Consider the following 230686-nt stretch of genomic DNA (forward strand, 5'->3'; position numbering starts at 1 on the left):
GGCATTGGCCTCATCCTGACTTGCGCGTACTTCTTGCAATCTGGCGCTGGCGAGCTTCACGTCGCCATTGGCTAGCAGTGCTTTATCAATCAGCGAATTCAGTTTTTCGTCGCCAAAGCCTTGCCAGAAAGTTCGGATATCCACCACAGCTTCGGTATTGCGCGCCCCGACGAACGCTGGATCCATTGGTACGACAGGTTTCTGATAATCGGGCCCCACCGCGCAACCAGCCAAGCTCAGCGCGACAACCACCAGGCTCAAACGATGAAGGGTTGCATCCAACACTATTGATCTCATCGCGAGTCTCCTTCACTAGTTGGCTGAGCATGACCTGACGGTCCATCTGCATTTCTTAGTGAACGATCTCTGCGCATGAGCACGTAAAACACAGGGGTAAGAAAAATACCGAACAAGGTGACACCAACCATGCCGGAGAAAACAGCTATACCCATTGCCCGTCGCATTTCGCTACCGGCACCGCCACCCAGGATCAAGGGGACAACGCCTGCGCAGAACGCAATCGACGTCATGAGAATCGGACGCAAGCGCATTTTGCAGGCATGGGTGATGGCATCGAATAACCGCTCGCCTTGCTCTTCGAGATCTTTGGCAAATTCAACGATCAAGATAGCGTTTTTACAAGCAAGACCCACCAGCACGACGAGCGCGACTTGCGTAAAAATATTCAGATCAGCTGGTTGCGAAAAAGGAGGCAGACTCGACAGCCACACACCGAAAAGGGCCGATAGAATGCCCATGGGGACGATGAGCACGATGACCAGCGGAAGGGTAAAGCTCTCGTATTGTGCAGCTAACACGAGAACGACAAGCAGCACTGAAATCGCCAGCACCGCCGCTAAGGTCGGCAAGCTGAGATTCACACCCGGGATTTTGAAATCGCGGGTGAGACGATCTTGGTAACTAAGCTCTGTCCATTCGTAGGTCAAACCTCTGGGCAATGTTCGCTGCAACAAAGTCTCTATCTCAAGTTCTGCCTCGCTGCTCGAAAACCCGATATTAGGCGCACCGTTCACATCAGCCGATGGGTAGCCGTTGTAACGCGTGACACGAGTTGGACCGAAAGTCGGTTCGACCTTCATGAGTGCGCCGAGCGGGACCATTTCGCCAGCAGCATTGCGTGTTTTCAAAGCCATAATCGAACTGGCATCGGCTCTGAAAGACGCATCGGCTTGAACCACCACTTGGTAAGTCTTACCAAATTTGGTGAAATCGTTGACGTAAAGTGAGCCAAGATTAACCTGCATCGTGTCGTAAACGTCAGAGAGGCGCACACCCATTTGCTTGACGCGTGTTCGATCGATGTCAGCGAAAAGCTGAGGCACATTGATGTCGTAGGTGGAATAAGGCGTACCGATGCTGGACTTTGGATTGCCGTAAATTTGACCAAGCGCGCCCCAAACCCCACCGAACAACGCCTGCTCGCCGAGACTAGACCGATCCTGCACTTGAATCTTGAAGCCGCCAGCATTGCCCAAGCCATCGACAGCGGGCGGGGGCACCACGAACATTCGGGCGCCCTGAATTTGTTGGATTGCTCCATTCACGCGTCCCAGGATTGCGCCTTTGCTCAGTGCAGGCGAGGTACGGTTTTCGAATTCGTCCAGTCCGAAAAAAACGATCCCCTCATTAGGTGCCGCTGAAAAGCCGGCAATTGACAATCCCGGAAACGCCACAGAGTTGACAATGCCCGGGACCTTGAGCGCGATATCACTCATCTCGCGGATGACTGCTTCCGTGCGGTCGATCGTGGCACCTGCGGGCAGTTGGGCAATACCGATCAGATATTGTTTATCAGGTGCGGGGACGAAACCGCCGGGTATTCGAGCGAATAACAGTCCGGCAAATCCCAATAGCACCACGTAAACAGCGATAGACAGCGTTTTGCGCCCGATCACACTTGAGACGCGATGACTATAGGCGGTGCTGGCTCGGCCAAAGTAACGATTGAACAACTTAAAAAATCCGCCGAATACCTTATCAATGACCCGTGTGAGCCTATCTTTAGGTGCACCATGCGGTTGCAATAGCAACGCACTCATCGCAGGGCTGAGGGTCAGTGAATTGAAAGCTGAGATGACAGTGCTGATAGCGATCGTGACCGCAAACTGTTTATAAAACTGACCTGTCAGGCCAGGTACAAAGGCCAGCGGAACAAACACGGCGCATAAGACGAGCGCAATGGCAACGATCGGCCCAGAGACCTCTCGCATCGCCTTCACCGTGGCATCATGCGAGTTCAGACCGGCTTCAATATTGCGTTCAACGTTCTCTACCACCACAATGGCATCATCGACAACAATACCAATGGCAAGCACGAGGCCAAAAAGAGTGAGCGTATTGATTGAGTAGCCAAGCAATAACAAAAAGGCAAACGTCCCGACGATCGAGATCGGCACTGCGAGTAACGGAATGATAGATGCCCGCCACGTTTGCAGAAAGATGATGACGACGAGGACCACGAGCAAAACCGCTTCCAACAGTGTTCCGACCACTTTCTCAATCGACGTCTGCACAAAGCGTGTGGGATCGTAAACGATGCTGTAGTCCATGCCCGGCGGGAAATTACGCTTCAGCGTTTCCATTTTTTCCCGCACCTTGTCAGATAAAGCCAAGGCGTTCGCGTCTGGCGACTGAAAGATGGCGATTGCAGCCGCTTCTTTGTTATTGAGCAAGCTTCGCAGAGAGTACGACCCTGATGACAGTTCGACACGGCCGACGTCACGAAGTCTGATCACTGCCCCGGTGGACGGTTCAGCACGCACAATGATGTTGGCAAACTCTTCCTCCGTACTCAGTCGTCCCTTTGCATTGACGGCAAGTTGAAACTCAGTTCCCTTGGGTGCAGGCGGTGCGCCAACGGTACCCGCCGCCACCTGAGCATTTTGCTCACGGATAGCGGCAACCACATCAGCGCTGGTCAGGTCGCGTGCGGCGAGCTTTTCAGTGTCGAGCCAGATCCGCATGGCATAGTCGCCAGCGCCGAACAAGATAACTGAACCAGCTCCAGGAATGCGAAGCACCTCGTCCCGCACGTTCAGTTGCGCGTAGTTGCGCAGGTAAAGCGCGTCGCGACTGTTATCAGGGCTGACCAAATGCACAACCATCGTGAGGTTAGGACTGGATTTTTCAGTCGTCACGCCAATCTGTCGAACAATTTCCGGTAGCCTGGGCAAGGCTCGGTTGATCCGATTTTGAACGGCTGTTTCCGCCGCTTCGGGACTGGTACCTATCCTGAAGGTGACGGTCAGGGTCAGACTGCCGTCCGCAGTCGCTTGCGAGCTGTAGTACAACATGTTCTCGACACCATTGATCTGTTCCTCAAGAGGTGTCGCAACGGTCTCGCTTATTACACGCGGATTAGCACCCGGGAACTGGGCGCGGACAACCACTTGCGGCGGAGCAACCTCAGGGTATTCAGAAATCGGCAGCCGAAATATTGCCAACGCCCCGATGAGAAAAATAAAAATCGACAGGACGGCGGCAAAGCGAGGGCGATCAATAAAAAATCGGGAGATATCCATTTAAGCAGCCTTAGTTTTTCTTCGGTTCGGTGGTCGGTTGTGCCTTGGGTAATGGCATACCTTTATCATCGACCTTCAAGACCTCAGCCGTCACAGGAACGCCGGGAATAATACGTTGCAGACCTTCAACGACAATGTGTTCACCTGACTTGAGGGGACCGCTCGCGATAACTCTCATTTCGCCGTCCAGCGGCCCAAGCTGCACCGGTCTGAACTCAGGCTGACCGTTATCACCGACAACGACGACAAATTTACGCGTTTGATCCGTGCCTATCGCACGCTCAGGCACCAACAGCGCCTCACGAGAGTCTGTTGTGTTCATGACGATATGCACAGCAAGTCCAGGTAAGAACTGTCCTTTAGTGTTGTCAAACGTAGCGCGCATACGGACGGCGCCAGTCTGGGGACTCATCCGGTTATCAATAAAATCCAGCTTACCGACGTGCGGGTAACCCTCTTCATTCGCCAATCCCATGCGCACCGAAGGGGTCTTGTCACCGGCTGCGCGCATCCTGAGGAAGACTTGTTCATTGCAGTCGAAGTAAGCGTAGACGCGAGCGACCCCCGCAATCGTTGTGAGGACAACTTGCTCATTAACCAGATTGCCTGCGGTCACCGTTGCTCTCGAGACCCGACCGGCAACAGGCGCCCGCACGCTTGAAAACTCGAGGTTTAACTTTGCCGTGCGCAGCGCTGCTTCAGTTGACTGCACATCGCTGGCGCTCGTGTTTGAAGTGGACTTGATCTGATCAAACTCTTGCTTCGAGATACCACCTGCTTCTCTCAGTTTTAGTGCCCGGGCAAGTTCTGTGTTTGCCAGTTCTGCACGAGACTTCGCTGCTGACCATTGCCCTTCAAGTCGGGCAACCTCTGCAGCGAAAGGTCGCTGGTCGATCGTAAACAGGGGCTGGTCTTTTGCGACCATGCTGCCATCAGTAAAGTGAACTTTATCGATGGTGCCGCTCACACGCGGGCGTAATTCGACATATTCGGTTGCTTCAAGTCGTCCGCTAAATTTTTCACTATCCGTGAAGCTTCGCGACACGACAGGCACAACGCTCACCGGCGCAGGCCCACGAGCCCCGCCAGCGCCCGCCCCATCCTTACAACCAGATAACGCCGACAAAATGATTAAAAGCAAGCTTGCTGCACTAAGTGTTTTCGCATTCATGGGATACAGTCTTAACCAGATGTGGCGATCATGACGATCGGGATTTGCTATGGTGGTCTATCGCACTGCGCATATTTATTGATCGATCACTCAATAAATATATGATAACCTTGAACGATAAGGTGTCAAGTGACTTAATCGTCGATCGCAATGAAAATAGAACTCCTGTCGATTGCAAGATGTCGAGGCCGGCCACGGCAATTTGATCGCAATGAAGCATTGAACATTGCAGTACGCCTGTTTTGGGAGCATGGTTACGAAGCGACCTCCATCCATAAACTTGCGTGCGCGATGGGTATTCGGCCAGCCAGCCTGTACGCAGCTTTCAACGACAAAGCCGACCTCTTTCGCGAAGCGCTCGGTCGCTATCAAGCCAGCGTGTCGTTTGTTGAGAATTGCCTCAAACTCACTCCTACCAAAAAAGCGATCTCCTCACTTCTTCTTGAAGCTGCGAATCATTTCACAGATAAAGAGACACCGAGCGGATGCCTGATCGTCCTCTCTGGCATTTCCTTTGATCGACAAAGTTCCCCCGAAATTGAGAAAATTCTGACAGAGAAGCGCGCGGGTTTTGAAAAGCTTTTGTTTAACCGCCTCGAGCGTGGTCTTTCAGAGGGGGATCTTGATGTCAACACCGATCTGCATGCACTCGCGCGTTATCTGGTGATGATTTTTCAAGGTCTTGCCGTTGCAGCGCGAGAAGGAAAAACCAAGTTAGAACTCGAGCAGAGTGCCGTTTTGGCGCTCAGGGGTTGGTCTGGAGTCAACTGAAGTGACTGTTTTAGCTTTGAATAAAAGGACCCAATAGTCTGCCGTCACGCTAGCAGCATGTTGAGTATCCCCAGGCCTGTCACGACTGCTAGCGCTACCCCAAGCAGTACGCGTTGAATCCAGCGCCGGTGCTGGGCTGCATCAGCGTGGGTCAACTGAATCGCCATTTCGATTTTACCGGGTGAAGCCATCATCAAAAAGGCCGCTGCAACGTTATGAGTCGCCATGAACCACAGCACACTGATCCCCAGGGAACGAGCAATCGCAGCTTGAGTGGTGGCAAACATTGAGTTTGCCCCGACATTGGAACCTGTAATCAAACCACCCGTCGCGCCGACGAATGGAGCGATTGGCAAGTAGGCATAGCCGATAGCCGAAATCGCTTGTGCCAGATATGCAGCCATGCCTGATATGGCCATCACCATGCCTAAGATAATAAACAAACCAGTTACCGGTGCGACCTGCAACCACGAAACCCAGCTGCGGTTGGTGGGCAGTTTGGCTGGCAACCCGCGAGTAAAAAGGAAAGTAGCAACAAACAACCATAGCGCGGGCGAGCCGAGAAAACGCCACGCTTCAGACAAGCCATTCGCCCTGACGTACCACCCGCCTGCCAAAACACCAACAAGCAAGACGAAGTAGCTGAGCAAGCCCTTGCGGGCAATTGCTGGCAAGGGTTGTCGACCCGTTTTGGGTCCTCTCAAAAAATGCAGCAGAATGATCACCAGACTGCCGAGCGCGCCTGCCGGGCTGGTACCAAATAACATGTTGAAGCAGGTAATTGCGACCGTCAGCATCACCCCAGACAAAGCCCCAAGCAGCACAGCCTTGACTCTTTCTCCTGACTCAGAGACCAACCAGGCTGCAGTGACACCCGTAGCAATTAGCGGGATGAAACTCACGAAGCCAGATGCAACGCCAAGATCATGAAAGGATAGTTCGGCAAGCGATGCAGCGACCATGGTACCGGGTCCCATGGAACCCCAAGGGATGGTGCATAAGCCCAGTAAGCCCAGCACTGCAACTTTTCTGGGAGGCAAGCCAAAATTGGCTAGCAGCGGAATCCCAATCGTGATGCCGATTGCAAAGCCCGTCAGTGACTCTGCAAACGGCGTGATGCCATGCACGACCAACAGCACGGCTGCGACCCCACCGCCTGCCCGTGTCTTTATCCAGGACGCAAGTGCTGTTTGAACACCGGCGTGCCGCAAGACTTCAGACAGTAATAAGCCACCCGCTACGATGGCCAATACCTCAAGCAAAATCGGCAGCCAGTGCAGTAACTGAGGGATCAAGCCGGTCAAGGGCACGGGAAAAGCGATTACTGCTCCCACCGCAGCCACCGTCACGCCAAGGAGCGCCGCTTGCAGCGATTTAATACCCAAGCCAAGGGCAAAGAGCGTGATTACAACGGGCGCTGCACTGATAATGAGTTGCATAAGATCATCCGAGCCATCAGTCAAAAACCTGACAACAGATTACTCGTAAATCACTCGTTTTGCCTTATGAACGGTTCGTGGCAAGGTACCAGGGGTCAGCACCTCGACATGAAAGCGAACCTGCAACCTGTCGCGCAACACAGCTGCCAGTTGCTGAGCTTGGGTCTCACTGTCTGACCCATCGGCCAATTCGACCCTGAGCTTGACCCCGGTCAAGAACCCAGTATTTGAATCTTTCAACGAATCGTCGATCACCAACACGTACTCGTTGGTGAACTGCGGCATGGCCCTAACGATATTTTCAACTGCTGAGGGAAATAGATTAACGCCCCGAATAATCAGCATATCGTCGGCACGCCCCAGTACCCCACCGGGCAAACGCGCATGGGTTCTGCCATCGGCAGCGGGCCGGCTGTCTTTTACCACTACATCGCCTGTCCACCAGCGCACAAGCGGGCAAGCCTGTTTGTCGAGATGAGTAAGAATCAACACACCACGTTCACCATCTGACACAGGTTCGTGCGTATCAGGATGTAGCACTTCGGCATAAACAAAATCTTCTGCCAACGTGGGGCCGTTTTGTGCTGTCGTCTCAAAGGCAATCGGTTGAAACTCAAGCGCGCCATAGCAGTCAACCATTTTCGCACCCCAGAGGCGCTCGATCCGCTCTCGGGTACCCGGTACACCGGCACCAGGTTCGCCTCCCACGGCAACCGTCTTCACCTTCGATTTTGCTAAATCACGGCCCATCTTTTGTGCAGTCTCGGCAATATGAGCCATAAAGGATGGGGTACCCACTACATAGGTCGTGCCGTATTCAAAAATTGTTTCTACTTGTCTCTCGGTATCACCCGAAGATGAAGGGATGACAATCGCACCGACTTTCTGTGCCGCCAGCGTAAATCCAAGGCCGCCGACAAACCAGGCATAGTTAAACATGCACTGAAAAACATCGTTCTTTCTGACGCCTTGGGCATAAAGATAACGCGCATACAGGTGCGCCCAACGCTCAATATCCGCATTAGTCCATAAAACCGGGGTTGGCTTACCTGTTGTGCCCGATGAGAAATGAACCCGAACCGCATCCACTGGATCCACGGCAGCAAAACTGCCAAAAGGCGGTTTCGCCTCAAGCCCTTTGACGTAATCGGTTTTATAAGTGAATGGCAAACGACGAATATCGTCTAAGGTTTTAAGTTCAGCAGGGTCAAAACCAGCTTGTTTAAAAACCTCGCGGTAGTAATCGCTGTTTTGCCCCACGCGCGCCAGTTGCGTTCGCAAAGCCGTTAACTGAAAGGCTTCTAACCGCTCTCGTGGCCAGGTTTCACACTCATCCCAAATCGTGTCTGAAAACGGCATCATGCACCTTGATCTTGTACGTCTTTGCGAATGGCCCGCGAGAGCACTAACCGCTGAATCTCTGACGAGCCCTCGTAGATTTCAAGAATGCGTTGATCCCGATAAAGACGCTCGACGGTTGTTGGTTTGCAATAACCCATCCCGCCCCAGATCTGCACTGCTTCATTTGCGGCAAAATGCGACACCTCTGAGGTGAACAACTTGGACATCGCACCCAGTGTCGACACATCCTCGCCGGCGTCGTATGCCCGCGCTGCTTCATAAAGCATCAGGCGTGCGGCTGAGATCTGGGTTGCCATGTCGGCAAGTTTGAAGCCAATGCCTTGATTCTCCCCAATCGATTGACCAAACGCTTTACGCTCGACCGACCTTTTCGCTGCCTCGTTGTAGGCTGCAATCGCCAAGCCCATTGATTGAGCCGACACCATGATTCGACCCACATTCAGTGTTTGAAGCGCCAGACGCAGAGCACGATGCAACTCACCAATCCGATTACTATCGGGCACCACTAGGTCCACTTTGAGATTAGAAGTCTGTGTACCTCGAATACCCATACGATCAGACAACTCGTCAATCACGACGCCTTCTTGTTCTTTATCCACCATGAAGGCGGAGATACCGCGCCCCCCGGCCTCAGGATCCGTCTTGGCAAAGACCACGTAATAGCGTGATGCCCCGCCATTACCGATCCAGTACTTTTCACCCTTGAGATGCCAGCCATCCCCCTTGCGAGTCGCGGTTGTCTCGATCGCCGCCGCATCCGAGCCTGCCACACGTTCTGATAAAGCGAAGCTTGTCGCACGGCCGTGCGTCATCTCTCGCAGATACAAGTTCTTCTGCTCCGTTGTGCCGGCTAACAAAATGGGAAAAGCACCCAACTGATAAGCACACATGATGGCCGCGGTTGACGAGCAATGACTGCCGAGGGTCTCAACAGCAGCCACCGTCGTCGTCAAGCTTTGGCCCTCTCCACCCCATTCGCGAGGCAGAAACAAGCCTGTAAATTTATGAGCGACCAAGGTATCGATGGTTTCCCAAGGGTACCGTTGATCTCGATCGAGTTCTGGCGCCAGCGGCCCGAATTGGTCGCGACCAAGCTGGTCGGCTAGATCTCGCCACTTACTCGCTTGGGCGTCAAGCTTAGGTTGCCAAAGGACGGTCACGATAGGTGCTCCTGTTTAAACAATATTTTTTAATGATGTCTGCGATGACGCCACGCAAGGATGGCGTCTGGAATGGTCATTAGCCCACGGGGAAACAGTGCCAGCGTCATGATGAGCACACCACCCAGTACGATTTTGTCGTTATAACCACCGAACGAAAGAAACTTTTCTTGAACCAGTATTAAAGCCGTCGCGGCAAGTGGACCAAGCAGCTGACGTTTACCCACTAAGACAACAGCAGTCAGCATGAGTAAAAGAAAATAGTTATCCAATAAATCCGCGCTGACATAAGCGCGTTGGTAGGCGTATAACCAACCCGCCACTGAGCTGATGGCTGCTGAAAAAACAAATACCTGTAGCCTGACCCGAGCAGGGTCGATGCCGCTCATAATTGCAAGCCTGGGGTTCAGATGAACCATGATGGCTGCAGCGCCCAAACGCGAAGCGCGAAAGCGTTGTATTAAATAAATGGCTACCACAAGCACAATGAAGGCGTAGGGCCAAAGCTCATGATCGTTGCCTGCTTTCAGGCTGAGCCCTGGCAGTGACAAATCCAAAGTCGGGATACCGCGAACTCCGTCCGATCCTCCCAGAAAGCTCCAGTTAGCCGCAACAGTCATGGCCACAACGGTCACCGCGTAAGTCACCAGTGAGAACACAAATTCACGAAGTCGCAAAGTAATCAGGCCAATCAGCAATGCCAGCGTCATCGCTACGATGACTGAACAGATCAGAGTCAACCAGGCGTTGAAAGCTAACTGCGTTGATAAGAGAGAAGTGGCGTATCCACCCGTCGCAAAGAACACCGTGTGCGCCAAGCTGACTTCACCGAGATCTGACACAATCATGTCCAAGCCATACGCCATCACTGCAAAAATCGCGATCAGCACAAAAGCCGCATAGACTGAACCGTTTCCTCCCAGGGTTTCCGGTCCCAGATAGACCAGTAATGCAATGACGGGGAGCAGAATCCTGTTTTGCGTCAACATCAGTGTGCCCCTCCGCCTGCGCCTAAACCTTTGGGGCGCAGAACTAACACAGCGATCAGCAGCACAAACGCGGCTGCAGTTGTATAAGCGGGTGCAACCAAGGCTGCAAACAATGAGGTAAAAATGCCTAAACCGACGCCCGCTACATAACTACCTCGCACACTACCAATGCCCCCAAGCACCACCACGACAAACGTCATAATTACCTCGTCAAAACCCATCGACGTCAGGATTGGGGTTCGGGGTGCCACCATCCCGGCCGCAAACGCTACAGCCGCGCCTTCGAAGGCGAATACACCATAATAAATACGTCGAACATTAATCCCTGCTAATTCAGCAAGCTTTGGGTCTTCTGCCACCATCCTGACGAGGCGACCATAGCGCGTGGCATTTAGTAATCTATTTAGTCCAATAAAAACCAGGATGGCTGCAACGACAATAGCAAGGTCCTGCGCGGTGAGCCATAGTTCACCGAGCTCGAACTCAATGGCAGACCAGGGCGAATCGAGTATTTGTCCTGTTGACCCAAAGGTCAGTGCCGCAAGCCCATGCAAGACGTAGCCGAAACCGAGCGTCATAATCATGATCGAGACCAGGTTTTGTTCGAAAGTTGCTTTGAGCATGACACGTTGCATAAACAATCCCACCAGCGCACCAACCACCATCGCTACCGGAATCGCCATCTCGTAGGGAACGCCTGCTTTTGCAAAGGCCCACCAGGTCACAAAGGCACCCAACATATACATCTGTCCGTGCCCGAAGTTCACCAGACGAGCAACGCCCAGCAGTAATGTCCACCCAATCGCCACCAGTGCATATGCATGCCCGATCACGATGCCATTGATGATTTGCTGAAGCAAATTCATCATGCGTGCGCCCCCAGATAGGCTTGGGCAATACGCGGATTATTCGCCATTTCACTGGCACTACCCTGCAGGATGATCGTCCCGCGTTCGAGCAACACCAAACGATCAACCACCTCTAGCGCAGCCTTAACGTTCTGCTCAATTAACAAGACGGATAATCCAGCCTGAGCAAGCGTGCGCATGGTGTGCAGGACTTGCGATACCAGCATGGGGGCAAGTCCTATTGATGGTTCATCCAGCATCAAAAGCTGTGGGCCCAACATCAGTGCTCGACCAATCCCTAACATCTGACGCTCCCCTCCGGACAGCTGTGAACCCAAATGATCGCGACGCTCTTTCAACCGCGGAAACAATTCATACACTTCATCGCGTGAATAAATCCGTCTACCCTCCTTGCTCGGCGGATCAAACGCTGTCGTGAGATTGTCGTGAACCGTTAAATGACTAAAAACCAATTTGCCTTCAGGCACCAACAACAAGCCTGACCGAACCCGCTCATAGGTCGGTAGGATATCAACCGATAGGTCCCCAAGTCTCACCTGTCCGGTCACACGGGCATGACCACGAGACCAACCCGCCAAGCCGTTGACTAAAGAGGATTTGCCCGCACCGTTTGCGCCAACCACCCCGACTATCTCGCCTTTTTTTACGGTTAGCGAATCGACATTAACAGCCAAATTTCCACCATAGGCGACTTTTAAGTGGCTGACGGACAACACGTCGACCCTCTGCTCGTCATTCGTCATGAGGAAGTTCCCAAATAGGCTTCGCGTACACGCGAATCCGCTTGTATCGCCTGAGGTGCGCCATAAGCTAGTTGCTTGCCGAAGTTGAGGACACAAATCCTATCTGCAACAGACATGATCAGATCCATATGGTGTTCAATCACCACAAGCGCAACGCCTTCGTGCTTCAGGCGTTGGAGAATCTGTTTGAGTATTTCCATGTCTTCACCACCCAGACCCGCGGCTGGCTCATCTAGTAGCAACACTTTTGCACCAGAACCGAACGCCAGAGCAATCGATAACATTCGCTGCACGCCGTATGGGATATCTTTGGGGCTAAGCGGATGGTATTGCTCATGTACCCCAAACTGCTTGAGAATTGTTGCTGCCCGAATGCTGGCTAGCTGACGTCGCTTGAACGCGGCGATAGGATTGAAGATGCTGCTAAATAAACCGGGACGAGCGATATCGCCAAGCACCACCAAAAGGTTATCAAGAACCGTTAATTCGTCGAAGAAGGCGTTCTGTTGAAACGCTCGTTTCATGCCAAGCGCACAGAGATCATAGGCTGGCACATCGCTGACGTCCCGACCATTAAGCGAGATTGTTCCAGTGCGAGCGACCAGAGCAGTTACCGCCTCAAAGCAAGAACTTTTGCCGGCGCCATTGGGGCCAATAATGCCCAGAATCTCACCTGGTGAAACCGACCAACTCACATCGCTAAGCGCAACGAGTGCGCCATAGTGAACCGTGAGACCCTGCACGCAAAGTGCAGGATTTGAAGACAAGGCACCACTGGAAAAAACCGATTCAACAACCATTTTCAACAACCATCTTGAACCAACTAGCCACTGCTTTGCTCAGGCAAAGCCATTATTGTTGAACGAGAATCTTTCCACCCTCGACGGTAAAGAGGTAGTGCTTCGAGCCCAGCTGTCCGTTCGCCTCAAAACTGACATCACCCATAATGGTGCCTTTGAAGCTGCCACCTCTGATGCGCTTGGCAACGGTCTCTCGATCAAAGGTTTTGACGTCGTTGACGGCCATCGCCCAGATCTGCAAAGCAGCTGCGCCAATTGCCATAAATTTGTCGGGCTCCAGCTTAAACAGTTCTTGATTCTTGGCGATAAATTTCTTATTCATCGGATTGGAAGCAAAAGGTTCGACATTGGGGAAATAAATGTCCGCGCTAATCAAACCGTTCGCTGCATCGCCAGCGACTTGAATCACACTCGGTGCGACGGTGCCGACCGCTGCGACAAGTTTGCCAGGTAAACGAGTCTGTTTAGCTTGCCGGATGGTAGCTGGCATACCGAGGCCTTCATTTGCATTGATGACAATGGTGACCTCTGGATTCGCCGCTTTCACATTGGTTAGCGCAACCCTGAAATCGGCTTGCGCAAAAGGAAACTTCTCCTCAGCAACCTTCTCATAGACATAGTTCAACTTCTTCAGCTCTGCTTCGATCGATGCTTGAGCGCCGTTACCATAAGCATCGTTCTGCGTCATAAACGCGACACGTTTCGCCTTTGCAATGGTGGCAATGTATCGCGCCACGATGGCGCCATCTTGCGAATTAGAGCTATTAAGCCTGACCGCCAGGGGATTGCCCTCGCCCGATAAAATCGGATCTGCTTTAGAGATCGCTGTGATATCCAAAATACCGCCCCGGCTGATGACAGGCTGCATCGCGAGGGTCACTGGGCTGTTCCAGCCTTCAATAATGACGTCTACTTTATCTGAGATCAGTTCAGTCGCACGCGAGACACCGACGGCGGGAGTTGACTCATCATCTCGAATAATCAGCTCAATCTTTTTACCCAGCACCCCACCGTTATCGTTGATGACTGCAGCCATCGCTTGCATAGCTTGGGTCACATGCTGCCCTTGTGGACCTGCGCCACCAGACAGAGGAAAGATTGCACCTACTTTGGCAGTGGTCTGGGCTGAAGCACCAGACGACAAAGCAACACCTAAAACCAATGAGGATAGGAACCTACCTAGATAAGCGGTCATTTTTTTGTCTCCAACCTATACGATTGTGATAATTATTTTGAAAACGACTATGTTGCCGTTTTTTACATAGCTAACTGTACCCTAAGGGAAGAAAGTTAGCTAGATGACGGTGTTTTTTTGTTCAATAACGGCTTTTAGGGCCTGTCGTTGCCTCTGATTTTTGGCGATTCAGCCAACGGGCCACCGCGATCAGAGGCAAGGAAACAAACACCACCAGCACGCCGCAAACAGCAACGCGTCCTGTGTTACCAGCCGCCCATTCACGAAATACAAGATTGCTCATCACGGGCGAGTCAGAGGTTGCCAACAACAACGGCAAACTAAACTGACGAATAAAAACCGTGAAGAGCAATAACCATGACGCCAAAAGCCCCGGTGAAGCTAAGGGTAAGAATATCCGCCTGATCGTCCTCAGCAAGCCCCCCCCTGCAGTCATCGACGCTAGCTCTAGATCGTGATCGATCTGTAGCAAAACGCCCTGCACGTTTCGGATGCTAAAAGGCACTACCTTGATGCAGAAGCCTAGCAACAACAACCAAACCGTGCCGTAAATCGCTGTGCGTTCAAACGCGACCAGTAACGCCAAGCCCGAGAGCGATGCGGGCAGTACGAAGGGCAGAAATGTTAAGTAGTCAATCGCTTGACGAAAGCCCTGCTTCGCTTTCAAAAACAAGAAAGCCATGGGGAATCCAAGACCAATGGCTATCGTCGCCCCGCCAAGGCCGATCAATACGGTGTTGACTAGTGCTTGCACTGACTCATCGTTATCAAACACCCACTGATAATAATAAAAACGGGGAGACTCGTAGCGACTCAAGGAGTCGAGCGGGATATCCAATGAATTGGCCAACAGCACAAGCAGCGGCAAGGCACCGCCAAGCACGATCAACAAATAAAACGCGGCGCTAGCTACCCAACGCAAACGACCAATATCAAAGGGGCTGTGACGATATAACTTTCCCTTCTTGACGATTAGCCGACGATCTTGCATGAGAACGCGTCGATAAAGTCGAACAAATATCAACACCACAATCAACATCAGCAGACCGTAGATCGCTGCCGCGCCTACATCAGGCTGGTCGCTAATTCGAGCGAGTAATAAAATTTCGACGCTGGCCATCTTAATGTCAGCGGGGTACCCAAGAAACCAGGCGACATCAAAACTCTCAAGACCCAAGATAAAAAGAAGCACAACAATCGATAGGGCGTTGGGCAACATTCGCGGTATCGTTACTCGCCTGAAAGTCTCCCAAACGCTTGCCCCTGACGCGTGAGAGGCTTCTTCAAGGACCGGGTCGGTCGCAGCCAGGCTCGCATAAAAGAAAGTAAACGCAAGCGGAAAACTACATAATGACTCAACGAACACCATCCCTGAAAATGAATAGATATTGAGCGCGCCAGCAGGCAATACATGACTGAGCCATTGATTAATCAAGCCACTGAATGGATCAATTAGCAATGCCCAACTGAGGGCCCCGAACGATGCTGGAATCAAATAGGGCAAAGTGATGGCAATGACCATAAATTTGCCACCCGGAACATTGGTTCTAAGTGACAACCAAGCAAACAGAAAACCTGCTGTGCCAGCCAGTGCGGTCGTAATGGCACTAAACAGAATGGTCCGACCAACAATCAGGTAACTATCAATTTGGGTAAAAAAATCAATATAGTGCCCAAACGTAAGCTGAATCGCACCCTCTTGTACCGAAAATACTGTCTGTATTAAAACAAGTAAGGATGGCACTAACACCACTAGGCAGAGCAGACCAAACCCAAAAATCAACGCGATGCGAGTCATCAGACCAGTCGAATCATGTGGCCTCATTGCTGCCCCATCAAGACGTGTGCTCAGGAATCGCCCAACACCGGTCATTACGTAGAGCTAGCGCAACATCCCTACCTTCTCTTGCGTTAAATGGGGGGTGACGAAACCGAAGCAGTTGAAGCCCAGCAAGGATTTCCGTCTCTTGCCGCTCGCCAAAATACATGCTTGAAAGAATGCGCCCCCTAATTCTCAAGGCGTCGCTGATCATCGGGATATTGGGATTGGTTCCATCGATCCGTATCAAGTTCTCGGGACGAACCATTAAGGTCACTTTCTTGTTTAGTGACGGAAGAGATTCCATCTCGACTGTTACCGAGCCCCACTGCGTTTGAACGATCCCATGTTGAGTGTCGATTTTTTGCTTCACCGTACCACTAATAAAGTTACACAGGCCGAGGGACTGAGCCACCAGTGCGCTATTAGGTCGCCCGTAGACGTCCTGAGGACTACCCGTCATTTCGATTCGACCGCCATTCATGACAGCGACATAGTCCGACATTGACAGCGCTTCGGCTTTATCATCAGCAACGTACAAAGTCGTAGTCTGAGTTTTTCGCTGGGTATTTTTTAGCTCATTCCTGACTTGTTCGCGCAAAAACGGGTCAAGCTGACCGAGAGGATCGTCAAGTAGCAAGATGTCAGGCTTAGCAATCAACGCACGCGCTAGCGCCACTTTGTATCGCTGCTCACCGCTTAGCATGCCAACAGATGCCTTTAAATGTGCCATCAAATTCACCAACTCTGTGACACGAAGCACTTCTTGCTGAATATTGTTGCTTCGACCTTTACGCCGGTTAGTCGTCAATGGATAGGCAATGTTGTCGTAAATGCTCATGGTCGGCCAAAGTGCGCAGGACTGAAATACCATACCGATATTGCGTTGATGGGTCGGGATATGCACGCCACGTTTTGGCGCTGACACCAATTGTTCACCAATCGTAATTTCGCCTGCTTCATGAGACTCTAGCCCAGCGAGCACCCGCAAAAGTGTGGTTTTGCCAGAGCCACTTGATCCAAGCAATGTGAAGAAGGCGCCAGTTGGAATAGTTTGATCAATATCGCTCAAGATGGGCCAGTCGCGATCCGGCATCTTCAATATTTTTCGTAAGGCGTCAATGCGAATCATCTGAGTCTCGCGCACTATTTTGCATAGAATCGGGCCCGGTGAATCCGCCCTAAGTTAGGATTACCGCTAGATTAATGCAGCGCAGAAAGGTGCAATTCAGAGATTAAGAGGGTTGAGAGCAAGCTTCTTTTTAGTCGCCCTTAATCCCAAGCTGCTCGATCAATGCCTTCCACATCGCACTTTCCTTTTTTGTGACGTCCAAGAGTTCTTCCGGGGTGGTGGTTTTTGCCTCATCACCCAGTTTAAGCATGGCATCCTTATATTCGGCAGAGTTGGTGATCTGGTTAATAGCCTTGGACAATTTATCCACAATCGGTTTCGGTGTCCCGGCCGGCGCAAAGACCGACATCCAGGTCTCGCCCACGATAGCTGGATAGCCTAATTCTTTAAAAGTCGGTACGTCCGGCAACAAGGGCGCACGCTCCTCGGCAATCATGGCGAGCGCACGATAGCCGCCCGCATTGACGTTCGGTACCGTAGCCGTTAATGCTTCAACATTTGAATCGATCACCCCTGCCAGCATATCTGCCGTTGCCGGCGCCGCCCCTTTGTAATGCACCATGGTGAACTGAACCCCCAAACCCTTGCCAACTAATTCACCGAGCAGATGAACCATACTGCCCTGCCCGTTTGTTGCGTTGTTAATTTTGCCAGGATGTGCACGAGCATACTGAACAAATTCAGCCAGCGTCTTAGCTGGAAAATCCTTTTTGACGACAAAAGCGAAAGGGATGGTTGCCACCGCTGCGACCGGCACGAAGTCGTCGAGGCTGTAAGGTAATTGACCTTTTAAATGAGGCGTCGTTGTGAAGGTGGAGCCAGCTGAAAGCAACAAGGTGTAGCCGTCTTTAGTCGCGCGGGCGACGTATGTTGCCCCGATTGCAGTCGCGGCACCCGCTTTATTTTCGACGACCACTGACACGTTGAGGACGTCGTGCATTTGACGTGCGACTTGCCTACCTAGAATATCGGCAGGACCACCAGCGGGAAACGGCACAACGAGAGTGATTGCTTTGTCAGGCCAGTGATCAGCGACATCTTGGATCTGAGCTTGAGCAGTGCCAAGGCAACTTACCCAAAATATCGCGAACAACGAGGAACAACATCTTGTCTGCCAGCTTTTCATGCAAGTCTCCTGAGCAATCGCGGTGTTTTCACCGTCTATCGCTAAAGTACAGGAGACTGCTCAATCAGGCAAGGTCAGTGGTTATCTCTCGGCACTTTGCTGCCACTGCAGCCAACGAGAAAGTCAAAATCAACCCCATCATTGGCCTGATTGACGTGATCAACATATAACTTGTAATACCCCCGATCAAGCGGCGGTTTTGGTGCCTTCCATTTCTCACGTCGCTTGGCCAGTACCTCTTCGCTGACGTCCAGATGCAATCGGCGTTTAGCGACGTCCAGCTCAATCATGTCGCCATTTTCAACCAGGGCCAGCGGTCCACCGGCAGCTGCTTCGGGCGCTACGTGCAGGACAACCGTCCCGTATGCCGTGCCACTCATTCGCGCATCCGAAATGCGTATCATGTCTGTGATGCCTTTTTTCAGGATCTTCGGCGGGAGAGGCATATTACCGACTTCTGCCATCCCCGGATAACCCTTGGGACCACAATTCTTCAACACCATGATGCAGGTCTCATCGATATCGAGTTTAGGACTATCGATCCGTTTATGAAAATCCTCAATGTTTTCAAACACCACGGCACGACCCTTGTGTTTAAGCAGCTTCGGTGTCGCAGCTGACGGCTTAATGATGGCGCCATCAGGACAGAGATTGCCGCGCAAGACAGCAATACCTGTATTTTTCTTGAACGGTTTTTTCCATTCGGTGATTACGTCGCGGTTAAAGCATTCGGCCTTTTTGTTGTTATCCCAAATAGAATTGCCAGTTACCGTCAGCGCTTTCTTGTTAAGCAAGCCTTCTTCACCCAGAGTGCGTAAGACCACAGGCAGACCACCTGCGTAGCAGAAGTCTTCCATCAGATATTTGCCGCTAGGCATCAAATTAAGCAAGGTATGGACATCGCGACCAAACTGATCCCAATCGTCGATCGAGAGCTCGACCCCAATTCGACGCGCAATCGCAATCAAATGGATCACTGCGTTGGTCGAACCACCAATGGCCGCGTTGGTTCGTATCGCATTCTCGAATGCCTCACGCGTTAACACTTTAGATAAAGTCAGATCCTCCTTGACCATCTGAACGATTCGACGACCGGACTCGCGCGCAAGCACATTACGGCGCCCGTCCACAGCGGGATACGCCGCATTGCCGGGTAAGGCCACACCCAAGGCCTCGACCATGCTTGCCATCGTCGACGCTGTACCCATCACCATGCAATGCCCATGCGAGCGATGCATACAAGACTCGGCCTCGTGGAACTCATCGAGCGTCATTTTTCCAGCACGAACATCCTCAGACATCGACCAAGTATTCGTGCCTGAACCAATATCTGTGCCACGATATTTACCGTTCAACATCGGACCGCCCGAAACACCAATCGTGGGGATATTGACGCTGGAGGCGCCCATTAACAGAGACGGTGTCGTCTTGTCGCAACCGAACAGCAAAACGACACCATCCAGAGGATTGGCTCTAATCGTCTCTTCAACGTCCATACTCGCCAAGTTACGCAAGAGCATGGCCGTGGGGCGAACCAATGTCTCGCCGAGTGAGGTGACGGGGAACTCAAGTGGGAAACCACCCGCTTCAAGCACCCCTTGTCTAACCTGCTCGGCCAGCACACGGAAATGACTATTACAGGGGGTTAACTCAGACCAAGTATTGCAGATACCAATAACAGGACGACCGTCGAACTGGTCGTGGGGAATCCCACGATTTTTCATCCAACTACGATAAATAAAACCGTAGATGTCGTTTCGACTGAACCATTGACTGGACCGTAAGTTCAGTTTGGTTGCTGTTTTGCCTGTTTTTTTATCTGCTTTCTTTTTTGACTCGGTCACGAGTAATCCCCTTTATTTACCGCATACTTTTGAAAAAAGCCCAGCTTATTTGCCTGGTTTTTTGTAAGCCACCACGTGTTGTTTTTGCTCGCCCAAGCCCGCGATACCAAGTGTCATCACATCACCTGCTTTCAAGAAACGTGGCTTAGGCTTAACACCCATGCCTACCCCTGGAGGGGTACCGGTTGTGATGATGTCGCCAGGCATCAAGGTCATGAATTGGCTGGCGTAACTGATGATGGTCGCGCAGTCAAACACCATCGTCTTGGTGTTGCCCGTCTGGAACCGTTTACCATTCAAATCTAGCCACATATCCAAATCTTGTGGATTCTTGATTTCGTCAGTGGTAACCAACCAAGGGCCTACTGGGCCAAACGTGTCGCAACCCTTGCCCTTGTCCCAGCTGCCGCCTCGTTCAAGTTGGTACTCGCGCTCTGACACATCGTTAACAACACAATAGCCCGCGACGTATTTCAGCGCTTCTTCTTTTGAAACATATTGGGCTTTCTTGCCAATCACGATCCCGAGCTCAACTTCCCAGTCCGATTTTTTTGAATCTTTAGGCAACATCACTTCATCGTCTGGACCGCACAGACTGGTGTCGGCCTTAAAGAACATGATTGGCTCTTTAGGCACAGGCAAACCAGATTCAGCTGCGTGATCAGAGTAGTTCAGACCAATGGCAAGAAACTTGCGAACGCCCTGAAAGGGCACGCCAAACCGAGGTTTACCTTTAACTTTGGGCAAGGTGTCGGGATCAATTTTTGACAGCGCTTTGAGAGACTTTGGCGACAACTGATCTGGGCCGATCTGCTCAACCACGCCTGAGAGATCGCGCAATTTGCCGTCGCGATCAATCAGACCTGGTTTCTCTTTACCTTTGGGACCGTAACTGACGAGCTTCATGAGCCTGCTCCTGTATGGAATAAATGTGAATTGAATTAATTAATGTGCACTGACGCAATCATAAAGCGTCTGCCTTAAAACGTAATTGAAACTTACTAGAGAGTCCAACCGCCATCGATCACATTGATTGTGCCGGTTGTGAAACTTGATTCATCCGAAGCCAAATAAACAGCCAGATAGGCGATTTCCTGGTCAGTGCCTATGCGACCCATCGGTTGTCGGGCAACAAACATCCCCCGAGCCTCATCAATACTTTTACCCGTATCAGTTGAAACAGCCTTAATGCGCTCACCAAGTGATGGAGACTCAATCGTGCCCGGGCAAATCGCGTTAAAGCGCACCCCTTTGGCGACATAATCGGCAGCCAAGGCCTTAGTCAAGCCGATCACGGCTGCTTTCGATGCGCCGTAAATCACCCGATTAGGCGCACCCTTAATACTGGACGCCCCAGACGCCATATTGATGACACTGCCCTTACCCTGAGCCAGCATGCCTGGCAAAAACGCCCGAACCGTGCGGTACATGGACTTGACATTCAAGTCCATACTGAAATCCCAATCTTCATTGCTAACTTGAAAGATGTCGCCCTGATGCACAAAGCCTGCACAATTAAACAAAACATCGACACTGCCTATCTTTTTAGCTAAGGCATCCACGTCGTCGGTCTTCAAGACGTCAAGTACGTGAGTCTTGATATTTGGTGTTCCGCTTAGCTTATCCAGCAAGCTCTGATTGATATCAGTCGCCCAGACCGTTGCGCCCTGTTTGGCCATCTCTAGCGCACAAGCGCGACCAATGCCTTGCCCTGCAGCAGTGATTAGTATTGTTTTACCTTGCAGTCTCATCCCGCTCGCTCCTTAAAATTGGCATTACCAATTTACCAGTTATCCTGACAAACTCCAATTAAAAGTCGTACCATAAGCGTTTCGCAAAGACCCGCTAAGCTTGCAATCAATATGCCGATCCAATCCATCGAAACGCGCCGCGTCTATCAACAGATTGCCGATCAACTGAGCAATTTGATTAAGGCTGGCGAATTCAAGGTCGATAGTCGCTTGCCCTCAGAGCGTGATCTGGCCGAGAAATTTGGCGTCTCCCGACCGTCGGTACGGGAAGCATTGATCGCCCTCGAAGTCGTCGGTTTGGTACAGATTCGCATGGGTTCGGGGGTTTATGTTTGCAAGCCTGTGCAGACGAAATCCAGAAGCAAAATGCCTCGACAAGATTACGCGCCCTTTGAAGTCATTCAGGCTCGCCTGCTGATCGAGTCAGAAATTGCAGCGCAAGCAGCGCTCTCTCGAAGCATGGCACATGTTGAGCAACTAGATGCCCATTTGAATGACATGATTGAGCGGGCGGCCGACAATCGCCAGCCGCTGGATGCCGACCAGGCGTTTCATCGCACCCTTGTAGAAGCAACAGGCAATCATGTTTTGAAAGACATGGTAGAGCAGCTATTCAATGCCCGTTCTGGCGTACTCTTTTCACGTCTCGCCAACTACTTCGATACAAAAAAAAGCTGGGACCAAGCCATCCGAGAGCACCGCGCCATCCTTCGTGCGGTCAAAGCACAAGATGCCAACGCGGCGCGACGAGCGATGAAACATCACATGGAAAAAGCCTTCATGCGCTTTTCGGCCAGCTGGAGCAAACAAAGCGACCACTCAAACTACACGCTTGGCGAGCCCCGCGCCAAGGTTTAATAAGTACCTCGGCCACCAGAGATATCGAACACGGCGCCAGTCGAAAAACTACACTCGTCTGATGATAGCCATGCAATCAGGTTGGCAATCTCTTGAATCTCGCCAAAGCGATTCATCGGGATTTTTGACAACATGAAGTCAATATGGGTTTGAGTCATTTGATCAAACATGCCGGTCTTAACCGCTGCGGGCGTCACGCAATTGACCCTTACGCCGGTTAACGCTAGTTCTTTACCAAGAGATTTGGTCAACCCGATCACGGCAGCTTTGGATGCACTATAGGCTGATGCGTTAGGATTGCCCTCTTTGCCCGCGATCGACGCGATGTTGACGATGCGGCCATAGCCCTTGCCATCAAGGGCATTTTTCATGATTGGCGCGATCGCATGACAAGTAAGAAAGGTGCCACGCAAGTTAATTGCAAACACGCGATCCCATTCTTCGATCGGATAATCTATCAGCGAAACATTGGGTCCGGTGATGCCTGCGCTATTCACCAATATGTCGATGTTCTGACTGAAACCAAGCGTTGACTTCATCGCAGCGGCTACCGACTGCTCATCAGACACGTCAACATGAACTGCCTGAACCCGATCACCAAACTTAGACAGCGCTGCAGTTAAGGCCTTTTCATCCCTATCCCACATACTGACGGTCGCGCCTCCTGCAACCAGTCTTGCCGTGCAAGCCTCTCCGATGCCTGCAGCGCCACCTGTCACGACCGCGTGTTTGTGTGTGAAATCGTATTGCGCTGGGTTTGCCATCTCGTTTGCCTCGTTTGATTTAGGGGTTTTCCCGCTGTTTTGATAATAATTGGTCAGACCAATTGCTCTGCGGTCACAACCATAATATTCTTACCCCCTCAAGTCAATCCGAAGGCATCAGAACATGGCAAGCGTAACGCTACGGGGTGTAAAAAAATCGTTTCAAGATACTCCCATCCTGCACGGCGTGGATATCGACATCCCCGAAGGTTCATTCACCGTATTGGTAGGCCCTTCGGGTTGCGGCAAATCGACTTTATTGCGGATGCTGGCCGGCCTTGAAGAAGTAACAGGCGGCGATATCTACATTGGCGACAAAGTCGTCAACACCATGCAGCCCAAAGAACGCGATATTGCGATGGTGTTTCAAAACTATGCGCTCTATCCACACATGACCGTTCGCGACAATATGTCGTTTTCGCTCAAACTGGCCAAAGCCGATAAAGCCACCAGCGACGCTAAAGTCCAACGAGCTGCCGAGATTCTGGGGTTGACAGACTTGCTCGAACGTTATCCCCGTCAATTGTCAGGGGGACAACGCCAGCGAGTTGCGATGGGACGGGCGATTGTCCGCGACCCACAAGTTTTTCTGTTCGATGAACCTTTATCCAATCTTGATGCGAAACTGCGCGTGCAAATGCGTACCGAAATCAAAGCTCTTCATCAACGCTTGAAGACCACCTCGATCTACGTCACTCACGATCAAATTGAGGCGATGACTATGGGCGACCAGATTGTTGTCATGCGCGATGGTCGAATTGAACAAGTGGGGGGACCGATCGAGCTCTACGAAAATCCAGTCAACACTTTTGTAGCCGGATTTATTGGTTCGCCGGCCATGAATATGCTGCCTGGCAAAATTCGCCACGTAGACGGCCAAACCAAAGTCGTGTTGCATGATGGCTCCGATGTCACTGCAAAAACGTCAATCGTGGGCCATGAAGGTCAGGACGTCCTCTTCGGCACTCGCCCTGAGCACTTATCAATCGATCCAAGTGGTGATCTTGCCGCTGTGGCTGATGTGATTGAACCAACTGGCGCGGACACCTTCGTCACCTTCTCTTTTGGTGCCACTCAACTGTCTGCGGTTTTTCATCATCGCCTCGATCTAGTACCTAGTCAAGCCGTCAAGCTTAAGCCGAATCATGAGCATTCGCATTTGTTTGACGCTGTCACCGGTTTTGTCATGAAGTAAGTAAGTTGTAGCGCCAGTCCATTTTGCAGCAAAACGATAAGCAGCCATCTGCACAATCAGGAGATAAGCATGAAACAGTTTTCACGTCGTGAATTTATTGGCACTGGTGCCGCAGTCGCATCGACTGCCGCCGTGGGGGCATTCAGTCCCGCAGCAAGTGCGCAAACACCAACACTTGCCTACAAGCCAGAAGCTGGTGCCAAACTGCGTGTCTTGCGCTGGAAGCGTTTTGTGCAAGGCGACGAAGACCAGTTCATGATCAATATCGAAAAATTCAGCAAGACCTACGGTATTGAGGTCAAGGTTGATAACGAAGGCTGGGAAGATATCCGCCCCAAAGCCGCCGTCTCAGCAAACGTCGGTAGCGGCCCCGACATGATCATGGGATGGTTCGATGATCCATTTCAGTATCCAACCAAGATGTTGGATATGACCGAACTATGCACCTACTTAGGTCAAAAATACGGTGGTTGGTACGACGCGGCGAAACAGTACGGCACACTGAATGACAAGTGGCTTGCTGTGCCCTGGGCTTTCATCGCCAACGCAATGGTTTATCGTAAAAGCCACTTAAAAGCTGCTGGGTTCGACACGATGCCTAAGGACACAACTGGCTTTCTAAAACTGTGTCAGGCGCTTAAAGAAAAAGGAACACCCGCTGGTTTTGCGTTAGGCAAGGCAGTCGGTGATGGCAATAACTGGACTCACTGGTTGTTGTGGTCGCACGGTGGCAAGATGGTCAACGAAAAGGGTCAAGTGGTGATCGACTCTCCAGAGACCATCGCAGCGCTTGAATATGCCCGTGAGCTCTATAAGACATTTGTACCCGGCACCTTGTCTTGGCAAGATCCCAACAACAACAAGGCATTCCTTGACGGGCAAATCAGTCTGACTGCCAATGGCATCTCTGTTTATTACGCAGCCAAGATGTCGGAAGATCCAAAAATGAAAGCGATGGCGGATGACATCGAACATTCACATTTTCCGGTTGGACCCGTTGGTCGCCCCATGGAGCTGTTTCAAGTCACACAAATGATGTGTTTTGCTTACACGAAGTTCCCCAATGCGACGCGTGAGCTGGCGCGTTTCTTGATGGAAGGCGAGCAGTACAACCCATGGATGGAAAAATCAATTGGCTATGGTGCTCAGACCTTAAAGGCGTATGCAGCCAATCCCCTTTGGCACGGCGATCCAAAAGTAGCAGTCTACGGTGAATGCCCGGCCATGGCGACCGTTCATGGCTATTCAGGTCCGATGGGTGCCGCCTCAGCGGCTGTACTGGGCGACTACATCATTCTCGATATGGTGGCAGAGGCATCTAGCGGAACCCGTACACCCAAAGAAGCGGCTCAACGTGCAGCTGAACGCGCTAAACGTTATTACAAGGCCTAAGTAAAGTATGAAAGCCCTTTCCTTAATGGAGCGTTTCCAATCCAATCGACATGCGCTTGGTTACACCTTTATGTTGCCGGCAGTCCTGTTACTAGCTGGATTGTTAGCGTATCCGTTAGGGTTAGGGACCTGGCTCGGTTTTACCGACGCCAAGATCGGTCGAGTCGGCGAATGGATAGGCTTAGAGAACTTCGCCTATCTCATTACCGATAGTGTTTTTCAACTGGTTGTCTTCAACACGCTGTTCTATACCATCGTAGCAAGTATCGCCAAGTTCATACTAGGGCTCTGGCTGGCCTTGTTGCTCAATAAGAATCTGCCTTTTCAGTCATTTTTCAGAGCGATCGTATTGTTACCCTGGATTGCCCCGACGGCACTCAGCGCGCTGGCCTTCTGGTGGATGTATGACGCTCAGTTCTCCGTTATCAGTTGGCTCTTCACCAAGATGGGCTTGATCGACCACTACATTGATTTTCTCGGTGACCCCTGGATGGCTCGCATGTCTGTGATCATTGCCAACGTCTGGCGAGGTATCCCTTTTGTAGCGATATCCCTGCTCGCCGGTCTGCAAACCATCTCGCCTTCCTTTTATGAAGCCTCTTCTATTGATGGGGCAACACCGTGGCAGCAGTTTCGCTTTATCACCATGCCCTTACTCACGCCGATCATTGCGGTGGTGATGACGTTTTCGGTACTGTTCACTTTTACTGATTTTCAATTGATCTATGTCCTGACTCGCGGTGGCCCCCTTAACGCCACCCACCTGATGGCAACCCTTGCATTTCAACGGGCTATCCCGGGCGGTGCGCTAGGCGAGGGTGCCGCAATCGCCACCATGATGGTGCCACTCTTGCTCGCAGCCATTATGTTCAGCTACTTCGGCTTACAACGACGCGCCTGGCAACAGGGCGCGGACAAATAAATAATCAGGGAATCATCATGTCCAAACAAAATAGTCAGGGAATGGATTTCCTGACATCCCTGCCCCGACGCTGGGTAACGATTTACATTCCGTTAGGCATCCTCCTCTTTATCTTGCTCTTCCCTTTTTACTGGATGGCAATTACCGCCTTCAAACCAGATAATGAACTGTTGTCGCAAACGGGCAACCCCTTCTGGCTGGTGCATCCAACACTGGCGCATTTCAACAAACTCCTGTTTCACACAGCCTATCCTCAGTGGCTCTGGAACACTCTCGTTGTCTCCATCAGTGCCACCTTCATTTCCTTGTTAACGTCAGTACTGGCCGCGTACTCAATCGAACGACTGCGCTTCAAAGGTTCGAAGATCATGGGCATGATGATCTTTTTTGCTTATCTGGTGCCTCCTTCAATCATTTTTATCCCCTTAGCCAGTATTGTTTTTCAGTATGGCTTGTTTGATACAAAGATGGCACTGATTCTCACCTACCCTACTTTTCTCGTGCCATTCTGCACATGGTTGTTAATGGGCTACTTCAGATCGATTCCTTACGAGCTTGAAGAGTGCGCTCTAATTGACGGTGCGACACGTCTGCAAATTCTGACTCGCATCATCTTGCCGCTGGCAGTGCCTGGACTGATCTCGGCAGGCATCTTTGCCTTCACCCTTTCCTGGAACGAGTTCATCTATGCACTGACCTTCGTCTCTTCGTCCGAGACCAAGACTGTTCCAGTGGGCGTCATTACCGAGCTCGTTGAGGGTGATGTCTATCATTGGGGTGCCTTGATGGCCGGTGCCTTGCTAGGCTCATTGCCTGTAGCGTTCATTTATTCGTTTTTTGTCGAATATTACGTATCTGGTATGACTGGCTCGGTCAAAGAATAAGTTTGCAAAGATAAGGATTAAAGATGGAACCCATCATTCGCCTGCATGCGCAGGATGATGTCGTCATTGCACGTCAACAACTAGTGTCTGGCGCCAAACTCTCTTCTGAAAATCTAACGGTACGTGGTCTCGTACCACCTGGCCATAAAGTGGCAACCAGAAAGATCAATAAAGGCGATCCAGTACGTCGCTATAACCAGACCATCGGTTTTGCAACGACCGACATTGAAGCTGGCTCTCACGTGCATGTCCACAACCTTGGCATGGGAGCCGAGGGCGGGGCCTTCGCACGAGACTATGCGATCGGTGTAGATGCCGTCGCGACACAATACGAAACAACCCCGAGAACCTTCAGAGGCATTGTGCGCGCAGATGGACGCGTGGCCACGCGTAACTATCTTGGCATCTTGACCAGCGTCAATTGCTCGGCAACGGCTGCCAGAGCCATCGCTGCGCACTTCGATCGACAGACAAATCCTGCTGCATTGGCAGACTTTCCCAATGTGGATGGTGTGATTGCACTGGCGATGGGCACAGGTTGTGGCATGGGCAGCACAGGCGAAGGGATTGATGTCCTGCGTCGCACCTTGGCTGGCTATGCGAGACATGCGAACTTCTGTGGTGTCCTGATGGTGGGCTTAGGCTGTGAAAGCAATCAGATTGTCGACCTGCTTGCCGTTGAGAATTTGTCAGAGAATCCCCTCTTTCAAACCTTCAATATTCAAGAGACGGGTGGCACAAGCAAAACCGTTGCAAAAGGTATTGCTTTGATTAAAGGCATGTTGCCTCATGCCAACAAAATCGAACGTATTGATGTCCCAGTTAGTCACCTCACAATCGGGCTTCAGTGCGGTGGCTCAGATGGTTATTCCGGCATTTCGGCCAACCCAGCTCTCGGCGCTGCGGTCGACATGTTAGTCAAGCACGGAGGTAGCGCCATTCTCTCTGAAACCCCCGAAATATATGGGGCTGAGCACTTGCTCACGCGGCGCGCTGCCAACACGGAGATTGCCGACAAACTCATCGCTAGAATTCATTGGTGGGAGGATTATTGTGCCCGCAACCAAGGCGAGATGAACAACAACCCCTCTGCTGGCAATAAGGCTGGTGGACTGACGACTATTCTCGAAAAATCTCTCGGTGCTGTCGCGAAGGGAGGCACCATGCGCCTCGAGGCGGTGTATGAATACGCTCAACCGGTTACGACAAGAGGGTTCGTTTACATGGATACGCCTGGCTACGATCCGGTTTCAGCGACCGGTCAAGTCGCAGGTGGCGCCAACATGATTTGCTTTACGACAGGGCGTGGCTCAGCCTATGGTTGCGCCCCATCCCCCTCAATCAAACTGGCGACCAACAACGCACTTTGGACCCGCCAAAGCGAGGATATCGACATCAATTGCGGCGAAATTATTGATGAAGGGGTCTCTATCCAGGAAAAAGGTAAAGAAATTTTCGAGATGATTATCCGTGTCGCTTCCGGAGAAAAAACCAAAAGCGAAAATCACGGCTATGGTCAAAACGAATTTGTACCTTGGCAGATCGGCGCAGTGATGTAGCTTTTTTTTTGGTCTAATGTAAGTATTAATCTGATTCTGCCTGGAGCAGTCCGTGACCGAAACGCCTGTGCCCATCAAACCTGCCGCCACAATTATTCTCGCCCGCGACGTGGCCGATGGTTTTGAAGTGCTGATGCTCAAGCGAACCACACAGGTCACGTTTGCCAAAGGTATGCATGTCTTTCCCGGTGGCGGGCTGGATGCTCAAGATCAACAGGCAGAAATGGTTGCACTCTGTGCTGGTTTGGATGACCTACAGGCCAGTCACTTGCTGGGTATAGAGCGTGGCGGGCTTGCTTACTGGATTGCGGCGGTGCGGGAATGCTTTGAAGAGGCTGGCCTCGTGCTTGGCTATCACGCGAATAAGCAGCTCTTCAGCTTTGATCAAACCGAAGCCGATCGGCTGGCTGAATTAAGAGCGGATTTCACCCACAACAAGTTGTCTTTCGTCGAGATCCTGAAACAGCTTGAACTGCGAGTGGCCACTGATCAGATTCATTATTTCAGTCATTGGGTCACGAAGGCAGGTCAACCTCGTCGCTATGACACGCGATTTTTCGTCGCTCGCGCACCGAGCCAACAAATTCCGATGCAGGATAACTCTGAAACGGTTGCCCACTTGTGGGTGCGACCGCAAGACGCGTTGGCCATGGGTAAAGTGGGTGAATTGAGTTTGATGTTTCCCACAATCAAAACGCTTGAAACGCTCGCCAATTTTGATTGTGTTGACGATTTGCTCATGCATGCGAAAACGCCCCGCAAAATCCTCAAGATGAATCCCAAGGGGGCGCTCGACCGCGACGGTCAAAGTCATCTGCTGATCCCAGGTGACCCGGCTTATGCTGAAGTGACCAAAATTGACGTAAACAACGAGGGGCATTGCCGCAACTACATTGCACCTGGCTTGCCAACACCAATTGGTGAAAACATCGTTAGACTGACCGCGGCTAACGCGGGCATGATGACCGGTCCAGGAACCAACACCTATTTGCTTGGTAGCGCGCTAACGGGTATCGCGGTGATTGACCCAGGCCCGGCAGATCAAGCTCATATCGACAATATTCTCAAACATGCCGCGGGAGAGATCAAATGGGTGCTGTGTACCCATACACACAAAGATCACTCACCCGCAGCAAAGTTGCTCAAAAGCCAGACCGGTGCGATCCTGTTGGGTATGGCACCGCCACCTCATGACAATCAAGATCAGAGCTTCAGCCCCGATGTGGTGCTGAATGACGGGGATGATTGCGAGGTTGCAGGCATGAGATTACGGGCCATCCACACCCCTGGTCACGCCTCAAATCATCTCTGTTATTTGCTTGAATCAGACCGACTCCTGTTCACTGGCGATCACATCATGCAGGGATCAACTGTTGTCATCAATCCACCAGACGGACATTTGGCTACTTACCTCGCGTCACTTCGCAAGATCACCTCATTGCCTGTTGATTATCTGGCACCAGGTCATGGATTCTTAATGCATCAACCCACCGAAGCCGTTGAGCGTCTGCTTATACACAGACAAGATCGCGAAAACAAAGTCATTAAAGCACTTCGAGAAACGCAAGAACCCATCACAATTGATGCGCTGGTCACTCGCGTCTATGACGACGTACCAGCGGGTCGGCATGCGATTGCCACACGATCCTTGCTAGCTCATTTAGATAAGTTGTACGAAGACAAACGTGTGACCGCGCATCCAGATTCTCGTTGGCAATTGACTCATTAACGATGCGTTTGATTGTAGAAGTCGAGCATCGCAACCACATCTTGCCCTCGGTAGCCAGCAGCTAGGCCCAGAGCCATCAGTTCACGGATTGCTGAGGCTGCTGGGGTCGGATGTTGCAGAGTCCGGCCAAACTCAATCGCCAAGGCTAGATCTTTCTCGCCCAACTCCAGTTTGAAACCGGGAGCAAAATCATTTTTGATCGCTTGTGGAAATCGCTTGGTAAAGTGATGCGACGTGCCGCCAGACTGAGACAAGACCGAATAAAGCAAGTCCGGTTCAACCCCAGCGGCCAACCCCAGGGCAAAGGCCTCGGCAGCCACAACAATATTGCCCATCGACATCATGTTATTGACTAGTTTGACCGCTTTGGCTGTGCCGACATCCCCAGTGTAATGATAGGAACTGCTCAGCGCTTTCAAAACCTCGTCAACCTGAGCAATACTAGACTGCAGTCCACCAACCATCACGACCAGTTTGCCCGTCACTGTTTCGCCTGGACCGCCACTTACCGGCGCATCGATCAAATCAATATCTTTACTTTTACCTGCCTCTGCTAGCTTGCGCATGGTGTCGGGATCAATGGTGCTCAATTCGATCCCAATCGTACCCTGTTCGGCGAAGGTCAGAATACCTTCGCTCCCCATCCAAGCGTCAATCGCTGTGGTCGAATTGGGTAAACTGGTCAGAATAATTTTTCGACCCGCTAGTGCCGCGCTGAGATCGTCTGTGGTTGGGATACCTAGCGCTTGGGCAGCCAGTCGGCTTTGCTCACTGACATCGTAGCCCAAAACATCAAAGCCTCTTTCTACGAGTCGCTGCGACATGCCACGTCCCATTTGGCCAGTACCGATAAATGCTATTTTTTTCATCATGCTTGTCTCTATTTTTATTATTTTTGCTTTGTTAGTAACCGTATTTTGCCGCCAAGTGTTCAGGCTCTATAGCCACCATCTTGCATCAGTTTTTTGACTTGGGGGATGATGTCGTTGAGTGCCGCCTCTGCAGTTTTCCTACCATTCAACGCCTCTGCAATTCCAACCCCCAAAAACTGCACGTTGATCTTATCCCAATCAGGGATAATCGGCCGCCAATCAGGATTCGCATATTTCAGGGCCTCCTGAAAAATCACGTACTCCGGATAACGGCGAATCATTTCTGAATCAGTTAAGGTCGATGTGCGCATGGGCGAACCTCCCAGTTGTGCGACGGCTTTGTCCTGAGCCTTCGAAGTCAACCATTGCAATAACAAGAACGCAGCATCTGCATTCTTTGCATTCTTGGCAATGGCGAGACCCAGACCACCCGATTGAGACGCGCGACGCACCCCCATAGGATGTAGCGCATAGCGCACTTTGCCTGAAATTTTTGATTTGCGAGTGTTGTTAGCGAGGCCTGAAATGAGCGTTGAATCAAGATACATCGCTGTTTGCCCTTCCAAAAAAGCAGCATTGCTCGCGGTCTGGTCAAATCTTGCCATGCCAGGGACACCAGTAGCCATGACATCTTGTAAAAACTTCAGCGCGTCGACCCCTGCTTGATCATTGAAACGAGGTTGCCATTCTTCATCAAATATACTGCCGCCGAGCGGGTTCAGGTGCAGCAACCAAGCGTGCACGGCTTGGTGTCCCATTTGACCACGGGACGCCAAAGCCCCAATCGCTGCTTTGTCTTTAATGGTGTGCAAAAGCGCAGAAAACTCTGTGTAGTTAGTCGGCACCTGTAATTGGTGCCTTTCAAAAATATCGTGACGATAGGCTAGTATCGACGTTTCGCCTCCGTAAGGTAATCCATACAACCTGGCGCCAGGCCCTTGAAGGTAGCCTTTACCGCCACCAACTAGTCCGATATTCTCAAGGTAGATCGGGATGATGTCGTTCAGGTCATAGGCTGGGTCGGCTAACGCAGCATTCGCAAAGAAAGGTTCAAGTGGATGAATAAGACTTTTGGCGACATATTCAGTTTTCCACATCACAACATAGCAGCTTAGGTCGTACTCACCTTGTGCTTTTGCCATTTCAAGCAATTGCTTATCTTTTAATCGACTCATAGCCGATTTATCAATTTCGACTTTAATACCAGTGTCTTTTGTGAAATGAGGCAAGAGGTTGACCATTGCATCGAACTGCGGATGTGCTGGCACACTGAGTGTTACTGTCTGGCCTGCATATTTAGCAAACCGGTTCTGAGCTAGCGCCCCACTCACTGGCAATCCAGCACCAAAGGCTGTGATAGCCGCGTTTTTCAAAAAAATCCGACGTCGCATTGTTGTCAACTTTTATTTGCCCGGTCGCGAACAAGTATAGAGTACATCTACATTTCAAATAAATTTTTTGGTCAATGGCAGCGCCTACATCTAGTCGCTCTTTTTGCGACCACGTAAAACAATTGCTGCTGCAATCAGATTCATCAGCGCGGCGATCGCTAAAGGTAAACGGTAGCTACCGCTCCAGTCGAACAACAAACCGAAAACCCCCGGCCCCATCGCAGACATCAGTTGCATGATCATCGCGCAAATACCAAACACGATGCCAAACGATGAGGCACCAAACTCTCTTCTGACAATGATTGGGGGCAATGTGGTGACATTTCCAGCCGTCATTCCATACAGCACAACCCCTAGCACCAGAGCCCATGGGGTCGTCGGCAATATAGAAATCAACAATACTGCAATCGTAGCTTGCAACAGCACACCAGCTGCAATCAGTCGAACATCCATTCGATCAGAAAAACGTGCTAACAACATCCTCGCAAGAAACGCAGAGAAAGCGGCAGCAGTCACGCATAGTCCCGTAACCCGCGACCCCACAACAGGTAATAACATCGATACCTGATGCGTCAGAAAACCGATTTGCACCATCAAAGCCAAGCCAAATGCCAGCATGACAGTCCTCAACTCTGTGGTCTGTAGGGCTGTTTTCCGTGTCCATTGTTTTGCATCAGTCGCTGAAGTTTGTCCGATCTCGCTCAAACCATCGGGATGAAGCCCAATATCTTGTGGTCGTCGTTTCAAAACAAAAAAACTAATTGGCCAGACGACAATCAGCACCAGCAACCCGGCGCACAGCATGGCGCTTTCAAAACCAATCCCATCAATCAATGCCAATAAAAACGGCACGCCAACCATGCCGCCTACGCTCGCTCCCAGCATGGCGGTCGACACGGCTCGACCTTGAAACTTACTAAACCAAGGCGCCAGCGTCGTCGTGAGCGCAGTTGTTGACAAACAGGACCAACCTAAACCCATCAGCGCAAAGGCGGGATATATCTGCCAAATCTGGGTCACTTGACCCATACTGGTCAAACCGATCGCCATCGAAGCAGAACCAGCCATCATCATCGGCTTAGCTCCATACCGTGCAATCGCAGGCCCCACGAAAATCAAAACAGACGCGTTGACCAAAAAAGACAGGGTGAGTGCCGACGACACCAAACCAATCGACCAACCGCGTTGCTGACTGATGGTGTGCAAGTAGACGCTTGGTCCGTATAAAGCAAACGACCACGCAATCACGGCGATTGCCATGCAACCAACCACCATCCACCAGCCCCAGAATGTTTTGGCTGATGTGGCGGATTTGCTCATGTGCAAGACTGGCTCAGTCAGTGTTTAGTGGTCGTTTTGAATCCATCACTGCGCTTGACGCTGAGTCTGAGCGACGCATAGTTGGGTGTACGCTGCCTTAATCAACGTGCAGTCGATATTTTTAGCCAACCCGCGATGCACCATGCCACCCAGAATATGCTCGTGCTCAGTCATGTTGCCATTGCGCAGATCTCGTAGCATCGATGCGGTGAAATTCGAACCCTCTTTAGTCAAATTACCCAGTGCTTTGGCATGGGCGTTCGGGCTCATTGCAAACCCGTAGGCCGTCGCAACGGCACACGTTTCACTGAAACATTTGGTCATCATATCCGCACCCCAGGGCGTGGCAACAATCTCACCCACTGATCCTCTAAAGAGCGTGGTCATACCTGCCAGGCAAGCCAGATAAACCCATTTATCCCATAACGATTGCTCGATATTTTCACTGTAAATACTATCGAACTGAGCACGCTGACAAAGTTCGAAAAATTCTTTTGCTAGCTGGACATGCGAATCTGCACGCGGGCCGATGGTCAGCGTCGCCAGTTCGTTCAAGCGTTTCACTGCGCCCGTTGGAGTGATCGTTCCAGCTATCTGTGCCACACCGCCCATCACTCTATCGCGGCCAAAACGCTCATCCAGCGCTTGCAAGTGGTTCAGCCCGTTTAGAAAAGGGATGAGTACCCCTTTGCTACTCGCACCAGCGATCGAGTCCAGCGCATCAGCCAGGTCATACGCTTTTGGGGCAAGCATAATGAGGTCGTACTCGGGCGTCAGCTGATCTTTAGTCACTGATTTTGCCTGCACCGTAAACGTCTCTTTGGGGGTCTCGACAACCAGGCCTTCCGCTTTTATTTTTTGATGTCTGGTCTCACGCAATAAAAATGTGACATCAGCACCCGCGTTGATTAAACGAGCACCGAAATAGCCACCAACACCACCAGCCCCAACGATTAGGATTTTCATATGCCTTCTTTTGTTTAAGTTGTTCTTTGGTTGAATACAATCAAGCAACGATTGCAACCATGCTTGCGCGTTAACATACCACTCATTCTGATTGATCTGCTGCGAGTTCTATATGTCACATCTTCCCGCCCATCAGCTCACCATGACTGTACTGATGACCCCCGACACTGCAAATTTTGCCGGTAACGTTCACGGCGGATCAGTTCTCAAACTATTGGATCAGGTCGCTTACGCTTGCGCAAGTCGTTATGCGAGCCGCTACGTCGTCACGCTTAGCGTCGATCAAGTCACCTTCAGGCAACCTATACACGTAGGTGAGTTAGTCACATTTTTGGCATCAGTCAATCACACGGGCACCTCTTCAATGGAAGTCGGTGTCAAAGTAATCGCCGAGAATATTCAAACTCAGGAGGTCAGGCACGTTAATAGCTGCTTTTTTACCATGGTAGCCGTTGATGACCAACGCAAACCGGTGCCCGTCCCCCCCTTGCGTCCGTTCAGTGAGCAAGAGAAGCGTCGCTACGCCGCCGCAGAGCTTCGTAAGCAGATGCGACTTGAAATGAACGCACGAGTGGTGCATCAAAAAAATCAGGACAAGCCGTCCTGATTTCTTAGCTCATCACACTGGTTTGGACAATTGGTCAAGAATAGCCGGGTTCTCCAGGGTAGAAACATCCTGAGTCACCGCCTCACCTTTTGCCACCACGCGTAATAATCGACGCATAATCTTGCCCGAGCGAGTCTTGGGCAAATTGTCACCAAAACGGATCTCTTTCGGTTTAGCAATTGGCCCAATTTCTTTGGCTACCCAATCGCGCAGTTGCTTGCCAATTGCAATGGCTTCGTCGCCCTCGGGCCTTGAACGTTTGAGAACGACAAAGGCAACTACTGCCTCACCAGTCGTGGCGTCAGGACGACCAACTACTGCAGCCTCGGCCACCATTTCATGGGAGACGAGGGCGGACTCGACTTCCATGGTACCAAGACGATGACCAGAGACGTTCAGCACGTCATCAATTCGTCCCATGATCCAGAAGCAACCGTCTGCATCGCACTGCGCACCGTCACCCGCCAAGTAATACCCTTTGAGCTCTGACGGAAAGTAGCTCTTCTCGAACCGGTCCGGGTCGCCCCAAATTGTTCTAATCATTGAAGGCCAAGGACGTTTAATGACCAAGAAACCGCCGTGGCCGGCTTCCACATCGTGCCCCGTTTCATCAACAATCGCAGCTGTTATGCCCGGCAGACGTGTCGTGCAAGAACCAGGTTTTAAGGGCGTTGCGCCGGGCAAGGGTGTGATCATATGCCCACCGGTTTCGGTTTGCCACCAGGTATCAACGATAGGGCAACGACCACCACCAACATTATTGTGGTACCACATCCAGGCCTCAGGATTGATCGGTTCACCGACCGAACCCAACAACCGCAGGCTGCTCAGATTGTAAGACTTGGGATGATGCGCCTCATTGGCGTCAGACGCTTTGATCAGCGATCGGATTGCAGTTGGCGCCGTGTAAAAAATCGTCACGTGATGGTCCTGGATCATTTTCCAGAACCGACCGGCGTCGGGATAAGTAGGCACACCTTCGAACACAATCTGTGTCATCCCCGCTGCGAGTGGACCGTAAGCGATATAGGTATGACCAGTCACCCAACCCACATCAGCTGTGCACCAAAAGACATCGCTGGCTTTGGCATCAAATACCCATTGCATTGTCAGTTTGGCCCACAACAAATACCCGGCTGAACTATGTTGCACGCCTTTAGGCTTGCCGGTTGAACCCGAGGTGTACAGAATGAATAAAGGATGCTCGGCATTGACAGCAACCGGCTCACACACAGTCGACTGCTGTTTGACCAGATCGTGCATCCAGATATCCCGTTTGTCATCCCAAACGACTTTGCCACCTGTACGCTGATACACCACACAATGGCGAACCGCTTCGCAGCCGCCCATACCAAACGCCTCGTCAACTGCTGGTTTGAGCGGGATCGACTTACCGCCACGCATTTGCTCATCCGCGGTAATGACTAGCGTTGCACCGACGTCAGTAATGCGTTCATGCAAACTCTTTGCAGAGAATCCACCAAACACGACTGAGTGTGTGATCCCCAGGCGCGCGCAGGCTTGCATCGCAACGACCGCTTCAATCGACATGGGCAAATAAATAATTGAGCGCTCACCGGTGGTGTAGCCAAGGGATTTCAATCCATTGGCAAATTGACAGACACGTTCGTAAAGCTGCCGGTAGGTCACCCGTGTTACAGCGCCCCCATCGGCTTCAAAGATGATGGCGACTTTGTCGGCATTGCCGTTGGTCAGATTGACATCCAAGCAATTGGCGGAGATATTCAATTCACCGTCACCAAACCACCGATAGAAGGGTGCACGAGACTCGTCCAACACTTGTGTGAAAGGTTTTGCCCAACTTAGATTCTCACGGGCGAGTCGTCCCCAGAACGCGTCAGGATCACGATCTGCTTCTGCAAGCAAGGCCTGATATCCAGCCGCACCAGAAACATTAGCCTGTTTAGCGAAGTCGGCTGGTGGCGGAAAGACACGGGTTTCAACAAGCGTTGATTCGATTGACATGGACATGGGAACGATCTCCTTTGAGCCTGTTTACTGCGCTCTATTTTTAATAAAAAGTCTTCAATAACGAAATTTACAGCGCGGCAATGCCTGCCGCCGCAATCTGCGCGTCTTCCGATGACTTAACGCCTGAAACACCAACGGCACCGATCACCTCGCCATCAACAATAACTGGCAAACCGCCCTCCAGCATCCCCTTAACCAAGGGGGCTGTCAGAAAGGAAGTGCGGCCATTATTGATGACATCCTCGTAAAGTTTGGTCTCACGACGTCCTACCGCAGCAGTATGAGCTTTCGCAGGCGCAATATGAGCTGAAATGGGCGCAGCACCGTCGAGACGTTGCAGACTCAACAGATGCCCACCATCATCGACAATCGCGATGGTGACCGCCCAGTTGTTCTGATTCGCGCACGCTTTAGCCGCAGCCATCATTCGTGCAACATCTGCATCACCGAGAATTGATTTAGTTTTCAAAGCGAATCCTTTATTTGTTCAAGTGCACTTGGGTCTTCGATTGTCGTGAGATCACCCGGATCTCTGCCTTCGCAAACTGCAACAATCGCCCGTCTCAACACTTTACCAGAGCGCGTCTTGGGAAGCGTCGTGACAAATCTAACCCGAGCCGGCCGAGCAACGGCTCCGAGCTGCTCGTCCACAATCTTCATAATCGCCCCTTCAAGTTTCAGATCAGCGCCTGGTTCATCTAAAACCCTGGGGTCTTTAAGCACAGCAAAAGCCACGGCGACCTGGCCTTTGAGCTGATCAGCAATCCCCACTACTGCGCACTCAGCCACTGAGGGGTGATTGTTAATCGACTCTTCTATCTCACGGGTGCCAAGTCGGTGACCAGCAACATTAATCACATCGTCGGTGCGACCCAGAATAAAGAAATAACCATCCTCATCGAACAGCCCCCAGTCAAAAGTCGAGTAAACCTGCCGATTGGGGATGGAGTTGAAGTATGTCTCAACGAAGCGCTCGTCATCACCCCAGATGGTGCTCATTGCACCCGGTGGTAGCGGTGGGGCGATAGCGACCACACCTTTTTGGTTGGGACCAAGATCCTCGCCTGTCTGCTCATCAATCACACGAACATCAAACCCGTAGACAGGGAAAGAAGGACTGCCAAACTTGGTTGCAACGTCGGCGACACCGGGTTGCGCAGCCAAAATCGTCCAGCCCGTTTCAGTTTGCCAATAGTTGTCGATAATAGGCTTGCCCAGACCAGCGGCTATCCATTCAGCAGTTGGTTCATCGAGCGGTTCGCCAGCCAAATAAAGCGAGCGTAGCGAGGACAGGTCATATTTTTTAAGCAGTGCCGGATCTTGTTTTTTAAGCACTCGGATTGCAGTTGGCGCCGAAAACATCGTGTTGACCGAGAAGCGCTCGACCAGACTCCACAGTATCCCGCCGTCAGGGCGGATAGGCGTACCTTCATAGAGAATCGTAGCCTGACCGCCAATCAAAGGGCCGTAAACAATGTAAGAGTGGCCAACGACCCAGCCGATGTCGCTGGTGCATAAAAAAGTTTCACCAGCCTTTCCGTTGAAGACGCCTTTCATGGATGAGGCTAGCGCAACGGCGTACCCGCCGGTGTCCCGCTGAACCCCTTTGGGTTTACCGGTCGTGCCTGAGGTGTAGAGGATATAACTTGGCGCGGAGGATTCAAGCCAGACAGGTGCTATTTCTGCTTTGTCGTGGGTGTGATGAAGCTCGCGATAATCCAAGTCTCGCCCAACAACTGGCTCAAACGCATACAAACCGCGATCGACAATGATGACTTGAGCTGGTGGCTGCGTGGATAGTGCAATTGCTTTGTCCAGCAAGGGTTTATAAGGAGTCACCTTGCCTGCTCTTGAGCCGGCATCGGCTGTCACAATGACTTTTGGCTGAGCGTCGTCTATCCGTTGAGCCAGATTAACGGAAGCGAATCCCCCAAACACAACTGAGTGAACAGCACCCAATCGCGCGCAGGCCAGCATGGTAAAGACTGCCTCAGGGATCATGGGCATATAGATGAGCACGCGATCACCTCGCCCTACCCCTTGACTCGCCAGCATCGCCGCAACGGTGTTAACTTCGCGGTACAAGTCCCGGTAGGTATAAATAATCTCCTGATCAACCTCAGTTGACACCCAGATTAGCGCGCGTTCGCCGCCGCGGCTATCCACCCAGCGATCGACCGCGTTAAAACACAAATTCGTCTCACCACCAACAAACCACTTTGCAAACGGTGGTTTTGAGAAGTCCAGCACTTGCTCGAATGGCTTGTGCCAATGAATCGCTGCAGATTCAGCTGTCCAAAAAGCATCTCTGTCATCGATTGATCGTCGATGAAAGTGTTGAATGGGGTTCATCGGGGCACTCCTTTCCCTTTAAAGCGGTTTAATTTTTCGATTCGTTCAGGTCTGTTACTATTTTGCTCGATGATGACAACGTCAGCTTCAAGGGTATTTCTTGCGTTTTAATATAAAAATCCTTAGCCCGCAACCATCTAATTGTTGCAATACCGCTATCTTGGCTTTAGTCTTACAACTTGGCTATCCGGTTTTTCCCGCCTATTGAGAATGTTTATTTCATGCCGATCATTCAGTCCTGCTCGTTTAATGCCTGATTCGGGCAGGATGAGTCACCGATGGACTGCAAAGATTTGTGTGCTGCTTGGCGTTCTACTCACGACCTTACTCACTGGTTGCGCCATCGATTCAAACGGTTCACGCACGGCCTACGACGATCAGAATTATCGCGATAGTGGTAGCGCTAGTTGGCAGTACGGTCGTGATCCGATTAGCGAGTTTATGGCGAGGCAGCGTGGTGCCCAGTTCAAAATCAACCCAGAAGACATTAATAACCCGCTCGCGCGACATGCGTTGACGCAGCTCGGCATTAGGTATCGTTTTGGCGGCAAATCACCCGACACAGGATTCGATTGCAGCGGCTTGGTGTTTTACTCAGCACAAGAGTCACTTGGGTTAAAGCTTCCCCCTCGCTCTGACGACATGGCCAAGCTCGGTTCAAATATCGAGAGAAATCAGTTACAAGTCGGCGATCTGGTTTTCTTCAACACCATGGGACGGCGATTTTCCCATGTCGGTGTTTATCTGGGGGATAGCAAGTTTGTCCACTCACCTGCATCAGGTGGTGTCGTTCGTATAGAAGACATTAACGAACGTTATTGGGACAAACGCTTTACCGGGGCACGTCGACTGGATGGTGCTGAATTCGCATCGGCTAATACCGGTGCGAGTCTCACTGACTCAGCACCGATTTTGATCCCAGCTAGCAAGGTGACGAGCACCGCGACAAATCATTCGTCGGCCAAAAATAGTCAAGTATCGATTAAGTCGCAACAAACGACGACGGCTAAAGAGACAAAGTCGTCGCCACCTGCCAAGACTGCCAAAGTAGATTTGACTCCAGCAACGCCCAAAGCCGGTAAAACGACAAAGACCCCCAACTCAACCCCTGTGACTGCTTCAACATCCCGGGCTAGTCCAACGCCCAAGACGAGCTCAACGACCCAGAGCACTTCAACGACTAAAACAACAGAAAATAAACCTAAGTCGACTCAAGCCTCAGCCAACCCCACGAGCAACGCTCGGCAACCCTAATTGGGTCAGCGCCTGCTGGACTGCACAAACGGATCGCCGACAAGCAACAATTCTGACACCTTGGCGTTGAGCTGCCTGCCGAAAGGTCTTCATCACGTTATGACCGAGAAAATCGGTTAGCAGGATCACCAGACCTGTACCCGATGGCAGCTGCAAAGTTTTTTTCTGATGAGACGGGTCGCGCCCGCTGATATGGTGCGTGATATGAATATTGTGCCCCCGCAAGAGCTCGGGAATGTTACCCAGTCGATCCGCCCCTACTACGACTGCCCTCAATAGATCGACCATCATCTGCTCCTGTTTAGACTGTTCAAACAGGTTAAATGATAATGATTCTCATTTGAATAGTCAATTCAAACAATAACGATTCGTATTCATTGATTTCTGTTTTTCCTAAGACGCCTTGCTGTCTAGCAGCGTCTTGACCTGCGCCGCATCCAAATCGGGAGCCAGCATGCCGATCAGGGTGTAGACATAATCACGTAAAAAAACGCCAGATTTAATTGCAATTCGAGTCGTTTGTTCGCCAAACAGATGCTCGGCCGGTATTCTCACAAGATGACTGTCGCGCAGGGGTTCGAAAGCAACCCCAGCAATGATGCCAATGCCCATACCAACATCCACATAGGTTTTGATGACATCAGCGTCAATTGCCTCAAGCACGATATCCGGTTTAATACCTTGGCGCTGAAACGCGTCGTCCATTGAGCGCCGGCCAGAAAAGGCTCGGTCATAGGTCACCACTGGATAGTCACTAAGATGGTCAAGCGAGAGCACAAAACTACTGTCCCTGGCTAACTCAGCGAGCGGATGATCTGGCCGGACCACGACTGCATGGCCCCAGCTATAACAAGGGATGGTTGCCAAGCCAGGGGTGAGTGCGAGAGACTCGGTGGCAATCGCCAGGTCAGCATGCCCGCTTAGCACCATTTCAGCGAGTTGCGGGGGGCTCCCCTCTGCCAGGGATAAATGAACCTTAGGGAACAGAGCTCGAAAGGCAGGAATCACTTTGGGTAATACATAGCGCGCCTGTGTATGAGTACAAGCGATGACCATGGACCCTTCGTCCCGGCGGGCGAAGTCATCGCTGACTTTTTTCAGATTATCAATCTCGCGCATGATTCGATCAATGACTTGAGCGACTGCGACACCGGGTTTGGTCAAGCCTTTGATTCGCTTGCCATAGCGCTCAAAGATTTGTACACCCAGCTCATCCTCAAACTCGAGAATGGCTTTTGAAACACCAGGCTGAGACGTAAACAGGTTGTTAGCTGCCTCAGTCAAATTAAAGTTACGCCTGATTGTTTCACGCACGAAGCGAAACTGTTGCAAATTCATATAAACCCCTGAAGATGCAATATTTTAAGTTATATAAAACCAACTTATACTAACTTTTATTTATTAGCTTATTCGCACTAACGAACTAGGCTTGGATAGCTACCGGATCTTTTGGTGCCTTGATGCGCAGGCGTTGGTAAAGCAGAAACGCTGTTAAACCAGCGAACATCAAATGAATGACCCACACACCTACTTTAAAAGGAATAGTGGAGGTATTAATCCAACCCTGAGTAATATTGATCAGATTCAAGTACAACATGGCAATCAAACCAGCGATCAATAATTCTGACCGAGCAATCCTTGGGTTTACCGCCCCTAGAGGGATAGCAAGTAAAGCCAGGTTGAGGGCCGCAATTGGGATAGAGATCCGCCAGAACAACTGACCTTTGGCTTCCGGCTCTGGATCAGCAAGCAGCAACTCAGTGGGTCTTGCCTTACGGCTTTTCAGCAGTTCAAGACGACGCTGCTCGGCAGACTGAGCGCTGTCTTTGCTCTCGAGGCGCATACCAAAGCGTTCGAAATCAGAAAGCCTGAATTCGGACGTCCCAGGCTTCAGATCGTAGCGTTGCCCTTTTTCAAGCACCAGAAATCGATCGCCATTTGCTTCAATCTCAGTTACCGCGGTTTTTGCTGTGACGATGGAGTGCCAATTCGGATCGAGCGCCCGTAAAAATAGATTGCCAAGCGTACTTTGATCTTCACTTGCCTCTTCAGCAAAAAACACTCGCTGCCCTTCTTCGACTTCCATGAACTGACCAGCCGTTATTTTGGATAAGTCAGACCGCATCTCGTATTTTGCGCGATAGTCTTCCATCTGCCGGTTAGCCCATGGTGTTGCAAACATAGTCAGCAAAGTACTTGCAATCGCTACGGGCACCGCTAATCTCAAGATGGGATTGATCCAGTCCAGCAGCGACAGACCGCTTGAGAACCAGACAACCATTTCTGACTCGCGATAATTACGAGTAACAGTGGTCAGAACACCGATAAAGATAGCAAAGGCGAGGATAGTCGGCAGCGCGGCTATCGTTGTAAAGGTGGCCAGACCGATCACAATATCAGGGCCAATTTTGCCAGCTGCGGCCTCGCCAAGCAGACGCACCAACACAATACTGAGCCAGATCACGATCAGCGTTGAAAACACAACGCCCGAATGATTAGCGACTTCTGAAGTGACGGAGCGTTTAAATAGGGACATGAATCAAAAATGCGGGATAATCAAGAAAGTTCTTTAGGCGCTTCAGGAGTCAATCAATGGAATTTAGCACACACGTCACTGCATCACCCCATCAAATTAAAACCCCAGCACTGGCTGTCGGCGTTTTTACAGACGGGATTTTAAGCCCTGCGGCTGATATTATCGACCGAGCCAGCCACGGTGCGGTTCGCGCGATGATAAAGACTGAATTCACTGGTCGAGTTGCCTCCACCTTGGTGTTGCGTCAACTGACGGGCGTATCAGCACAACGAGTGGTGTTAGTCGGCCTGGGTAAACAAACGGAATACAACGCCAAAACTCAGGCTCGCGCTGAGCATGCCTTTGCCGCCTACTGCGCCCAAGCGCAAATCACTGATGCGTGTTCTACCTTAACAGCGATCTCGTGCACAACGCCCATTCGTTTGCGCGCACGCAGCGCAGCACAGGCCGTCGGCGACGCAACGTATTACTACAACGCAACAATCGGCAAGCCCGATGCGAGTCGTCAACCTAAGCTCAAAAAATACGTACTCTGGGTCGACAAAGCCGACTTGTCCAGCGCTCAACTAGGACTGGCCGAGGGCTCGGCTCTCGTCGCCGGGATGTCTTTGGCCAAAACCCTTGGCAATCTGCCCGGCAATATCTGTACGCCCAGCTATCTGGGCGATACCGCTAAGCAACTGGGTCGCGACTTTAAATCCATCAAAGTGAATGTGTTGGAGAGCAAGCAGATTGAAGCGCTGCATATGGGCTCTTTTCTGTCGGTTTCACGAGGATCTGACCAGCCGCCACGCTTCATCGTCATGCACTATAAAAAGGCGGCAACCCCTACGGCAGCAGGCAAAAAAGCCAGCGGCAAATCGACGGCTTCAGGTCCAATCGTCTTAGTAGGTAAAGGTGTCACCTTTGATGCGGGTGGCATATCCATCAAACCCGCGGCAACCATGGATGAAATGAAATTCGATATGTGCGGCGCCGCGAGTGTGATTGGCACGCTAAAGGCAGTGGCCGAACTGGAGCTACCAATCGAAGTGATTGGCTTGATCCCTGCCTGCGAGAATCTGCTTAACGGCAGCGCGAATAAACCCGGCGACGTTGTCACCAGCATGTCGGGCCAAACGATTGAAATCCTTAATACCGATGCCGAAGGCCGGCTGATTTTGTGTGACGCCCTAACTTACGCCGAGCGCTTCAAGCCTCAAGCTGTCATCGATATCGCCACGTTAACTGGTGCTTGCGTCACCGCCTTAGGCAAAGTTAATTCAGGCCTCTTTGCAACCGATGACGCGCTGGCTGATGCCTTATTGACCGCGGGTAAAGAAGCACAAGACCCCGCTTGGCGTATGCCCCTGGACGAAGCTTATCAAGAGCAACTCAAGTCTAACTTTGCTGACATGGCTAACATTGGCGGCCCACCAGCCGGTGCCGTGACTGCGGCCTGCTTCCTGTCGCGCTTTACCAAAGCCTACTCTTGGGCACATCTGGATATCGCTGGCACAGCCTGGAAATCCGGTGCCGATAAAGGATCGACAGCACGTCCAGTTCCGATGCTGCTTAATTACCTGATTACGGCGGCTTACCAATAACTTGCGTAAAAACAAAGAAAAGCCAGTGCGATGGCCAGAATAGACTTCGCTTTCGGTGCTGATCAGCGATTGACGCAGGCCTGCCAGACCGTGCTGCGGCAATATCTCGCCGGGCAGAGAATCATCGTCTATTGCCCGGATGAGCAACGACTCGCTCAGTTCGATCAACTGTTGTGGGCGGTTGAAGATACGGCTTTTGTACCGCATGTAAAAAGCGAACACACTCACGCTGCGGCAGTCGCAATCGTGATGGTACAAAACAATCTTGAAGAGGCCTTGAGCAAGTGCAGCCAACATACCTGGCTGCTGAATTTGTCTGATGATTGCCCGCCGAGCCTTGGATCAGTCGATCGTGTGCTCGAAATTGTCTCTGAGGACGAACACGACAAGCTCTCTGCTCGAGCGCGTTGGACGGTATACAAGAATCAAGGGCACGAGCTAAAAGCGCACCGTTTAGGTGCACTAGCTTGACAACACCAAACACAGACAATTAAATATACCCATTCAGGGAACTGTAAGGTATGATTTCAATCATAGTATTAGTTAGCTGATAAGCTTGATTTAAGTCAGTCACATCAACAGGAGTTCACGATGAGCGATTTCCACACAATTTCACAAGATAGCTATGGCGCTTCGTCCGCCGTCGCGCGCAACCGGGTTCTGCGCAACACTTACTGGTTGCTTGCGATTTCCATGATCCCAACCGTTATGGGTGCCGCAATTGGGGTCTATACCGGCGTAGCGCAGGCAATGATGGCCAGCCCCGGCATGACCTTAATCGTCTTTATGGTTGGCGCTTTCGGTCTGATGTTTGCGATCGAAAAAAATAAAGAAAACTCCATGGGGGTCGCCCTGTTGTTGCTGTTTACCTTCTTTATGGGGCTTATGCTCTCGCGCTTGATTGGTTTTGTACTTGGCTTTGGCAACGGCGCACAATTAATCATGGCGGCGTTTGGTGGCACAGCCGTCGTCTTTGGTGCCATGGCAACACTGGCAACAACAATCAAACGTGACTTATCAGGCATGGGCAAATTTTTGTTCATGGGCGCAGTGATCTTGATGATTGCAGCGATTGGCAATATGTTCTTGCACCTGCCCGCTTTAACACTCACCATTATGGTTCTTGCCATTGTGATCTTTTCAGCTTTCATGCTGTTTGATCTGCAACGCGTCGTCAATGGTGGCGAAACCAACTACATCTCTGCCACGCTGGCCATCTATCTAGATGTCTATAACGTCTTCTCTAACTTGTTGGCGTTACTCGGTATTTTCGGTGGTAGCAATCGCGATTAATTTCACCAGCGAACAAAAAAAAGCCGCTTTCCTTACTAAGGGAAGCGGCTTTTTTAGTACAGGTTTCTTCAACAAGTCGTTTAATGACCAGCTGTGAACGGGTATTTTGCGTAAATATTGCCCACAACAGTCTTGACGCCTTGCTCTGATTCGTCCGGATTGGCGCTCCTGAAATTAGTCGTACTGACCCCCTGCCAGACAGCCTGCTTACGCTTGGCATCTACCAAGTCAATGGTTACCACGCTAACTGTGTAGGTGATCGGCGATACATTCCAGCCATATTGCGGCCCTCCCCATCTCCGGCCAGGGCCAATTGGGGCAGCCATATCAACAAAATCGGTTTTTTGTGTATCGACGGTCTGAAAATTGACCAGTAGGTCTGGCTGTTGCTCATCGAGGGCATAACCTTTGGCCGCCATCTGCTCGGCAATTGCCTGTCTAAAACGCTCACCGACTAACGAGCGATAGCCGCCCTGTGTCAAGCCATCCGATTGCATGAAGCTGTAAGACCGAAACGTCGCAAAATTTGCTGACGCATTCACATCCGTTTTAACGTTGGGCGACACCGCACAAGCCGAGAGCATTAAACAAGCACTTAGCGTCAGAACTTTACTGAATATCTTCATGCGGCATCCTCGATTAGACAGGCTGACAAACACTTTTACGGCTATTAAGCTGGCAAGTCACGATGCTTTTTCCGTCACTGTCATACTCGGTTAGCAGCCAGCGAGAGCCAGCCTTATTCTGCCGGTCAAGCGTCAGAAAGCCATATGACTGACGACTAACAAAACCCTTCACATTGAACTGTTGTTGCAATGACTCAGTCACATCACTCGTTTTTGGGGAAGGCGCTATCGCTGTACCACCATTACCTGTCACGATGACAGGCGCCCGTCCGTCGTTAAACGAAATCGATTCGAAGGTATGAAAATGACCGTGCAAAGAGAAGCTCATACCCTGCCGCACAGCATGTTGCTTATCCAGTTCGCTCATCACATGAGTAAGACCCGTCTGAAACAAAAACGGCGCACCAGTGTCTCGGGATTTCTCTACTGCCTCAAGGGGATGGTGACTGACGAAAATATTAAAGGGCTTCGCGCTCAGCAACTGGTCTACCGTCGCCAATTGTTGGCTGTATTTTTTGAAATTGACGCTTGAAGGACTATTTTTTTTCTTATCAGCGGACGAGTCAAACACAATGATTTGCGCCTCAGATCCAATCGACACAGCAAACGGCACCGAATAGTCGCCCGCCTCGTAATCAGCTACTGTATTGCAAGTACGCTGGGCATCCCACGCTTGATAATCGATAAAACGAAACCAACCTTGACCAGAACGGGCGCAGGATTCATGATTGCCTCGGGCAAATACCCAAGGAGCTTGCGTGAGCAAAGGCAAGGCTGGCTGAAAAAAATCAGCGTCCCAAACGTCGTAACCCTGCCCCCAGACGGATCCCGCACACCCTTTTATCTCGGCAGGGCATGGGCTTTCACGGTAAGCAATATCGCCAACATGAATCACTAAATCTGGATTTTTTGAGGCGGCTTGCTTGGCAATATTGGCAAAGGGCCATTGAACCGGATCCAGACAAGCCTGAAAAGCCTTGTCAGCCGCTTTCAAACGACAACCAGTATCGCCCAGGACGACAATTCTTTGTGGCGAAGCAGTCGGTGACTTCAGAATTTGATCCCCGATCCTGGCTTGTTTGGCACCTTTTAACCAAGTTGCCTCGCAACTCAAGACAGGAAAATTTGCAGGCTTATCCTCTTCAGGGGTTCGAGCACCGATTTCAGCAGGACCAACTCTAACCGCCATTTGAATCGGCGCTTGCGTATCCCAGGCAATCAGTGGGCAGGTGGATGCCTGAGTCACTGCGTGCACCACGTACTGACCATCACCCGCAACGATAAAGGCGTAGGGTGCGGGCAGCTCAAGCGCTGCACAGACCTGGGGGATCTGAAATAAAACACTGAGAAACATCAGGCAACGCAATACGATGCGGCTCGTAGAGACACTCATAACAGACCCTCGATAGTCCAGCGATTTGAAATCAATTGGCGCAGTTCAGCACAACCAAAACGCTCATTGTTTTTAACTGACCGGCAAACTCTTTTGGCGGAGCAGGATATAGTGCGTTTTGCACAGCCGCCAGAGCTGCAGTATCCAGCATAGGCCGTTTGCTCGTGGTTGCCACTGTGGCATTACTTTGAACACCATCCGTCAGATCAAAGTGTACTTTAGTCTGTCCCGACATCCCCATATTTTGGGCTGCCAGCGGGCAATTAACCGCAGCTTGAATAGCAGCATTGACCCTGCTTCGATAGGCATCTAACAAATCAGCGCTTTGCTTGCTTTGCGCTTGAGCGGCCGCTGCAGCCGCCGCTGCTTGCTCGGCTTCAGCGAAAGCGGAATCAGCCGTGCTTGCAGAAGGACTGACCTGCTGTGTTGCAGGCGTCGTTTTAACTTTCTCAGGAACCGGCTTTGGCTTAGGCTTGGGCACAGGAGGGGGTGGCACAGCAACCGGTTCGGGCGGCTTCTCGGGCTCTGGAGGCTTTTTGACTGGCTCTGGCTCGGGTGGCTTTGGTGTTGGGGCAGGCTCGGGCTGAGGCTCTAACACAGGCGAAGGGATGTCGAGATCTTTAAGCGACAGCTGCAGCACCGCGGGTGGTTTTTCTTGATGCACCGGCGCGGCTGAGAGCAGCAGTGCCGCCATACCCGCCAAAAGCAGGGCCTCGACGACGAGCGCCAAGCAAAGAGTCTTGACCCCTTGATACGAGAGGAAGGGACGACTGAACGCCATGAGTGTGTCGCTTTACTTTGAATCGGACTGGTTTTTCGCGGCAAGCGAAAGCTGACTGGCGCCAGACAGCTTAATGGCATCGATCACATGCATGACATTTTGCAAAGAGACAGATTCAGCACCCACAATCGTGACCGCTGTTTTCTCCGCATCGCCCGCCTTCAGCAACGCTGTCAACTGGCTCGGTGAAATACTCGCGCCGTTAACAATCATGTTTCCATCCGCTTCAAGCTCTACCGTCACTTTTGGATTGGGCAGAGTTTCGGCGGTAGAGCTGGTGGGCAACTTGGTGACATGACCACTTGTCGGGATCATCTTCAAGGTAATCATGACGAAGAACACCAACAGGAACAACATGATGTCGATCATTGGAATGATCTCTATCCTCGCCTTTTTTGTCTCTAGATAACGCATTTTCACTGCGTGATCGCTTTAAAAAGGTGGTGGCGATTCAAGATCATCATCTTCATGGTTTCCATCTGGTGAACCAGACTGCGCACCTTGTTGTTGATGTTATTGAAAAAGTACAGCCCAATCATCGCAACAATCAGACCCATCGCGGTTGACACCAAGGCCTCAGCAATGCCACCTGAAATCTGCATCGCCGCATTTTGCATGTCACCAAGCACGCTCATCGCATTGAACATACCGATGATGGTGCCAAATAAACCCAGTAAAGGTGCCAGCGTAATGATGGTATCAAGCAACCAGACACTTTTATCCAGCTTGGGTACTTGATGCATGATGGCTTCTTCCAGGTTGCCATCCAAATCCTCGCGAGAGAGGTGAGCACGTTCACCATCAATCGCGACTTCGAGCAACTTGACAACCGGTGAGTCGGCATTGGCAACCTGAAATGCCTTGAGCTCTGCTGGGTTCAGCACTTTAGAGTGCTGACACATCGAGATCACGGCATCCCCGACCTTGCGCATATTGGCCAAGTACTGGAGGCGCTCAAAAATCACAAACAGCGCCACCAGTAGCAACAAACCCAGCAAATAGACGATACCACCAGAACTATTTGCAACTTCTAATAACGCTATCAAATTCATGAGCCACTCAAATTAAACAATCGATCACAGCAATATTACCTATCGATCATCTACTTAGAAGGTGCCTGACAGCGACAAGTAGTACGCCCGACCCGCTGTATAAGCAACGGTATCGGCAGTGTTCTGACCAGGCGCAGCTGAGGTAGCTGAACCGGGTACGAAAGCAGTCAGGTAGTTGACGTTGAACAGGTTATCAATACCGAACCGAACCTTGGCACTGCTCAAACCAGGCAGACCTTTGATGGTGTAGTTGACGTAGAAGTTAGTCAGGTACACGGGATCAAGCTGATACCACTGGTTGACTTGCGTAGACTTGGTGTTGTCTTGCCACTGCGGGCCCACGCGCTTGAGTGTTGTACCCACTGCCCAGCCGTCATTCACATAATACAGGCCGACTGCCTCGATATCGCTTGGCACGTTGGCTGGTGACAGGCCTGTGTCATCATAAGTGGCGCGATAGACTTGGGCATTAGCATACAGATTAAATCCGCCACCCAGCACAATGTTACCCGCAGCTTCGGCACCACGATAAGTGATCGCTGAGCCCTGATAGTAATAAGCTGCACCCGACGAATCAATACCAGACGAGTAGCTAGTGGTCGCGTTCGTCTGGAAAACATCCGCATCAACCGAGAAATCCTTACCCTGATAAACCGTACCGATCTGATAAGTCTTGGTCTTGATAGGCTGAGGCAAGGTTGAAACGTTAGCACCCGTCACGTCAAACACAGACGATGGGGGGATCACGTCGCCGGTCGCAAACTGACCATAGACTGACCAGTTTCTCTGTAGCATGTAACGGGCGTCCAAGAAAGGCAGGACGTCGTTGTAGGTACCCGTATGTTGCACAGATGCTGCACCACCCAAGTTACCAACTGTGCCGCTATCGGCGTACTGAGTCAGATTCTGGCTGTACACGTTGTACTTAATACCGGGGGTGATCGTCAGGTCTTTTGTTGCTTTAAAGGCAAACTCAGCATAGGGCTGAAAAATCGTTGTGGTGAATTCTTCGTTGAATTTAATACCACCCGAGGCTGCTGCACCCGTGTAAGGATTGATATAGTTTTGATGTCTCGGTGTATCTGAATACTCCAACTGCATACCTGTTCTCAAAACACCGTATTCAGTGTCTTTCGTCAGGCGCAGGATGTTACCCAAGGTCCAGTACGAATTCAGCTTATCAACACCGCCCTTACCCGTTGCAACCAAAGCCGCAAACGTTTGATCTGGCGCTGAGTAGTTGGCGTAGCTTTGCTTGTTTACGTAGTTGTTGTAATAGGTTTTGTTGTCGAGCTTCCAGCCATCGCCCAGGTTTGAATTGAACCCAACATAGGAGAAGAAAGCTGTTACGTCGTAATGTGAATAGTCGTAATAATCAGCGCGCTTTGGGTCGTCGCTGCTCAGGTACATCGGGCTACCTTTGTTGTAGCTGGTCGAGATTCCGGTTGCTGTGTTGTTGTACACAGCGTACGTTGAGGGGCTTGGGCCACCACCACCGTTAGACGTGTAGTGTGTGTAGCCGGCAAACGCTGTCAACTTAGTATCAGCGGTCAAGGCAGACTCAAGCTTGAAATCAACGCCTGTTCTTTGTTGCGGGTTAAAAGTTTGAGCGCCTTGTGAATTAAAGTCATGTGCGCCAATCATAAACTTGGTGTTCGGTGCTTCTTTGGTATAGCCAGACTGAAACTCTGCTTCGTACAAAGTGGTTGCGAAGCTGCCGTAAGTCATACCTGCTGTGCTGTGAAATTCATCAGACAGAGGGCGTGACAGGAGGCCGATCGTGCCACCGTAGTTAGCTGGGCCGATTGAAGATGCAGTACCAGGGCTTCGATCTGCCGTCACACCACCGATAAAGGATGATGGAAAAAAGATTTGCGAGTGATGCGTCGGGTCATTGCTATCCTGGAAAGGGATACCGTCAAACGTCATCGAAAAGTTACCGTCCTTGAAACCGCGGAAAGAAATCTTCTCGTCACCGCCACCAGAGCCGTTAGTGCCGTAGCCATACGCACCAGGCATGATGCCGTTGGTGATGCTGGCAAACGTTGATGTTGGCGCGACAAAGTTGTCGACATAGTCTTGACTGATCTCAGCAATCGGGCGTGCTACTTCAACAGACGCACGAACGGGCGAGGTTTTGACGGATTCGTAATTTTTGGGATTATCCGCACCGCCTGCACCACCTGTACCGCTGACGATACCAACGTCGGTAATCTGCTGGGCCATGGATGAATTGAGGCCTGCAGCCGCTAGAGCGATTGTCAAAACCGAAAGTCTGAAATACATCGTGCTTGTCATATAACCACCAATATGAGGTTGAACAGATAGTGGTGGCATTCTGACGAGCAAATGTTTCAGATCTGGTTGATTTTGATGACGTTTACGTTACGTAAATATGTCTGTACTTGACATCCTTGAAGGCATACCTAGTGTAAACCCTTGAATACTATAAAAAAAGGAGCTCGCGCTCCTCCTTTTCTTTTATTCCTCTGCTGAGCAGTCGCGGGCATGGCGACTAAAAAACAACAACGACCAGCCGGCTGCCAACGAGACAAGAAGCGGACACTAACCCGAATTGCCCACAGTCAGGCCACCGCACACATGAATCACTTGCCCCGTCACAAAGCCAGCTCGCGAATCGATCAAGCTGGCAGCGATGTGAGCAATATCCTCTGGCAGTCCGATGCGTTTGACCGGGATCCCATCGATTATTTTTTGTGTCCTCGGAGCACCGGGAGGATTACTGCTGTTAAACATCTCAGTGGCAATCGGTCCGGGGGCAATCGTATTGACGGTAATGCCAAAGGGTCCCAGCTCGAGCGCCCAGGTCCGGGTCATCCCTGCAATGCCAGCTTTCAGGCCACCGTAAATAGACCGCCCCTCTTTACCGAGCGATGCGCGACTACCCATGTTAATGATGCGACCATATTTTTTTGCCTTCATGGCGGGTAAAAAACCTTGCGCCACGATGATAGGTGCTAAAAAATTCAGATCGAGCGTCTCTTGTGCCTGTTCGATCGTTATGTCTTCAAGGTTAGCAAGATTGACCAAGCCAGCATTGTTGACCACGTTCAGAATTTCGCGACGCGCAGCCAGATCGGCGACAGCCTCGCGCGCACGGCTGGGATTAGAGAGGTCGACTGACTCAAACGTCTCACCGGGTAAAATCGTCTCGGGCGCGCTGCGACTAAAGTTGACCACCTCGAATCCGTCAGCCAGTAAGCGTTGCACGATCGCTCTGCCAATGCCGCGGCTACCCCCAGTTACCAATGCAGTTTGCTTGTTCATTCGGATTTAATCCCTTTGTCTTTAATCAGCTTGCCCCATTTAGCTCGCTCACTCTGTTCAAAAGCGGCCAGTTCGGGACCAAAGAGTTGACCTGGGTTGGCCGCTGCAGCGGCATAAGTTTTAATGATTTTTTCTGACTTCAGCCCCTTGCGAGCAGCCTCGATCAGCACGTCCATGACGTCTTTGGGTGTGCCCTTGGGTGCATAGATCGCAAACCAGGCCGTGACATCGAAACCTTTGACACCCGACTCAGCAAAGGTTGGCAAATTAGGAGCTAGCGGGCTGCGCTCAGCTGAAGTCAGGGCAATCCCCCTGATGCGATTGCCTTCATTAATCTGATTGACTGTGCCAGGCAAGTTATCGAACAACAAATCAATCTGCCCCCCCACTAAAGCAGGGAAAGAGCCTGAAACACCCTTGAAAGGGATATGCAGCAGTTCGACCCCCGTCACTGCAGCAAAGTATTCAGCCGTTAAATGCGGTGATGAACCAATACCCGGTGTGCCATACGTCAGCTTCTTATCTTTAGCAGCACGCGCCGCGTCAATGACGTCCTGTAGGTTTTTCCAGGGCGAAGTGACCGATACCGAGACGACATTAGGGGTCGTTGAGACCAGAGCGATAGGCTCAAAATCCCTAACAGGATCGATATTGAGTGCTGGATAAATAAACTGATTGATCGATTGCGTACCGATGGTCCCCAAGGCAATGGTGTAACCGTCCGGTTTGGCTCGGGCAACATAAGTCATCCCGACACTGCCGCCAGCACCTGGCCGATTTTCAACAATGACTGTCTGTTTGAGCGCTTCTTCTAGTGCCTGCGCAATCGTGCGCCCGAACATATCCGCGGCGCCGCCCGCTGGGTAGGGCACCACGACCGTCACGGTGTGATTGGGGAATGGCTGGGCAAAGACACAACCGGCAAACAGGCAAGCGCTCAGCGCAACAAAGCGACAGCGTGTCATGTATCGCAGGCGTCGGCCTGCGAGTTGAATCAATCGAATCATCTTGTTTCGTCTCTTAATAATTATCGAACAAGCTTACACGAAGCGACTTGGTCAAGACAACTCAATAGTTCGATTATTAGGACTATAGTATTGTCCTTTGACCTTGCTCCTTAGCTTATTGGATATGTCAGTCTCATCATCAACACCCGTCTCTTTCGCGCAATGCCTCACCGATTGCGCTCAACGAACACCTGAACAAATCGCACTGATCGACAGAAATCAGCCGACCACTTATCGAGAACTCAACGCCCAAGTCGAAAAGCTGGCTGCCGGTTTTGCCAAACTCGGAATTGGTGCAGGTGACCGCATCGCGTTATGGTTGCCCAATTGCCTGGCTTGGGTTCAAACCTTCCTCGCGTGCGCGAGATTGGGCGCAACGGTGTTAGCCGTCAATACGCGATTTCGCAGCAAAGAAGTTGCAGATATCGTCGGCAGAGGTCAAGCAAAATGGCTTGTGATGTGGCCTGAATTCAAAGGGATCCCCTTCGCAGACATCTTGTCCGATGTCCCGAGCGAAATTACCCAAGGCCTCGAAGGCATCATCACGCTCGGTCAGTCACCAGAACGATTAGCAGGTCATCAGCCAATCCGGTTTGAGGACCTATTGCATTCAACAGACGCTATTCCTGCAGACTATGGCAACAACGGCGTACTTTGTTACACCACCTCCGGCACAACATCCTTGCCCAAATTTGTCTTGCACGATCAGAAAACCCTGATTATGCATGCTCGCGCAATGATCCAAGCCTACGGCTACGATCACACGAGTCGCATCCTTGCCAGCACGCCTTTTTGCGGTGCCTTTGGCTTTTCTACCTTGTCAGGCGGTTTGGCTAACGGCTTCACCATTGTGAGCGAGCCGGTGTCAGATACGGCCAGCACACTTGAACAGATCCGTTTACATGGCATCACCCATACCTATGCGAATAACGAATCGATTCTCAAACTGCTTGAATCTGCCCCGACGCCTGAACTGTTCAAGACCTGCAAATTATTCGGGTTTGCGAGTTTCTCGCCCGCCCTCGGTGAATTACTCACTAAAGCGGAACAAGCCCGCTTGCCACTCACCGGTCTGTATGGTTCGAGTGAGTTGCAAGCTTTGATCGCAGCCCAGCCCACTGACTCAAACCAGGGCGACACGAGCGTGCGGTATGTTGCCGGAGGTCGCCTGATTCACCCCGAGGCCAGACTGCGCGCGCGTGATCCAGCGTCTGGTCATGTTCTGCCGTATGGGGAGTCAGGTGAAATTGAAATCAAAACACCCAGCATCATGTTGGGTTATCTGGACAACCCCGACGCCACTCGCCAAGCGTTCACCGACGATGGCTATTTCAAAACAGGTGACTTAGGCTATGCCGTGAGCGACACGCAGTTTGTGTTTCAGACTCGGTTGGGTGACTCGATGCGCTTGTCAGGGTTTATGGTTAATCCCGTCGAGATTGAGCAGTGTATTGAGGAACAGCCCGGTGTACTTGCATGCCAGGTCGTTGCTGGCACAAAAGGATCCAAGGTCGCGCCGGTCGCTTTTGTGATTTTGCGTGATGGTGCGAGGGTCGATACCGCAACGTGGACTCAGGCCTGTAAACGCGTGCTGGCTGGCTTTAAAGTGCCAGTCCATTTTGAAATCGTCACTGAGTTCCCCTCTGTACAAAGTGCTAATGCCGTCAAAATCCAAAAGAACAAATTGCGCGAGATGGCAGACCAGATTCTGGGGTCGATGTCATGACGACTGCCGGACAAGTCTACTCACGCAGTCCCCTGCCTCTTTATCTGCAAGTGGCTGCAATCTTTAGACGCAATATCCAGCGTGATCTCTGGCAACGTGGCTCACAAGTCCCTGCGCTGGACAGCTTGGTCGAAACATTAGGCGTGTCACGTGCAACCGTTCGCCAGGCCTTCGGCCTCCTTGAGCGAGAAGGCCTCATCCACCGCTCGAGAGGATCCGGCACCTACGTCAACCATGAGCTACCAAAAACAATCAGTATGACGCTGCCAAAGACCTGGGCAGAAACTGTAGCCTTGAGTAATGCGCTGGGCACTCAAACTCTGACAGAGTCCAACAACGATGTGGCCCTGCCGAGTTGGCTGGGTATGAAATGTCCTTATGAAAAAAGCGGCCACTTCCACTATTGGCGACGCGTTCACACAACCTCGGCAGGGCCTTTCTGCTACACAGAAGTCTATTTAGCCAACGACATTTACGACAAACATCCAGAACGCTATCGTCATCGTACGGTTGCTCCTATTCTGGATTCACTGCATGGCACGGAAATCAGCCATGCTGAGCAACTCCTGACCATTATCGAGGCAGGATCAGACTCGGCTGAAGCCTTGCACCTGCCTTTGGCGACACCGGTGGCAGAGCTCAGACGCTATGCCTGCATTGGCGAACGCGTGATTTATTTCACACGACTTGAGGTCCCGACTCGTTATGTACAAATCACTTTTGACTTGATGGAGCAGCGCTGACATGTTTCACGCTAATTCCCTTTTACTGCCTTTTTTTAACGATGAACACCGAGCACTGCACGACTCATTACATCGTTGGTGTCGCCAACATTTCACCTCGCGCATCCACAATGGATCGGTAGATTTGTATTGCCAGAAACTGGTTCGACAGTTGGGCGACGCGGGCTGGCTGCGCTACACAGTCCCTGCAGCGTATGGAGGCCAGTTACCTGAAATCGATTCACGCAGCTTGTGCTTGTTACGACAAACCCTCGGTTATTACGATGGCTTAGCCGATTTTGCGTTTGTCATGCAGGGCTTGGGGTCTGGTCCGATCACTCTCTTTGGGTCAGATGAACTCAAAGCCAAATATCTGCCGAAAGTCGCGACAGGTGACTATATCGCGGCGTTCGCCTTATCTGAACCTGACGCCGGCTCGGATGCCGCTGCAATGAAAACCAAAGCGACTCGCACCGCTGATGGCTACTTGCTGAATGGTGTGAAGACTTGGATTTCAAATGCCGGGATCGCTGATTTTTATACCGTCTTTGCGCGAACTGAAAACGATGAAGCCGAAGGGGTAACCGCTTTTGTCGTCGATGCCAATACGCCCGGATTGGAAATCACGGAGCGTTTTGATTTGGCTGCGCCTCATCCGATTGGCACACTTACTTTTACAAATTGCTACATCCCTGCATCACAGCGGTTGGCTCAGCCTGGTCAAGGCTTCAAAGTTGCCATGCAGAATCTCGATGTCTTCAGAGCCTCGGTCGGTGCTGCAGCATTAGGCTTTGCCGAAACCGCGCTGGATATGGCGATTAACCATGCAAGTACACGCCAAATGTTTGGCGGCGTCTTGAGTGATTTACAGATCACTCAAGCAGCCATCGGCGACATGAGTACCGAGATCGACGCAGCAACCCTACTTGTCTATCGAGCCGCGTGGGAGCGCGATGTATTGAAGCAACGCACGACCCGCTCTGCTGCCATGGCAAAATTGTATGCGACTGAATCTGCCCAGCGAATCATTGATCGAAGTTTGCAGATGTTTGGTGGCCTTGGGGTGCGGGTAGGGCAGCCCATTGAAATGCTTTACCGAGAAGTCCGTGCCTTGAGAATTTATGAAGGCGCGACTGAAGTACAACAAGTCATCATCGCTCGCGAGACAATGAAAAATAAAACTGGAGAAGCAAAATGAACGGTTCAGAAGCAATGGTTCAAACCCTCTTGGCTGCAGGCATCGACACCTGTTTTGCCAATCCAGGGACGTCCGAGATGCATTTTGTATCTGCATTAGATCGCGCAACACAGATGCGCTGCGTCCTTGGTTTATTCGAAGGTGTCGTGACGGGGGGTGCTGACGGCTACTACCGCATGGCTGAAAAACCCGCCGCAACATTGCTGCATCTCGGGCCTGGCTTAGGCAACGGCTTGGCCAATCTGCATAATGCCAAACGCGCTCACTCAGGCATTGTCAATATCGTCGGTCAACACGCGCTCGATCACATTCATAACGATGCGCCGCTGAACTCGGATGTTGAAGCCGTTGCACGTCCCATGTCGCACTGGGTTAAGACAACCAGATCCGCGACTGAAGCGCCTATGGATACGGCAGAGGCGATTTCGCAAGCGACGAGCACACCAGGTCGGATCGCAACACTTGTGTTGCCAGCCAATTGCGCGTGGGAGTCAGCCGATCCTGGTCGTTACGCTAGCGCCCCCGCCCAGACCGCCGCGGCACCACTGACTGATTCGATTCTTGCCATTGCGAAGATCTTGAGCGATAAAAATCTCGCCACGCAAACCACCCTCCTGCTGGGCGGCGCAGCACTGCGGGCCAAAGCTGCCATGCTAGCGGGTCGAATCGCAGGCAAGACAGGTTGCAAACTTGCCTCTGAACCTCGTAATCCCAGGATGGAAAGAGGTCGTGGTCGCGTCAATATCCGGCCACTGCCCTTCCCTGTTGCAGGCGCAGTCGAGATGTTGAAAGAGACCAGACATCTGGTCCTGATCGGTGCTGCCCCGCCGGTTGCTTTTTTTGCCTACCCCGATAAACCACGGATGATCAAACAACCAGATTGCGAAGTCCACACGCTAGCCACCCTGACGCATGACTTGGAAGCAACGCTGCAGGGTTTGTGTGATGCGCTGGATGCTGGCTCTGCAACACCCGCTGACTTTGCTGATGAAGACAAAATCATCACCGAATTACCAACGGGCGCTGCCAACGCCGACAACGTCGGTTACGTGATCGCCGCCACGTTACCGCCCAATGCCATCTTGATTGATGAGGCCGTCACGTCTGGTCGACAGTTATTCAAAACCATGCCAATGGCTCAGGCTCATGATTGCCTGGATATCACCGGCGGCTCAATCGGCTTTGGGCTGCCGTGTGCGGTCGGTGCAGCGGTCGCTTGCCCGGATCGCAAGGTGGTTGCCTTGGTTGGTGACGGCAGCGCCATGTACACCATACAGTCACTGTGGACTATGGCTCGCGAACAACTGGACGTCACGGTTGTTATCTTCGCCAATCGATCCTACCGAATCTTACGCGGTGAGCTCACCAACATGGGCGGCCCAGCCGCAGGTGCGAATGCCGCACGCATGCTGGATCTGGATAAGCCAAACCTGGACTTTGTCGCGATCGCTAAAGGCCATGGCGTGCCGGGCATTCAGGTCAACAAGCTTGAAGACCTGGCCGCTGCACTGCGCGTTGCAGCAGCAGAGAAAGGACCTAAATTAATTGAACTAGTTATGTAACAATACCTTTTGCCATCTCAATAAAAACAGGAGACAACCTCATGAAATGTTATTGCGTCATTAACTTCCAGCAAGCCCTGCAACTGGTGGATCGCCCCACCCCCACCCCAACCGGCACTCAGGTTTTATTGCAAGTGCGTGCGGCTGGCGTTTGCCACAGCGATCTTCACATTTGGGAAGGCGGTTACGATCTGGGTCACGGCAAACGCTTGTCGCTAAAAGATCGCGGGATCAATTTGCCACTGGCGATGGGACATGAAACGGTCGGTACGGTTGTGTCAATGGGACCCGATGCCACTGGAGTCGAAAAGGGTAAAAACTATGTGGTGTTCCCCTGGATCGGTTGCCGCCAGTGTGTTGCCTGCTTAGAAGGCATGGAGAACCACTGCTCAGCACCGCAATACCTGGGTGTTTATCGTGACGGCGGTTACGCGGACCACATCGTGGTGCCCGATGCTCGTTATCTGGTTGACATTGGTGATCTGGATCCTGCAACGACTGCACCTTATGCATGCTCTGGTCTCACTACCTATAGCGCTCTGAACAAAGTAGGCGCTAAAACATTTCAAAACCACCCCATTGTCATTATGGGCGCTGGTGGGTTAGGTCTGATGTGCCTTGAATTGGTCAAGGCACAGGGTGGTGCTGGCGCAATCGTGGTTGATATCGACCCGGTCAAGCGTCAAGCAGCACTAGACGCCGGCGCCATGGCAGCGATTGATGGCAACGCGCCCGATGCGGCTCAACAGATCATCAAAGCAAACGGTGGCAAGATGGTTCAAGCAGTTATCGATCTGGTGGGTGCACCGTCCACCACCCAAATCGGTTTTGATAGCATCATCAAAGGCGGGAAGCTGATTATCGTCGGTCTGTTCGGCGGCGCATCACCTTGGCCAATCGCCTTTATTCCCATGCGCGCGATGCAAATCATTGGCAGCTACGTGGGTTCACTGCAAGAGTTTCATGAATTGATGGTTCTGGTTCGGGCAGGTAAGGTCAAACCGATTCAAGTCACGCGTCATGAACTCAGCGAGGCCGACGCGGTGCTTGCATCACTCCATCACGGCAAAGTAACCGGTCGGGCTGTTTTGACTGCTTGATATTTTTGCAAAGCAAGCAAGACTTGGCGAGTAGCCAACGGTTTACCCGCCAGGTGTTCAGTGAGTTGTTCGCGCAAAAGAGCCCTCAATTCGGGCTCTTTTTGCAGGTCACTGAAATCGGGTTCCTCCGAATCCAGACCGTACCCAGTTTCTCTCAGCAATATCCACTCAAACCGTCGCAAGGCGCCCGCTGCCGCGTCGCCCGCAGCTAAGCGTTGCAATGTCGTGACATAGGCATCAAAGAGACCAGGGTGTGCATCTTCTCGGGGCAGTAGCCGAAACAGCAATTCATTCATGTACCAACAGGACATCATTGCTGGCCCGGACAGAGCATGGATGCCGGCACATTCAGCGCGGGTGAGCGTCTTGATTTCAGCTGCGCCTGTCCACGACAACAACAAGGGTTGAAACACAGACAGTACCGATCTTAGTGCCGAATTAGGACGTTTCGCCCCCTTGGCGACCAGGGTGACCCAGCCGTGGTCACGGGTAAAGGTTTGAAGGATAAGGGAGGTTTCTCGCCAGGCAGTTGAATGCAACACATAGCCTGGTACTTCATGCACGCGTAGCGCGCGTCTACTCATAGCCCAGATCGCGCAGGCTGCTTTCTTTATCAGCCCAGCCTTTGCGCACTTTGATATAGACCTCCAAGTGCACCGGTTTATCCAGCAATTTAGTAATGTCCTGACGCGCTTCGGAGGCGATGCGCTTCATATGACTACCAGCTGCTCCCAACAGAATAGGCCGATGACTATCGCGCTCAACAATGACACAAGCAGAAACCTGTGCGCCCTTATCGGTTTCGTCCCAAAGCTCTATTGTCACCGTACAGGCGTAAGGCAACTCATCACCCACCAACCGAAAGATTTTTTCGCGAATCAATTCAGCTGCGATAAAGCGCATCGATCGGTCGGTGAGCGTATCCGCTTCGAAGAACGCTTCGTTTTCGGGCAGACGTTTAGCTATCTCATCGAGCAGCTGATCGAGTTGATGCTTTTTATTGGCGCTGACTGGCACAACGGCATCAAAAGGATATTGCTCAACGATCGATGCGACAAAAGGATACAGCTCGTCGCGGTTTTTGATTTCGTCTATCTTGCTAATGACGAGAATGGTTCGAGCAGGTTCGTGTAACAAAGACAACAATTTTGCGTCACCAGGCGACCACTTGCCCGCTTCCACCACAAACAGGACGACGTCAACGTCAGCCAAGGTTTGAGTGACAACACGATTCATCATCTTGTTCATGGCACCGCCATGACGAGTTTGAAACCCTGGCGTATCAACAAACACAAACTGTTCGTCGTCACGCGTCAAGACACCCTGTATACGATGTCGCGTCGTTTGAGCTTTACGTGAAACGATTGATATTTTGCTGCCGATCAGCGCATTGGTTAGCGTCGACTTGCCGACATTAGGACGCCCAACCACCGCGATGAAACCACAACGGTGGACTGACGTTGCCGCTTCTGTCATTTGAGTTCCTGAGCGACGGCTACGGGTAGCGTTAATTGTGTGGTTTTACGAGCACGACTGGCGCGCTTCTTGGCTGGTGCAGGATTGGCAGCGAGCGCCGCTTCAAGTGTCAGTTTGGCAGCCGATTGCTCTGCAGCACGACGACTCGAACCTGCCGCAACCAACTTCAAATCCAAAATTGGCACGCTGCACTCGACTTCGAACTGCTGGCTATGCGCCGCCCCGTGAGTGGCAATCACAGTGTAAATCGGCAGCGCCAGCTTGCGACTTTGTAAAAATTCTTGCAACAGAGTCTTAGCGTCCTTACCCAAGGTCAACGGATCCACACTTGCCAAGATGGGAACATACAGACTTTCAATAACGTGTTTCGCCGCCTCAAAGCCACCATCCAGAAAGACAGCAGCCAGCACCGCCTCAAACGTATCCGCAAGGATCGAGGGGCGCCTGAAACCGCCACTTTTTAACTCGCCTTCACCGAGGCGCAAGTAACGAGATAAATCAAGCTTCTGCGCAATGTCTGCCAGAGATGCCTGCTTAACCAGGTTAGCCCTCACCCGAGATAGGTCACCCTCATCCAGAGAACCATAATGCGTAAACAGCAATGCAGACACCGCGACGTTAAGAACCGAGTCACCGAGAAACTCGAGGCGCTCATTGTGCTTGGCCCCGTGACTGCGATGCGTCAAAGCCTGCTCAAGTAAGGCAGGCTTTTTAAAGGTGTAGTCGATCGAGGACTCAAGTGCGGCGAGTGACATTAATTAAAGGTACCAATACGGCCGAATTTGCCAAAATTCATCCAGATCAAGAAAGCACGCCCGACGATGTTCTGATCGGGTACAAAACCCCAGTATCTACTATCCAGACTATTGTCTCGATTATCACCCATCATAAAGTAACCGCCCTCAGGGATAGTGCATTTGACACCATTTCTAAGGTATTCGCAGTTTTGTCGATTGGGGAAATTCCAAGTAGGGGATAAATCCTGGTATTTTCGCTCATCTAACAATATTTGATGATTAACATCGCCCAATTGCTCTGAATACTCTGCCGTATAAGCAACGCGATCTGGCTCAAAATACTCGCCAGATTTGGTTCGAACGATCTCTTTGCCATTGATGTAGAGCTTTTTATCGAGATATTCAAGCTTATCGCCGGGCAGACCAACCACGCGTTTAATGTAGTCAAGCGTTGGATCAACTGGGTACCTGAACACCATCACATCGCCGCGCTTGGGTGAACCAATAGAAATAATTTTTTGATTCAGTACGGGCAATCGAATCCCATAGTTGAATTTGTTCACCAAAATCAGGTCCCCTGATTCTAGCGTTGGCAGCATAGAGCCCGACGGGATTCTAAACGGCTCGATCACAAAAGAGCGCAACATAAAAACAAACAAGATGACCGGGAAAAAACTCACTGCGTATTCGACAAGCCAATTGATTTTCCCGTGTGTGGCACGCAAGGCTGCTTCTTGTGCCTTTGCCTCTTCCGCAGATAAACCAGTCCAGCTGGGGCGGGCAAGCGAGAGCGCCGCTTCGACGCGAGTGGCGCGGACGCGACGCAGCCAGAAGTAATCAAGACCATAGATGATCCCAGTCACAACCAGGAGGACGAACAATATCAGTGCAAAGTTCCAGTTCATGTTTGACCTGAGAGGCAATATTTTATTTATCTTCTACCTGCAAGATGGCCAGGAAGGCCTCTTGAGGAATTTCAACGCTACCCACCTGCTTCATGCGTTTCTTGCCCGCTTTTTGTTTTTCAAGCAGTTTCTTCTTACGGCTGATATCGCCGCCGTAACACTTAGCCAAGACGTTTTTACGCAAGGCCTTAACATTTTCACGGGCAATGATCTCTGCACCAATCGCCGCCTGAATCGCGACATCGTACATTTGCCGGGGGATTAGCTCTCGCATTTTAGCCACGACCTCGCGACCCCGGTATCTGGCGTTAGAGCGATGACAGATAGTGGATAGGGCATCGACTTTATCCGTGTTGATTAGTACATCGACACGCACGACATCAGCAGCCCGATACTCTTTGAACTCGTAGTCCATCGACGCATAACCACGCGAAACTGATTTCAACTTGTCAAAGAAATCCAGCACGATTTCAGCAAGGGGGATCTCGTAGTGCAAATGCACCTGACGTCCGTGATAGGTCATATCCAGCTGATTGCCTCGTTTGTTGTTACACAAAGTCATCACCGGGCCAACATACTCTTGAGGCATAAAAAGCGTGACTGTAACAATGGGCTCGCGCACTTCTTCAAGTTTGCCGATTTCAGGTAAGCGCGAGGGGCTTTCGATATGAATGACAGTGCCATCGCGTTGCAAAACCTCATACACGACCGAGGGTGCTGTGGTGATGATGTCCATGTCGAACTCACGTTCAAGGCGCTCTTGCACGATCTCCATGTGCAACAAACCCAAGAAGCCGCAGCGAAAGCCAAAGCCCAGCGCCTGAGAAACTTCAGGCTCGAACATAAGCGCCGCATCATTAAGCTTGAGTTTTTCAAGCGAATCACGCAGTTGATCGTATTCGCTACTTTCAACCGGATACAAACCAGCAAACACTTGGGGTTTTACTTCTTTAAACCCAGGTAATGGCTTATCAGCAGGTTTACCGGCAATGGTGATAGTGTCGCCCACCTTTGCGTCGGCCAGATCTTTGATCCCGGCGATCACAAAACCCACCTCACCTGCGGAAAGCTGCACCCTGGGCTGTGATTTAGGGGTAAAGACGCCGATCTGCTCGCACAAGTGCGCAGCGCCCGTTGCCATGAATGAGATTTTGTCTTTTGGTTTCAACACACCGTTAACAATACGCACCAGCATGACGACGCCAACGTAATTGTCGAACCACGAATCAATGATCAAAGCCTGCAAGGGTGCGGTCGGATCGCCGACAGGCGCGGGGATACGTGCGACGACAGCCTCAAGAATCTCGTCTATCCCCATGCCGGTTTTGGCGCTTGCCAAAATTGCGTCCGCAGCATCGATACCAATCACATCTTCGATTTCTTCGCGTGCGCCTTCGGGATTGGCAGACGGCAAATCCATTTTATTCAGGATGGGCACCACTTCAACACCCAGTTCGATCGCGGTGTAACAGTTAGCCACGGTCTGAGCCTCGACGCCTTGCGAGGCATCCACAACCAGAAGCGCGCCCTCACAGGCAGAGAGTGAACGGCTCACTTCATAGGAGAAGTCGACGTGGCCTGGGGTGTCAATCAGATTAAGTGCGTAAATCTGACCGTCTGCTGCCTTATATTGCAGCGCTGCAGTCTGCGCCTTGATTGTGATGCCACGCTCGCGTTCAATATCCATTGAATCAAGGACTTGGGCTGACATCTCGCGGTCTGCTAGGCCACCACAGCGCTGTATAAGACGATCTGCGAGGGTGGATTTGCCGTGGTCGATATGGGCAATAATCGAGAAATTGCGGATGTGCTGCATAACGCCTAAAAAGAAGTCTGACTGCCTAAGATCGCCTGAACAAGGTCGTTGATCATACAAAAGGGGCGATAAACGCCCCCTCGAATGCGGCAAACCCCTATTCTAGCCGTTCTGGATAGAAATATGATTTGCCGCCCGGCTGACTAAGGATATGGGCGATTATTCGTCGCTTTTACCTTGTCTGATCGCGATCCACTGGGTTTGCTCACCCCGGCGAACCATTAGACCCACCGGCTTGTTTTTATCGGCAGCGGCCACTAATTTAGCAAGTTGCTCGGGACCACTCACGTCACTGTCGTTAACCGCCAGAATAATATCGCCTGCCGCGATATCAGCTGCCGCAGCCAACCCACTCGACTCACTGACCAGCGCGCCACCTTTGATTTTGAGTTTTTTCTGCTGTTCAGCGGGTACCGAGGCCACTTTCATGCCAAGTACTTCGGTTGCCTTTTCGGTTTTCTTTTCTTCCGGCTCTGACTCTTTTTCAGCGGTTTTATCCGTTATCTTCATTTGAGCAACAACCACGCTCAGGGTAAGTGCTTTACCTTTACGCCAGACTTCGAGAGAGGATTTGGTACCGGGCTTGGTTTCGCCGACCAGTCGGGGCAGGTCAGACCACTTAACGATGGGCTTACTGTTGAATTTAAGAATCACATCGCCTGGTTGCACACCCGCTTTGTCAGCTGGCGTGCCTGCCTCGACCCCGCTGACCATCGCGCCTTCAGCTTTGGGCAAGCCCAGTGCTTCCGAGACATCCTTGGTTACTTCACCAATCTGCACACCAATGCGACCGCGAGTCACCTTGCCGTTAGAGCGCAATTGGTCAACCACCAGCATCGCTTCATCAATCGGTATAGACAGTGATACGCCCATATAACCGCCACTTCGAGAAACGATTTGCGAATTAATACCAACCACTTCCCCGTTCAGATTTAAAAGCGGCCCACCTGAATTACCGGGATTAACCGCGACGTCAGTCTGAATAAAAGGCAAGTATTCACCCGTGTCACGACCGATTGCGCTGACGATGCCCGAGGTCACTGTCGACTCAAGGCCGAAAGGCGAACCAATGGCAAGAACCCACTGCCCTTTCTTGAGCTGCTTAGGATTACCAATCGCCAGCGCGGTCATCCCTTTTGCGTCAATCTTTAGCAGCGCCACGTCCGTGCGTTGATCGCTACCGATTACTTTTGCTTTGTATTCCTTGCCACCCGGGACGGTCACAAGGATTTCGGATGCGCCTTCGACTACGTGATGATTAGTCAGGATGTAGCCATCATCAGAAATGAAGAAACCTGATCCCACGCCACGCGGCACACTGCGCTGTTCTGGCTCAGGCTGATTTTTACCTTGTGGTGGCTGTTTACCTTGCGGTGGCATAGGAGGCATGCCGGGCACTTGAAAGTCCGGGCCAAAGAAGTGGCGGAATGCTTCGTAAGGATCTTGACCGCCGCCAGGCCCAAAGCCGGGTGCTCGCATGGGGATTTTTGCCATCGTACGGATATTCACGACAGCTGGCTCGACCTGTTCAACGATTGTTGTGAAATCCGGCAAAGATACTTTAGACACCAAACCGGTATTTTGAGCGTGTACCGTGTGGGGATTCACCACACAGGCCACACCTAACAATGTCATCGTAAAACCAATTGTCAGGAAGGCTCGGCGAGCGAGCGTCGCTGGCAGATACCCAGATAAGCGATACAAATGTTGCATCTTGCACTCCGTTAATAGCGAGAGCCGCAATTAATGCGCGGCATGACTCGGGTTGTATTGAATGGCTTTGGCAATTTGTTCGAGCGTACCGGCTGGGACTTCGCCCAGCACTGTCAACCAGAAATCACCAACCTGACCACCGTAAATATTGACTGAACCGTTTCGAGCTGGACCATGAGGCTTATAGTCAGACAGCCCTGCTTGATAAGGTTCAATAAAAATTGAAATCGTCGCTAAACCGTCAGATAAGATCAGTTGATTCACTCTGCGCTCGTCCGCGAAGGCGCGACTGACTTGAAGCGTTGCCACATAGCCCGGTGGCGCTGGGATACGCCAGCCGAGTGCATACAGGTCAATCGGCTTTTCATCCGGCTCGACGGTGCGCCAGCCCTCAAGCGACCAGGATGACTCGAGTTGATTATCGGCCAGCTTGGGATTGATCGTCAGCTGTGTAAACGAAATCTGCTCAATCATACGTGCCTCATCGGACAGCGTTCGTGCACGCAATAACAAGGCAGTCTCATCGTCGGCGCAAAGCCGATAGCCAAACCGGAACTCATCTTTGGGCACAATATCAACCACTCGACAGGCACGACCGGCGACGCGGCTCAACTCAGACCGCAGCTCAATCCGGTAATGCTGATCAATTGCTGTCGCATCCGACAACAACAAGCCCGGAAACAAATCGCCCTGCCGACGTTCAAGTAAAACCGTTTGAGTCTCTGGAATCAACTCACGCACAACGTTGTTCTGCCGCAGATACTCGCGTGGCTTGCCGTCGAGCGCCTCGAGCCTTTCTCGCTCATTCGTGCCATCAAACACATGAGTAATTCGAGATGACTGCATGGTGTGCCCATGATGATAAGTAAACACGCCCCGATAATTAAGCGTGTGAGCCGCCTTTTGAATCATCAGCAATAGCTGGGCGTTAGCAGGCCAAACTCGCGCCGAGTGGCTATCCCCCGCAGACTGAGCGAGAGCCGAGCCCGTTGCAGCACTGACGGCTAGAATCCCGCAGAGCGTGACGAGCCGGGAAAGTTTTGGCGTCACTTCACGCTACCAAAAGACACTTGCCTGACTGCAGCAGGCCCGGCAAGTTGCCGATGCGCAGCGACGTAGTCAGGCGCAACCTCGGCCGAAGGATTAGCGGGCGCAGACATGGCAACGCTAGACTGAACGTTTGATCCACCCATTTCTGGCGCGAAGAAAGGCCTGACTACCCAAACCACCGCAGCGACTGCCGCCGCCATGGCCAGCGATGACAAACCATACTGCCGCCAAATACCCTGCTTTGAATTCATGACTGCAATTGCCGCCTCAGGGGCGAGTATCACGACCTCCTGCTCCAATGCCTTGGCCAGACGCGCTTCGAAGTCAGGGTTCTGGGCAAGCGCGAGGTCGGGAGTACGCAAGACGTCGCCGATCAGATGATAAGTGTGCCAAGTTTGGCGGGCCGACTCATCGAAGATCTCTGGAGTTAGCGAGGTGTCGGCATCACCGTCCATCCACGCTGAGATCGACTGCGCCAGTCTATCATCGGGGTTGGATTTTTCGGCCTGCTGGGTCGCGGATGTAGTCATAGCTTGATTCTCCTACCAACGTGTGTCACCGTTACCGCCTAATACAGGCCGCAACTTTGCTGCAATCGCTTCACGAGCCCTAAAAATACGCGACCTAACCGTACCGATGGGGCAATTCATGGTTGTAGCAATATCTTCGTAACTCATCCCTTCGATCTCTCTTAAGACAATTGCCGTCCGAAGGTCTTCAGGAAGATCCTCGATACTCTTGTTGACCGTTTCAGCGATTTCCCGGCTTGCCATCGCTGATTCTGGTGTGTTGTTGTCTGTTAGGTTGTCAGTTTCGTTAAAAGTTTCACCATCTTCATTTTCATATGCGTTGGGCGCACTGGGACGGCGGCTGTTTGACGCCAGCCAATTTCGACCGGTGTTGATAGCGATCCGATAAAGCCACGTGTAAAAGGCGCTTTCTCCGCGAAACTGCGGCAAGGCACGATAGGCCTTGATAAAGGCTTCTTGAGCGACATCCTCCACCTCTGAAGGATCTCGAACCATGCGTGACAGCAGACGAATGATCTTGCGCTGATATTTCAGCACCAGCAAGTCAAAGGCCTGACGTTCCCCCCGCTGCACTCTGGCGACGAGTTCAGCGTCAACGTCTCGTTCACTCAAACCTTGTCTCCGAAGGACTGCAATCGATCACCCTGCCGTATTTGCCAGTTGGTCAAAATTGAAAAATACCTATATGCCTGCGCATTTTGTCTATCCAATGTTCGGCGCCAGACCATCACACTAACTTTTTCTTGCGATGCATAGTGGACTAAGTCAGCTCGGCCAGCGGGTTTCAAGATCAAATAGTATCCAAACATACTCTTTATACACTGAGACAAGGCGACAACCTGAACTGCCCCATCGGCTCTGACCAGACGCCATTCACTGTGCGAATCCACAATTAATGCACAGTTATTGACACGATTTCTTACAAATTGTTCCGAAATGATTTGAATTGAAAGTGGACACAGCGCAGAAAAACCGATCCAAACAATAGAAATGTCGTAAGAGATCAAGGTCGTGGCCGTTAAGGCCGAGATTAAAAGCGTCGAGTAGAAATAAATTCGGCTTACCTCGCGCGGGATATCGAGCGCAATGGTAAGCCTCAGTCTGGCGAGCGGATCGGTCAAATTAGATTCGACGAACAGCCATAGATCCGTTCGTGCCACCAAACCCAAAAGAGTTGGACAACGCGACGTCGATTTTTAAGTCTCGTGCGATGTTGGCACAGTAATCCAGGTCGCACTCAGGGTCTTGATTAAAGATATTAATCGTCGGCGGTGAGATTTGATGATGCACTGCAAGCGTGGTAAACACTGCTTCGATACCACCGGCAGCACCCAACAGGTGTCCCGTCATTGATTTAGTTGAGTTGACAACCAGCTTTTTGGCATGATCACCAAAAGCCAGCTTCAACGCGGCGGTTTCGTTTTTATCGCCCAGTGGGGTGGACGTACCGTGAGCATTGACATACTGTACTTGATCGGGGTTAATGCCCCCATTTCGTAAGGCATGTGCGATCCCTCGGCGCGGGCCGTCTCGATCGGGAGCAGTGATGTGATGGGCATCTGAGCTCATCCCATACCCAGCAAATTCACCGTAGATCTTTGCCCCGCGTTTTTTAGCGTGCTCATACTCTTCGAGTATCAACACGCCAGCACCTTCACCCAACACGAAACCATCGCGATCGACGTCCCATGGGCGTGACGCCGTTGTTGGGTCATCGTTGCGGGTCGACAAAGCACGCATGGCAGCAAACCCACCGATCCCAAGGGGAGAAACAGTCGACTCGGCACCGCCTGCCATCATCACATCGGCATCGCCGTACTCGATAAGACGGGCAGCATCGCCAATGGAGTGCAAACCTGTCGTGCAAGCTGAAACGACCGCATACGATGGGCCTTTGAATCCCAGCATGATGCTGAGATGACCTGAAATCAGATTAATCAGTGAAGCCGGCACAAAGAATGGGGAGATACGCCGAGGACCGCGCTCGAGGTACTCTGAGTGCGTTTCTTCAATCCGTTGCAAACCGCCAATACCCGAACCAACAATCACCCCTACACGATCGGCGTTCTCATCGGTAATGCTAAGACCAGAGTCTTTCCAGGCTTGTATTCCCGCAGCGATGCCATAATGGATAAAGGTATCCATTGTTCGGGCTTCTTTCACCGGGATATATGCACTCACGTCAAATTCTTTGACTTCACCCGCGATGTGCGAATTGAAAGCCGTTGGATCAAAGCGAGTAATACGCCCGATACCAGATTGACCGTTGACGATATTGTCCCAGGCTGTGGCGATGTCATTGCCGACTGGGCTGACGATCCCTAAGCCTGTAATGACGACGCGTCGTTTCACAGACTACTCCTTACTTACTTGAAGGCCAATAGCAGAACTACCGACCAGAGGGGGCTGACACTGCCAAGCAGTAGTCAACCCGACCCGAACGAGTGATTACTTCGAATTGGAAGAGATGTAATCAATAGCCTGTTGAACAGTCGTGATTTTCTCAGCTTCTTCGTCCGGGATTTCTGTTTCGAACTCGTCTTCCAGTGCCATAACCAGCTCGACCATATCGAGCGAATCGGCACCGAGATCGTCAAGAAATGAAGATGCGTTCTTAATCTCGGCTTCGTTAACGCCAAGTTGTTCAGCGACAATCTTCTTGACGCGCTGTTCGATGCTTTCCATGCAGATCTCCAAAAGGAAAAGTCCCGCGCATTATAGCGAAGCGGGGAAAAAAAAACTCGTTACAAATACATTCCACCGTTCACATGCAGGGTAATCCCTGTGATATACGCGGCGGAGGGTGAGGCTAAAAAGGATACTGCGTGTGCGATATCAGCTGCCGAGCCGAAGCGACCGAGAGGTATCTGACCGAGCAACGCAGCGGTTTGATTTTCGTCGAGCGCCTTGGTCATATCGGTTTCTATGAATCCAGGAGCCACGCAATTGACCGTTACATTGCGACTGCCTAGCTCGCGAGCCAAGGCCCGACTCATGCCAGCCACACCGGCTTTAGAGGCCGCGTAGTTCGCTTGACCAGGATTACCGCTTGAGCCGACCACCGAAGTAATGTTGATGATGCGACCCCAGCGGGCTTTCATCATCGGTTTCATGACCGCACGACTTAAACGAAAAACAGATTTCAAATTGGTGTCGATTACCGAATCCCATTCGTCATCTTTCATTCTCATGGATAAGTTATCACGGGTAATGCCCGCGTTATTGACCAGTATGGCCACGCCACCTGCTTGCCCGAGACTATCGATCAAGGCGTCGCAAGCAGCGGCGTCGGTGACATTCAGTACGACGCCGTGACCACCGTGGGGCTTGAGCATGGCTGTCACGTCAGCCGCGCCCTCTTGCGTCGTTGAAGTGCCGGTCACGATTGCTCCACGCACCGCGAGCTCGAGAGCAATGGCTTTGCCAATACCTCTTGAAGCGCCAGTCACCAGTGCTATCTTGTCTTTCAGATCCATGTTGTTTTCCATCATCTAAGGCGATCAGGCGGCTTGGGACAAGGCTTCAATTGCCGTTCGCATTGACTCGGGATCGGTCACGGCAAAAGCCTGCATGTCAGGATCGATGCGTTTGATCATCCCAGCAAGCACTTTACCTGGCCCGCATTCGACGATATGCGTCACCCCACGTGCTTTCATGGCCTGAATAACCTCTACCCATCGGACGGGATGCCAAGCTTGACGGATCAAGGCATCAACGATTGCCGCTGGGTCGCTAGGCGCCTGGACGTCAACGTTATTGATGACGGGAATCGACGGGGATTTCAAGCTCAATTTAGCCAAAGCCTGCTGCAACACAGCAGCGGCGGGCTTTAACAAACTGGAATGAAAAGGTGCTGAAACAGGCAATTGCAAGGCTCGCTTTGCACCTGCAGCTTTGGCAGTCACCATCGCCCGCTGCACTGCCGTTAAATGACCAGCAATCACAACCTGCAAAGGCGCGTTGTAATTGACAGCTTCAACTACCTCACCTTCGGCAGCAGCCAAACACGCATCACGAACAGCTTGATCCTCAAGTCCCAGTATCGCAGCCATTGCGCCAGTACCAACCGGCACGGCGGCCTGCATCGCATCCGCGCGCACTCGCACAACCCTGACCGCGTCACTTAGTGACAGCACACCAGCAGCCGTCAAGGCAGCGTATTCGCCCAAACTGTGCCCAGCCATGACATCGGCTTTGGGCCCACCAGCTGCTAACCAGGCTTGGTAGGTCGCCATGCCTGCAGTCAGCATGACTGGTTGGGTGTTCGTCGTTAAATTTAGTTGTTCTGCTGGGCCTGTTGCGATCAATGCGCTCAAATCCATACCTAACGCTGCTGATGCTTCAGCAACAACGCCAGCAACTTCAGGATAGGCTGCCCAAGCATCGAGCATGCCGACCGACTGCGATCCTTGACCGGGAAATACGAAGGCAAATTTCATAACGGTATTTTTAAAATTCAGAAGTTAATCCGAAAGTGTAAGCGAGGTTCGCCAAAGACTACATTTTTACTAAAACAGAGCCCCAGGTAAAACCACCCCCGACGCCTTGCAACAAGAGCACTTGCCCCGGCCGCACCCTGCCGTCCCGCCTGGCCACGTCCAGCGCGAGAGGGACGCTTGCTGCCGATGTGTTAGCGTGTTGATCGACTGTTACCACGACTTTCGCGCTATCAATTTCAAGCTTACGAGCCAAGAAATTTAGAATCCGGATGTTTGCCTGATGAGGAATGAACCAGTCGACATCGGCTAACGTCAAACCCGCTTGCTCAACGACGCTGCGAGCAGAGCGGTCGAGTACAGTCACGGCCTGTTTGAACACGGCCTGACCGTCCATGCGTAAAAATGGGTCACCGACGACCTCGCCGTGAGAGACGTTACCAGCCGCTTTGAGAATATCCATTTGACTGCCGTCGGCATGTAGCTCGGCGCCAATAATGCCGGGGGTATCAGAAGCGCGCAAGACAACAGCCCCCGCCCCGTCGCCAAATAAGACGCAAGTACCGCGATCAGTCCAGTCCAGAATACTTGAGAACACTTCGGCACCAATGACTAAAGCGGATCTGGCTCGACCCGCACGGATAAAGCTGTCAGCAGTGGTCAGCGCGTAAACAAAACCGCTGCAGACTGCCTGCACATCAAACGCGGCGGCACCTCGATTACCCAGACCCGCTTGAACCAAACAAGCAGTGCTTGGAAAGACAAAGTCAGGGGTAGAGGTCGCAACGATGATCAGATCAAGTTCGCTCGCGTCAATCCCAGCATCGAGCAAAGCAGCCTTGGCGGCATGAAGGGCTAAGTCGCTTGTTTTCGCGCCTCGTTCTGCGATGTAACGCTGTCGGATACCCGTTCGGTCAACAATCCACTGATCGGACGTTTCGATACCTTTGACAGCCAGTTCGGCCGCCAAGTCGTCGTTCGTGACGCACCTTGGGGGCAAATAGCTACCTGTCCCCACAATTCTTGAATAAGACATGGCAGCTGTCATGTGTTGTCTCCTGCAGCGCTCTGTGTAGCCAGCGATCTGGATTGGTTCATCTGCCCAATCGAAGCGGTGATGCGATCCAACAAACCTGTGGTCACGGCATTGCGCGCTCTTTCAAGAGCGCAACTAAAACCGTAAGCATCTGCTGATCCATGACTCTTGATGACCACACCACGCAAGCCAAGAAGAGCCGCTCCGTTGTATTGACGGTTATCTACTCGTTTGCGAAAACGGGACAACACAGGCAGTGCAGTCAAACCCATCAGGCGGGTCAACCAGCTTCGATTGAATTCTTCTTTAATCATGCTGCCGAGCATCCGAGCGAGACCTTCAGCAGACTTGAGGACAACATTACCAACAAAACCATCACAGACGACTACGTCGACGGTACCTTTGAAGATATCGTTACCCTCAACATTACCGTGAAAATTTAAACTACTCGCCCGCAACAAATCAGCTGCTTGCTTGACGACATCGTTACCTTTGATAATTTCTTCGCCAATATTGAGCAAACCAACGGAGGGTCGATGATCACTTAGGTTGGCTTGCGCAAGCGCAATGCCCATGATGGCGAACTGAAACAGGTGTTCAGCCGTGCAATCAACATTGGCCCCGAGGTCAAGCACGATCGTCGCACCGCCAATCTGATTGGGCAGCAAAGTGGCGATGGCAGGTCGGTCTATCCCGTCGAGGGTTTTAAGGACATAGCGAGAAATCGCCATCCAGGCACCGGTGTTACCCGCCGACACACAGGCATCGGCCAAACCGTCTTTAACAAGTTGCGCAGCAACCCGCATGGATGAATCTTTTTTACGGCGCAAAGCGACTTCTACCGGATCATCCATCTGGACAACCTCAGATGCGGCGATTACCTGATACCTGGAGGGTTGCACATCCGGAAATGATTTTCTGGCTGCAGACAAAGCTGCCGCTAGCTCATCAGGTAAACCAACGAGAAGTAAAGACGCATCAGGATGCGTCTGGGCGAACGCCAGACAAGCGGGAATTGTGACGGGCAATCCCGAATCGCCCCCCATGCAATCAACAGCGATGCGAATGGCGTTCACCACGAATGATTAACGCTTCACGCAAATGAGCAACATGGGCCGTTGGCCTGTAGACCAGACTTATTCGTCAGCCTTGGTCTTCAGAACCTTGCGACCACGGTAAAAGCCATTTGGGCTGATATGGTGACGCAGGTGCTGCTCGCCAGTGTTTGGCTCAATCGCCGTTGGGGGATTGATGATGAAATCGTGTGAACGATGCATACCGCGCTTAGACGGTGACTTTTTATTTTGCTGAACAGCCATGACACTACTCCTGTGGATCTGCGAATTGTACGACAGACCGCTTAATGACAAACCACGCTTAGATACAACCTACACAACAAACTGAATAACTATGTTTACTTGCTCTTAGCTTTGAGCTGCCCCAACACTGCAAAGGGGGAAGGCCGCTGCGCCGCTTCAGGCGGGTCAGCCGAACCCTCTGCGCTCACCGTTGCATCAACTGTACAAGCTTCATGCTTAGGGACATAGGGCACTTCTAAAATTAACTCGTCTTCTATCAATTCACCCACATCAAACTTGGGTGAACCCAAAATTTTCTCCGGTGCGTCGGGATCATCATCTTCGAGATCATCCTGATCCAGTTCGGACTCTTGCCGCACCAGCTCAAGCGTGACCTGATGATCAATATCCAACCCTAGATCACCCAAACAGCGCTGGCATTCGAGTACCACATTCGCCTGCACGCTTAAACTTAACCGCGGACTGCCATCCAAGCCTCTTGAACCAATAAGCTTGTACTGCACCATGCTAGAGTCGGGCTGCCTTGGCAGGCCTTCAAGTAATCGCTGAAATCGGTGAACGTTAAACTCGCCAACAATCTCTTGCTCACGACGTGCAAATTCAATCGCATCGATATGTGGGGGATAACCGTGCATATAGCCATCCGAGCAAAAAGCGGCAAAGCATCAGATAATAACGTGTTTTTACTCACATCGTCAATAAAGGCGACTCACCATGTCAGACGTTCGCCACACGTTAATCCTCGGCTCCAGTTCCCGCTACCGTCAAGAATTACTAAAAAGACTAAAAATTCCTTTTCTATCAATTAGCCCTGAAATTGACGAGACACCCAAAGCGGGCGAAGCCCCGTTAGCTCTGGCACTCAGATTATCCAAAGAAAAAGCGCTTGCCATCGCACAACTCCACCCGAATGCCATTGTCATCGGTGCAGATCAGGTCGCCAGTTTAGGTGACACCCCAATTGGTAAACCAGGTAGCAGGCAGGCCGCTCGCGACCAACTTCGGCTGCTATCCGGTCAAACTGTGGTTTTTCATAGCGCCATGACGGTGATTCACAAGGGTTCAATTCAAACGATCGATACACCAACCACCTGTGTGTTTCGCCCCTTGTCTGCCCAAGCCATCGCACGCTACGTTGATATCGATGAGCCCTGGGATACTGCAGGTGCGGCGAAAGCAGAATGTCTTGGTATCGCGTTAATGGAAAGCATGACCAGCAACGACCCCACCGCTATTATTGGGCTCCCGCTCATCACCTTGACCAGCATGTTGCGGCACGTAGGGCTGGATCCACTCGAACAGGCACACCTTGACCTATGACCTCAACTTTCGGCACGCTCCATTTGATTCCCGTTGGCTTAGGCGAAGCAGAGATTGCGCAATGGTTGCCCAATGCGGCGCAAGCGCAAGCGGCGTCGCTGACCACCTTCATTGCCGAAAATGCCAAAACAGCTCGAGCGTTTTTAAAGCTAACCCCGCTAACCCGAGCGCTACAAGAGATCACGATTCATGAACTGGGTCACAAAGTTGACGATAAAACGCTGACAAGCTGGTTGCAGCCCTTACGTCAAGGGATTGATATTGGCGTCGTCTCTGAAGCAGGGTGCCCCGCTGTGGCAGACCCGGGCGCCAGGGTTGTTGCCTTGGCTCATCAATGGGGCGTCAGAGTCAAGCCCTGGGTAGGTCCTTCTTCTATCCTGCTTGGCTTGATGGCCAGTGGCCTAGACGGGCAACGTTTCGCTTTTCACGGTTACGCCCCAGTCGATGCAACGGATCGCGCCCGGCAAATCAAAGTCTGGGAACAAACATCAGCCAAGCAAAAACAAACTCAGCTGTTAATTGAAACGCCGTACCGCAATCAGGCTATGTTTGGTTCGTTAATCGAGCAGCTGAAAGGCAATACACGCTTATGCGTTGCCCGCTCATTAACAACCGCAAATGAGTTTGTCAGAACCCTCACGATCAATCAATGGAAGACCACTACTGCGCCTGATCTTGATAAACATCCAACCCTCTTTCTTTTTCTAGCAGGCGAATAATGTCCCGCTCAGTGCTTGGGCGTGAGTCTCTGTCTCGTCGCATCAGATGCAATCGCATGCTGGTATTAGCCTTGGTCTCTGCATTGCTCGCAGGCTGTGCACCCACCTCATCCCAGCTGATGGGTAGTCTGGTCATTGACGAATCATTATCCTCGAAAGCAAAAAAAAGCAGAGTCGAAATTATTGTTCTGCACTACACGGCGTCAAACACACCCATCGCGAAGCTGACACTGACACAAGAAGAAGTCAGCGCCCATTATTTAGTGACTGATGACAGTCCACCCGTCATTTATCGCCTTGTGCCTGAGACGTATAGTGCCTGGCACGCTGGGGAAAGCAGTTGGTATGGCAAGTCTGCACTAAATTCTAATTCGATCGGTATCGAGATCGTTCACCCGGGATGGGCTAAAAACTCGACAGGCGAGCTTGGACCGACCTACCCGAATGACCAAATCGACATGGTCATCAAACTAGTCAAAGACATTGCAAAACGATATCAGATCACCCCAGAGAACATTGTTGGGCACAGTGACGTCGCTCCTTCAAGAAAACTAGATCCAGGGCCTGCTTTTCCCTGGAAGCAATTAGCTGAAGCAGGCCTGGGCCGCTGGTTCAACGAAACTCAAGCTAACCAGAATCTGCAAAAATTTAATACCCGCAGCATCCCTGATGCGCGATGGTTTCAGACAGAACTCAAACGAGTGGGCTATGGGGTAACTGAAACGGGCGTGCTTGACGGCCAGACCAAAGCTGCCATCAATGCGTTTCAACTGCACTACCGCCCGAGTCAGGTGTCTGGGTTGCCGGACGCTGAAACAGCAGCTCGTTTGTTGGCATTGCCAACAGCTGGCACGGGGCTGAATTTTTGACGACCCCACCTAACAAAGCGCCAGGCCAGCAGTAAAAACAACACACCAGCATAGATCGATACCTCTTGAAAGTTGTGTTTACCCGCCTTGTGCCACCAATAATGCAAAATCGCCAGACACCCTATCAGGTAGACCAGCTGATGCAGACGCTGCCAACGTTTGCCCAGTCGTTTCATTGAAAACTGATTCGAGGTTATCGCCAGCGCGGTCATCGTGAGAAATGCGACCATCCCAACCAGAATGAAAGGTCTCTTGGCGATATCAGTCAGCATATCGGTCAGATCAAAGCCTTGATCCCACCCGCTCCAGGCCAGCATATGCAACGTACAGTAAAAAAACGCAAACAAGCCACACATGCGTCTGAGTCGAACGAGAGCAGGTTGCTGGAAGACCTGGCGCACGGGTGTAATAGAAAGCGTGACGAGCAGACAGACGAGTGTCCATGTGCCAGCAGAACGAGTCAAGAACTCAACAGGGTTTGCGGTCAGGTCATCGTTAATGCCCAACCAGACCCAGCGAACAATTGGCAACAAACCAAGTAAAAACAAGATGGGCTTTAGACGGCCGACCTGCTTGGCAGATAGCGACATATCAGTAGTTCTTTGCGAGATCCATGCCTTGATACAGCGAGGCAACTTCGGTCTGGTAACCATTGAACATCAGCGTTTTTCTGCGTTTACTAAATAAGCCATCTTCACCAATCCGTCTCTCGGTCGCTTGGCTCCAGCGCGGATGCGAGACATCTGGATTCACATTCGCATAAAACCCATATTCACCAGCTGCCGCCTTCATCCAGCTAGAGACGGGCATCTTCTCGACTAAACGGATCTTGACGATGGATTTGGCGGATTTGAAACCGTATTTCCAAGGCACCACGGCACGCACCGGGGCACCATTCTGGTTTGGCAAGACTTTGCCATACAGCCCAAGCGTCAACAGCGTCAGAGGATGCATGGCTTCGTCCATCCGAAGACCTTCGTTGTAAGGCCACTGGATCACGCGCGAATTTACCCCTGGCATATTGTCTGGTTGCAGCGCCGTGATGAACTCGACGTATTTTGCGTTACCTGTTGGTTGGACTTGCTTGAGCAACTCAGATAATGAATAACCAATCCACGGTATGACCATGGACCAGCCCTCGACACAACGCATGCGATAGATGCGTTCTTCAAGGGGTGCGAGTTTACGCAAGTCCTCGATATCAAACGTTTTGGGTTGTGCGACCTCACCCTCAATTGTGAGCTTCCAGGGAGTGGTTTGCAAGGTATGAGCGTGTTGAACTGGATCGCCTTTATCCAAACCGAACTCGTAATAATTGTTATACGAAACAACGTCTTTCTCAGGGGTTGGGGTCTCCATGACCAGAAATCTGGTATTTGGTGTCGCGCTCAACTTATCTAACGGTTTGGGCGCAGCGGCAAACAAGTCTGTCGACAAGCCCGTCAATCCCAGGGTGGCAGCGGTCAGCCCAGCTGTTTTCATCCAGTCACGACGCGATTGCCAGACGGATTCTGGGGTGATTTCTTTGCTTGATACTTTTGGGTAACGATATACAGACATTCTGATCCCCTTTTGCGTCGGACTGGTTGGACGCTTAGTTTGACCGCATTAAATAGATTGTGGCCCTGTTCTCGCTAATAGCCAAGCTTGTAACGCTGAAATATCTGACACCATGGCCGCGTGCGGCTGCGTTTGTAACGATTCTGGTGGGTGCGCACCATACGTTACGCCAACCCCGTGGATGCCCGCGTTAGCGGCCATCTGCAGGTCGTGCGAAGTATCCCCCACCATCACTACCTGATCTGGTGTGACCATGAGTTCATCCATCAGTTCAAGCAACATGCCCGGATGAGGCTTGCCGAAGGTTTCATCAGCACACCGGGTCGCTGCGAACTTGTCATGCAAGGCAGTCGTTGCCAGCGCTCGGTTCAAGCCAACCCGACTTTTACCCGTCGCGACAGCCAGCGTGACGTCCTGAGCTCTCAAGGCGTCGAGCATTTCGATTGCCCCGTCAAACAGTTTTAATGCCTGGTCTTTGGCTAAATAATGGTGGCGGTAGCGCTCAAGAAACAAGGGCTCGAGACTTTTGGTCAGCTGTGGGACTGCTTTACGCAGCGCGGGTTCAAGCGACAAGCCAATGACCCAAGCCGCCTCAGCAAGCGTAGGAACAGGCAATTCAAGATCTCGACAGGCACTTTGGATCGCGACTGCGATACCGTGAGTCGAATCCATGAGGGTTCCGTCCCAATCGAACACAACAACTGAATAAGGTTTCATTGGTTAAGCAACTAACTGGTTTATTTGCCGGCTCGCTGTTCAAGTGTTGCGAGGATTAGCTCGCACGCACTGGGTAGGGGTGCCGTCAATATTAGCGGGTCTTTCGTGATTGGGTGCGGCATATCCAACCGGTGGGCATGCAAGAACATTCTATTGAATCCTAGCAGACGAAAGCGATCTTTTGTGTCATCTTGACCATACTTGTCGTCCCCCACAATGGGGAAGCCACTCGCGGCCAGATGTACTCGAATCTGATGCGTTCGTCCGGTGCGCAGCTCCGCATCGACCAGGCTGAATTCGCCAAAGCGTTTAACTTTAGACACGATAGTGTGGGATGCTTGCCCTTGCGGATCAACTTTAACCCTGCGCTCACCCGACTGGGTTGTCCATTTAGCCAGGTTTAACTTAATGTGCTGCCTATCATTAACCCAGTCGCCTTCAACGAGGGCAAAGTAATGCTTGTGCCCTAAACCTTCCCTAAACATTTCGTGCAAGCCAAGTAAGGCGTTGCGTTTCTTTGCGATCAGTAACAATCCAGAGGTATCCCTGTCCAAGCGATGGGCGAGTTCCAGAAACTTCGCGTCCGGGCGAGCCATACGCAGCTGCTCAATGACTCCGAACGAGACGCCGCTGCCACCATGCACGGCCACGCCAGCGGGCTTATCGATCACCAGCAGGCCTTCATCCTCAAAAACCACTGGAAACTCAGCTGCCGGAACATGCTGTGTCTGATTAGGGGTCGGCAGGCGCATCGGTGGCACACGAACCATATCCCCGAGTTTGAGTTTTACGTCTGGTGAAACTCGCCCTTTATTGATGCGAACCTCGCCACCTCTCACCGCCTTATAAATGTGACTTTTGGGCACACCCTTGCACAACCTGAGCAGAAAATTATCCAGCCGCTGGCCTTCATGCTCGACGGTCACCTCGACAAGACGAACAACAGGCGTTTTTTCGTGCTCAGCATGAGGTTTTTTCGGTAAAACCATGTTTTCTTTGCGCATTACGAAAAGCGGCATATAATCGGGAGGCCTTTAAGGGATAAGAAAGCCCTCCGGCGTAGAGATGCAGACTTATATGTCGCGTCTCCGTCTGGATCGCGAACGACATTGTACCGTTTGCTTTTTTGTCCCTCGGGTAACTGGTTGCTGATCCTTTTTCAGCAAGACACCGTCGTATCCCTGCACCAGGTGGTTGTGATTTTTTCGCCTGTTGTTCTCAGCATTTATTTAATACTGTCACCCACTATTGTGATTCTGACCTTTCTGCTGAATGAACCGAGCGCCTCTGTGCGCACTGTGCTGGTCTGACCGACCTAAAACCTTGCGCGCCTGTCTATGGCGCGAGGCCTGTCTTGTTCGTTTGAGTGCTTCGCCCCTGGTTTCCCGTGGTGGCTTGTCGCCTTTGCGATTTGCCAATAGAAACGGAGAAACCACAAATGAAACGCATGTTGTTTAATGCAACGCACCAGGAAGAACTGCGCGTTGCGATCGTTGATGGCCAAAAGCTCATCGACCTCGACATTGAAACCGCCGGCCGCGAACAGCGCAAAGGCAACATCTACAAAGCAGTCATTACCCGCATCGAACCCGGTCTGGAAGCCTGCTTCGTGAACTATGGTGAAGAGCGCCATGGCTTTCTGCCCTTCAAAGAAGTCGCACGATCCTATTTTAAAGAGGGTGTAGATGTTCGCACCGCCCGGATTCAGGATGCGCTGAAAGAGGGTCAAGAGATTATCGTCCAAGTCGAAAAAGAAGAGCGCGGTAACAAAGGCGCGGCTCTGACGACTTTTATTTCTCTGGCGGGACGTTATTTAGTTCTGATGCCGAACAATCCACGTGGTGGCGGTGTCTCACGTCGGGTAGAAGGTGAAGATCGTCAAGAACTCCGTGAAAACATGGATCAGCTCAATATTCCCCAAGGGATGAGCATCATTGCACGGACGGCTGGTATTGGTCGCTCGGTTGAAGAGTTGCAGTGGGATCTGTCCTATCTGATGCAACTGTGGACAGCGATAGATGGGGCGGCTAAAGAAAATGCAGGCCCGATCCTGATTTATCTTGAATCCAGCCTGGTCATCCGCGCGATTCGTGATTATTTCTCGCCTGATATTGGTGAAATCCTCATTGATACAGACGACATTGCGGACCAAGCGAGTGCTTTCATGAGCGTGGTCATGCCTGACAACGTCTCCCGCGTGAAGCGATATCAGGATGATGTCCCCCTCTTCTCTCGTTTTCAGATCGAACATCAGATTGAGACGGCCTACTCGCGCACGGTAGACCTGCCCTCAGGCGGCTCAATTGTGATCGATCATACAGAGGCGCTCGTTGCAGTGGACGTCAATTCTGCTCGCGCTACGCGTGGTGCCGACATTGAAGAAACTGCACTGCGCACCAATCAAGAAGCTGCAGATGAAGTAGCCCGCCAGTTACGTTTACGTGACTTGGGTGGTCTGATCGTGATCGATTTCATCGACATGGAAGACACCAAGAATCAGCGCTCGGTCGAAAACCGTCTGCGTGATGCCCTGCATTTTGATCGGGCACGCGTGCAAATGGGCAAGATCTCGCGCTTTGGTCTCATGGAGCTCTCACGCCAGCGCCTGCGCCCTGCTCTGAACGAAGGCTCTCACATCACCTGCCCTCGTTGTAACGGCACCGGCGTGATCCGCGATGCTGAATCAAGTGCCTTGCAAGTCCTGCGTCTGTTGCAGGAAGAGGCCATGAAAGAAAACACCGCAGCGGTTCATGCTCAGGTGCCTGTCGATGTCGCGACCTTCCTGCTCAACGAGAAACGCAGCGACATCACCAAGATCGAGTCACGCCTTAAAGTGAACCTGATCCTGATCCCCAACCGTCACCTTGAAACCCCGCATCATCACATTGAGCGTCTGCGCCACGATGATCCGCGTCTGGAAGACGTGAAGACCAGTTTCGATCTGGTGGATGCGCCTTCAACAGACATGAGCTGGGCACCAAAAGAGCAAGAAGTTGCCACCAAACCCGAAGCGTTGGTTAAGGGGATTACCCCTGCCAAGCCAGCACCCGTATCAACACCGTCACCGCGTGCGGTAAAAGCTGCGGCTGAACAGGCGAAAACCGAAGCCCCTGGTTTCTTCAAGCGTCTGATGGGATGGTTGACCGGAGCAAGTTCAACTGACGTGAACCCAGTTGTAGCACCTGCGCCTACCGATACACGCGACCGACCCAGACGGGAAGGCGGCGATCAACGCCGTGGCAACGGTCGAAATCAACGTGGTCGTCGCAATAACGAACCGAGAGCTGAGAATCGCAGCAACGTTAATGGTGAGGAGGCTTCAACAGAGAACAACCGCCGGCCCCAGCAAAAGCAAGCTCGTGATGACGATCGTGCCAGCGCAGCTCAACGTGCCCCTGCAGCCAACAACGGCGAGCAAAGCGAAGAGCAAGGTTCCCGCAATAACCGAAACCGTCGCGGTCGTGGCCGTAACCGTCGTGAAGACGGCCAAGATCTGGCACGCAGCGGTGCGGATGAAGAAAAATTGCAAGGACTGAATCCAGCTCAGGCAGCTCAGTCCGATGACTTCACTAACACCCACGCTGACACCAACTCGGACGAACTAGACTCATTGCGTGATGATGCTCAAGCAGGTGAACAGAGCGATCCAGAACGTAAACGCCGTCGTCGTCGCAGCCGTCGTGGTCGTCGTCCCAATGAAGAGGGACAAACGGCTCAGGGTTCAGAGGAGCAACCAGCCGATCACGATCAAGATGTTGATGATTTTGATCATTCAAGCTCGGGATCGTCGGTTGCCTCAGGTAGCGAAAGTCACGTTGTCGCAACACATCATGCTCAGCCATCGCAAGACTCAATGGCGTTCTCGGTACCCTCTTCTGTTTCAATCACACCAGTGACTGCACAAGCCGTGCAGGCTGTGGTCGCTGACGCGACATCACAAGAAACTGAAGCCACCGTGGCAGCACCAGCTGAGACTGCATCCATTGCAGCGGCTGCGCCAGTCGCTGTCGTAGTGGACGAGCCAGTCTTGACCAGTCTGCAGCAAGTGATGACAAAGCCTGTTATCGCTGAACCAGTTGTTACGGTAGCTGTGGTCGAATCGCCTGTTGCGGCTGCGCCAGTTGTTACGACGCCAGTACCGTTGGTTATGCCAGCCCCTGCACCTGTTGTAGACAAAGCAACTCTGCACGCTATTGTGCAAGCCGCTGGGTTAACCTGGGTCGAAAGCAATCAGGATCGTGTTGCGCAAGCGCAGGCTAGTTTGCAAGCGACGGTGGCACCGACACTTGGACGTGCGCCCAAGCCAGCTGTGATCGTATCAAGCGAACCGTTGGTGCAAGTTGAGACCAACCAGAACTAATTAGCGTTTTAATATGGGTAAACAAAAAGGCAATCATGACTGATTGCCTTTTTGTTGTGGGTGATGTGAGCTATGCTTTTTACTCGCACCACACTATTTGCCAATTGACCTCAGACTTTTGATCGCCAAAGCATCAATCCCGCCCTGCGATCACCTCCTTCGCTTTCAAGCCCGCGATTTCGTCATCCGCCAAACCCAACCAGTCCTGCAAGATCTCATCCGTGTGCTGCCCCAGCAGGGGTGGCGCATAGCGATAATTGACTGGACTTGCTGACAAACGAATCGGGTTGGCAATCAAAGGAACCTCTTTGCCCAGACCGTGCGGCAACTCGAACCGAGTTTGTAGGTGCTGCACTTGGGGGTGAGCCATGGCTTGTGCATAGTCATTGATGGGCCCAGCTGGCACCCCGGCTTTGAGGAAGACCTCCTCCCAATGTGCTCGTGGTTGCTTACACATGACTTCTGCAAAACACGCTCGCAAAGCGGCCAAATTGACCATGCGAGCCGGATTATCAACAAATCGAGGATCGGTTGCCCACTCTGGGTGACCCAGCGCTTTAGACAAAGCTGAGAACTGACCCTGATTCGCACTGGCGATAATGATGTCACCATCTGCACAAGGGAACACACCGTAGGGTGTGATGGCAGGCGATGCGTTACCGGTGCGCTGAGGGATCTTGCCCGTATTCATGTAGTTGGACAATTGCCCAGAGCTCAAGGCCATCGACACAGCAAGTAATGACAAATCGATGTACTGACCTTTGCCTGTCTCATCGCGATGATGCAAGGCTGCCAAGATAGACACCGAGGCATACATCCCGGTAAACAAATCGATGAGCGGAACACCCGCACGCTGAGGTCCGCCACCAGGCAAATCATCACGCTCACCCGTGACGCTCATCAAACCGCTGAGACCTTGAAACAAATAATCGTAACCAGGTCGTTTAGCAAAAGGTCCATCCTGACCAAAACCCGTCACCGAGCAATAGATCAGACGCTCGTTCAAAGCCGACAAGGAGGCATAATCCAGACCATAACGAGCTAAATCACCGACCTTGTAGTTCTCGATGCAAATATCAGCTTGCAGCGCGAGTTGACGAATCAGTACTTGTCCCGCGGGCTTAGACAGATCAACCGCCATCGAACGTTTGTTTCGGTTGGCCGATTGAAAATACGAAGATTCGCGCGTCGGTACCCCGTTTGCGTCAGGCACCCAAGGTGGTCCCCATTGTCTGGATTCATCCCCTGGACCAACACGCTCTATCTTAATAACATCAGCGCCAAGATCACCCAGAAGTTGCGTACACCAAGGTGCGGCAAGAACCCTAGATAGATCCAGCACTCGCAAAGCTCGCAAAGGCCCAGTTGCCTGTTTTTTTTGACCTACATTTTGCTGATCACTCATTTTTTTAATGTGTCTCCATGCCCGCAGCTTTAATTACTTTACCCCAACGCTCAGTATCGCGCTGTTGCAGCACATGAAGATCATCGGGTGTGCCAACGAAATCCAGTAAGCCTCGCGTCGCTATGTATTGCTGACCTTCCTCGGACTGCATCGCCTTATTGATCAATGCGTTCATACCAGAGACTGCTTCTGATGGAGAACCTGCTGGCAGCCAGACTGCCAGCCAGGAAAAGAAGTCGTAGCCGTCATAGCCTTGTTCAGCGATGGTGGGAACTTCAGCTGCGGTCGATACTCGATTAATAACGGTGACACCTAAGGGCACGACCTTACCAGCACGCACCTGCGCCATCCCAGTCACAATATCTGCGACGTAGAAGTCAATCTGACCACCTAACAAATCTGTCATCGCCTGAGGGCTCGCTTTGTAATTCACATTGACCGCGTCAAACCCAGCCTGAGATTTAAGTTGTTCAATCGTGACTCGGCTTGCCACGGCAGCACTGCCATAACTGAGTTTGCCGGGGTTAGCTTTTGCAAATGCGACAAACTCCTTTAACGATTTCGCGGGAATCTTCTCAGGATTCGCAAGCAATACATAAGGGACTCGAGCAAACGTCGCTACTGGCGCAAAATCTTTCTCTGGATCGAAGCTCAATTTCCTATACAAATGCACATTCGTTGAATGCGTTGAATTGCCCGATACCAAAGCGGTGTAGCCGTCCGCTGGGGATCTCGCGACAGCTTCAGCGGCTATGTTGCCGTCTACGCCGGGCCGATTTTCAACGATAACTGACTGGCCCGTATAACGCTGCATCATCTCACCAATAAAGCGAACCGTGCTGTCTGTTGCCGATCCTGCCGCATAGCCGACAATGAATTTAACAGGCTTAGTCGGCCACGCAGTGTTCGATTTTTGCGTTTGTGTCTGGGTTGATGCTGGACTTTGTGCTTGCGCCAACACCGCATCACTCAGAAAAATCAAAGCTATTGCTGTCACAAAAACTTTACAGGTATGACGAGCCAAGGATGTCGCATCCATTTTTGTCTACTCCCTTTTATATTTTTAATTTGTTACACAGCTGCTGACGAATATCTCACAAACTCAATGCTTTTTCATACAACCTTGATCTAATAGTAAAAGCGGTACTTTCACAGGCATATCAAGCAACATCTGCGCAAATGATTTCGCCAGTGGATCGGACCGCAAGCTTGATGTCCCTCCGCCGCCCAAGGCTTGATGCATAAGAAAATTCATCCCATTGATACCTGGCAAATCGAAACGCTCAACCTCGCCTTCAACCAGATGTTTGAAATAGTCTTTGACGGTTTCTCTCGTCAATTGCTGTCGCAAGATGGGAAGCAGAGCAACATGTCGTGCAATCACGCCAATGTTTGCATCATTACCCTTATCACCACTGCGGGCCCAGGCGATCCGCACCAAAGGCACTTCGACATCTGAGGTGTCGTATGTTTGGCGAGCTGCCGTGACAACGACTGAAGGCGGTTCAAGCTGAACCACAGTCAACGGCTTTTCTATGTCAAGCGTCTGATCCGCCAAGCGCACCTGCACACGCAATTTAGACTTATCGATCAAAAACGAAAATAACCTGATGACTGGTTGAATATCTGCCCGACCGCCAAAGTGGCTACGCGTGCCAGGTCCCATCGAGGTTCCAGCAGAGATGGACTCTTTCTGTAAAAAAACCAATGCCTTTGCCTGAGGATGGCGAGCGCCAATTCTCAATACCAACTCGCGAGAGTCGTGCACACGTGCGTTTTCACCGTATTGGGATTCACAACCGAGCAGCTCTACTCGATTTTCGCTGTAGTCATCAAAGCCACTGGCCTCAAGTTGTCTGCGAGTGCGAGCAAGCAATGCCTCAGCCGTTTTTTTTGCTTTCGCGACTGAATCAATCCCTCTGATTAATTGATGAGTCGTGATCTGATAACCATCCTGCCACGTGACGCTCACTTTGTAATATTGAGAAGGCGGACGCCCAAGGGCACCATCGATCCGTACCCGACCCGCATCAATCTGACGGATCCGCACTTGTCTGAAGTCACACACCACGTCCGGTAGTTCATAACGAGCAGGATCACCGATCTCATACACCAGTTGTTCTGCTCCGCAACCGACACAAACCAGACCACCCGTATTGTCAGGCTTGACCAAATCAAAGCTTCCATCCTCACTTACTTCAAGTACGGGGTAGCCGATATTGGCCCAGTCCGGCACGTCTTGCCAGTCCGTGAACAAGCCACCCGTGGCTTGGGCACCACACTCAATCATATGGCCGGCCAAACTGCCTTGCGCGAGGCGATCCCAATCGTGCCAATGCCAGCCAAATTCATGTGCCAAAGCGCCCAGAGTCAAAGCACTGTCAACGCAACGTCCTGTCACGACGATCTGCGCACCCTCAGACAGTGCTTTAGCGATTGGTTGTGCGCCCAGATAGGCGTTGGCAGACAGCACCTTTGCAGGAAGCGACTGGCCACTCTGCAGATCAGTGACACCCTGTTCGCGCAGGCCGTCAACAAGAGGTGATACGTCATCACCCATTACGATTGCTACTCTGGGTTCAAGACCTAATTCCAGGGCACAAAGCGTGATGGCTTGGGCACAAGCCTCTGGGTTCAGGCCACCCGCATTTGCAATCAATGTGACGCCTTGATTCATGCACGGTTGCAAGTACGGCTTAATCACAGCGCTCACAAAATCGGTTGCATAACCCAGCTGTGGATCTTTCATTCTGGCACGTTGCAAGATCGACATCGTCGTCTCAGCCAGGTAATCAAAGACGATGTAATCGAGCTGAGGCACAGTCAATAATTGCGGCATCGAGATTGTGGAATCACCCCAGAATCCACTTGCTCCGCCAATGCGTACGACCTTTTTGCTCATGCCGATTCCTTGGCCAACGCCTCAGCCTTGACTTTGATTCGAACGAGTACGCGACCAGCCATTACTTGATCGCCAGCACGACACGACACTTCTTCGATTTCACCATCAATCTCAGCGCTTAGCGTGTGCTCCATTTTCATTGACTCGATCACAATCAGAGGATCGCCAGCTTTAATAGTTTCGCCAACCACCGCAGACGTGCGGGCAATTCGCCCCGCAAGCGGCGCTCTCACCGTCCCGGCGTTAGCCGACAGTGTGCCGTTCTTGGCCTCATGCGTATGCGTCAAGTCGACTGCAAAATAAAAAGCGCCTTTGTATTGCAGCCATAATTGTCCCTGACCGTCCCTTTCGAAACGCACGTGATAACGCTGTTCATTTAAATCAAACGCGAGGATCGACTGCGATTGATCAGTATGGGTCAAACTAATCCAAGCGTCGCGACCTTCAGGCTTTACATTCACGACCCCAGGATGGCTCGAAGCATCCACAGTCCAATGCCGAGGCGTCAAACCATCGATTGCGACTTTGACTATGTGATTCAAGCCAATGGCATTCGTCCAACTGCTACCCGTCACCGCCTTGGTAAAGATCGCCGCTGCGGCAACTTCGACGACCTCTGGTGTCTCGCGTCGAGCTAAGGCAACATCATCAAAACAGTCGTCGATAAAGGTGGTCGTGGCTTGCCCGTCTTTGAACCGTTGATGCGCAAGACACGTCTGCAAAAACGTCAAATTGTGCTTAAACCCCAATAACACAGTCTGCTGACAAGCCTGAATCAGTTTATTGATACACGCTTCACGATTGTCACCGTGCACCATAATCTTGGCCAACATCGAATCGTAAAAAGCTGACACCTGCGAGCCTGCACGCAATGCAGAATCAGTGCGCGCCATGGGTGCGGGCTCCCAAGCCAAGACCCTGCCTGTTTGAGGTAAGAAGCCGGCTGTCGAATCCTCTGCGCACAGACGAACCTCCATCGCATGACCTGACCAAGTCACCTCTTCTTGCGTCAAGTTAAGGGGTCGACCCATTGCAACCTGCAATTGCCATGCAACCAAATCCAGCCCGGTCAATAATTCAGTAACACCGTGTTCAACTTGAAGACGGGTATTCATCTCCATGAACCAGAAATTGCCGTCTTCACCTAGCAGAAACTCAAGCGTGCCAGCACCGACATACTGAATGGCTTTACCTGCAGAGACTGCAGTTTGGCCCATTCTGCTTCGCAACACAGCATCAACGGCTGGTGACGGTGATTCTTCGATCAATTTTTGATGACGTCGTTGAACCGAGCAATCACGTTCACCAAGATGGATAAGGTTCCCGTGTTGATCACCAAAGATTTGTACCTCAACGTGTCGAGCATTCAGGATGGCTCGTTCAAGAATTAGTTGATCCGAACCAAAGGAAGCTAGGGCCTCTGATCGGGCTGAGTGCAACGCTGCCAGCAGATCTTGTTTGGCTCGCACCAATCGCATTCCACGCCCACCACCCCCGGCTGCAGCTTTGACCATCAGAGGGAAACCGATGCGCCCGGCTTCATCGACTAAGGTCTGATCGTCTTGTGCGAGGCCTTGATAACCAGGTATACAGGGCACACCCGCGGCAATCATGACGTCTTTGGCCTCTGCCTTGTTACCCATCATTTTGATGGCTGTCGCTGAGGGTCCGACAAATACGAGACCTGCCGCGGCGACAGCCTCCGCAAAGTCAGCGTTCTCTGCTAAAAAACCATAGCCAGGATGAACCGCTTCGGCACCACTTACTTTGGCTGCATCGATAATTTTAGGGATAGCTCGATACGACTCACTCGCTGCACTCCCCCCCAGGCAGATAGCCTCATCCGCGTAAGCTACATGAGGGCTGTCGCGATCCGCCTCTGAATAGACTGCGACCACGCGCAATCCCATTCGACGGGCGCTGCGCATAATGCGCAACGCAATCTCCCCTCGATTAGCCACTAACAGGGTGTTAAACGTAGGTGTCATGCCAAACAATTCCGGTGTCGTTTTCATCAAGCGGGGCGTTTAGGCAAAATACCCATGTTCTTGCAAATAATCTGCAACATAACTTCATCTGCGCCACCTCCAATCGAAATTAAGCGCAAATCCCGATAAGCACGCGAAACGGGGTTGTCGAGTGTGAAGCCCATCCCACCCCAATACTGCAGACACGCATCGGTGACTTCGCGACAGAGACGGCCGACCTTGAGCTTAGCCATCGACGCTAACTGAGTCATATCCTCGCCAGCCATGTGAGTATCAGCCGCGCGATAGACCAGTGAACGAAGCAATTCGACCTCAGTCTTCAACTCAGCCAATCTGAAGTGCACCACCTGATTGTCAAGGATCGGTCTGCCAAAAGCCACGCGATCACGTGTGTAGGCGATTGTTTCATTGATACACATGTCAAGTGCTGTCACCCGCCGTGCAGCGGCAGACAAGCGCTCTTCCTGAAACTGCATCATTTGATAGATGAAACCCTTGCCTTCTTCACCGATCAAGTTACGCTGTGGTACTCGCACCTCATCAAAAAAGATCTGAGCTGTATCAGACGACCACATCCCGATCTTATCGATTTTCTGGACAGTCACTCCTTTTGCGCGCTTGCCATTCTCTTTAAGTGGTACACAGAGCAATGATTTGCTGCGATGCGGCGTGTCGCTTGAGGTGTTCACTAACAAGCAAACCCAATCGGCTTGCGTGCCATTGGTGATCCACATTTTGGATCCATTGATCACATAATCATCGCCGTCTTTGCGAGCGTGGGTCTTGATCGAGGCCACGTCAGAGCCCGCACCCGCCTCAGATACCCCGACCGAAACCACATTTTCACCGGAAATTGCGGGCGCAAGAAAATTTCGTTTTAAATAGTCAGACCCAAATTGAGTTAAAGCTGGTGTCGCCATGTCGGTTTGTACAGCAAGCGCCATACTGACTCCTTGCGCGGCGATGTGACCAATTGCTTCGCAAAAGGCGATTTCAAACGAATAGTCCAAGCCAAGGCCGCCGTATTCAACTGGTTTGTGAATACCCAGATACCCGAGCTTGCCCATCTTGCCGAACACTTCATGAGCAGGAAAAATCCCTGCCCGCTCCCATTCGTCCACATGAGGGTTAACTTCTTTATCAATAAACTGTCGCACGCTGTCCTGCAGTGCAATGTGCTCGCTGGTGTAATGCATCATGTCTCCTTGATTGTTTTAACTGTTAAAACCGGGCAACGCCATACTGAACGCGATTGGGTGTTCGCGCCTGCGCTTCACGACACGTGGCCAAAGTCAGCTCAAGCACTCGACGGGTTTCTCGCGGATCGATGAGTCCATCATCAAGCATCAAACTACTTGTATAAATAGCCCCAGACTGACGCTCAAAATTATCGATAATGTCCTGCTTTTGTCGAGCTAGGGCGGCACGGTCCGGTTCAACACCTCGACGGGCTGCAACCCCCAACGCGACAATCTCCATCGTGTCCGCTGCCTGCTGTCCGCCCATGACTGCAGTTTTTGCATTTGGCCAACTGAACACAAAACGAGGACCAAACGCACGACCACACATCCCATAATGTCCGGCACCATAAGACGCCGCACACAAAAAGGTAATTTGCGGGACTCGAGCATTGGATAGGGCTTGGATCATTTTCGCGCCGTGCTTGATCATCCCTGCTTCTTCAGAAGCGCGACCAACGATAAAACCGGTCGTGTTCTGTAAATAGACAATTGGCGTACCAGCCTGATCGCACAGCTGAATAAATTGCGCAGCTTTAGTTGCCCCTTGCGGATCAAGCGAACCGTTATTACTGATGAAAGCAACGGCGTGACCTTCAACAAAGGCTTGTATACAAAGCGTAGCTGAGCCATACCCCGCTCGAAACTCAGTCAAGGCAGACCCATCGACGATTCGAGCAACCACTTCGCGCATGTCAATTTGCTTGCGAGGATCAGTTGGCATGATGCCCGCGAGCTCATCACTGTCAAACAATGGCTTGGTAAACATTGGTTGGCTTTGAAGCTGCTTGTTACGGTTCCAGTCCAGATTGCGCACGATATCCCGGGTCAGCGTAATAGCGTGAGCGTCGTCTTCAGCCACAAAATCCGCCAAGCCCGATACAGTCGCGTGCATATCGGCACCCCCCAGGTCTTCTTCGGTTGCGATTTCTCCTGTTGCTGCTTTGAGCAAGGGCGGCCCTGCTAAAAAAGCCCGAGCGCGACCGCGCACCATCACCACGTAATCGGACAAACCAGGCAAATAAGCGCCGCCGGCTGTGGATGAGCCGTGCACCGCAGAAATAACAGGTAGCCCAGCAGCAGACAGCAGGGCCAGGTTGCGAAACATCCCCCCGCTATTAACAAAACGTTCGACACGGTAACTGCGCAGGTTTGCGCCTGCGCTCTCAACCAGTTGAATAAACGGTAGATGGTTTTCAAGAGCAATATCCTGACAGCGCATAATTTTGCGACCCGTCAGATTTTGCATTGCTCCTGCTTCAATACCAGAATCATTCACCACCACCATGACGCGAACGCCGTGAATGAAACCAATCCCGGCAATCACTGCGCTACCAGGGATACTGGTGGCAGGATCAGGATTTTCGATACCACAGTAACCGGCCAGGCTCATCAGCTCAAGAAACGGCTGACCCGGATCAAGCAACCTGGCGAGTCGCTCTCTTGGTAATAACTGTCCTCGCTTAGCGAAACGATCCGCCGATCGCTGCGAAGCAAGCATCGTACGCTTGTGCAAGGCAGTAACCTCATCAATCAGCGCTTGCGTGGTTGTACGCTGCTCAACATAGGAATCTGAAAACGTATCAATGGACGTCGAGAACACTTGCATAAGGTGACGCTTTGCCTCTAAGATTATTTATAGTTTATTTGAATTAAAATATAATACAGTTGTATTATTTCGTCAAATATACCTCCTACGCCTTTGACAATAGAATGAGCAGAAAAAAGCTAGCGCCACCAGACAAACAGTTTTCGAATTCAGACGAGGCATCACCACCTCAGACTCGCTCACTCGACACAAAACTTGAGCTGCTGTTAGCAGCTGAACAACTCTTTGCGTTAAATGGCCTGTTGGGCGTATCGATGCGGCAGATCGTCTCGGCATCGAATCAACGGAATGCTTCGACGATTCATTATCACTTCGGTTCTCGCGATGCATTGATTTATGCAATCTGCGAGTACCGGATACTTAGTATCGAACAAGATCGCGCACGCCGACTGGCAGAGTATTTGCAGTCACCTGACAGGGGCTCTAAGCGAGTGATTGCTCTGCTTGAAGCCTTGCTTTGGCCGAGCGCGCAACCGATTATCGACAGTCATGGGCAAAGCTATTTCAGACGTTTTCTCGCCCATAGCTTTGTTAGCGATACGGTGGATCTACCTGGTTTTATCAAAGGCCGTTTCGACGCAGGGATGCGGCAAATAGCCGGGCTCTTGCAGCAACATCTCACCCATTTATCCGAAGCAAGCTTTCATATTCGGTGGGCGTTGATGATTCGGTCAGTGACCTATCTGTTAGCCAATCTGGAAGCTCGAGCAGAGGCAACCTCCAAGTCAAAAGCAGCCGCACTGATCAAGCGTGGCGTGAATGACATTGCCGTGAGCTTCGCCGGGATGTTGCAAGCGCCTGAACAAGAACCCAACGTGACTGATGTGCCGCTGATAAAAAAATCCACCACAAAGAAGAAGTGAGACGAATCATGACGAAGTCGATCAGTCCGGTAGCGACCGCTAGCCCCGTTCAAGAAGAAAACATCCAAGACTTTTTGCTACTGAGTTTCAATCAACCAGAAGCGCGGAATCCACTCGGACCAGAGGTCATCGCCGCCCTGACCAGTGCAATTGATCGCGCCGAAGCTAACTCAAGCATCCGGGCGGTCATCCTTAGAGGCTACGGCGCGGTTTTTAGCGCTGGTGGCAATCTTGGTAATTTTCAAGATCGATTGGCTGCCCCGATGAATGCTGACGGCAGCGACCCGATTGCAAAGAGCAATCGCGCGTTCGGTTTGTTTTTAGAAAAACTTAGAAAATTCCCTAAACCAGTTGTTGTCGCCGCGCACGGAGCGGCGATGGGTGGTGGTGTGGGCTTGGTCTGTGCCGCTGATATTGCGATTGTTTGTGCCGATACGAAATTTTGTTTCACAGAGACCAAATTAGGTTTAATACCTGCCCAGATTCTTCCTTTTGTCGTCGAGCGTATCGGGGGCAAAGCTGCCCGACGTTTAATGCTGAGCGCAGAGAGATTCTCTGCCGCAGACGCCTTACAAATCGGGCTAGTCGATTTCGTTGCGCCAAACATGGACGCGTTACGTGATCGCCTCGTTAGTGTCCTGGACAATATTAGTGCTTGCGCACCCAATGCCGTGATGGCGACTAAACGACTCTCCTACCGTAACGACTGGGAGACATCTGAACAGGGGCTCAGCCAGCTACTTGACGACTGCGCAGTCGCGTTTGCAGCTGCAATGCGTGATGAGGCGAGCGAAGGTCTGACCGCTATGCGCGAGAAACGAACCACCAGTTGGGCAAAGCGCTTCCCGAGAGAAGCTCTTGATCAATGGTGATCGACCGATAGCGTCTTAAATTAGGTTAATTAACCACCGCATCAATCGGCTGATTTGTTAACAAAGCGAGTAGTCGAGCGATTGCTGGCCTCAGTTGCCGACGATCAACAACCATGTCTACTGCGCCCTTTTGTTGCAAAAACTCTGAGCGTTGAAAACCTTCTGGCAATTTTTCGCGAACCGTGGATTCAATCACTCGAGGCCCAGCAAAACCGATTAACGCACGAGGCTCGGCGATCACAACATCGCCCATAAAGGCAAAGCTCGCAGAGACACCGCCCATCGTCGGATCAGTCAGTACACTGATAAACGGCTGACCAACCTCAGATAAGCGAGTTAGCATCGCATTGGTCTTAGCCATTTGCATGAGCGAAAATAGACTCTCTTGCATTCGAGCGCCACCAGAGGCTGAGACGCAAACGAACGGGATACGGTGCTCGATGGCTGCCTTCACACCCCGAACAAAACGCTCACCGACGACAGATCCCATTGATCCACCCATGAACTGGAACTCGAAACATGACACCACACACGGGATAGCCATGATTGTGCCGCTCACCACAACTAAAGCGTCGGTTTCACCCGTTTGCTCAACGGCCTCTTTCAAGCGATCCGGGTACTTTCTAGAATCTTTAAATTCAAGTGGATCTGCTGATTTAATATCGGAGCCAATTTCAACGCGACCTTCAATGTCGAGCAAGGAATCGATGCGGGTTCGAGCACCGATTCGCATGTGGTGATCGCATTTCGGACAGACATGCAAATTGGCGGACAAATCTTCGTTATATAAAACAGCTTCACAAGCGGGGCACTTTACCCACAGGCCTTCGGGCACTCGTCGCGCAGCGATATCGGACGGCTGCGCCTTGTTAATCCGTGGAGGCAGGATTTTACCTAGCCAACTCATTGGGACCTCTCAACTGCCGAACGACCGTGGTCAAGCGCAAGGCGTATCGTATGAAGCCAATTGGCGCCCGCTGTAATTGCTGCGTCAGACTGTCGATCAAGCGGCAAATCAGCCCACGCCTTGGCCATGGTGTCGATTAACTTACTGCCAATCACCACAGCATCGGCGACATTGCCGATCCGGCGCGCGCTCTCGCTATCACTGATCCCAAAGCCGACCCCGACTGGGAGCGTCACATGCTTGCGGATATTCGCCAAGCGCGCCGCCACATCATCCACATCAAGATTGCCCGCACCAGTGACACCGTTTAACGACACGTAATACACGTAGCCTTTGGCGATCTTAGCAACGGCGCTGATACGATCTTCGGTTGAAGTCGGTGCCAATAAAAAGATGGGGGCAATGTGATGCTCATCTAATAAATCAGCGAAATGGGAGATTTCTTCTGGTGGGTAATCGACCACCAGCAAACCGTCTATTCCAGCAGCTTGCGCTTTTTCAGCGAATATTTTTTGACCCATGCGCTCAATCGGATTGGCGTAACCCATCAGAACGATCGGTGTTTGCTTATCGACTTGGCGAAACTGTGACACCATATCCAACACATGGCGCAAACCGACGCCCTGACGGATGGCGTGCTCAGACGCACGCTGGATCACGGGCCCATCTGCTTGTGGATCAGAGAACGGGATACCCAATTCGATGATATCGGCACCTGCGTCAACGAGTGCATGCATCAGAGGCACAGTCGAGGCTGGCAAAGGATTGCCGGCCGCAATATAAGGGATCAATGCAGCGCGATTTTGACCAGCAGCCACCGCAAAGGCACTGCCGATACGATCAGTATTTAAAGACATCGATCTGTCAACCTTTAAAGCGTCAAGCCTGAATGCTGAGCGACTGTGTTCATGTCTTTGTCGCCGCGGCCAGACAAGTTAACTAAAATAACTTGGTCAGGGCGCATCGTCTTGGCCAATTTCGCCGCATGGGCCAGCGCGTGAGAGGTCTCAAGCGCAGGGATAATGCCTTCGATTCGGCAGCAATGATGAAATGCAGCCAGCGCATCTTCGTCGGTCACGCTGACATACGAAGCGCGGTTACTGTCTTTCAACCAGGCATGTTCAGGGCCAACACCAGGATAATCCAGCCCGGCAGAGATGGAGTGAGTTTCGATTACCTGGCCATCTTCATTCTGCAAAACATAGGTCCGATTGCCATGCAAGACGCCAACAGTGCCTGCAGTCAAGGAGGCGGAATGTTTACCCGTGGAGATGCCCTCTCCGGCCGCCTCGACCCCAATCAACTGCACGTTTTCATGCGAAATATAGGGGTGGAAAATACCCATGGCATTCGACCCGCCCCCTACGCACGCAATGACGGCGTCAGGTTGTTTGCCAGCATAGTGCGGCATCTGTTCGATCGACTCATTACCAATGACTGAATGAAAATTGCGAACCATCATTGGATAAGGGTGTGGGCCTGCCACGGTACCGATAATGTAGAAGGTATCGTCAACATTGGTCACCCAATCACGCATTGCTTCGTTCAGGGCATCCTTGAGGGTTTTGGAACCGGACTCAACAGGCACAACGGTGGCACCAAGTAATTTCATCCGGTACACGTTGGGCGCCTGACGCTTCACGTCTTCGATACCCATGTAAACCACGCATTCCATGCCATAGCGGGCGCAGACTGTCGCGGTGGCCACACCGTGCTGACCAGCACCTGTCTCGGCGATGATGCGTTTTTTACCCATCCGTCTGGCTAACAATGCTTGACCGAGACTGTTATTGATTTTGTGTGCACCGGTATGGCAGAGGTCTTCGCGTTTAAACCAGATCTGTGCGCCACCCATTTCTTCAGACCAACGTTTGGCGTGATAGACCGGCGTTGGGCGCCCGACAAAATGCTTAAGTTCATAGGCAAACTCAGCCAGAAATTCTGGATCGTAACGATACTGCTCATAGGCGAGGCGCAGTTGCTCAATCGCCTGCATCAGCGTTTCAGCTGCAAAGACGCCACCGTAAGGGCCAAAATGCCCTTTGGCATCGGGAAAATCATAGGGTTTCAAAGCGGGCTCCCCGAAAAACAGATGATATGGGCAACAATATGCCAAAAATCCAGACCAGTTAATCTTCAAGTTTAGCAGTATGTGCGCAGAAATAGCGCAGGTACCGGTAGGGAATTACCTTGCCGTTACCGACGAGTTGCGCTCAGGACGCCCGTGACATCCAGCAAGGCTTGCAGGGCGCGCTGAAGCTCTGGTCCATCGTGCACCTCCACCGTAAATCCCATGTGTGCCAACGATCGTTTGCTTTGCGTGTTGACCGCGATCACATTTAATCTGAGGCGCGCAAATACCTCAGAGAGATCTCTCAACAAGCCTGGGCGATCTTGAGCTCGCACACTCAAATCAACTGGGTAGACCAAGCCAACTTTGACCGCTCCCCAAGCCACATCGATCGATCGCTCCGGCTGGCGGGCACACAATTCAGCGAAGCTTGCGCAGTCTGCGCGATGGATCGATACGCCGCGACCACGCGTAACAAAGCCTCGAATTGAATCGGGCGGAGCGGGTCTGCAGCATCGCGCCAATTGTGTCAATAATGAATCGACCCCCACAACCAATACGCCGCTCTTGCCACCGAGCGCTGCATTATCCCCGCTTGAGTGGTGTGTGATGAGATCCTGTGCGCCAATCTCTTGCGGCACCTCAACCGGTTGAAAAACACTATCAATCTGCCGCAAACTGAATTCATCTTTCGCGGCAGCAACATAGAGATCCTCGGCATTGGCAAACCCGAGCTGCTGCGCAAGCTGCGACAGATTAATAGCGGTTTTACCGAGTCGTTGCAATTCTTTCTCGACCAGTAACTGCCCCTGCACAACACGTTGTTGCAGCTCGATTGCGTTAAACCACGCTCTGACTTTTGCTCTGGCGCGGGGACTCGCTAGAAAGCCCAAATGAGGATTAAGCCAGTCTCTTGATGGCCCACCCGACTTGGTTGTCACAATTTCAACGGTCTGGCCTGTCTGCAACTTTGTTTGCAGTGGAACCATCTGACCATCGATTCGAGCACCGCGACAACGATGCCCCAAGTCAGAATGCAGGTGATAAGCAAAGTCAACCGCAGTTGCTCCCACGGGGAGCTCAATCACTCGAGCCTGAGGTGACAAAACGTAGATCCTGTCGTCCTGCGGCACCGCCACAGGCGCAGAGCCAGCAACAGGCGAGCCCGCATCTGCCTTCCAGGCCAATAACTGCCTCATCCAGGCCAGTTGACGGTCATAACGACCCGACGCCGCGATCTGCCCACCTTTCGCGCCAGATTCTTTATAGCGCCAATGCGCAGCCATCCCATATTCTGCAAATTCATGCATGGCCTGTGTGCGGATCTGTACTTCAAAGGGCCTGCCCTGATCGTCCGCGACCACCGTGTGCAAAGAACGATAGCCGTTAGCTTTAGGGCGCGAGATGTAATCATCGAACTCGTTAGAGACGGGCACCCACAGTTCGTGTACTAGCCCTAAAGCTGTGTAACAGGCGCGATCGTCGTCCACAATGACGCGCAGCGCTCGGACGTCAAACAATTCGCTAAATTGCAACTGCTTATTAAGCATCTTGTTGTGGATGCTGTAGATATGTTTAGGCCTACCCGATACGTCTGCCTTGACCCCTAAGCCATCCAGTGCAACCGTAAGTCGGGCAATGGTTTGCTGAATAAACAACTCTCGTTCGACGCGCTTCTCTTCAAGCAAGCGGGCAATTTCTTTGTAACGCTGCGGATCGGTAAAACGAAAAGCCAAATCTTCGAGTTGCCACTTGAGTTGCCAGATTCCCAGGCGATTAGCCAAAGGGGCATAGAGTTCAAGTGTTTCACGTCCCAGGACAGGATCAGAGGGAATTTTCGCTGCAGCATACCAACGCAAGGTTTGTAGACGTGAGGCAAGCCGGATCAGGACGATGCGCAAATCAGCTGCCATGGCAAGCAGCATCTTGCGTAACATTTCATTTTGACCGCTTCGATCAAGTGCGGCGGAATCAGCAGCGCTAACGATTGAGCCTAGGCGTAATAAGGCTCGTGTACCTTGCAGCAACGAGGCAATCTCAGGGCCAAATAGCCGGCTGACCTCTTCATGCTGCTGAGAACCAGCAGATTCAGGCAAACCAATCAGCAGCGCCGAAGCCTGGGTAACCGTATCCGCTTGAATTTCCTGCAGAATGTCGGCAGTACCAATCGCATGCTCAAGATGAGGCTCGCCAGCCGAAGTTTTGAGATCAGCGCACCGGGGCTCGACCCATTGCCGCACCTGCCCCAGTAAATTGGCGTCTTCGCTCATGCCACCTTAGACGGCTGCCGTCACCACGATCTCAACTTTGTAGTCGGCATTGGCCAAGCGTGCTTCTATGGTTGCGCGCGGAGGTGCATATCCCTCAGGCACCCATGCATCCCATGCTTTGTTCATGCCATCGAATTCTTTCATGTTGGCAACGAAGATCTGCGTCATCAGAATGCGGGTTTTATCAGTGCCTGCTTCTGCCAACAACCGATCAATCGTTGCCAGAATTTGGGCGGTCTGACCGGTGATGTCCTGACGGACGTCATCTGCCACTTGACCCGCCAAATAGGCCACGCCGTTATGCACGGCCATATCTGACAGGCGTTTTCCTACATTGACTCGTTTGATGTCGCTCATTGAGATTCCTTCAGTTGCTCAAACAGGGGGTAATTCAAATACCTGACGCAGATAGGCCAGGTAGGCTTGATCGTCGCACATCGTTTTTTCGGGTGCATCCGAAACTTTAGCGACTGGTTGCCCGTTACATCTCACCATTTTCATGACGATTTGCAGCGGCTCGTGCCCTAAATCATTGGTCAAATTCGTACCAATGCCAAAAGAGGTTTGACAACGACCCGCGAAACGCCGGGTGATTTCAATCGCTCGAGGGATAGTGAGCGCGTCAGAAAAAACCAGGGTTTTCGTCCGAGGGTCAACACGATTCGCAGCGTAGTGAGCAAGCATACGCTCACCCCAGTCTAATGGATCACCTGAATCGTGTCGCGCCCCATCAAACAGTTTGCAGAAGTACATGTCAAAGTCACGTAAAAAGGCATCCAGCCCATAAACATCGGACAGGGCAATGCCAAGATCCCCGCGATATTCTTTAGCCCATGTCTCAAGCGCAAAGACTTGAGAATCACGCAAGCGCGGGCCGAGCGCCTGGCAGGCCTGCAGGTATTCATGCGCCATCGTGCCAAGTGGCGTGACCCCATGCTTCATCGCAAACCAGACATTGCTTGTGCCTGCAAAATGCTCGCCCATTTGGGCTTTCATCGTCAGCACGACCTCTTCGTGCCAGGCATGTGAAAAACGCCGACGCGTGCCGTACTCTGCCACCCTAAACTGCGCCAGATCGGGCGCATCGAGCACCAGGTGCATTTTTGTCTGTAAACGTTTACGGCCCTCGTCCCACGGTGGATTTGGGCAAACGTTTCGAAAATAAACCTCGTTAACGATCGCCAATACCGGGATTTCAAACAAAATCGTGTGCAACCAAGACCCCTTGACGGTAATCTCAATTTCGCCGGGTTTATTTCCCTCGGTTACTTCAATGCGCTTTTCAGACAGCTGAAAGAAATCCAGGAAATCAATGAAATCACTCTTGATAAAGCGCAAGCCACCCAGGTAGGTGAGCTCTTGCTGGCTGAACCGCAGTTGGCACAGCGCACGGATTTCAGTGCGGATTTCTTCAATGTACGGACGAAGGTCGACCCCGGGCGTCCTGCACCGGTAACGGTATTCAACCTGAGCCGCAGGAAAATGATGCAAAACCACCTGCATCATCGTGAACTTGTACAGGTCTGTATCGAGTAGTGACTTAATAATCATGATTTTTCAACAATGACCTCAACCATAGCATAGCCGTCACGAATAAAAGGGCTTTTACAAGCTGTCTCAGCCATTTAGGTAAAATCTCTCACAAATCCTTTTGCTAACAACTATTAACGCTGGTGAAATCCATGACGCATGTCGTGACTGAAAACTGTATTAAATGCAAATTTACGGACTGCGTCGACGTTTGTCCTGTCGACTGCTTTAGGGAAGGGCCAAACTTTTTGATCATTGATCCCGATGAATGCATTGATTGCGCCGTTTGTATCCCTGAGTGCCCTGCCAACGCCATTTTCGCTGAAGAAGATTTGCCGGCCGACCAGCTCAAATTCATTGCTCTGAACGCTGAATTAGTATCATCGCCGTCTTTCACCAGCATTAGTCGCTCGAAAAAACCGCTGCCCGACGCTGACAACTGGAACGGCATGACAGACAAACTCAAATACCTCGAAAGGTAATAAATTTGACCGATACAAGCGGCTCTCAGGTGATTGGCAAAGAGCTTCGCTATACCAGACAGAGCGTATTGGCCAAAAAGGTTTGGCTGGACGAAAAGTTGTTTTCGCTACGCGTGACTAAGGATCCAGCCTTTAATTTTTTGCCCGGCCAGTTTGCCCGGCTGGGGCTGTCAATTGCGACAGCCACTAACGGAGATCTAGCTGAAGAGTGGCGAGCTTACTCCATGGTGTCCAGCCCGAAAGAAACAGAATTAGAGTTTTTTTCTGTACTAGTTCCCGGGGGCAAATTCAGCCCAGCGATGGCCAGCCTATCTGTTGGTGATGAAATTCTGATTGATAAAACGGCCTATGGCTTTCTTACCCTCGATCGCTTCCCCGACGGAGAAGACCTGTGGCTGTTCTGCACCGGAACGGGGCTATCGGCCTATATTGCCCTGTTGCGAGACCAGCAGGTCTGGGCACAATTCAAAAAAGTGATCCTGATTCACGGTGTCAGGCACGCAAGTGAGCTTGCTTACCGCGACGAGATGCTTGAGCTGATTCAGGCGGATAAGCCACTGGTTTACCTGCCCGTCACCTCAAAAGAGCTATCGTCGCCTGAGCTATCACCTAACGTCCATCCGGACCTGCTGCAACCGAGCCGGATGACCAGCTTGCTGTCATCCGGAGAACTCGAGCAACGTGTGCGGATCGCACTCAATCCAAGCTCATCCCGGATCATGCTATGCGGTAATCCAGCGATGGTGACAGACATGCGGAAACTATTATCGGCAAGAGGTTTCGTCGCAGGTCGCCGTGGGGTAGCGGGTAATCTTGCCGTTGAAAACTACTGGTAACCTACACGATCGCTTTATCTTGTTGCGTTGCAACATGAGTTTGAGCGATAATCTGGGCACTAGAATAATTAAATAATCAATCAAACTAGGACTTAAGCATGCTTTATAAGTTACATGATGATGTACAGCACGCGATCCTTGGCCCGATGGCCACCTTTGCAAACATTGGTGCTGCACTATTTTCTCACCCCAGTAGTCCACTCGCTTACTCACCAGTAGCGCGCAATATCGCAGCCGGCTATGAGCTCATGCACCGAATTGGCAAACGCTACGAAAAGCCCGAATGGATGTTGACCGACACAGAAGTGAATGGCAAAAAAGTGTCTGTCTCAATAGAAACAGAAATGGCCACACCCTTCTGTAATTTGATCCATTTTGTGCGCGACCTCCCGGCGAAAACGGCTCAGACTCAGCCTAAATTACTTGTCGTTGCCCCGCTGTCGGGTCATCATTCAACGTTGTTGCGCGATACGGTGCGGGCATTAATACAAAACCACGATGTTTACGTCACGGATTGGGTCGACGCAAGAATGGTGCCTGCTTCGCACGGCCCCTTTCATCTCAATGACTACGTTAAGCTGGTACGCAGCTTTGTTGAGCATTTATCACCAGACTTGCATGTCGTCTCGGTCTGTCAACCTACAGTTCCCGTTCTGGCCGCTATCTCGCTGATGGCCTCTGACAAGAGCCCTGCCCTACCCAAGAGTATGGTCATGATGGGTGGGCCAATCGACCCGCGCTGTTCACCGACTCAAGTCAATAGACTGGCAACAACGCGTCCCTTTGAATGGTTCGAGAATGAAGTCATTCATTCTGTACCGCCGCGCCACCCCGGGTATGGTCGCAAGGTTTATCCTGGTTTTCTTCAGCATGCTGGCTTTATGGCAATGAATCCAGATCGTCACTTGAAATCTCATTACGATTTTTATGTTGATCTCCTGCGGGGCGATGAAGGTGATGCTGAAGCGCATCGTAGGTTCTATAACGAGTACAACGCCGTGCTCGATATGCCAGCCGAGTTCTACCTCGACACTATCCGCATGGTGTTTCAAAATTTTGACTTGCCAAACGGCACCTGGGAAGTTGACGGCAAGCTAGTTAAACCTGCAGATATCAAATCCGTTGCACTTTTCACGATTGAAGGCGAGTTAGACGATATTTCGGGGGAGGGGCAAACACGCGCTGCTCAAGACCTCTGCAAAGGCATCCCAGCTGCCAGAAAAAAACACTATACGGCACCTCAATGTGGCCATTACGGTATTTTTTCGGGTAGCCGTTGGCGCAACACCATCTGCCCACAAATAGCAGAGTTCGTTCGTCAAGCTTAAGTACTCGCCTATGCTAGCCGATCAGATCAACGATCTGCTGCCCCAGACGCAGTGTACGAAGTGCGGTTTCCAGGGCTGTCAGCCCTATGCTGAGGCCATCGCCACCGATCAGGCGGACATCAACCGATGCCCGCCCGGTGGCAACGAGGGCATCGTTAAACTTGCTCAATTGCTCAACCGCCGCCCCAGTGCACTAGATGAAAGTTGTGGCATTCATCATTCCTTGCAAGTCGCGCTCATTGATGAGAAACACTGCATTGGTTGCACGCTCTGTATTCAGGCGTGTCCAGTTGACGCCATTGTGGGGGCTGCAAAACGGATGCACACAGTCATCGCAGACCAATGCACGGGTTGCGATTTGTGTTTGATACCCTGTCCGGTTGACTGCATCACGATGGTTGACGTGACCCCAGCACGCACCTGGACGTCTGAAGATGCCAAGCGCGCACGAAGTCGCTACCAAAGCCGAAAAAACCGCGTCACTCAGGGGCCGGAGGCATTGCGTTTTGAACAAGAAAACGCCACACCACCCGATCCACGTCCTGCCAGCCCAGACAAGCAAACGTTGATTGCCCAGATGCTGGCAAAAGCGCGGGCGCGCAGAGCCCACACATGAACAGACAAAAGCGCTACGAAATTTTCTCACGGTTACGCTCAGCCAACCCAAATCCAACGACCGAGCTTGAATACCACAGCACCTTTCAGCTACTCATCGCTGTCATGCTGTCTGCACAAGCAACTGACAAATCGGTCAATCTGGCCACCCGCAAACTCTTCCCTAAATACGGTACACCGAAAGCACTCCTGAAATTGGGCGAAGCAGGCTTGTGTGAGTACGTCAAAAGTATTGGCTTGTATAAAACGAAAGCCAAAAATGTCATCACAACGTGCTCAATGCTCATTGAGCAACACGCGGGCGGAGTCCCAGATAATCGAGAAGCGCTTGAGGCCCTTCCCGGGGTCGGTCGCAAAACAGCTAATGTCGTGTTGAACACCGCTTTTGGCCAGCCTACGATGGCCGTGGATACGCACATATTCAGGGTATCAAACCGCACTGGGATAGCCCCTGGCAAAGATGTGCTTGAAGTCGAAGAAAAACTTCTTAAGTTCATCCCGGATGAATTTTTGCTCAACGCGCACCACTGGCTCATTTTGCTAGGTCGCTATGTATGTGTCGCTCGCACACCCAAATGTCCGCAGTGTGGCATTGCTGACTTATGCGAATACCGGAGCAAGACAAAAGCTCAATGAGTCAGACCATTGTCAAGTCATCCGACCTGCATCTGAACCCTATGACAAACCCGCATTGAAGTTTTTGCTGCACTTGCGCATAATCGGTTCCCTAAACTAGTGATACCGGATCCGATCAGCATGGGCGACATTATTCTTCAAACGCAAGGGCTCACCAAAGAGTTTCGTGGCTTCGTTGCAGTCAACGACGTCGCACTGAGCGTCAAGCGCGGACACATCCATGCGCTGATTGGCCCCAACGGTGCTGGCAAAACGACTTGTTTCAACCTGTTGACTAAATTTCTTGCACCAACTCGAGGCAAAATTCATTTCAATGGTGTTGATATTACCGGTGACCGCCCAGCACAAATCGCTCGTCGGGGCATTATTCGGTCATTTCAAATTTCAGCAGTCTTCCCTCACCTGACGGTACTTGAGAACGTACGGATTGGTTTGCAGCGGCCAACAGGCCTGTCTTTTCACTTCTGGCGCAGCGAGCGTTGTCTCGATCAACTGAATGAACGAGCGAGGCAGTTACTGGATCAAGTTGACTTGGGCGAATTTGCAGACACAATCACCGGTAGCCTTCCTTATGGTCGTAAGCGGGCACTCGAAATCGCAACGACCCTCGCGATGGATCCCGAATTAATGTTGCTTGATGAGCCGACGCAAGGAATGGGTCATGAGGATGTCGATCGTGTCACGCAATTAATTAAACGGGTGAGCGAAGGTCGTACCGTTTTGATGGTCGAACACAACATGAGCGTTATTTCTAAAATCGCAGACGAAATCACGGTACTTGCTCGAGGCAGCGTCCTCGCAGAAGGTGACTATGCCAGCGTCTCCCGTAATCCCCTCGTGATGGAGGCCTACATGGGCACCACACAGGGCGAGCTCGAAGGAGCACATGCATGAACATGCCCGCACTTGAAATCTCAGGTCTGAATGCCTGGTACGGTGAATCTCACATCCTTCACGGTGTGGATTTAACCGTCAATCAGGGTGAGGTCGTCACCTTACTGGGACGAAATGGAGCGGGTCGCACCACGACGCTCCGCTCAATATTGGGCCTGACTGGCACGCGCACAGGTTCAATCCGGATCCATGGCACAGAATCCATCGATATGCCGACCTACAAAGTTGCACACCTCGGGGTGGGTTATTGCCCGGAAGAGCGCGGCATCTTTGCCAGCCTCTCCTGTGAAGAAAATCTGCTGTTGCCGCCCCCGGTCGGTGCTCTTGGGGGTGGGATGTCGTTGTCGGAAATCTACGAGATGTTCCCCAACCTGCTCGAGAGAAAACATTCACCGGGCACCAGACTATCTGGTGGTGAGCAGCAAATGCTGGCAGTAGGCCGAATATTGCGTACTGGTGCAAACCTGTTGCTGCTGGATGAAATTTCAGAAGGACTTGCACCGGTAATCGTGCAAGCGCTCGCCCGGATGATCACGACACTGAAAGCAAAAGGCTACACCATTGTGATGGTGGAGCAGAACTTTCGGTTTGCTGCACCGCTGGCTGATCGCTTCTACGTCATGGAGCACGGGCAGATTGTTGAGCATTTTGACGCCGGCGAACTTGGTGCGAAACAAGGCGTGCTGAACGAGTTACTCGGGGTTTAAGCACCAGTTCCTTGTATTATCGCAATCTGGCCGTTATCGCCGAAGTTATCCCCTAGGTTGAATCGGTGCCTTGACCATGATCGATGGCTGGTGCCCAAAAGGAGAATTACGTGAAGTTAAGCAAATTAAACTCTGCCCTTGTCTTGGCTGGTCTGGCTTTAGGAAGCCAATTTGCCTCTGCTGCCGTTTCGGATGACGTCATTCGCATTGGTTATATCACCGACATGTCGGGTGTCTACGCCGATATCGACGGCCCTGCCGGCGCGGAAGCCATTCGCATGGCCATAGAAGATGCCGGTGGCAATATCAACGGCAAAAAAATTGAGCTCCTGATCGCAGATAACCAGAACAAGTCTGACATTGCAACTGCGCGCGCGCGCGAGTGGTTTGACCAGAAAAATCTCGACGTGCTCATCGGTGGCACAAACTCTGGCGTTAACCTCGCCCTGGCAACCGTTGCCGCTGAGAAGAAAAAGCCATTCATCTCGATTGGTGCGGGTACGTCCGATCTGACTAACAAACAATGTACACCCTACACTGTTCACTACGCCTACGACACCGTTGCGATGGCCAGAGGTACGGGTGCAGCAGTGGTCAATGACGGCGGTAAGACCTGGTTCTTTCTGACTGCTGATTACGCGTTCGGTCACGCTCTTGAGCGTGACACGACCGCGGTGATCAAAGCGAGCGGCGGAGAAATCAAAGGGACAGTAAAAGCCCCACTGAACACGGCTGACTTCTCGTCGTTCTTGCTCCAGGCACAAGGCTCAGGTGCACAAATTCTTGGTCTGGCCAACGCAGGCGGCGACGCGATCAACTCGATCAAAGCCGCTGATGAGTTCGGCATCACCAAAACCATGAAAATGGCTGGTCTGTTGCTGTTCATCAATGACATCCATGCGCTTGGTCTCAAAGCGACACAAGGTATGTACTTGACTGATGGCTGGTATTGGGATCAAAGTGAGGCTTCACGCGACTGGACTAAGAAATTTGTTGCCCGCAGCAAGCATCAACCTTCGATGTTGCACGCTGCCGACTACTCCTCGGTCAGTTTTTACCTGAAAGGCGTCAAAGAGACTGGATCAGACGATGGGGACACCATGATGAAATGGATGAAGTCCAACAAGGTCAACGATTTCTTTGCCAAAGAAGGTTACGTTCGTCAGGATGGCCGCATGATCCATGATATGTACCTCATGCAGGTAAAAACGCCCGCAGAATCGAAAGCCCCTTGGGATTATTACAAAGTGCTGGCAACGCTTCCGGGTGATCAGGTGTTTACCAAACTTTCTGAATCAACTTGCTCACTCATTAACAAGTAACACTAACAGGCCCTTGTTCTGGCAGACAAGGGCCTTTTGGTATTCATTATTTTTGCCATACGAAACACGATGATGACAATTTTTGGTATCCCGATACAGGCTTTTCTGGGGCAGCTATTGCTGGGCCTGGTCAATGGCTCTTTTTATGCAATTTTGTCTCTCGGCTTGGCAGTCATATTTGGCCTACTCAACGTCATTAATTTCGCTCACGGCGCGCTCTACATGCTGGGTGCCTTTCTTGCCTGGATGGGCTTAAGTTACTTTGGACTTAATTATTGGGTCATGCTCGCTGTTGCGCCTATTCTCGTTGGGCTGTTCGGTATCTTGATTGAAAAATTCATGCTCAAGCATCTCTACAAGCTTGATCATCTCTACGGATTGTTGCTGACCTTCGGTATCACCTTGATCCTCGAAGGATTATTGCGAAGCTTTTATGGTGTCTCTGGCTTGCCTTACGCCACGCCCGACGCGCTGCGTGGGGCCACAAACCTGGGCTTTATGATCCTGCCAAATTACCGGGCTTGGGTAGTCGTGGCTTCGGTAGTGGTATGTCTGTTTACATGGTTCATCATTGAGCGTACACGCTTAGGCGCATTGTTGCGTGCCGGGACGGAAAACCCCCGGCTGGTTGAAGCCTTTGGTGTGAATGTCCCCCTCATGATCACCTTGACTTACGGTTTTGGTGTTGCATTAGCTGGATTTGCGGGCGTGCTCGCTGCACCCGTTCTTCAGATTTCACCGCTGATGGGGTCCAACTTGATTATTGTGGTTTTTGCCGTTGTCGTGATTGGCGGAATGGGATCCATACTCGGTGCAATCGTTACAGGTCTGGGGCTCGGCATCATCGAGGGTTTAACCAAAGTTTTTTATCCAGAGGCCTCTAGCACCGTAGTATTTATCATCATGGCAATCGTCCTGCTTGTTCGTCCCGCCGGGCTTTTCGGGAAAGAAAAATGAATCGTAAAACGCTCGCCTACCTTGTTTTTCTGATTCTGCTCGCCTTTGTGCCCGTGCTAGGAATTTATCCTATCTTTGTCATGAAAATCATGTGCTACGCGCTCTTTGCATGCGCCTTTAATCTATTGCTTGGTTACACCGGACTGCTGTCATTCGGACATGCAGCTTTTCTCGGTACGTCAGCTTATACGCTGGGTCACGCCATTAAAGTCTGGGGTTTCTCACCAGAAATCGCAATGGTGATCGCAGTGCTGGCCTCAGGTTTACTTGGGCTGGCTATTGGTGCACTGGCGATCAAGCGCAGCGGAATCTACTTTGCCATGATCACGCTAGCCATGTCTCAAATGGTGTTCTTTTTCTTTCTTCAGGCAAAGTTCACGGGTGGCGAAGACGGTCTTCAAGGGGTGCCACGCGGCTTGCTATTTGGTCTAGTCGATTTAAAGAACGATATCAACCTTTACTACCTCGTGTTGTTTATTTTTGCCGCCGCTTATTTCCTTATCTGGCGAGTCGTTCATTCTCCATTCGGGCAAGTACTCAAAGCTTTGCGAGAGAATGAAGCAAGGACAATATCGCTTGGCTATGACGTTGATCGCTTCAAGCTACTTGCATTTGTGCTGTCAGCTATGCTGGCCGGTCTTGCCGGCGCGACCAAAACCTTGGTCTTTGTTTCGGCCACCCTGTCTGACGCCACGTGGCAAATGTCCGGTCTGGTTGTGCTGATGACACTGGTCGGCGGCATGGGAACACTGGTCGGGCCCGTCATTGGTGCCTTCATCATCGTGTTACTTGAAAATAAAGTTGGTGACTTCGGTGCGGCCCTTTATGATTGGACTGGGGTGGAATGGTTCAGCCACTTAGGTGAATCAGTGACCATCGTGATTGGCCTCATTTTCGTTGTGTGTGTGCTTGCATTCCGCAAAGGTATTGTCGGTGAACTTAACGCATGGTTTGAGCGTAAGCAAATGGAGAGAACATGAACTCTTTTAAAAAAGCCAGCTTGTCTTGCGGTCTTTCATTGATCGCACTCCTCTCCAGTGCGGTCGTTGTGTCGACCTCCTGGGCACAAGCCACAGCAAGTAAAACAGATACAGCGAGCGTGCGAACTGCCACACAGATCGAGTGGTTGGGTCAGGCTGGTTTTCGTATCACAACACCAGGCGGCAAGCTAATCGTGGTTGATCCCTGGATCAAAGGCGGGCCCAAAACGCCAGCAAAATACAAAAACGACTTCGCAGCTTTGGGCAAGATTGACCTCTTGCTCGTGAGCCACGGTCACGGTGATCACTTGGGTGATGCACCCGACTTGGCAAAGCTCAACAAAACCAAACTGTATGGCCCGGCGGACATGGTGACGCCACTGATCATGATCGGTGCCTTGCCTGCAGATTTGGGTCACCGTTTTAATAAATCCGGCACTGTCAAACCGCTGGAAGGTATCAAAGTTACAGCAGTGAGAGCCGATCACTCTTCACTGATCGTATGGCCAGACGCCCAGGGTAAACCTGTATCCCACGCAGGTGGCGAGCCAATCGGCTTTATTATTGAGTTGGAAAATGGCTTCAAAATCTGGCACATGGGCGATACAGGCCTGTTTACCGATATGGCCTTTATTGCCCAATATTACAAACCTGATCTGGTGATGATCCCAATTGGTGGCAACTTCACCATGGGTCCTGAAGAAGCGGCTTACGCTATCAAGACCTGGATTAAACCCAAGATGGTATTGCCCATGCACTACAACTCTAACCCTTTGACACCCGGCACCCTAGCTGAGTTTCAGGCGGCAATGAAAGGCAGCGATATCAAGATTGTTCCGATGACCGAAGGCCAGACACTGAATTTCTAAACGTTGATCGATCGCTTCACCTGGTAAGCCAGCACTGAAGCGATCACTGCCTTGACAATATCGATTGGGATAAAAATGGCAACTGCGACCATCGCTTTGATGGGTGTGAGGCCAGTCACCCAAATCATCCAAGGTACACCCAGGGCATAGACCACGACCACCCCGCCCGCTACACCGGCCAATACCCCTCGCGCGATTTGCCCCCCGGAGGATCTAGCCCGCCACTTGACTGCCTCTGACTGATACCCAAGCCAGCCCACGACGCTTGCACCTGGAATCATCCCAAGCAAAAAACCCCCAGTTGGGCCCGTTAGAACAGCCAAGCCCGCTCGACCACCCGGCAAAACAGGGATACCAACCAACGCCATGGACACGTAGAGCAAGACAACCAATGCCGCACGCAATGGACCCAATATCAAACCAACCAACATGACCCCCAGAAGCTGCAAGGTAACAGGGACGGGTATGACACCAATAGGAATAGGCGCAACCAAGGACAGCACGATCAGTAGCGCAGTCATTAACGCAATAAGAACAAGATCAATCGATTTGAGTTTCATTTTTTTACCTGTTTACTTGCCGGACATCAATTGCGTCTGCGATATCTTGCGCACGCCTTAACGTCCGCACAATCATGGGGACAATACATATCAAAACATGCCGATCCAGGCCTCGGGCCATTTGAGCTTCGCGGATCTCACGCCATTGCAGCGACAACTCGGGGATCATCCTGAGCGTCAAACCAAACGTCAGGGAAATTGTCGCGCTGTTCACCCATCCCAGACGATCCAAAGGTTTTAAACAAGTCTGGACGACACCCATCAACGCTGACACAGGCGTTGTCCACGACAACGCCAGCGCTAGCAAGAGCAGCGACAACATCCTTAACCCAGTCACTGAGGCAAGCTCCCAGCCTTGCAGCCAGGCACTGTAAACAAAAATCATCACGATCAACCCAAGAAAAGAACGTGCGCTTTGCCAAAGTTTCTTGGTGATCAAGCCAGCAGAAAAGAGCAAAATAATCACCCCTGACAACCCAGCGAGTTGGATCCAGACAATTTGGACATTAAGCAGAAAAGAGGAGAAAACCAATAAAAATAATAATTTATAACCAGCCCGCTGACGCTCAAGCCATGACTTCTCTGCCGCTTGGTTCGTCTGAGTCATGTGCAATGCTCTTGATACCAAGCGACGGAATCCATCGCTCTACCGTCTTGAACGACACGACCTTGATCGATAACCAAGACTCGATCCATTGTCTGCATCAACGCCAAATCATGGCTCACGACAACACAAGGCTGAGGGAGTTCAGCAAGCATGCGCGCGAAGCGTCTGGCATTTTTGAGATCCAGTTGTGTTGTCGGTTCGTCAAACAAGATAATCTCGGGCGAAGTTGCCAAAACCGCTGCCAAAGCAACCAGCTGTTTTTCACCACCAGATAGCGTGTGCACGACCCGATCAATCAAGTGCTCACAAGCGACCATGCTGAGGGCATCTCGAACAGCCTGCGCGCGAGCAGAGCGATCGGCAATTAATCGCCTGAGCCCCAGATCAATATCTTCACCAACAACCGGTAAAACAAGCTGATTATCGGGATTCTGAAAAATAAACCCAACCTTTCTGCGGATTTCGGATAGATGCCGGGAAACCTCGAGGCCATCAAGGATCACTTGACCAGTGCCTGCCAGGGTCAAACCATTGATCAAGCGCAACAAGGTGCTTTTGCCAGAGCCATTGGAGCCTAAAATACCTATCCGATGCTCTGATAGATCACACGCGAGTTCCTGCAGAACGCTGCGCTCATCGCGTATGACAGTGACATTTTTAAACTGGATTAACATGTACGAGGATTATGCAACAGAACTTTTTCCAATCTTTCAACTCAAAGAGCAGATATGGCAAAAATAAATAAAACTGACGCTGAGTGGCAAGCCCAACTCTCGCCGCAAGAGTACTACGTCGCCAGACAGAAAGGCACAGAACGCGCCTTCACGGGCCGTTACTGGGATCATAACCAGCACGGCATCTACCGTTGCGTCGGTTGCGGCACCGCGTTATTTGCTTCAGATACAAAATTCGATGCGGGCTGTGGCTGGCCTAGTTACTTTGACCCTATTAATCCAGAAAACGTTCGTGAAGAAAAAGACACCAGTCATGGCATGTTGCGGACAGAGGTAATTTGCAACGTCTGCGATAGCCACCTCGGCCATGTCTTCCCCGATGGTCCGCCACCGACAGGATTGCGATACTGCATCAACTCCCTTTCGCTGACCTTCGAACCAGTTGATCACCAGATATGAAAAAATTCTTGTTCGACTTGTTTCCACTGATTTTGTTCTTTGTCGCGTACAAAATCAGCGGTATTTACGCAGCAACGGCAGTCGCGATGGCCGCAGGGATTGCACAAATTATCTGGCTAAAATTGTCACGTAAGCCGATCGAGGGGATGCATTGGATCAACCTTGGCGTCATCGTCATCTTCGGTGGGGCCACCCTATGGCTAAAAGATGACACCTTCATCAAATGGAAGCCAACCGCCCTGTACTGGCTATTTGGCTCAGCCCTATTAGTGAGCCAATTCGCCTTAAAACGTAACTTGATGCAAAAGCTGCTGGGCGAAAAAGTCATCATGTCGCCCCACGCCTGGTCGAAAATGAATATCAGCTGGGCGGTTTTCTTTATCTGTGCTGGAATAGCCAACCTGTTCGTCGCTTTCTCAGGGCACTTCACGGAAGAGCAATGGGTGAACTTCAAGGTTTTCGGTTTGATGGGGCTCTTGGTCGTCTTCGTAATTGTGCAGTCGATCTGGCTGGGCAAGCACATGCAACCGGTCACCGAAAATAAAGGTGACGAGCCATGAGTTCCAATCCTCATTATGCTCTGCTGCAGGCAAGGCTCGAGACGCTAAATGCGCAAGAGCTACTGATTGAAGATGAGTCTCATCTCCATGCTGGCCATGCGGGCAACTCAGGTGGGGCCAGTCACTTTCGCGCCACGATCGTGGCCAACTGTTTTGAAACACTACCGATGATTGCGCAACATCGACTGGTGTATGATCTCGTGCGCGATTTAATCCCCTTCCCGATCCACGCGTTAGCGTTAAAGACTCGGGCGCCCTCAAAAGGAACTTCATGAAACGTATCGCTATGCTGACGGCAGCAATTTTGATTGCCTCACCTGTTTTGGCTCAAAACATCGCAACAGTAAACGGCAAAGCCATCACCCAGAAAAGCATGGATCAATTTGTTGAACTGCTGAAAGGCCAAGGCGCGACAGACTCACCCGAACTGCGCAAGCAAGTCAAAGAAGAGATGATTAATCGCCAGGTCATGGTGCAGGCGGCAGAGAAAGAAGGCATTGCTAAAGACGCTAACGTCGTGACTGAGCTCGAATTAGCGCGGCAAGGCATTTTGGTACGTGCGCTCATGGCTGATTACCTCAAAAAGAATGCGATTAGCGATGCTGATTTGAAAGCCGAATATGACAAGCTCAAAAAGGCAGAAGAAGGTGTCATGGAATACCGCGTTCGCCATATTCTGGTTGAGGACGAAAAGAATGCGAACGACATTCTTGCCAAACTGAAGAATAAATCAGACAAGTTTGAAGACTTGGCTAAAAAGAATTCGAAAGATCCGGGCAGTGCCGACAAAGGCGGTGAACTTGATTGGGCGCCTGCCACGAACTACGTTGAGCCCTTCGCTGAGGCGGTCAAAGCCACCGCGAAAGGTGCTTTAGCTGATAAACCTGTTAAAACCCAGTTCGGCTGGCACATCATTGAAGTCGAGGATACTCGTCCAGTCGAAATACCAAGTTTTGACAAAGTAAGACCACAAATGGAAGAGCGTATGCGTCAGCAAACACTTGCCAAGTATCAGCAAGCGTTGCGCGATAAAGCGAAAATTCAATAAACCATCTGCAGCAAATATTTGAAATAAATATTTGCCTTAAACAAGCCACAATCTCTAACGGTTTGTGGCTTTTTTAATGGAGCATCGATCGCAACACAGCTTCGTCGATCACCGGCACACCAAGCTCAGTGGCCTTAGCCAACTTGCTGCCAGCATCACTACCGGCAACGACAAAGCTGGTTTTCTTTGATACGGACCCACTCACCTTACCGCCAGCGGCCAAAATCTCGGCGGCAGCTTCATCGCGAGACCAAACCGGTAGCGTCCCAGTCAGCACAAAGGTTTTTCCGTTAAGGGCCGACAGCTGTGCGACGGGCTCTGGCTCGGGAACGATACCTTGCGCATTCAGCGCAATCACGATGTCAAGATTATGCTGCTCTGCAAAGAACCGTTTAATCGAACCCGCAACAACCGGGCCCACATCGGGTGCAGCTTGCAAGGCGTCGATATCCGCATCGACCAGGGATTGTATCGATCCGAAGTGTCTCGCCAAATCACGAGCTGTGGTCTCTCCCACATGCCTGATCCCCAGCGAAAAGATCAAGCGCCCCAGCGTTGGTCGTCGAGCGGCCTGGATCGAATCCACCACATTTTGTGCCGATTTCTCACCCATACGGTCGTATTCGGCGAGCTCTGTAACCGTCAAACTGAACAGATCGACGATTGAATGCAAACGATCACGTTCAACCAGTTGATCGATCAGTTTCTCTCCCAATCCTTCGATATCAAGCGCCTTACGACTGACAGCGTGCAAAAGACTTTGTTTGCGTTGAGCAGCGCAGAACAAACCACCCGTGCATCTCGCAATGGTCTCGTCGTCCACTCTCTCAATGGCAGATCCGCAAACGGGGCAGGCGACGGGCATCACAAAATACCGAGCGTCAACGGGGCGCCGCGCCAGGATAGGCGCAACGACCTCTGGAATGACGTCCCCTGCTCGTCTCACAACGACACGATCACCGATCCATAAATCTTTACGACGAATTTCATCCTCGTTATGCAAAGTAGCATTCGTGACCGTCACACCCCCGACAAACACAGGGTCTAATCGGGCAACCGGTGTGATCGCCCCCGTCCGGCCAACCTGCACGTCAATACCAAGTAAGGTGGTGGTTGCCTCTTGTGCGGGGAATTTATGCGCAATGGCGAAACGCGGTGCGCGAGCAACGTAACCCAGAACTCGTTGTGCCGCCAGATCATTGACTTTGTAGACGACACCGTCAATGTCATAACCCAGTGTGGCTCGTTTTTCGCCCACACGCTGGTAATAGGTCAGCAACTGTGTCGCACCCTGGGCAAGGAAGTGCTCGGTGTGATTGACCGGCAATCCCAAAGTAGCAAACCAGTCCAGCATCTCGCTATGTAACGCGGGCATTTCGCGCGAAACCTCGCCCCAACCATAAGCAAAAAATCTAAGTGGTCGTTGAGCAGTAATTCGGGGATCCAACTGACGCAGGCTCCCTGCAGCCGCGTTGCGTGGATTCACGAATATTTTGTCCCCTCTGCTAGCTTGCGTTTCATTCAGCAAAGCAAAGTCTGCCGCATTCATGAATATTTCACCGCGCACTTCGAGGACAGCGGGTACTGGTTCGTGATCCTCTCGAAGTTTGAGTGGAATGGATTTGATTGTTTTAATATTGGCCGTAACATCTTCGCCAGTCTGACCGTCTCCGCGTGTTGCCGCTTGAACCAGCAGGCCATTTTCATAGCGGATATTGATCGCGAGTCCGTCGAGTTTCAGTTCACAGAAATACTCGACAGCACCATCAGAGGTGAGCTTGCCTGCAGCACGCAGTGCATCGCCCACCCGCTTATCAAAGGCTCTCAGCTCATCCTCTTCAAAGGCATTGCCGAGAGACAACATTGGGACTTGGTGTGTGACACCACCAAGCGCGCTTAGCGGTGCTGATCCCACCCGCTGAGTCGGTGACTCTGGACTAATCAGTTGCGGATGTGCTGCTTCGATAGCGACTAACTCACCCATCAAGGCATCATATTCGACGTCCGAGATAGAGGGTGAATCATTGATGTAATAGCTGTGATTGTGCTGATCGATTTCTTTGCGCAACTGCGCAATTCGCTCGCTCGCCGCAATGAAATCAAGCATCATTCAAAACAACGCGTGTCAAGCAAAAACCCGCAACGCACGTTGGCTGCCAGCAGGGAAACCAGCGCTCGCCAACTGTGCGAATAAGACCTGTAACTGCTCATCGATCGAAACATCCGATCCTTGTGCAACCTCGCGCCCCATGTCATCCACTAACTCAGCACCCAGCCGGCGAGCCAACTCCAGACCAATCTCAACCATACGCCCAAAGGCACGGGTGTCGGCTGGTGTGCAGGGCACATCCAGTAAAAGTGTCAAGGTATCAACGCCGGCCATCCCTGCATCAAAAGACTCAGCGTCGGCACGAAATAACGTAAAGCAAACTAATCCGTGATCGCCATACCAGGCTAACGAGCCTTTTTCGGCAATGAAACCCATACTCTTAGCGGTGCTAACCACATCGGCAACTGCTCGTGTAGACCGTGTGCGCAAAGTCAATCCAACCTGCCGATCCAGTGCTGCACAGGCGCTGTCTAGGTGCAACGCTGCTTCAAGCACGGCTTGCTGCTCAGGACCTTCAATTGTGGCCTCCATTTGATCTGCAAGAGATTGGAGTCGATTCCAGATTTGCGACCATTCAATCGCGGTTAGGGCGCCGCTTCTGTTTGCCAACAACACGGCAACCTGCATAGAGATGTAGGCGCTCGCTGGATTGATTTTTCTGGATAAGTGCCCTTCGGTGTCCTGGGCAAAAACGCGGATGGGTTTACGCCCCGCGCTGCGCAAGGGCTGCGCGATCTCTGCGAGATCTTGCGCGCTGATGGGTGATTGAAAGGTAACTTCGATGACGACTTCAATAGTCGGATCCGGCTCTTCAGACTCTTGCACGATCGTTTCTTCATTAGCCGTACCGAGGTGACCGATTGTCAAACTGTCAGCATCCTCACCACCCCAAATAGGCTCACGGCGCTTCGGCAAACTGTCTTCCACTTCGTTAAAGAGTGGGTCTTTCTCGACCAAAGGCAAGGTAGCCTGCATCCGTCGACGCACACGTCTATCCTGCCACCAGTTAAATCCCAGTAACAAAACAATGACAACGCCACCAATGGCGAGTAAGGCGATCTGCAACTCAGGCATAGGTCAGCTCTGCTCTCAAGCTGCTTCAGCGGCGAACTGAAGAGCCGATTCGATATCTACTGCCACGATGCGGGATACGCCCTGCTCTTGCATCGTGACTCCAACTAACTGTTTTGCCATCTGCATGGCGATTTTATTATGCGAAATGAATAGAAATTGCGTTTGGTCACTCATGCTACCAACCAAATTGGCGTAGCGCTCGGTGTTCGCATCATCAAGCGGCGCATCCACTTCGTCCAGCAAGCAGAACGGGGCAGGATTCAGTTTGAATAACGCAAAGACCAGCGCGGTCGCAGTCAGCGCTTTCTCACCACCAGACAACAAGTGAATGCTGGTATTGCGCTTGCCCGGGGGTTGAGCCATCACTTGCAGCCCGGCATCGAGAATCTCGTCGCCTGTCATGATCAGACGCGCCTCTCCACCACCGAACAATTTGGGGAAAAGCTCACCAAAATGACCGTTCACCTGATCAAACGTCGTCTGCAACAGTTCGCGTGTTTCGCGGTCGATTTTACGGATCGCATCTTCGAGGGTTTCGATGGCCGAATTTAAATCACCTACCTGAGAATCAAGAAAGCCTTTTCTCTCGCGTGAGCTCGTGAGCTCGTCGAGGGCCGCAAGGTTCACGGCACCCAGCGCTTCAATTTGGCGCATAATACTTTGCACTTCTGATTGCAGCCAACTTGTGCGGGACCATTGTTCGGACTGACTGCTGATTTCAGCTTGCACCAGAACACGATCAACCTGACGAGCGTCGAGTTGTTCGGCGAATTGCTCTGCAGCCAGCCTGGAGGCTTGCTCTTGTAGTTGCAAGCTGACAATACGCTCTCGCTTAGGCTCTACCGATCGCTCAAGGGTCAGTCTCTCTTCGTCCGCCTGCCTGAGCTGAGCGCTCAAATTATCCATTTCTATACGAGCTAATCCCAAGGTCTCCTCGCAGATCGAGCGCGATTCGAGTGCATCTTGCAAACCAGCCTGTGCCGCAGCAGCATCCAAAGTTTGCAGTTCAGCATCAATCGATAACAACTCTTGTTGCGCCCTTGCTAACTGATCTCTGGCCAGTTGCAGATTTCTTTGCAACTCAGCAATGCGCGAGCGAACACTTCTTTCGTGAAACTCGGCTTCTTGGGCACCACGCTCTTGATCCCGCACACAAGCACGAGCCGTATCCGCCTCGGCAGCAATCGCCTCACCTGCGACCTCAGCGTCGGCATACGCTTGTTGCTTCACAGCGAGCTCGCCATCAAACGCTTCAAACCTGGCATTAGCCTCTTCTTGGGCAGCTAAAAGTTCTTCTTTTTGTGACTTCACTTCAGCGATATCTTGCTCTAAACGCCCAGACTGTGCACGGGTCTGCTCCAGTTGCTGCTGAACCCGTGTATAGGCAAGCTGCAGGTCGTATAGCCGATTGGTGATCTCTGCTACTCGTTGCCTAGCGGGTCCCAGTGCCTGGGTGATTTGCTGCCATGCAGCTTCTGCCTGCGAAACTGCAGTGCGTGCTTGATCAGCGATTAAATAATTCGCTTTGATTTCGCGCTGCAGATTCTCGATCTCTTGTTGACGAGCCAGTAATCCTGATTGCTCAGAATCAGGTGCGTAAAACCGCACGCTCTGAGCATCGACAAGATGACCGGATTGCAGAACCAAGGATGCGCCGACTGGCAAACTAGTTCTTTTAGCTAAAGCTTCGGCCAGATCGGCAGCAATATAAATCTGCCCTAGCCAGCCATTAAGTAAGGTGCGCAACTCAGGATCGCTGATCCGCATTAGAGAAATCAGTGATGTGAGTCCGCCAGCCGTCGCCGGCGCCGCAGCAGGCACCGGTAATTGATAGAAAGCCACGCGAGCAGGAGGTTTATCCTGAGCAAAAGCACGAGTCCAATCTAGATTACGAACTTCGAGGCTGGTCATGCGCTCGTTTAAAACGGCTTCAAGTGCTGTTTCCCAACCGGCTTCAATATGCAATTTTTGCCATAGTCTGGATAAACTGGTGAGCTCATGTTTGGCCAACCAGGGCTCTAGCGCGCCTTTTTTCTGAACGTCTTCTTGCAGACTGGTCAGTGCCGACAGACGGGCATCAAGCCTTGCAAGCGCTTCTGCATCAGACAATGATTTTTTTTGCGCCTCGGCGCGCCGTGTTTCTGCTTCGGGCAGCTGCCCCTCAAGCTCTGCTAAGCGACCGGTGGCCTCTTCGAGAAGCTCTTGCGCAACCAGCTTATCCCCTTCAAGCTTTTCAAGCTCGGCAACATCAGGAGATTGGACGCCAGAGAGCTCAAGCCTGAGTCGTTCGGTTCGCAACTCAAGCGCCTCTAGTTGTCGATCGGTATCGCGCTGGCTTTGCGCCACCAAGGCCAAGCCCTGCTCAATCCGAGCCAGACCAACCCGCATGTCTTCCCTGACCAAAGCGGCCTGTCGCACGCGCGATTCGATTTCTGGCAAACCCGCCTGAGCCGTTTCGGCTGAGGCGCGGGCTTCTTCTAGTCGGGCCTGACTAGCGGCCAGGTCTTCTTCGCTGTCTGCAATCTGGGTTTGACAATGCGCTTGCTGAGCTTGCCATTCGGCCATCTGCTCTTGCAGCTGGGCTTTACGGGCTTGCATCCGGTTGCGTGAATCAACCACATGCCTGATCTCTGCCTCAAGACTGCTGACACTGGCATTGGCCTCATACAGTCGACCTTGTGCCGCATGGACCGCATCACTTGCTTGATAGTGTGCCTGACGCCGCGACTCGAGCGCAGCCTCTTGGGCACGCACACTCGCCATGAGCGCTTCTAACTCATTTTGTGCCTGCTCAATATCAGCCGCCACTTTTGCCCGTTCTTCGTGGGCGGTCAATTCCTTGAGATACCAAAGCGCGTTTTGCTTGGCTTCGCCGTCTGTCTGCAGGGCGCGATATTCACGCGCTACCTCGGCTTGAGTTTCGAGCTTGTCGAGCTGCGAGTTCAGTTCGCGCAAGATATCATCGAGTCGTGTCAAGTTCTCACGGGTGTCCGACAAACGGTTTTCGGTTTCTCTGCGACGCTCTTTATAACGTGAGACCCCTGCGGCCTCTTCGAGATAAACGCGCAGTTCTTCAGGCTTAGCCTCAATGAGCCGGTTGATCATCCCCTGACCAATGATGGCGTAGCCTTTTGATCCTAAACCCGTACCGAGAAAAATATCGTGAATATCACGGCGACGAACCTGCTGATTATTGACGAAATAGCTACTCGTGCCGTCTCTGGTCAGTACTCGACGCACTGCAATCTCTGCATAGGTCGCCCATTGACCGGCTGCCCGTCCATCCGTGTTGTCGAAAACAAGCTCAACTGATGCTCTGGCAGACGCTTTGCGCTGGCTCGATCCACTAAAAATGACGTCTTGCATGGACTCGCCGCGCAACTCAGACGCACGAGTCTCGCCCATTACCCAGCGGACTGCATCAATAATATTCGACTTGCCGCAGCCGTTCGGACCCACCACGCCCACCAACTGGCCAGGCGTGGGAATAATTGTCGGGTCGACAAAGGACTTAAAACCCGCAAGTTTGATTTGGGACAGACGCACAATAAAAGGATGAATATAGTTAACTTCTCAATGATAACGCAGGGGGAGCTCAATGCACCATCGAGGACCAAGCCTATCGAGAACGGACACCGACAGCTATACTCTGCGGATTGCCCTAAATTGGCAAAAACCTTACTTTTGAGGATATCGACTCAGTGAATCGTGGCTTTTACTTGGTTGTAGCGGCACAAGCCCTTTCCTCGATAGCAGATAACGCACTGTTTATCGCGGCTATCGCGCTGATCCAGCAACTTCAGGGGCCAGACTGGATGGCACCGGTCATCAAGTGGTTTTTTGCCATGTCCTACGTCGCCTTGGCCGCCTTTGTGGGTGCGGTGTCGGATTCTTACCCGAAAGGCCAGGTGATGTTCGCGACCAACGGGCTCAAAGTCATCGGATGCCTGATGATGTTCTGTTATGGGTTGTTCCATTTGTCCGCCTCAGGGCAAGTCACCTTCGTCTGCGTGGCTTATGCACTGGTTGGAATCGGTGCGGCTGGTTATTCACCTGCAAAATATGGCATCGTCACTGAGATGTTGCCGCCCCTGGACCTCGTTAAAGGTAACAGCTGGATTGAAGGCATGACCGTGCTGTCCATCATTTTGGGAACGGTCGTAGGCGGCATCTTGATTTCACCCACTGTCTCAGCATTCTTTTTACGTAACGCGGCACTCGGAAACCTCGTGAATACGCCCGCCGAGGCAGCCATCTTAATCATTGCAGCCATTTATTCTGGTGCCGCGATCATTAATCTGGCGATCCCGAAAACCAACATGACCTATCCAATACAACAAAAAAACCCACTCAAACTCATGAAAACGTTTGGTGGTTACGTCATGATCTTATGGCGTGACAAGCTAGGTCAAATTTCCCTGGCGGTCACCACCCTATTCTGGGGGGCTGGTGCCACCTTGCAACTTATTGTCATCGAATGGGGCAAGCAACACTTGGGCTATCGACTGGACCAGACTTCAATCTTGATGGGGGTCACTGCCCTTGGAACGGTGGTCGGCGCAGCCGCTGCAGGGAAAGTACCACTCAACAAATCTTTACGCGTGTTGCCCATTGGAGTCGTGATGGGGGTTTTAGTGATGCTGATGCCTTGGGTCACTTCAGCTTGGTCTGCTTATTTCCTGTTGTTTGCGATTGGTGCAACCTCAGGATTTTTTGTGGTTCCCATGAATGCGCTCTTGCAGCACCGAGGCCATGTTTTGCTTTCAGCCGGCCACTCTATCGCCGTACAAAACTTTAACGAACAACTCAACATTCTTTTGATGGTCGCGATTTATACGCTTCTGCTTTGGCTTCACCTGCCTATCAACATCATTATTACGATATTCGCCTCTATTGTTGCGGCGCTGATGTTGGTCTTAATTCGCTGGTGCCACCGGAACCTCTGTCGGCATCCTGAATTATGCGACCAAATTGGCCAAGAAGGTCACGGCACGGCGTTATAGCAGACGTTGCAGATCAAACCACACAGACGCTTTTTCTTCAGGTCTGCGCAACAGGTATGACGGGTTGTACGTGACAACAACAGGGATTTCCAGCCCCTCTGAACGATAGATAATCGCTTTGTCTCGCAAGGCTTGCAAAGAATCTTCTCCACCCAGCAAGGAGTGGGCAGCAAATCGCCCCAACAGCAAAAGCGCTTTGGGTCGCAACAAAGCAATCTGCTGGACTAAAAACGGCCTGCAAGCGGCGAGCTCTTCGGGCCGCGGGCTGCGGTTGCCAGACGGGCGACACTTGATTGCATTAGTCAGATACACCCGCGAAGCACGATCACGACCAATCGCTCGCAACATATTGTCGAGCAATTGACCGGGTTTACCAACAAACGGTTTGCCCTGCCTGTCTTCGTGATCAGCAGGTGCTTCACCAATGATCATCAGCTCAGGTTGCAAATCCCCTGCCCCAACAACGACCTGCTCACGCTCTTGGCACAGGCCACAGGCCTGACACTGAGTAACAACCTCGCCGAGCGCAGCCATGGTATCCAAACTGCCACCGCTAGATTGCGCAGTTGTCACCACAGGCGATTTCACCAGTGGCCGGCTCAAGTTCAGTTCAGTGGGGCGCTGCACCGGTGCATCACTAGCAGCCGGATTCTTGGTCTGGGTCGGCTCTGGCAGCCACGGTTTTTCAATACCTAACTCACGTAGCCAAGCCATCTGCAGAGCAGAGACGGTTGACTTCGTGTTCAGGTTAGCAGCCATCATTCAGCACCAAGAAATACTTTTTTTAATACCAGCGCATCCTCACGGCCACCTCGACCGGCAGGATAGTAATGGTTACGGATACCAATTTGCTCAAACCCGTACCGTTCGTAGAAAGCTCGTGCCGCGGCGTTGGACGGCCGCACCTCAAGCAAAAGCCCTTCGGCACTTCTGGCTCGTGCGTGACGACTAACCTGCTCGAGCAACATCGTTGCGATGCCTTGGCGTTGCGCATCTTTGGCTACGGCCACGACCAGGATATGAGTAACATCGGGCGCCCCCATTGCAACACAGAAACCAAGCATGCGGTTCTGATCACGAACAACCCAGGCCTCATCACCAGCGATGAGCGAATCCTTAAAGTTTTTTTCTGTCCAGGGAAATGACTGCACTGCCCGTTCGATTTCCAGCACTTCTATCAAATCTGCGCTCGTCATGGGTAACAGAGAAATATTCTGACGAAGCGATGCTCGCGGGTTTCCTCCATCGCCCTGCGCTCTTTCAATCGTCGTAAAAGCGACTTTATCCCTCAAATATAAGGGTGCAGCGTGTTCAGGTGCAATCACTTGTCCTTTATCTAAACGCTGCCGTGCCAGTCTAGCCACCCAGTCTGCATGCGGCAACTCAGTATGATTGAGCATCACACATCCCTGTAGCCGAAGCAACTTGTGGCTGTACTCTGCGGGCAATTTCCAACCTTCACCGATCAGTTGTATCACTGGGTCAACCGGACCGCCTTGCAAAGCAGCGTTACGAACCCACCACTCGCGTCGCGTGGCGATCAAGAGGTGTGCATCTGAGGCAGGCACTAAAACAGGTGGTTGCAGTTCGACAAGCTGCCCCTGCACGCCTGACAGGTAAGCCGCGACATACATTTCGTCCATCCGGGCATCAAGTGCACTCACGATTAGCGATCCCTGTTTCGCCTGGGCCGCGGCGGCGACCGCCAGTAGCGCACCGATCGGGATCAAGGGCAAATTAAGGGCCAGTCCAAGCCCCTGCGCTACACCACAGGCTAGCCTCAAGCCGGTAAAGGCTCCAGGGCCTTGATCAAAGGCGACAGCCGTTAAATCACGTTTTTTTACCCCGTTTGCCATTAACAAGTCATCCACCAATGGAAGCAGGTGCTGGGCATGACCGGTACTCCCCGTGATGGTGCGTTGATCGAGGATCACGTTAGCCGAACGCGCCAGGAGCAGCGTCACACTACAGGTTTGTGTTGAAGTTTCTAAGGCGAGCAGGACAGTCATCGTGACATTGTAGTGAAAGAATTTTGTAACTTTTAGTTACAGACACGTTAACGTTTTTCATATTGTGTAAAACATTATGAAATTCCATTCTGATGCTTGCCAATGCCTGCTACATTTTTGGCATGAATACAAAGTACCCATCCTTATCAAGAAAAATCCTGATTGTTGACGACGACGAAAGATTGCGGGATTTGCTTAGCAGATACTTCACCGACCAAGGCTTTCAAGTTTTTACTGCCGACGATGCCAAAGAGATGTCACGCCAGTGGCAACGAGAATATTTCGATCTCGTTGTTTTGGATGTCATGATGCCAGGCGAAGACGGGCTATCGATTTGCCGGCGCATGCGCGGGGGGCAAGACGACACGCCGGTCATCATGCTGACCGCCAAGGCCGAAGATATCGACCGCATTATTGGTCTCGAAATGGGAGCTGACGACTATCTGGCAAAACCATTTAACCCTCGCGAATTGCTTGCCCGGGTCAACGCCATCCTGCGCCGCAGAAGTCAGGATGAACACCCTGGTGCGCCCAGTCACGAAAGTGAAGCGATCAGCTTTGGTCCGTTTGTTTTGAATCTGGCTAACCGCAGTCTGACACGCCAGAACAACCCGATCACCATCACGACTGGCGAATTCGCTGTCTTGAAAGCGTTTGCCCGCAATCCCCGCTCGCCCATGTCACGAGACAAACTCATGGAACTCGCCCGCGGTCGCGAATATGCAGCGTATGACAGAAGTCTCGACGTGCAGATTTCAAGGTTGCGCAAACTCATTGAAACCAATCCTTCTAAACCCGCTTATATCCAAACGGTTTGGGGCCTAGGTTATGTTTTTGTGCCAACTGGCCATCGCTAAGCGGCAGAAGTTTTCTCTGTTCTACCGTGCACTGCTGGTGCTAACGCTTATTCTCGCTAGTGGTCTGATGCTTGAAGCCATACTGGATCAATCGATCAGCGATGATATCTGGCTAAACGCACTCTGCGATGTGCTCTGTTTACTTGGGTTGGCGGTCATCGGGACATTGGCCTTCATGAACTACGTCGATCGAGCGCTGATCAACCGACAACGAACTGAAAAAGAGAGTGAGATCATGCTTGCAGGGCTGTCGCATGATTTACGTACTCCGCTGACTCGGATGCGTCTTGAAATCGAGCTTAGTGCCATGAGTGAGCATTCAAAAACCGCCATCGATCATGATCTGGCTCAGATTGAGCATGCCTTGGCCCAGTTAATGAACTACGCGAAACCATCACGAATAAGACCCATTGAAAACATCAATTTGTCTGCGGCGTTACACACCTTTATCCAGACTGAAAAAAGGCGATGGCAGGGATTGAATGTGCGCTTAGCTGTCAAAATTGCACCCGACGTTTATGTCAGAATCAGCCAACAGGACATCACGCGCGTTCTCATGAATTTAGTGGATAACGCGCTGCGCTATGGTCGGGATGACAGGGGTCAACTGGATTTGCTCATCCGCCTAGAAAGAACCGACGCGCTGGCCTTTCTGGAAATCTCGGATCGCGGTCGAGGGGTCAAACCAGAAGATACTGAAAACTTGATACGTCCGTTTGTCAGGGGCCATCGCCAATCCAGCGATGGCGCGGGTACCGGTTTGGGGTTAGCTATTGTCGAACGGCTGATGAGACGAGCTGATGCTGAGCTCACGTTGATCTCCCGCGAGGGAGGCGGGTTGACCGCTCAGATATGCGCGGCTTGCTATGCGTCGACAGCGAACAGCAAAGCGACAACGGTCGCAGCGATGCCTTCTTGACGACCTAAATAGCCAAGACCTTCATTGGTTTTGGCCTTGATATTGATCACCTCAGGCGCTACTTGCAGATCAGCCGCAATATTAGCCACCATGGCGCTCGCGTGCGGGCCTATTTTAGGAGCTTGCGCATGCACGGTCGCATCGAGATTACCCAACCGCCATCCTGCAGCTTGTACTTTGGCGAAGGCCGCCCGTAACAACACCCGGCTATCCGCACCGCGATATGTTGGATCGGTATCAGGAAAGTGACGACCGATATCCCCTAACCCGGCGGCGCCCAAAAGCGCATCGGTCACTGCATGCAGCAGCACATCTGCATCAGAGTGCCCCAACAAGCCACGGGCATGAGGGATGGTCACACCACCGATGATCAACGGGCGCCCCTCAGCGAAGGCATGAACATCAAACCCTTGACCAATTCGCATAGTTGACTGACTCATCTTTGATATTTCATCCCTCTAGCATCATAACCACGACTCTACCCAGGCGAAGTCCTCGGGCCACGTGACCTTTACATTACGACCTGACCCGTGCACCAAAAGGGGACTAAACCCAGCTGCTTCCATGGCCGATGCCTCATCGGTGATGACCAATCCTTGTTCTAACTCTCTTGCTAGCGCTTCTTTTAAGGCAGAAGCCAATTGACCGGCTCTGAACATCTGCGGCGTCTGAGCCAGCCATAAACCATTTCGATCAACTGTTTCATGGATACGCATACGACCGCTTCTGGCTTCGCCTGTTGGCGGGGTCTGGCGCTTCATCGTGTCGGCTACAGGCAAGGCAAGTAAACCGCCCTCATCGGCGGCTAAGCAAGCATCGATCAAACGCCCCAGTGCCTCACGAGGCAAACCCGGCCTAGCCGCATCGTGAACTAAGACCCAGTCACCAGGGGACAAGGCCGCATCAGCAAGCCCATTCAGAACGGTATGGGCCCGTGTGTCGCCCCCATAAGGCCGCCATACCGTGCGGGGCAGACCTGCTAAGGCTTGCGCCACAATTGTGTCGTGCTCGGCAACGACCACCCTGACCTCAGCCACACGGGTGTCTGTAAGCAAGGCGCTGACAGCATGGCGCAACATAGGTTGCCCTGCAAGTACCTGATATTGCTTAGGTAATGACGATTTACCTGGGATAGCCGCTCGCGCCCCGATGCCGGCTGCGGGGACGAGTGCAATTATTTTGGGGTGAGTAGGGGTTTCACGCATCAGTATGATTTTATAATCGTTCTTTGCTTTTTAGATATCCCTGACATGCCGGTCGCTTTGACTGCTGTTCCCGCACTGCTTGCCGCATTAAAACCCGGTTTGCGATTTACACACTCCCGTCCACCAGGGTCGGGGGACGCTCTTCTGTTGTCTCAAATTTCCCGGCAGGCAAAACAAACGCTGGTGGTGCTGACGGCCGATCCGTTAGCGGCACAGCGACTGTCTGACGAAATCAACATCTTTGATCCGAGCCTGCGGGTAAGGCCTTTACCTGACTGGGAGACGCTGCCCTATGACAGCTTCTCACCCCATCAGGATTTAATCTCTGAACGATTGCGTACGCTGCACGCGTTGATGCAGTCACAGGTCGATATCCTGACCGTGCCGATCACGACGGCACTGTACCGGCTGCCGCCCCCAAGTTTTCTCGCTGCCTATACCTTTTCGTTCAGGCAAAAAGACAAACTCGATGAGGCAGCGCTTCGGCAGCAATTGATGCTGGCCAACTACGCCCATGTGTCTCAAGTCACGATGCCGGGCGAGTTCTGTGTCAGGGGTAGTCTGATCGATCTCTTCCCAATGGGGTCGGTATTGCCCTACAGGATCGATTTATTCGACGATGAAATCGAGTCCATCCGCGCCTTTGATATTGACACCCAACGTAGTCTCTATCCGGTTAAGGACGTGCAGCTCTTGCCTGGTCGCGAGTTCCCTATGGATGAACCCGCGCGCAACTTGTTCAGAGCCAAGTTTCGGGAAATTTTCGAAGGCGACCCCTCAAGAGCACTACCGTACAAAGACATCGGCGCGGGGATCCCCTTTGCTGGGGTGGAATACTACCTACCTCTATTTTTTGAGTCGACTGCAACCCTGTTTGACTACTTGGGTCAAGAGACCATCGTGGTGACAAGTGGGGATATTGATGATGTCATCACCCGCTTCGCACGTGACACCAGTAGCCGCTATCACTTTTTAAAAAGCGACAGAGAACGGCCTGTTCTGGCGCCTGAAGAACTGTTTTTGAATCAAGAAGTCTTGTTCGAGCAGCTCAGGCGGTTTCCGCGAGTTGCGCTCACCAGCGATACGCCACACCCCGATTTTTCGATAGCGCCCGAGGTCGGCGTCTCACGTCGCGCTGATGACCCCTTGGCCAAACTACGTGCGCTACTCAACAATAAACAAGTTGATCAGCGAGTAAGAGTGCTGCTCTGCGCCCAGTCACATGGTCGTCGCGAAACCATTCAGCAAATGTTGGGTGAGCATCAGATCACGCTCGATGCACAAACCGAATCGGTATCTGAATTTATCGATAGCGATGCCCACTTCGCGATCGGGGTCGCTGCGCTGGACAAAGGTTTCTGTGTCCCTGGTCAATCACTGATCTTCTTAACCGAAAACGATCTCTATCCAAGCCATGGTCCGTCAGCGCGTCGAGGTCGCAAAGACCAAGAGCGCGCCAGTGACGTCGAGGCAATGATACGTGACTTGTCAGAGCTGAGGCCTGGTGACCCTGTCGTCCATACACAACACGGTATTGGTCGGTATCATGGTTTGGTCAACATGGATCTGGGTGAAGGACAAACCGAGTTTTTGCACCTCGAATACGGCAACGAGACCAAGCTTTACGTACCGGTATCGCAGTTACATGTGATCGCCCGTTACAGCGGCGCCGATCCAGACGCAGCCCCCCTGCATTTATTAGGTTCGGGGCAATGGGACAAGGCCAGACGCAAAGCTGCTCAGCAAGTCCGCGATACCGCTGCAGAGCTGCTGGATCTCTACGCCAAGCGCGCCGCCCGCCAGGGGTTTGCCTTCAAATTGCCGATTGGGGATTACGACCTGTTTGCCGACGGCTTCGGTTTTGACGAGACAGTCGACCAAGCTCAGGCAATCCAGTCAGTTCTCGCTGACATGACCTCAGGCAAACCGATGGATAGACTGGTTTGCGGCGACGTTGGTTTTGGTAAAACCGAAGTTGCGTTGCGCGCCGCCTTTCTGGCGATCGCCAACAGCAAGCAAGTGGCCTTACTTTGCCCGACTACTTTGCTGGCTGAGCAGCACGCGCAAACCTTTGCCGATCGCTTTGCCGACTGGCCGGTCAAAGTGGTCGAGCTGTCGCGTTTCAGATCCGCTAAAGAGGTAAGTGCTGCGATTGCCGGCATCAACGCTGGTACTGTCGATATTGTCATCGGGACACACAAGATCTTGTCCAAGGACGTGAAATTCAAGCAACTTGGCTTGGTCATTATTGACGAAGAACACCGTTTTGGTGTGAGACAAAAAGAAGCGTTGAAATCACTTCGCGCAGAAGTGGATGTGTTGACCTTGACTGCCACCCCTATTCCCCGGACGCTGGGCATGTCGCTCGAGGGAATTCGTGACTTTTCGGTGATTGCGACTGCGCCACAAAAACGTCTGGCAATCAAGACCTTTGTCAGACGTGAAGACAACAGCACGATACGTGAAGCCTTGCTGCGTGAGCTAAAACGCGGCGGGCAAGCTTATTTTTTGCATAACGAAGTCGAAACCATTCACAATCGCCGGGCTCGGCTCGAAGAGCTTGTGCCCGAAGCGCGCATTGCCGTCGCCCATGGACAAATGGGCGAGCGGGATCTTGAACAGGTCATGAAAGGCTTCTATCAGCAACGATTCAATGTCCTGCTGTGTACAACCATCATTGAAACGGGGATTGACGTCCCGACTGCCAACACCATCATCATTCACCGTGCAGACCGCTTTGGTTTGGCGCAATTGCATCAACTTCGAGGCCGGGTTGGCCGGTCGCACCATCAGGCCTATGCCTATTTGATGACGCCGGGCGATGACGCGATCACCAAGAATGCCAAGAAGCGCCTAGAGGCCATTCAGGCCATGGAGGAGCTTGGTGCAGGGTTCTTCCTGGCTATGCATGATCTTGAAATCCGCGGCACGGGTGAAGTGCTCGGTGATTCCCAATCGGGCAATATTCAAGAGATCGGTTTCTCGATGTACAACGATATGCTCAACGAAGCAGTTCGCGCGATGAAAGCAGGCGAAGAACCTGATCTCGACGCCCCGTTCACGGCAGGGTGTGAGGTGAATCTGCATTTGCCCGCTTTGCTGCCAGCTGACTATTGTGGGGATGTTCACGCAAGACTAACTCTCTACAAACGTTTATCCAACGCTAAAGACGATGATGGGCTGATTCGCATACAAGAAGAATTGATCGATCGGTTTGGCAAATTGCCTGATGCCGCTCGTGCCTTGATCGCGACACATAAAATCCGTCTCGCTGCGATTGCGCTGGGTATACAGAAAATTGACGCCAGCGAAGCGCAAATTTTGCTGCAATTTAAACAAAATGCCCCGGTAGATCCTTTGAAGTTGATTGAACTGGTGCAGAAACAAAGGCACATCAGATTTGCTGGACAAGATAAACTTCGTGTCGAAGTAAAAAGCACTGATTTGAATACTCGAGTTGACACCATCAAAGCAGTCCTGCGTTCAATCAGTTAGCGGCAACCCAAGACCTTTATAAATATGTCGAACACTCACGTTGTGATTCAATCCCCTAGTCTGGGAACTAGTCTGATCGAGCAAGCTGCCGCGCTGGCTAGTTGTGAGGGCGTTCAACGAATCAGCCACACTGCTGTGCGATTACTGAAAGTGACCGACGACGCGCAGACTAAACAAGCGCTGACAGAGTGGGGTGAGCAGCAAACTGTCGATACAGCATTCATTCAAGCTGGCGCCAGGCTATCCGATTGCAAGATTCTCGCGATGGACATGGATTCGACCTTAATCAACATTGAATGCATCGATGAGATCGCAGCATTTGGTGGCGTTAAAGAGCAAGTCTCATCAATCACCGAAGCTGCCATGCGCGGTGAAATCAAAGACTTTAGCGAGAGTCTGACAAAACGGGTCGCATTTCTTGAGGGCTTACCGGTAGAAGTGCTGCAATCTGTCTACGAGCAGCGCTTGCAGCTCAACCCTGGGGCACAAGCGCTCATTGACACAGCCAAACACGCAGGTCTTAAAACGTTGCTGGTGTCAGGTGGTTTTACATTCTTTACCGACAAGCTCAAAGCGCGATTAGGCTTGGACGCTGCTCATTCAAATACCCTTGAGCAGGTCAACGGCCGACTGACCGGTCGCGTACTCGGTCGTATTCTCGATGCGCAAGGTAAGGCGAACACCTTAACTGCCTTTGCCAGAGAACACGATGTTAGGCCGGAGCAAATTATCGCAATGGGTGATGGCGCCAACGACCTGAAAATGCTTGCGTTGGCGGGCTACTCGGTTGCCTACCGGGCCAAACCGGTGGTGCGAGCGCAGGCCAGGTATGCGCTAAACGTTGCTGGGCTCGATGGCGTACTGAACTGGTTTGAGCACTGATAGCCGTTTGAACGTTCATACCGTTCTGGACACCGGCGCTGCTCTAGTCCTTACTACAGACTCGAACGCAGATTCTGTATCATCGCTTCAGCAAATATCTGAAGACAAATCCGGGAAAAGCCAGTACGGCAAAGAGCGTCGACGTAATAGCGAAGAATTCCCAGTTTTGGGGGAAGACATTACCTAAGGCGGACTCGAAGGCCCAGCCAACCCCGCCAATCAGCAAATAAAAAATAATCAGCTCGACAGCTCTTAACCAAAAGGGCTTAACCGCCCTGAGCTTAGTCATGGAAATCAAGCCGAAGAGCCGCTCGCTAACAAAGGGTAAGTTCGCTAAGGCTAACGCCAGAACAATTAACAACCAGACAGCAATAGATTGGCTCATGCAGTCAATGCACCGCAACCATCAAGTAAAAGCCGTCTGAACTGCGCGGACGCAAAGATTGATCAAGTCACTGGGCAGAAGGCCGAGACCAAGCACAGCTAAACTGTTTATCACCATTAAGGTGCTCGTTGGCCAAGCCGTTTTAGGGACAGCTGCAGCATTCATGTCAGGCTCATCGAAATACATCACTTTGAGCACACGAAGGTAATAGAACGCGCCAATCAGCGAGAACATCACTGCATAAACCGCAATCCACAGATGATCGGATTGCAACAAAGCTTGCAGAATCAGCAACTTCGCCGTAAAGCCAACCAAGGGGGGTAGACCCGCTAACGAGAACATCGTCAAGAGCAAAACACCTGCCATCCAAGGGCTACGACGATTCAAACCTTTCAGATCAGAGATTTCTTCGCAGTCCATTCCTTCTTTCGACAACAGCAGGGTCATGCCAAAAGTAACAAGCGTGGTCAGCACATAGGTCAGCATATAAAAAACTGCTGACCCATAGGCATAAGCATCGCCACCTGCTGACTCGTTAGACGTACCTGACGCAACGCCCAGCAACACAAAACCCATGTGTGAAATCGTCGAATACGCCAGCATGCGCTTGAAATTACTCTGCATGATTGCGGTCAGATTACCAACGGCCAAGGACAACATACCGAGAATAATCAGCATGGGTTGCCAGCTGGGTTGCAGCGCGATCAGCGCATCTGCCAGAATACGCAAAGCAATCGCGAGCGCAGCCAACTTAGGTGCTGCGGCAAGCACCAGGGTTACAGCAGTCGGTGATCCTTGGTAGACATCTGGCACCCACATATGGAAAGGCACAGCGCCCAGTTTGAAAGCCAACCCTGCGACTAAAAATACTAAGCCAAACATCAGTGGATATTCTTTAGGCTGCCCAGAGAAGATTGCATCACCAATGTCAGAAATATCGATTGAGCCAGTCGCCCCATAGATCATTGACATCCCATAGAGCATGAAGCCAGAAGCTAGGGCGCCGAGCACGAAGTACTTCATCGCAGCCTCAGTCGAGACCACATGATCACGACGCAAAGCCACCAAGGCGTAAAGCGCGAGCGACATGAGTTCCAGACCAAGATAGATGCTCAGGAAGTTGCTGCCCGAGATCATGATCAGTTGACCCAGTAACGCAAACAGGACCAAAACATAAAACTCACCGCCACGCAACATATCACGGCTTTGCAAGTATTCGCGACTGTAAACCAGGGTCGCGAAAACAGCGATATACGAAGCGATTTTCAGGACGTAGGACAACTGATCCACAACAAATAAACCAGAAAAACTAGCGCCGATCATACCGTTGACGATCTGCAATCCTGACAGCAACATCAGTCCCACAAGCGTAAAAAGAGACAGTCCATAGGCAAGGGTTCTTCTGGGATCACTACTTAGGGCATCAAGCACCAGAATAACCATGCCCATCACGAGCAAGAAAATCTCTGGGGCAGCCAGGGCAAAGTCGAATGGGGATTGCATCATGGCGAGGCTTACAGTTTAGAAATTGAGACGTGTTGCAACAGGGCCTGAACTGAGACGTGCATGACATCAGTAAAGGGCTTGGGATAGAGACCCATGAAGAGCACCGCAATTGCCATCACCCCAAGGATGAGGAACTCACGATTAGAGATATCCTGAAGTTCACGAACGTGTTCGTTAGCGATTTCACCAAAAGCGACTCTCTTAGCCATCCAAAGGGTGTACGACGCACCCAGGATGAGTGCGGTAGCTGCCAACAGGCCAACCCAGAAGTTAAATTTGACGGCACCCATGATCACCATGAATTCACCGACAAAACCGCTGGTAGCAGGCAGACCTGCGTTCGCCATACTGAACAGGATAAAGAAGGTAACAAACTTGGGCATGGTATTGATCACGCCACCGAATTCAGCGATCTCGTGAGTGTGCATCCGGTCATACAACACACCGATGCAATAAAACACTGCACCGGAAACAAAACCGTGCGAGATCATCTGGACAATGGCGCCTTCGAGACCTGCAGTATTGAACAAGAACAAGCCGAGTGTGACAAAACCCATGTGCGCCACGGATGAGTACGCAACCAGCTTTTTCATATCTTCTTGCACAATTGCCACCAAGCCGATATAAATCACAGCGATCAGAGACAAAGTAATCATCACTGGCGCTAAGGCCAGCGAAGCATCAGGCGCTATCGGTAACGACAAGCGGATAAACCCATAGGCACCGAGTTTAAGCATGATGGCGGCCAGCACGATTGACCCCCCTGTCGGTGCTTCAACGTGGGTGTCTGGCAGCCAGGTATGCACAGGCCACATCGGCATTTTGACGGCGAAAGCGGTCAGGAAAGCAACAAAAATGAAGGTCTGCTCTGTCATCGTCAAGGGCAGCTTGTGCCAAGTGAGAATGTCAAACGAGCCGTCAGCTCTGCTCCAAAGATAGATCAGTGCGATCAGTGTCAGCAAGGAACCAAGCAACGTGTACAAGAAGAATTTGAACGCAGCATAAACACGGTTTTCGCCGCCCCAGACACCCACAATGATGTACATCGGGATGAGCGTGGCTTCAAAGAAAACATAAAACAACATGCCGTCTAGCGCAACAAAGACACCAACCATCAAGCCAGACAAGATGAGGAATGCGGCCATGTACTGCGCGACGCGAGTCGTGATTGCCTGCCAGCCTGCAAGCACCACGATTATCGTGATGAAGGCCGTTAATAACACGAACCACATTGAAAGACCGTCTACGCCAAGGTGATAAAACACCCCGAAGGACGGAATCCAGTTACGCATCTCGACAAACTGCATCAAAGCAGTCGTTTGATCAAAATTAGCGTAAATCGGGATAGTCACCAGAAAACTGATTACGGCACCGACAAGCGCAAGAATTCGCACCAGACTGGCTCGCTGATCATTGCCAATTGCCAGGATGATTAAGCCAAACGCGATCGGGACAAAGATCGCAAGCGTAAGCCAAGGGGTAAAGTTAGAAGCCATCTCGCTTGCCATCATTTATTAAACAGAACAAAGAAGCTGATCATGGCCATCAGACCGACGATCATCGCGAATGCGTAGTGATAGATGTAACCTGACTGTCCGCGACGCACTACCGCGGCAATCGCACCGACTAGCCGGGCGGATCCATTCACGAACACCCCATCTATCAGTGCACGGTCGCCGCCTTTCCATAAACCGGTCGCCAACATCCGTGCACCACGCGCCAAGACTTGTTCATTGAACCAGTCGAAGTAATACTTGTTTTGTAAGACTGTATTGATGCCTGACAAATGGCGCTCGATTGCTGCCGGCACTTTGGGGTTGATGAGGTAGCAATACCAGGCCACCACGAAACCCGCCAGCAACAGGAAGAAAGGTAGGCTGACAAATCCAGCAAGCGCGGCGTCGACGTAGCCATGCCACTCGTGAGCGAGTTCGTGCATGGCAGGATGCTGATGCAGAACTGTGATCACATCCTTGAAATACGAGCCGAACAGCAAGGGATCAATCACCAGCGCACCCAACACGACAGACGGGATGGCCAAAGCAACAAGCGGTACGGTAACAACCCAAGGTGACTCATGCGGTACGCCACCGTGGTGACCGTGATCATCGTGTGAGTGATCGTCGTGGCCATGGGCAGCATGCGCCGAGTGATCCGTATGACCATGATCACCATGCGTATCAAAACGCTCTTTACCGTGAAACACCAAAAAGTAAACACGGAATGAATACAGGGAGGTGATGAATACACCAGCTAAGGTCGCATAGTGAGCAAACTGGGCTCCCCAAACCGTCGCAGCGCCTGCCGCTTCAATGATGTGATCTTTCGAGTAAAAGCCTGAAAAGAAAGGGGTACCGACGAGAGCCAAGGTACCGATCAGGAAAGTAATCCAGGTAATTGGCATGTACTTGCGTAAGCCACCCATGTTGCGGATGTCCTGATCGTGGTGCATGCCCATGATGACTGAGCCAGCACCCAGGAACAAGAGTGCCTTGAACGCCGCATGGGTCATCAAGTGGAAGATCGCGACAGAATATGCCGAGGCGCCAAGCGCGACCGTCATGTAACCCAGCTGCGATAAGGTTGAGTAAGCCACAACCTTCTTGATGTCGTTTTGCACAATGCCCAGAATGCCAAGAAACAGCGCACCGATAGCACCAATGACAATGACAAAAGACAGCGCAGTATCCGACAGTTCGAATAGTGGTGAGAAGCGCGCCACCATAAAAATACCAGCGGTGACCATCGTTGCAGCGTGAATCAAGGCAGAGATCGGCGTGGGGACTTCCATCGAGTCGGGCAACCAGGCGTGCAACGGTACCTGAGCCGACTTACCCATCGCACCGATAAAGAGGCAGATACATGCAACAGTGATCAGCATCCAGTCTGAGCCCGGCAATTTCAAGGTTGCCAGATGATCGGCTTGCTTGAAAACCTCGCCATAGTGCATCGAGCCCGCGTAGGCGAACAACAGACCAATTCCGAGGATAAAACCGAAGTCGCCTACCCGATTGATCAGGAAAGCCTTCATGTTGGCAAATATCGCTGTGGGCTTGGTGTACCAGAATCCAATCAACAGATAAGACACCAGACCCACGGCTTCCCAACCAAAGAACAGTTGCACCATGTTGTTGGACATGACCAACATCAACATGGCAAACGTGAACAGGGAGATATAGGCAAAGAAGCGTTGATAACCAGGGTCTTCTGCCATGTATCCGATGGTGTAGATGTGAACCATCAGTGATACCGATGTAACCACCACCATCATCAGCGCACTCAATGGATCAATCAAGAAACCGACTTCAAGCTTGACGTTATCGAGCATGGCCCAGGTGTAAACAGTGCCATCAAAGCGCAAGCCACCGAGTACATCTTTCAAAACGATGACCGAACCAATCACCGACACCGCAACCAGTGCGATGGTGATGAAGTGCGCTGCACGACGGCCAATTTGCTGTCCCAGAAATCCAGTGCCAAAAAATCCGGCAAGCACTGCACCCAATAAGGGAGCGAGGGCAATAATTAAATAAATAGAAGGTACGCTAGACATATCGTGTGGTCGTCCGGTCAGCCGTTGAGGCGGTCAAGTTCATCGACATTGATGGTGTTCAAGTTACGGAACAACAGCACCAGAATTGCCAAACCAATCGCGGCTTCAGCAGCAGCAACGGTCAGGATAAAGAACACAAATACCTGGCCAATCGAGTCGCCGTACCAGGTTGAGAAAGAAACGAAGTTCATGTTGACGGCAAGTAACATCAGCTCGATCGACATGAGCAAAACGATAAGATTGCGTCGATTCAAGAAGATGCCGAAGACGCCGATAGCAAACATAATCGCGCCAAGCACGAGAAAATGGGGCAAGGTCAGAGTCATTACGCTTTGTCTCCCGAGGGCGCCACATCAGTAGCAGGCGGTGTTGGATTGGCACCAATAGCTTCTTGGCTGGGGATATTGACTAAGCGCACCCGATCTTTCGCACGCACTCTGACAGCTGCTGAGGGATCGTTGTATTTGACGTCCCGACGTTGACGCAAGGTCAAGGCAATTGCGGCGACCATACCCACGAGCAAGATGGCAGCGCCGATTTCAACGGCAAACGGATACTCGGTATACATGACCGTGCCAAGCGTTTTTGCGTTGTTGTAGTCAGCACCCAAATCAGCTGCTGGACCAACATCCTTGAAACTGGTCGTCAAGACCAACGTCATCTCGACAACAAGGATCGCACCAATTGCTAAACCGACGGGCAAATAAGTTCTGAGACCTTGGCGCAGCTCTTCCATCCGGACGTCAAGCATCATCACGACGAACATGAACAGCACCATCACTGCACCAACATAAACCAACACGAGCAGGAGCGCTAAAAACTCTGCTCCCAACAGCATCCAGATCATGGCTGCGTTAGCGAAAGCAAGAATGAGGTGCAAAACCGCGTTGACAGGGCCAGACGCGGTAATCACTCGCAGACCGGCATAAACCAGCACTGCTGAGAAAAGATAAAAAAGAATAGTATCGAGTGTCATATTTTCAAGCCCGGATGATCAGCGATAAGGCGCATCAGCTGCACGGTTTTTTGCAATGTCATCTTCGTAGCGATCACCGACTGCCAAAAGCATGTCTTTCGTGAAATACAAATCACCCCGTTTCTCACCGTGATATTCGTGGATATGCGTCTCAACGATGGAATCAACAGGGCAACTTTCTTCACAGAAACCACAGAAGATGCACTTGGTCAGATCAATGTCGTAACGGGAAGTACGACGTGAACCGTCTTCACGGACATGCGACTCAATCGTGATAGCCATTGCTGGACAGACTGCTTCGCACAGTTTGCAAGCGATACAACGCTCTTCGCCATTTGGGTAGCGCCGCAAGGCGTGCAAACCACGAAAACGAGGTGACATCGGCGTTTTCTCTTGGGGATAACGCAAAGTGATCTTACGCTTGAAGAAATACTTGCCCGTCAGCTTCATGCCCTTAAACAATTCGATGAGCAACAAACTGCCGAAAAAATCTTTGATCGCTTCCATTACTTGCCTTTTTGCCGTTTTGTCGCGTTCATTTCCAGATGTTCCAGGGGGTCTGCATCCAGATCGCCACAACCACCAGCCACACACCGGTTAGTGGGATGAAAATTTTCCAACCCAGACGCATAATCTGGTCGTACCTATATCGCGGGAAAGATGCCCTGAACCAAATAAACAAAGAAACCACCAAGAAGGTTTTGATTGCCAGCCAGATCCAGCCAGGGATCCAGGTCAACGGCACAATATCAAATGGTGAAGTCCAGCCGCCCAAGAACATGATCGCCGTCATGGCTGATAAGAAAATCATGTTGGCATATTCACCCAAGAAGAACAGGGCAAAGGCCATACCTGAATATTCAACCATATGACCCGCCACAATCTCAGACTCACCCTCGACCACGTCAAAGGGGTGACGATTGGTCTCGGCCACGATCGAGATGATGTAGATGATGAACAAAGGCAGCAGAGGCAGCCAGTTCCAGGACAGGAAGGTTAAGCCCATCCCGGCAAACATGCCGCGCGATTGCGAATTCACGATGGCAGACATGTTCATGCTGCCAGATACAAGCAACACGGTCACCAGCACAAAACCCATCGCCAGTTCGTACGACAGCATCTGTGCCGACGCACGCATTGATGCCAAAAAGGCATATTTGGAATTGGACGCCCAACCTGCCACGATCACGCCGTAAACGCCCACAGAACTCAAAGCAGCTACATAGAGCAAACCTGCGTTCACGTTAGCGAGCACGATTTCCGGACCGAAAGGAACGACCGCCCAGACCGCGAGCGCGGGCATCAGCGTCACAACAGGCGCGAGGATGAAGAGAATCTTGTTTGCCTGAGTGGGAACAATGACTTCTTTTGTCAGCAGTTTGAACACGTCGGCGAAAGGTTGCAGCAACCCCCTAAAGCCCACACGATTGGGGCCACGACGCACGTGCATGAAACCGATCATCTTGCGCTCCCAATAGGTCAGGTAAGCCACACAGATAATCACTGGCAGAGCGATCACGACGATCTTGATCAAGATCCAAACGACGTACCAGATGGTTGGGCCAAGTAAGGCTGCGCCGTAGGATTCAAGAATATTGAGCAAGTCCTTCATCAGGCACGCTCCACGCTAAGTTCAGCAAAAGCACCGCCAAGCGCCATTGTCGCGGCAAAACCAGTCGACACGCGGATGGTACCAGGCGCAACGGTCTTATCAGCTTCTGCTGAGATCATGATTTGCCCGGCCGCAGATTTCACACGAATCATTGATGAAACGTCGAGCGCCAAGTCAGTCAGCGTATCAGGATGCAACTTGGCGACAGGCGCTTTGGATGCAGCAGACTGCTGAAGTGCCTGAGCCCGGCGAACCATCGCATCGCTGCGAAAGATGGGGGTATCTGCTACGCGTTGCAGCGCTTGACCCGGAGACGCAAGGCCTACCGGTGCTTCAATGGCATTGGTTAAGCGAGACTCAATCCCACCAGCCAGCACAGCATCCCGCACAGATTCAGACGACTCATCATCAAAACCACTCAGTTGCAAGACATTACCCAGTACTCGCAAGACTTTCCAGCCTGGGCGAGTTTGACCTTGAGGCGCAACAGTGCCCTTGAAGCTTTGAGCTGTCCCTTGGGCGTTGACAAAAGTCCCTGAGGTTTCTGTGAAAGGTGCAATCGGCAACATCACATGCGCCCAATCGCTTGCGGCAGAGGCAAATGACGTCAAGGCTACGACGAACTGGGCAGACTGCAGAGCGATCAAAGCCTGCTGACCGTCATCAGCATCCAAAGTAGGTTCTGCGTGCAGAACCACATATGCTTTCAAAGGATCGGCCAACATCGCCGCAGCGGTCTTACCGCCCGCCTTGGGCGTCGCGCCAGCCAGATAGCCACCGACAGTATTCGCGCCTGAAGTCAAGAAACCTAAAATGCCGCCAGCAATTTGAGCGATCAGTTGAGCGTTGGCGGCAATCAACGAAGCCTGTGGCGAGTTGACTGCAACACTACCCAGCAAGATGGAGATTTTTTCACCACTGGCCAGGCTTTGAGCAATCGCCTGTGATTGCGCACTTGGCTTGACGCCTGACAATTCATCCGACACGCTGGTTGATTTAAGGCCGGCCAAAGCGACAGCCACTTCAGCCAGCGTATTGGCAATTGCGTCCGGCCGAACCACGGCACGTGCGGTCAATTTAATTAAGGCATCGTCGCCGGCGACATCAATGGTTGATACCTGAGCGCCCTGCTTTGCCGCCTGACGCAAGCGTTGTGCGAAAAGGGGATGGTCTTTACGTAAGAAAGAGCCCACGACGAGAACACGATCATGCGCGCCCAACTCTGCGATCGGCATGCCCAACCAGGGTGTGCCAGCCAAGGCGGCATCAAAGCCAACATCCGTCTGACGCAAACGGAAATCGATATTCTCAGAGCCCAGACCACGCATCACACGCGACAATAACGAGAGCTCTTCGAGCGTTGAATATTCGGCTGCGAGGGCGCCAATTTGTGCTGCACCGGATTCTTGCTTGACTGTTTCAAGGCCTTGGACAACCGCTTGCAACGCGTCAGACCAGGAGACTTCACGCCACTGACCATCGCGACCTTTGACCATCGGTGCCTGCAAACGATCCTCTGCGTTGAGGCCTTCGTATGAAAACCGATCACGATCGCTAATCCAGCACTCATTGATGTCTTCGTTTTCAAAAGGCACGACACGCATTACCTGGTCATCTTTGACTTGTATGACCAGGTTGGAACCGACGCTATCGTGCGGGGACACTGAGCGACGACGAGCGAGTTCCCACGTGCGGGCGTTGTAACGGAAAGGCTTAGAGGTCAAAGCCCCGACTGGGCAGATATCGATCATGTTGCCCGACAACTCGGACTCAACCGCCTGGCCCACGAAAGTGGTGATCTCTGAGTGCTCTCCACGGCCAATCATGCCGAGCTCCATGACACCGGCTATCTCTTGGCCAAAGCGCACACAACGAGTACAGTGAATGCAACGGGACATTTCTTCAGCTGAAACCAATGGCCCCAGGCTCTTATGAAACACGACACGTTTTTCTTCAGCGTAACGTGACGAAGACGAACCGTAACCCACTGCAAGATCTTGCAGCTGACACTCACCACCTTGATCGCAAATCGGGCAATCGAGGGGATGGTTAATGAGCAGAAACTCCATCACACTTTTCTGAGCGGCTACGGCGCGCTCTGAACTGGTGTGAACCACCATGCCGTTTGTTGCTGGCGTGGCGCAGGCTGGCATGGCCTTAGGCGCTTTCTCAACCTCAACCAAACACATCCGACAGTTTGCCGCGATGGACAGTTTCTTGTGATAGCAAAAGTGCGGCACATAGACGCCAAGCTTATGAGCAGCATGCATCACCATGCTGCCCTCTTGCACTTCGACTTTCTTGCCGTCGATGGTTAACTCAACCATAACTTGTCCAGACCTTAAATGTAGGGAGCCACCACACATCGCTTATGCTCGATGTGGTGCGCAAATTCGTCACGGAAATGCTTGATAAATCCTCGTACTGGCATAGCTGCTGCATCACCTAGCGCACAAATCGTGCGACCCATGATGTTGAGTGCAACCGAATCCAACAGATCAAGATCATCAGGGCGACCCTGACCGTGCTCGATCCGGTTAACCATGCGGAATAACCAACCTGTGCCTTCACGACAAGGCGTGCACTGACCGCAGCTTTCTTCATGATAGAAATAAGACAGCCGCAGGAGTGACTTGACCATACAGCGACTTTCATCCATCACGATGACCGCACCCGATCCAAGCATGGACCCAGCTTTGGCGATCGCGTCGTAATCCATGGTGGTGTCCATCATGATGTCTGCTGGCAATACCGGTGCACTGGATCCGCCGGGGATCACGGCCTTGAGTTTGGCACCGTGACGCATCCCGCCGGCTAGTTCCAGCAACTTGGAAAACGGCGTACCCAGCGGAATCTCATAGTTACCGGGGCGCTCTACATCACCCGTGATCGAAAACAGTTTGGTGCCACCATTATTGGGCTTACCCACTTCGAGGTAGGCTGCACCGCTATTGCGGATAATCCAGGGCACCGCTGCAAAAGTCTCGGTATTGTTGATCGTTGTGGGTTTGCCGTACAACCCGAAACTAGCCGGAAAAGGTGGTTTAAAGCGTGGCTGGCCTTTTTTGCCCTCGAGAGATTCGAGCAAGGCGGTTTCTTCGCCGCAAATGTAGGCACCGTAGCCATGAAAGGCGTGTAGCTGAAAACTGAACGCTGAACCTAGTATCTGGTTGCCCAGGAAACCCGCGGCGCGTGCTTCTTCCAAGGCTTCTTCGAAACGACTGTAGACCTCGAAAATCTCGCCATGAATATAGTTGTAACCGACATCGATCCCCATCGCGAAAGCAGCAATTGCCATGCCTTCAATCACAATGTGCGGATTCAGACGCAAAATATCGCGGTCTTTAAACGTACCAGGTTCACCCTCGTCGGAATTACAAACTAAGTACTTTTGGCCTGGGAAGCTGCGGGGCATGAAGCTCCATTTCAGGCCGGTCGGGAAACCAGCACCGCCACGACCGCGCAGACCAGAGGCCTTAACCTCAGCAATGACTTCTTCTTGTGTCATGCCCGAAGTCAGAATCTTACGCAGTGCCTCATAGCCACCGCGCTTAACGTAATCCGCCAAACGCCAATTACCGCCATCGAGCCCTGCCATGATCTGCGGGTTGATATGCCGATCGTGCAGCGCCATGGACGCAGGCAAATCCCCACCTGGCGCAGCATCAAGGCCTTGGGAATACTTTTGCAATACAGCGACAGCGCTCATGCGACACCCCCAGTGCTTGAAAGATCCGCAATCATTGCATCAATCCTTTTAGCAGACATGCGCACGCACATGTGCTTGTTATTTACCAGAAGCACAGGCGAGTCACCGCAAGCACCCATGCATTCGCCTTCGATCAATGTAAACACGCCATCAGGTGTTGTCTCTTTCAAGCCAATCCCCAATTTATGCTTCAAGTACTCAACGGTTTTCTCGCCGTCGCGCAAGGCGCATGGCAAATTGGTACAAACAGAAATCTTGAACTTGCCCACAGGACGCGTATCGAACATGTTGTAGAAAGTCGCGTTCTCTTGCACCAGAATCGCTGGCTGACCAAGATAGTTGGCGACGTCTTCAACCACTTCAGGCGATACCCAACCCTTCTCGCTCTGCGCGATGGTCAAAGATGCCATGATGGCTGACTGCTTCTGGTCGGCCGGGTATTTGGCGACTTCGCGATCAATCAGTTGGTAAGCCTGTTCAGAGAGCAGCATAATTTAAATCCGTTATAGATCTCTTGACCCGTTTAGCGGTCAATCTCACCAAAAACAATATCCTGAGTACCAATGATGGTCACAGCATCCGCAATCATGTGTCCATGAGCCATTTCATCCAGCGCATGCAGATGCGGGAAGCCAGGCGCACGGATTTTTAGACGGTACGGCTTGTTGGCACCATCGGAAATCATGTAAATACCGAACTCGCCTTTAGGGTGTTCGATTGAGACGTAGGCCTCGCCAGCTGGAACACTGAAACCTTCAGTAAATAACTTGAAGTGATGGATCAGTTCTTCCATGTTGGTTTTCATTCCGGTGCGGTGCGGTGGAGAAACCTTATGGTTGTCCGACATCACAGGACCTGGATTGTTACGCAACCACTGCACGCACTGGCGAATGATGCGATTACTTTCGCGCATTTCAGCAATTCGCACGAGATAACGATCATATGAGTCGCCATTGACACCGACAGGAATATCAAAATCAAGACGATCATAGACTTCGTAGGGTTGCATCTTGCGCAAGTCCCACTCGACCCCAGAGCCGCGCAGCATGGGGCCCGTAAAACCTAAAGCCTTGGCACGGTCTGGGCTAACAACGCCGATGCCAACCAAGCGTTGCTTCCAGATACGATTATCGGTCAGCAAGGTTTCGTATTCATCCACACAAGTGGGGAATCGTGTGGTGAAGTCATCAATAAAATCAAGCAAAGAACCTGAACGAGCATCGTTCATGGCTTTCAGCTCTTTTGGTGACCGATATTCGCTGCTTTTGCCATACTGAGGCATGGCATCAGGCAAATCGCGATAGACCCCACCCGGGCGATAGTAGGCTGCGTGCATACGCGCACCTGACACTGCCTCATAGCAGTCCATCAAATCTTCACGCTCACGAAACGCATAGAGAAAGACCGCCATCGCGCCCACGTCAAGACCGTGTGCCCCCAGCCACATGAGGTGGTTGAGCAAACGGGTAATCTCGTCAAACATCACGCGAATATACTGAGCACGCACAGGTGGTGCAACACCCATCAACTTCTCGATTGCCATCACATAGGCATGCTCGTTACACATCATCGAGACGTAATCAAGCCGATCCATATACGGCAGCGCTTGCAAAAAGGTACGATGCTCGGCCAATTTTTCAGTGGCACGATGCAGCAAGCCAATATGGGGATCTGCGCGCTGGATAACTTCACCATCCAGCTCAAGCACCAGGCGCAACACGCCGTGAGCAGCCGGATGCTGTGGCCCGAAATTTAGTGTGTAGTTTTTGATTTCTGCCATGATTAGCGCCCCACCCCGTAACCATCTTCGCGAATGATGCGTGGGATGTTCTCACGGGGTTCGATAGAAACAGGTTGGTAGATCACTCGACCCGCTTCTGGGTCGTAGCGCATCTCAACGTTACCGTAAACAGGGAAATCCTTACGGAAAGGATGACCGATAAACCCATAGTCAGTCAAAATGCGCCGCAAGTCCGGATGACCTTCGAAAACAATACCAAAGAGATCAAAGGCTTCACGCTCAAACCAGTTCACACTCGGCCAGACCTTGACCAAGGAATCCAGCACGGGGAAGTCATCGTTGGACGCGAACGTCCGAACGCGTATACGCCAGTTATGTTTAATCGACAGCAGATGAGCCACCACAGCAAACCGTGCTGCAGGTTTCAGCTCTGCTTGAGACACTTCACCGACGCGACCTACACCATAGGTCGAATAGTCAACGCCGCACAAGTCAACACAGGACTCAAAACGCAGCGAGGGTTCATCGCGAAGCTTCAAGCAGGTTTCTTCCCAACGGTCAGCGGCAATCACGACAGTGATTTCATCCAATGCCACCGTGACTATTACCTCTGGCCCTAGCACAGCGACAACTTGTTGTTGCAAGGTTTCTAACCTGGACATATTTCAAGCCTGTTTAATTTAACTATGCACGAGCAATGGTGTTGGTTCGACGAATCTTGTTTTGCATTTGCAAGAGACCGTAGACCAGGGCCTCTGCGGTGGGTGGACATCCGGGCACATAGACATCAACCGGCACCACGCGATCACAGCCACGCACTACTGAGTAGGAGTAGTGATAGTAGCCACCGCCGTTGGCACAGGAGCCCATTGACAAGACCCAGCGTGGCTCAGGCATCTGATCGTAAACCTTACGCAATGCAGGTGCCATTTTGTTACAAAGTGTGCCTGCCACGATCATCAGATCTGATTGACGCGGGCTTGGGCGAAATACCATGCCCCATTGGTCAAGATCATAGCGCGCGGCGCCAGCATGCATCATCTCGACCGCGCAGCAGGCTAAGCCGAAAGTCATGGGCCACATCGAGCCTGTCTTTGCCCAATTGATGACTTTATCAGCACTAGTTGTGACAAAGCCTTGCTTCAAGATACCGTCAATTGCCATATTTGTTCTCAGATCTTGTGGGGATTATTCCCAATCCAACGCGCCTTTTTTCCACTCGTAGATGAAGCCTACGGTGAGGACAAGCAGAAATATCATCACTGTTATGAAGCCAACCATTCCGACCGAACCACTGGCATTCGCCCAAGGGAATAGAAACGCGATTTCTAAGTCGAACAGGATAAATAAAATGGCAACGAGATAATAGCGAATATCGAACTTCATTCGCGCATCGCCAAAAGCCTCGAAACCACATTCGTAGGCTGATAATTTTTGTGCATCGGGCTTGTTAGGGCCAATCAGGGAACCCGCAGCGATCAAAGCAAAACCGATCAGGGTACCTACAACGATAAAAAGCAAAACGGGAAAATACTGTTGCAAATTCATCCAGATCATCCGTATGTTGATGATGTTTGTAGACCAAAAACTAGCGGATTTACACCGATAAATAACCAGTCATAAACGCGCGTACGAATTCTAGCATTTAGATTAGGGAAATTACGGGTATCGTTTAAAAAAACAGGCCACCGCATCGGGTGGCCCGCTGAATTTAACTTCACTTCAACTTCACTTTAACTGTGCTTTAATTTACTCAATTTAGCTTAGCCTTTTTTGGCTAGTACTAATTAGAATGTGTGGCGCAGACCAACCATGACCTGGGTAGCATTCAAACCGCTAACCATGGCGTAGTTGCTGGTGTACGAACCAAAAGCATAGAGGTTTGTACGCTTAGAGAAGTTGTAGGTGTAACCCAATGAATACGTGCTCTGGTTAGCCGACGAGACATAAGCAGCCGATTGCGAGAATGCCGCATTAGGATTGGCCATTTGCCATGAAGCCAACAGCATCCCATTTGCGCCAACAGGTGCTGACAAGCCTAACAAGTAGGCGTTTACAGCAACACCTGGTGCGAAAACAACGTTACCAGTTGTTGCGGCGGATGGGTCTGTGATGTCGCTTGTCGTGATGCCCTGCATCTGCTGATTACCACCAGCCAACAAACCGTTGTATTGACGACCGTAGTCAGCGTAAACCTTAGCCACGCCGAAATCGTAAGTACCACCAACGATGAAACCATTAACGTTGTTCAAGCCACCAATGACATTTTGGTTGGGGTTGAGCTGCTCATACGTGGCAACTAAGTACAACGGACCGTTTGAATACTTAGCACCTGCTGTCATACCGGTCAGGTTGTTCTGAGTGTTGAAGTTGTAAGCTGCTGCAGCTGATCCAGCTGTGTATGTGGTTGCACCAGCAGCGGTTGTTGTCTGATAGTAAGAGGCATTACCAGCGGCAAACGAGTAGCCAACTTTAGCCTGGAAACCGCTCATGACTGGCGTTTCGTAGCTCAACAGATTGTCGTAACGGGCTGCGTCCCAAGTGAAAGCGGTAGTCGAACCGACCAACGCGCTAGCGATTTCAAATGGATCAGTCTTCAAGCCCATGTAGTCGTATGAAACTGAGTTTTGACGACCGAATTTAAGGGCGCCAAAAGCTGCGTTTTGTAAGCCAAACCATGACTGGCGATTGAACAAACGAGCTGAGTCCGACTGAGTGCCGTTACCGGGATTAAACCCTGACTCGAGCTGAAAAATAGCTCCGTTACCGCCGCCAAGATCTTCGACACCCTTCATGCCAAAACGTGAGCCGGATTGTTGGCCATTTCTTGCGCCAAACTGTGATGTACCAACGCTACCGGTTGTGCTGTTCGAGTATGAGTAGTTGGTGTAGGACAAAGCAGCATCAACCACGCCGTAAAGCGTGACGCTAGATTGTGCCGACGCGGCACTGACGAAACCAGCCAGCAACGCTGTAGCAAGTAGGGTCTTTTTCATTTAGGGAATCCCCGAGGATTTGAGTGACAAGTACAACAAACAAATATGTTTGCCGAGAGATGAGACCTTGTTGGTGTCTCAAAGCTTTCGCGAACCTCCTCATGCTAACGAACCGAGCTTGCTGGATTTATGACACTTGGCGAATCAGATGCTATTGTTTCAGGACTGTTGTGTTTTATATACAGAGCACTAATAAAAAAGAGCCACCCGAAGGTGGCTCTTTTCACTCAGACTAACCTAAGTTAGCTGCTTGACTAAGTTTTTGCTTAGAACAAGTGACGCAGACCGACAGTAACTTGAGTTGCATTCAAGCCGCTGACCATTGCGAAGTTGTTTGCGTATGAAGCAAACGCGTACATGTTTGTACGCTTCGACATTTGGTATGTGTAACCCAATGAGTACACGTTTTCGTTAGCAGACGACACGTATGTGTTTGCCAGTGAAGAGAATGTACCGTTAGGTTGTGACATCTGCCATGCAGCCAATACTTGGCCGTTAGCACCGATAGGAGCTGACAAACCGAGCAAGTAACCGTTAACTTGAACGCCAGGAGCAAAAACAACTGAACCTGTTGTTGCGCCTGAAGGATCAGTGATGTCAGACGTTGTTGTACCGATCAACGCTGATGCACCACCAGCCAACAGACCACCAGTTTGACGGCTGTAGTTAGCGTAGGCTTTAACGACGCTGAAGTCATAGTAGCCGCCAACGATCAGACCGTTAACGCTGTTCAAACCACCAACAATGTTCTGGTTAGGATTGATCTGGTCATAAGTCACTGTCAAGTAGAGAGGGCCATTTGAATACTTGGCACCAGCTACAACAGCTGTCATGTTGTTTTGTGTATTGAAGTTGTACGTTGCAGCGCTTGAGCCAGCAGTGTAAGTGCTACCGTTTTGGTAGAACGAAGCTTGACCAGCAGCAAACGAGTAACCGACTTTAGCTTGAAAACCACTGATAACAGGTGTCTCATAGCTCAGCAAGTTGTCGTAACGGCCTGCATTCCAGGTGATCGTTGTAGTCGAAGAAGCTTGGCTACCCGAAATACCGAACGGATCGGTCACAACGCCCATGTAGTCCCATGCCAATGAGTTCTGGCGACCGAACTTGACATTACCCCAGGCTGCGTTCTGCAGACCGAACCATGACAGACGGTTGAAAATACGTGTGCTGTCAGCGGCTGAACCGTTGCCAACGTTGATGCCTGATTCGAGGTTGAAAATTGCTTGGTTACCACCACCAAGATCCTCAACACCTTTTAAACCAAAGCGATTGCCCGACTGGGCACCGTTACGCCAGCCGAGCTGTGACGTACCGACGCTACCAGTTGTGGCGTTGGAATAAGAGTAGTTGGTGTAGCTGATACCACCGTCAACAATACCGTACAAAGTAACGCTGGATTGTGCCGAAGCAACACCAGCAAAGCCGGCTAGCAGGGCGGCAGCGAGCAGAGTCTTTTTCATTTAAGAAATCTCCGATGATTTGAGTGACAAGAGCAACAAACAGGCTTGTTTGCCGCCCCCCTAACTCCGCTAAGGGAAGTTGATATGTATTGCATCAAAGTTTCGTTGCTGTGGCTATAAAAGACTGAAGGATTGTGACAAACAACCGTTAAAACGTTGGACTAATGCAACACAAATCCACTTTACTTTAATTATTATAAGGGTTAACCCTTATCAAAAGACAGTAATCAGTCTTGCGTCTAAAAACTCATCGTCGTGTCATATTTTGTCATTTAAAACGTCGGGAAATATGCCCCTCCGACAAAGTAATGGTGCTGTAGCACTGAAGTCTTACTTGCCAGAACCATTAATCCAGTTACACCGGCAAAAGCGGGCATCACATTTTGTGTGGATATAAACAGTGATTTATTAGCGATCACGAAGGGATCGTAATTTCATGAACAACGGGTGTGGGGGGAGATGATCCTCAAAATGAGGCTTGGGGGAGTGGTATTTGGGGTATTTGAGATATTTGAAGTCTTGGGATCAAAGCGTATAGCCTGAATCTGGATCTAAAGCTTGGTGCCGACGGCGAGACTCGAACTCGCACAGCTTTCGCCACTACCCCCTCAAGATAGCGTGTCTACCAATTCCACCACGTCGGCATGTTTGATGCGACTTTAGATCGACTTAATCGTTACTTTATCGTTGGACCTGAAGCCCAGCAATATAAAAAACCAAAGTAAGCCAAAAATTGTAGCATGCACAGGCGCAAGGCTCGGCATGCCGGACTAATTTATTTCGAGACTGGCGCCCCTGGCACAGCAGGCATCGCTGGGGCACTCGGTGCTGCCGGCATCGACGCGGCGCTCGGTGCTGACGTAACGCCTGGCAAAGACGGCACTGCCGTTTCTTTAGGGGCGGCTGGCACGGCAGGCGCTGACTGTGTGAAGTTTTGCATCACACCCGTATCCTGGCCCTTAGTGCCGCGATTTGAGACGTAGGCTAAAGCAATCGTGGTAATAAAAAAGACAACAGCTGCCCACTTCGTTGCGCGAGACAAGAAATTGGCCGCGCCAGTCGCACCAAAAAGACTACCCGCTGAGCCACCACCAAAGGATGAGCCCATATCTGCGCCCTTGCCTTGTTGCAACAACACCAAAGAGATGATGGTGAGCGAGGCGATGATTTGAACCACCAACAAAATATTAAACATCAAAGACATTGAAAGACTCCGAAAACTAAGTTGACGAATTACGCACCAATGCGCAAGAACTCGTCAGCCATTAAAGATGCCCCGCCGACCAAGGCACCGTCGATATCAGGCATTGCAAACAAACTGGCAGCATTACTAGATTTCACGCTACCACCGTATAAAACTTTCACATCAGGTGCGCCAGCCGCTGAGAGCGCCTGCCGGATCCCTGCATGAACTTCTTGCGCCTGCTCAGGCGTGGCCGTACGACCTGTGCCAATGGCCCAAACCGGTTCATAGGCAACAACCATCTGGCGCAGTGACTCAGCACCCAAAGCGATCACAGGCGCTAATTGCTTGGCAATCACCTCATGCACCTGACCCGCATCGCGCTCAGCCAGGGATTCGCCCACACACACCACGGGTGTCACACCACGTATGAGCGCCGCTTTGGCCTTCTCTGCCACGAGTTCATCACCCTCAGCGTGCATAGAACGACGCTCTGAATGCCCCACCAAAACCCAGGTGCAAGCAAAATCTTTGAGCATCGCCGCAGATACCTCACCGGTATATGCGCCAGCATCACGTGCACTGACATCCTGCGCACCCCAGGTGATCTCAGTCGCTTTCAGGGCCTCGGCGACTTGCGCAAGGTAAGGTGCCGGAACACAGACTGCAAAGTGAGCACTCGCCTCAGCTACACCCTCAGCCAAGCCAGTGCGCAAATCTGCCAGCAACTTGGCGTTAGCAGCCAAACTGCCGTTCATTTTCCAGTTACCCATCACCAAAAGAGCCTTTAACTTCTGGCTCGCAGCATCTTGAGATTTCGTTGTGGATGAATCAGTTTGGCTCATGTTTGGGACGAAATTGTCAGTAAACCAAACATTGTATCCTTATATCGCCTGCAAATGGGTTATGATGGCGGGCTTAACAGGAAGCGTGGCCGAGCGGTTTAAGGCACCGGTCTTGAAAACCGGCGAGGGTTCACGCCCTCCGTGAGTTCGAATCTCACCGCTTCCGCCAACGCCAGCAAACATTGCCGCTGCTTTGCCTCTGAATACTGCGTCCTAAGGTGCCCCACCTGGCGTGTCAATTCAGGGTGTTCTAGCAAGCCGTTTTCGACTGCCACGATCTTGCGCCTGATCGCTTGAACAAAGGCGTGAATATTGCCACTTTCAATCACCTCAAACAAAGGTGCTTCGAAGTACTCTCTTGCCCCCTGCCCGGTGTAACCAACCACAGCATTGCCGCAAAAGGCAGCTTCAAGCGGTGGCAACCCAAAGCCTTCTAGGTCGCAGAAAGACATAAAGATAGAGCTAGACTTGAGCGCCTGACAGACAGCATCCGCCTTCAACTTGCCTATCTCGACCAAGACCCAGTCAGCGGGCAAGTAGGGTTGTAAAAAGTAACAAAGCTTGGCAGAGTGATCAGGCAAACGATGACTCATGTAGGTAATGGATTTTTGACGTCTAGGCATCGGTTGGGCCATATCCATATAGACGTCGTCAAGGCTGGGCAACACTTGAAGGATTTTGCCGGGATCAAGCGAGGGATAAGCCAGCAAAATCATCTGGGTGGTATCGGCCGAGATCGACAAAATCACATCCGCGTTTTCATAAACGTCTCTCAAATTAGCAAAGTTCAGTGGCCAGCGCCCATTCATCATGATGTAGCCGCCTTGCACAAAGATTGCATAACGCACACCTAAATCAATACATTGACGGCCGACAGAACCGGCCCAAATTTCCGGGATCACTGCAAAGTCGTCTGAGGGAATCAGCAAATCTGCTGCACAGCACTTAGGCTTGCGATTGAAAAGCCGTGCATCAAGCGATCTCGCGCGTATTGGAGCAAAAGACTGAACGTGATGGGTGAACCAAGGGGATGAGAAACCGGGCGATTCGGGGTGAAAGATGGATGCGGATTGCCCCAAGTCAGTTAACAATTCAGCGTGGCGATAGATCACCTGAATGCCACCCGCAGGATGAGAAGCGATCGGACAAAAATAGACGATTTGCATCTGATCCATACCCCGCGACAAGCAAGTCTGAACTTCACTGCGTGTGAATAAAGTCCCTTTGCTGTGGGGTCAGGATACAATGAACTCAGAGACAGCCCGCTTTTCATTTTCAATGGTTGGGGGTTTACATGCGCAAAACAAAGTTTTCGTTTGCTATTGAGCGCAATAAAAATAAGATAGCTGAAAAAATCGCAGAACAACAAATTCTAGCGAGACGCAATACCTGGCACAGCAGACCTTTCTGGCACCGTGTGCTCAAGCGAGCAATGGATACCGTCGGCTCACTGTCACTATTCATCGCCTTATCCCCCTTGATGTTGTTGACTGCGCTTTTAATAAAACTCACAGACGGCGGTCCGGTGATTTTCTGGCAAAAGCGGGTTGGCAAATGGGGACATGTATTCAGCTTTCCCAAATTTCGGTCAATGGTTGTGCACGCTGAAACCATGCAGGCTGCCCTTCAACCTTTCAACGATCATGGCGTCGGATCAGTCACCTTTAAAATGAAAAAAGACCCGCGTTTAACATGGGTTGGTCGCTACATTCGACAGGCTAGTATTGATGAGCTGCCGCAGCTCTGGTGCGTACTTAGGGGCGACATGTCTTTGGTAGGTCCTCGGCCACCACTACCCGAAGAGGTCACGCATTACTCGCTCAATGATCGCCGGCGTCTGGATATTGAGCCGGGTTTAACCTGCTTCTGGCAAGTGAAGGGGCGTTCAGCAATCCCTTTCCCCCAACAAGTCGAACTGGATGTGGATTACATCGAGAATCCAAGCCTCGAAGAGGATTTCAAATTGCTTGCAAAAACCTTACCCGCCGTCATCAAAGGCAATGGTGCAAGCTGAACAAGCAGAAGCCCCTCCTCTTTTGCCACTCGGCTCAACGCCCCGGCATGCCATCCTGATCGCCTGTTGGAATAGTACAGACCCGCAGCTGCAAGCGCTCAGTATCGACAGCGCAAGTACCCCTCTGATGGCTCGTCCTTTAGTCCAGCGAGCAGTCGAACAACTGGCCAACCTGGGATGCATACGACTGACCGTCATCACAGGTACGCAGAGCGCTGCGTGCCAACGACTGCTGGGTGATGGCGAACGCTTTGGTGTGACTTTAGATTATGTGAACGCGCAAGATAGCGATCATTACCAGACAAAGCTGGTCGGGACGTTAGGTATCACAGAAGAACGTGTTTGGATTGCCTCAGCGACGACGGTGCCTGACAGTGACGCATTGCTCGAACTGATGACACGACCTGAATCGTTGCGCAATCGTATTGTTGTCTCAAAAAATGACAGTAAAAATCGGTGGCTAGGCTGGGGGATTCTGGATCCGAAATTAGCGCTTGCACTCATTCTAAAATCCCACAGCGGATCAGATTTAGAACAGGCCATACTGGACGAACCGACGCTTCAACGGGTTCAGTGCACCGATGCGCTTACTCTGGAATCGGGGGCGAGCGCCCTACAGTCCCTTATGTATCTCATGAAACGAGGTCATCCGGCAGGTGTCATTGCCAAGCGCATGCATTCGCCAGGCGTTTGGATCGCTGGGGATTCAACCATTGACCCAGAGGCGACACTCAATCCACCTATCTACATAGGCCATCAGGTCAGAATCGATGCGGGCGCAACGGTGGGACCAGGCGTGGTGATCGAAGCAGGCTCGATCATAGAGGCTGGCGTGTTCATCCGAAACGCCTGGATACTGCCACACACCTATGTGGGGCATCAAACTACCTTGATTAATGTAATCGTATCTGGCAACAGCGTACTGAGTCTCGACCATCAGGTTTTGATTAAGGTAACTGATCCTTTTTTGCTGGATGGTGACATGACCACACGCACAGCAACGCAAGGGCCCGGACTGGTCGAACGCCTAACTGCAGTGATGCTCTGGTTGATTCTGGCGCCCTTAGTTTATTGGTGGCGACGACGACTACAAATGAAGCAGACGCCTACCGTCGCAGGCGCTTATAACGTTGCATTCCCTGATCGGATGACCTATGGGTTTAAGACCCAACTCACCGCGCTCAAACCTGAGATAAATCTGGCGCAAGATCGTTTACCCCGCGCGCTGGCCTTTCATTTTTTCAACACGTTTTATCCAGGTTTGATCGATATCTGGTGCAGTCGCGTCAAATTCATCGGACTAAAGCCGCGCAATATGGATGAAATCGTTCATCTGACTCAGACTGAACAATTACGCTATGCGCATTGGCCAATCGGGCTCATTAACCAATCCACCCTGAATGGTCAGGAATCGAGAGAAATACCGACACGACAGGGTATGCCCCTACGTCGTTCAGTCCAATTGGTACTAGGATACGGACAGCAGGTTCATCGCAGTGTCGCTCAACCAGTTCTTTCTCAATACTCGGCAACGTCACCAACCGATACTGAGCCACGATTAACACAACTCTCGCGAACTGAAGATCTGATGAAACTCTCCCAAACCAAACCGGGTATCGCCGTTGTGCTGCTCAGCAGTGAAAGCCTTGACATTAAAAACGTCAAAAATTTTCGAGCTCGAATCAAACCTATCATCGAACAGAATCACACGATCTTGCTTGATATGCATAAACTCACTTTCATCGATAGTGCTGGCCTAGCCGCCCTGCTCTACTGTTTGAGAGCCATGACAAAAAAGCACGCCACGCTGCGTTTGTTTGGCATGTGTCAAACCGTACACGCTCTGTTTGAACTGGTGCGCATGAGTCGCGTGTTCAAGATCTATTCAACCGATGTTGAAGCACTGAAAAATCTGCCTGAGGGCTAAAGCCCTCCATAACAAACACGACGAAGGGCAAGCGCAACATGTGGACAATCTCTCTTGATCGTGCCCTGAGCAAATGGGCGTTGATGAGCACGCAGATGGGATGGGGCCAGATTGTGGTCTTGCTCATCTATCTTACTTGCGTGTGGTTGTGTTTTGTTTGCGGTTATTCCGCGCGCCAGCTAAAGGAAAATTCAATAGGATGGTTTACTGCTGCATTCATCATTGTTCTATTGCTTATCGAGAATACCCTGCACTTTACCGAACTGTTTGTTTTTCTCATGCGTGATGTGGCAACTCGCTCGGGTTGGTACGAGGACCGACGATACTTTCAATCCATCACACTATGGGGTGTTGCTTGCGTCACGCTCTATTTCTTTGCTTGGTTGCGCCATCGACTCGATACGCATTGGGAGCTGCACAGCAATATCATCATTGGCCTTGCCATACTCATCGCGCTGAGTTTTTTACGCATTATTTCGTTACACGATACCGATGCGGTGCTTGCCGAGATCTATCTGGGCGTCCGGCTTGAGCGGGTGTTTGAATTAACCGGCTTAAGCCTCGTTTTCTATGGGACGTTAAGAAAACTGAGGACAATTTAAATTTAGCGATCATCCCTTTCAGTTCGAATCCACCGAGCGCGCTTTTTTAATATAAAAGTCAGATAGATCGGCAGTTTCCAAATCGCATAAAGTGGGACCTTCAATAGATCACTTAGAGTCAGGATTCGGCGTCCAAAAAACCACCAACCCAAAACGATTGCCATCGCAAAGCAAACGTCAACGCCAAGCAAGGTCCACAAAGCGTCGTACAGGGCAGCCGAGAAGCACGCCGCAAGACCTGTACCGATCAGCACCGTGCCCAGCACCATGAAATAAAGCGCAATCGGCGGAATACTCAGATCAAGTGCCAGCACCGCGAGTGACAAATCACGGCGTCGAAAGGCAATTGTGATCATGGAAGGCAGCTTCGCGAGCATCACTTGCAGGTATCCGTGCTCCCAGCGTTCTTTTTGTTTGCGAACAATATCTGGATTATTCATAAAGGTACTGGTCACCGGAAACGCTGGCAGGAAAACTGCTGGATAGCCAAGACTGGCCAAATCAATCCCCAGCATCAGGTCTTCGACAATATGTGGCGTCGCGAGTTGCGCCTTGGCGATTAACGCCCAGGGCAAAGCCATACCTGTGCCCATCAAATGACAGGCGTCTCCCAGTTGTGATGATCCCAGTGGTCGGACAAAGTTTTTCATCAGCATGGCAAATTCCATCGTCCTGATGGTTAAACCTGCACCTTCGGTGGCATACATAAGTGATGGCATTTGCACAGGGCGACCAGTCTCTTGGCAAACCTGTGCAATGGCAGACAACGCACCGTCAGACAACAAGCAGTCTGCGTCGACAACCACTACAACGTCTGGCGGATCGGGGCGTAAATAATCAACCCCGAATGCAAGGGCGTAGCCTTTACCCCGTTTGAGTGCCGCGATACGTTCTATCACGGTTGCGCCGGCCTGTCTGGCTTGTCTTGCTGTGTCGTCGCTACAGTTATCCGCGATCACGATAAGGCGATCGCCCTGACCACGTTGTTTTAGCTGCACAAACAGGCTTTTAACGGTTGGCACTAAATGGTGGGATTCGTTATGCGCAGGGACGAGAATCGCCAGCCGAGGTAACAAAAGCGTTGGCTCGCTCGAAGCCTGCGAGAGGAGAGCACCCCTATATTTACGCACAATTGCAGCAAGTGTCAGCGTCAGAAGCGCAAAGGCGGGTATGCCAACAAGCACAGCTATTAGGGTTAACACAGCTGAGAACATGTAATTTCCCTTGTTTAGACCACCAATTGGACCTTCAACTCGATACAATGACTCTCAGCACCTTATAGTGCATTTACTTCGGGTACAGATATAAATAGTCTCCCAACGATCGGCATCAAGCCGTTAATGAGTTTAATCAGGCATTACCGCATCGCCGGCGCTGTCTGGTTGCTAGTCATGATCATTGGTGCCCCCCTCGCATGGCAGAAAGGCCAACCCCACTATCTTTCCGAATCTGTTTTTCAGGTCTCACCCACCTATATGAAAAACATTGATGCCGATAGCGAGGTACAACTGGGCTCAAATTCACAATACCGAGAGTACGTCAGTCACCTGGCCAGTAGCGTGATTCGCTATGACATTATTGAAAAAGCGCTGCAAATACTCGCAAACGAACGCGTTGACATCAAGCCTGCGAATTTGACACAACGTGAGTACATCGAAAAGCTGCAGGCCACGCTTTTTGTGCGCACGATACCGGACACCTACATGGTCCGTATTGGTATTGAGAGCGAGCAAAAACAAGATATCGATAAGCTGATCAATGCGATTACCGACTCTTTTTTGGTAACAACAAAGAAAGAACAAATATTTGGATCCGGTGAACGGCTTCGTTTTGTCGAAGACGTGCAGACAAAACTGCTGAGCGAAATCGCAGCGGCTGAAACTGCTCGGGTAAACCTTGCAGAAAAACTAGGGGTCACGACGTTTAGCGAAAACACACAAAATCCCTATGATGCCGTGTTAACGCAAGCCAGAGACAGGCTGACGAAAAATTCGATTGAGCTTGCTGAGGCGCGTGCTGCTAATCGCACGTTTAACGAGAAAAAAGAGTTGCCTGCCGATGCTCGTTTGTCCTTGCGAGATTTGAGACAACAAGATCTCGGCATGCAGACCATGCGTAACGAGGTCTTCAAGCGCACAGAAGAAATTAATCAGACCTTGACTGGCCTGGCAAGTGATCACCCTCTCTACAGGGACTTGAAGAGCGAGCTATTAAAAATAACCGCAGATCTTGAAGCGCGGGAACAAGCCTACGATGTGCTTAGTTTTAAAAACTACCAAATACGCTTCGCCGTCTCAGTTGACCAAAAAATCGAGATCGAACAATCGCTTGAAAAAACCGTCTCAAAACTTCAGAGCCAAGCGGGTGAATACGCGCGACTGTTTCAGCAGGCAATGCGGCTCACCACTCAAATAAGAAGCTACGAGGCAGATCTGACCACCGTCCGAAACAGGGCGAGTTTTCTGGATACGGAACGCAATGCCCTGGGGTTTGTTCGACTGGTCACGCCTGCCCTGCCAGCAGAAAAGCCAACTGGTGTGGGCAAGCGCAAGACCTTCCTCTTTTTATTCCTACTGGCTTCGGGGCTTGCCCTCGGCGCAACCGTCGCCCTGGATATGATGGATCGTCGTATCAGAACAGTTAACGAAGCCGAGCAACTGATGGGCATGCCAGCCGCAGGCTGGCAAATTCATGTGGATGATCTGCCCACGCGACTATTTGGTGTCGAGCAAAGCAAACGCTTTGCAGCCACCTTAATCCGTAACCACAGCGCTACGGAGCGTGGTGCGTTCTCGTTCTCTTCGGCTAAAGCATCGACTGGCGTGATGCAAATCATTCTGGATACAGCAGTAGCACTCCGGCAATTGGGTCATACCGTTCTTATCATTGATGCCGATACGGCCTCAGCTCAGTTGCGCGCGGTTGATACTCGCCCCGGGTTGACCGAGTACTTATCCGGTTCGGCAAGTGCAACAGACATCGTTCGAAAGAATACCGAACTGGATGTGGATGTCATCCACATCGGCAATCTTGGTCTCTTGGGTATTCAACAAATCGAACAGTTAAATACAGGTGTCAAGAAGTGGGTAGAACAATATAACTTTGTCCTCATCAATTTGCCTTGCCTGCTACTGAGTGCTGACGCTGAGTTGCTCATCCAGACGCTCGGACAGGTATTCTTGGTCATTGAAGCGGACTCCGTCCTTCGCGGTGAAGCGAATCGCGCGAAAAGACTGCTACAGAAAATCGATCCTAAAGCTGTGGGTTTGTTTGTCAACAATGTCCCGATGATTTCTGGTGGTGGCTATATGAAGGAGTTGATGATCGAGACGTTAACGCAAAAATCTTATCGCCAATTCATGACACAGCCTTCGTGGTTGATGCAACTACAATTGTTTTGGACAGAGCTGTGTATTAAACATCCACGGCGCTGACGTCAGCGTAAGCGTCTAAGCCAACTTTTTATTTGTCGGCATACCTGCAATAGCCTCACTGGAAAAAATGACTGTGCGCGACTTGGTCCGGAGACATCGCTTTCTGAACTGCGCTGCACGATCAGTGACTGACTGGCGCGCAGAGTGGTCACTTCGGGATGCTGTGCTCTAAAGGTGTTGTAAGCCGCATCTAGATGCATCGGCCCGCCTAGGGGATCACCTGGTGGCCTCATCAGATAAACTTCCAAGTCATGAATTAATACCGAAATAACGCGTTGGTTCACTGCGTAAGCATGGGTACAAAGAATGCTGTTCGACGTAAGCAACCAGCGCAGAGGGCCTGGCTCGGTTGCCAGAAAATGACCGGGGTACAGCAGGTCCCAGTCGTCCTTCAGAAAGCTACCCAAGCTAGGCATTGAATCAACCAGCACCGGTAAAAACATCGCGTCATCTTCTAAAACCAGCAACCGGTTGACCTTGTCAGCTCGTGCTTGCCTGAGAACCTCAAGGTGACTGAGATAACAGCCACGGGCACCAACACTGGGAAACCCACCGACCGAGTCAGGTCGAATCGCATCAAAAAAACTGACCCGGCCGTGACCGGGCACTAGCCCATAAGCACTAAGATCAGTCGCGATGGCAGCACGCCGATCCAGTCGGTAGGGTAGGCTGACAATACGAATGGAGTCAAAGGCAGAGAGGATAGAGTCACTCATAAGATTCCATTCCAGAAAAACAACAGGCGCAGTGTTTTTGAAACACTGGTTAGTTGCAGGGATTGCCCTGAGGATTGCATCGCCGCCATAAAGCGCAGCAATCGCCCCCCAAACAGAGGACCAAAAAAAACAAAGTGTTGTAAATCGATAGACACGGGCAGTTGCAACGTCAGCGCTTGGCTCAGGTGAAGATTAATCTGCATCGGAACGGCATCATCAACAGCGCCGAACAACGAGAGCGTCGCCTGCAGGCCATCCTCTCTGACTACAAGTGTTGATGTCGCGGCCTCACGGGTGTCGCTGTCGGATCGCTTGCATTGACAAGCACCTGCAAGCCTGTGTTTAAGTCTGCACATAAGCTGGTGCTTAAACCGATAACTGACCCCCCGCATAACTTTGCGGTACATCCTTCTCATACCAAGCCAAATAGCATAGGGCAGAATTTTCGAGAGGAGCAACACCACAAGCACCTGCAGATCCAACCAGTATCGGCGCCAGAGCTCTGGCTCTTCTTTTATCCGCCATAACCACTCCATACCACCTCGGCGCACCCAAGTGGGCGCTCGTTTAATTCGCTGCGACTGAAAATTAATCACCGCGCCCAGGTTGCATATAACGGGGATTTTCAGTCGAGTCAGATTGAGCTGAATCCATTGCTGAGCTTTACGGGCTTCAAGTGCCACCACTAAAAAGTCCGCCTTTGATTGATTAATCTGTTCAAGCGTTTCGTCTGTACTCAAGTCTTCTGCACTGCCAAAACCAGGCGTCCTAAATCCCACGCAGCGCATTCCCTGAGAATGCTCATTTAATTGCTCACTGGCCGCAGCAGCTGAACCTGGCTGGCCACCGTAGAAAAACACTCTGATAGTCTGCTGCCCTGAGGGTGCGGGCTCATGACTCAGCTTTTCGAACAAATCTGATCCCGCTACCCGCTCTGGCAATCTGGCACCGAGCAAACGAGAGATCCAGACTAGTGGCATTCCGTCGGCCACACACAAATCACTATCGCGTAAGGTTTGGCGAAAGTCAAAGTCAGTTTTGCCAAGAGACAAAAAATGTAAATTAGGCGTCGTAATAAACAATCTGCTGCGGCTGAGCACCGCCTCGTGCACACATGCAACGGTGTCAGCAAGAGTCACAACATCAAGTGGTATGCCAGCCAAACACAAAACCTCGCGTGTATCTTCATGTTTCTTCATGACAGCGAGTGAACGATAGCGAGAAGGGCTAGATTAACCAGATGACCTGCTCCTGCCCCCCCAACAAAGGCTGGAGCCCAAACATATTCTGATTTGAAAGAGAGCAGCCCTTCTCGCCACTTGAAGTAAATACATAAGGGCCAACTTGAAAACTGCGCGAGCACGATCGCAAAGATGGCGCCACGCGCCTCTTCGAAATAAAAGAAAGTCGGAATCCCAACTACCAGAAATAGTGCTCTAAGTAAATTGTTTGCACTCACCAGATCAGGACGATCGGTAGCGAACATAAACTGTTCAACCACTTGATAGCGCAATCCAAGCATCGTCAACCCCAAAAGCTGTAACATCCAGCCAGCTTCATGGTAGCGAGCGTCGTACAGGACCCAAACCAGCCACTGACCACAGGTGAAAAGCCCCCCCGCTATCAGCCCCAGCAATAGATCGGCTAACTGTTGAAAGCGTGTATAGATCCTTGTTACATTCAGTTGATCATTGAGCGCCATACTCAAGCCAGGAAAAATCACCTGACTAAGCAAGGTGGAATAGATTGCCGTCACCGCGGACACCAAAGCACTGGCGATGGCAAACACGCCAAATTGGTTCAATGACAAATAATTCCCAAAAATTATTTTTTCAGTATTCGCCGCAAAAAAGCCAATCACGGACGAGACGAATATCCATTTGCCATATTTGAACATCTCGCTTGCATAGAGAGCGTTCCAGCGTGGCGCAATCCAAGGCCCTGACAAATAGAGATTACTCAAAGCGACTCGAACGCAAGAAGACACCAGCCAACCCGCCAGTAAGCCCCATATCGAACCGGTCAACCACACGAGCGTGATCGTAGAGATGGCAGCGGCAACTTGAGCAGTCAATTCGAGCTTGGCAATACGATCTCCTCGCAGGGATCGCTGAGCAAGCGCAAATTTCATCGAAACTAAGCCATCAAGTAGCGCGCACAGACCCACAAACGCAATCATCGACGGTAACTGAGCATCCGCGTAGACACTTGTAGTCTTAAACAATCCTGTAAACATCCCAAGATAAAGACCTGCCGCACTCAACAACATCAATACAGTCAGAATCAGACCACGCAGAAATTCAATCGACTGAGCGGTCCCGATAAACGAATCTGCGTAAGCCCGGTCACTTTTTACAACACTCTGCCACACCCCCAAATCAGAGAACATCGAGAGCGCGAAATAAATCGTACTGACAGCGGCCATCAAACCAAAGGCTTCTGGTGCCAACAATCGCGTTAAGACCAAGTTGCTAAAAAGGCGTAACACCTGTGATGCAGCGTTACTTCCCAGCATCCAGTAAGCGGTCTTCCACACTCGTGCCTTGAAGCTCACACGCACTGGATCCACGAGTGCATCAGACTTTTGGCTTGAATTCACCATGGCTGGGTCGGACTCAAACGTCCACCCGACGTATCGCGCCATGCGCGATCTAGCAAGGCACCATAAGCAGCGTAAGCGGCAGCCTCAGCCGGGCTTGCAAGCAAGCGAGCTTTACACTTGCGGAGGCTACAGAAAAGTCGCTCGAGGCCGTAAGCACACCAAGCGCCCCGCCACCCGTGCTGCTTGCGGTAGTAAAGAAGATAGCTGCGAAGGCGCCAGCGTTCGATTTGAGCGTTCGCTTGCGAAAAATGCTCAGTGCCTAAGGTTCTCGCAGACGCACCGCCAATATGCAGGCATTTGAGTTGCGGCCAATAAAGCACCACCAGGCCAGACGCTCGCATTCGCTTGCATAGATCGACCTCCTCAAAATACATAAAGAATCGTTGGTCGAAGCCACCAAACTCCTCAAAGAGCACCGCAGGGATAAATACAAAGGCACCTGTGATCCAGTCTACCTCGCCGGACACTGTTGGATCGTCTGCCCCACGCATAAAACGAGCAAAGAGCGGGTGCTTTGGAAACCGACACGCTAAACCCGACAATCTGAAGAACTCATCGAGTAAGGTCGGAAAGCGTCGAGCGCAGACCTGTCTGCTGCTGTCCAGAGACAGAAGCTCGCCGCCGCCTAAGCCGACTTCTGGATGCTTATCCATCAGTTCGACTCCAGCCTTGAGCGCACCGGGCTTGGGCAAGGCATCAGGGTTGAGTAACAATAGATATTGTCCGTGCGCCTGTTTCGCGGCCAGATTATTACCAGCCGCAAAGCCAAGATTCAAATCGGACCGGATAGCTTTTACCCAAGGGTAATGTGACGTGATGTGTATGAAACTATCGTCTTGTGACGCGTTATCCACCACAATGACTTCGGCGCTGACTCCCTCGGTATGCAAATCAAACGAACGCGTCAGTTCCGCGTCCAGATGATCTAATAAAGACCCGATCAGTGCAGTCGAGTTATAAGTCACTATCAGGATCGAAAGCCGCATGGGATTCGTTTGTGTCATGACTACCATCCATCACTAGGCGTAGACGCTAAAAACGACTGATAGATTCCGCTGAGTTTGAGCACATTTGTCATCAGGTTGAAATCACACACCACCTTTTGTCTTGCCCGGCTTGCGATTTGCTCGCGCAAGGCGGGCTGGGTCATCAGACGTTCTAACTGATGCACTAATGAGTCGAGGTCACCCTGCGTCGCCAGCAAGCCAGTTCGGTTGTGTTCAATCAGTTCTGGAATCCCGCTGACAGGTGTCGAGACGCACGGCACGCCACACGACATAGCCTCCATCAATACAACAGGGATACCTTCATTCAAACTGGGCAGAACAAAAATATCAGCTTTAGCAAACTGGTCGAGTACGGCTTGATGCGCTAGAGCTCCAGTCATCACGACTTTATCTCCGATCTCTGCAGCGGCGATGGCTTGCTCAAGACGAAGCTGATCCGGACCGGCACCTACCAAGACCAACTTAAAGTCGTGGCCTAGATCCCGCAATTTTGCACAAGCTTGAATGAGCAACAATTGGCACTTAGATGGGATCAGTCGACCGACACAGAGCAAACGCTGGGGTGCCACATGAGACTGCCTTGCCGCGAAAGCAAAACGATTGGTCTCAACACCGAGTCGACAGACGATGAGTTTGGCCCAGTACTCCGGTGCGCTGAGCCGCATCAACACTGCTTTGAAATACTGACTCATGCAGATCAACCTATCGGCCTCTTTAACCTTTAAAGCCAGATGTTGTCCCGTGACGTCGTCAAATTCGTCGGAGCCGTGTATTGATAGTGATAAGTGGCAGCCTGTCAGCCGCTTGACGAGCAACCCAACGGTTGCTGCCGCATTGCCAAAGTGCACATGCAAAAAAACCAGATTATTTTGCCGCATCCACTTAGCAATAATGGCTGCCTCTAGGGCATACGCCAAACCCAGCAGACTGCATCGACGGCTTTCCAGACTGAAGCCAAAACAAAACATTTTGAACAGAACGATCGGTTGAAAAGACCAGTAGAACAAGGCGTGCAGTGCTCCGCTATAACCCTCTGCCTTCACGTAAAACGTATGATTGGCTTCCTGTAACTGCGCCGTATTTTGGGTGAGATCTTGCGAGCGCCCCAGATGAGCGGCTGAATTAATCGATGCCGTCAGAATCTCGTGACCGAGACGCCTGAGCTCTTCGATTTCTTGAAGAATAAAGGTGTGAGAGGTAGCAGGATAAAGGCTGATCAAGTATGCGAAACGAGGGAGCACGTTGGGAGCTGTCCGAAGTGCATGCTTATGACTAACTAGACCAAGGATTCGCCTCTGAATATGAGTGCGATACCATACCAACTGACCAAGCACGGCAGGCACTTTGCAAAAGAAGGTGTGCATGGCGTACTGCCAGCGCAGCCATCGGTTGTTTGGCGCTTTCCAGGCACAGCGTGACGCGGTGCGCGCCAAGGCAAGCAAACCAGACGCTACAAACAAACCGAACAGCCACGGCGTGTTGAGGCACGCTAACAAAAGCATCAGTGGTAACACTAAAAATAATAGGCCTTGCCACCAATCTCGGCGTGCCTCGTATTGCCAGAGCGGATTGCCGATCTGACGCATCTGGTGGGCCACCTCAGCGAGACAAATACCAGATCTAAAAGCCCGATTCCAATATTCCTTAAAACTCGTCATACCCAAATCATGGCGAGCCATCGGCAAATCAAACAACTCAATGAGCCAGCCGTTCGCGCGGAGTCGAGCACAGAGCTCTGGCTCTTCTCCCCCCTGCAACGCGGGATTAAAACCATCCACAGCAAGCAGACAACTGCGCCGAACAAACGCGTTACCGCCAAAAAATAAGATCTCACCTACTGGAGTGATCCAGTCTAGATCGATCATCTTATTAAAAAAAGAGTGGTTGGGATGGGCTTCTCGCAGATGGCCCGTGATCGCGCAGCGACGCGAGTCAGTCATCTTTGACAGCGAGAACGCAACGAAGTCTGGAGATATCATGCTATCCCCATCCAGGAACATAATGAACTCACCGCGCGCGAGCTGTAACCCTAGATTGCGAGCCTTCGCAGCACTCGGATGCGCATCGTCAAGCATATAGGCAGCGGCATCAAGGCGCTTTGCCTCTTCCATACTTTGGTCTGTCGAACTCGAATCAATATAAATGCACTCATGCGCAATACCCCGCCAATCGACTTGCTGCACCGCTAAGAGGCATTGCGTCAGACGTGCGCCCTCATTGCGACCGATCACGACAACAGAGACCACGGGGGCAGTGGCGCTTGAAGCGTGCAGCAAACCTTCTGTTTGAACGGCCATTGGCTGTTATTAGAATTTCAGATTGCTTGGGTTAAAGAACAACAACGTAAAGAACGGTGAAATCTGACGCATGAAGTAACCAAAATCGGCAAGCCCGCTGCTCGGTACGAAAATCACGTCACCGTCTTCAAGCGCATAGTTCACCACGCGAGACGGATCAATGAGTGCCGCAAAAGGCACAATAACCAGTTCTTTCGCGCCCGATCGATACAAGCCAATCGATTCTGGGGCAGCGTTGTCATTGGGCCCGCCAGCCTGAGCAATCGCATCAAGCAACGACATACGCGGAGTCAAGCGGTAAGAGCCGGGCTTCTGAACCTGACCCATGACGTAGACTGCTGTATCTGACGAATCGGGGATAAAAACGATATCTCCTTTTTTCATTCGAATGTTGTAATTGACATCGCCATTGAGCAAGGATTTGAGATCCACCCAAATCATTTTGTTACGACCACGAATGATCGCCGCGCGAGTGAGGGTTGCTTGCTTATCAAGAATTGGCATGGCGCCAGCACTAGCCAGCACGTCAACCAGTGTCGGCGAAAATGAGAATTTCAACGCACCCGCGTGCTCGACGCGACCTAGCACAGTGACAAAGTTAGAGCCGTACTCGTCGATCGCGACGCTGACGTTAGGGTGGGTATAGAAACTTTCTAGTCGTCTCTTGATCTCTAACTGCGCCTCTTCGCGCGACAAGTCGTTCACATTCATCACCCCGGCCAAGGGCACAGAGATCTTGCCATCGGGTCCGACCAAATGCTTACCGGTCATTTCAGGCCGCCCAAACACCTCAACACGCAACACATCGCCACTGCCGATGGCATAAGGTGGATTGAGCATCTCTTCGAGGATCGCCAGGTCTTCTTTGCGAAGCAAGACCTTCGCATCGTTGGACTTTTCCGCGGCTTTGAACAGGGGATCTTTTTTAACCAGCGATTCAATATCTGCGGGCGCTCGCGGCGGCCTATCGGAAGCGCACGCCCCCAACAACAATACCGTTAGTAGTGTCAACCAAAAACAGCATGCTTTCAAAATGCCATGACGAGGGGTAGTAAGGGTCATCTTAGAGACCTCTCTGTGATAATCATTAAGGAATATCTACATACCCGAGAGCATTCAACCCCTATACTAAGCCTAAAAGGGAATAACAGGCATACATGACTGCATATATTGTGTTTGTCGCGATGGGACTGTCGATCTACATGATCCGACATCAAAGCCTTGAACGGGCTTTCCTGTATGTCTGGATACCTTTTTTTATTTTGATGCCCGAGTCGTTTTATGTCGATATTCCGGGGCTACCAGATCCAAGCTTTATGCAAGCCGCGATCATTCCAATCGTCATCGCGCTCGTACTCAGACAGGGATTTAACGTGCAGCTGGGCCTGATGGAGTGGCTGATCGCCATCTACTTGGTGTTTCGTGTCGTGGTCGATTACAGCAGTCGCGGTTACGCTGACGCGCAAAATTACACTTTTTTCCTTTTGACCTCAATGCTTGGCCCCTACCTGTTGGGACGGTATTTGATCAAAAACCGCTTGATGGATATCGACACAGCCAAGATGTTTGTGTTGATGTTCATCATAATGTTTCCAATGATGATTTTTGAACTCAACTATTGGGTAACGCCGATTTATAAATTGCTCGCCCCTTTGTTCCCCAACGCACAAAGTGGCCTATCAGTTCGTTATGGAATTGCTCGTGTGCACGGCTCCTTCACCCACCCTATCCTAGCGTGCATCATGATTTTGATCGCTTACCGGTTACATCGCTGGCTAACATGGAAAGGCGTGTGGGATCAGACGCAGAGCGGTTTACTGGGAATTTTTCAGCGTATCAGCATGGCGATGCGAGTACCGATGAGTTCCCAAATCTCGATCATGCTCTTACTCACTGCCATGCTGACGATATCTCGTGGCCCCTGGCTTGGAGGCCTGTTCGGTGCAGTGATTGCTGCAATCGGACATAGGCCTGACCCCAAAAAAATTCTGTATGTGGTTGTTCCGCTGATGGTGCTCACGGCGGTAATTGGAGGTCTGTTGCTCAACGATTACCTGTCTCCGGGTCCCGGGATCTCACTGAGCTACGAAGCAGGCACGCTGTTGTATCGCAAGAGTCTGCTCGATCGTTATTTTGGCTTCGTCCTCGAGCGCCCGTTCACGGGCTGGGGATTGACCACTACCCCCAGACTGCCGGGCATGGAGTCTGTAGATAATGGTTTTCTTTTAATGGCACTTGAACACGGCCTGCCGGCACCGCTTCTATTTATTGCCATGCTTGCCTTTGCGATTGTCTCTCAAATCTATTTCGCCATTCAGGGCGATGACGATAAACCCGCAATTGGGTTTACGTTTGCAGGAATCTACGTCATGTGTTTTATCGCGTTTACAACTGTGTATATCGGTGCCCAAACCATGCCGATGATTTTTTTATTACTGGGCTGGGGCGAGAGCATTCGTCACCGGGACAACAAACCGGTTGAACCGCCTTCATTTAAGCGTGTCATTTGTTAAACGCTTAGATCCTGTGGATGATGCGGGCCGGTATACCCACTGCGGTACAGTCATCGGGCACGTCTTCCAGCACCACAGCATTTGCTCCAATCCAAGCTCGATTCCCAATATGGATACCACCGAGCACTTTCGCGCCTGCCCCCACATAGACATCGGAACCCAGCACTGGGGCGATACCACTTGCCACAATCCCGATCGTGACTTGCTGCATGAGCACGCAACGCGGACCGATTATCGCGTTCTGATGCACCACAATACCGGTTGGATGCGGCAAGTCCAGATCAGCACAGATACTTGCCAGGCGATGAATATCCGAAGCAGTGATCGTGCTCCAAAACTTGTGGCGTAGGCTTGCGTATAACTTAAGCCCCTTGCCAAGCCAGTCGGTTCGACTAACAAACCTTTGATAGTCGAGAATACTTTTGACGAGAATCACGTGAGACCGAACCTTAGGTCGCATGGATGAGTACCCCAATGCGTGCCGCCAGATCAAGATCAAGCTTGTTGAGTAATTGGTAACGCCTTTCATAGGCTGCGCGCTTTCGGGATGGGATATGCTCTGCGATTTTTTGATGGTACTGCACAGGGATCTGGTAGAAACCTGTGATCGTATCTTGCACACCATTAAATTCGATCCATTGTTGATCGTAGTCCGTCACTAATTGTTGGCGATCAAACGGTCCAAAAAACGGATGTCGATGATGACGATGAGCCTCTGACACCCCAAGCAAGCACGAGAACGCTAATCGTCTGGCGATCATTTGAAGTGAGCTCAGCAAAAGACTCCGGGCTGACAAACCATAAAAGTCTTGTGTGATTTTTTTATAAATTTGCGTACGTTCATCACTGGCAATTGAGTGAGCCATCCCTTGTACGGCACCCATATAGACAATAGTCATGCCAGCCTCACGTCCAAACGTAAAAGCGATGGACGAAACCCTGACCTCATGCTTGAAAATATTCAAAACGAGCTCGCCTTCTCGCTTAAACCACTCGGGTCGGTCAAGCACAAGCCTCAGACCCTCTGAGAAGGAAGACAGGTCTAACAGTAGGGCTGGGGATTCGCTCACAATGCCCAGCAGGACCGGATAGTTTTTTTTGAGTATTTCATAATGTCTGGCTTTCTTATCTAGCCGCTGTTCAACTGTCCAGGTATTGTTGATATACGGCCACTCACACATGCCGATTACATCTATTTGATTGATGAACAGAGGCGGCAAATCAAGTACAGAAATTCGCTGAAAAAACTGCAACAAGGCAGAGCGATGCGCTAGGGCTGCACCCCACAGAATCATTCTTCTTTTGAAACCAGACAGGCTGGATTCGGGGTGAATACTGCGAGCTGCTTGCTTGATCACAGGTAGCAGACTTAACAAGCCAACCGAATGATTTATCTTTGAAGCTTCAGCCACGCCAAGAGACTGATGAAAGTCGGGCTTAGGCCCCTGACTTGTGACCCATTGCAAAACCTGAAGGACTTGTGCTGCCTTCGCATCCCAGCTGAATAACTGTCTTGCACGGCTGTAGGCGCGCGCTGAGCGAGACTCAATTTGTTCAGGCTGCCCTGCCAACTGATCAAATAAGTGCTTGAACTGCTCAATGATTACAGTGCGCGAAGCCATGGCAATAAGAAAGCCCGTATCGGCGGTGACCAGTTCACCTGGACCGCCATAGTTGACGACAGCAGGCACCAAACCAAGTGCCATGGCTTCAAGTACAACGGCACCGCCAAATTCTCGGATACTGGGAAGCACGAGCAGATCCCTGGTGACCAGCAGCTCCTGCAAACCATGATGAGACACCCAACCTGTTAGCTCGACCCGATTTGAGATGCCAAGATCAAGGATCATCTTTTCGAGAAGAGGTCGTTGGGGACCCTCACCAATGATCGTCAGATGAATGCGTCCCGCTCGGATCAACGCAGCAGCAGCCTCGAGCAGCATATCTGCCCCCTTGTACGGCACCAAACGACCAACAAAGACAAGCCTAAGCGGTACAGCGCAGGTGCGCAGGCGTCTGAGGGTGAAGCGCGCAAGATCGATGCCGTTTTCCGGGATGTAGATACACTTGTGGTGATAGCGCTGTGGCTCAAGTGCAAGCGTGTCTTGAGACCCGACAATGATAGCCGCAGCATAGTCGCGGGTCGAACGATAACCGGGCAAAAGTTTATAGAAGGCTCGCAAGTAACTCAGCCATTCATTTTCGTCACGCCTGGCAGCGTCAAACTCGTGTGGCCAGGGAACGCCCCCGTTTAAAGGGCCAAGCACAAAGGGCACGCCGGCGCGGGCACAACGTTTGGAAAGTAAGCTGGGGGCTGTCGGGCTGAGCGGCGTGATGCGATACACGACGTCGAACTGATGGTCACCGATTGCTCTGCCCCACGCTCGCCATAGTAACCATTCAAAATACGGGTAGGCAAAGGAAGATAATGCCGTGACGACGGTCCAGCCCTTGCCTTCACCGCCACGCAGCCAGGTCGCGAGTTGATACATCGGCTTAGCCACACGCTCTGAGTCAATCACAGAAAAATCCTGACCAAGGACGAGACCTGCTCGTTGAAGTGCGCCCTGATTGCGAACCTGAGTGACGAGATGACCGGCTGTCAGTCTCATGACTGCGATGGCATGTGACCAGCCTTCAAGGGGCACACTGACCCACTCTGGGTTGCAGGCCTCAGCAATGATCAATACACGGAGTTTGCGCTCCGACTTCACCGAATCAGACATCACCATCTGGCAGCCTATTGTGAATACTCGCGGAGACAAGTCCCCAGCCCGATCAGTTCAGGGCGTTTCGATCTCTTGACTTCAAGCCCACCATTCGAAAGGTGTTCGCATCCAGATCCAACAGTTGTCTGGGCTCAACGTTCATGGCATTCCACCGAAAAGTCTTAGCGGCGACAATCAGCTCTACGACACTCAAGCTCTGATAGTCAAAGCTTAAGTCGGTGAATGCATCGGTAAGGACTAGCTGGTCAATTTTTGCGTAGAGTGGCTGACAAGCCTCACGTTCAAGACTGCTAATCCGTCCGCGAGCTTCAGCACAAGCTAACCACTGCTCGGAAGGCAAGCTATATGCAGTCTTAACCCCTTTTTGCCTCAAGGTCTGAACACATCCAATTACGTTGCGATCGCTGAGGTCAATTTCTGTCGCTAATGAGACCAAAACAGTCTGACCGGCAGATAATGTCGGTTCAACCAACGCCAGAAGTTGCTGACAGAACCTGCTTTCTTTTAGGTCACGTACCTGCAACCAAAGGGAAAGCTTATTGCGGGAGGCAATCTCAACGACGGTGCCGATAGCCGCTCCTGGTACCGATGCGCTTGAAACGGTTAAAGGGACTGCGCCCTGAGAATTGGCAACAACATCCAGTTGAAGACAATTGGCTACCATCGCGCCACGTAAAGCCATGGCGATCGTATTAACGGCCGAGTAACACAACGCGGATTGATCAAGCAGATGGGTTTGGCGCGCCACAAATATGCGAGTGGGATCATCGGCTGAATTAGTTGCGGGAGCAGATGCCCCCGCTGCTGAGCCGTGCACATCCGCGTTATTTGTATTGACATAGGTATCGCCAGAGGACGTTCTTCGAACCAGCACGGGCGGGATATAGGCGTCTTGTGGTGCCCCGATAAGCCGTGGCAGCACCAGTGCAGTCTCTGCGACCTGCCCGCCCAACAAATCAATGATGGTTGCCGGGATTTGCGCGAGCGTTGTCAACGCAGTCGTCTCTGACAAGTGTTTATAGTTATTAAACAGGTCGGGATACATCAGCCGTGCAGACGCGTTAAATGAGACGAGCAGCGGAACCCGAGCCATTTCGTGCGTAAAGCGTGACGATTCATGGCCTCTCGACGTAAACACCGACTCGCCATGATCTGAAAAATAAATCAGCACAGTGGGATTTTCAAGCCGACTGAGCTTTTCAATGACTTGGCTTACGGTGCGATCGACATAGCGTATTGCGGAGTCATAATTTTCAATGTTCTCAGTTGCACCTCGAACCGTCCCAGCAATGGCCGCATCACTTCTATTTTTAAAGTAATCATCGACGTGCGGGTAAAAATCCTTCGGGATCGCCCCCAGGTATCCATTCATGCCACCGTGTCCCGCAAACGAATGCAAAAAAACGACGGAACTATTCGCTGAACTCAATTTTGGTATCAGCACATCGAGATGCTTTAAAAAGAAGTCTCCGTCATAGGGCCGGTTGATCATGTACTCAGCATTACCCAGACGGGTGGTATCCACACTGTATTGCTTTTGAGCATGCTTAAAGATGATTGAACCCGCCATGTTCCAAGTGCCTTCTTCCCCTTGGTTGCTGAGTAAATAGCTTGGGATGTGGTTGTATGCAAGCAGGTCGGGAAGACTAACTCGAGTCCTTGAGGTGATGGGCAATAAATCCTGATTGGTGTGAAGTCCAATACTCAGTGCTTCTAGCAACGAGTCAGAGGTGTGAGTAAAGGTCGACATCACATTTTTAAATACCAGCACCTGACTGTCTTGTTGTGCCAGACGAGTCAATTCTGGGGTTGTGTCGCGAGGGTAACCATAGAGGCCCATGTTCATGACTGTCGTTGATTCGCCAAGGTAAATCACGACATTCAATGGTCGATTAAACACAAGTGGCATTGCGGGATTGTCGAAGTTTTTGGCTGCCCTATTGAATATTTCGGAGTTGCTTTGATAGCTTAGGGTTGCTCGGACCGACAAAATATATAAGGCGACTGCCGTGAGGCAAAGCCCCGCCAAGAAGCAAAAAACAAACGTCGTCTGTCCGGAGAAGTTGCCTTTACGTCGAACGACAAGCAATGCAGAAAAGATAAAAAAGCCAGCAATCCCATACAGTGCTAATCTTCGATAAGCAATGAAAGGCACAAAAATACTGAGCATGCCCGGAATGAAAAATAGCGCTTCGTGCAAGTCGAATTTCTGTGTCTCACTGAACGAATCCGCGCCAAGCCCGAGCAGCCAGACAGACACGGATTCATAGTAAATCACCCAGGCAAAGGCGATGAGGGTCACCAACACCAACGGTACCCAATACCGTTTAATTAAAAAACTTGCCGCGACCAAACAAATGCCGAGAAGAAAAAGGTATTCGGGCTGCTGCTGCGAGACGATCTCAAAAAGCCTACCAACGTTATATCTCGCAAGCTCTTTTGAACTCGGCCTGATACCGAGCAGGTAAGCCGCCATGGTCATGCCTGTCAACACGCCCACACCCGCAAGAAGGTAGCCCCAACGCCGGCGGACTGCGGTCACGCACAACCTTGAAAGACGAGGTTGCTACGACCCACTGAACTCTTGGAAAATCTTGCTTCTAATAAAGCGCGATCAATTTGGGCAAAGCCAAATGCAGACGACAAAAAATCAAGCCAAGGTATCCCATTAAATTTTGACAAATAAATGAGTAACATCGCCTGTGGCACTTGGCGGTGGCACTGCTCAAGAAAAATCAAAGGATCCGGCAAAACGGAATAAACATGCAGCAGGGAAACGTGCGTCGCAGTTGAGTACTTCTCGATTGCACTTTTAGCGTCGAGCACGTCAAAAGTGAACTGCTGTGAGGATGCGTTTGGTACCGCCTGAGCCAGCGCTAGCGCGATTGAGTCGGGATCGGTAAAAATGATGCGGCTGCTCGGTTTGAGTCTGAGCAAGGGGATGCAAGCGCCAATCCCAGTACCCAGATCAAGAACCGTAGAATATTCAAGCGCGTTGACATACTCTGCGAAGTGCTGGTAACTGGACTTTTGCCAGACCGCCCAGGTGTAGGGATAGATCGACCGCCAGCATGCCCATTTGTTTTTAATGCTTGCCCGGGCGGTTAGTGCGATTTGATCCTCCACCAGCACTACCCCCAGCAAGCATCAACCTTGCATCGACCAGCATAAAGTGCAGGCAGGGACTTAGTCCCAGTCGTTACTACCACCTCCACCACCATTATCGCCCCCATCATCCCATGAGGAAGAATCAGTCGCGCCGAAGTTTTGCCCTCCCATATCAAACGGCTGTTGTGCTGGACTATCCCAAGACGAGTCGAGCTGACCAGCCTGTGCGGGAGGAATAAAACCTGATGAGCCGCTATCGTGATGACCATCACCCATGACCCGATGCATCAGTGCCTCGCCTGCAACGACACCCACACCGAGTGCGGCGCCAGTCGCCAGGCTTCCCATCAGGCCTGAACCCATTCCACCTGGAGCAGGGGCTGCAGGCGGATAGCCCATCGGCTGGCCAGGCATCCCGCCCGCTGGGCCTGCCGGTGGCACAGGATTACCGAAACCGCGTCCAAATGTTGCAGCAGGACCAGCACCGTTCATGGGCATGGATGCAGGTGGCTGAGTTTTGTTACGACCAAAGGCAAAGTAAAGCAGGGCACCCATTAAAGCCAAAGCGCCAATGATCCAGCCCCATGGTATGGATGGCTTGAGCTGATTAATTGCTGCTTGCTTCGCCTGGTTCGCGCTTGATCCGATAAAAGTGCGCAAAGCTTGCACGACTTCGGGTTTCTCGCCAGGCAGCCCGGGCGACAACTGCTCAGCGGTGGCCAGCTCGGCTTTGGCACGATTAAGCAAGCCTTGCTTTGCGTAGATTTCAGCTTGCACAAAATGCGCTTTACCGCTGTTCGGATGGTCTCTAAGCACTTGATCCATCATGCTTTGAGCCGCTTTAAAATTGCCCGACTGAGCAGCCTGATAAACCTCTTGCATGCTGGGTTCTGCAGCGACTGCCAACCCGGCAACGCATGAAAGCGACATAACCAAAGCGACCAGCAGTCCAGTAATTAAACGACGTGGCATGGCGGAAACTCCTGAAAAAGACCTGAACACACGATACTCCAACAATTTGTTACATGGGGACGATTAGTTAACTTAACAATACCGCAACCTATAAAAAGTATTAGTGATATCCCTTAGGTTTTATTTATTAACTAAGACTAATAAATTGAAGAATGGTTCCTTTTGCACCGACGAGAAGCACCGGCAGTAGCGAAAAACAAATAAAAGTCGCACAATACGGTTTATGGTTACTAATACAGCACATCAAACGACACAGGGGGGTAACACACCCTTGATAGATCGCTTCGGCAGGCGGATCGAGTATCTGCGATTATCTGTGACCGACCGTTGCGATATGAAGTGCACCTATTGCTTGCCCAAAAGCTTTAAAGGCTACCAAGAACCCAAAGACTGGCTGACGTTTGACGAAATAGAACGCGTCGTGGGAGCCTTCGCCAAACTAGGGACATCCAGAGTCCGGTTGACTGGCGGTGAGCCGCTTCTGCGACGTAATCTTCCCGACTTAGCTGCTCGCCTAAGTGCCCTGCCAGGCATCACGGACCTATCCTTATCGACGAACGGCTCTCGCTTGCCCGAGTTTGCAACTGCCTTGCGTGCCGCTGGCGTTCGCAGATTGAATGTCAGTCTTGATAGCCTGGATCGTGAATGTGTCACGCAAATTACGGGGCGTGATTCGATTGACGATGTGATGGCCGGTCTGGATGCTGCTCAAGAAGCGGGTTTTTCCCCGATCAAACTCAATATGGTTGTGATGCCGGGCGTCAACGCACACGAGGTTGAGGCCATGGCCAAGTTCTGTATGGACAGGGGTTTTATCCTGCGGCTGATCGAGACCATGCCGATGGGTAGCACTGGTTTGGGGTCAGGCTACACCCCCTTAGGCCCGATTTTGGATCAATTGCGCGACAAGTTCGATCTCATTCCAGAAATCAATAAAGAAATGGGCGGTGGCCCTGCCCGGTACTGGCGCACGCAAGATGGTCGCGGGCAGATCGGATTGATTACCCCCATCAGTCAACACTTCTGTGAAACGTGTAACCGCGTTCGTCTATCCGTTTCTGGCACGCTCTACATGTGCCTGGGCCAGGAAGAAAAAGTCGAACTAAGGCCTTTACTGCGCGATGGTTGCTCTGATGAGGATTTGGTTCAGATCTTGCGACAGGGCATTGAGCTCAAACCCGAGAAGCACGAGTTTCGCGAAGCCCCCACCAAAATTATCCGTTTTATGTCGCAAACTGGCGGTTAAGGTTTCTCCTCGGTATGCCGCCAAAACACGGCATACAATTGCCCTATGAAACCACGTGTCCAATTACTCGACTTCGACGCAGCCAGACTGCATTTACTTGAGCAAGCTTCTTCGCCTGCGACCTCAAACCATCCAACACAGACGCTGAACCTGCTTGAGGCGCTGGATCGTGTATTGGCCGCACCGGTTGTCTCACCGATCAATGTCCCGGGCTTTGATAACTCAGCCATGGATGGTTATGCGCTGAATGTCTCTGATTTTGCTCGGCTGCCCGAGTCGTTTGAGGTTGTTCAACGTATTGCCGCTGGGCATACAGGTAGCTCAATCGAGGCCGACACTGCCGCACGAATTTTTACGGGCGCCCCTATCCCCCAAGGCTGCAACGCAGTGGTGCCACAAGAACACACAACCGTCGATGGTACTGAGGTCAAACTTACTCAAGCCATTGAGCACAGCCAAAACATTCGGCGATGTGGCGAAGATATACGCGCAAAATCTGAAATCCTGCCTGCTGGCGTCAAACTTGGGCCTCAGCACCTGGCCATGATTGCTTCGATCGGTGTCGCCACGGTATCTGTTTACGCGCCCCTAAAGGTCGGCGTCTTTATGACGGGCGACGAGCTCACCGAACTGGGTCAAGCGCTTGAACCGGGGGGCATCTACAACAGCAACCGCTACGCCATCGTGAGTCTGCTCACTAAGCTCGGTTGTGTGGTCAATGACTACGGCATCGTGCGCGACTCTGCTGAAGCCACTCGCGAAGCTTTTATCAAAGCTGCCAGCGAAAACGATGTCGTCATGACCTGTGGTGGCGTCTCGGTCGGTGAAGAAGATCATGTCAAGGGCGCAGTACAAGCGTTGGGGAAACTCGATCTGTGGCAAATATCCATGAAACCCGGCAAGCCTTTGGCTTACGGTAAAGTCGGTCAGGCGGATTTTATCGGCTTGCCAGGCAATCCTGTTAGTGCATTTATTACGTTTTTATTGATGGCGCGTCCGTTCTTATCAAAGCGCATGGGCTTGAAGGATTTTGACCTCAAGTACCTCGAAGGGATCTCTGGTTTTGACTGGCCTCGCCCAGACGGTCGCCGCGAGTTTTTGCGGGTGGCTCGCAAGGTGGATGCGTCAGATCAAACTGTGCTTGAGCTCTATCCCAATCAGGGCTCTGGGGTCATGAGCAGTCTTGCTTGGGCAGAGGGCTTAGCTGACGTTGCAGCGGGAACCAAAATACAAGAAGGCGACGCACTTCGCTACCTGGCTCTGTCAGACTTGCTGAGTTAAACCATGGCAAAACCCATCACACTGCTCTATTTTGCACAATTCAGAGAGCTCTTCGGCTGTAGCCAAGAGACGCTGGATCTGCCCGACGACGTGGCAACACTGAATGATCTTATTCAGTTGTTATGCCAGCGAGGTGATGTCTGGCAAGAGCAGCTCGGTGGCGACAAGGCGTTTCGCGCTGCCATTAATCAGGATATGGTTGAGGTGACGGCAACGATTCCAGCTCATGCAGAGATCGCCCTCTTTAAACCTGTTACGGGCGGTTGAGAGGCCAGCAAAATGACGAGCCGACCGGGTGATACCCCTGATTCGAGTGCAACCAGGATTTCTGTTGCCGTACAAACAGACGATTTCGATCTAGCGAAAGAACACGCGTTTTTGGTGGCCGGCGATCATGGTATCGGCGCAGTAGTCAGCTTTATCGGGATGGTCAGGGATCTGAATCTGGCTGACGATGTCGTTGCGCTCGAGCTTGAACACTACCCTGGCATGACTGAAAAAGCGCTGACCAAGATCGCAACACAAGCGTCTGAGCGATGGCAATTGCAGGCTGCTCGTATCCTACATCGGGTGGGCAAGATGTATCCGGGCGATCAGATCGTGATGGTGCTGACAGCGAGCCCTCACCGTCATGAGGCCTACGAAGCCAATACCTTTATGATGGACTTTCTTAAAACAGAAGCGCCCTTCTGGAAAAAAGAATGGACACCTACTGGACCACGCTGGATTGAGGCGCGCGAGACCGATTCTGACGCTGCAACTCGGTGGTCGCAAGCCCGGCAAGTTCAAGAAACTTAAGAAACAACCTACGCCCGCGTTGCAACTCAAAAAAACCACCATGACAGAACTGACTCCTCTTGAAACGATTGAAAATCCCGCTTTTTACTACGAAGCATTAGTACTGGCTGGCGGCCGTGGCAGCCGGATGGAAGGTAGGGATAAGGGTTGGATCATGTGGCAAGGGCATCCCTTGATCGAACACGTATTGGATCGATTAAAAAATCAAACTGTGCCGCCTCACAGAATCACCATCAGCGCCAATCGCAATCTTGATGCCTATCAACAGACCGGTCATGTCGTGCTGTCAGATGACAGAGCGGGCTACCTTGGACCGCTGGCAGGCATTGAATCAGCCTTAGTACGCTGCAGGCAGCCCCTGCTATTAGTGCTACCTTGCGACACACCGGCTATCCCTTTTGACCTTGCCGAGCTGCTGCACAGTGCGATGGCGGCTCAACCCTCAGCTCAAGGGGCCTATGCAACAACTGCAGATGGCCCTCATCCACTTTGCTGCTTACTTAAACCGTCAGTAGGACCTTTATTGTCAAAGTTTCTTGATGCTGAGCAAGGCCGGATTGTCGACTGGCTAAACACCGCAGGTGCAATCCCCGTTAGTTTTAACGATGCGGAGGCCTTCGCCAATTTCAACGATGCGACCATGCTGCAAGAGAAGGATCAATAATCATGAGCGCAGATCTGACTCACTTTGATGCTGCGGGCCATGCCCACATGGTTGACGTGTCCAGCAAGCGCGAAACACATCGCCGTGCCGTGGCCAGCGGCACAATTTCGATGCATCCAGCGACGTTTGACAAGCTTGCACAAGGCACGGCGTCAAAAGGTGACGTCTTGGGTGTTGCCAGGCTGGCCGGCATTATGTCAGCCAAGCAAACCGGCAATCTCATCCCCTTATGTCACCCCTTACCGTTAAGCCACGTGTCGGTTGAGTTTGCCCTCGACCAAGCGGCCTGTGTTGTCACCTGCACAGCAGCGACAGAAACTGTCGGCCGAACCGGGGTCGAAATGGAAGCAATGACCGCTGTCAGCGTTGCACTGCTAACCATTTACGACATGTTGAAAGCCGTTGATCGTGGCATGGTGATTAATGCCGTCAAGTTAATTGAAAAGCATGGTGGTAAATCAGGAAGCTGGGTTGCCGACTGAGCATCGCTAATATTTTTCGTTGCAGATCTTGCACAACAATTCGCACGCTTCAAGTTTGTCGTACAATCTGCCCCTTACAAAATCCTGCCCCGCAGGATAACTACCCCGCCCGGGTGGTGAAATTGGTAGACACAAGAGACTTAAAATCTCTCGCCTTTACGGGTGTACCGGTTCGATTCCGGTCCCGGGCACCAGACAATTGCTAAGGTGACTGCAAGGCGGCACAACTCGTCAACTACGGGCAAAAGCGATCAAATCAAGAGGCTGCCCTTGATCAGCTGCACGCAAAGCAGTCAGATAACGGTTTCGAAGCTCCCCTACAGATTCAATGGATGCCTCGCTGCGCCCCCAAGTCAGCCGTGGACGGCTCAGACGCATTGCCAGTAAATCTGCCGTCAATCGCGCATGACGTCCGTTGCCATTCGGGAAGGCATGGATCCACACTAGCTGATGATGAAAACGCACAGCAATCTCGTCGTTGTCAAAGACACGATTCTCAATTTGATACTGGGTATTGTCCAGCAAGTTGCGTAATTTCACAGCAATCTGCGTCCAGTCAACACCAATGTTCTTATTACTTTTCCGAAACGTCCCTGCCCACTTCCAGGTCTTATCAAACATCTTGCGGTGCAGGTCACGGATGAACCCCTCATCCAACAAGTCCCGCTTTTTTTGCCTTACCGCCCAACGATCTCCCTGAGCGATATTTACTTGTTCCCAGGCGTTCAGGTCACCCTGCGTTGAAATATGCGCGGGCACCAAACCAGCGGCTTCGTCTGGATCGAGAGGGGTTGCACCAATCGGGTAATGAAATTCCATATACAGCAACTCACCATAGTTCGCGGCGCGAGCCTTCAATCAGATCTTTGACCGCTCGGTCGAACTGAAGGTTGTTTAGAGAACTATTCACCGCCTGATCCTCTAGGACCATAGAGTGAGCAATCGGTGCCAGCCGCTCTCTGGCAACAACTTCTGCCCGCTCATGCAATAGCTGGGTCAGGCTGGTGCGAGGCACCAATGCATAGTGCAGTTCACAATCCAGTGCCGATGCAAGCTTACGCAATGTGCCGAGAGTGATGGTGTCTGTCGCCTCTGAGCTTTCCAGCTTGCGTACTCCAGCATGTGACATACCTAACCGGCGAGCGAACGCCGCAGCGGACATCCCCAAAGACTCGCGGATTGCACGCACCCAGCCTAATCTGGGGCGCGAGATCGATTGCACTGCCCCAAAAGAGGTCAGCAGAGTATCAACTTGCAGAAGCTGAAGATCGCGTAATTGGTTTTTCATGTAACCTAAAGGTATCGTTTCAGTCTTTATATTTTAACCTATAAGTTACATAAATGCACTATAAAATAAACCTATAGGATTATTTTATCGAATAACTTAGTGCTGCAAAATCTTAGATAAAAACTGAATCGCCCGATCGCTTTTGGGTTGCGTGAAGAAGTCCTCTTTCGTCGCATCTTCAACGATCTCACCCTGATCCATAAAGATGACACGATTGGCAACCTTGCGGGCAAAGCCCATTTCGTGAGTGACGACCATCATGGTCATGCCCTCTTTGGCAAGATCCACCATGACATCCAAAACCTCACCGACCATTTCAGGGTCGAGCGCTGACGTGGGTTCGTCAAACAACATGACATGCGGATCCATGCACAAGGCTCGAGCGATGGCAACACGCTGTTGCTGCCCGCCCGATAACTGACCGGGAAATTTATCTTTATGTGCCGTCAGACCCACACGGTCCAACATTTTTAAGCCACGCGCTAAGGCCTCATCCTTACTGCGCCCTAACACTTTGATCTGCGCCAAAGTCAGATTTTCAGTCACATTCAAATGCGGAAACAATTCAAAATGCTGAAACACCATCCCCACCTGACTGCGCAGCTTAGGCAGATTAGTTTTCGGATCGTGCACTGGCACATCGTTAATGAACAACTTACCCTCTTGAAACGGCTCAAGGGCATTCACACATTTGATCAGCGTCGATTTGCCCGACCCCGAAGGGCCGCAAACCACCACCACCTCACCACGATCGACGTGTGTACTGCAATGCTTCAGCACGTTAAAGCTACCGTACCATTTTGATAAATCGTCGATCACAATCATTTTGTCTGACATGGTGGCTCTCTCAATCAGGCAACGGCTAAACGACGTTGCAATTGCTTCACGGCCAGCGAAGCAACAAAGGAAATCACAAAATAAACCAGGGCTGCGAACAGATACATTTCAACCAAGCGACCATCGCGCTGAGCCACCTTGCTGGCTGCCCCCAAAAAGTCGGTGATCGACAGGACATAAACCAGTGACGTGTCCTGAAACAACACAATCGTCTGCGTGAGAAGCAACGGCATCATGGATCTGAAAGCCTGTGGCAAGACAACATAGACCATTACTTGCCAATAACGCATGCCTAAGGCTTGCGCTGCGGACGTCTGACCGCCAGGCACAGCTTGTATCCCCGCACGCATGATCTCAGAAAAGTATGCTGCCTCGAAGAGAGAAAAGGTGACGAGCGCCGAGGTAAACGCCCCGACGGTCATGGGTCGTGATGCACTGGTTACCCATTGACCAATATAGGGGAGTAGAAAGTAAAACCAAAAGATCACCAGTACCAAGGGCAACGAGCGGATTAAGTTGACATAGCCCGCGGCAAGTTTTTGCAGCGCCGTGAATTTTGATAACCGCATCATGGCGATCAAGGTACCTAGCACGATACCGCTCAAGGCAGCCAAGCCCGTCAAAGTCAAGGTAAAACTCATCCCGTCGCGAAAGAGATAGACCCAGGATCTTTGAATGACATCGAAATCGAAATGACTAAACATGGATCATCGCCTTTAATGCACAACGGCGCTGGCAGAGACACCCAGGAATCCAGGTACGGAGACCGCTCGCTCAAGTTTGCGCATCAAGAAGGTGACAACGAGATTCGTGACTAGGTAGAGCACTGTCGCCACCGTGAAGGCTTCGAATACTTGAAACGAAAACTCCTGCATGGATCGGGCGCGCGCAGTGAGCTCCATCAAGCCAATGGTGAGCGCGACAGAGGTGTTTTTTATCGTGTTCAGGAACTCTGAGGTCATCGGCGGAAGCATCACCCTCAAGGTGATTGGCAACAAAATATAGCGATAGGTCTGGGCCGTGGTGAGCCCCATCGCAGTCGCTGCTAACTTCTGCCCTTTCGGCAAAGACAGGACGCCTGAGCGCACTTGCTCTGCCACCCTTGCGGACATGAACAAGCCTAAGCCCAACACCGCAGTGTAGAAAGACGCATTGGGCATCTGCTTGATCATATCCCCCAAATGCCTGGGGACTAGTTCAGGGATAACGAAGTACCAGAGAAACAGCTGAACCAATAAGGGGATGTTTCTGAACAATTCGACGTAAGCATCACCCAAAAGACGACCAAACCGGTTGGGCAAAGTCCTTACGACGCCAATTGCCAAGCCGAGCGTGAAAGCAAGCACCCAAGCGCAAGCAGCGGTGATCAGCGTCCAGCTCAAGCCGGACAGCAACATCTGCAAATAACTGCCCTGCCCCTCTGGAGACATCTCTAGGAGGATGCCCCAGTTCCATTTGTAGTTCATGTTGGCTCAAAAAAACCCTGCCAAACGGGGCAGGGTGATTAGCATAAAACGATTATTTGTATGAATCAGGATCTGGATTGTCAGTCGGATTCGCGAAGGCTTTTTTCAGTTCTGCAGAGGCAGGTTGATTCAAGACAATCCCTTTAGGAGGAATCGGTTTTTCAAACCACTTGGCATGCAAAGCCAGCATCGCTGGGGACTTGTAGAGCTTGCCTGCTGCTTCATCAACGACTTTTTTGAAAGCTGGGTCATCACGAGGGATCATGAAACCATAGGGCTCAGGCTTAGAGAAGGCATCCTTAGAAATTTCAAAATCGCCGGGCATTTTGGCTGAGCCGATCAAACCAGCAAGGATAATGTCATCCATCACAAATGCCGCTGCGCGACCTGTCTCAACCATCAAAAAGCCTTCCGGATGATCCTTAGCGCTCAGGATGGTCAAGTTCAAGTTCTGTGCAACGTTGGCCTCAGTCACTTGCTTAATATTCGTGCTGCCTGCAGTGGATACCACTGTCTTGCCTTTCAGGCTGGCGATATCGGTGATACCCGATCCTTTCTTGTAAACGTAACGGCTAGCGGTCAGGTAGTAACTGGGACCGAAAGACACTTGCTTCTGACGATCGACGTTATTGGTGGTTGAACCACACTCAAGGTCAATCGTGCCATTCGCCATTAAAGGGATTCGGGTCGCAGAAGTCACCGGATTCAGTTTGACTTGCAGGTTAGGCATGTTCAGTTGAGCCTTGATACCGTCGACAACCGCCATGCAAATATCCATCGCGTACCCGACAACCTGCTGCTTGTCGTCGTAGTAAGAAAACGGCACCGATGCGTCGCGATGACCGATCGTGATGGTGTTGGTCTCTTTTATTTTTTTCAAAGTACCCGTCAACTCTTGCGACAGGGCAGCATTTGAGAGCACCAAACTTGCTACTGCCAAAACACTCAACTGGATAAATTTCTTCATGCCCGACCTCGCGTAAAGTTAACGTAATAAAAAAATAACAACTTAACGCTATTTTGCACTGCAACAGACAAAAAAAGCCAGCACTTGTTTACCCTGAGGGCCAGTCCGCACACAAACACTCTCTTGGGCGATAATCTCGCACATATTTATCGCAGAACCCATCGCACCACTCGTTCGATCAACCTAACTGAATGACTATGCTGAGCCCTTCAAAAACAACTGACACCGATCACGAAGAAACCGCCGAGTGGCGTGAGGCATTTGCCGCCGCGCTACAAAATCAGGGGCCAGAGCGTGCGAGGTTTCTGCTCGACGAGCTAGTGAGACTCGCCCACACCTCAAAAATCGGCTGGCAGCCCGAACTCAACACCCCTTACGTCAATACGATTTCGGTTGACCAACAACCCGTGTTCCCCGGGGATTTAGCGATTGAAGAAAGACTGGCATCCCTCATGCGCTGGAATGCGCTGGCGATGGTGGTGAGGGCGAATCAGGCTTATGGCGAGCTGGGTGGTCACATCGCCAGCTATGCAAGTGCTGCGGATCTCTTTGAGACCGGCTACAACCATTTCTTTCACGCTCGCGAAGGCCTTGAGCCGGGGCAACATCGCGGCGACCTGGTATTTTTTCAGCCGCATAGCGCACCCGGTGTCTATGCCAGAGCTTACTTAGAAGGTCGCCTGACCGAACAAGATCTCTTGCATTATCGGCAAGAGATCGTGGCCGGCAGCAACGGGGCACAGGGTCTTTCAAGCTACCCTCACCCTTGGCTCATGCCTGATTTCTGGCAGTTCCCGACGGGTTCGATGGGCATTGGCCCGATTAGCTCCATCTATCACGCCCGCTTCATGCGCTACCTGACCCACCGCAACCTGCTCGACTGCAGTCATCGCAAGGTCTGGGGCGTATTTGGTGACGGGGAGATGGATGAACCCGAATCCATGAGCGCGCTCACGCTGGCCGCTCGAGAAGGTCTCGACAACCTGGTCTGGGTGGTCAACTGCAACCTGCAACGACTCGACGGCCCTGTTCGTGGTAATGGTCGGATTATTGACGAACTTGAAAAGCTCTTTCTCGGTGCTGGCTGGAACGTCATCAAACTGGTCTGGGGTAGTGACTGGGACGGGCTCTTTGCCCGCGATCTGACTGGTGCGCTGGCACGTACCTTTGCAAACACAGTCGATGGCCAGATGCAAACGTTTGCTGCCAAGGATGGGCGCTTCAATCGGGACACCTTTTTTGGACAAGACGAAGAGCTAGCCAAACTCGCGCAAGGCATGACGGATGACCAGATCGATAGACTGAAGAGAGGCGGACACGATCTGGTCAAGATTCATGCGGCCTACGCAGCAGCTGCGAATCATCGTGGCCAACCTACTGTCATCCTGGCACACACCAAGAAAGGCTATGGCATGGGTAGTGCTGGTCAAGGCAAAATGACCACGCATAGTCAGAAGAAATTTGATGAAACCGATCTGATCGAGTTTCGCAATCGGTTTAATCTGCCACTCAGTGATGAGCAGGCGACGTCATTGAGCTTCTATCGTCCAGCTGCCGACAGCCCAGAAATGCAATACATGCACTCGCATCGGCAAGCATTGGGCGGCTTCTTGCCCAAGCGTGAAACGACATGTGAGCTGGTTCCCGCGCCAGAGCTGATGCAGTACGCAGGCTTTGCCGTGCAAGCCGATGGCAAAGAAATGAGTACGACCATGGCTTTCGTGCGTATGCTAGGCGGCCTGCTCAAGGATCCACAGCTCGGCCCTCGCATTGTGCCTATCGTCGCAGATGAAGCACGTACTTTTGGTATGGCCAATCTGTTTAAACAGGTTGGCATCTACTCAAGCGTAGGTCAGCGCTATGCACCCGAAGACATTGGCTCAGTGCTCAGTTATCGCGAAGCCCTGGATGGCCAGATTCTCGAGGAGGGCATCTCTGAGGCGGGTGCCATTGCAAGCTGGACAGCTGCAGCGACGAGCTACAGCGTGCACGGTTTAGCCATGCTGCCCTTCTATATCTATTATTCAATGTTTGGCTTTCAACGGGTTGGCGATCAAATCTGGGCGGCGGCAGATCAACGCCCTCGCGGCTTTTTGCTGGGCGCGACCTCAGGCCGTACGACACTCGGTGGTGAAGGCTTGCAGCATCAAGATGGCAGCAGTCACGTGCACGCGTCGACGATCCCCAATTGCAAGGCCTACGACCCGGCGTTCTCGGGCGAAATGGCGATCATCATCGATCAAGGCATTCGAGACATGATGATTGACCAGAAGGATCTGTTTTATTACGTCACGCTCATGAACGAGAATTACGCGCAGCCAACGCTCAAAATGGGTGTCGCTGATCAAGTCATCAAGGGCTGCTACCTATTTGAAACTTACACACCAGCCAAACCGGCTCACGGTTCACCGTGCGTAACGCTCCTGGGATCGGGCGCTATCCTGACTGAAGTCATCAAAGCAGCTGAAATACTGGCAACTCAAGGTATCAAGGCCTACGTCTATAGTGTGACAAGCTGGAGTGAGTTGGCTCGTGATGGGATACGTTGCCAGCAAGAAGCCATAGCGGCACGCGCAGACGGCTCAAAATCAACGCTGAGTGCGCCTTTCCTGTGGCAGCAGCTGGGTCAGAGTGAAGGGCCAGTCATTGCTGCAACCGACTACGTCAGGATGGTGCCCGAAACAGTCAGGGCTTACGTGCCATCTAACCGCATTTACTTAACCTTAGGTACTGATGGTTTTGGTCGAAGTGATACGCGTGCCGCACTAAGAGATTATTTCGGTGTTGACGCCGCTCATATTGCTGAGGCAGCCCTGTTTGCTCTATCTGGGCAGCAACCGGCATCTTGAGACCCACACTCGTTTTAGATGCCTGCGTGCTGATGTCGGGCGTGTTGCGCCCTGCTCTGCTCGATATGGCTGAACAGGGGCTCTTTAATCCCATCTGGTCAGACCGGATTGGTGACGAGTGGCGGCGCAACGCAGGCCGTTTATGGCCAATTGCAGGCGAGCTGCTGGATCAGGAATGGCGTTTGATGGAGGAGCGGTTTTCTAACGCCAATCAGGGTGACGTCAGCGCGCTAGAACAAGGCTTGCGCCAGAGCGACAAGAAAGACTGGCATGTGATTGCAGCAGGTATCTCGTCGCGCCGAAGTAATCCCTTAAGCGAAACAACAGTGCTGACCTGGAACCTCAAAGACTTCAGACGGTCTGAACTGCGGCGCCACGAACTTGGCCTGAGCGATCCCGACACCCTGTTATCGCGCTGGTGGCCTGATCATCACCAGTTGATCTCAAGCACCATCAGGGCAGCGATTGCACAATTAGTTCAAGAGGGCCGCAGGCAAACGGATTCCACTGGCAACTTTCTTAAACGTGAAAGGCTCTTTCGGTTAGCAACACTCTATGCCGAAGCTGATATTCGTGGTTAAGATAAGGCCTCTATTATGCAAACTTCACTAAAGTAACGATAAGGGCAAGTCATGAGCGACTATCCAATTTTTCATGCAGGTAATGTGGTTTTGCAATCTGGCCTGACTTTGCGTGATGCTCGACTGGCTTATCAAACCTACGGCACCCTGAATGCCGACAAGTCAAACGTCATTTTGTACATGACCTCCTTTGCAGCCCACCACTATGACGTGGACTGGCTGATCGGGTCGGGCAAGGCCTTAGATACTGATAAATATTTTGTCGTCGTACCTAATTTATTCGGCAACGGCTTGTCGTCGTCACCCAGCAACGCGACCGAACCCTTTACAGGCACCCGTTGGCCCTACTTCACGATTTTGGACAACATTCGGGTTCAACACACGTTGCTGACCGAACACCTTGGCATCCACTCGCTTGAAATGGCCTGCGGTTGGTCTATGGGTGGCCTGCAGGCCTACCACTGGGCGTCTTACTACCCTGAGATGGTCAAGCGTATGGTCGTCTTGTGCGGGGCGGCTAAATGCTCGCCACATAATCAAGTGTTTATCGAAGGGGTCCGAGCTACCCTGACCGCTGATCCAGCCTTTCAGAACGGCAGCTTTGTCAGCCGTCCAGAGAGAAGCCTGAGAGCGATGGGTCGAAACTACGCTGCCATGGCCATGTCGCAGACCTTTTATCGCGAGGAAATGTGGCGTCGTGCAGGCTTCTCCTCCCTCGAAGACTTTTTGGTCATGTCCTGGGAAGCTAATTTCTTGAAGCGCGACGCTAACAATATGCTGACCCACTTGTGGGCCTGGCAAAATGCCAACATCGCTGCCAACGATAAATACAAGGGCGATTTCAAGGCTGCGTTGAAAGCCATTACCGCAGACTCTCTGATCATGCCAGGTTCAACTGATTTGTATTTTCAGGTTGAGGACAATCGACTTGAGGTGGAGCAAATGCCCAACGCCAAGCTTTTGCCAATTGTGTCTGATTGGGGTCATCGCGCAGGCTTGCCATCTGCCAACATTGAAGACGCGGCGTTTATCACACAGGCAATTAAGGGATTGCTAGCGAAAGCTTAGCTTGATCGAGTCGCGGCTGTTGCAATCACTTACAAAATAAGTGAGAGGTACGGATTGAAAGCCAGAGCCTGCTGCCAAGTCTCTTTGCTGCGGTTTTTTACGTGGCTTGTTACACGCATTAGCAACTACCTACAGCAGCTTAGTCATAAAAATACTAAACGGATCCAGTTTGTAATCAGCAAAAGGGCCGCAGCGTTCAAATCCGTTTCGTTGATACAAAGCGAGTGCTGGCTCAAACGCAGGTGTCGATCCTGTCTCGAGACTCAATCTGGTGTAGCCGCGAGCCTTTGCTTCAGTGATAATTTGATTTAGTGCAGCCTGCCCAACGCCCATTCTGAGAAATTTCTCTCTCGTACCCATCGACTTAATCTCGCCCTGGGTTGCATCAAGCTCTTTTAACGCACCACAACCACACAGCTCCTTATCACTCCAAATCGACCAAAACGTAATCTCAGGCTTTCTCAAGCCCTCAAGCGCTAACGCGTGCACACTTTCTAGAGGTGAATTGCTCAACATCCCAGCCATGTGCTCGCGCACTAACGCCTGTACTTCAGCCCCGCTCAAATCATCGCGACGAATATCAAAGTTCATCAGTAATATTTTTTAACAATGCAATACGGTTTAACTGCAATACAATTTAATAAAGCATAGTTAAAAAACGAGTGACTAAGCAAGCCCAAACTGAAATCCACGCCCTGGCGCTGCAGCCAACAAGGTTTGCGTATAGGTGTGCTGAGGGTTGACAAACACATCCTGTGTTGCACCCTCCTCAACGATCTCGCCTCTTTGCATCACAATGATCCGATCACAAATTTGACTGGCTACCCGCAAGTCATGCGTGATGAAGAGGATGCCGATATGCAATCGTTGTTGGATTTCATCAAGTAGTTCAAGAATCTGCGCTTGCACCGAAACATCCAGAGCAGACACGGCCTCATCCGCAATCAACACCTTAGGCTTGCAAGCCAGCGCCCGAGCGATTGATATGCGCTGTCGCTGACCACCCGAAAACTCATTAGGATAGCGGTGCAAGGCGTCTGGACTTAAGCGAACGAGGTGCATCAGTTCTTCAGCCTGCTTCCACGCTTCTGCGCGCGAGGCACCAAAATTCAGTGGGCCTTCGATAATCGCCTCACCCACGGTCCGACGCGGATTCAAAGAACGATAGGGGTCTTGAAACACGATTTGTACGACACGACGAAACGGATAAAGTGCGCGCCCGGTTACGGTCGCAATGGATAACCCATCAGCAAAGATCTCGCCAGCGCTTGGCTCAATCAGTCGGGCAATACAACGAGCGACCGTTGATTTGCCCGAGCCTGACTCGCCCACAAGACCCACTGTCTCACCGGGCAGTACCTTAAGCGAAATATTTTTAGCGGCATCAACGCGATGTTTACGTTTAGGCCAAGCACCGGTCCAATACGTTTTAGATAAATTAACTGTCTGCAGCAGCGGGTAAGCATCTACGATTGGTTCGCGATGCTTGGGTACTAAACCCGGGACGGCGGCTAGAAGCATTTGCGTATAGGATTCTTTGGGTTGCTGCAAGACGTCGAGCCGGTCGCCCTGCTCAACCATCTCGCCAAGTTTGAGTACGACAACCCGATCAGCAATTTCTGCGACTACGCCTAAATCGTGCGTGATGAATAAAACAGCAGTATTGCTCTGAGCTTGTAACTCTGCAATCAAGCTGAGAATTTCAGCTTGTGTCGTTACATCAAGTGCTGTGGTTGGCTCATCGCAAATCAGTAAAGCCGGCTTCAAAATCAAAGCCATGGCAATCACGATCCGTTGTCTTTGACCACCAGACAACTGATGAGGATAAGAGCGAAGCACGCGCTCAGGATCAGGCAGTTTTACCCGCGCAAAGATATCCAGAACCTTTTGTCGCCGTTCGCTTGTCGAGAGCTTTGTATGCTGCCAAAGTTGCTCATCAACTTGATCACCGCAAGTCATGATTGGATTCAAGGCAGTCATCGGCTCTTGAAATACCATGGCCATTTTCTCGCCACGTAACTGTCTTAGTCGTTCACCGTTCGCCTTGCAAACGGATTCACCCAACAGAGTGATGTCGCCAGCCGTCGTCACCAATGTTTTAGGCAACAAGCCCATGACTGCTTGCGCGATCACAGATTTGCCTGAGCCTGATTCACCAAGCAGACAAACGATCTCACCTTGTTTGACGTCAAAGCTGATGTCGCGCACCGCGTGAGGTCGATCCGCAGTAGGAGGCAGGTCGATGGTTAGCCCCTGTACGGATAAAACTGGTTGTTGGCGCTCAGTCATATGATGGCCTCAACCCGTACGCTTATTGAACTTAGGATCAAGGGTATCCCGCAAGCCATCGCCCAGTATATTGACTGCCAACACAGTGATGGCCAAAAAGAAACCGGGAAACAAAACCGTCTGAGGGAACTGATTGAACTGGGTTCGACCATCGGCCATGATGTTGCCCCAAGTCGGAATCTCTGGGGGCAAACCAACACCGAGAAAAGACAAGATCGCCTCGACCAAAATGGCAGACGCGCACACGTAGGTACCTTGCACGAGTAAAGGCGCGATAGCATTGGGCAAAATATGACGCCACAGAATATTGATCGTTGACGTGGCAAGCGATACTGCAGCCTCGACATAAGGTTCTTCTCTGATCGTCAGGACGATTGATCGGACAAGTCTAGCGACGCGAGGGATCTCTGGAATCGTAATGGCAATCACCACCGTGGCCACCGTCGGGCGCCAGAGAGCCATGAGCGTAATCGCAAACAAGATGCCCGGGATAGCCATCAAACTATCCATGACCCGCATCAAGGCGTTGTCGAGTCGTCTAAAGTAACCAGCCGCCACACCACAAAGCGTGCCACCGATCAATGACAGAACAGCCACACACAAACCAACCGTTAATGAAATTCTTGCGCCATAAGCGACTCGACTCCAGGTATCGCGACCAAGGCTGTCCGTGCCCATCGGAAATAAATGATCGAAAGTATCGCCTGACAGATCTGAAAACTCTGCAGTGACACCAGGCAATAAATTCGCGCTTGAAGGATCCATCGCAGTCGGCTCAATCGTGTAGAGCCAAGGCGCGAAGACTGCCATGCATAGCAGCAATATCAGTGCGACTAAGCCAATACGTACCGAGGTGTTCTTAAGAATTTTGCTTTGCTTTGCCATCATATATTTTTACGCCGTTAGTACCGGATACGTGGATCAAGCAACACGTAGCTCAGATCAACCAGCAAGTTAATGAGTACATAGGCAAAAGAAAAGAATAAGGTAATACCCTGGATGAGCGGAAAATCGCGGCCTAACACCGCATCAACTGTCAATTGACCGAGCCCTGGGATTGCGTACACAGTCTCGGTTACCACCACACCACCGATCAATAAGCCAATACCGATACCAATCACAGTCACGATGGGAACTGCCGCGTTGGTCAAGGCGTGACGAACCAGGATGCGCAATTCGCTAATCCCTTTAGATCTGGCTGTTCTGATGTAATCCTCGGTCAGCGCCTCTGCAACTGACGCTCTGGTCACACGCGCGATCAGGGCGAGATAGACAATCGACAAAGTAATGGCAGGCAAGAACAAATGGGATAGCCAACCCGAGAAGCTCTCATTGATTGGCGTATAGCCTTGCACAGCAAATAGCTTCCAGTGCAAGGCGACAGCCCAGATCAGCAAGTAACCAATCACAAAAGTCGGAACAGAAAAACCTAAAACAGAAAAACTCATCAGCGACCGATCCAGCCATCCCCCGTGTCTCCAGGCCGCCAGAATCCCAAGAGGTATCGCGATAGATAAAGTGATGAGCATCGTCAGCGCTGACAAGGATAGCGTCGGCCCGATCCGTTGCGCGATCAAATGCGTCACGGACTGTTTCATGTAATAGGATTCGCCCAAATCGCCCCGCAGTGCTTTACTAGCCCAGCGCACGAACTGCACAGGCACGGGCTCGTCCAAACCCAGACTCGTGCGGATGCGGGCGATGTCTTCGCTGTTGCTGTTGTTACCCACCAGCGCAGCAGCTGGGTCGCCAGGCGTCAGGCGCAACATGGCGAAAACGATCAAGGCGACGATAAGAAGAACGGGTACTGTGGACAGCACCCTTCTGAGAATAAACAGCATCAGTTCTTCTTCAAGTTCCAGAACGCATTGACAGTCGAAGGAACCAGACCGGTCACAACACCTTTGCGTACGACAGTGATGTAATCAAAGTCGCCCACTTTGGCAAAAACGCCAGTCTGATACGTCTGCAACTGCAGATCTTTAGCAATTTTCTTACGCTGATCGTCAGTCGAGGCGGCCATAAAGTCTGCTTTCAATTGCTCTAGCTTGGGATCAGTTGTCCAACCAAACCAACCTTTCTCGCCGTTACCGGTCAGCGGCGGGAAGAACATAGGATTCATCATGTCACCGGGGCCCCAGCCTGTGATGAACATATTCCAACCGCCCTTGTCGGCAGGCTCCTTGCTCGTGCGGCGTGTCACCAGTGATGACCAATCCATGGACTGCATATCCACATTGAAACCAGCTTGCTTCAACAACTGAGCAAGTACGGGTGGAAACTTGTTCAACACGGCAAAATCTGCAGGAAAGAGCAACACAACTGGCTTGCCATCGTAGCCTGCTTCTTTCAGCAATTTCTTGGCCGCTTCAAACTGAGGCTTACCTGTGAAATAACCCGTCTCGGTTGAAGCCAGTGGCGAGTCACACGGATAGATGGATACGCACGGACGATAGAGATCCTTGTTCACCATTTGAGCGCGCATCAAGGCCTCTTGATTAACAGCCATGATGGCTGCTTGAGCAATCTTCGGATTATCAAAAGGAGGTACGAAATGGTTCAAGTGCAAATCGAAAGACCCGGCAGGGGTGGGCTTCAACAGCTCAAGCTTAGGGTTATCTTTAAGCGCCGCATACTGATCGGCTGGCATCCATTCGATCAAATCGACTTCGCCATTGGCGATTGCATTGGCTTGCGTCTGAGCATCCTTCAAAATCACCCACTCAACGCGATCCACGAATACACGCTTACCGCCGGCAGTACCCGAAGGGTCTTCAGCGCGTGGAACATATTTCTCGTTTTTGAGATAGACGATCTTGGCGCCAGGCTTGTACTCATCCATTTTCAGGACGTAGGGGCCTGAGCCAATGTATTCGGTGATCTGCTGATCGGCGGGTGTCATGGCCACACGCTTAGGCATGATGAAGTTCGCATTACCTGATGGCTTGGACAGCGCCTCTAGCGTCATCGGGAAAGGCGTCTTAAACGTCATCTTGAATGTATTGGCATCAATTGCCTCAAATTTATCAAGTTGCGTCGCCATTACTTGGCCAAACACATCGCGTTTAGCCCAACGATTCACTGAGGCAATTACGTCATCAGAAGTAACTGGTTGCCCGTCACTGAAGCTCAACCCTTTACGAAGGGTAAAAGTCCACTCTTTAAAATCGGCGCTTTTGGTATAAGTATCAACCATTTGCGGTTGAATCTGACCTTTGGCATCAATGCCAAAAAGCTGGTCGTAAACCATGTAACCGTGGTTGCGGCTGACGAATGCAGTCGTCCAAATAGGATCAAGTATTTTTAAGTCCGCCTGCGGGACAATACGCAGTACCTTTGACGAATCTTCTGCCTGCGAGCTACCAGCAAAACCAATCACCGAAAAAGAGACTGCCACGACAAATCGACTGATCAACCACTTAACCATATACGCACCCCGTAAAGACCGTGATTCAAGATTGAGACTGGATCATATACGCAATCATCATGCCAAGTTTTACGGGTTCACCCTAATCTCTTCATGAGCGAACAACGTCGAGGCAAAAAAAAGCACAAGCGCTAAGCTTGTGCCTGTTTTTTGACCTAACGAATGAGTTTATTCAGCTTGAACAGCCGGTGTCTCTGCTTGGGGAGCCGCTGGCCCACCTTGCTCTTCAATCCCACCGATTGCCTTGACAGACAAACGCAAACGACCTTTGTCGTCAGCCTCAATCACTTTGACGCGCAGACTTTGACCGACTTTAATCACATCATTGATATTTGCGATGCGATAGTTGGCGATCTCAGAGATGTGCAATAAACCATCACGACCTGGCAAGACTTGAACGATTGCACCAAAATCGAGCAGACGAAGGACGCTGCCCTCGTAAACCTGCCCCACTTCGACGTCGGCAGTCAGTTCAGTAATACGGCGCTGAGCTTCTTTTGCCTTATCCAGATCCGCACTGGAAATCACGATTGCGCCGTCATCACCAATATCGATCTGGCAACCGGTTTCTTCTGTCAAGGCGCGGATGGTTGCACCACCTTTGCCAATCACGTCACGGATTTTTTCTGGATTGATCTTCATCGACAGCATACGTGGCGCAAAGGCTGACAATTCGCCGCGACCACCGTCAATCGCTTCGCGCATCTTTTGCAAGATATGCAGGCGACCGTCACGAGCCTGAGCCAACGCGACCTGCATGATTTCTTTCGTGATACCTTGAATTTTGATATCCATTTGCAAAGCAGTAATGCCGTTTTCAGTACCAGCTACTTTGAAATCCATGTCGCCCAAGTGATCTTCATCACCCAAGATATCGGTCAGCACGGCAAACTTGCCATCATCAAGGATCAAGCCCATCGCAACACCAGCGACGTGATCTTTGACAGGGACACCTGCATCCATCATAGCAAGCGAACCGCCGCAAACCGACGCCATTGAGGACGAACCATTTGACTCGGTGATTTCGGAAACCAAGCGGATGGTGTATTGGAAATCAGCTGCCGCTGGCAACAGGGGCACCAGCGAGCGCTTGGCCAGACGGCCGTGACCGATTTCGCGGCGCTTAGGCGTACCGACGCGGCCAGTTTCACCAGTCGCGAACGGAGGCATGTTGTAGTGCATCAGGAAGCGATCACGGTACTCGCCCATGAGCGCATCGATGACTTGTTCGTTTTGCTTGGTACCCAAGGTGGCGATAACCAGTGCTTGAGTCTCGCCACGGGTGAACAAAGCACTGCCGTGCACGCGTGGCAACACGCCTAGACGAATGCTGATCGGACGAACGGTGCGTGTATCGCGTCCATCAATACGTGGCTCGCCACTCAAAATCTGGCTACGGACAATGCGCGCCTCAAGATCAAACAAGATATTGTCGACTGTCACGCTGTCAGGTGCAGAAGTGCCAGCTGCTGCCGCTTGCTCAGCAACGGCAGCATGCACTGCGCCGTATACCTGCTTAAGCTGGGCAGTACGCTCTTGCTTCTGACGGATTTGATAGGCTGCATTCATGCCTGCTTCGCCTGCGGCTTTAACGATAGCGATCAGGCCTTCGTTTTTAGCTGCGGGCTGCCAATCCCAAGCTGGTTTGCCAGCTTCGCTGACCAGGCTGTTGATGGCGGTGATGACTGCTTGCATTTGAGTGTGACCGAATACCACGCCACCAAGCATGATTTCTTCTGACAACTGATCAGCTTCAGACTCAACCATCAGCACAGCGGCTTCAGTACCGGCAACGACCAAGTCCATTTTTGAAGTCAACAACTGGCTGGCGGTTGGATTCACAACGTATTGGCCGTTGATATAACCCACGCGAGCGGCGCCGATCGGGCCATCAAACGGGATGCCCGAAATTGCCAAGGCAGCTGAAGCGCCAATCATTGCAGGGATATCAGGATCGACTTCTGGATTGACTGACAAAACGTGAATAATGACTTGAACTTCGTTGTAGAAGCCCTCAGGGAAAAGTGGTCGCAAAGGACGATCAATCAGACGCGAAGTCAACGTTTCTTTTTCAGAAGGCTTACCTTCGCGCTTGAAGAATCCACCGGGGATCTTGCCGGCTGCGTAGGTTTTTTCGATGTAGTCCACTGTCAGGGGGAAAAAATCCTGGCCGGCTTTAGCATCTTTTTTTGCAACAACGGTTGCAAGCACAACGGTATCGTCAACCGACACGACCACGGCACCCGAGGACTGGCGAGCGATCTCTCCGGTCTCGAGCGTGACGGTATGCTGACCAAACTGGAACGACTTGGTAACTTTATTAAACATGGCAAATAATCCTTACAAATGAAAAACCGTGCTCGACGCGACCAAAATGTCGCATACGGCACGGTTGATTCACGGGGTGACTGCCCGACAAATTTCGATCACTTGCGCAGACCGAGTTTTTCGATCAACGAGCGATAGGAATCTGGGTTGCGGCCCTTTAGATAATCGAGCAGCTTGCGGCGACGGCTAACCATGCGCAACAAACCACGGCGTGAGTGGTGATCTTTAAGATGAGTTTTGAAGTGGCCAGTCAACTCGTTAATACGAGCAGTTAACAGTGCCACTTGTACTTCTGGTGAACCGGTGTCGCCTTGAGCGCGTTGGTACTGCGCGACGATGTCGGATTTATTAATATCAGCTACGGACATGATGACCTCTTATGAACAGGCGTTGGAGCCGAGGTGCCCCAACGTGATGGATAACCCTGCTAGTATAACCCATATGGGGCTATGTAGCCCATTGTGCAGAATCAGGAGCCATCATGAAGCGTCTCTATCCTCTGAAATCAAACGCACTTTACCAATCGATCCAGCACTGCTTTAGACCTTGTCTGGCCCTCGCCGCGACGGTATTGCTTGCAAGTTGCGCGATGGTTGATAGCGCCAAGCCAGGAACGCCATTGACTCAAGTTATCGAAAAGTTCGGCAAACCCTCGACTGATTGTGCCAATCCGGACGGCACAAGGCACGTTGTCTGGACACAACAGCCATTGGGTCAAACTGCTATGGGCGCGACAGTAGGCAAGGATGGCACCATTGGGCCCGTCACTCAATTACTGACTGATGCGAGCTTTAACCGCTTGGGCACGGGCGAGTGGACCCCTGAAAAGGTCATTTGCGAGTTTGGACCACCTGAGCATGTGGGCGAATCAGGCATGTACGAACTGCGCCGTTACGTCCTGGATTACCGTTACAAACAGTACGGCACCTGGAATTCACTCATGTATGTTTTTTTCGATCTGAATACCCACAAACTGGTGAGCTTCAACCCTGGGCCTGACCCATTATTTGACGCCACTCACTTCAGCCGCTATTGATAGTTTTTTAGCTTTACGGATTCGGAAAAGCCAGACACCCCAACCGGATAAGCCGTAAACGATAAACAGGGCAAACAGCACGACTGGCGGGTCACTCGAAATAAACACGAAACCCGCCACAAACACCAAAATGCCCCAGAAAGGCACGCTCTTACTAAGCGCAAAACTCTTGCCACTGTAAAACGGCAAGTTCGTTACCATTGCAATCCCTGCATACAGTGTCAGCGTGAAAGCTGTCCACGAAACCATTTTGGGTGAAACCTGCAAGCGGTTGTCGACGACCAGCCACAGAAAACCTGCGACCAGTGCTGCGGCTGCCGGGCTGGGCAAGCCTTGAAAATAGCGCTTGTCGACCACCGCGATATTGGTGTTGAACCTAGCCAACCGCAAGGCTGCGCCGCTGACATAAACAAACGCTGCCAGCCAACCCCACCGCCCCAAATCCCTGAGCGCCCACTCATAAACGACCAGTGCGGGGGCAACCCCAAAAGAAGTCATGTCAGATAGTGAGTCGTACTGCTCGCCAAAGGCTGACGTGGTGTTCGTTAGACGGGCGACCCTGCCATCCATGCCATCGAGGACCATGGCCGCAAAAATTGCAATCGCCGCCATTTCAAAACGCCCGTTCATCGCCTGAACAATCGCATAAAACCCGGCAAACAAAGCCGCAGTCGTAAATGCATTAGGCAACAGATAAATACTGCGCCGTTTTAAATCAGGATCACGCATTGGGCTTTGGGGACTATTTGGCATAAGTGACTTTACGAAAGTGTTGGCGGCAATTCAGCCAGCACAGTTGAGGTAGCGGAAACTTTATCCCCAATGGCTACGCGAGGCGTGGACTCAATCGGCAGATACACATCAACACGCGAGCCGAACCGAATAAAGCCATAACGCTGTCCACGCGCCAGGTAATCTTTTGCCTGGGCATAACAAAGAATACGTTTCGCAACCAGACCAGCTACCTGCACTGCAGTCACCGTATGCCCGGTCTTGGCAAGCAAGACCATCGCATTGCGCTCGTTTTCAAGCGAAGCTTTCTCTAGTGCTGCATTAAAAAATTTACCGGGAAAATACTCAGTACTAAGCACTTCACCATCCACTGGCGAGCGATTGCTATGCACATTGAAAACGTTCATAAACACGCTTATTTTCAAGGCTTCGCGCCCGGCGTAAGGATCGTGCGCCCGCTCAACCACCACAATACGACCGTCAGCTGGCGACAAGACTGCACTAGGCTCGGTCGTGCCAGTTCGTGGTGGATCCCTGAAAAACTGAAGCACAAAGAGGGCAATGATCCAAAGCGGGATAGACCACAACGGCGACCAATAGGCCACCAAAGCAGCAACAATGACAGCGCCAGCCAAAAATGGCCAGCCTTCGCGTGCGATGAGCGGGTGGGGATAATGAGGTGTATGCATAGTGGATGAGAGGTTAACCCAAAAAAAACGCCCCGAAGGGCGTTTTCGAATACCGGGCAAAAAGTGAAGCTTAGTTCTTGCTCTTATCGACCAGTTTGTTAGCTGCGATCCAAGGCATCATGGCACGCAATTTGCCACCAACGACTTCGATCTCTGACTCAGCATTGATGCGACGGCGTGAGGTCAGCGTTGGCGCCCCAGCTTGGTTCTCGAGGATGAAACGCTTGGCGTATTCACCATTTTGAATGTCAGCCAGCACTTGACGCATTGCAGCGTGAGTCTCGTCAGTAACAATCTTAGGACCGGTTTCGTACTCGCCGAACTCAGCGTTGTTCGAAATCGAGTAGTTCATGTTGGCGATACCGCCTTCATAAATCAGATCAACGATCAACTTCAGTTCGTGCAAGCATTCGAAGTAAGCCATTTCGGGTGCGTAACCGGCATCGACCAAGGTTTTGAAACCCGCCTTGATGAGTTCAACGGTACCGCCGCATAACACTGCTTGTTCACCGAACAAATCGGTTTCTGTTTCTTCACGGAAATTCGTTTCGATTACACCCGCACGACCGCCGCCAATTGCGCACGCGTATGACAAAGCAACGTCACGAGCGATACCGGATTTATTCTGATGCACAGCAACCAAACAAGGGACACCGCCACCTTGGGCATAAGTACCACGGACAGTGTGACCAGGTGCTTTAGGAGCAATCATCACCACGTCGATATCTTCGCGTGGGACGACTTGACCGTAGTGGACGTTAAAGCCGTGAGCAAATGCCAAGGCTGCACCAACCTTGATGTTTGCGTGGACGCTTTCGCGATAAACCTGAGCGATATTCTCGTCAGGCAAGAGCATCATGACGAGGTCGGCAGACTTGACTGCGTCGGCCACTTCAGCAACTTGCAACCCAGCGTTTGCTGCTTTGTTCCAGGAGGCGCCGCCTTTGCGAAGACCCACAACCACTTTAACGCCAGATTCATGCAAGTTCAATGCATGGGCGTGGCCTTGCGAACCGTAACCAATAATGGCGACGGTCTTACCTTTGATCAGGGACAAATCACAATCTTTATCGTAAAAAACTTTCATAGCGAACTCCGTCTTTTTTTATGTTGGATTCAGAAAATCAAAATTAATGTTCAAAAACTTAACAAACTGCAAACAATCTAAATAACAATCTCGGGTCTTAGTCGTCACTATGCTGACTAAGCTTTGAGTATCCTCTCGCCCCGGCCGATACCCGACACACCTGTGCGCACTGTTTCAAGAATGGCACTGCGATCCAATGCATCAATAAACGCCTGCACTTTATCTTGATCGCCGGTGAGCTCAATCGTGTAAGACTTGTCGGTCACATCAATAATTCGACCACGGAAGATATCAACCATCCGTTTCACCTCTTCACGCTCTTTACCGACCGCACGCACTTTAATCAACATGAGCTCACGCTCGATGTGCGGGCCTTCAGACAAATCAACCACCTTGACCACCTCAATCAAACGGTTGAGGTGTTTGGTAATCTGTTCAATCACCTCATCGGACCCCGTTGTGATCAAAGTCAGACGGGACAGCGTGCTGTCTTCGGTCGGCGCAACCGTCAACGTATCGATGTTGTAACCCCGAGCAGAGAAAAGGCCAACGACTCGTGACAAAGCACCCGATTCGTTTTCCATCAAAACTGAAATGACATGTTTCATCTGGATCTCCTCACAGGTCTTCTGAACCGAGCAACATCTCAGTCAAGCCTTTACCGGCCTTGACCATTGGCCAGACGTTCTCGGATTGATCGGTGATGATATCCATAAATACCAGACGGTCTTTCAGTTTGAATGCCTCTTTTAAGGCACCTTCAACGTCGGCTGGCTTATCGATCCGCATCCCGACATGGCCATAGGCCTCGACCAGTTTGACGAAATCAGGCAACGCATCCATGTAAGACGCTGAATAACGTGACGAATAATCGATTTGTTGCCACTGGCGCACCATGCCAAGGTATCGATTATTTAGACAGATAACTTTGGGTGTCATACCATACTGCTTGCAGGTCGACAGCTCTTGAATATTCATCTGGATAGAACCTTCGCCGGTAATACAAGCAACGATTGAATCCGGATTAGCCATCTGCACACCCATGGCGTAAGGCAAGCCCACGCCCATCGTACCCAAGCCACCCGAGTTAATCCAGCGGCGCGGTTTGTTGAAACCGTAATACTGGGCGGCCCACATTTGATGCTGACCCACGTCAGACGTGATAAAAGCCTCGCCTTCAGTGATCTCACACACTTTTTGCACGACCCACTGAGGTTTGATCACCTCGTTGGAATTGGCAAACTGCATACATTGCTTGCCTCGCCAAATATTGACCTGATCCCACCACTTTGCCAGTGCAGGTGTATTGGGTTTGGTTTCTGCGGACATCGCAGTGTATTGAGCGATAAATTCGTCCAGAACGTCTTTGACGTTGCCAACAATTGGCACATCGACTTTGACGCGCTTGGATATTGAGGAGGGATCAATATCAATATGAATGATCTTGCGTGGATTCGAAGCAAAGTGCTTGGGATTACCAATCACGCGATCGTCGAAACGGGCGCCGACCGCCAACAGCACATCACAGTGCTGCATGGCCATATTGGCTTCGTAGGTGCCATGCATCCCGGGCATGCCGAGAAACTGTGCATCGGATGCGGGGTAGGCGCCCAAGCCCATCAAAGTATTAGTGATCGGTGCGCCCAGCATTTTGACAAAGGTCTGCAGTTCGGCGGACGCGTCCGACAAAATGACACCGCCACCGGTATAGATCATGGGGCGCTCAGCCTGCAACAGCATCTGAACCGCTTTTTTAATTTGCCCTTGATGACCTTTCACAACCGGTGCGTAAGACCGCATGGTTATATCGCCTTTGGGCGCAGTGTATTTGCAGTGAGCAACCGTGATGTCTTTCGGGATATCAACCAGAACCGGGCCGGGGCGACCTGTGCGTGCGATATAAAACGCACGCCGCATGGTCTCAGCCAGATCCTTAACATCGCGAACCAGAAAATTGTGCTTAACACAGGGGCGCGTGATACCAATTGTGTCGCACTCCTGGAAAGCATCCTCTCCGATGGCATGCGTGGGCACCTGGCCACTGATAATCACCATGGGGATCGAATCCATGTAGGCCGTCGCAATGCCTGTTACCGCATTGGTTGCGCCGGGACCGCTCGTGACCAAACACACGCCGACTTTATTGGATGATCGTGAATACGCATCTGCCGCATGAACAGCAGCCTGTTCGTGCCTGACCAGAATGTGTTGGAATTTGTCCTGCTTATATATAGCGTCGTAAATGTAAAGTACCGCACCGCCCGGGTATCCAAAGACGTGTTCCACGCCTTCGTCAGCCAAGCAACGCACGAGAATATCTGCGCCATTGAGTTCCATTAGTAATATCCTTTCATAACAGGCAACACCTATCAGACTGCATTTTTTATTTTTGGATAAAAATGCTGAACCGCAACACATTCAACAACACGATTCGGCGTTTTGAGACTCACGGAGCCTCTCTACCCGGACACATTGCTGATCTGTCACGCATTCGCCATCAGGCTATGCAAGCACCCAACAGGGGTGCACTGGATCGAAACGGAGTCGCTGACCGGGGCTTTTGGCCAGGTCAGCAGCAAAGTTATGGCAAGCGTACTAGGGAGGGGTTCACCCCAAAGCAACAAAGCCACGGGCAACATGACGGTAACCAAAGCTTGCCCGAACGCGCAACTTTAACCGTAGTTTTGCGCTAGCGCAAATCGGTCTAAGGTAAGATTGACTTCATTGTTCAAAGATGCAAGAAAAGGCATAGCAGTCCCCTTATGGACATCAGCATCCCTCAATTACAACGCTTTATCTTCGGTCACCACTTTTATAGTGGCATCCGACGTGCTGCAGGTGCGTTATTGCCAGTGCTGGTACTCGGACTTGGCTTCAATTTATTCGCTGAGGGTTTGGTAGCGAGTTTCGGGGCGCTTTGCATCGCCTTTATCGATCAACCTGGTCCTCATCACAATCGCTTGGGCGAGATGCTCAGAGGCGCGTTTCTCAGCTCGCTAGCAGTAATCATCACCGGTCTGGCATCAAACAATATCTGGGCAGAAAGCGCCGCCGTCGTTTTGCAATGTTTTGGTTTTTCGCTTCTATCGGTTTATGGCAAAAAGGGCACGTTGATCGGCTTTGCTTGCCTGCTACTCATGACCGTGACCTTGCATTCCCCCCTCTCCCATCACGAGGTTTGGACTCACACGCTCATTTCCCTGAGCGGTGCCCTGTTTTATGCAATTTTCAGTTACTTCACCAGTCGCCTAATGAGCATTCGTGAAAAAGAGCAGGCGCTAGCAATCGCTTTGTTTGCGACAGCTGACTATTTAACAAGTCGCGGCAATATGTATAGCGCAGACAGTGAGCTCGACAGTAACTACCGCCACTTAATCACCAGACAGGCCGACATGATTGAGAAGCATCAAGGCGCACGAGACATGGTGCTGCGGGGCCTATCCAATCTAAATGACAAGGGCGACCGACGTCGCATCATGCTCTGGAACCTCTTTATTGAAATGCTGGCGATTGTCGATACGATGGTGGCCACTCAGGCGGATTACGCTTTGCTGCAGAGCAAGCTGGGGGGCAAAGACATACTCTTGTTCATGCACGATGCCCTGTTCAAAATGGCACTTGATCTCGATCGTATTGCCTTGGCAGTGGCGCGAAATAGAATCGCTCGCAGCAAAAACAGCGTCAAGGCCGAATTGCGTGCAATCGAGTTTGACGTCAAGGCAATGCAACAGAACGGTTTTGCTGTGAGAGAACCAGATGCTTATAGCGTCTGCCTTCAAATATTAAAGAGGCTGCGCCACAATGCGAATTTGATAGAACGGATGTACGTTTATACAAGAAGTGCAGAGGACCTGAAGCCTCTCGACTCAGCATCGATCAATGACTCGCTCAGTGCCTTCCTATCAACTCAGAAATTTAATCCAAGGCAACTAACGAGCAATTTGCATCTTGGATCACCTTTCTGCAGATACGCACTGCGCGTCGCACTGGGTAGCATCATTGCATTGGCAGCGGCAAACTTGATCCCTGGCCTGATGCCTCAGGGTTACTGGATTTTGCTAACGGTCATCATCATCATGCGTCCAGGCTTTGCCTTGACCAAACAGCGTAACGGATTTCGACTAAGCGGCACCATTATTGGTTGTTCCTTGGCGCTGGCGGCAGTCTATTTCATCGAATCTCATCAGATTCTTGCTGGTGTGATGGTTCTCGCTCTGATAATAGGTTGCAGCTTGATACTCGTCAACTTTATGGCAGCGGCCGCATTCAACACCTTAGCGATGCTCATTGCGTTTTTTTTGTTGAACCCAGCCGATACCAGCATCATTGGGATGCGGGCTATCGACACGATTATCGGCTGTTGTATTGCCTACGTATGCAGTTATTTTCTGCCCTGGTGGGAGGCCCAGTTCATGCCTGCGCTTGGCCGTGCAGTGGTCGCTGCAAATGAGCAATATTTAATACGTAGCCTTGCCTTGGTCGATTTGAGGCAAAAAGTAATGGCTGGCGGCGCTGACGAGTCGCTTCAAAAAGCCGATTTTGACTGGCGGCTGGCGCGTAAAAATCTTCATGTCGCCTTGAGTAATTTCGCGCAGGCTTTTTATCGAATGATGGCTGAACCCAAGTCACAACAGCGCGGTGTGGCGATTTATAACGGATTGATGATTCAATGCCATATGCTGGCTTCGCAGACCACGTCCCTCATGACAATCCTGTCATCTCACGAATCAACACCAGAATCCGTTAAGCTACATGTGAGTAAACTTCTTGAGAGTTTAAAATCCGGCAATAGCGATCATGGCGGGTTGCCTTCGCCACCGATCTTTGCACCCACCGGCTTATCTGACTTGAACTACCCGTTAAACCAGATCCACAAATCGATTCTGGCGATTGTCCGCTTCAGGGCTAACCTTACTACCTAAAAGGAACCTCCATGTCTTTAAAAGATAAAGTTGCTCTCGTAACTGGTGCTGCCAGCGGGATCGGCAAAGCCTGTGCACTGAAGATGGCAGAACAAGGGGCTTCGATTGTGATTGCCGATTTGAATCTGGAAAAATCACAAGAGGTCGCCAACCAAATTATTGCTTCAGGTGGGCGCGCCCTTGCCGTGGCGATGGATGTGACAGACGAAGCAGCCGTCTTTGCAGGGATCGATTCAGCTGTCGCTCAATTAGGTAGCATCGATGTGCTGGTGTCCAATGCCGGCGTGCAAATCATCGCACCGATCGAGGATTTCAAGTTCTCGGACTGGAAAAAAATGCTGGCAATCCATCTGGACGGCGCATTTTTGACGACACAAGCCTCCATTCGCCACATGTATAAAAGTGGTCGCGGTGGCGCAATTATTTATATGGGCTCGGTGCACTCGCACGAGGCATCAAAACTGAAGTCGGCTTACGTGACAGCAAAGCATGGCCTGCTTGGCCTATGTCGTGCAGTGGCTAAAGAGGGCGGCCCCAAAGGCGTCCGAGCCAATGTGGTTTGTCCCGGTTTCGTCCGCACGCCACTGGTTGAGGCACAAATCCCCGAGCAAGCTGCCTCCTTGCACATCACCGAAGAACAGGTCATCAAGAATGTCATGCTTAAAGACACGGTTGATGGTGAGTTCACCACGGTTGATGACGTAGCCAATACGGTCGCATTTTTAGCAGGCTTTGAAACCAATGCGCTAACTGGTCAATCCATTATCGTTAGTCACGGCTGGCACATGCAGTAATAGGGCTATCCCTCCTGCAATGAAAGAGGCGCGCAGGCGCCTTTTTTTATCTGGAATGAGCAAGGTTTTACACCGACTTAGCAGCGTGCGCCCAAGACTCGCGGTGAACATCAAACTGTGTGAAGGTTTGACCCTTGGGCGGCAAGTTCAGGCAATCGGGATGATCAAACGTCAGGCGCATGTCTGACAACCCTTCTGACCAGTGATATTGCTTGGTCTCGTGACTGAACTCAACATCCTTATATGAACCCTCGGTCTGCTTATTCTGATAGATCAAATGAATACAGTTGTAGCGCACCCCTTCAAGCTTGGCGGTCAGCTCTTTGAAGAAAGGATCTTTTGCCCGCACGGCTGGTGACACTTTCTGTATGGTCTCGTTCAGTAGATCTCGTAGACCCTGCATCTCTTTGATTGCAGTCGTGATGTTGCGGGTACGGCTTGAATACTGGATGTCTTTCATCCTCGTCATTACGTCGCCAATAGTCTCGGGCAACTTGCCCTTAGCGCTCCAGAGGTCGATCTGAAACACCAGCGTATCCTTGCGATGCTGGCCCGCGATCACGTACTCAAGTGGCGTATTGGATACGCAGCCGCCATCCCAGTAGAACTCGCCTTCTATTTCAGTGGCAGGGAAGCCTGGGGGCAGTGACCCCGATGCCAGAAAATGATGAGGCGTCAGCGTGATTTCGGTATTATCAAAGTAGACGAAATTTCCGTTTCTGACATTTGTAGCACCCAGTGAAACGCGCATGTCGCTATCGTTGATCCGATCAAAGTCGCACAGCCGCTCAAGCGTCGCGATGAGCGGACTTGTATCGTAATAACTGATTTGTGCTGGGTTTCCCATGCCAGGAGCCATTGGGCGTGGAACAAAAAAACCTTGTTGACCTGCAAGAATCGCCTGACCAGCTGCCATCGTCCCAAACCAGGTTTCAGTAAAGTCCCTGGTGCTCTGGGTAAACATCCCTGCAGCTGAATTCATCATATCCATCATCGACGTCATCATGCCCGCTGCAGGTGACGGTGGATGGCAAATGGTCTCCCAAAATTCTTTCAGCTTAGCGACGCGATCTTCGGGCTTGTTGCCTGCAATGATTGCGCAATTCAAGGCACCGATTGAAATGCCAGCCACCCAGTTTGGATTAACGCCCACTTCATGTAATCCTTCGTAAACGCCCGCCTGATAAGCCCCCAGCGCACCGCCACCCTGCAAAACCAAAGCAACCCGCGGGTACTGAGAGATTTTCTCTTGTGCTATCGAACTGCGTTTTCGAGTAACCATGCTAGGTAGATCTCCTAAAGACTAGTTTGTCCGATGTGGATACTTGTGCCGCAAACGAATATCCCTCACTTTCAAACTGCTTCAGTTGCTCGACTGCCGTTATACGATTCTGAATAGCAAACCGAGCCATCAATCCGCGAGCACGTTTAGCATGAAAGCTCACCACTTTAAATACACCCGCTTTACCATCCTGAAACACGCACTGCACTACCCTCGCTTGCAGCGCTTTTAAATCAACCGATTTGAAATACTCTTCTGACGCGAGATTAATCACCACAGGCTCTTTGTCTTTTGACAATCTTTCGTTCAGATAAGGAGCTATCGTTTTCGACCAGAACTGGTAAAGATTTGTGCCACTGGAGTTGGTTAGCCGAGTACCCATCTCGAGCCGATAGGCTTGCATCAGATCGAGCGGACGCAACACGCCATATAGACCACTGAGTATGGCGACATGATTTTGAGCCCATTTCATGTCAGCTTTCTTTAAGGTGGAGGCTTCCAATCCTTCGTAAACATCGCCATTAAACGCAAGCAAGGCTTGTCGGGCGTTGTCCTGGTTGAAGACAGGTGTCCAGTTTCTGTAGCGCTGAACGTTCAACTTGGACAAGGCAGGACTGAGGTCCATCAACTCGGATACTTCGGTCTCGGATTTCTTTTTGAGCACTTTAATGAGTTCAGCTGCCTCTTTGATAAACAAGGGCTGGGTGTGTTCAGTCGTCGAAACCACTGAGTCGTAATCAAGTTTTTTTGCTGGGGATAAAAGAAAAAGCATGCCGACGCCTATCAAGAGAATCGCAGAATAGTTAGCTTAGTTTAGCGGCACCTTGTTGTCATGCTGATAAACCGCCATCAGCCAGGTGGGATTCTGCTAGAATCACAGGCTTCGACGCGATCGCTAGTGACCGTGCACGGTGGTGAGTGCAACCAGCATGGCACCTACTATGTTCAGTCAACCCGGAGAGGTGGCAGAGTGGTCGAATGTACCTGACTCGAAATCAGGCGTGGGTGCAAATCCACCGTGGGTTCGAATCCCACCCTCTCCGCCAAGAAGTGAGTAAATACGCACATCTCGGGGCGCTTTTTATTTTTACATACCCAAAAACGTACCCAAAAATTTTTACTTGAATGTGCTGCTGAACAAATGTTTAAGCAGTCAGCGGGATTGATATCTGATCTCTGCCTTGTTCTTTTTGGGTAGTTATAGCTAAACAATCCCTGCAAGTTTCTACACCAGTAGAACGCCCTTGTCAGATGTAAGAAGCGAAAGAGGACGGTTAGGATTTTGATATTGGCATACTGCCAACCCCACCGCACCCCCACCCTCCGAAAAGCGATCGACCCACCCTTCGACCATGTATCACTGTTCGTCAGCCGCAAATTAGATTCGTGTAAAACTTTGTAAAAATCTAGTATTGGCATGTCAAACGTTTGACCATTTTCTAAATTCAGCGATTTTGAAATTTATCAACTACTTTATTTTAAGGGATATGCATTCGCCATTACCGGTGTTACTTTCACTTTATAACTTGTGAGGCGTAGTTTCACTGGGGCACTTGGAAATGTTTAATTTTGTAAAAACACCCATTACGGTAATCGGTGCGTTCATATCATTGATATACGGTTGCGCAAACTGGCTGTTAAGTTCAACCGTAACGCATTTAAACATTGATCAGGTCTGGTTTGTTTTGGGCTTTATCGTGGTGTTTCCATTTGTAGTGCTCTTCGTGTTTTATTGGATTTTAACCAGACACCATATAAAGCTCTATGCCCCTTCGGATTTTCGTAGCGACGCAACTTGGATGGATTTTGTTCGTCCAGTCCCTAGCGCTGAGGTTGAAAAGGAATTGAGTCAAGCTGCCCAAGCATGGAGTGACGAAAAAGTTGACCCTGTAAAAATAAATGAGTCGCCTAACACAACGACCATACCCCCTCTAACTCAAATCCGCCACAGAATATCAGTTGCCACAGACAGAGCTATTCAAAAATTTGAACGTGAATTCAATGTCCGTGCCGAAAGGGAGATTGAGATAGGCAATACCGGCATCCGTTTTGACGCGCTCTTTTATGGGCTAAGGCCAACACTTCTCGAGGTGATCGTTTTGCTAACGCCCAGCACTGCACAGTCGAATGCCTCGATTGATAAGATTGTTGACCGCAGTTCTCGAGCAGGTCATTATTTCAGAAATCAAGTACGAATTATTGTTGTTGTGGTTTACAGCTTTTCCAATAAAGTAGTATTTCCAATTGAAAAGCACTGGCGTGAGCGTCTTAGTGCATCATATCAGCCCATCGAGCTTCGCTTTGTTGGTGAGACCGAGCTCGATACTGAGCAATAGTTTCGTATCTAGTGTGCACATGTCAAACTTTTTGCAAGCTCATAGCGGTGGATTCAATCTTTGAATGAGGGGTAGTTCGCCAGCAAGCTTTCTTTTTGCTTGAATAAGCTTACTAGCCGTGTAAGCAGCGTATGTTTTTTAAGTGCTGGCGCTGCAGATGCCACCAGCCAAACTATTTCGCGACTATTGCCGCTGTCGACAGTCTTCCCCACGTGTTGATATTCAAAGATCGGTTTCTTTAAGCCACACCCGACACATGTCTTTAAAACCTCCGCTGACGAACCCCAATCGTGAGGAGGCGAACCAACGCGAAAAGTCCCCCACTCAGGTCGATTATGTATCTGACTGCAGTTTAGGCATTTGAAGAGGTTGAAGCTGGCTATGCGAGACAATATTAGTCCTTACTTTGATTTTTAACTTCTTGTGCTTTGCGTTGTTCCGCGCCAAAAAGACCAATTACTTTTTATCATTTATCGGGCTGTCTAGTTTGGTCAGACCGACTCTCTAAACCGCACTAGATTCTCACCTAGTTTTTCTTGAAGGGCAGCGAATTTCTTAGCATCCAATTCGCCTGTTGGTAGGTTGCAGTCTTTGAATGCTAGGCGCAGTGAACTTGATACGCTAACGGTTGAGCACGCTGCCAATAGCGTCGATCTTTGATTTTGAGTTAGCTTGTAATTTCCCATTTCTAGCAGGGTTGTCATGTAATCTTCCAGCCGCCAAGATGCAGCGGCATCGTCCTTAAACACTTCACAGGCGGACGTTTTAAATAAAAACTCCAACTCACCCCAAGTCAAAGATTTTTTGAACATACCAAACATTTTCACCTACCCCAGTAAGTTAGAGAGTCAGCGGCACGTTGACAGCAGCTTGTTATTGAAACCAAAGCCACATGCCATGGATTATGCCGATTGGAAAAAATAGGGCTCCCGCCACAAGGAATCCCCACGCTGCATGACCGAAGCAATAAAAAATGTGGTTTAGCCAAGCCACGAAACAGACTAGTCCAATAAGCCATTGCATGTCTCAATCCTTAATTGAACTGTTGGGCTGAATAAGCGATCGTGCGCATCGTGCTGGCGGCATCAGCACAGCTTATCTTTGGCGCTCGCTGATAGGCCTCAATGCTTTTCGACGTGTAAAAACTTACGTTCTGACTAATTCTTTGAGTTTGCTCGTCGTGAAGGCTATGCGTATATCCATACTTAATAACTCTATTTACTGTGTCATCAGACAGTGCATAAAGACTACTTATTTCGCAAGCTTTCACGGTCGCCATGTAAGTGAAGGAGGCCATGAACAGATTCTGATATTCGTCCTTACTCAAAACCCTAGCAGCAATGGCCGTGTTGATGCCAGCTACAAACAGTAACCAGATTAGGTTTTTCGTTAATGAGCGCTTTACCATTAGACAAATGGCCACAAAAGCGCCACCGCAATAAAAGTTGCGAGTGGGCCTTCGGTACCAACGCGTCCAGAGTTCAGGTGCTTAAGTGCTTTGGCAACGCCTACGACTAGATAGATACCTACAATAACCAACAGTAAGTCCATAAGTCTAATCTCCTTAGGCGGCTCTGATTTTGGGTATCTTATCCCGTGGTTTTATGTCCGTCAATGAACGACATTGGGCGGATGGCAAAGCCCTCTCCTACACACTCTGGCAACCCTGCACTTGTCTCAATCGGTGAGACAGTTAGGTCTGTTCGAACAAAGCAGGGTTTGTCTCAGGAAGGTCTGGCACTTGCCGCTGAGTTAGACCGTTCCTACATGGGTGGAATAGAGCGGGGAGAGCATAACTTGACGGTGATTAACCTTATCCGTGTGTCAGGGGCTTTAGGGTTAACCCCTTCAGAATTACTCAAGAAGAGTAGGCTTTAGAACTGTTGAAAGATATTGGGTTGCATATCCCAGCACCTGATCTCATCAGTCATGTAAGGCTTACTCTTCGTGCACTGCGCTATATTTCAATTGTTTGCATTTGTTGATAGATGCTTGGCTAGTCACAGCACTACTTGAATTTTGTTGTCTTTCTCGTGTTCCTCTTGATGCAAAGAGTCTGGCTACTAGTTCCGGCCAGTGCGCATATCTCAATCAAGTAAACTTCGGCACTAGCAGCATTTGCTACAACGAAAGTTCCGGCCAGTGCGCATATCTCAATCAAGTAAACTCACCGGCCACTTGGAGAAGTGTTTGATGTTGTTCCGGCCAGTGCGCATATCTCAATCAAGTAAACTACGCGGATAAATTTCCGAGCGAATAGGTAGGTTCCGGCCAGTGCGCATATCTCAATCAAGTAAACTGACCCCTCAATATCAAGTGTCAACGGTCTCGTTCCGGCCAGTGCGCATATCTCAATCAAGTAAACTCGTTTTCGCGCACCGTGTGCCGTTCATACGGTTCCGGCCAGTGCGCATATCTCAATCAAGTAAACTATTACTAAGCTTCTTAGTTGCAGGGGCGTTGTTCCGGCCAGTGCGCATATCTCAATCAAGTAAACTTTTCGCGATAGCTTGCCGCCTTCATCGCCAGTTCCGGCCAGTGCGCATATCTCAATCAAGTAAACTTTGTTCGTTGTCTTGGTGTTATACGTATCCGTTCCGGCCAGTGCGCATATCTCAATCAAGTAAACTCAAAAGCAGTGCGGAAGTCTGAGAGTTGTAGTTCCGGCCAGTGCGCATATCTCAATCAAGTAAACTAAAGCGTGGATGGGTATCGCTGACAGATGAGTTCCGGCCAGTGCGCATATCTCAATCAAGTAAACTACGACTACGAGTTCACCGAAAATGGCAAGAGTTCCGGCCAGTGCGCATATCTCAATCAAGTAAACTAGTTTGCAAAGCTTTGGAAAGTCCCCCTTAGTTCCGGCCAGTGCGCATATCTCAATCAAGTAAACTTACAACTGCTGCACAAAGTTTTACCGTACCGTTCCGGCCAGTGCGCATATCTCAATCAAGTAAACTTTAAGCTTGAATGCTGCGACATAGGCGAGGGTTCCGGCCAGTGCGCATATCTCAATCAAGTAAACTGATTCGGTAGTGTTTCCATCGCTAATTCTGTTCCGGCCAGTGCGCATATCTCAATCAAGTAAACTTTCGAAGTTGAACGCCGGGATGCAGCGTATGTTCCGGCCAGTGCGCATATCTCAATCAAGTAAACTGGATGAATATGGATGGTGCCCTCATAGAAAGTTCCGGCCAGTGCGCATATCTCAATCAAGTAAACTGGATGAATATGGATGGTGCCCTCATAGAAAGTTCCGGCCAGTGCGCATATCTCAATCAAGTAAACTTTAACCGTTACGTCTGTCGGCTTGACTGGGTTCCGGCCAGTGCGCATATCTCAATCAAGTAAACTTGTCAGGTTTTTTTTGACGGTTCCGCGCAAGTTCCGGCCAGTGCGCATATCTCAATCAAGTAAACTGCCTGCAGTTTACTGGCGCTCACTGAACCAGTTCCGGCCAGTGCGCATATCTCAATCAAGTAAACTTGCGCTTGACTTCGATCACTGTGTGACAGAGTTCCGGCCAGTGCGCATATCTCAATCAAGTAAACTTATTACCGCGCAATATGGTATTTGAAGGCAGTTCCGGCCAGTGCGCATATCTCAATCAAGTAAACTATTTCTGGTACCGCTACTTATTATGGTGGAGTTCCGGCCAGTGCGCATATCTCAATCAAGTAAACTAATGAATAGATATAAATTCCCAATAAAGCAGTTCCGGCCAGTGCGCATATCTCAATCAAGTAAACTTTATCGAGAAATATGCAAAATGTTGACGCTGTTCCGGCCAGTGCGCATATCTCAATCAAGTAAACTGATTCCCGTACACGTTTTTAACCTCTACTGGTTCCGGCCAGTGCGCATATCTCAATCAAGTAAACTCGAGCATTTAGAGGAAATTGACCCAGATTAGTTCCGGCCAGTGCGCATATCTCAATCAAGTAAACTTGTCCTTTTTTTGAGTAACCGATAATCCGGGTTCCGGCCAGTGCGCATATCTCAATCAAGTAAACTAATATTTTTTACTTCGCAGCTTGTGCATTAGTTCCGGCCAGTGCGCATATCTCAATCAAGTAAACTCTTTTAGCCGTTCACTCATAGAACCTCCGCGTTCCGGCCAGTGCGCATATCTCAATCAAGTAAACTTCCTCCCATTTCCACCCAAGCATCTCGTAAGTTCCGGCCAGTGCGCATATCTCAATCAAGTAAACTCCAAGTCCGATAACCCATTGATACGTCAGTGGGTTTTTCGCTTCTGATCAGTAAATACTGTTGATTTTTCAAAATAAATCAAACTGATCCGGTGTTTTTTTATCGGGTTGTTTCGCGCGGCCGTGGAAGCTGATAATTCTCTCGTACTGCTTATCAGTAAATTGAATGATGTTTACATTGCCACCTTCGGGCAAGGCTTCCTCTACCCGTTTACAGTACGTGTCAACTTGGGTGGGGCTGCTACAAAACCGCATGTAGACGCTGAACTGGCTCATAGAAAAACCTAGATCTAATAAGGTATTGCGAAACTCCGTTGCGGCCCTTCGTTCCGCTTTTTCGACCACAGGTAAATCAAACATGACAATCATCCACACAAGTCGATATCCTGAAAGCATGGGGGTCAAGCGCTTAATCAGAAGGGTACGCTGTCGCCAAGGCAATCGATAATGACGGTAACGGCAGGTCAAGTTTGTCGCGCTCGCCTAGGTAGCACTGAGCTAACGAAATCGCCAGATTCTGCATACAGACCACGATTGGGCTGACCCCGGCTTTGCTCTGCATATCGCTATACAGAGTGCTTACTAACAAGCGCTTGGTTTCAGGTTTTACTTCGGCGTCGTTTTTACTCCACAAATGCCAGACCACAAGATCGACCATCGGCCGAAAGGGTTCAATCAAATCGTCTACTAGTCGCATCGCATTGCTGTCGTTGCTGTGATGTAAACCGATGCTTGGGTGCAGCCCTGCTGCAATCACTGCACGCGCCGTGGCAGCACGAAAAACAGTGTATCCGTAATTTAATAATGAGTTGATGCCATCTAAATCGCGATCACGGCGAAAGTCTGCACCAAAAAGTAGGCTCCAGTATCGACGAGCACCTTGCGCTTCGATGTTTTCTGGGTCACCACTCTTGACCTTAGAAATCAAAGCTTTTAGCGGGACTGAGGGTGCTCCTACTGCATCTAAAACCGCAGCCTGTTGAGTCAATTTAGACCGAACAATGCTGCCCCACAGTCGTTTGTGAAGAGGGGCTTTTGCTGAAATCTGTGACTCAATTCGTTTGGATTGCTCAAAATTACCCTCTATCGGCAGTAGCATTCCGACCGCGTTGTGATTTGCCGCGCACAGTACGAATGGCACGCCTCTTTCTGCAAGCGCTACAAGCAGATTGTTTGTATAACTCAAACCATGAGCATTACCTATGACTGCGGCAATATCATCCAGTGGGATACGGCCTAGCTCTTCACGATCGCCTTCGGTACTGCGAACGACCATTAGACCGCGAAGCGCCGATAAGTGCCTACTGTCATCAGCTACTTCAACAATACGCCCTAGCATAGGTTTAATCCACGAAGCCTTTGTCTTTAACCTCACCGATCGGGGAAACTGTTACTCGCCTACCCTTCGCAGTTCGCAAAGATCCAACCATTTTTGAAACAAATGCAAATGTATCTGAGGCGTCACGATTCCGTGCATCTACATTTGCTTCTTGGTGTGAGGCTAGAAATATTTGCCCGTTTCCTGCAAGTTTTTGAATTCTGACCGTTTCGGTTCTTCCATTAACTTCAAGTCGCAACGTATCGCCGATGAGTAGGCGCATAACCAAATGCTTACCATTCAAGCTAAGACGCGGATTTCGTAAACGCGCCACTCCCTCATGCCTAACGATTTGATAAGCTTGAAAAGTCGAAATTACATCGCTCGCCCATTTTCCGTCGTCTGTCCTGTAGATCTCCATGCAGTAGTTGCTATCGCCTTTATAGCCTTTGTAAGGCCGAGGCGATCCGTCTGGCAATAACCCGTGCCGCTTAGGTGCCTTATTGCTAGTCATCTCAATGACTTTTAAATTCGAGTCTTCTCGCTGGCGGATGCCATCAACAATCTTGTGCGTTCGCACAACGCCACCACTCAGTAACCCATAAGCCGTGTCGTTATGCATTGCACCTTCATGACCGTGATCGGGTTTATGACTTACGAAAATCGCGTTGATTGCACGCGCTACGTGATCCCTATAAGTGTCCCAAGGCAGAGGCATGTTCTCGACTAGGCGCGTTAAGTGTTGCTCCCTTGCATTGGCGCTAGCTTTCGCAAATCGTTGAAGCATAGATTGATCTGTTACGGCGATGACACATGCGTCAACCGCGTGGTGCCTATGATCGTTTCGGTTCTTTTCACCGTACAAACCGAGAATGTCGTTGAGCCCAAACTTGCTGCGCAGCATTGCCGTCATTTGGCCGGGTATAACGCGCGTATTTTGTGGGCAAATTAGACTCATGTACTCTCTTGCAACTCGACTAAGGTGGCGCGTATCATTTAGTGCGCGCGCTAAAAAAGTTTTGTCTTCACGTAGCCAGCGTTGATAGCCATCATCGCCAAAACGATAGCGCTTATTTTTGGGCATTTTTTCTGCTCTAGCAAGCATATCCTCGTGATTCCAGCCTTGTGCCGCGAAGTCATTTCTAGCCTCCCACGGAGTGCGATTACCCTTAATGCGATTAGCCTGCCGCATTGCCACTGTTTTGTTATTCAACCCATCATCTAATGTTTGAGAAAATGGCAGAATGTGCTCAATTTCAACCTGATCGGAAAGAAGCATCTGAACGCTGATTTGTACGCCGCTGTAGGGGCAACGACGGTCTGCCGCATCGTGACTCAATTCTTCCCATAAAAGCATTTTTTGAATATCATCTCTGCGAACACGTTCGGCAGAGATATTTAATGCGGTAGCAACATCTTGGCGCAGTCGCGCATTGCGGTTTTGGTTCTCAGTTTGTCGTTTGTTATCTTCTTTACGTTGCTCTTGGCTTTGTTTTAAATCTCGCGCGAGTTCTACTATGACTTCACTTGGATGCCCATAGCGTTTGATCAGAGCATTAACGACGACGCGGATTTGATTCAGCCCTATGTGTACGGTGGGATTTGCGATCTTGCCGTATCGCTTTTCAGGATGATCTTCGGGTACGCCAGTACCGAACCCCACATGGCGCTGTAAATACTCGCCGTAGTAAGGCAAGAGAGGTAAGATTTCTCCTGTTGCCGCATGACTAATATTGCTGTGGTGCTCAAACCCAGCTGCTACTAATGCCTTGTCATAGGTGACGACTTCTTTTTTAAGTTCGGGCAAAATTCTGACGAGCGCTTTTGCACACAGACTACCGTATCCTTCTGGCAGCGCTGCATTTGCGATTTTTTCTGCTTTGCGCTCATCAAAACCGAATTCATTTTGAAGCCAGTTGATCAAAAGCGTTTCGTTCTCTTCGTTAACGAGTTTGCCCACAATTTCGTCTTGCCGCTCGAGGCTGAGATCAAACCATGTCGCACCAAAGTAATCAGTCTTTGAAAGGATTGCACTAGTCGTATTACCTTTTAACTCTTGACGCTTTGGGTCTTCAAAGTTGAACTGCGCTGCACCGCTTAAATCCAGCAACCTTTTAATTTGTGTGAATGAACGTTTACTGTGTTGTTCTAGAGCAGTGACCAGTAAGTTGCGTTGCGCTAATGTCAAAGGCCCTTCACTAAGTCCTTCGCCAAGGATCCTTAGGTTATTTACCTCTTGATACATGCGGAACTGCTGGGTGCTTGGCAGTGCCAGAGGAGCACGTTCTTCGTCGGGCAATAGGGTGCAACGTCCTGGCTTTACAGGTTTGAGTGGACGTTGGTGCAGTAAGCAGTCTTTCAGGGCGAGGCGGGCATCCTCTGTAAACTGACTTGAATTGAACTTTGTCTGAGCACTCCACAGGGCATCGAATTCGGCCTCGATCATTGCTCGATCAATATACAAATCGTAGCTTTTATCAATTTTGGTCTTTCCGTTTTCTTGCTTGACGGGCGTTTGACGGTAGCGAGCCCGCACGGTTTGACCGCTAGTATGACGCTTGTACAGCCACTCGCCGACAGTGCGACTGCCATCAGAGACCATCGCTGCACGTAGGTTTTTTAGGGCAGTTTTGAGAGCCCCTGCATCATTGTCTTTTTTGTCCGTTTTTCTGTTGCTTTTAAAGCCCCTGCGCTGGTTTATGTGAAATAGGGCGCGGGCAAACTCGCTCGGCTGCAATGCCTCGTTTAAACCTCGGGCTCTGAGTTCATATGGGTCCAGTAGTTCAAACTCTTTGCGAGCTACGGGATCGACAGGAAAAAAACCGTATTCGACCAAGTTGGCCATCATGCGCGACTTGCGCTTTAGTAGGCGGTCGCGTCGCCTGCGCATCGCTCGAGCATCACGCCTAGTGACTGCCAAGGAGGATCCGTCTTTAGGGTTACGGCCATCGCTGAAGATGCGCACGCCTGCCTTGATGATTGCATGGGGTTCGTTGGCATCGTTGAGTCGAACCATCGCCCAGCCAAGCGAAGTGCTGCCTAGGTCTAAAGCCAGTCGATAACGCATTTTGGCCATTTCCTACCCCTTTTAACGCTCGTTTGATTATTTAATTTAGTATGCTAAAGTATCCCATATAGTTGATTGAGATATGCGCTCTGGACGCTAACAAGCTGAAAGATGCACCAAATGGAAAGCCGCCATGTGCGGCTTTCGTCTTTTTCGACTGTAAAAACATTGGGCTGTCTCACTCCATGAGGCAAGGTTAGTGAATGTTATCTATGACGGCCAGAGTCTGCTGTTTTAAAACTAGCGCATTGGGTACCTATTCGGTTAGTGCATTCGCCTAGCCAGCCGATCTCGAGGGATCAATAGCCAACGGTGTCTTAGAAAACAAACCAATACTCTTGCAATAACTTTCAAGCTCGCGAAGCTCTCGCATCTTTTTCTTTCTTTCTGCTAAAGCAGCACCAGACTCACGCCCTTGCTGACTGAAGTTTGCAGGGTTACGTCCACCACCATGCATCTTGCAGACGGTACAACCCACCCAATTAAGAGACCGTGCTCTGAGGCAGCGCACCCCGCTGCGTTTTGATTTGGCTGTGCATTGTATTTCTGGTGTCAGGTAGGGCAGGGGCATGGTTTACTCCGAAGTTAGTATGTAGATGGCCTTGGGTGTAAGAATGGTTAAAGTGTTTGGTTGTAGGTGTTGTTAAGGGAACGGTCATCAGGGAAAGAACAAGATTTGACATGGGTTGTAAATAGGCATGATGCGAGGCATCCTGATACTGGGTAAAAAGCCTATTGACCTTTTGGATAATGCAGGGGGGGGGTAGGTGTTGATGACGCTTGTGACGTATATCTCCTATTTCCCTAAAGTCCTATAGGAAAAAAAGTAGGAAAAAGAAAGGGAAACACCCCCACATAAGTCACAAGCGTCATCATCAACACCGTCACGACAGTGCCCTCGCAGCAAGAGAGACGTTGAGTAACTTCAAGCCTTCATAAAAACGTGAGCTACTTGTTCTACCTGCTGACACACCATGATCCTGCAATCGTTGCGTTAACGCCTTTTTAGACATGATTTTTAACCCTTGCTCTTTAGCCCACTGGGTGTAGTCCATGTAAACAAGTCCAATCGGGGTGCAAATGCTAGGGTCGGATTGATCGGTATTGTCTTCTAGCCATTCGTTGAGTAGGTCAGACTCGTGCTGATAACTTTTACCTGCCTGTACGATAGCTTGAGGAGGCTTTAGCTCACGCTCTTGATATTCAGCGTAGCCTCGGAGCATCCAGTTAAGTATCCCGGCACGTTCAGCCCATAGCTTTGTTTCAAGGTTAGGATCAACCTCATCTTCTGGTACGTTATTAGTAAAGGGTACAAGGCGCATCCTGCGCCACATTCCAGCCGAAGTATCTTGAACGATCGGTTTATGGTTGCCACGAACATATAGCTTGGCAGTTGGTAAAAAAGAAAACTGTCTCCCGTATAGACCTCTGGCTGCAATTGGCTCACGTCCAACCAGTAACTTAATCGCGCTATCGTCCAACCGTTGCCCTGCTTTGGTTTCGTTGAGCATTACTAGTCTAGCTCCACGCAATGCGGCAAACATCGTGTCTTTGCTCTTGCCATCATTCGAGGTAATCAACTCAGTACTTGCTACATGAACGTAATCACCCAAGATTCTGCTAAAAACATTAATTGCAACCGACTTGCCATTGCGTCCGTTTCCGAACCAGAAGTGCATGACTTCCTCACCGACGAAACCCGAGAGCGTGTACCCCATGGCACGCTGCATATAGTCAACCATAGTGGCATCACCCTTAAAGCACTGCAGCATGAATCGCTCCCACAGCGGGCAGAGTGCTTCCTCATTAAACTCGACGTTACATTGCTTAGTTATGCGCTGTTCAGGTGTTGGCGCCAGTAGTTTGCTCGATCTCAAGTCAATAACGCCATTGCGCACGCCCAGTAGGTTAGGATCAGCATCGAACTCCACCATTGAATCAACTGCAACGCTTGGCTCAGTAGCTGCCATATCAATCATTGCGTTTAGTTTGTGCTGATCTTGTATGCGCGCTATTTCATTGAGCCGCTTTGCGTCACCCATGAAGTCTTTTGCAGATCTTTCTAACATCGCTTGGGCAACTTGCTTCCCAAACTGGATATGTTCACTTTTATTGCACCGTGCCCATCGTTGATCTGCCTGTGACCACATCAGCCATGACTTATCTGAGTGCACACACAAAAACTGACCCGCTGCTTGTGCGGCATAAATCTGTCCATTGCGTACATCCCCTCGTGCTTCCCTTATCTTCGTTATCTGTTTGGGGTGTACATCCACGCTATCAAGCTCTGACAGCATGCCTTGCTCAGGAAATAACTGTCGTTGCAACACCATTTCATTACTAATACCCAAGGTCTCAAACAGAGACCCACTGCCAAAATCCTCAACGGTCTTTTCCCACTGCAATTGCGAGGTATTAAACCCCGCTTGCTCACAAAGATATTTACAACCAAAGCCCGCCTTGCCAGTAACCTCTCGCAGTGCGCGATCGTATCTGGCATTAACTACTCCCTCATCAAAATCTTGATACGCACCTTGCCCATACCCATCCTTTGACCACTGGATGAAATATCCCCTCCCAGACTCACCGTAAGCTCTTGCAAGCGCATTACATGCATCAGACCATGATTGCTCATCGACGTGCTTTATTCTGCCCAAAACCGCTTTTAAACAAGCCTCAGTCAGCTTGCCGTAATGACCGTTCCACTCGGTAAAACCCGAGGCATTTAAAGGCTTTGGTGCAGCACTACGGGCTTTAACACCACTACCGCCTTCACTGCATGCCCAATGGTCTAAGTAATCAATCAGCGCGTCGAACTCATCCGCACTAATTAACTTTAACGGCAGTGGGGGTGTTGTGTATGACTGACCTGTGACAGCAAGGAACCGCTTCTGACTGAAGACTTCAATACATCGGTTCTGATACTTACGCGCTTCTGGATTAGTCTTTGCAAATTTGCTCGGTGAAAAAACTATCTGCATATCTTTTCTTGGTTTCGCCGCTACTGCAACAAAGATTTTTGACCCAGTACCGCTCGGACTGATCTCTGCATAACTACCAACCTTGTTAACAAAAGTTGCCACGCCGTCGTCATCGTCACTACCGCAAAGGAATCCATCTAGATCAAAACAATATACATAATGGTCATCACACACCTTTAAGCCGTCTTCAGTCAAACTGATACCCACTGCCAACCCTTTGCGTTCAGCTAGGGCTAAAGCAGAATTCATGCGCATCCATATTGATTTATCGCTATAAGGCTTGTTATATAAGCCCGTGAAATCAACTGGTCGTTTGTCTCTGTGCATTAACCACGTTGACTGCACCTGTAATTCAGCGGGAATGACCGCTGAGAAATCTTTCATTGCTATGTTTGTCTGCATTACAATATCCATGTAGTTTGTTCTTACCTAACGCCGTCCTGCCAGACGGCGCTTTTTATTCAGCATCCTGCTGCTCCCACGCTTTCAATAAGCGCTTGTGATTTTTTACGATTGACTCCATAACGATTTTCATAAACTCCCACCGCTCTTTCAACGGTACGTCTCTAGCCACGAATAAGTCGGTTAAGTCTTGTGCAGCTGCAAGTTGCCACTCTGTGCAGTTAATTGCGGCTTGATTTCGTGCGCTCGGGCTTTTCTTGTTCATGCTGACACCTCTGCTTTGTAGTTCGCAGGGTCTTTAAGCCATTCGCGAACGTCCCCTAATTTCCAAGCAGTGATAGCAGGAGTAACTTTTACAGGGGAGGGGAAGGTGCCGGCTTTAGCTTTGCGCCAGACCGTTACGATTGAGAAAGGCACTAATCCAGAGGCTACAAGCTGCTTGGGTCTAATCAATACAGCGTCAGGTAGTGTGTCGTAGTTAGCCGTTTGTTGTAGTGTTGCAGTACGGCTATTGATAGTGGGGTAACTCATAAGCGTTGTGTCCTTATAAATCAGTTAAGAGCACCTCAATTCGATGCATAACTTGATTCTGATTTACTTAGGATGCGCCGTACATGCACGCTGCTGCAGCGTGCAAATTTTGTTACCGAAGTCCTCTTTCTTTGCGATAGCGGGCAATATGTTTTGTGACGAAGCTATCACCCCTGCCTAGCCCGGGGATTTGAGTTGCATCTTCGCTGCAAGCTGCGAGCCGACCACTGTATTTATGTATGTTCTTATCCAGCCAGTCATACAGAATTTTTATAGCCTTTGCCTTTGCCAAGCTGGCTACCAAGGACGACTTTCTCTGTGCGCCCCGTGCACGCACTGTCTTGGTGTGGTCAATTAGCAAAAAAATTAGCTCAAGTAAAGATCCGCGTGTCACTAACTGCTTGAGATCAGCATCAGACCCTTGCTCTTTGAGCACCATGCTGAATATTTTCTCTGCCGCCCGTCGCTGCGTTTTGGTGTACTCAACTCTCAAAAGTAGCGCCTCTAACCCTGCTTCGTTCTTGCTCATGCTTTACGCCTCCTGATCGGTGTGACCGTTCCCACGCTCGCTGGACCCGTCCCACTATGCGCATCTTGCGCACTGGGTAGGTCAAGGAACTTCGCCCAGTCATTCATTAGTTTTCTGCGCTTCTCAAGTAAGTCCGTGCGTTGGTAGGCTTGATGCACCGCATCGCCGACTGTATGACCACTTGCTGCTTTACGTATTTCATCTGGGTAGCTCGTGCACTCCGCTGCCCAATCTCTGAACGTCGATCTAAACCCATGCGGTACGGCTTTAACGGGTAGCTCCCCACGCTCTTGCATGCCGCGCATCAACTGGCTGAGTGCCATATCTGATAACTCACTACCTCTTGTGCTCGGGAATATCTTTGTTGTGTCGGCTAGTTTGGGCAGGGATTTGAGCAAGGTTATTGCTTGCGGGGGCAACGGTACTCGATGCTCGTGCTTTGTCTTTGTATGCTCCGGTGGGATTACCCACAGTTTTTCTTCAAGGTTAATTTCAGACCATTCAGCGGCACGAACAGAGCCAGACCTAACGCCTGTCATTACGAGAAACTGCAACGCTTTAGCACTGATGCTTTCGTTAAGCCTTAGTTTGCTCATGAAATCACCGACCAAGGCATAGGGTACTGCCGGTTGATGGTTCACTTTAGCTACTTTATTGGGTGCAGGGAGTATGTTCTTTAGGTTGCCTGTCCACTCCGCCGGATTGTCACCGCTTCGGTATTCACTTGTTTTTGCATAGTCCAGAACAGTCTTGATGCGACCCAACACCCTATTAGCTGTTTCGTTCTTAACTAGCCAAAACGTCCCTGCATCTGGTTTTTTAGGGTCTGCCGGTTGATTGAGCACTCGCAGTACGTCTGCTCTCGTTATATCAGCAACTAACCGCTTGCCAAGAATCGGGTAAGCATAGGTTTCAAGAGTCGTTACCCACTGCTTGCGGTGCTTATCGTTTGTATGTTCTACCCCTTTGGCTTCGATGTAGGTTTTGGCACATTCTTCAAATGTCTTAGACCTTGCCTGTGCGGCTAATAAAGCGCTACGCCGCTCGTCTTTCTTGACTTTAAGGTTTACCCCTTGCTTGGCTTCCATCACCAAGCCTTTAGCTTGCTCTCTGGCTTCGGCGAGTGATACCTGAGGGTATGACCCCAAACCAATAGGGTGTCGTGTATTACCAACCCTTACACGTAATAGCCATGACCGTGCCGGCATAGCACCTTCCTGAGATGGCTCCCGCACTTGAAGCAGTAAGCCCGCAACACCTCCAACTGCATGCCAACCAGTGTCTTTGATGCGGTTAACTTCAACTGCTGTCAGTACCTTTGCTATTTTCGGCATACTCACCTACATATCCAAAACGATGATATTTCATGATATCAGAGGATATAAGATGTAGCAATATTTTATTCGTAAGTTATTGATTTAATTGTTTAAATGATCGTTTATGATATTCACTGAAACAACCGGCTGGCAGTCACCCTCTCCGCCAGTGCTCGGCTCTACCGCTCGGCTCTACCCCATTTCACAGCTTTTCTCTTCTTACCCCCCCACATAAAAACTAAATCTTTCGAAGCAAGGCCTTAGAAGCTTTAAAAATGAGCTAAATCAATAGCAGAAACAATGACTTAAGCCTTACTAGATCAGGCGTGGCATACGCACCGAGATCATTGGAATCATGTGGAATTCAATAGTTTTGATATGGCATCTACAGAAGTGAAGTGCTCATTAAGCCATTGCACAAAATCTTTCAACTCATTTTCAGAAATCTCATGATCCATTGGATAAATTTTGCTTACATGAGGCACGTTTAAATCGTTTAGCAATTCATCAGCTTGAAATAGAAAGCTAATAGGCAGCTTGCTATCAAACTTACCGTGAGCCAAATAAGCTTGTAGCTGCTTCAAACCTTCTAGATTATTAATGTGCGGCTTAATTTCAGGCAGAATTCGTCCAGAGAGAACGCCAAAGCCTTTAACTGCATTAGGGAAAGTCAAAGCCACGCTAGCACTCATGATGCCTCCCTGACTAAAACCAGCCACAACCGTATTGCCACTAGTGACTTGATATAGCGCTTGCATTTCTTTAATGAAGACCAATAAACGCAATCGACTCTCATCCGCTTCTTGCTCATTAATTTGCGGACCATCTTTAGTAAAGGTCACATGAAACCAAGCAAACTGATCGCCACTATTGCTTAATGCAATCGGGCCTTGAGGCATGATCACCAAAATAGCTGGATCAATCCATTTGCTGATTTCTGAAAAATTACGCTCATTTCCACCTACCCCATGAAGTAAGAGTAAACAGCCCTTTGGTGGACTGACACAAGCTGGTCGTACGCGATAGGCAAACTGAGCACCCGGTAATAGCTGGCTAATCATCTTTAAGCCTCGCTTCCTTCGTGCACATCTTCTTCACTCAAATTACCTCTAATAGATTGATTCAAACCCCATGCGAAAGAATCCATTGATAAGATTCCGTACTCAATACCGCCCTCGATCGTTCGTAAGTTGACATCATTTAAGCGGGCACCCAAGGCAATAAACAGAGGTAAGAAATGCTCATCCGTTGGATGCGCACGCATTGCACCAGGTGCAGACTCTCGATACGCCAATAATTGATCCAACCTTTCAGACTGAACTACCTGTTTGACCCAATCGGCAAATGAACTGACATAGGGAAGATCGCCACCAACGCCTTGACGAAAATCATGTAAGTTGTGCGTCATACTGCCCGAAGCAATAATCATCACACCCTCATTTCTTAAGGGGCCTAGTGCCTTACCTAGATCATAGGCACTTTGTGGATCCAGACCTTTTGGCATGGAAACTTGAAATACCGGAATATTCCCATCTGGCAATAAATGCATTAAAGGAACCCAAGTGCCATGATCCAAACCACGGGAAGGATTTTCTTTAACGATTAAGCCTGCCTGCTTAAGAACATCAATTGCTTTCTTTGCCACATGAGTTGCGCCCTTAACTGGGTATGAAAGCTCATACAAAGGCTTTGGAAAACCGTAAAAGTCATGAATAGTCTCTGGCTGGGGATTAGTCATTACCTCTATATCAGCAGTCTGCCAGTGTGGCGACACAACTAAGATGGCTTTGACATCACCAAGATTTTGGCCGATATGATTTAACTGCTCACCCAAGAAGCCAGGCTCAATGGCAAAGGTCGGCGCACCATGAGAAATGAACATAAGAGGGGCAGCAACTAAGGTTGTCATTTTTTACTCTTTATCTATATATGTAGAGCGAATGCGCCCCTACCCCATCAACGAAAGTAGAGGCGCTCCGACTCAAGGCTTAATCTTGTTTAGCTTTCAAACCATCGATACTGAACTTGCCGGCGCCACTTGATGCCAATACCAACAAGCCACCCATTACGGCAATGTTCTTAAAGAATAAGAGTTGTGCGATGAATGCCGCATCTGCGGGAGCTGCCCAAAATGCGTGGCCAGTAATCGAAGCGGCCAATGTGAAGACAGCCAACAGAACTGAGACGATACGAGTTTGAAAACCTACGAGCAATGCAATACCGCCCAAGACTTCAGCAATGATGGCAACGATTACGCCCAATGTGGGAGCTGACATACCCAAAGAAGTGAAGTAGCCAACGGTACCTTCAAAACCAGTAATCTTCGATAAGCCAGCCGGTAAAAATAGGGCAACAATTAAAAGTCGTCCAACCAGATTTAAAGCGTTTTCATAAGTGTGTTTCATCTAATACTCCTTGTTTAGTAAATTAAGCGGAAAGCCTTCTTTCCTTAGGTAGAACTTTACTGTTCCATAATTAATAGATAAACTAGCATTTATGAGATTAACTGTTCAATAAATCGGAACAATGGACAAATTCCAAGAAATTACTACCTTTACCGCTGTAGTCGATGCAGGGAGCTTTGTCAAAGCAGCAGATAGACTCAATATGTCCAAAGCAGCCGTTTCCAGGCACCTCGTTGACTTAGAGACCAGACTAGGAATTCGCCTGCTTCATCGCACCACCCGCAAACTCTCCCTAACAGAAGAAGGTGAGCTCTTCTATGAGCGTTGCAAAGAGATTTTGGAAACTATTGAAAGCGCCGAAAACGAAATTACTTCTCACACTGAGGATGTGAGCGGGCAAATTCGGATTAACGCCCCCTTTAGCTTTGGTATTCGAAAGCTAGCGCCTTTGTGGGGAATATTTCACCAGAAGTATCCAAAAGTCACTTTAGATGTCGTGCTCTCAGATCGGTTAGTAGACGTTGTAGATGAGGGGTATGACATTGCCATTCGAATCGCCGCACTAACGAATTCTACTATGGTGAGTAAAAAACTCACTACTACTCGTATCATTTTATGCGCCTCACCAACATACCTTAAAG

At 51.0% G+C, this 230686-nt stretch carries 209 protein-coding genes, 4 tRNA genes, 1 pseudogene and 1 CRISPR repeat array (2 of these 215 only partly in view); of the genes and pseudogenes, 68 read left to right on the plus strand and 146 right to left on the minus strand.

Going from position 1 to position 230686, the window contains the following annotated elements; genetic code table 11:
- The 3 genes in view from BCM14_RS09610 to BCM14_RS09620 are tightly spaced (at most 10 nt apart) and all read right to left on the minus strand, a layout consistent with a single transcriptional unit that may run on beyond the window.
- Nucleotides 1-297 carry the beginning of an efflux transporter outer membrane subunit gene (locus BCM14_RS09610; protein ID WP_106227814.1) on the minus strand. Its footprint begins 1167 nt before the window's first position, so 297 of the gene's 1464 nt are visible here — the first part of the coding sequence; it begins with the start codon at nucleotides 295-297; its stop codon lies off the left edge, out of view.
- Nucleotides 294-3542: an efflux RND transporter permease subunit gene (locus BCM14_RS09615; RefSeq protein WP_106227815.1), complete on the minus strand. Its 3249-nt coding sequence runs from the start codon at nucleotides 3540-3542 to the stop codon at nucleotides 294-296. The genes BCM14_RS09610 and BCM14_RS09615 overlap by 4 nt, the downstream gene beginning before the upstream one ends.
- Before the next feature lie 10 nt (nucleotides 3543-3552).
- Nucleotides 3553-4713: an efflux RND transporter periplasmic adaptor subunit gene (locus BCM14_RS09620; RefSeq protein ID WP_106227816.1), complete on the minus strand. Its 1161-nt coding sequence runs from the start codon at nucleotides 4711-4713 to the stop codon at nucleotides 3553-3555.
- A 150-nt stretch (nucleotides 4714-4863) separates the two neighbouring features.
- Between BCM14_RS09620 and BCM14_RS09625 the strand changes: the two genes are divergently transcribed.
- Entirely contained in the window at nucleotides 4864-5484 is a 621-nt protein-coding gene (locus BCM14_RS09625; RefSeq protein ID WP_106227817.1) for a TetR/AcrR family transcriptional regulator, read from the plus strand.
- A gap of 44 nt (nucleotides 5485-5528) precedes the next feature.
- On the opposite strand, the gene BCM14_RS09630 is transcribed toward BCM14_RS09625, so the two are convergent.
- The 14 genes from BCM14_RS09630 to BCM14_RS09695 form a co-directional block, all read right to left on the minus strand.
- On the minus strand, nucleotides 5529-6923 hold the full coding sequence (locus BCM14_RS09630) for an L-lactate permease (protein ID WP_106227818.1): 1395 nt from the start codon (nucleotides 6921-6923) through the stop codon (nucleotides 5529-5531).
- Nucleotides 6924-6962: 39 nt separating this feature from the next.
- Entirely contained in the window at nucleotides 6963-8285 is a 1323-nt protein-coding gene (locus tag BCM14_RS09635) for a phenylacetate--CoA ligase family protein (RefSeq protein ID WP_106227819.1), read from the minus strand.
- The gene (locus BCM14_RS09640; RefSeq protein WP_106227820.1) at nucleotides 8282-9445 is read right to left on the minus strand and encodes an acyl-CoA dehydrogenase family protein; all 1164 of its coding nucleotides are present in this window, start codon (nucleotides 9443-9445) and stop codon (nucleotides 8282-8284) included. The genes BCM14_RS09635 and BCM14_RS09640 overlap by 4 nt, the downstream gene beginning before the upstream one ends.
- Nucleotides 9446-9474: 29 nt before the next feature.
- Entirely contained in the window at nucleotides 9475-10434 is a 960-nt protein-coding gene (locus BCM14_RS09645; protein WP_106227821.1) for a branched-chain amino acid ABC transporter permease, read from the minus strand.
- The gene (locus tag BCM14_RS09650; RefSeq protein WP_259673533.1) at nucleotides 10434-11303 is read right to left on the minus strand and encodes a branched-chain amino acid ABC transporter permease; all 870 of its coding nucleotides are present in this window, start codon (nucleotides 11301-11303) and stop codon (nucleotides 10434-10436) included. Before BCM14_RS09650 ends, BCM14_RS09645 begins: the two co-directional genes overlap by 1 nt.
- Nucleotides 11300-12046 carry an ABC transporter ATP-binding protein gene (locus tag BCM14_RS09655; protein WP_106227823.1) on the minus strand — a complete coding sequence of 249 codons (747 nt, stop codon included), beginning with the start codon at nucleotides 12044-12046 and terminating at the stop codon, nucleotides 11300-11302. The genes BCM14_RS09650 and BCM14_RS09655 overlap by 4 nt, the downstream gene beginning before the upstream one ends.
- Entirely contained in the window at nucleotides 12043-12846 is an 804-nt protein-coding gene (locus BCM14_RS09660) for an ABC transporter ATP-binding protein (RefSeq protein WP_106227824.1), read from the minus strand. Before BCM14_RS09660 ends, BCM14_RS09655 begins: the two co-directional genes overlap by 4 nt.
- A gap of 52 nt (nucleotides 12847-12898) precedes the next feature.
- The gene (locus BCM14_RS09665; protein ID WP_106227825.1) at nucleotides 12899-14041 is read right to left on the minus strand and encodes an ABC transporter substrate-binding protein; all 1143 of its coding nucleotides are present in this window, start codon (nucleotides 14039-14041) and stop codon (nucleotides 12899-12901) included.
- Between the two features lie 121 nt (nucleotides 14042-14162).
- Complete coding sequence (locus BCM14_RS09670; RefSeq protein WP_259673534.1) at nucleotides 14163-15866, minus strand: ABC transporter permease; 1704 nt, start codon at nucleotides 15864-15866, stop codon at nucleotides 14163-14165.
- A gap of 10 nt (nucleotides 15867-15876) precedes the next feature.
- A complete protein-coding gene (locus tag BCM14_RS09675) occupies nucleotides 15877-16992 on the minus strand; it encodes an ABC transporter ATP-binding protein (protein ID WP_106227827.1) in 1116 nt (371 codons plus the stop codon).
- A 130-nt stretch (nucleotides 16993-17122) separates the two neighbouring features.
- Nucleotides 17123-18118 carry a Bug family tripartite tricarboxylate transporter substrate binding protein gene (locus BCM14_RS09680; protein WP_106227828.1) on the minus strand — a complete coding sequence of 332 codons (996 nt, stop codon included), beginning with the start codon at nucleotides 18116-18118 and terminating at the stop codon, nucleotides 17123-17125.
- Nucleotides 18119-18192: 74 nt separating this feature from the next.
- Nucleotides 18193-19908: an IlvD/Edd family dehydratase gene (locus BCM14_RS09685; RefSeq protein WP_106228011.1), complete on the minus strand. Its 1716-nt coding sequence runs from the start codon at nucleotides 19906-19908 to the stop codon at nucleotides 18193-18195.
- Nucleotides 19909-20007: 99 nt separating this feature from the next.
- Complete coding sequence (locus tag BCM14_RS09690; protein WP_106227829.1) at nucleotides 20008-20868, minus strand: fumarylacetoacetate hydrolase family protein; 861 nt, start codon at nucleotides 20866-20868, stop codon at nucleotides 20008-20010.
- Nucleotides 20869-20963: 95 nt separating this feature from the next.
- Nucleotides 20964-21713, minus strand: coding sequence for an SDR family oxidoreductase (locus tag BCM14_RS09695; RefSeq protein ID WP_106227830.1), 750 nt, complete (start codon nucleotides 21711-21713; stop codon nucleotides 20964-20966).
- 111 nt (nucleotides 21714-21824) lie between these two features.
- Between BCM14_RS09695 and BCM14_RS09700 the strand changes: the two genes are divergently transcribed.
- Nucleotides 21825-22571, plus strand: a complete 747-nt coding sequence (locus BCM14_RS09700; RefSeq protein WP_106227831.1) for a FadR/GntR family transcriptional regulator — start codon at nucleotides 21825-21827, stop codon at nucleotides 22569-22571.
- On the opposite strand, the gene BCM14_RS09705 is transcribed toward BCM14_RS09700, so the two are convergent.
- A complete protein-coding gene (locus BCM14_RS09705) occupies nucleotides 22568-23335 on the minus strand; it encodes an SDR family NAD(P)-dependent oxidoreductase (RefSeq protein ID WP_106227832.1) in 768 nt (255 codons plus the stop codon). The two genes, BCM14_RS09700 and BCM14_RS09705, sit on opposite strands and share 4 nt — an antisense overlap.
- Nucleotides 23336-23459: 124 nt before the next feature.
- Here BCM14_RS09705 and BCM14_RS09710 point away from each other — a divergent pair, with 124 nt between their 5' ends.
- From BCM14_RS09710 to BCM14_RS09735, 6 genes are all read left to right on the plus strand, one after another.
- A complete protein-coding gene (locus BCM14_RS09710; RefSeq protein ID WP_106227833.1) occupies nucleotides 23460-24530 on the plus strand; it encodes an ABC transporter ATP-binding protein in 1071 nt (356 codons plus the stop codon).
- A 69-nt stretch (nucleotides 24531-24599) separates the two neighbouring features.
- On the plus strand, nucleotides 24600-25922 hold the full coding sequence (locus tag BCM14_RS09715) for an ABC transporter substrate-binding protein (protein WP_106227834.1): 1323 nt from the start codon (nucleotides 24600-24602) through the stop codon (nucleotides 25920-25922).
- 7 nt (nucleotides 25923-25929) lie between these two features.
- A complete protein-coding gene (locus BCM14_RS09720; protein ID WP_106227835.1) occupies nucleotides 25930-26844 on the plus strand; it encodes a carbohydrate ABC transporter permease in 915 nt (304 codons plus the stop codon).
- Between the two features lie 17 nt (nucleotides 26845-26861).
- Nucleotides 26862-27728, plus strand: a complete 867-nt coding sequence (locus BCM14_RS09725; protein ID WP_106227836.1) for a carbohydrate ABC transporter permease — start codon at nucleotides 26862-26864, stop codon at nucleotides 27726-27728.
- 23 nt (nucleotides 27729-27751) lie between these two features.
- Nucleotides 27752-29287 (plus strand): D-arabinonate dehydratase, encoded by a 1536-nt coding sequence (locus BCM14_RS09730; protein WP_106227837.1) that lies wholly within the window; start codon nucleotides 27752-27754, stop codon nucleotides 29285-29287.
- 52 nt (nucleotides 29288-29339) lie between these two features.
- Entirely contained in the window at nucleotides 29340-31016 is a 1677-nt protein-coding gene (locus BCM14_RS09735; protein ID WP_106227838.1) for an MBL fold metallo-hydrolase, read from the plus strand.
- Here BCM14_RS09735 and BCM14_RS09740 read toward each other — a convergent pair.
- The 4 genes from BCM14_RS09740 to BCM14_RS09755 form a co-directional block, all read right to left on the minus strand.
- Entirely contained in the window at nucleotides 31013-31888 is an 876-nt protein-coding gene (locus BCM14_RS09740) for an NAD(P)-dependent oxidoreductase (protein WP_106227839.1), read from the minus strand. The two genes, BCM14_RS09735 and BCM14_RS09740, sit on opposite strands and share 4 nt — an antisense overlap.
- 59 nt (nucleotides 31889-31947) lie before the next feature.
- The gene (locus tag BCM14_RS09745; protein WP_259673535.1) at nucleotides 31948-33261 is read right to left on the minus strand and encodes an ABC transporter substrate-binding protein; all 1314 of its coding nucleotides are present in this window, start codon (nucleotides 33259-33261) and stop codon (nucleotides 31948-31950) included.
- Nucleotides 33262-33369: 108 nt separating this feature from the next.
- Nucleotides 33370-34599, minus strand: coding sequence for an MFS transporter (locus BCM14_RS09750; RefSeq protein WP_106227841.1), 1230 nt, complete (start codon nucleotides 34597-34599; stop codon nucleotides 33370-33372).
- Nucleotides 34600-34644: 45 nt separating this feature from the next.
- Nucleotides 34645-35565, minus strand: a complete 921-nt coding sequence (locus tag BCM14_RS09755) for a ketopantoate reductase family protein (RefSeq protein WP_106227842.1) — start codon at nucleotides 35563-35565, stop codon at nucleotides 34645-34647.
- A gap of 112 nt (nucleotides 35566-35677) precedes the next feature.
- Here BCM14_RS09755 and BCM14_RS09760 point away from each other — a divergent pair, with 112 nt between their 5' ends.
- The gene (locus BCM14_RS09760; RefSeq protein WP_106227843.1) at nucleotides 35678-36172 is read left to right on the plus strand and encodes an acyl-CoA thioesterase; all 495 of its coding nucleotides are present in this window, start codon (nucleotides 35678-35680) and stop codon (nucleotides 36170-36172) included.
- Between the two features lie 12 nt (nucleotides 36173-36184).
- On the opposite strand, the gene acs is transcribed toward BCM14_RS09760, so the two are convergent.
- From acs to BCM14_RS09775, 3 genes are all read right to left on the minus strand, one after another.
- Nucleotides 36185-38164, minus strand: a complete 1980-nt coding sequence (acs, locus tag BCM14_RS09765; protein WP_106227844.1) for an acetate--CoA ligase — start codon at nucleotides 38162-38164, stop codon at nucleotides 36185-36187.
- A 67-nt stretch (nucleotides 38165-38231) separates the two neighbouring features.
- Nucleotides 38232-38633, minus strand: coding sequence for a heme-binding protein (locus BCM14_RS09770; protein ID WP_106227845.1), 402 nt, complete (start codon nucleotides 38631-38633; stop codon nucleotides 38232-38234).
- A complete protein-coding gene (locus tag BCM14_RS09775) occupies nucleotides 38630-40516 on the minus strand; it encodes a propionate--CoA ligase (protein ID WP_106227846.1) in 1887 nt (628 codons plus the stop codon). The genes BCM14_RS09770 and BCM14_RS09775 overlap by 4 nt, the downstream gene beginning before the upstream one ends.
- A gap of 267 nt (nucleotides 40517-40783) precedes the next feature.
- Here BCM14_RS09775 and BCM14_RS15425 point away from each other — a divergent pair, with 267 nt between their 5' ends.
- Nucleotides 40784-41770 (plus strand): NlpC/P60 family protein, encoded by a 987-nt coding sequence (locus BCM14_RS15425; protein WP_375318478.1) that lies wholly within the window; start codon nucleotides 40784-40786, stop codon nucleotides 41768-41770.
- Here BCM14_RS15425 and BCM14_RS09785 read toward each other — a convergent pair.
- The 3 genes from BCM14_RS09785 to lptF all read right to left on the minus strand — a co-directional run bounded on the left by BCM14_RS09785 (nucleotide 41735) and on the right by lptF (nucleotide 44306).
- Nucleotides 41735-42058, minus strand: a complete 324-nt coding sequence (locus tag BCM14_RS09785) for a DUF2325 domain-containing protein (protein WP_106228012.1) — start codon at nucleotides 42056-42058, stop codon at nucleotides 41735-41737. The two genes, BCM14_RS15425 and BCM14_RS09785, sit on opposite strands and share 36 nt — an antisense overlap.
- Nucleotides 42059-42163: 105 nt before the next feature.
- A complete protein-coding gene (locus BCM14_RS09790; RefSeq protein WP_106227848.1) occupies nucleotides 42164-43108 on the minus strand; it encodes a CysB family HTH-type transcriptional regulator in 945 nt (314 codons plus the stop codon).
- An 85-nt stretch (nucleotides 43109-43193) separates the two neighbouring features.
- On the minus strand, nucleotides 43194-44306 hold the full coding sequence (gene lptF, locus BCM14_RS09795) for an LPS export ABC transporter permease LptF (protein ID WP_106227849.1): 1113 nt from the start codon (nucleotides 44304-44306) through the stop codon (nucleotides 43194-43196).
- A gap of 56 nt (nucleotides 44307-44362) precedes the next feature.
- Between lptF and BCM14_RS09800 the strand changes: the two genes are divergently transcribed.
- From BCM14_RS09800 to BCM14_RS09810, 3 genes are all read left to right on the plus strand, one after another.
- Nucleotides 44363-45892 (plus strand): leucyl aminopeptidase, encoded by a 1530-nt coding sequence (locus tag BCM14_RS09800; RefSeq protein WP_106227850.1) that lies wholly within the window; start codon nucleotides 44363-44365, stop codon nucleotides 45890-45892.
- Nucleotides 45893-45922: 30 nt separating this feature from the next.
- Nucleotides 45923-46363: a DNA polymerase III subunit chi gene (locus tag BCM14_RS09805; RefSeq protein WP_106227851.1), complete on the plus strand. Its 441-nt coding sequence runs from the start codon at nucleotides 45923-45925 to the stop codon at nucleotides 46361-46363.
- Nucleotides 46364-46483: 120 nt separating this feature from the next.
- Complete coding sequence (locus tag BCM14_RS09810) at nucleotides 46484-47185, plus strand: Bax inhibitor-1/YccA family protein (RefSeq protein WP_106227852.1); 702 nt, start codon at nucleotides 46484-46486, stop codon at nucleotides 47183-47185.
- A gap of 80 nt (nucleotides 47186-47265) precedes the next feature.
- Here BCM14_RS09810 and BCM14_RS09815 read toward each other — a convergent pair whose 3' ends face one another.
- The 8 genes from BCM14_RS09815 to BCM14_RS09850 form a co-directional block, all read right to left on the minus strand.
- Nucleotides 47266-47811 carry a DUF4136 domain-containing protein gene (locus BCM14_RS09815; RefSeq protein WP_106227853.1) on the minus strand — a complete coding sequence of 182 codons (546 nt, stop codon included), beginning with the start codon at nucleotides 47809-47811 and terminating at the stop codon, nucleotides 47266-47268.
- A gap of 13 nt (nucleotides 47812-47824) precedes the next feature.
- Complete coding sequence (locus BCM14_RS09820; RefSeq protein ID WP_106227854.1) at nucleotides 47825-49204, minus strand: metallophosphoesterase family protein; 1380 nt, start codon at nucleotides 49202-49204, stop codon at nucleotides 47825-47827.
- Between the two features lie 31 nt (nucleotides 49205-49235).
- Complete coding sequence (locus BCM14_RS09825; RefSeq protein WP_106227855.1) at nucleotides 49236-49985, minus strand: TonB family protein; 750 nt, start codon at nucleotides 49983-49985, stop codon at nucleotides 49236-49238.
- 12 nt (nucleotides 49986-49997) lie between these two features.
- Nucleotides 49998-50399, minus strand: a complete 402-nt coding sequence (locus BCM14_RS09830; protein WP_106227856.1) for an ExbD/TolR family protein — start codon at nucleotides 50397-50399, stop codon at nucleotides 49998-50000.
- A 2-nt stretch (nucleotides 50400-50401) separates the two neighbouring features.
- Nucleotides 50402-51037 carry a MotA/TolQ/ExbB proton channel family protein gene (locus BCM14_RS09835; protein ID WP_106227857.1) on the minus strand — a complete coding sequence of 212 codons (636 nt, stop codon included), beginning with the start codon at nucleotides 51035-51037 and terminating at the stop codon, nucleotides 50402-50404.
- Between the two features lie 54 nt (nucleotides 51038-51091).
- Complete coding sequence (locus tag BCM14_RS09840) at nucleotides 51092-53335, minus strand: TonB-dependent receptor (protein ID WP_259673536.1); 2244 nt, start codon at nucleotides 53333-53335, stop codon at nucleotides 51092-51094.
- Nucleotides 53336-53602: 267 nt separating this feature from the next.
- On the minus strand, nucleotides 53603-54325 hold the full coding sequence (locus tag BCM14_RS09845; RefSeq protein ID WP_106227859.1) for an SDR family oxidoreductase: 723 nt from the start codon (nucleotides 54323-54325) through the stop codon (nucleotides 53603-53605).
- Nucleotides 54322-55290, minus strand: coding sequence for a Bug family tripartite tricarboxylate transporter substrate binding protein (locus tag BCM14_RS09850; RefSeq protein ID WP_106228013.1), 969 nt, complete (start codon nucleotides 55288-55290; stop codon nucleotides 54322-54324). The genes BCM14_RS09845 and BCM14_RS09850 overlap by 4 nt, the downstream gene beginning before the upstream one ends.
- A gap of 166 nt (nucleotides 55291-55456) precedes the next feature.
- Here BCM14_RS09850 and BCM14_RS09855 point away from each other — a divergent pair, with 166 nt between their 5' ends.
- Genes BCM14_RS09855 through BCM14_RS09875 form a run of 5 tightly spaced genes read left to right on the plus strand, consistent with a single transcriptional unit; the run spans nucleotide 55457 to nucleotide 61640 of the window.
- Nucleotides 55457-57058, plus strand: coding sequence for an AMP-binding protein (locus tag BCM14_RS09855; RefSeq protein WP_106227860.1), 1602 nt, complete (start codon nucleotides 55457-55459; stop codon nucleotides 57056-57058).
- A complete protein-coding gene (locus BCM14_RS09860) occupies nucleotides 57055-57801 on the plus strand; it encodes a GntR family transcriptional regulator (RefSeq protein WP_106227861.1) in 747 nt (248 codons plus the stop codon). Before BCM14_RS09855 ends, BCM14_RS09860 begins: the two co-directional genes overlap by 4 nt.
- A 1-nt stretch (nucleotide 57802) precedes the next feature.
- Nucleotides 57803-58978, plus strand: a complete 1176-nt coding sequence (locus tag BCM14_RS09865) for an acyl-CoA dehydrogenase family protein (protein WP_106227862.1) — start codon at nucleotides 57803-57805, stop codon at nucleotides 58976-58978.
- Complete coding sequence (locus BCM14_RS09870; RefSeq protein WP_106227863.1) at nucleotides 58975-60540, plus strand: acetolactate synthase large subunit; 1566 nt, start codon at nucleotides 58975-58977, stop codon at nucleotides 60538-60540. Before BCM14_RS09865 ends, BCM14_RS09870 begins: the two co-directional genes overlap by 4 nt.
- A gap of 41 nt (nucleotides 60541-60581) precedes the next feature.
- On the plus strand, nucleotides 60582-61640 hold the full coding sequence (locus BCM14_RS09875) for an alcohol dehydrogenase (protein WP_106227864.1): 1059 nt from the start codon (nucleotides 60582-60584) through the stop codon (nucleotides 61638-61640).
- Here BCM14_RS09875 and recO read toward each other — a convergent pair.
- From recO to BCM14_RS09965, 17 genes are all read right to left on the minus strand, one after another.
- A complete protein-coding gene (gene recO / locus BCM14_RS09880) occupies nucleotides 61601-62224 on the minus strand; it encodes a DNA repair protein RecO (protein ID WP_106227865.1) in 624 nt (207 codons plus the stop codon). The two genes, BCM14_RS09875 and recO, sit on opposite strands and share 40 nt — an antisense overlap.
- A complete protein-coding gene (gene era / locus BCM14_RS09885; protein WP_106227866.1) occupies nucleotides 62217-63116 on the minus strand; it encodes a GTPase Era in 900 nt (299 codons plus the stop codon). The genes recO and era overlap by 8 nt, the downstream gene beginning before the upstream one ends.
- Nucleotides 63113-63871, minus strand: a complete 759-nt coding sequence (rnc, locus tag BCM14_RS09890) for a ribonuclease III (RefSeq protein WP_106227867.1) — start codon at nucleotides 63869-63871, stop codon at nucleotides 63113-63115. The genes era and rnc overlap by 4 nt, the downstream gene beginning before the upstream one ends.
- Entirely contained in the window at nucleotides 63871-64758 is an 888-nt protein-coding gene (gene lepB / locus BCM14_RS09895) for a signal peptidase I (RefSeq protein WP_106227868.1), read from the minus strand. The genes rnc and lepB overlap by 1 nt, the downstream gene beginning before the upstream one ends.
- A gap of 22 nt (nucleotides 64759-64780) precedes the next feature.
- Entirely contained in the window at nucleotides 64781-66574 is a 1794-nt protein-coding gene (gene lepA / locus BCM14_RS09900) for a translation elongation factor 4 (protein WP_106227869.1), read from the minus strand.
- A gap of 159 nt (nucleotides 66575-66733) precedes the next feature.
- The gene (locus BCM14_RS09905; RefSeq protein ID WP_259673538.1) at nucleotides 66734-68287 is read right to left on the minus strand and encodes a Do family serine endopeptidase; all 1554 of its coding nucleotides are present in this window, start codon (nucleotides 68285-68287) and stop codon (nucleotides 66734-66736) included.
- Between the two features lie 30 nt (nucleotides 68288-68317).
- A complete protein-coding gene (locus tag BCM14_RS09910; protein ID WP_106227870.1) occupies nucleotides 68318-69337 on the minus strand; it encodes a MucB/RseB family sigma factor regulatory protein in 1020 nt (339 codons plus the stop codon).
- Nucleotides 69334-69867: a sigma-E factor negative regulatory protein gene (locus tag BCM14_RS09915; RefSeq protein WP_106227871.1), complete on the minus strand. Its 534-nt coding sequence runs from the start codon at nucleotides 69865-69867 to the stop codon at nucleotides 69334-69336. The genes BCM14_RS09910 and BCM14_RS09915 overlap by 4 nt, the downstream gene beginning before the upstream one ends.
- A 12-nt stretch (nucleotides 69868-69879) precedes the next feature.
- Nucleotides 69880-70479, minus strand: coding sequence for an RNA polymerase sigma factor RpoE (gene rpoE, locus BCM14_RS09920; protein WP_106227872.1), 600 nt, complete (start codon nucleotides 70477-70479; stop codon nucleotides 69880-69882).
- 510 nt (nucleotides 70480-70989) lie between these two features.
- Nucleotides 70990-72219 carry a beta-ketoacyl-ACP synthase II gene (gene fabF / locus BCM14_RS09930; RefSeq protein WP_106227874.1) on the minus strand — a complete coding sequence of 410 codons (1230 nt, stop codon included), beginning with the start codon at nucleotides 72217-72219 and terminating at the stop codon, nucleotides 70990-70992.
- Nucleotides 72220-72315: 96 nt separating this feature from the next.
- Nucleotides 72316-72552 (minus strand): acyl carrier protein, encoded by a 237-nt coding sequence (gene acpP, locus BCM14_RS09935; RefSeq protein ID WP_106227875.1) that lies wholly within the window; start codon nucleotides 72550-72552, stop codon nucleotides 72316-72318.
- Nucleotides 72553-72611: 59 nt separating this feature from the next.
- Nucleotides 72612-73343 (minus strand): 3-oxoacyl-ACP reductase FabG, encoded by a 732-nt coding sequence (gene fabG / locus BCM14_RS09940; RefSeq protein WP_375318479.1) that lies wholly within the window; start codon nucleotides 73341-73343, stop codon nucleotides 72612-72614.
- Nucleotides 73344-73367: 24 nt separating this feature from the next.
- The gene (fabD, locus tag BCM14_RS09945) at nucleotides 73368-74306 is read right to left on the minus strand and encodes an ACP S-malonyltransferase (RefSeq protein WP_106227877.1); all 939 of its coding nucleotides are present in this window, start codon (nucleotides 74304-74306) and stop codon (nucleotides 73368-73370) included.
- 58 nt (nucleotides 74307-74364) lie between these two features.
- Nucleotides 74365-75351 carry a beta-ketoacyl-ACP synthase III gene (locus BCM14_RS09950; RefSeq protein WP_106227878.1) on the minus strand — a complete coding sequence of 329 codons (987 nt, stop codon included), beginning with the start codon at nucleotides 75349-75351 and terminating at the stop codon, nucleotides 74365-74367.
- Entirely contained in the window at nucleotides 75348-76385 is a 1038-nt protein-coding gene (gene plsX, locus BCM14_RS09955; protein WP_106228015.1) for a phosphate acyltransferase PlsX, read from the minus strand. Before plsX ends, BCM14_RS09950 begins: the two co-directional genes overlap by 4 nt.
- Nucleotides 76386-76475: 90 nt before the next feature.
- Entirely contained in the window at nucleotides 76476-76658 is a 183-nt protein-coding gene (rpmF, locus tag BCM14_RS09960) for a 50S ribosomal protein L32 (RefSeq protein ID WP_106227879.1), read from the minus strand.
- Nucleotides 76659-76753: 95 nt separating this feature from the next.
- Nucleotides 76754-77293 (minus strand): YceD family protein, encoded by a 540-nt coding sequence (locus BCM14_RS09965; RefSeq protein WP_106227880.1) that lies wholly within the window; start codon nucleotides 77291-77293, stop codon nucleotides 76754-76756.
- A 79-nt stretch (nucleotides 77294-77372) separates the two neighbouring features.
- Between BCM14_RS09965 and BCM14_RS09970 the strand changes: the two genes are divergently transcribed.
- The 3 genes from BCM14_RS09970 to BCM14_RS09980 are packed head-to-tail and all read left to right on the plus strand — an operon-like array spanning nucleotide 77373 to nucleotide 79566.
- Nucleotides 77373-77978, plus strand: a complete 606-nt coding sequence (locus BCM14_RS09970) for a Maf family nucleotide pyrophosphatase (protein WP_106227881.1) — start codon at nucleotides 77373-77375, stop codon at nucleotides 77976-77978.
- Nucleotides 77975-78697, plus strand: a complete 723-nt coding sequence (locus tag BCM14_RS09975) for an SAM-dependent methyltransferase (RefSeq protein ID WP_106227882.1) — start codon at nucleotides 77975-77977, stop codon at nucleotides 78695-78697. The genes BCM14_RS09970 and BCM14_RS09975 overlap by 4 nt, the downstream gene beginning before the upstream one ends.
- Entirely contained in the window at nucleotides 78697-79566 is an 870-nt protein-coding gene (locus BCM14_RS09980; RefSeq protein ID WP_106227883.1) for an N-acetylmuramoyl-L-alanine amidase, read from the plus strand. Before BCM14_RS09975 ends, BCM14_RS09980 begins: the two co-directional genes overlap by 1 nt.
- Here the strand turns inward: BCM14_RS09980 and msrQ are convergent.
- Genes msrQ through BCM14_RS10000 form a run of 4 tightly spaced genes read right to left on the minus strand, consistent with a single transcriptional unit; the run spans nucleotide 79485 to nucleotide 82862 of the window.
- The gene (gene msrQ, locus BCM14_RS09985; RefSeq protein ID WP_106227884.1) at nucleotides 79485-80156 is read right to left on the minus strand and encodes a protein-methionine-sulfoxide reductase heme-binding subunit MsrQ; all 672 of its coding nucleotides are present in this window, start codon (nucleotides 80154-80156) and stop codon (nucleotides 79485-79487) included. The two genes, BCM14_RS09980 and msrQ, sit on opposite strands and share 82 nt — an antisense overlap.
- A gap of 1 nt (nucleotide 80157) precedes the next feature.
- The gene (gene msrP, locus BCM14_RS09990; RefSeq protein ID WP_106227885.1) at nucleotides 80158-81126 is read right to left on the minus strand and encodes a protein-methionine-sulfoxide reductase catalytic subunit MsrP; all 969 of its coding nucleotides are present in this window, start codon (nucleotides 81124-81126) and stop codon (nucleotides 80158-80160) included.
- A 48-nt stretch (nucleotides 81127-81174) separates the two neighbouring features.
- Nucleotides 81175-81843: an HAD-IIIA family hydrolase gene (locus BCM14_RS09995; protein WP_106227886.1), complete on the minus strand. Its 669-nt coding sequence runs from the start codon at nucleotides 81841-81843 to the stop codon at nucleotides 81175-81177.
- A gap of 20 nt (nucleotides 81844-81863) precedes the next feature.
- The gene (locus BCM14_RS10000; RefSeq protein WP_375318480.1) at nucleotides 81864-82862 is read right to left on the minus strand and encodes an RluA family pseudouridine synthase; all 999 of its coding nucleotides are present in this window, start codon (nucleotides 82860-82862) and stop codon (nucleotides 81864-81866) included.
- A 419-nt stretch (nucleotides 82863-83281) separates the two neighbouring features.
- Here BCM14_RS10000 and BCM14_RS10005 point away from each other — a divergent pair, with 419 nt between their 5' ends.
- On the plus strand, nucleotides 83282-86203 hold the full coding sequence (locus tag BCM14_RS10005; RefSeq protein ID WP_106227887.1) for an Rne/Rng family ribonuclease: 2922 nt from the start codon (nucleotides 83282-83284) through the stop codon (nucleotides 86201-86203).
- Nucleotides 86204-86336: 133 nt separating this feature from the next.
- Here the strand turns inward: BCM14_RS10005 and BCM14_RS10010 are convergent, their stop codons facing one another.
- The 6 genes from BCM14_RS10010 to BCM14_RS10035 all read right to left on the minus strand — a co-directional run bounded on the left by BCM14_RS10010 (nucleotide 86337) and on the right by BCM14_RS10035 (nucleotide 95345).
- Nucleotides 86337-87608, minus strand: coding sequence for a CaiB/BaiF CoA transferase family protein (locus tag BCM14_RS10010; RefSeq protein WP_106227888.1), 1272 nt, complete (start codon nucleotides 87606-87608; stop codon nucleotides 86337-86339).
- Nucleotides 87609-87612: 4 nt separating this feature from the next.
- Nucleotides 87613-88647: a Bug family tripartite tricarboxylate transporter substrate binding protein gene (locus BCM14_RS10015; RefSeq protein ID WP_106227889.1), complete on the minus strand. Its 1035-nt coding sequence runs from the start codon at nucleotides 88645-88647 to the stop codon at nucleotides 87613-87615.
- Nucleotides 88648-88710: 63 nt separating this feature from the next.
- Complete coding sequence (locus BCM14_RS10020; protein WP_106227890.1) at nucleotides 88711-90510, minus strand: acyclic terpene utilization AtuA family protein; 1800 nt, start codon at nucleotides 90508-90510, stop codon at nucleotides 88711-88713.
- Nucleotides 90507-92498, minus strand: coding sequence for an acetyl/propionyl/methylcrotonyl-CoA carboxylase subunit alpha (locus BCM14_RS10025; protein ID WP_106228017.1), 1992 nt, complete (start codon nucleotides 92496-92498; stop codon nucleotides 90507-90509). Before BCM14_RS10025 ends, BCM14_RS10020 begins: the two co-directional genes overlap by 4 nt.
- 26 nt (nucleotides 92499-92524) lie before the next feature.
- Nucleotides 92525-93694, minus strand: a complete 1170-nt coding sequence (locus BCM14_RS10030; RefSeq protein WP_259673554.1) for an acyl-CoA dehydrogenase family protein — start codon at nucleotides 93692-93694, stop codon at nucleotides 92525-92527.
- Nucleotides 93695-93719: 25 nt separating this feature from the next.
- On the minus strand, nucleotides 93720-95345 hold the full coding sequence (locus tag BCM14_RS10035; protein WP_106227892.1) for an acyl-CoA carboxylase subunit beta: 1626 nt from the start codon (nucleotides 95343-95345) through the stop codon (nucleotides 93720-93722).
- A gap of 104 nt (nucleotides 95346-95449) precedes the next feature.
- Here BCM14_RS10035 and BCM14_RS10040 point away from each other — a divergent pair, with 104 nt between their 5' ends.
- Complete coding sequence (locus BCM14_RS10040; protein ID WP_106227893.1) at nucleotides 95450-96208, plus strand: TetR/AcrR family transcriptional regulator; 759 nt, start codon at nucleotides 95450-95452, stop codon at nucleotides 96206-96208.
- Nucleotides 96209-96216: 8 nt separating this feature from the next.
- Nucleotides 96217-97080: an enoyl-CoA hydratase/isomerase family protein gene (locus BCM14_RS10045; RefSeq protein WP_106227894.1), complete on the plus strand. Its 864-nt coding sequence runs from the start codon at nucleotides 96217-96219 to the stop codon at nucleotides 97078-97080.
- A gap of 25 nt (nucleotides 97081-97105) precedes the next feature.
- Here the strand turns inward: BCM14_RS10045 and accD are convergent, their stop codons facing one another.
- From accD to pncB, 6 genes are all read right to left on the minus strand, one after another.
- Complete coding sequence (gene accD / locus BCM14_RS10050; protein ID WP_106227895.1) at nucleotides 97106-97987, minus strand: acetyl-CoA carboxylase, carboxyltransferase subunit beta; 882 nt, start codon at nucleotides 97985-97987, stop codon at nucleotides 97106-97108.
- The gene (gene trpA / locus BCM14_RS10055) at nucleotides 97984-98844 is read right to left on the minus strand and encodes a tryptophan synthase subunit alpha (RefSeq protein ID WP_106227896.1); all 861 of its coding nucleotides are present in this window, start codon (nucleotides 98842-98844) and stop codon (nucleotides 97984-97986) included. Before trpA ends, accD begins: the two co-directional genes overlap by 4 nt.
- A 14-nt stretch (nucleotides 98845-98858) precedes the next feature.
- A complete protein-coding gene (gene trpB, locus BCM14_RS10060; protein ID WP_106227897.1) occupies nucleotides 98859-100058 on the minus strand; it encodes a tryptophan synthase subunit beta in 1200 nt (399 codons plus the stop codon).
- Nucleotides 100059-100183: 125 nt separating this feature from the next.
- On the minus strand, nucleotides 100184-102328 hold the full coding sequence (locus BCM14_RS10065) for a RelA/SpoT family protein (protein ID WP_106227898.1): 2145 nt from the start codon (nucleotides 102326-102328) through the stop codon (nucleotides 100184-100186).
- A gap of 6 nt (nucleotides 102329-102334) precedes the next feature.
- Complete coding sequence (locus BCM14_RS10070; RefSeq protein ID WP_106227899.1) at nucleotides 102335-102685, minus strand: RidA family protein; 351 nt, start codon at nucleotides 102683-102685, stop codon at nucleotides 102335-102337.
- An 18-nt stretch (nucleotides 102686-102703) separates the two neighbouring features.
- The gene (pncB, locus tag BCM14_RS10075; RefSeq protein WP_106227900.1) at nucleotides 102704-103879 is read right to left on the minus strand and encodes a nicotinate phosphoribosyltransferase; all 1176 of its coding nucleotides are present in this window, start codon (nucleotides 103877-103879) and stop codon (nucleotides 102704-102706) included.
- A gap of 131 nt (nucleotides 103880-104010) precedes the next feature.
- On the opposite strand from pncB, the gene fdxA reads away from it, so the two are divergent.
- From fdxA to BCM14_RS10130, 11 genes are all read left to right on the plus strand, one after another.
- Complete coding sequence (gene fdxA / locus BCM14_RS10080; protein WP_106227901.1) at nucleotides 104011-104340, plus strand: ferredoxin FdxA; 330 nt, start codon at nucleotides 104011-104013, stop codon at nucleotides 104338-104340.
- 32 nt (nucleotides 104341-104372) lie between these two features.
- Nucleotides 104373-105176, plus strand: coding sequence for a ferredoxin--NADP reductase (locus tag BCM14_RS10085; protein ID WP_106228018.1), 804 nt, complete (start codon nucleotides 104373-104375; stop codon nucleotides 105174-105176).
- 98 nt (nucleotides 105177-105274) lie between these two features.
- Nucleotides 105275-106504, plus strand: coding sequence for a polyhydroxyalkanoate depolymerase (locus tag BCM14_RS10090; RefSeq protein ID WP_106227902.1), 1230 nt, complete (start codon nucleotides 105275-105277; stop codon nucleotides 106502-106504).
- Nucleotides 106505-106514: 10 nt separating this feature from the next.
- The gene (locus BCM14_RS10095; RefSeq protein WP_106227903.1) at nucleotides 106515-107120 is read left to right on the plus strand and encodes an RnfABCDGE type electron transport complex subunit B; all 606 of its coding nucleotides are present in this window, start codon (nucleotides 106515-106517) and stop codon (nucleotides 107118-107120) included.
- Nucleotides 107117-107755 carry an endonuclease III gene (nth, locus tag BCM14_RS10100; RefSeq protein ID WP_106227904.1) on the plus strand — a complete coding sequence of 213 codons (639 nt, stop codon included), beginning with the start codon at nucleotides 107117-107119 and terminating at the stop codon, nucleotides 107753-107755. The genes BCM14_RS10095 and nth overlap by 4 nt, the downstream gene beginning before the upstream one ends.
- A gap of 114 nt (nucleotides 107756-107869) precedes the next feature.
- The gene (locus BCM14_RS10105; protein WP_259673555.1) at nucleotides 107870-108649 is read left to right on the plus strand and encodes an ABC transporter ATP-binding protein; all 780 of its coding nucleotides are present in this window, start codon (nucleotides 107870-107872) and stop codon (nucleotides 108647-108649) included.
- Nucleotides 108646-109356: an ABC transporter ATP-binding protein gene (locus BCM14_RS10110; protein WP_106227906.1), complete on the plus strand. Its 711-nt coding sequence runs from the start codon at nucleotides 108646-108648 to the stop codon at nucleotides 109354-109356. The genes BCM14_RS10105 and BCM14_RS10110 overlap by 4 nt, the downstream gene beginning before the upstream one ends.
- A gap of 110 nt (nucleotides 109357-109466) precedes the next feature.
- Nucleotides 109467-110678, plus strand: a complete 1212-nt coding sequence (locus BCM14_RS10115; RefSeq protein ID WP_106228019.1) for an ABC transporter substrate-binding protein — start codon at nucleotides 109467-109469, stop codon at nucleotides 110676-110678.
- A 69-nt stretch (nucleotides 110679-110747) separates the two neighbouring features.
- Nucleotides 110748-111635, plus strand: a complete 888-nt coding sequence (locus BCM14_RS10120; RefSeq protein ID WP_106227907.1) for a branched-chain amino acid ABC transporter permease — start codon at nucleotides 110748-110750, stop codon at nucleotides 111633-111635.
- Complete coding sequence (locus BCM14_RS10125; RefSeq protein WP_106227908.1) at nucleotides 111632-112615, plus strand: branched-chain amino acid ABC transporter permease; 984 nt, start codon at nucleotides 111632-111634, stop codon at nucleotides 112613-112615. The genes BCM14_RS10120 and BCM14_RS10125 overlap by 4 nt, the downstream gene beginning before the upstream one ends.
- On the plus strand, nucleotides 112612-113484 hold the full coding sequence (locus tag BCM14_RS10130; protein WP_106227909.1) for a metal-dependent hydrolase: 873 nt from the start codon (nucleotides 112612-112614) through the stop codon (nucleotides 113482-113484). Before BCM14_RS10125 ends, BCM14_RS10130 begins: the two co-directional genes overlap by 4 nt.
- On the opposite strand, the gene BCM14_RS10135 is transcribed toward BCM14_RS10130, so the two are convergent.
- Genes BCM14_RS10135 through BCM14_RS10145 form a run of 3 tightly spaced genes read right to left on the minus strand, consistent with a single transcriptional unit; the run spans nucleotide 113481 to nucleotide 115325 of the window.
- Nucleotides 113481-114044, minus strand: coding sequence for a biotin transporter BioY (locus BCM14_RS10135; protein WP_106227910.1), 564 nt, complete (start codon nucleotides 114042-114044; stop codon nucleotides 113481-113483). The genes BCM14_RS10130 and BCM14_RS10135 overlap by 4 nt on opposite strands.
- Nucleotides 114045-114048: 4 nt before the next feature.
- Nucleotides 114049-114651: an energy-coupling factor transporter transmembrane component T family protein gene (locus BCM14_RS10140; RefSeq protein WP_106227911.1), complete on the minus strand. Its 603-nt coding sequence runs from the start codon at nucleotides 114649-114651 to the stop codon at nucleotides 114049-114051.
- A complete protein-coding gene (locus BCM14_RS10145) occupies nucleotides 114648-115325 on the minus strand; it encodes an energy-coupling factor ABC transporter ATP-binding protein (protein ID WP_106227912.1) in 678 nt (225 codons plus the stop codon). Before BCM14_RS10145 ends, BCM14_RS10140 begins: the two co-directional genes overlap by 4 nt.
- 54 nt (nucleotides 115326-115379) lie before the next feature.
- On the opposite strand from BCM14_RS10145, the gene msrB reads away from it, so the two are divergent.
- From msrB to BCM14_RS10165, 4 genes are read left to right on the plus strand one after another with little or no spacing between them, the layout of a single operon-like run.
- A complete protein-coding gene (gene msrB / locus BCM14_RS10150) occupies nucleotides 115380-115784 on the plus strand; it encodes a peptide-methionine (R)-S-oxide reductase MsrB (RefSeq protein ID WP_106227913.1) in 405 nt (134 codons plus the stop codon).
- Complete coding sequence (locus BCM14_RS10155) at nucleotides 115781-116344, plus strand: septation protein A (RefSeq protein ID WP_106227914.1); 564 nt, start codon at nucleotides 115781-115783, stop codon at nucleotides 116342-116344. Before msrB ends, BCM14_RS10155 begins: the two co-directional genes overlap by 4 nt.
- Nucleotides 116341-116619, plus strand: a complete 279-nt coding sequence (locus BCM14_RS10160; RefSeq protein ID WP_106227915.1) for a BolA family protein — start codon at nucleotides 116341-116343, stop codon at nucleotides 116617-116619. The genes BCM14_RS10155 and BCM14_RS10160 overlap by 4 nt, the downstream gene beginning before the upstream one ends.
- Nucleotides 116616-117392 carry a peptidylprolyl isomerase gene (locus BCM14_RS10165; RefSeq protein WP_106227916.1) on the plus strand — a complete coding sequence of 259 codons (777 nt, stop codon included), beginning with the start codon at nucleotides 116616-116618 and terminating at the stop codon, nucleotides 117390-117392. The genes BCM14_RS10160 and BCM14_RS10165 overlap by 4 nt, the downstream gene beginning before the upstream one ends.
- A gap of 73 nt (nucleotides 117393-117465) precedes the next feature.
- Here the strand turns inward: BCM14_RS10165 and ligA are convergent, their stop codons facing one another.
- From ligA to smc, 3 genes are read right to left on the minus strand one after another with little or no spacing between them, the layout of a single operon-like run.
- On the minus strand, nucleotides 117466-119502 hold the full coding sequence (ligA, locus tag BCM14_RS10170; protein WP_106227917.1) for an NAD-dependent DNA ligase LigA: 2037 nt from the start codon (nucleotides 119500-119502) through the stop codon (nucleotides 117466-117468).
- A 15-nt stretch (nucleotides 119503-119517) separates the two neighbouring features.
- Complete coding sequence (locus tag BCM14_RS10175) at nucleotides 119518-120576, minus strand: cell division protein ZipA C-terminal FtsZ-binding domain-containing protein (protein ID WP_106227918.1); 1059 nt, start codon at nucleotides 120574-120576, stop codon at nucleotides 119518-119520.
- A 15-nt stretch (nucleotides 120577-120591) separates the two neighbouring features.
- A complete protein-coding gene (smc, locus tag BCM14_RS10180; RefSeq protein WP_106227919.1) occupies nucleotides 120592-124122 on the minus strand; it encodes a chromosome segregation protein SMC in 3531 nt (1176 codons plus the stop codon).
- 155 nt (nucleotides 124123-124277) lie between these two features.
- On the opposite strand from smc, the gene lplT reads away from it, so the two are divergent.
- The gene (lplT, locus tag BCM14_RS10185) at nucleotides 124278-125579 is read left to right on the plus strand and encodes a lysophospholipid transporter LplT (protein WP_106227920.1); all 1302 of its coding nucleotides are present in this window, start codon (nucleotides 124278-124280) and stop codon (nucleotides 125577-125579) included.
- On the opposite strand, the gene BCM14_RS10190 is transcribed toward lplT, so the two are convergent.
- On the minus strand, nucleotides 125574-126341 hold the full coding sequence (locus BCM14_RS10190; protein WP_106227921.1) for a uracil-DNA glycosylase: 768 nt from the start codon (nucleotides 126339-126341) through the stop codon (nucleotides 125574-125576). The two genes, lplT and BCM14_RS10190, sit on opposite strands and share 6 nt — an antisense overlap.
- Nucleotides 126338-127588, minus strand: a complete 1251-nt coding sequence (tsaB, locus tag BCM14_RS10195) for a tRNA (adenosine(37)-N6)-threonylcarbamoyltransferase complex dimerization subunit type 1 TsaB (RefSeq protein WP_106227922.1) — start codon at nucleotides 127586-127588, stop codon at nucleotides 126338-126340. The genes BCM14_RS10190 and tsaB overlap by 4 nt, the downstream gene beginning before the upstream one ends.
- A 122-nt stretch (nucleotides 127589-127710) precedes the next feature.
- Between tsaB and ompR the strand changes: the two genes are divergently transcribed.
- Nucleotides 127711-128445, plus strand: a complete 735-nt coding sequence (gene ompR, locus BCM14_RS10200) for an osmolarity response regulator transcription factor OmpR (RefSeq protein WP_106228020.1) — start codon at nucleotides 127711-127713, stop codon at nucleotides 128443-128445.
- On the plus strand, nucleotides 128417-129364 hold the full coding sequence (locus tag BCM14_RS10205) for a sensor histidine kinase (protein WP_106227923.1): 948 nt from the start codon (nucleotides 128417-128419) through the stop codon (nucleotides 129362-129364). The genes ompR and BCM14_RS10205 overlap by 29 nt, the downstream gene beginning before the upstream one ends.
- Here the strand turns inward: BCM14_RS10205 and ispF are convergent.
- Nucleotides 129310-129804: a 2-C-methyl-D-erythritol 2,4-cyclodiphosphate synthase gene (gene ispF, locus BCM14_RS10210; protein WP_259673540.1), complete on the minus strand. Its 495-nt coding sequence runs from the start codon at nucleotides 129802-129804 to the stop codon at nucleotides 129310-129312. The genes BCM14_RS10205 and ispF overlap by 55 nt on opposite strands.
- Before the next feature lie 24 nt (nucleotides 129805-129828).
- Entirely contained in the window at nucleotides 129829-130569 is a 741-nt protein-coding gene (gene ispD, locus BCM14_RS10215; protein ID WP_106227924.1) for a 2-C-methyl-D-erythritol 4-phosphate cytidylyltransferase, read from the minus strand.
- Nucleotides 130570-130614: 45 nt separating this feature from the next.
- Between ispD and mfd the strand changes: the two genes are divergently transcribed.
- Both mfd and serB read left to right on the plus strand, forming a co-directional pair.
- The gene (gene mfd / locus BCM14_RS10220; protein ID WP_106227925.1) at nucleotides 130615-134064 is read left to right on the plus strand and encodes a transcription-repair coupling factor; all 3450 of its coding nucleotides are present in this window, start codon (nucleotides 130615-130617) and stop codon (nucleotides 134062-134064) included.
- Between the two features lie 24 nt (nucleotides 134065-134088).
- Nucleotides 134089-134946 (plus strand): phosphoserine phosphatase SerB, encoded by an 858-nt coding sequence (serB, locus tag BCM14_RS10225; protein WP_106227926.1) that lies wholly within the window; start codon nucleotides 134089-134091, stop codon nucleotides 134944-134946.
- A gap of 79 nt (nucleotides 134947-135025) precedes the next feature.
- On the opposite strand, the gene BCM14_RS10230 is transcribed toward serB, so the two are convergent.
- The 20 genes from BCM14_RS10230 to tpiA all read right to left on the minus strand — a co-directional run bounded on the left by BCM14_RS10230 (nucleotide 135026) and on the right by tpiA (nucleotide 154915).
- Nucleotides 135026-135331: a DUF2818 family protein gene (locus tag BCM14_RS10230; protein WP_106227927.1), complete on the minus strand. Its 306-nt coding sequence runs from the start codon at nucleotides 135329-135331 to the stop codon at nucleotides 135026-135028.
- Nucleotides 135332-135352: 21 nt separating this feature from the next.
- Entirely contained in the window at nucleotides 135353-136837 is a 1485-nt protein-coding gene (gene nuoN, locus BCM14_RS10235) for an NADH-quinone oxidoreductase subunit NuoN (protein WP_106227928.1), read from the minus strand.
- An 8-nt stretch (nucleotides 136838-136845) separates the two neighbouring features.
- Complete coding sequence (locus BCM14_RS10240) at nucleotides 136846-138348, minus strand: NADH-quinone oxidoreductase subunit M (RefSeq protein ID WP_106227929.1); 1503 nt, start codon at nucleotides 138346-138348, stop codon at nucleotides 136846-136848.
- The gene (gene nuoL, locus BCM14_RS10245) at nucleotides 138345-140390 is read right to left on the minus strand and encodes an NADH-quinone oxidoreductase subunit L (RefSeq protein WP_106227930.1); all 2046 of its coding nucleotides are present in this window, start codon (nucleotides 140388-140390) and stop codon (nucleotides 138345-138347) included. Before nuoL ends, BCM14_RS10240 begins: the two co-directional genes overlap by 4 nt.
- A 17-nt stretch (nucleotides 140391-140407) precedes the next feature.
- Nucleotides 140408-140716: an NADH-quinone oxidoreductase subunit NuoK gene (nuoK, locus tag BCM14_RS10250; RefSeq protein WP_106227931.1), complete on the minus strand. Its 309-nt coding sequence runs from the start codon at nucleotides 140714-140716 to the stop codon at nucleotides 140408-140410.
- Nucleotides 140716-141366 (minus strand): NADH-quinone oxidoreductase subunit J, encoded by a 651-nt coding sequence (locus BCM14_RS10255; protein WP_106227932.1) that lies wholly within the window; start codon nucleotides 141364-141366, stop codon nucleotides 140716-140718. The genes nuoK and BCM14_RS10255 overlap by 1 nt, the downstream gene beginning before the upstream one ends.
- An 18-nt stretch (nucleotides 141367-141384) precedes the next feature.
- Entirely contained in the window at nucleotides 141385-141873 is a 489-nt protein-coding gene (nuoI, locus tag BCM14_RS10260) for an NADH-quinone oxidoreductase subunit NuoI (RefSeq protein ID WP_106227933.1), read from the minus strand.
- 28 nt (nucleotides 141874-141901) lie between these two features.
- Nucleotides 141902-142978 (minus strand): NADH-quinone oxidoreductase subunit NuoH, encoded by a 1077-nt coding sequence (gene nuoH / locus BCM14_RS10265; protein ID WP_106227934.1) that lies wholly within the window; start codon nucleotides 142976-142978, stop codon nucleotides 141902-141904.
- Nucleotides 142978-145305: an NADH-quinone oxidoreductase subunit NuoG gene (nuoG, locus tag BCM14_RS10270; RefSeq protein ID WP_106227935.1), complete on the minus strand. Its 2328-nt coding sequence runs from the start codon at nucleotides 145303-145305 to the stop codon at nucleotides 142978-142980. Before nuoG ends, nuoH begins: the two co-directional genes overlap by 1 nt.
- 14 nt (nucleotides 145306-145319) lie before the next feature.
- Nucleotides 145320-146687, minus strand: coding sequence for an NADH-quinone oxidoreductase subunit NuoF (gene nuoF / locus BCM14_RS10275; RefSeq protein ID WP_106227936.1), 1368 nt, complete (start codon nucleotides 146685-146687; stop codon nucleotides 145320-145322).
- Complete coding sequence (gene nuoE, locus BCM14_RS10280) at nucleotides 146684-147178, minus strand: NADH-quinone oxidoreductase subunit NuoE (protein ID WP_106227937.1); 495 nt, start codon at nucleotides 147176-147178, stop codon at nucleotides 146684-146686. Before nuoE ends, nuoF begins: the two co-directional genes overlap by 4 nt.
- Before the next feature lie 32 nt (nucleotides 147179-147210).
- On the minus strand, nucleotides 147211-148467 hold the full coding sequence (locus BCM14_RS10285) for an NADH-quinone oxidoreductase subunit D (RefSeq protein WP_106227938.1): 1257 nt from the start codon (nucleotides 148465-148467) through the stop codon (nucleotides 147211-147213).
- Between the two features lie 2 nt (nucleotides 148468-148469).
- On the minus strand, nucleotides 148470-149090 hold the full coding sequence (locus tag BCM14_RS10290; protein ID WP_106227939.1) for an NADH-quinone oxidoreductase subunit C: 621 nt from the start codon (nucleotides 149088-149090) through the stop codon (nucleotides 148470-148472).
- A 22-nt stretch (nucleotides 149091-149112) separates the two neighbouring features.
- Entirely contained in the window at nucleotides 149113-149592 is a 480-nt protein-coding gene (locus BCM14_RS10295; RefSeq protein ID WP_106227940.1) for a NuoB/complex I 20 kDa subunit family protein, read from the minus strand.
- A gap of 24 nt (nucleotides 149593-149616) precedes the next feature.
- Nucleotides 149617-149976: an NADH-quinone oxidoreductase subunit A gene (locus tag BCM14_RS10300; protein WP_106228022.1), complete on the minus strand. Its 360-nt coding sequence runs from the start codon at nucleotides 149974-149976 to the stop codon at nucleotides 149617-149619.
- Between the two features lie 239 nt (nucleotides 149977-150215).
- Nucleotides 150216-151424, minus strand: coding sequence for a porin (locus BCM14_RS10305; RefSeq protein ID WP_106227941.1), 1209 nt, complete (start codon nucleotides 151422-151424; stop codon nucleotides 150216-150218).
- A gap of 266 nt (nucleotides 151425-151690) precedes the next feature.
- Complete coding sequence (locus BCM14_RS10310) at nucleotides 151691-152887, minus strand: porin (protein ID WP_106227942.1); 1197 nt, start codon at nucleotides 152885-152887, stop codon at nucleotides 151691-151693.
- 559 nt (nucleotides 152888-153446) lie between these two features.
- Nucleotides 153447-153531: transfer RNA gene (locus BCM14_RS10315), tRNA-Leu, on the minus strand.
- A gap of 131 nt (nucleotides 153532-153662) precedes the next feature.
- Entirely contained in the window at nucleotides 153663-154091 is a 429-nt protein-coding gene (secG, locus tag BCM14_RS10320) for a preprotein translocase subunit SecG (RefSeq protein WP_106227943.1), read from the minus strand.
- Between the two features lie 29 nt (nucleotides 154092-154120).
- Nucleotides 154121-154915 (minus strand): triose-phosphate isomerase, encoded by a 795-nt coding sequence (gene tpiA / locus BCM14_RS10325; RefSeq protein ID WP_106227944.1) that lies wholly within the window; start codon nucleotides 154913-154915, stop codon nucleotides 154121-154123.
- A gap of 79 nt (nucleotides 154916-154994) precedes the next feature.
- On the opposite strand from tpiA, the gene BCM14_RS10330 reads away from it, so the two are divergent.
- Nucleotides 154995-155084, plus strand: a tRNA-Ser gene (locus tag BCM14_RS10330).
- A 124-nt stretch (nucleotides 155085-155208) separates the two neighbouring features.
- Here the strand turns inward: BCM14_RS10330 and BCM14_RS15430 are convergent.
- Nucleotides 155209-156090: pseudogene (locus BCM14_RS15430) on the minus strand (glycosyltransferase family protein); the annotation flags it as partial.
- A 119-nt stretch (nucleotides 156091-156209) separates the two neighbouring features.
- Here BCM14_RS15430 and BCM14_RS10340 point away from each other — a divergent pair.
- The 3 genes from BCM14_RS10340 to BCM14_RS10350 are packed head-to-tail and all read left to right on the plus strand — an operon-like array spanning nucleotide 156210 to nucleotide 159458.
- Nucleotides 156210-156929 (plus strand): sugar transferase, encoded by a 720-nt coding sequence (locus BCM14_RS10340; protein WP_106227946.1) that lies wholly within the window; start codon nucleotides 156210-156212, stop codon nucleotides 156927-156929.
- A complete protein-coding gene (locus tag BCM14_RS10345) occupies nucleotides 156883-158856 on the plus strand; it encodes an anti-sigma factor antagonist (protein ID WP_259673541.1) in 1974 nt (657 codons plus the stop codon). Before BCM14_RS10340 ends, BCM14_RS10345 begins: the two co-directional genes overlap by 47 nt.
- A gap of 38 nt (nucleotides 158857-158894) precedes the next feature.
- Entirely contained in the window at nucleotides 158895-159458 is a 564-nt protein-coding gene (locus tag BCM14_RS10350) for a hypothetical protein (protein ID WP_146129756.1), read from the plus strand.
- 2 nt (nucleotides 159459-159460) lie between these two features.
- Here the strand turns inward: BCM14_RS10350 and BCM14_RS10355 are convergent, their stop codons facing one another.
- Entirely contained in the window at nucleotides 159461-160672 is a 1212-nt protein-coding gene (locus tag BCM14_RS10355) for a glycosyltransferase family 2 protein (RefSeq protein WP_106227949.1), read from the minus strand.
- A 126-nt stretch (nucleotides 160673-160798) separates the two neighbouring features.
- On the opposite strand from BCM14_RS10355, the gene BCM14_RS10360 reads away from it, so the two are divergent.
- Nucleotides 160799-162892, plus strand: coding sequence for a GumC family protein (locus tag BCM14_RS10360; RefSeq protein ID WP_106227950.1), 2094 nt, complete (start codon nucleotides 160799-160801; stop codon nucleotides 162890-162892).
- Between the two features lie 2 nt (nucleotides 162893-162894).
- Here BCM14_RS10360 and BCM14_RS10365 read toward each other — a convergent pair whose 3' ends face one another.
- From BCM14_RS10365 to BCM14_RS10390, 6 genes are read right to left on the minus strand one after another with little or no spacing between them, the layout of a single operon-like run.
- Nucleotides 162895-163608 (minus strand): glycosyltransferase family protein, encoded by a 714-nt coding sequence (locus BCM14_RS10365; RefSeq protein WP_106227951.1) that lies wholly within the window; start codon nucleotides 163606-163608, stop codon nucleotides 162895-162897.
- The gene (locus tag BCM14_RS10370; RefSeq protein ID WP_106227952.1) at nucleotides 163605-164807 is read right to left on the minus strand and encodes a WecB/TagA/CpsF family glycosyltransferase; all 1203 of its coding nucleotides are present in this window, start codon (nucleotides 164805-164807) and stop codon (nucleotides 163605-163607) included. Before BCM14_RS10370 ends, BCM14_RS10365 begins: the two co-directional genes overlap by 4 nt.
- Complete coding sequence (locus BCM14_RS10375) at nucleotides 164804-166252, minus strand: oligosaccharide flippase family protein (RefSeq protein ID WP_106227953.1); 1449 nt, start codon at nucleotides 166250-166252, stop codon at nucleotides 164804-164806. The genes BCM14_RS10370 and BCM14_RS10375 overlap by 4 nt, the downstream gene beginning before the upstream one ends.
- Nucleotides 166204-167214 (minus strand): glycosyltransferase family 2 protein, encoded by a 1011-nt coding sequence (locus tag BCM14_RS10380; protein WP_259673542.1) that lies wholly within the window; start codon nucleotides 167212-167214, stop codon nucleotides 166204-166206. The genes BCM14_RS10375 and BCM14_RS10380 overlap by 49 nt, the downstream gene beginning before the upstream one ends.
- 2 nt (nucleotides 167215-167216) lie before the next feature.
- Nucleotides 167217-169514 (minus strand): glycosyltransferase, encoded by a 2298-nt coding sequence (locus BCM14_RS10385; RefSeq protein ID WP_106227954.1) that lies wholly within the window; start codon nucleotides 169512-169514, stop codon nucleotides 167217-167219.
- 9 nt (nucleotides 169515-169523) lie between these two features.
- The gene (locus BCM14_RS10390; protein WP_106227955.1) at nucleotides 169524-170576 is read right to left on the minus strand and encodes a polysaccharide biosynthesis/export family protein; all 1053 of its coding nucleotides are present in this window, start codon (nucleotides 170574-170576) and stop codon (nucleotides 169524-169526) included.
- Between the two features lie 95 nt (nucleotides 170577-170671).
- On the opposite strand from BCM14_RS10390, the gene BCM14_RS10395 reads away from it, so the two are divergent.
- Nucleotides 170672-172027: an O-antigen ligase family protein gene (locus BCM14_RS10395; RefSeq protein WP_146129757.1), complete on the plus strand. Its 1356-nt coding sequence runs from the start codon at nucleotides 170672-170674 to the stop codon at nucleotides 172025-172027.
- A gap of 4 nt (nucleotides 172028-172031) precedes the next feature.
- Here the strand turns inward: BCM14_RS10395 and BCM14_RS10400 are convergent, their stop codons facing one another.
- From BCM14_RS10400 to BCM14_RS10420, 5 genes are read right to left on the minus strand one after another with little or no spacing between them, the layout of a single operon-like run.
- Nucleotides 172032-172487, minus strand: a complete 456-nt coding sequence (locus BCM14_RS10400; RefSeq protein WP_259673543.1) for a serine O-acetyltransferase — start codon at nucleotides 172485-172487, stop codon at nucleotides 172032-172034.
- On the minus strand, nucleotides 172477-174753 hold the full coding sequence (locus tag BCM14_RS10405) for a DUF535 family protein (RefSeq protein WP_146129758.1): 2277 nt from the start codon (nucleotides 174751-174753) through the stop codon (nucleotides 172477-172479). Before BCM14_RS10405 ends, BCM14_RS10400 begins: the two co-directional genes overlap by 11 nt.
- Nucleotides 174754-174805: 52 nt before the next feature.
- Nucleotides 174806-177298, minus strand: coding sequence for a sulfatase-like hydrolase/transferase (locus tag BCM14_RS10410; RefSeq protein WP_106227959.1), 2493 nt, complete (start codon nucleotides 177296-177298; stop codon nucleotides 174806-174808).
- Entirely contained in the window at nucleotides 177295-177882 is a 588-nt protein-coding gene (locus BCM14_RS10415) for a class I SAM-dependent methyltransferase (RefSeq protein ID WP_146129759.1), read from the minus strand. Before BCM14_RS10415 ends, BCM14_RS10410 begins: the two co-directional genes overlap by 4 nt.
- Before the next feature lie 60 nt (nucleotides 177883-177942).
- Nucleotides 177943-178836 (minus strand): tetratricopeptide repeat protein, encoded by an 894-nt coding sequence (locus tag BCM14_RS10420; RefSeq protein ID WP_259673544.1) that lies wholly within the window; start codon nucleotides 178834-178836, stop codon nucleotides 177943-177945.
- 223 nt (nucleotides 178837-179059) lie between these two features.
- Here BCM14_RS10420 and moaA point away from each other — a divergent pair, with 223 nt between their 5' ends.
- The 7 genes from moaA (at nucleotide 179060) to BCM14_RS10455 (ending at nucleotide 183501) form a co-directional block, all read left to right on the plus strand.
- On the plus strand, nucleotides 179060-180082 hold the full coding sequence (moaA, locus tag BCM14_RS10425) for a GTP 3',8-cyclase MoaA (protein WP_106227961.1): 1023 nt from the start codon (nucleotides 179060-179062) through the stop codon (nucleotides 180080-180082).
- Between the two features lie 45 nt (nucleotides 180083-180127).
- Nucleotides 180128-181363 carry a molybdopterin molybdotransferase MoeA gene (locus tag BCM14_RS10430; RefSeq protein WP_106227962.1) on the plus strand — a complete coding sequence of 412 codons (1236 nt, stop codon included), beginning with the start codon at nucleotides 180128-180130 and terminating at the stop codon, nucleotides 181361-181363.
- Nucleotides 181364-181366: 3 nt separating this feature from the next.
- A complete protein-coding gene (locus BCM14_RS10435; RefSeq protein WP_106227963.1) occupies nucleotides 181367-181630 on the plus strand; it encodes a MoaD/ThiS family protein in 264 nt (87 codons plus the stop codon).
- Nucleotides 181631-181642: 12 nt separating this feature from the next.
- A complete protein-coding gene (gene moaE / locus BCM14_RS10440; RefSeq protein ID WP_106227964.1) occupies nucleotides 181643-182161 on the plus strand; it encodes a molybdopterin synthase catalytic subunit MoaE in 519 nt (172 codons plus the stop codon).
- 40 nt (nucleotides 182162-182201) lie between these two features.
- Nucleotides 182202-182825, plus strand: coding sequence for a molybdenum cofactor guanylyltransferase MobA (gene mobA / locus BCM14_RS10445; protein WP_146129760.1), 624 nt, complete (start codon nucleotides 182202-182204; stop codon nucleotides 182823-182825).
- 2 nt (nucleotides 182826-182827) lie between these two features.
- Nucleotides 182828-183307, plus strand: coding sequence for a cyclic pyranopterin monophosphate synthase MoaC (moaC, locus tag BCM14_RS10450; RefSeq protein ID WP_106227966.1), 480 nt, complete (start codon nucleotides 182828-182830; stop codon nucleotides 183305-183307).
- Nucleotides 183308-183414: 107 nt separating this feature from the next.
- Nucleotides 183415-183501 (plus strand) — tRNA-Leu (locus BCM14_RS10455).
- 37 nt (nucleotides 183502-183538) lie between these two features.
- Here BCM14_RS10455 and BCM14_RS10460 read toward each other — a convergent pair.
- The 6 genes from BCM14_RS10460 to BCM14_RS10485 all read right to left on the minus strand — a co-directional run bounded on the left by BCM14_RS10460 (nucleotide 183539) and on the right by BCM14_RS10485 (nucleotide 187865).
- Nucleotides 183539-184126, minus strand: coding sequence for a mobile mystery protein B (locus BCM14_RS10460; protein ID WP_106227967.1), 588 nt, complete (start codon nucleotides 184124-184126; stop codon nucleotides 183539-183541).
- A 10-nt stretch (nucleotides 184127-184136) separates the two neighbouring features.
- Nucleotides 184137-184595 carry a mobile mystery protein A gene (locus BCM14_RS10465; RefSeq protein WP_106227968.1) on the minus strand — a complete coding sequence of 153 codons (459 nt, stop codon included), beginning with the start codon at nucleotides 184593-184595 and terminating at the stop codon, nucleotides 184137-184139.
- Nucleotides 184596-184691: 96 nt separating this feature from the next.
- Entirely contained in the window at nucleotides 184692-185420 is a 729-nt protein-coding gene (locus BCM14_RS10470) for an amino acid ABC transporter ATP-binding protein (protein ID WP_106228025.1), read from the minus strand.
- A gap of 26 nt (nucleotides 185421-185446) precedes the next feature.
- Nucleotides 185447-186136 (minus strand): amino acid ABC transporter permease, encoded by a 690-nt coding sequence (locus tag BCM14_RS10475; RefSeq protein WP_106227969.1) that lies wholly within the window; start codon nucleotides 186134-186136, stop codon nucleotides 185447-185449.
- Between the two features lie 12 nt (nucleotides 186137-186148).
- The gene (locus BCM14_RS10480; protein ID WP_106227970.1) at nucleotides 186149-186898 is read right to left on the minus strand and encodes an amino acid ABC transporter permease; all 750 of its coding nucleotides are present in this window, start codon (nucleotides 186896-186898) and stop codon (nucleotides 186149-186151) included.
- Nucleotides 186899-186950: 52 nt separating this feature from the next.
- Nucleotides 186951-187865, minus strand: a complete 915-nt coding sequence (locus BCM14_RS10485; RefSeq protein ID WP_106227971.1) for an amino acid ABC transporter substrate-binding protein — start codon at nucleotides 187863-187865, stop codon at nucleotides 186951-186953.
- Between the two features lie 197 nt (nucleotides 187866-188062).
- On the opposite strand from BCM14_RS10485, the gene mdeB reads away from it, so the two are divergent.
- From mdeB to BCM14_RS10500, 3 genes are read left to right on the plus strand one after another with little or no spacing between them, the layout of a single operon-like run.
- Nucleotides 188063-190714: an alpha-ketoglutarate dehydrogenase gene (gene mdeB / locus BCM14_RS10490; RefSeq protein WP_259673545.1), complete on the plus strand. Its 2652-nt coding sequence runs from the start codon at nucleotides 188063-188065 to the stop codon at nucleotides 190712-190714.
- Nucleotides 190711-191295, plus strand: coding sequence for a PIN domain-containing protein (locus tag BCM14_RS10495; RefSeq protein ID WP_259673546.1), 585 nt, complete (start codon nucleotides 190711-190713; stop codon nucleotides 191293-191295). The genes mdeB and BCM14_RS10495 overlap by 4 nt, the downstream gene beginning before the upstream one ends.
- Before the next feature lie 51 nt (nucleotides 191296-191346).
- Complete coding sequence (locus tag BCM14_RS10500) at nucleotides 191347-192363, plus strand: alpha/beta fold hydrolase (protein WP_106227974.1); 1017 nt, start codon at nucleotides 191347-191349, stop codon at nucleotides 192361-192363.
- 129 nt (nucleotides 192364-192492) lie between these two features.
- On the opposite strand, the gene BCM14_RS10505 is transcribed toward BCM14_RS10500, so the two are convergent.
- From BCM14_RS10505 to rpsO, 7 genes are all read right to left on the minus strand, one after another.
- On the minus strand, nucleotides 192493-192954 hold the full coding sequence (locus tag BCM14_RS10505; protein WP_106227975.1) for a GNAT family N-acetyltransferase: 462 nt from the start codon (nucleotides 192952-192954) through the stop codon (nucleotides 192493-192495).
- Nucleotides 192955-193029: 75 nt separating this feature from the next.
- Complete coding sequence (locus BCM14_RS10510) at nucleotides 193030-194652, minus strand: dipeptide ABC transporter ATP-binding protein (RefSeq protein ID WP_106227976.1); 1623 nt, start codon at nucleotides 194650-194652, stop codon at nucleotides 193030-193032.
- A 9-nt stretch (nucleotides 194653-194661) separates the two neighbouring features.
- On the minus strand, nucleotides 194662-195537 hold the full coding sequence (locus BCM14_RS10515; protein ID WP_106228026.1) for an ABC transporter permease: 876 nt from the start codon (nucleotides 195535-195537) through the stop codon (nucleotides 194662-194664).
- A 17-nt stretch (nucleotides 195538-195554) separates the two neighbouring features.
- Complete coding sequence (locus BCM14_RS10520) at nucleotides 195555-196496, minus strand: ABC transporter permease (RefSeq protein ID WP_106227977.1); 942 nt, start codon at nucleotides 196494-196496, stop codon at nucleotides 195555-195557.
- On the minus strand, nucleotides 196493-198079 hold the full coding sequence (locus tag BCM14_RS10525) for an ABC transporter substrate-binding protein (RefSeq protein WP_106227978.1): 1587 nt from the start codon (nucleotides 198077-198079) through the stop codon (nucleotides 196493-196495). The genes BCM14_RS10520 and BCM14_RS10525 overlap by 4 nt, the downstream gene beginning before the upstream one ends.
- 168 nt (nucleotides 198080-198247) lie before the next feature.
- Nucleotides 198248-200407, minus strand: a complete 2160-nt coding sequence (gene pnp, locus BCM14_RS10530) for a polyribonucleotide nucleotidyltransferase (RefSeq protein WP_106227979.1) — start codon at nucleotides 200405-200407, stop codon at nucleotides 198248-198250.
- Nucleotides 200408-200505: 98 nt separating this feature from the next.
- Nucleotides 200506-200775, minus strand: coding sequence for a 30S ribosomal protein S15 (gene rpsO / locus BCM14_RS10535; RefSeq protein ID WP_106227980.1), 270 nt, complete (start codon nucleotides 200773-200775; stop codon nucleotides 200506-200508).
- Between the two features lie 113 nt (nucleotides 200776-200888).
- Here rpsO and BCM14_RS10540 point away from each other — a divergent pair, with 113 nt between their 5' ends.
- The gene (locus tag BCM14_RS10540) at nucleotides 200889-201443 is read left to right on the plus strand and encodes a hypothetical protein (protein ID WP_259673547.1); all 555 of its coding nucleotides are present in this window, start codon (nucleotides 200889-200891) and stop codon (nucleotides 201441-201443) included.
- Here BCM14_RS10540 and pssA read toward each other — a convergent pair.
- The 5 genes from pssA to BCM14_RS10565 form a co-directional block, all read right to left on the minus strand.
- Nucleotides 201411-202196, minus strand: coding sequence for a CDP-diacylglycerol--serine O-phosphatidyltransferase (gene pssA / locus BCM14_RS10545; protein WP_106227981.1), 786 nt, complete (start codon nucleotides 202194-202196; stop codon nucleotides 201411-201413). The genes BCM14_RS10540 and pssA overlap by 33 nt on opposite strands.
- Nucleotides 202197-202204: 8 nt before the next feature.
- Entirely contained in the window at nucleotides 202205-202864 is a 660-nt protein-coding gene (locus BCM14_RS10550; RefSeq protein ID WP_106227982.1) for a phosphatidylserine decarboxylase, read from the minus strand.
- 70 nt (nucleotides 202865-202934) lie between these two features.
- Nucleotides 202935-203951, minus strand: a complete 1017-nt coding sequence (gene ilvC, locus BCM14_RS10555) for a ketol-acid reductoisomerase (protein WP_106227983.1) — start codon at nucleotides 203949-203951, stop codon at nucleotides 202935-202937.
- A 116-nt stretch (nucleotides 203952-204067) separates the two neighbouring features.
- Nucleotides 204068-204559 carry an acetolactate synthase small subunit gene (ilvN, locus tag BCM14_RS10560; protein ID WP_106227984.1) on the minus strand — a complete coding sequence of 164 codons (492 nt, stop codon included), beginning with the start codon at nucleotides 204557-204559 and terminating at the stop codon, nucleotides 204068-204070.
- 10 nt (nucleotides 204560-204569) lie between these two features.
- A complete protein-coding gene (locus tag BCM14_RS10565; RefSeq protein ID WP_106227985.1) occupies nucleotides 204570-206288 on the minus strand; it encodes an acetolactate synthase 3 catalytic subunit in 1719 nt (572 codons plus the stop codon).
- 62 nt (nucleotides 206289-206350) lie between these two features.
- Between BCM14_RS10565 and BCM14_RS10570 the strand changes: the two genes are divergently transcribed.
- From BCM14_RS10570 to BCM14_RS10580, 3 genes are all read left to right on the plus strand, one after another.
- The gene (locus BCM14_RS10570; RefSeq protein ID WP_106227986.1) at nucleotides 206351-206644 is read left to right on the plus strand and encodes a hypothetical protein; all 294 of its coding nucleotides are present in this window, start codon (nucleotides 206351-206353) and stop codon (nucleotides 206642-206644) included.
- A gap of 69 nt (nucleotides 206645-206713) precedes the next feature.
- A complete protein-coding gene (locus BCM14_RS10575) occupies nucleotides 206714-208873 on the plus strand; it encodes an FUSC family protein (RefSeq protein ID WP_106227987.1) in 2160 nt (719 codons plus the stop codon).
- An 11-nt stretch (nucleotides 208874-208884) separates the two neighbouring features.
- Entirely contained in the window at nucleotides 208885-209667 is a 783-nt protein-coding gene (locus BCM14_RS10580; protein WP_106227988.1) for a 3-hydroxybutyrate dehydrogenase, read from the plus strand.
- 67 nt (nucleotides 209668-209734) lie between these two features.
- On the opposite strand, the gene BCM14_RS10585 is transcribed toward BCM14_RS10580, so the two are convergent.
- Together BCM14_RS10585 and yaaA are read right to left on the minus strand one after the other, a co-directional pair.
- Entirely contained in the window at nucleotides 209735-210949 is a 1215-nt protein-coding gene (locus tag BCM14_RS10585) for a patatin-like phospholipase family protein (RefSeq protein ID WP_106227989.1), read from the minus strand.
- A gap of 1 nt (nucleotide 210950) precedes the next feature.
- A complete protein-coding gene (gene yaaA, locus BCM14_RS10590; protein ID WP_106227990.1) occupies nucleotides 210951-211721 on the minus strand; it encodes a peroxide stress protein YaaA in 771 nt (256 codons plus the stop codon).
- Nucleotides 211722-211905: 184 nt separating this feature from the next.
- Between yaaA and BCM14_RS10595 the strand changes: the two genes are divergently transcribed.
- Both BCM14_RS10595 and BCM14_RS10600 read left to right on the plus strand, forming a co-directional pair.
- A tRNA-Ser gene (locus BCM14_RS10595) sits at nucleotides 211906-211995 on the plus strand.
- Between the two features lie 513 nt (nucleotides 211996-212508).
- The gene (locus BCM14_RS10600; RefSeq protein WP_106227991.1) at nucleotides 212509-213285 is read left to right on the plus strand and encodes a hypothetical protein; all 777 of its coding nucleotides are present in this window, start codon (nucleotides 212509-212511) and stop codon (nucleotides 213283-213285) included.
- 491 nt (nucleotides 213286-213776) lie between these two features.
- Here BCM14_RS10600 and BCM14_RS10605 read toward each other — a convergent pair whose 3' ends face one another.
- Entirely contained in the window at nucleotides 213777-214106 is a 330-nt protein-coding gene (locus BCM14_RS10605; protein WP_106227992.1) for a hypothetical protein, read from the minus strand.
- 586 nt (nucleotides 214107-214692) lie between these two features.
- Entirely contained in the window at nucleotides 214693-214836 is a 144-nt protein-coding gene (locus tag BCM14_RS15320) for a hypothetical protein (protein ID WP_259673548.1), read from the minus strand.
- A gap of 81 nt (nucleotides 214837-214917) precedes the next feature.
- Between BCM14_RS15320 and BCM14_RS10615 the strand changes: the two genes are divergently transcribed.
- A complete protein-coding gene (locus BCM14_RS10615) occupies nucleotides 214918-215163 on the plus strand; it encodes a helix-turn-helix domain-containing protein (RefSeq protein WP_106228028.1) in 246 nt (81 codons plus the stop codon).
- 188 nt (nucleotides 215164-215351) lie between these two features.
- Nucleotides 215352-217497: direct repeats of the CRISPR family, unit length 36 nt; unit sequence GTTCCGGCCAGTGCGCATATCTCAATCAAGTAAACT.
- Nucleotides 217498-217565: 68 nt separating this feature from the next.
- Here BCM14_RS10615 and cas2 read toward each other — a convergent pair.
- The 12 genes from cas2 to BCM14_RS10675 all read right to left on the minus strand — a co-directional run bounded on the left by cas2 (nucleotide 217566) and on the right by BCM14_RS10675 (nucleotide 230045).
- On the minus strand, nucleotides 217566-217856 hold the full coding sequence (cas2, locus tag BCM14_RS10620) for a CRISPR-associated endonuclease Cas2 (RefSeq protein ID WP_259673549.1): 291 nt from the start codon (nucleotides 217854-217856) through the stop codon (nucleotides 217566-217568).
- Between the two features lie 49 nt (nucleotides 217857-217905).
- Nucleotides 217906-218835, minus strand: a complete 930-nt coding sequence (cas1, locus tag BCM14_RS10625) for a type II CRISPR-associated endonuclease Cas1 (RefSeq protein ID WP_106227995.1) — start codon at nucleotides 218833-218835, stop codon at nucleotides 217906-217908.
- A 4-nt stretch (nucleotides 218836-218839) separates the two neighbouring features.
- On the minus strand, nucleotides 218840-221890 hold the full coding sequence (gene cas9, locus BCM14_RS10630) for a type II CRISPR RNA-guided endonuclease Cas9 (protein WP_106227996.1): 3051 nt from the start codon (nucleotides 221888-221890) through the stop codon (nucleotides 218840-218842).
- Nucleotides 221891-222158: 268 nt separating this feature from the next.
- A complete protein-coding gene (locus BCM14_RS15165; protein ID WP_146129761.1) occupies nucleotides 222159-222452 on the minus strand; it encodes a hypothetical protein in 294 nt (97 codons plus the stop codon).
- Between the two features lie 313 nt (nucleotides 222453-222765).
- Nucleotides 222766-225264 carry a phage/plasmid primase, P4 family gene (locus BCM14_RS10640; RefSeq protein ID WP_259673551.1) on the minus strand — a complete coding sequence of 833 codons (2499 nt, stop codon included), beginning with the start codon at nucleotides 225262-225264 and terminating at the stop codon, nucleotides 222766-222768.
- A 55-nt stretch (nucleotides 225265-225319) separates the two neighbouring features.
- Entirely contained in the window at nucleotides 225320-225529 is a 210-nt protein-coding gene (locus BCM14_RS10645; RefSeq protein ID WP_106227999.1) for a hypothetical protein, read from the minus strand.
- Nucleotides 225526-225795, minus strand: coding sequence for a helix-turn-helix transcriptional regulator (locus BCM14_RS10650; protein ID WP_106228000.1), 270 nt, complete (start codon nucleotides 225793-225795; stop codon nucleotides 225526-225528). The genes BCM14_RS10645 and BCM14_RS10650 overlap by 4 nt, the downstream gene beginning before the upstream one ends.
- A 112-nt stretch (nucleotides 225796-225907) precedes the next feature.
- Nucleotides 225908-226324, minus strand: a complete 417-nt coding sequence (locus tag BCM14_RS10655) for a hypothetical protein (RefSeq protein WP_106228001.1) — start codon at nucleotides 226322-226324, stop codon at nucleotides 225908-225910.
- On the minus strand, nucleotides 226321-227658 hold the full coding sequence (locus BCM14_RS10660) for a tyrosine-type recombinase/integrase (protein WP_106228002.1): 1338 nt from the start codon (nucleotides 227656-227658) through the stop codon (nucleotides 226321-226323). Before BCM14_RS10660 ends, BCM14_RS10655 begins: the two co-directional genes overlap by 4 nt.
- A gap of 335 nt (nucleotides 227659-227993) precedes the next feature.
- Nucleotides 227994-228701, minus strand: coding sequence for an alpha/beta hydrolase (locus tag BCM14_RS10665; RefSeq protein WP_106228003.1), 708 nt, complete (start codon nucleotides 228699-228701; stop codon nucleotides 227994-227996).
- A 2-nt stretch (nucleotides 228702-228703) separates the two neighbouring features.
- Nucleotides 228704-229549, minus strand: a complete 846-nt coding sequence (locus tag BCM14_RS10670; protein ID WP_106228004.1) for a DODA-type extradiol aromatic ring-opening family dioxygenase — start codon at nucleotides 229547-229549, stop codon at nucleotides 228704-228706.
- A 79-nt stretch (nucleotides 229550-229628) separates the two neighbouring features.
- Entirely contained in the window at nucleotides 229629-230045 is a 417-nt protein-coding gene (locus BCM14_RS10675) for a DoxX family protein (protein WP_106228005.1), read from the minus strand.
- 121 nt (nucleotides 230046-230166) lie between these two features.
- Here BCM14_RS10675 and BCM14_RS10680 point away from each other — a divergent pair, with 121 nt between their 5' ends.
- Nucleotides 230167-230686, plus strand: partial view of a LysR family transcriptional regulator gene (locus BCM14_RS10680; RefSeq protein WP_106228006.1) — the 5' portion only. It continues 383 nt past the right edge of the window; 520 of the gene's 903 nt are visible here — the first part of the coding sequence; the start codon lies at nucleotides 230167-230169; the stop codon falls past the right edge of the window.

Source organism: Jezberella montanilacus, from assembly GCF_003003055.1.
Lineage (GTDB): Bacteria > Pseudomonadota > Gammaproteobacteria > Burkholderiales > Burkholderiaceae_B > Zwartia > Zwartia montanilacus.

Coding starts and splice junctions, on each gene's coding strand:
- BCM14_RS10130 (WP_106227909.1), top strand. CDS start 112,612: ATGAACTCTTTTAAAAAAGCCAGCTTGTCTTGCGGTCTTTCATTGATC.
- fabG (WP_375318479.1), bottom strand. CDS start 73,343: ATGGATCTGAAAGACAAGATAGCACTGGTGACTGGCGCTTCAAGAGGT.
- BCM14_RS10190 (WP_106227921.1), bottom strand. CDS start 126,341: ATGATGGCTGCTAACCTGAACACGAAGTCAACCGTCTCTGCTCTGCAG.
- pssA (WP_106227981.1), bottom strand. CDS start 202,196: ATGCCAAATAGTCCCCAAAGCCCAATGCGTGATCCTGATTTAAAACGG.
- BCM14_RS09975 (WP_106227882.1), top strand. CDS start 77,975: ATGACCTCAACTTTCGGCACGCTCCATTTGATTCCCGTTGGCTTAGGC.
- BCM14_RS15320 (WP_259673548.1), bottom strand. CDS start 214,836: ATGGACTTACTGTTGGTTATTGTAGGTATCTATCTAGTCGTAGGCGTT.
- BCM14_RS15425 (WP_375318478.1), top strand. CDS start 40,784: ATGAGTCACCGATGGACTGCAAAGATTTGTGTGCTGCTTGGCGTTCTA.
- BCM14_RS09645 (WP_106227821.1), bottom strand. CDS start 10,434: ATGTTGACGCAAAACAGGATTCTGCTCCCCGTCATTGCATTACTGGTC.
- BCM14_RS10540 (WP_259673547.1), top strand. CDS start 200,889: ATGAAGCGTCTCTATCCTCTGAAATCAAACGCACTTTACCAATCGATC.
- BCM14_RS10395 (WP_146129757.1), top strand. CDS start 170,672: ATGACTGCATATATTGTGTTTGTCGCGATGGGACTGTCGATCTACATG.
- BCM14_RS10165 (WP_106227916.1), top strand. CDS start 116,616: ATGAAACGTATCGCTATGCTGACGGCAGCAATTTTGATTGCCTCACCT.
- BCM14_RS10405 (WP_146129758.1), bottom strand. CDS start 174,753: ATGTCTGATTCGGTGAAGTCGGAGCGCAAACTCCGTGTATTGATCATT.
- msrB (WP_106227913.1), top strand. CDS start 115,380: ATGGCAAAAATAAATAAAACTGACGCTGAGTGGCAAGCCCAACTCTCG.
- BCM14_RS09875 (WP_106227864.1), top strand. CDS start 60,582: ATGAAATGTTATTGCGTCATTAACTTCCAGCAAGCCCTGCAACTGGTG.
- BCM14_RS10000 (WP_375318480.1), bottom strand. CDS start 82,862: ATGCCGCTTTTCGTAATGCGCAAAGAAAACATGGTTTTACCGAAAAAA.
- BCM14_RS10660 (WP_106228002.1), bottom strand. CDS start 227,658: ATGCCGAAAATAGCAAAGGTACTGACAGCAGTTGAAGTTAACCGCATC.
- BCM14_RS10435 (WP_106227963.1), top strand. CDS start 181,367: ATGGCAAAACCCATCACACTGCTCTATTTTGCACAATTCAGAGAGCTC.
- moaA (WP_106227961.1), top strand. CDS start 179,060: ATGGTTACTAATACAGCACATCAAACGACACAGGGGGGTAACACACCC.
- BCM14_RS10475 (WP_106227969.1), bottom strand. CDS start 186,136: ATGTTTAGTCATTTCGATTTCGATGTCATTCAAAGATCCTGGGTCTAT.
- mfd (WP_106227925.1), top strand. CDS start 130,615: ATGCCGGTCGCTTTGACTGCTGTTCCCGCACTGCTTGCCGCATTAAAA.
- BCM14_RS09740 (WP_106227839.1), bottom strand. CDS start 31,888: ATGATGAAAAAAATAGCATTTATCGGTACTGGCCAAATGGGACGTGGC.
- nuoN (WP_106227928.1), bottom strand. CDS start 136,837: ATGATGCAATCCCCATTCGACTTTGCCCTGGCTGCCCCAGAGATTTTC.
- recO (WP_106227865.1), bottom strand. CDS start 62,224: ATGAGTAGACGCGCGCTACGCGTGCATGAAGTACCAGGCTATGTGTTG.
- BCM14_RS10550 (WP_106227982.1), bottom strand. CDS start 202,864: ATGCATACACCTCATTATCCCCACCCGCTCATCGCACGCGAAGGCTGG.
- BCM14_RS09830 (WP_106227856.1), bottom strand. CDS start 50,399: ATGCGTTATCTAGAGACAAAAAAGGCGAGGATAGAGATCATTCCAATG.
- BCM14_RS09725 (WP_106227836.1), top strand. CDS start 26,862: ATGTCCAAACAAAATAGTCAGGGAATGGATTTCCTGACATCCCTGCCC.
- BCM14_RS10005 (WP_106227887.1), top strand. CDS start 83,282: ATGAAACGCATGTTGTTTAATGCAACGCACCAGGAAGAACTGCGCGTT.
- BCM14_RS09695 (WP_106227830.1), bottom strand. CDS start 21,713: ATGAGACTGCAAGGTAAAACAATACTAATCACTGCTGCAGGGCAAGGC.
- BCM14_RS09825 (WP_106227855.1), bottom strand. CDS start 49,985: ATGGCGTTCAGTCGTCCCTTCCTCTCGTATCAAGGGGTCAAGACTCTT.
- fabD (WP_106227877.1), bottom strand. CDS start 74,306: ATGAAATTTGCCTTCGTATTTCCCGGTCAAGGATCGCAGTCGGTCGGC.
- nuoI (WP_106227933.1), bottom strand. CDS start 141,873: ATGGAAGCGATCAAAGATTTTTTCGGCAGTTTGTTGCTCATCGAATTG.
- BCM14_RS09915 (WP_106227871.1), bottom strand. CDS start 69,867: ATGACTACATCCGCGACCCAGCAGGCCGAAAAATCCAACCCCGATGAT.
- BCM14_RS10145 (WP_106227912.1), bottom strand. CDS start 115,325: ATGTTAATCCAGTTTAAAAATGTCACTGTCATACGCGATGAGCGCAGC.
- BCM14_RS10010 (WP_106227888.1), bottom strand. CDS start 87,608: ATGAGTGATCAGCAAAATGTAGGTCAAAAAAAACAGGCAACTGGGCCT.
- BCM14_RS10070 (WP_106227899.1), bottom strand. CDS start 102,685: ATGAGCGACATCAAACGAGTCAATGTAGGAAAACGCCTGTCAGATATG.
- BCM14_RS15165 (WP_146129761.1), bottom strand. CDS start 222,452: ATGCCCCTGCCCTACCTGACACCAGAAATACAATGCACAGCCAAATCA.
- BCM14_RS10155 (WP_106227914.1), top strand. CDS start 115,781: ATGAAAAAATTCTTGTTCGACTTGTTTCCACTGATTTTGTTCTTTGTC.
- moaC (WP_106227966.1), top strand. CDS start 182,828: ATGAGCGCAGATCTGACTCACTTTGATGCTGCGGGCCATGCCCACATG.
- BCM14_RS09835 (WP_106227857.1), bottom strand. CDS start 51,037: ATGAATTTGATAGCGTTATTAGAAGTTGCAAATAGTTCTGGTGGTATC.
- BCM14_RS09690 (WP_106227829.1), bottom strand. CDS start 20,868: ATGAAGCTCGTCAGTTACGGTCCCAAAGGTAAAGAGAAACCAGGTCTG.
- BCM14_RS10090 (WP_106227902.1), top strand. CDS start 105,275: ATGCTTTATAAGTTACATGATGATGTACAGCACGCGATCCTTGGCCCG.
- BCM14_RS10665 (WP_106228003.1), bottom strand. CDS start 228,701: ATGATTAGCCAGCTATTACCGGGTGCTCAGTTTGCCTATCGCGTACGA.
- BCM14_RS09655 (WP_106227823.1), bottom strand. CDS start 12,046: ATGACGAATGACGAGCAGAGGGTCGACGTGTTGTCCGTCAGCCACTTA.
- BCM14_RS09820 (WP_106227854.1), bottom strand. CDS start 49,204: ATGAGTGTCTCTACGAGCCGCATCGTATTGCGTTGCCTGATGTTTCTC.
- BCM14_RS09635 (WP_106227819.1), bottom strand. CDS start 8,285: ATGATGCCGTTTTCAGACACGATTTGGGATGAGTGTGAAACCTGGCCA.
- BCM14_RS10400 (WP_259673543.1), bottom strand. CDS start 172,487: ATGCGACCTAAGGTTCGGTCTCACGTGATTCTCGTCAAAAGTATTCTC.
- BCM14_RS10110 (WP_106227906.1), top strand. CDS start 108,646: ATGAACATGCCCGCACTTGAAATCTCAGGTCTGAATGCCTGGTACGGT.
- cas9 (WP_106227996.1), bottom strand. CDS start 221,890: ATGGCCAAAATGCGTTATCGACTGGCTTTAGACCTAGGCAGCACTTCG.
- lepB (WP_106227868.1), bottom strand. CDS start 64,758: ATGAACTGGAACTTTGCACTGATATTGTTCGTCCTCCTGGTTGTGACT.
- BCM14_RS09840 (WP_259673536.1), bottom strand. CDS start 53,335: ATGACAAGCACGATGTATTTCAGACTTTCGGTTTTGACAATCGCTCTA.
- BCM14_RS09615 (WP_106227815.1), bottom strand. CDS start 3,542: ATGGATATCTCCCGATTTTTTATTGATCGCCCTCGCTTTGCCGCCGTC.
- BCM14_RS10370 (WP_106227952.1), bottom strand. CDS start 164,807: ATGAAGAAACATGAAGATACACGCGAGGTTTTGTGTTTGGCTGGCATA.
- BCM14_RS10510 (WP_106227976.1), bottom strand. CDS start 194,652: ATGACTGAGCGCCAACAACCAGTTTTATCCGTACAGGGGCTAACCATC.
- mobA (WP_146129760.1), top strand. CDS start 182,202: ATGACAGAACTGACTCCTCTTGAAACGATTGAAAATCCCGCTTTTTAC.
- BCM14_RS10135 (WP_106227910.1), bottom strand. CDS start 114,044: ATGAAACTCAAATCGATTGATCTTGTTCTTATTGCGTTAATGACTGCG.
- BCM14_RS10575 (WP_106227987.1), top strand. CDS start 206,714: ATGGACATCAGCATCCCTCAATTACAACGCTTTATCTTCGGTCACCAC.
- cas2 (WP_259673549.1), bottom strand. CDS start 217,856: ATGTTTGATTTACCTGTGGTCGAAAAAGCGGAACGAAGGGCCGCAACG.
- BCM14_RS09800 (WP_106227850.1), top strand. CDS start 44,363: ATGGAATTTAGCACACACGTCACTGCATCACCCCATCAAATTAAAACC.
- BCM14_RS10600 (WP_106227991.1), top strand. CDS start 212,509: ATGTTTAATTTTGTAAAAACACCCATTACGGTAATCGGTGCGTTCATA.
- BCM14_RS10375 (WP_106227953.1), bottom strand. CDS start 166,252: ATGGCGCGATACGTCGGGTGGACGTTTGAGTCCGACCCAGCCATGGTG.
- BCM14_RS10460 (WP_106227967.1), bottom strand. CDS start 184,126: ATGGAATTTCATTACCCGATTGGTGCAACCCCTCTCGATCCAGACGAA.
- BCM14_RS10340 (WP_106227946.1), top strand. CDS start 156,210: ATGCGCAAAACAAAGTTTTCGTTTGCTATTGAGCGCAATAAAAATAAG.
- BCM14_RS09995 (WP_106227886.1), bottom strand. CDS start 81,843: ATGAAACCTTATTCAGTTGTTGTGTTCGATTGGGACGGAACCCTCATG.
- BCM14_RS09845 (WP_106227859.1), bottom strand. CDS start 54,325: ATGAACAAGCAAACTGCATTGGTAACTGGGGGTAGCCGCGGCATTGGC.
- BCM14_RS09730 (WP_106227837.1), top strand. CDS start 27,752: ATGGAACCCATCATTCGCCTGCATGCGCAGGATGATGTCGTCATTGCA.
- BCM14_RS09660 (WP_106227824.1), bottom strand. CDS start 12,846: ATGGTTGTTGAATCGGTTTTTTCCAGTGGTGCCTTGTCTTCAAATCCT.
- BCM14_RS10285 (WP_106227938.1), bottom strand. CDS start 148,467: ATGGCAGAAATCAAAAACTACACACTAAATTTCGGGCCACAGCATCCG.
- BCM14_RS09965 (WP_106227880.1), bottom strand. CDS start 77,293: ATGCACGGTTATCCCCCACATATCGATGCGATTGAATTTGCACGTCGT.
- tpiA (WP_106227944.1), bottom strand. CDS start 154,915: ATGAGCCAAACTGATTCATCCACAACGAAATCTCAAGATGCTGCGAGC.
- nth (WP_106227904.1), top strand. CDS start 107,117: ATGAACAGACAAAAGCGCTACGAAATTTTCTCACGGTTACGCTCAGCC.
- mdeB (WP_259673545.1), top strand. CDS start 188,063: ATGCTGAGCCCTTCAAAAACAACTGACACCGATCACGAAGAAACCGCC.
- BCM14_RS10160 (WP_106227915.1), top strand. CDS start 116,341: ATGAGTTCCAATCCTCATTATGCTCTGCTGCAGGCAAGGCTCGAGACG.
- BCM14_RS10040 (WP_106227893.1), top strand. CDS start 95,450: ATGAGCAGAAAAAAGCTAGCGCCACCAGACAAACAGTTTTCGAATTCA.
- pnp (WP_106227979.1), bottom strand. CDS start 200,407: ATGTTTAATAAAGTTACCAAGTCGTTCCAGTTTGGTCAGCATACCGTC.
- BCM14_RS09675 (WP_106227827.1), bottom strand. CDS start 16,992: ATGATTCGCATTGACGCCTTACGAAAAATATTGAAGATGCCGGATCGC.
- BCM14_RS09970 (WP_106227881.1), top strand. CDS start 77,373: ATGTCAGACGTTCGCCACACGTTAATCCTCGGCTCCAGTTCCCGCTAC.
- plsX (WP_106228015.1), bottom strand. CDS start 76,385: ATGGGGGGCGATTCGGGATTGCCCGTCACAATTCCCGCTTGTCTGGCG.
- BCM14_RS10020 (WP_106227890.1), bottom strand. CDS start 90,510: ATGAGCAAAAAGGTCGTACGCATTGGCGGAGCAAGTGGATTCTGGGGT.
- BCM14_RS10385 (WP_106227954.1), bottom strand. CDS start 169,514: ATGGCCGTTCAAACAGAAGGTTTGCTGCACGCTTCAAGCGCCACTGCC.
- BCM14_RS09665 (WP_106227825.1), bottom strand. CDS start 14,041: ATGACCGCTTATCTAGGTAGGTTCCTATCCTCATTGGTTTTAGGTGTT.
- ispF (WP_259673540.1), bottom strand. CDS start 129,804: ATGAGTCAGTCAACTATGCGAATTGGTCAAGGGTTTGATGTTCATGCC.
- acs (WP_106227844.1), bottom strand. CDS start 38,164: ATGTCCATGTCAATCGAATCAACGCTTGTTGAAACCCGTGTCTTTCCG.
- BCM14_RS10310 (WP_106227942.1), bottom strand. CDS start 152,887: ATGAAAAAGACTCTGCTCGCTGCCGCCCTGCTAGCCGGCTTTGCTGGT.
- BCM14_RS10125 (WP_106227908.1), top strand. CDS start 111,632: ATGAATCGTAAAACGCTCGCCTACCTTGTTTTTCTGATTCTGCTCGCC.
- BCM14_RS10515 (WP_106228026.1), bottom strand. CDS start 195,537: ATGGCAAAGCAAAGCAAAATTCTTAAGAACACCTCGGTACGTATTGGC.
- ompR (WP_106228020.1), top strand. CDS start 127,711: ATGAATACAAAGTACCCATCCTTATCAAGAAAAATCCTGATTGTTGAC.
- BCM14_RS10120 (WP_106227907.1), top strand. CDS start 110,748: ATGATGACAATTTTTGGTATCCCGATACAGGCTTTTCTGGGGCAGCTA.
- BCM14_RS09815 (WP_106227853.1), bottom strand. CDS start 47,811: ATGAAGATATTCAGTAAAGTTCTGACGCTAAGTGCTTGTTTAATGCTC.
- BCM14_RS10300 (WP_106228022.1), bottom strand. CDS start 149,976: ATGAATTTGCAACAGTATTTTCCCGTTTTGCTTTTTATCGTTGTAGGT.
- BCM14_RS09870 (WP_106227863.1), top strand. CDS start 58,975: ATGAACGGTTCAGAAGCAATGGTTCAAACCCTCTTGGCTGCAGGCATC.
- cas1 (WP_106227995.1), bottom strand. CDS start 218,835: ATGCTAGGGCGTATTGTTGAAGTAGCTGATGACAGTAGGCACTTATCG.
- BCM14_RS10605 (WP_106227992.1), bottom strand. CDS start 214,106: ATGTTTGGTATGTTCAAAAAATCTTTGACTTGGGGTGAGTTGGAGTTT.
- BCM14_RS10650 (WP_106228000.1), bottom strand. CDS start 225,795: ATGAGTTACCCCACTATCAATAGCCGTACTGCAACACTACAACAAACG.
- BCM14_RS10030 (WP_259673554.1), bottom strand. CDS start 93,694: ATGCATTACACCAGCGAGCACATTGCACTGCAGGACAGCGTGCGACAG.
- BCM14_RS10565 (WP_106227985.1), bottom strand. CDS start 206,288: ATGGAACTCAATGGCGCAGATATTCTCGTGCGTTGCTTGGCTGACGAA.
- era (WP_106227866.1), bottom strand. CDS start 63,116: ATGACAGAAGCGGCAACGTCAGTCCACCGTTGTGGTTTCATCGCGGTG.
- pncB (WP_106227900.1), bottom strand. CDS start 103,879: ATGATTATTAAGTCACTACTCGATACAGACCTGTACAAGTTCACGATG.
- lptF (WP_106227849.1), bottom strand. CDS start 44,306: ATGTCCCTATTTAAACGCTCCGTCACTTCAGAAGTCGCTAATCATTCG.
- BCM14_RS10500 (WP_106227974.1), top strand. CDS start 191,347: ATGAGCGACTATCCAATTTTTCATGCAGGTAATGTGGTTTTGCAATCT.
- BCM14_RS09905 (WP_259673538.1), bottom strand. CDS start 68,287: ATGCAACATTTGTATCGCTTATCTGGGTATCTGCCAGCGACGCTCGCT.
- BCM14_RS10505 (WP_106227975.1), bottom strand. CDS start 192,954: ATGAACTTTGATATTCGTCGCGATGATTTGAGCGGGGCTGAAGTACAG.
- ispD (WP_106227924.1), bottom strand. CDS start 130,569: ATGCGTGAAACCCCTACTCACCCCAAAATAATTGCACTCGTCCCCGCA.
- BCM14_RS10025 (WP_106228017.1), bottom strand. CDS start 92,498: ATGACACCTACGTTTAACACCCTGTTAGTGGCTAATCGAGGGGAGATT.
- secG (WP_106227943.1), bottom strand. CDS start 154,091: ATGTCTTTGATGTTTAATATTTTGTTGGTGGTTCAAATCATCGCCTCG.
- BCM14_RS10585 (WP_106227989.1), bottom strand. CDS start 210,949: ATGGTTACTCGAAAACGCAGTTCGATAGCACAAGAGAAAATCTCTCAG.
- BCM14_RS10465 (WP_106227968.1), bottom strand. CDS start 184,595: ATGAAAAACCAATTACGCGATCTTCAGCTTCTGCAAGTTGATACTCTG.
- BCM14_RS10480 (WP_106227970.1), bottom strand. CDS start 186,898: ATGAACTACAAATGGAACTGGGGCATCCTCCTAGAGATGTCTCCAGAG.
- BCM14_RS09760 (WP_106227843.1), top strand. CDS start 35,678: ATGTCACATCTTCCCGCCCATCAGCTCACCATGACTGTACTGATGACC.
- BCM14_RS10675 (WP_106228005.1), bottom strand. CDS start 230,045: ATGAAACACACTTATGAAAACGCTTTAAATCTGGTTGGACGACTTTTA.
- BCM14_RS10470 (WP_106228025.1), bottom strand. CDS start 185,420: ATGATTGTGATCGACGATTTATCAAAATGGTACGGTAGCTTTAACGTG.
- rnc (WP_106227867.1), bottom strand. CDS start 63,871: ATGTCACTCGCCGCACTTGAGTCCTCGATCGACTACACCTTTAAAAAG.
- BCM14_RS09755 (WP_106227842.1), bottom strand. CDS start 35,565: ATGAAAATCCTAATCGTTGGGGCTGGTGGTGTTGGTGGCTATTTCGGT.
- ilvN (WP_106227984.1), bottom strand. CDS start 204,559: ATGAAACATGTCATTTCAGTTTTGATGGAAAACGAATCGGGTGCTTTG.
- msrQ (WP_106227884.1), bottom strand. CDS start 80,156: ATGTCGCTATCTGCCAAGCAGGTCGGCCGTCTAAAGCCCATCTTGTTT.
- rpmF (WP_106227879.1), bottom strand. CDS start 76,658: ATGGCTGTTCAGCAAAATAAAAAGTCACCGTCTAAGCGCGGTATGCAT.
- BCM14_RS09950 (WP_106227878.1), bottom strand. CDS start 75,351: ATGACAGCTGCCATGTCTTATTCAAGAATTGTGGGGACAGGTAGCTAT.
- yaaA (WP_106227990.1), bottom strand. CDS start 211,721: ATGCTTTTTCTTTTATCCCCAGCAAAAAAACTTGATTACGACTCAGTG.
- BCM14_RS10640 (WP_259673551.1), bottom strand. CDS start 225,264: ATGCAGACAAACATAGCAATGAAAGATTTCTCAGCGGTCATTCCCGCT.
- BCM14_RS09625 (WP_106227817.1), top strand. CDS start 4,864: ATGAAAATAGAACTCCTGTCGATTGCAAGATGTCGAGGCCGGCCACGG.
- BCM14_RS10240 (WP_106227929.1), bottom strand. CDS start 138,348: ATGATGGCAAGCGAGATGGCTTCTAACTTTACCCCTTGGCTTACGCTT.
- BCM14_RS10035 (WP_106227892.1), bottom strand. CDS start 95,345: ATGCAAGTGTTCTCGACGTCCATTGATACGTTTTCAGATTCCTATGTT.
- BCM14_RS10295 (WP_106227940.1), bottom strand. CDS start 149,592: ATGGCAATTGACGGTATCTTGAAGCAAGGCTTTGTCACAACTAGTGCT.
- BCM14_RS10255 (WP_106227932.1), bottom strand. CDS start 141,366: ATGACACTCGATACTATTCTTTTTTATCTTTTCTCAGCAGTGCTGGTT.
- nuoL (WP_106227930.1), bottom strand. CDS start 140,390: ATGTCTAGCGTACCTTCTATTTATTTAATTATTGCCCTCGCTCCCTTA.
- BCM14_RS10670 (WP_106228004.1), bottom strand. CDS start 229,549: ATGACAACCTTAGTTGCTGCCCCTCTTATGTTCATTTCTCATGGTGCG.
- BCM14_RS10045 (WP_106227894.1), top strand. CDS start 96,217: ATGACGAAGTCGATCAGTCCGGTAGCGACCGCTAGCCCCGTTCAAGAA.
- BCM14_RS10380 (WP_259673542.1), bottom strand. CDS start 167,214: ATGACACAAACGAATCCCATGCGGCTTTCGATCCTGATAGTGACTTAT.
- fdxA (WP_106227901.1), top strand. CDS start 104,011: ATGACGCATGTCGTGACTGAAAACTGTATTAAATGCAAATTTACGGAC.
- BCM14_RS09700 (WP_106227831.1), top strand. CDS start 21,825: ATGCCGATCCAATCCATCGAAACGCGCCGCGTCTATCAACAGATTGCC.
- acpP (WP_106227875.1), bottom strand. CDS start 72,552: ATGGAAAGCATCGAACAGCGCGTCAAGAAGATTGTCGCTGAACAACTT.
- moaE (WP_106227964.1), top strand. CDS start 181,643: ATGACGAGCCGACCGGGTGATACCCCTGATTCGAGTGCAACCAGGATT.
- BCM14_RS09670 (WP_259673534.1), bottom strand. CDS start 15,866: ATGAGGCCACATGATTCGACTGGTCTGATGACTCGCATCGCGTTGATT.
- BCM14_RS10230 (WP_106227927.1), bottom strand. CDS start 135,331: ATGAGCCAATCTATTGCTGTCTGGTTGTTAATTGTTCTGGCGTTAGCC.
- BCM14_RS09680 (WP_106227828.1), bottom strand. CDS start 18,118: ATGAAAAGCTGGCAGACAAGATGTTGTTCCTCGTTGTTCGCGATATTT.
- BCM14_RS10095 (WP_106227903.1), top strand. CDS start 106,515: ATGCTAGCCGATCAGATCAACGATCTGCTGCCCCAGACGCAGTGTACG.
- BCM14_RS10485 (WP_106227971.1), bottom strand. CDS start 187,865: ATGAAGAAATTTATCCAGTTGAGTGTTTTGGCAGTAGCAAGTTTGGTG.
- BCM14_RS09855 (WP_106227860.1), top strand. CDS start 55,457: ATGTCAGTCTCATCATCAACACCCGTCTCTTTCGCGCAATGCCTCACC.
- tsaB (WP_106227922.1), bottom strand. CDS start 127,588: ATGACTGTCCTGCTCGCCTTAGAAACTTCAACACAAACCTGTAGTGTG.
- BCM14_RS10290 (WP_106227939.1), bottom strand. CDS start 149,090: ATGTCCAGGTTAGAAACCTTGCAACAACAAGTTGTCGCTGTGCTAGGG.
- BCM14_RS10175 (WP_106227918.1), bottom strand. CDS start 120,576: ATGCCTGAGTTGCAGATCGCCTTACTCGCCATTGGTGGCGTTGTCATT.
- lepA (WP_106227869.1), bottom strand. CDS start 66,574: ATGCAGCACATCCGCAATTTCTCGATTATTGCCCATATCGACCACGGC.
- BCM14_RS09750 (WP_106227841.1), bottom strand. CDS start 34,599: ATGAGCAAATCCGCCACATCAGCCAAAACATTCTGGGGCTGGTGGATG.
- BCM14_RS09630 (WP_106227818.1), bottom strand. CDS start 6,923: ATGCAACTCATTATCAGTGCAGCGCCCGTTGTAATCACGCTCTTTGCC.
- BCM14_RS10350 (WP_146129756.1), top strand. CDS start 158,895: ATGTGGACAATCTCTCTTGATCGTGCCCTGAGCAAATGGGCGTTGATG.
- BCM14_RS10655 (WP_106228001.1), bottom strand. CDS start 226,324: ATGAGCAAGAACGAAGCAGGGTTAGAGGCGCTACTTTTGAGAGTTGAG.
- ilvC (WP_106227983.1), bottom strand. CDS start 203,951: ATGAAAGTTTTTTACGATAAAGATTGTGATTTGTCCCTGATCAAAGGT.
- nuoH (WP_106227934.1), bottom strand. CDS start 142,978: ATGAAGGACTTGCTCAATATTCTTGAATCCTACGGCGCAGCCTTACTT.
- BCM14_RS10305 (WP_106227941.1), bottom strand. CDS start 151,424: ATGAAAAAGACCCTACTTGCTACAGCGTTGCTGGCTGGTTTCGTCAGT.
- BCM14_RS10645 (WP_106227999.1), bottom strand. CDS start 225,529: ATGAACAAGAAAAGCCCGAGCGCACGAAATCAAGCCGCAATTAACTGC.
- ligA (WP_106227917.1), bottom strand. CDS start 119,502: ATGATGCTTGATTTCATTGCGGCGAGCGAGCGAATTGCGCAGTTGCGC.
- serB (WP_106227926.1), top strand. CDS start 134,089: ATGTCGAACACTCACGTTGTGATTCAATCCCCTAGTCTGGGAACTAGT.
- accD (WP_106227895.1), bottom strand. CDS start 97,987: ATGAGTTGGCTAGGTAAAATCCTGCCTCCACGGATTAACAAGGCGCAG.
- BCM14_RS09790 (WP_106227848.1), bottom strand. CDS start 43,108: ATGAATTTGCAACAGTTTCGCTTCGTGCGTGAAACAATCAGGCGTAAC.
- BCM14_RS10420 (WP_259673544.1), bottom strand. CDS start 178,836: ATGCCACGTCGTTTAATTACTGGACTGCTGGTCGCTTTGGTTATGTCG.
- BCM14_RS09705 (WP_106227832.1), bottom strand. CDS start 23,335: ATGGCAAACCCAGCGCAATACGATTTCACACACAAACACGCGGTCGTG.
- nuoK (WP_106227931.1), bottom strand. CDS start 140,716: ATGACTCTGACCTTGCCCCATTTTCTCGTGCTTGGCGCGATTATGTTT.
- rpsO (WP_106227980.1), bottom strand. CDS start 200,775: ATGTCCGTAGCTGATATTAATAAATCCGACATCGTCGCGCAGTACCAA.
- BCM14_RS10570 (WP_106227986.1), top strand. CDS start 206,351: ATGCTGAACCGCAACACATTCAACAACACGATTCGGCGTTTTGAGACT.
- BCM14_RS10360 (WP_106227950.1), top strand. CDS start 160,799: ATGAGTTTAATCAGGCATTACCGCATCGCCGGCGCTGTCTGGTTGCTA.
- BCM14_RS09865 (WP_106227862.1), top strand. CDS start 57,803: ATGTTTCACGCTAATTCCCTTTTACTGCCTTTTTTTAACGATGAACAC.
- BCM14_RS10525 (WP_106227978.1), bottom strand. CDS start 198,079: ATGGTTAAGTGGTTGATCAGTCGATTTGTCGTGGCAGTCTCTTTTTCG.
- BCM14_RS09715 (WP_106227834.1), top strand. CDS start 24,600: ATGAAACAGTTTTCACGTCGTGAATTTATTGGCACTGGTGCCGCAGTC.
- BCM14_RS09980 (WP_106227883.1), top strand. CDS start 78,697: ATGTCCCGCTCAGTGCTTGGGCGTGAGTCTCTGTCTCGTCGCATCAGA.
- msrP (WP_106227885.1), bottom strand. CDS start 81,126: ATGTCTGTATATCGTTACCCAAAAGTATCAAGCAAAGAAATCACCCCA.
- BCM14_RS10365 (WP_106227951.1), bottom strand. CDS start 163,608: ATGAGTGACTCTATCCTCTCTGCCTTTGACTCCATTCGTATTGTCAGC.
- BCM14_RS09785 (WP_106228012.1), bottom strand. CDS start 42,058: ATGGTCGATCTATTGAGGGCAGTCGTAGTAGGGGCGGATCGACTGGGT.
- BCM14_RS09650 (WP_259673533.1), bottom strand. CDS start 11,303: ATGATGAATTTGCTTCAGCAAATCATCAATGGCATCGTGATCGGGCAT.
- BCM14_RS09810 (WP_106227852.1), top strand. CDS start 46,484: ATGAGCGATTTCCACACAATTTCACAAGATAGCTATGGCGCTTCGTCC.
- BCM14_RS09720 (WP_106227835.1), top strand. CDS start 25,930: ATGAAAGCCCTTTCCTTAATGGAGCGTTTCCAATCCAATCGACATGCG.
- BCM14_RS10430 (WP_106227962.1), top strand. CDS start 180,128: ATGAAACCACGTGTCCAATTACTCGACTTCGACGCAGCCAGACTGCAT.
- BCM14_RS09710 (WP_106227833.1), top strand. CDS start 23,460: ATGGCAAGCGTAACGCTACGGGGTGTAAAAAAATCGTTTCAAGATACT.
- BCM14_RS10015 (WP_106227889.1), bottom strand. CDS start 88,647: ATGGATGCGACATCCTTGGCTCGTCATACCTGTAAAGTTTTTGTGACA.
- BCM14_RS10615 (WP_106228028.1), top strand. CDS start 214,918: ATGGCAAAGCCCTCTCCTACACACTCTGGCAACCCTGCACTTGTCTCA.
- nuoG (WP_106227935.1), bottom strand. CDS start 145,305: ATGGTTGAGTTAACCATCGACGGCAAGAAAGTCGAAGTGCAAGAGGGC.
- BCM14_RS10390 (WP_106227955.1), bottom strand. CDS start 170,576: ATGACCCTTACTACCCCTCGTCATGGCATTTTGAAAGCATGCTGTTTT.
- BCM14_RS09805 (WP_106227851.1), top strand. CDS start 45,923: ATGGCCAGAATAGACTTCGCTTTCGGTGCTGATCAGCGATTGACGCAG.
- nuoE (WP_106227937.1), bottom strand. CDS start 147,178: ATGCTGCTCTCTGAACAGGCTTACCAACTGATTGATCGCGAAGTCGCC.
- BCM14_RS09850 (WP_106228013.1), bottom strand. CDS start 55,290: ATGACACGCTGTCGCTTTGTTGCGCTGAGCGCTTGCCTGTTTGCCGGT.
- BCM14_RS09620 (WP_106227816.1), bottom strand. CDS start 4,713: ATGAATGCGAAAACACTTAGTGCAGCAAGCTTGCTTTTAATCATTTTG.
- BCM14_RS09860 (WP_106227861.1), top strand. CDS start 57,055: ATGACGACTGCCGGACAAGTCTACTCACGCAGTCCCCTGCCTCTTTAT.
- nuoF (WP_106227936.1), bottom strand. CDS start 146,687: ATGAGCGCTGTCGCTGTATTGCAAAAGTATTCCCAAGGCCTTGATGCT.
- BCM14_RS10140 (WP_106227911.1), bottom strand. CDS start 114,651: ATGACTCAGACGAACCAAGCGGCAGAGAAGTCATGGCTTGAGCGTCAG.
- BCM14_RS10065 (WP_106227898.1), bottom strand. CDS start 102,328: ATGAGCGAAGACGCCAATTTACTGGGGCAGGTGCGGCAATGGGTCGAG.
- BCM14_RS09775 (WP_106227846.1), bottom strand. CDS start 40,516: ATGAACCCCATTCAACACTTTCATCGACGATCAATCGATGACAGAGAT.
- trpA (WP_106227896.1), bottom strand. CDS start 98,844: ATGTCTTTAAATACTGATCGTATCGGCAGTGCCTTTGCGGTGGCTGCT.
- BCM14_RS10205 (WP_106227923.1), top strand. CDS start 128,417: ATGTTTTTGTGCCAACTGGCCATCGCTAAGCGGCAGAAGTTTTCTCTG.
- BCM14_RS10355 (WP_106227949.1), bottom strand. CDS start 160,672: ATGTTCTCAGCTGTGTTAACCCTAATAGCTGTGCTTGTTGGCATACCC.
- BCM14_RS10580 (WP_106227988.1), top strand. CDS start 208,885: ATGTCTTTAAAAGATAAAGTTGCTCTCGTAACTGGTGCTGCCAGCGGG.